The organism is Sulfuricurvum kujiense DSM 16994, from assembly GCF_000183725.1.
Taxonomy (GTDB): Bacteria; Campylobacterota; Campylobacteria; order Campylobacterales; family Sulfurimonadaceae; genus Sulfuricurvum; species Sulfuricurvum kujiense.
In genome coordinates this window covers 515,905-746,590 of record NC_014762.1, presented here as the reverse complement: position 1 = coordinate 746,590, position 230,686 = coordinate 515,905, and the positions used below count along the sequence as shown (strand labels likewise).

Genomic DNA, 230,686 nt, shown 5'->3' with positions numbered 1-230,686 from the left:
TCCGTGTGTTTTAATCGATTCGGCTAGTTCGGCTAGAGATTCTGAGTCAAAATGTTTACGCGGCTGATAGGGGTTCGGTCGGATTTTAGCGACTGCTATCTCCTCTACTCCCCCTTTTTTTGGAAGCTCATTATCGTATGCCTCTTCGATTTCACTTAACAGTGCACCGAGACCTCGACCTAATGCGGATGCTTTCGCCATACTATTCCTTTAGGCGATAATCGCGTGCGCCAAGTCTTGGTACGCCATGGAACCGCTTGATTTTACATCGTAAAGAATCGCCGGTTTACCGAAACTCGGAGATTCAGCCAGTTTTACGTTACGGGGGATAACGATATAATCGTCATCGTTTCCTCCCGATTTGAACAATTTACCCTGAAAATGTTGGCGCAAATCGGCAAATACCTGACGCGAAAGATTGTTTTGCGCACTGTACATCGTCGGTAAAAACCCTTTAATCGTCAATTTCGGATTAATCGTTTTACGCACCAATTTAACGGTGTTAAGGAGCTGTGCCAACCCTTCCAATGCAAAAAATTCGCATTGAATCGGAATAATCACCGAATTTGAAGCGGATAGCGCGTTGATCGTCATCGGCCCGAGCGCAGGTGGAGAGTCAATGATGACATAATCGTATTCATCTTTAACCTGAGCGATAGCCCGTTTTAAAATGAGTTCACGCCCCGTTGCGTTATCGGCATCGTAATACTCTTTTTCAACTCCGACAAGACCGATATTGGATGGAGCTAAAAAAAGTTTCTGCAATGATGTTTTTAAAATAATTTCTCGAAGTTTTTTGGCACCGATTAATACATGATAGATATTAAACTCATAGTTGTTGCGATGATACCCTAACGAAGTGGTTGCATTGGCCTGCGGATCGGCATCGATCAGCAATACTTTTTTTTCTGCAACCGCAAGGGATGCGGCTAGATTGACGGCGGTTGTGGTTTTACCCACTCCCCCTTTTTGATTGGCGATAACAATAACTTCACTCATCGTAAACTAAATATCCTTTGGCCATCGCATTGCAGAGATCCGTCTTCAAGCAAAACGGCATTTTCTAATGCGACTTTTTCATTATTGTTGTGGGTAAAAAAAACTCTACTATTCTCAAATTCTATCTGGTAATTACTAAAAATCAGCTTCCACGATGGTAAATTTTTAAACAATTTACTATAACTTTTCGTTAAATCGTATGCAGAAATGGGAATATCTATTTTTCCAAAATTCTCCGGTGCTGAAACGAGATTAATTCCGATTCCGCATACCAGCGTATTTCCGGTCAAATTTGTGATGACACCACCGATTTTTTTCTCTCCGAGATAAAAATCATTCGGCCATTTCAGCCAGACATTCGACCCGAAAGTTGACAACAGCTCTTTCATTAAAAATGCCATATAGATCGATGAAGATTCCAGTTTCAAATCTTCCGGCAAGCTTGAACGTTCAATAGCGACTGAAAGAAAAAGATTTCCTTCTTTTCCGATCCAGCTGTTCCCCCGTGAACCTTTTCCTTCTGTCTGAGATACGGCTCCGACACATACGGGGGCTTTTAGACGTGATGCTTTAAGTTCTGCAAGGAGAAAGCTTTGAGTCGATTCAAGCGACTCAAACCAATGGATATCCACACCCTATCCGTTTTCCGTTGAGATAATCAACGACTGAAGTCTCCTGCTTTGAGGGGGCTTGAACTCTCGTGATCTTTAGAGAGCCTTTTTTACATTGAACAACGACGCCCTCTTTATCAATCCGACTAATTACTCCCGCCTCACCGGAACTGCTCTCATCTTCTAAACGCATCTCTTTGATTTTGAGCCCCGATTCGGTAAAGATCCCCGGCCACGGCGTAAAAGCGCGGTATCGATTGTAAATTTCGCATGCATCCGAAAAATCGATCAAACCGTCGGATTTCAAAATTTTCTTGCAATACGTTGCTTCGGCATCATTTTGTTTAATCGCGCTTCGGCGATCCCAATGGCGGATGACATCGAGGGTCAGACGCACTGCACTATCGGTCAACCGTTTATACAACGATTCTACCATTTCATCCGCGCCAATCTCAAGTGTTTCAATTTTGATAATTGCCCCGGTATCAAGCCCTTCGTCCATCCACATAGCGGTTACGCCGCTTTGAGAATCGTTGTTCAACAGACTTTGCTGGATCGGACTGGCACCGCGGTATTGCGGAAGAATAGACGCATGAAGATTAATGCAGGGTGCATGCTCCAAAACCGCTTTCGGTAAAATCTGGCCGTACGCCGCCACTATAATCAAGTCACAAGGGATGGAGCGTAAATCGGTTACAACCTCTTCATCCCGTAATCGTGTAGGTTGTTTAACCGGGATATTCGCTTTTTCGGCTAAAACTTTAACGACAGGAGGGGTCAAAACCGCTTTTCGCCCTACCGGTTTATCGGGCTGTGTATAAACGGCTACGACCTCAATATCGTCTGCCGTAATCAAAGCTTCTAAGATAGATTCCGCATAATCGGGTGTCCCCATAAAAATGACACGAGTCATTAAATCTCCTCTGTTGCTTTAAACAGACTGCCTCCGCGATGCTCACACGCGATCAAAAAGCTTTTGGCATCACTCAAATCAAAACCGCTGGCTAAGAACATTGCACCGCCGCGCTTAAGGAGAAAATCGGCTGCTTTGAGTTTCGTCACAATACCGCCGGTCGCAAAATTATGGTTCGGAGAAACCTGCATGGAGAGTTCATCGGAAGTTATCGACTCAATACGCGAACGTACTTTCGCATCGCTGTAGGTACGCGGGTCTTTATCATAATAGGCATCGATATCGGAAAGAATCACCAACAAATCGGCTCCGAAATGGTGAGCCGCATAGGCGGAGAGCTGATCATTGTCACCCAATACCAACTCTTCCGTTGCCGTGGCATCGTTTTCATTAATAATAGGGACAACATTATGCTTTAAGAGAGTCTCAATCGTATCTTTTGCTTTTTGAGACTCTTCGTCCGTATTAAAGTTTGCTGCCGTTACCAATATTTGGGAAGGGAGTATATTGTAGTGTTCAAACATCTTGCGGTATTTGTTCATTAAAATCGGCTGTCCGATCGATGCGAGTGCCTGCTTGTTCGCCAACACTTTTTTATCGAGTTTGAGCTCGGTATAGCCTGCAGCTACTGCACCCGATGAAACTAAAATAACTTCATACTGTTTTTTTAGTTCCGCAATAAAATCGACCAAATTTTGCATACGGTCTTTTGCGATTCTGTTTTGTTCGCTTAAAACCGCACTGCCGACTTTAACGACGATCCGCTTCATTTACGCTCCGTTACGACCATTTGATAAAGTGCATACGTCAATGGTTTGATATTAAGGTTGATTGCCGAAGAGATCGGCGCGATGAATGCCGGCTTTAACGGATCGTAAAACGCTTTGTCAAAATCTTCCTGTTCATACACCGGATACTCTTCACTAAATGCGAATCGGCTCTTTTTTACCGGTTCAAGATTAACCAGCTTCAAAAACGAATTCGTTTTTTCTACTGCCTCTTCGGGAGTCATTGCATCGGCACGTGTCAATGCAATCGCATAATTTCGCTTCGCCAAAAGAGGTGAAAATTTTTCGAGTTCCTGTTTAAGCGTTTCATACTGATATTCGAGTTCATGATACGACGCGAGATCGATCATAAACAAAAGGGTTTTTGTTCTCTCGATATGACGCAAAAACTTCAGACCTAGCCCTTTCCCCTCAGCGGCACCGCCGATGATACCCGGAATATCCGCCATAATATAGGAGTCGAATTCACCGATATTGATCTGACCGAGCTTCGGAGTCAACGTCGTAAATTCATAGTTTGCCACTTCCGGACGGGCATTGGAAACGGTGGAGATCAATGTCGATTTTCCGACATTCGGAAATCCTACAAGACCGACATCGGCAATGAGTTTAAGATCGAGTCTAACAACACGGGTAACCGCCGGCTCACCCGGCTGTGCGTACATCGGTTTTTGGTTGGTAGAGGATTTGAAATGGACGTTTCCAAGACCGCCGCGGCCACCTTCTAAAAAGCGTACTTCTTGCCCGTCTTGCAATAAATCGAGCAACACTTCGCCTGTTTCGACATCAACGACCTGAGTTCCCGGAGGGACAACGACAACGAGCCGTTTCCCTGCTTTGCCCGCCATATTGGAGCCCATGCCGGGTTGCCCTTTTTCAGCCTTTAGGTTTTTGTTCCCTTGGAAATGGGCTAACGTATGGGTATTGTTGTCGACTTTAAAATAAACATCTCCCCCTTTACCGCCGTCGCCGCCGTTCGGTCCCCCTTGAAGGACATATTTCTCCCGTCTGAAAGCAACACACCCTGCTCCCCCTTTTCCGGATGAGACGGTAATTTCTACACTATCACTAAACATGGATGTCCTTCAAGTTGTTTTAAATATTTGCCTCGTAACAAGACAACTATTATTTGCTTAATACTATACTTCCTAATAAAAGTACACAATTAAAAAGATAATTTTGGAAATGGGTTCAAAATCGGGCGAAAGCCCGATGTAAGTCTTTTGAGAAAATTAAGCGGCAGGGATGATAGAAACTTGCTTGCGTGTTTTGTCTTTACGTTCGAACGCAACGACACCGTCAACCAACGCATACAATGTGTGGTCTTTACCCATACCCATGTTTTTACCCGGGTGAACTTTTGTTCCGCGTTGACGGATAACGATATTACCCGCTCTTACGAATTCACCACCGTATTTTTTGACACCGAGTCTACGTCCCGCTGAGTCGCGGTTATTCTGTGTACTACCCTGACCTTTCTTATGAGCCATGCTGTCCTCCTACTTTAAAATAATTACGCAGCGATCTTAACGATGCGAACGCGTGTGTGATCTCTTCTGAAACCACGTTTCAATTTACTGTCTTTACGACGACGTTTTTTGTAGATCACGACTTTACGGTCACGACCTTCATTGATAACCTCAGCAGTAACAACAGCACCGCTTACAAATGGGGTACCGGTTTTAAGTTCACCGTTATTCACGGCAAGAACTTCTTTGATTTCGACGGTGGTTTTAGGCTCAAGTCCCATTTTATCGAACAAAAGGATATCACCCTCTTGAACTTTATACTGTTTTCCGCCGTTTTTGATAATTGCGTACATTAGCGTTCCTTACTTACAAGTCTACAAAAAGTGGCGAATTATAGCCAACGTTTATTTAAGCTTAAATTAAAATGCAGTATTTGATGCATGCGTAGATGTACTATCGGTACAATTGCGCTTTAATTTCACTACGAATCCTCTTCAAGACACAAGAAAATCACTTATTTTATCCATCTACCGATTTAAATATTTTAATTCTACCGTATCTTTACTGTACGAAGATATATTCATTACTATCTATGTCAACAAGCAAAATCAAATAATAATCATCTACATTCAACTTGTTTATATAAATATAAAATTCGTTCTCTTTATCCAAAATATTGACTAAAACTTTTTGTCTGCAGCTATCTTGAAAATCCGAGCTAATATCTTTCCAGTCTAAAACCGAGTTGTTCGATACATAGCCCTCTTTCTGTAAAAAGAGTGAGTCCAAGGCAATCTCTTCATGGCTCAAATACGAAAATCGACCGTTAAAAATTGTATTGGAAAAGCGTATAATAGAATTTTGATCGACAATAACGGCACTCACCGGAATAAACTCCACTATCTCTTGAAAGTGAATGTCAAGTGCCTGATCGACGCTATCGTTTATCTCTTTAAACTGAAGTTTTTGCAGTTCCGTGATATCCTGTCGTATCCCTATGTACTCCACTATCTCGTCATTCTCGTCTAAAATAGGCATTATCGTCGCCTGTACGAAATAACTCTCTCCGTTTTTAGCTCTGTTTTCTACTACTCCTCTCCATGTATTTTTATGCGAAATCGTCTCCCATAGCTCTTTGAACACCTCTTTCGGCACATTCGGCGATCGAACAATATTATGATTCTTCCCTACCAGTTCTTCTCTTGTATATCCCGATATCTCACAAAACTTATCGTTCACATACGTTATTATCCCTTTTAAATCCGCCTTTGACACAATCGTCGATTTGTCTATCGCTTTTTTATGCTCTTCAAGCATTCTGTTTTTAGCACGTAATTCTTCAAGCGTTTCGTTTATTTTTGATAACAGTTCATTAAATGTTTTCTCCAATATATGGATTTCATATGTTTTTGGGGCGCACGTAATCCCCTCTGCAAAATTTTGTTTCTCTTTTACATTTTTAATAGCCTGTACAAAAATGGCTATAGGATTTATAAATATTCGCGTCATTAAAAATTGAAAGATAAAAAATGTCGCAATAATTGCTACGATCGTGAAAATCAAAAAGTACGTAATGATGCTATCCAACGGGATTTTTATGTCGTTCGGCAAAAACGTCATGTCTATAATCCCATTTACATCCCCTACTTTTGTATTATAGTGACAGGTAATACACTCCTCTTTTACTATCATAGGGCGCAAATACCGAATTTTTTTATCATCGGTTGTAATAAAAAGGGTCTCCCCTTTTAACGCTTTTTGTATCAGAGGATCATGCAGCTTAGCCTGCTCCGATTCAACTTTACCGAAAAGTGCTTCTACCAAAGGGCTTCGGTACGTTTTGATTTCAAGACCGGGTTTCAATCGGTTCAAGCGATTTGTGATCTTGTATAAGTCTTCTCGAGACCATCCTTCCTGCATTTTCGTATACAGAACTTCAAATGCTAATTCACTTGTCTTTTCAGCATCGTCTTCAGCTAAATTATTGAGTGCCATTTCTCTCATATAGCTGCTTGAAAAGTATGCGAATACCACACCGATAGCAAGCATCACAAAGATAATTTTAAAAAATAATCTTTTATTAGTGATCAACTTTCTTTCTTCCATTTTTATCCCTTTGCAATCTTTTTAAATTCAATATCATTCTGATCCGTGTATCACACTTTTTTTATGAGCAAACTTCCGGAGAGTTTGAAATTTTTATAACCTTTTTTTTCTACTTTTAATTTGCATTCCTCATAAATTGATATCAGTCCCATCTCTTCTAACCTTTTTTTCATATAATCGTCACTGCCGTATCGGATCAAATAAGCGCTAATACTTTTCGACCAGTCTACCGTAGTAACGTTTTTATATTTGTACATCTCATTTATATAGGCAAGTTTGGCAATATTTGCTATTTTTGATTTAAAATGATCTATTTGCCAAAATTTACCTAGCAATTCCAAAGCCTCCTTCGCATCACCGGAAATCGCATAAACTTGTGCTTTATTGGCAACAGACAAAAAGCTGTTTTCTATGGTTTTATATTTTGGATGTTCGGATAAGCTCGGATTTATGAAAGTCATCTCGCACGCTTTTATAAAATCTTTTTCGTTTAAATAGTCTTCATATTCTTTAAAATCCGATAAAAATGTTTTTGCTTTTTTCGCATCTCTTCTATACATAGGAAAATCTTCTAAAAATTCCGACAGCTCCGTTGTCTTTTGTATATCGAACTCTTTTATGGCCATCTCGAGTTGTACGACTACATTTTTTCCGAATTTGATCACTTTTTCATATAATGACGTTTCGGCTAAAACAGGATAGGTTCTGCATAGATTGAAGTAATGTTCGAATTTTTTTTCTTTTACAGCCAGTTCGGATTCAAATACAAGTTGAGGGGATTTTAGAAGAAACATTATCATTTCTTTTTTGGATGGGACTTTAAAGAATGGCAACAATAACATTTCTGCCGATTTTTGCGCCCGGATAGGATCCTTTCTCACATTTTCTTTGACCTTTATATAGGTATTATTCCAATGTTTTTCTAATTGCATAAACGGCGTAGCAACGTTTAAAAACGGTAATTTTTGTACTATTGAATAAGCTTGTGCAAAATTTCTATTTTCAATAGCGTCGTATAATAAAAATATATACGTTTCGTTTAACAGTATCGCATCATATAATTTTTTACACTCATCAAATTGCAAATAAGGCTGCACTAGTTCTTCTACCTTTACATTTTCTTTTTGTGCAATAACATCAATTATTTTAACGACTACTTGGTCCCAATTTTGCAAAAGCGTTTTCGCATACAGCGGATTCAACTGCAAAAATATATTTTTTTCTATATATTTGTTTGCATTGGCAAAGTTTTTTAACTTTGTAGCAAGAATAAACTGGTCTTTATAAGCATCCAAATCGACAACTTGTATATCACCGTCACATGACCCGATGTACAGTAAATTGTTATATATCTTAAGTGCTGAAACCTCTTTGAATGAAAGTGTTATTGAAAATTCTATTGAATTCGTATCATGATTTACAACATAAATTTTATTGGATTTTGTTCCAACGATAACATACGGCGACTCATTTATGGCAACTAAAGTTGTCGGCCATGACGGAAACAAATTGTTTTCACTCTCGACTTTTTGTGCTTGTATATCATAGATACAGGATGCACCGTTTCGAAGAATATAATAAATGTATTTTTCATTTCGTATAAATAAGGCTGCTTCTAAAACATCAGTGGTTATAAATGAACTTTGAACTACCGCCATCTGGATATTATAAAGAGTATTTGTATGATCAAATGAGCTGCTTAGCAAATATTTGTTCACATTTGAAAAAGTTAAATTGGATATATAATCGGGTTTAGGAGGCAATGCAATAATATATTTCATTGTATCGGCATCATAAATATAAGCTCTACCATCTGCCGCACCGGTAGCAAAAAGGCCGACATCTTCGCTAAAAGTACTCACTTCGACAGGAGCACTATGCTCTGCAATTGTGGATTGAATGAAAGGAGGAGAATCCATCGTGCTAAAAACACTTCCTGAATAGGAATCAGGTTCAGGATAAAAAAATAAATCGCCATTTGAAAATGATGTTGCTTTTGCATGTCTATGTAATTCAATATCCCGTTCAAACAATCTGGTTGTACCGATATAGGAACAACTGTCTTGAAAAGTGTGCAAATTTCCGTTCTGATCCAAAACGAGTAACGTATCAGAACTTCTATAGATATTTAGAACTGAAGATTCTATTTTTAATCTATTTATAATTTGCATTGTCTTCAATCAGCTTGTTCAGCACTTCCTTTTTTAGGTAAAGGCTAGTCGAATATCCGACTACAAGCGCAATAAAAAAATAGATAAATAGCACTCGCAAAAATAATTTTTTGTTCGTGATTAATTTTTTTTCTTCCATTTTTTTTATCCAAACATTTAAAAAATTAATATTTATTCTGCCTTGGGAAGGAAGAATAAAGTAGTAAATATCGTTGTGGATGTATTATGTCGCGTTAGTGTTGCAAGTATGTTGCAAAAAAATGTTAGTATCTGATGTTTTTTGAGGAGGCAGGGACACTTGTCCCTGTTACTTTGCCGGCTAGACCCGGGAAGTGCGTAATATCGGTTAGATTAATGCAATCGCATCAATCTCAACAAGTGCATTTTTAGGTAACGTTTTTACGGCAACCGTAGAGCGCACAGGCTTATGATCTCTGAACGCATCCGCATAAATAGCATTTACGGCTGAGAAATCATCCATATCCGCCAAAAAGATGGTTGTTTTAACAACTTTATCCAAAGAACTTCCCGATGCTTCCAAAACCGCTTTCAAATTTGAAAGCACTTGAGCACATTGCTCTTTTACATCCCCTTCAAGCATTTCACCGGAAGGTTTAAGGGCAATCTGTCCGGAGGTAAATACCATGCCGTTTGCGATTATCGCCTGAGAATAAGGTCCGATAGCCGCAGGAGCGTTAGGGGTTTGTATACTTTTCATATTTTTCCTTTATTTTTTAGTTTTTCGCAATGCGTCATCAAGAATGGATTGATAGTCGTCCGCAGGCCAGTACCCCGGAATAGAATAGATCACTTTCCCTTCTCCGTTCAAAAAGTAGTGCATCGGAACCATTTTAGCCGTCAAATTTTTCGGATAATTACTTTTATCGCGGGTCACATGAACGCTCACAAATTTTGTATTCAGTTTAGTGATGACATCCTCATCCTGAAGGGTTGTCGCTTCAAATTTTCGGCACCATCGGCACTGTTCGCTCGTTATTAAAACCATAAGCGGTTTAGACTCTTTTTTTGCTTTGGCCTGAGCCTGCTCATACGTGTCGTTCCATGCAACTTCCGCAGCAAAAAGATTTATCGCCAAAAAAGCTAACAAAGCTAATTTTTTCATTTTTGACCTTTTTTTGGTAAAGGGGAATTTTACCGAAAATTATTAATTAACTTTGTAAAAACAGCATAAAGATTTTCCACTTCCGCAATCGATGTCCGCTCATTGGGGGCATGTATCGTATCGTTAATAACGCCGAATTCAATAACATCTATCTCGTATGCCGCAATGAATCTCGCGTCTGATGTTCCTCCGGCCGTAGAATTTTTCGGAACCCTTCCGCACACATCGGCAATAGCGTTTGAAAGAGTTCGTACAATCTCCGTATCGGCATCGGTCACAAACGGATAGGCCGACTGATCCAATGCCAACGTATACTCCAATTCTCCCATCTGTTCCGCAATAAAGGATTTTATCTTCTCCTGATCGGTACGGGTCGAATTGCGGACGTTAAACATCATTTTCAGTTTTCCGGGAGAGACGTTAGTCGTCTCGATCCCCGCACGGATATCGGTAATGACGATTTGGCTCGGAGCGAAATATTCATCCCCGTTATCCAAAAAAGCACCCGCGATTTTTGATAACACGGAGGCAATCTGATGTACCGGGTTGATCGCTTTTTCCGGATAAGCCGCGTGTCCCTGTTTCCCGATCATCTCGATGATTCCGTTGATCGATCCGCGACGACCGACTTTGATCGCATCCCCGAATTGCACTTCGCACGTCGGTTCGGCTACGATAACGGCGTCGGGGAGGAGATTATGTTCTTTGAGATACGCCAATACTTCTACCGTACCGAATTTGGCCGGTCCCTCCTCGTCAGAGGTGAGCAAAACCGACAAGGTCCCCTCAAATGTATCTGTCTCTTTCAATGCTTGGACGAAAGCGGCAACGCCGCTTTTCATATCCTGTGCGCCGCGGGCGTAGATGTATCCGTCTTTTTCGGTTGCGATAAACGGATCACTCTCCCACCCCTCCCCTGCGGGAACGACATCGACATGCCCGGCGAAACAAAGATGTTTTCCCTCACCAAACGTACGATAGGCAAAAAGATTTTTTACCCCTTCGCGATCGATTCGAATAGTCGTAAATCCTTCCAAATACTCTTCCAGAAATTCAAAAATACCGCCGTCTTCAGGAGTAACGCTCGGCGATTCCAAAAGCTTTTTAAATAATTCAATAACGTTCAACTTTAGTCCTCTTTTAACTGCGTCTCATACTCCAGACGCAAACCTTGTGCGGTCATTATAAAACCTTGCAGTTTGATTTTGCCTTGTGAAATCGCACGAGAATGGGTTTCACACAAAGCTATAAGATGATGGTGCTCTTTTGAAACAGGACTTTTCTGCATATTTCGCACTAATGCGCCGCAGATAACACATTCACATGCAACCACTTCACGGTACCGTTTTATATACTCTTTTTGATTACCCAACTCGAGGACATCATACTCTTTGGCCAGATTTTCTCGTAACCGCTTCGCATTTTGCAAAAAGTTCGGATTCATATGAAGCGATTCGGCAAACTCCAAACCGTATACGCTGCTCCCCCGCCCCGATTTTAGAATCCGATCATAGATGAGGCGATCACTCTCTTCGTCATAGCGGACACTTAGATGCAGATGAACAACCTCCCGCAAGCGGCTCAGTTCGCTGATCATGGAGAGCTGATGCAGATGGGTCGTCATTAAAAACAGACACCCTTTTGAACTCAGTTCCATGATCGTACTCGCTACGATCGATACCGCGGATAGGGTTTCGGTACCGTGGCTGATCTCATCTCCCAATACAAGCGAACGCGGTGTAGAACGGCTGAATATGGTATTAAGTTCCAGCATCTCAACCCCGAAGGTGGAGAGCGATTTGGCGACATTATCGCGCGATTGGATACGGGTATAGACTCCGTCAAACAGTGAAAATTTCATCGCCTTGGCGGGGACAAAAAAACCGGCTTGTGCGAGTGTCACGGCGATACCGATACTCTTCATTAACGACGATTTCCCGCTGGAATTGATTCCATAAAGCAATACACCGCGGATATTGGCACCGTCATGTACCCTCGAATCCAACATGACCGTCTCAGGATAGGGCAGATCCAGGAAATCTCGATCCCCCATGACAATATCATTAGGGATATACGCAATTTTTTGTTCTTCCACCAATAAATGACGCAGCTGAGTCATCTGCAAAAAGTTTTGATCTTTCGTTTCCACGATACTCGGACGGATCAATGCATATTTTTGTGCGGCCTGTGCGGAGGCAACGGCGACATCGACTTGTGCCACCCAGTCAATGGTCATTTGCATAAAATGCATTTGGCTCTGCAGCCATTGGCTTTCACCATGGTGGTTGCGCAGCTCGATATCCCAACCCTCGAGCAACGTCTCAGAGGGGAGGATACGGACCAATTTATGTTTTATGAAATAATTTTGGATCTCAATAATTTGGGTCATTAACCCCAAAAACAATTCTATATCGCTTATGTGCCGATTTTGAAGCTTCCACCATAACAGTTCAACGTCTCCGATCAATCCCAGACGCTCATTCAACCAAATACTGTGAGGGTTTAATGCTTCTATCCAGTCGTAGCGTCTGTTAAGTTCTCTCATATCTCTAATCGGCAAAAACAGCCGAAACCGTCCGAGCCGTTTTCCCATAGGGGTCGACATATTTAAAAAAAGGCGTGCAATACTGGGAAGGCGTGAATCGACGGCTGTCATTTCGAGTTGTTCAAGGGCATTGTTGCCGAGTTCCATTAACTGCGACGTTTCCAAAACCATCGGTTGCGCAAACGTGTTGGTCTCACCATTATCGAGGTTATCCGAAAAGAGTGCTAATGCCTGAGCAGATAAAGGCCTATTTTCCAGGCTAAGATGCTCTAGCGGGCTCAGTAAAGAATTGAGCGAAAAAACTTTTTTTATGAGAGTGTTTTGCGTGAGCGTATCAAACGATCGAGCATCATAATGATAATCAAACATTGAAAAATTATTTTCAATTTCATCAAATATCGCCCGAGATGTAGCTCCGATAATCAAGCGGCGACAAGATGTGACAAACAATAAATGAAGTATCCGATCGATCGCGCTGTATGGATGGGTAGAATCGGCATCAACCTCACACAGCCACCCTTTTAATCCGTACGGCTCGAACATAGCCAAACCTATCGCATAGCCGCTGCGATTGCGATCTATATATATGGCCGCTTGAGACTCATGCATTGAGGATACCACCCTTTTTTATTTATAACGATTCGTAAAGACAATTATACAAAAATGAATACCGTTTAACTTTTATTTTAGTAATAATCAAGTTATAATCACATTCTTATATTTTTATCTAAGTTTAGGACATACGTGATGAAACGCCCCACACCGGTGAACGAAGAAGTTTTATTTGACGGACGAAGTTTGATTTCCGAAACCGATACGAAAGGTATCATCACCTATGTAAACCGAAAATTTACTGAAATGACAGGCTATACAGCCGCTGAAGCGGTTGGACAACCCCATAGTCTGCTACGCCATCCCGATATGCCAAAAGCGGGATTTGAACAAATGTGGAAAGTCATCGAAAGCGGTAAAATTTGGGAAGGGTATGTCAAAAATCTTCGAAAAGATGGCAAATTTTACTGGGTAGTTGTCCATATCGTTCCGAAACTGGATGAAAGCGGAAAAATTATCGGTTATATCGCTTCACGCAAAATGCCCGATCGCGACCGTCTGAAAATTGTCGAAGAACAATACAAAGAGCTGCTTGCGCAAGAACATTAAATTGTTCTAGTGATCCACTCTTTTTGTCGATAAACCTGCCAAAACAACCACCCTTTGATAAAGGTTTCCACCGTCATCGCTATATAAATCCCCAGGATTCCTCCCCCGAGCTTCATCACCACATAAGCGGGGATAATACGAAAAAGCCACAATGAACCGATAGATATCCGCATGCTTAGATTTGTCGCCCCGGCACCTCTCAAAGCACCGCTAAGGACAAACGTCAACGCCAAGGGGATTTGAGCGATTCCCACAAGCCGTAAATAGAGCGCTGCCTGATCTATTGTCACCGAATCCTGTGTAAAAAATCGGATCAGCACTTCAGGAATAGAAACCAAAATAATCCCGACGCTCCCCATAAATAGTGTCGCTATTTTGGCACTCAATATTCCCGATTCGTAAGCGTAATCGTATTGTTTAGACCCGATAAACTGTCCGGCGAGCACCATCGCCGCAACAGAAAAACCAAATCCCGGCATAAAAGCTAATGCTTCTATCCTCAGACCGATCTGATATCCTGCTAAAGCTACTGTTCCCTGTGATGCGATCATCATAACGAATAATAAAAACGATGCTACGCCGATAACCCTCTCGACGGCTGCAGGAGTCCCGATAGCAATCATTTTTTTAAAATCGGATCGGACAAATATCGGATAGATGTCTAATATTCCCCCTTTTTTTATTAACAGCCAACTATAGATCAACACCGTAAATCCGTATGCCGATACGGTCGCATATGCTGCCCCTTCCACTCCCATCGGTTCAAATCCGCCGTGCCCGAAGATAAAAAGATAGTTTAGCCCCGCATTTAAAAATGCCGAAGCGATTTTTATAAACAGTGAAGTGCGTGTGTCCCCTGCGGCAGAAAGAGCATTGTAAGCCAATGTGTCGAGAAAAATTAGACCCATCCCCAAAGAGAGGATTCCGAAATATCCGCTTCCAAGTTTTGTTACTTCAGCGGAAGACCCCATCCATCGAAAAAAATCGCTCGAAAAGCTCCATCCGGCAATACCGACAATCAGTGCACCGCCCAGTGCGACCCACAATCCGACAAAAACCACGGAAGACGCGCGATGACGTCTGCCACTTCCAATATAGCGTGAAATCAACGCACTCGAACCGATCGCGTAGACACTCATGAATGCTTGAATGACCATCATGAATTGCATCGACAATCCTACCGCTGCCAATGCCGCGACACCCAAAACACCCACCATCAGCATATCGATGAGTATCTGGACAATGTCCAAAAAATGTTTTAGTGCGGCAGGAATTGCTAAATGCAGTACCCGATGTTTCAGCATAGTTTTGTTCAATTATGTAGTTTCTGTGCAATCTCTTGCATCGCGTCAAACAGTTCCTCTTTTGTCCCATAGCGAAGCTCGATTCGATTGATCGGAACCTCTCCGACCGGATCAAAATCGCAAATCAGAACATACGCTTCGAGGGTGATCTGTTCTGCCTTCATCTCCGCCCATTCCAATGATACCGATGCGCTTTCTCCTCCGGCGTGAATCAATGCGGCCGGATAGAGCCGGGTGATTTTCGTTAAATCGATCTCTTTTCCGTCCGCACTGTATATCATCTCATTTTTCATCCGATCTCCTCCAGTTCATACGTTCGCCGTACCCATCCGTAATATAAAGCCGCAACGGCAAAAACAGCCCCTAAAATTAATGTTATCATCGCCAATGACATACCTGATGCCGCCAAATATCCGATCAATAATGAAACAAATGCCCCTACCCCTAAAAAGATCATATCATTATATGCAATGACGCGGCCATAAAAATCGCTATGGGTATGATGTTGTAAAAGCGTATACGTATACGACCACAACGTCGTCGTCACAAAACCGACCGCGACCGAAGCAATCAAAGATCCGTAAAAATTATCGACGACTGCCGCCCATAATACTATACTCAATGCTTCCGCGACAAATAACCATCCCAACCTGGCATTATTGATCCAATGCCCCAATACCATCGGACCGATAACCAATCCTAGAGCCCGCGCGGCATTTAACAACCCTATACCCAAAGAGACGGCAATAATTTGGGAATAGTAGTGTTTTGCGGCCAATGCAACCAATGCATCAAACGCCGTAAAACCTAAAATCGCATGGAGAATCATCAGATGATAGACAATGGGGTTTTGACGGATGTACGAAAATGCCTCTTTCATCATAGTCGTAAACTTAGTCCGATTCTGTGACATCTCAATCTCTATTTTCAATGAAAAAACCAACATCCAAACTATTACAAACAACCCGGCATCGAGTAAAAATGCCGCTTTTACCCCTATCCAATAAACGACCAACCCGCTCAATGCCATTCCCAGCGTATACGACAGCGACCAAATCATCGAATGGATTTCATTCGCCGCTTGCAGCGCTTTGCCCTCCAAAATTCTTGGAAGCAGCGACATCTCTACCGTAAAATGAAAACTTGACGCCCCCATTCTGACAAACACCAGCAGATACAAAAACCACAACATTCCTATATTATCGATACTAATCAACGATAGGGTGCAAATTATCTCGATCAGTGTCAGCAGTAGCATCAGTCGTTTAGGATGAATGCGGTCTAGTAAAACTCCGCTCAATGGGGCTTGAAATACCCCCGGCAAAAAATGGAGCGCTGCAACCAGAGCGATAGTTGTTGCTTCTGCCCCCATTTGGATTAAAAGAGTATAAATACCCACATTGCTGAACCATGCCCCGAAATAAGCAAGCAGTTGAATCAAAGAGAGACGGCGCAGAAGCGGCTGAGCGCGTAAAAGAGTTACATAACGTTTCATAAGCGGAAAATTATCATGCGTGTGCTTAAAGTTTTTATTTGCATGGACGATTTAGGCTTAGAAACTGTCTCAATACATAGAATGAGGAGAATTACAATGGAAATCTTCCAAACAACAGCAAAGATGCAACAAAGTCAAACTGTTGCTCCAAAACAAAATGTTGATGTTCAAAGTGTCCAGCAGATGCAAAAAGCTCAAATCAACCAAGATAAAATGGCTCAAAACGACACTGCGCAAAAATCGGCTAAAGTGCAATCTCAAGATGAGATGGAAAAATTGATCGACCAGCTTAATCAATCCCTAAATCCTTTTAATACCACATTAAAATTTGGTTTTGACAACACATCGGATGATTTTTATGTCTCTGTCATTGAAACCAAGAGCAACCGAATGCTAAGACGCTTTCCTGTTGAGCAAGCCGAACAGCTTTTACCGAAAATGCAAGAGGTAAACGGACTCCTTTTCGATCAAAAGGGATAACGACCAATAATGATCTTAAAGATTTAATTATTTTAATCGAATAAATCAAAGGAATTTTATGTACTCGAATTTAGCTTATAACACTTATGCCCAAAATAATATCGGTGTGGAATCACCGGAAAAATTGATTCAAATGATGTATGAGGGGATTTTACGCTTTAATATGCAGGCAAAACGTTCTATCATTGATCATGATATTGAAAAAAAAACGTACTGGATCAATCGTTCCAACGCCGTTATCAGTGAACTTATCAATATTTTAGACTATAATCAAGGGGATATATCCCATTATCTTTCAGGACTGTACACTTACCAGCTACGTCTGCTTGTAGAGGCAAATATCTACAATGACTCAACCAAAATCGATGAAGTAAGCCAAGTATTCAAAGGCTTATTAGATGCATGGAAAGAGAGTACCGATGTGGCTAACCAGCTTTAAAACAGCTTTAGTGCTCGAAGATTTCGAGTCTATTGCCGCATTGCTGGATGAAATGCCTCAATTTGATACTCACCAACAAATGGAGGAAGCTTTTTATCTTTTAGCCCAGACAAAAACATCCATTGAGAAAAACAAATCTCAAATTGCCCATATTATGCAACAACTTACAAATAACATTAATTTCCTCAAATCTACCCAAATAGACCCCCCCTCTTCTTTAAATCTGAAACTTTAACCCTTTTCTCACTATTTTTTTGATAAAATCGCGACATTCACTCCATAATCACTCATTGGAGTCAGGGTATCAACGATAAGGATGCAGTTATGAAAAAAGAGGTTAAAAAAGTTGTTCTCGCCTATTCCGGCGGATTGGATACGAGTGTTATTTTAAAATGGCTCCAAGATGAATACAACTGTGAAGTTGTTACTTTTACCGCGGATATCGGTCAAGGTGAAGAGGTAGAACCGGCTCGTGCCAAAGCAATCAGTCTCGGAATCAAACCTGAAAACATCTATATTGAAGATCTTCGTGAAGAATTTGTGCGTGACTATGTCTTCCCGATGTTCCGTGCCAATGCGATTTATGAAGGGGAGTATCTGCTAGGTACATCGATTGCCCGTCCTTTGATCGCAAAACGTCAAGCAGAAATCGCCCGTATCACCGGTGCCGATGCCGTCAGTCACGGTGCTACCGGAAAAGGGAACGACCAAGTACGTTTTGAAATGGGATACCTTGGTCAAAACAGCGCCCTAACCATCATCGCTCCATGGCGCGAATGGGATCTAAACTCCCGTGAAAAGCTCCTTGCTTACGCTGCGGAACACGGCATTAAAATTGAAATGAGCGGAAAGAAATCACCGTACTCGATGGATGCAAACCTGCTTCATATCTCGTATGAAGGAGGGATTTTAGAAGATCCTGCCGCTGAGCCTGAAGAGAGCATGTGGCGTTGGACGGTATCCCCTCAAAATGCACCCGATGAGCCTGAATACATCGAAATCGGGTATGAAAAAGGGGACCCTGTCAGCCTGAACGGAAAAGCCCTCTCACCGGCTGTTATGCTAGAGCAACTCAATATCATTGCAGGACGCCATGGAATCGGCCGTGCCGATATCGTTGAAAACCGCTTTGTCGGAATGAAAAGCCGCGGCTGTTACGAAACTCCGGGCGGAACTATCATGATTAAAGCGCACCGTGCGATCGAATCATTGACGCTCGACCGTGAAGAAGCACACCTAAAAGATGAGTTGATGCCGCGCTACGCAAAACTTATCTACAACGGATTTTGGTTTGCACCGGAACGTGAAATGCTTCAAGCGGCTATCGATAAGACCCAGCAGAATGTTCGCGGTACCGTACGATTGAAACTCTATAAAGGGAATGTAATGGTTGTCGGACGAAGCTCCGATCTTTCACTCTTCAATCCTGAATACTGCACTTTTGAAGAAGATTCTGTTTACGACCAAAAAGATGCCGGCGGATTTATCAAACTGAACGCTCTTCGCTTTATCATTGCCGGAAAAGCACGAAAAAATAAATAAGGAAGCAGAATGAGCATCATTAAAATCGATATGAATTCCGAGGAGTTCCAAGCGGAACTCGAAAAAACTGTAAAGTTTACCGATAAAGTCATCAGCCAGTTCAATTGGGCCTATAATCCTCAAGAGGAAATTAATGAGGGTGTACAACTCGGACTTGCCCGCAATAAAATGATGTACGGCAAACGTTTTTGCCCTTGTTATATGGTTGAGGAAGTAGACGGCAAATATCAAAGTACCGACAACAGACTTTGTCCGTGTACAACGGCTATTGAAAAAGAGATACCCGAAGAAGGTGTATGCCATTGTCAAATTTTCTGTACACCGGAATTTGCATCAGCCAAACGTATGGAAATGGGAATCGAAGAAGTCACCCATCAGCATTCTCGCGGCTTGACAAAAGAAGAGTGCGAAATGCTCTTGACCAAAAGCGATATCGACAGCGACGAACTTACATCTTTGTTTGAAGCGCGTGAACTCGGTATGGTTAAATTCAAAGTGGTCGACGTTCGTGAATGGATGGAGTGGAAAATGGGACGTATCGCCGGTGCCGACGTACTTGTTCCGACCAGCAGTTTCTTCCAAACGTTGAATGAATCTAAATTGGAAAAAGATGAGCACATTATCGTCTACTGTCATGTCGGAAGCCGAAGTGCACACTGTCAACGTATTTTGCACGATATGGGATACACCAAAGTTTCCAATCTTGCACACGGTATTGTCGGCTACAGCGGCCAAATTGTTCGCGGATAATCAAGGATTGAAATGAAAGTATTATTGACAAAAGATGTCAAAGGTGTCGGCAAAGCCGGTGAAATCAAAGACGTCGCCGACGGATACGGTAAAAACTTTTTGATCGGTAAGGGGCTTGCCCTTGCCGCAACCAACGAAGTTTTAAAGAAATACGAGTCGGAACAAAAGAAAAAAGCGGCCAACGAAGCTGCTGAAATAGAGCGGCTTAATGCGATCAAAGCACAGCTTGCCGATATTAAAGTCGTTATTACCAAAAAACTCGGAAATACAGGTCATCTTTTCGGTGCCGTAACCAAAGACGAGATTGCCGATGCGTTAAAAGCACAGCATAATATTGAAATCGATAAGAAAGAGCTCGATGCGAAACACGGTATCAAAACGACCGGTATGCATGATCTTGATCTTAAACTCGGCCACGGTATCCACGCCACTCTCCATTTAGAAATTAAAGGGGAATAAATGTTCGATGCTACGACCATACTCGCTTTCAAAGGGAAGAATAAAGCCGTTATCGGTGGAGATGGTCAGGTAACATTCGGGCAAACCGTTCTCAAAAACAACGCAACCAAAATCAGAACTCTCTATAACGGAGAGGTCTTGGCCGGTTTCGCAGGTTCAACAGCCGATGCATTTAACCTTTTTGATATGTTCGAAGAGCATTTGACTCAACGCAAAGGCGAACTTATCAAAGCGGTTATCGATTTTTCAAAAGCATGGCGAAAAGACAAAGTCCTGCGCCGTTTGGAAGCGATGATGATTGTTCTCAATCAAAAACATATTTTTATCCTTACCGGAAACGGGGATGTCGTCGAACCGGAAGACGGTGAAATCGCCGCTATCGGAAGTGGCGGAAGCTATGCAATTTCCGCCGCACGAGCACTCAAAAAACATACAACTTTGGATGAAGAGACGCTGGTCAAAGAGAGCCTTGCCGTTGCCGCAGATTTATGTATCTACACGAATCACAATATCAAAACACTAAGCCTCGGATAAACGGATGAATATGATACCACAAGAGATTGTCGATTATTTGGATCAACATATCATCGGGCAAAACAATGCCAAAAAAACAATAGCATTAGCTCTGCGTACCCGCTATCGGCGTCTTCGCCTTGATCCGCCCTTGCAAGATGAAATTATGCCGAAAAATATTTTGATGATCGGTTCTACCGGTGTGGGTAAAACGGAAATCGCCCGCCGCCTTGCAAAATTAATGCAATTGCCGTTTATTAAGGTAGAAGCGAGCAAGTATACCGAAGTAGGTTTTGTCGGCCGGGATGTCGAATCGATGGTTCGGGATTTGGTCATGACCTCGTATTCTATGGTGAAAGCCGAACATAATGAAAACAATAAAGAGGCGATTGAACACTATATTGTCGATATTCTAACCCATAAACTACATCCGGAAGTTCCTCATTTTCCAACAGAAGAAGAAAAAGCCAGACATGAAATTTCAAAGTCGGAGCTGAGCAAAAAAATCCGTAACGGCGGGATGGATGATCGACTAGTTGAAATCGAACTTTCCACGGGAGGGATTGAATTTAATGATACCAACATGCCCCCCGAAATTGCCCGTGTACAAGAATCATTTTCCAAAATGTTTTCTGTCATAGGAAAAGAGGAGAATAAAAAAGAGGTCTCTGTTGCAGAAGCAAAAGAGATTCTTCGTCAAGAAGCTTCTGAAAAGCTGCTCAACCATGACCAGATAAAACGTGAAGCGCTGAAACGTACCGAAGAGGGAGGAATCATATTCCTTGACGAAATCGATAAGATTGCGGTTAATTCACGAAGTGACGGACGAAATGACCCTAGCAAAGAGGGGGTTCAACGAGATTTGCTTCCGATTGTCGAGGGGAGTATCGTCTCAACAAAATTCGGCTCTATCAAAACCGATCATATCCTCTTCATCGCCGCAGGTGCCTTTCATCTGACCAAGCCGAGCGATCTTATCCCGGAATTGCAAGGGCGTTTTCCGCTTCGTGTCGAACTCGAACCACTTAACGAAGATGCCCTCTATTTGATTCTCACCAAACCAAAAAACTCGCTTCTGGAACAATACAAAGCATTGCTGGCAACAGAAGAGATGCAGCTATCTTTCGATGAAGCCGCTATACGCGCTATGGCGCGCTACGCCCAAAGAGCCAACGAAAAAACGGAAGATATAGGAGCCAGACGGCTTCATACCGTTGTTGAAAAAGTATTGGAAGATATCAGTTTTAACGCCCATTTACACAAAAATAGTGCCGTTACGGTCACCGAAGCGATGGTAAATACCATCCTTCTACCACTTGTTGAGGATGAAGACCTCGCACGTTATATCCTCTAAAGGCAATTAATTATGAATAAAGCAGGATTTGTCGCTCTCGTCGGACGGCCAAATGCAGGGAAAAGTACCCTTATGAACTGGATACTGGGTGAAAAAATCGCCCTTGTCAGCCAGAAAGCCAATGCGACCCGAAAGCGTTCCAATGCGATCGTCATGCATAATGATGATCAAATCATCTTTGTCGATACCCCCGGATTACACCAGGCCGAAAAATTACTGAATCAATATATGCTCGAAGAGGCGCTAAAAGCGATCGGAGATTGTGACCTTGTCGTTTATCTCGCTCCCGCATCGGACAAAACAATCCATTATGAGAAATTTTTGGAAATCAACGCCGATAAACGCAAACATATTATCGTTTTAAGTAAAATTGATCAAATTTCTCAAGCTGATTTACTCAAAAAAATCGGTGAATATAACCGTTTCAGTGACCACTTTCTGGCACTCATTCCGATGTCTGTCAATAAAAACGTCGGAAAAAAAGATTTGCTCGATACTATCGTCAAACATCTCGATGAGTCCCCCTATCTTTATGACCCCGAAAACATTACAACCGAAATGGTGCGCGATATCTATAAAGAGTTTATACGAGAAGCAATTTTTGATAATATCAGCGATGAAATTCCTTATGAATCGGATGTCATTATCGATAAAATCGATGAAGATGCGCCCGTTGAGCATATACGTGCTACGATAATAGTCGAAAAAGATTCTCAAAAGGGGATAATTATCGGTAAAGGGGGAGCGGCGATCAAACGGATCGGACAAAACGCCCGTGAAAAAATCGAACGCTTAGCTTCCAAACCGGTCTACCTAGAGTTATTTGTCTCGGTCAAAAAAGGGTGGACTACCGACAAAAAATTTCTGAGTGATTTGGGATACGAATGGTAAAAATTTTCCTTATTTCTTTACTGTCATTGACAACCCTTTTAGGATCAGATGTTCTTATGCTGTACAAAAGCGGCGGAAAAAAATTGCTGGATCGGCAAATGAACACTCCTACCTATTGGGCAGGGTCTCTTTTTAACAAAGATCTCCGTTTCGGTTATTTTGAACGGGCATTTTCGCTATTGGCGTGCAGCAAAGAAAAAGGGGTATTGGAACTTTATACACCCGATGCTCAAAAACGGTTTTATCTCAAAAAGCGCTACAGTGCTTTCACCGGAAAAAATGCCGGAGATAAAAGCGTTGCCGGAGATCTTAAAACTCCTATCGGTATTTATACCCTCGTCGAGAAAAAAAAACGGGTAGATCCATTTTACGGGCCGATGGCATTTGTCACCTCTTATCCCAACTTGTATGATCGTGTCCGCGGTAAAAACGGAACAGGCATATGGGTTCACGGTGTCCCTTTAAGCGGCACACGTGACCCTTTTACCAAGGGGTGTATCGCCATCAATAATAACGATTTAATTCAGCTTGATCAAACGATCAATCCTTCCAATACATTATTAATAATCGATTCGTCCTTAAAACAAGGGATTCAGCCGACCGCTTATTCAGCTATTTTGGCCGGATTGTATCAATGGAAATATGCATGGACGTATAACGACATTGAAACCTACTTATCAACCTATGACCCCTCTTTCAAGCGCTCTGACGGCATGGGGTTTTCCCAATTCAAAGCCTATAAAGAGCGAATTTTCAACAAAGAAGAGACCAAAACCATCGCCATGGATCATTTAAATATTATCCCTTATCCCGGTGATAAGCGTAATCTTTTTTGGGTGACGTTTAATCAGCTCTACATCAGTGACAGTCATAAATCTGAAGGAGAAAAATCGCTTTTAGTCCGATTGAATGCCAATCAAACGATCTCGATTCTAACGGAAGAATAATCCATGCGTTTTTCTTTCATTTTTTTGTTTTTAATGGCAGCTTCCCTATATTCTGCCCCTTTTTCACTCATAAAAAAAGAAACTGATACGCTCAATTCTCCGACATTGCTGGTCATCGGAGGGATTCACGGTAATGAACCGGGCAGCTATTTTGCGGCTGCAATACTATCGCAATATTATCAAATAAAACAGGGAAATCTATGGGTTGTCCCTGATCTCAATCGTCCCAGTATCCAGCAAAACAGCCGCGGTATCAACGGTGACATGAATCGAAAGTTTTCGGATATCGATCCGAAAGATGCCGATTTTGAAACCGTACAGGATATCCAAAAAATTATGACGGAAAAACAGGTCGGTCTCATTTTAAATCTTCACGACGGACACGGTTTTTACCGGAAAGAACATCTCAATACTATTTTCAATCCTAACGCATGGGGACAGACCTGTGTGATCGATCAGGTTTCTCTTGAAGAAGATCACCCTTTCGGTAATTTAAACGACATAGCATCCAAAGTCAGCAAGGAGCTAAATCACGGTTTGATTGAAGACCATCATCTGTTTGACGTGCGCAATACCAATACCCGTTTTGACGATGAAGCGATGAGACAGTCGTTGACCTATTTTGCCGTTTCACACAACAAGCCCGCCTTTGCCATCGAAACCAGTAAAAACTTGCCGACCTTGCACCATAAAGTTTTTTACCAGCTTCGTGCTATTGAATGTTATATGAGACTTATGGGTATAGAGTATGAGCGCTCTTTTGATTTAAACATAGTTTCAATTCAACATTTACTTCAAAACAATGAACACTTAACAATAAATAATAATATATATTTAGATTTGCAAAATTTAAAAAACAGTTTAAGTTTTATTCCGCTACAATCAGACGGGAATGAGTTTAAGTTTAGCCATCCATTAGGGAGCATTCAAAAAAGCAAAGAGCAATACGATCTTTTTATCGGCAATCAGAAAATAAGTACTCTGATACCGAGTTATCACACAAAAGAAATTTGTTCAGAGCCGATTTCTATCGTAGTCGATGGAAAAACGAACTACATGCCGTTTGCTACAGATTTTTTTGCAACTGCCGATTTTAAGGTCATTAACAAAGATTCTAATACACGGGTTAATATTATCGGCTTTACCCAAAAAGGGATAAAGGATGAAAGTAACGTGACGGTAGGATTGAAAGATTTAGATTCAAAATACGCTATTGATAATACCAACAAGAGTTATCGTATAGAGTTTTACCAGAAAAACCGCTTTTGCGGGATGGTTCTTGTACATTTTAATTAGGATAGAGGATGAGTAAAAGCAAACAACAGACTTATTCAACCATCATATCGGCAAATCCGTATAAAGGCGATTATTACATCAGTGCCCTTAATACAATAAGCTGCGCCCCTTCTCCTTCGTTTTCTAAAGAGCAATATGCACTCTCTTTTTTAAATACCAAAGGATTTATCTCTACCCTCATCGGCATCAGTAAAAATATTCCCGAAACAGACATCTATGACGTATTAGAAAATAAAGTATACGAAGAACTTGCGCTGGATATGGCTGTTGAGTACCACATTAAGTATGTTGAAGCAACACACAGAAGTACGGAAGGCGACCGATTCTTTCATGTCTTTGTTGTTGATCCGTTGACGCTCGAGCAAGAGTTTACAAAAGTCGTTGACACGATAAAGTACATCGACCAACTTGTCCCTATTCCGCTTTTACTCAAATCTCTTTATGTAAAAGAGTATATCAATTCTTCAGATGTACACTGCTTTATCTATTTTCAAGAAAATGACGCATTTTTGTGTATCTATAACGAACAAGAGTTTGTTTATGCCAAATCACTTAAGTTTTCACTAAAACAGACACATGAACGTTTCTGTGAACTTTTAGGTGAACAGATCGATCTCTCCTCATTTGAAAGAATGCTCTCGGAAGAGGGACTAAATACGTCAAATCCCGAGTATCAAAAAAATCTCATTAAACTCTTCGGTGAAATTTTCCTCCATATCAGCGATGTCATTACGTATGCCAAAAGAGCCTATGAAATCAAAAAATTTGATGAAATTTATATCGGTACCGGGGCGGGGAAAGTTGTAGGGTTGGATGAATATGCGCAAACATATTTGGGCATTAAAGCGACCCCTTTTGATTTTAATTACGGCTTTAATACCAACGGTGAAAAAGTAGATCAAATACATCAACTTATGCACTTATACGGGCGGCTCGAAACCAATGAACGGTATGAGTGCAACTTTACCATATTTCATCGTCCTCCCCCTTTTGTTCAGCGAGACAGCGGCAAACTCATTCTCGTTGCTGCCAGTTCTTTGGTAGCTGCTATTCTCTATCCCGGTGTATACTGGGGATTATCGTATATAGAAGAATTCCGCCATGCACTTTTGAGCAAAGAATATGAGCAGGTACACAGTGAAAAAACGAATCGTGAATCTCTCATAAATCTTAAATTAGCCAATAAAAGTGCGGCACAAGTATTATTGGATGAGCAAAAAACAGCCTATAAACAAAAGCAAGACACTTTAGTCAAAATACATGACAAAAAAGTAAATTATCCGATGAAGGCCAAAATAATGGCCGACTTTACCCGAAGTTTCAATCAATATCGGGTGCAGCTTCAAACCATCGCATTTTCGGAAGATATTAATGCAAGTAAAACATTCACTTTTGGATTAACATCCTCCAATACCCAGGACATTACAGCTTTGCTCAAGCATTTGACCGATACCAAACAGAACCAATACAATTTTCATCTGGAACTTATCTCCTATAATGAAGAGCAAAAGTCTTACCTTAGTGAACTTAAGGCGGTCATCAAATGAAATTTCAAGTTGAAAACACCCTTTATGCTCTAGACCAATCGTTAGCCACTAAAAGCGACCGCGATAAAATGATGCTGTTTATTATGATTTTTGCTTCTTTAGTTGCTTTTTCTTATTTGCTGCTGTGGGAAAGTTCTGAAGCAAGCTTCAAAGTATCGCATGAAAAAGCACTTGCCGTAGAAAACAATCTCAATGCAGATAAACAGTACCTATCCGCCAATCCGCCCGAAAAAATCACTCAAATCGAACAAGAAACGGTCGAAATCGAACGCCAGCACGGGCTTTATGTCCAATATAACGCCTATATTAAAGAGAAGTTGGAGCAAATTTCTTCGTTGTATTATGACGAAAAAGTTTGGGGGGCTTACCTCGACTCCGTTTCCCGATATGCACGTAATTATAAAGTTAAATTAACCAAATTCGGCAATATGCTTCAAACCGATAACAGCTCATTCGGACATGTATTGGATATTTCCATTTCATCTGAGGGACCTTATAAAAATACCTTGAAGTTTATTAACGCACTGGAGCAAAGCTATCTGGTCGTTGATTTGCATACTTTTCAAATAAATGCCGATGAAAAGCTAAAAACTGATCTTAACATCTCAGTATGGGGGATCGTAAAACAATGAAAAAATATTTGTTTATAGGGTTTTTAAGCATATTCTCCCTCCATGCTTCCGTAATAGTAGAGTCACCGCCCGTGAGTGTTGTTCCTCAGCCGAATGATGATAAGGAAGTAGCATGGGTCAATGAGCAGGTACTTGCTATTTTACCTGCCCGCATCGGTATAGCGGAAGGATTTATAAATTCGCTGCGTGATCCGATGAAAATGAAAAAAACTACGCCTATCATACTGCCCGGTTCAAAACTACTTGCACCTCCAAAGCTAGGAAGTATACTCCAACCTCCAGTCGTTGAAGAACCGTTACGACTCCTGGCTATAATGAATAAATCTGTCCTGATAAACGGAAAATGGTATAAGAGCGGGGATAGTGTACGCAATTTTACCCTCGCCGAAATCAAAACAAATTCTGTTTTATTAACGGGGAAAAAAGATAAGAAGCTCGTCTTGTTTTTAACAAAACAAAATAACAATATTAAAATCATCACACAATAGGAAAGTATCATGACATCTGCTATTAAACACCATGCACGAACGTTTATATTATCCGTTGCCACGGCTGCCCTTCTATCACCTGCCCTGCAGGCAGATTGTACCTATGAGCTTTTCAATATTTCTTCCGCAAAAGGGACAAGTGTCGGCGATTTTATCGACCAACTCAGCGATGAATGCGGAATGAGTGTTATCGTCGCTGATTCTGAAGCAGAAAAAATACTTTCAAAACAAATGAATAAAACATTTTTAAAAAATTTAACGATTAATGAAGTTCTTGATCTGATTATCAAAGAAAACAATCTCCAATATACGTTGCAAAACAACGTTCTTAAAATATCTTATCTTACGACTAAAACATACAACATCGACTACATTATTTCTCAACGAATCGGGACGGGAAGCGCCAATATCACACTCAGTTCAAATACGACCACATCCACGTCGTCCGGTTCCGGTAGCGCAAGCGGTTCCGGTAGTGCAAGCGGTTCCGGTAGTGCAAGCGGTTCCGGTGGAAAAGCTTCTTCCGAATCAGGAATAAAAATTACCTCCAGCGATGAAGTTCAGTTCTGGGAAACATTGGACAAAGAGCTAGAAAGTGTCCTTAACCGACCGGAAGATACCTATAAAGCCACGATTCCGATGATCAATAAAAATGCCGGTTTGATTACCGTAACCGCCACTAATTCTCAAATGAAACGGCTGGATACTTATCTTGATGATCTGCAAAAGAAAATGCAGACGCAAGTACTGATCGATGTTAAAATGTACAGTGTTATTTTTTCGGACGCTTCATCAACCGGTATTGATTGGTCACAACTCTACGCTTTACAAAATATTGATTTAACCTTTGATTATGTAAATTCAAAAGATGTCGGTAAATTTACTTCAACAAATTTAAATACAGGCACTTCATTCGACGAATACGGAACGGATTCTGTAGGTCGGACAGGTGCAAGTGTTTTCAGATTAGGTGCAAAAGGCAGCTTAAATGAAGTTATTAAATTTCTCAAAACTCAGGGAGATGTTTACTCCATATCGAACCCTAAAATCTTAACGCTCAACAATCAACCGGCTCTTATTACGGCCGGAACGGAACTTTTTTATAAAACCAAAAGCTCAACTTCGACGACCGCCGCATCCACAACCACGTCCGAGAATGAAATCGTCAGCTCCGTTTTTTCCGGTGTTCTTCTGGATATCACCCCTGAAATTTCTAAAGACGGAAGCATTACCCTTAGAATTAACCCTTCTATTTCCGAAACAGCCAGTGTCATCAATTCAAGCAATGAACAGCGTTCGATGCCGCCCGATTTAAGCCGCCGACAAATGTCATCCGTTATCAGCGTACAAGACGGAAGCCGGGTTATTCTGGGTGGGCTTATCAATACCAAAAACGTAAATGATACCAATAAAGTTCCTCTGTTGGGGGATATCCCCGTTTTGGGCTACCTTTTTAAAAAAGAAGGGCTAAATAAAAAAACAGAAGAAATTGTCATTATTATCGAACCGCATATCATTAAAAAAGAGCAGAATTCTCTCAGTTTGGGAGATTTAGGCTATACACATATCGGAAAACAAATCGAAGAAGATACAAAGCCTGAAAGCAAGTAACGGATGGAGAATTCGCTTTTCTCAAAACCGAGGGATCTGTTTTTAGACGTGGTCAACCCTAAAGACTACGTCCAAATCGATAGTGTTTCTCATATGTACCAATCGCTTAAGAATTCGGTGCAGAAACCGCTAAAAATGATCCTTTTGTTCGGCAAACCCGGGACCGGTAAAAGTATGCTCCTGCACAAACTTCACCACGATCTCTCCAAACATCAAAAAGTGTTGATGTTTGACATTCCGATTGTCGATGAAGACGATTTTCTCCGGGTCTTGGCACAAAGAATTTTCGGACACTCACCGCGCGAAGTGATGACCTTAACCCGCTTTTTAGAAATTGCCGAAGCGGTATCGTACTCGGATGTTCCCATCGTCCTCCTGGATGAAGCACAGCTTTACAGTGCCTCATTGATGGAAAAGATCCGTCTTATTTCCGATGCGCGGGCTATCAAATTTGTCATAACCCTTCACAAAACCGACAAAGAGGATGTCATAGCCAAAGAACATTTCCAAACGCGTATTTGGGAAAGTATCGAACTCCAAAACGCAACCTCCGAAGAGCTGAAAGTATACATACAGAAAAAGCTGCTAAAAGCAAACTGTTTTGACGTTGCCAATATGTTCAACGACAAAAACATGAATTTAATCACGTCTCTGACCAAAGGAAACTACAGAGAGACCAATAAATTATTATTTGCCCTCTTTAGCCTCTACTGCTGGTATGAAGAGAACCATCCTACCCTTGTCAAATACAATACGCTCAAACCGAAATGGATCGAAATGGCAGCAATTCATACAGGACTTATCCGTGCTTGATATTCACACATTAGAGCGTCGCTGGCTAAAATATAAAATCAAAAGTTATGCCCCTTATATCATCAGCGCATTGCTCCTTTTGGTACTAAGCATCACTGCTCTTAGCTTGTTGAATGGAAAAGAATCTGAGTCTTTCGTAACCAAGGATCAAAACAGTTCATCAGAAAAAGCACATTCATCTCTAGAAAAAACAGATGATTCGGAATCATCCAATCTTCTTGAGCCCTCTATGGAATTCGTTCAATCCTTTCAACCATCTGAACCTGAAATCTCGGCCCCTGTTGCCGTCGCTCCTAAACAAACACAATTGACTCAGAATTCCATACCGATTCCGAAAGTCCTTAATGTCCCGGACTCCGGCCAGATCCAGGCTATAGCGGTTTCTTCATCGACAAAAAACGATAAACCCGCTTCGCTTAAGTATAATGAGACAAAAATGGATATTGAGAGCGTTATACGCCGTTTCAAAGAGACATCCGATCCTAATCTCGGGTTATTTATAGCCCGTTACTATTATGCTCAGGGTAATTACAACGATGCCTACAATTTTGCTTTAAAAACTAATAATATCAACAATAAAATGGATGAGAGTTGGATCATTTTTTCAAAATCGTTAGTTAAACTAGGCAAAATGGATCAAGCTAAAAAAACGTTGAAACTTTACATCGCTGAATCCAACTCCGACACGGCTCGTTCATTGCTTGATTCCATTGAGCAGGGAACCTTCAAATGAAATGGCTGGTTTTATTACCCCTATTATTGTCCGTATCATTATCGGCGGATACCAAACAAAAACTATTCGACCTTTATCAGCAGGGCAACTATCTAAAAGCCTGTAACCTCGGAGTTCAGGGACTTGCAAACTATCCGGACGATGAAGTTTATATTTCGCTGTATGCTTTTTCATGTCTCAAAGCGGATTTCATCGATCGTTTGGCCGTACCGATCATTAAACTCAATCAGACAAAAGAGGCCCGCAGTAATGCTTCTTATTTTTCGGTAATACTCATGCAGAAAAAACTTCTTATGCAAGCGCTTTATGACAATAAACAAATCAAAAACGTCAAATTTCCGACCAGTTCCTATTTGCTCTCAAGAGTATTCGATTTTTATGTTAAAGACCCGCAGCCGAACCAATTAATTAAAGAGTATAGAGACCCGGCCAATGCCCGATCAAGTTATAAACTCTACACATCGGTCTCAAACGGGCACAAAAGCATAGCGATAGATGAATACTATGATAAAATATTGACACTTCATCATGTATATTAGAAAAGGATAAAGAGGTTATGGACCGCATTACGCATGATTTATTAGAAAAGCGCCATATCTCGCAACAGCAAATTGATCGCCTCACTTCCAGAGGAGTCAAAGATGACACTATTTTGGAAACACTCACCAAGGTAGGTGCCATCTCCCTTAATTTTATCAAACGTTTCGTCGTCGAACAAATCCGCCTTGGGCGATATGAACTCTCCATTATTAAAAACTACCATTTCTTAGACGAAATTTCAATTCTATCTCATTTGGCAGAAGTCATTGAAGTCCCCTTTATCGATCTTGATTCCATAGACATGGATTACCGCCTTGTCGAAAAGATACCGACTCTCCAGCTAAAACGCTACAATGCCCTCCCCATCTCCCAAGATGATATGTATGTCGTCGTCGCATTCGCCGATCCTCTCAATATTGAGGCACAAGAATCCATCCAACGTCTTTTCCCCCGAAAATCGCTTAAAATAGCCGTTGCTACCGAAAAACAGATTCAAGCCTATCTGTTTAAAATGGAGCTAAAAGACAGCGTCAAAGAGCTCGTTACCAATATCCGTAACGAGTTGCGTAATATCGGAACCATTGAAGAGCAGCAGGAAGCCTCTTCTATTTTGCAGCTGATTGACGTCATCCTTAAAGCGTGTATCAAAGGACGTGCAAGTGATATACATATCGAACCGACAGAGAGAAACTGTGTGGTTCGCGGACGTATCGACGGGAAATTGGCTGAAATCTTTATTTTTGACCGGGATATTTATCCCCCGCTGGCTTCGCGTATCAAACTTTTGGCAAATCTAGATATTGCAGAACGCCGTAAACCCCAAGACGGCCGCTTCTCGGCAATGGTTATGGATGCCGAATTCGACTTTCGACTTTCTACCCTTCCGATTATTTACGGAGAATCGATCGTCATGCGTATTTTGGATAAAACCAAAGCACTGGTAAAACTCGAAGATTCAGGTATGGACTCAGAAAGTTACCAGAAACTGATTAAAGGATTGCAATCCCCATTCGGAATTATTTTGGTTACCGGTCCGACCGGAAGCGGTAAAACAACCACACTATATGGGGCATTGAACGAACTCCGTAATGTTGAAGACAAAGTTATTACCGTAGAAGACCCGGTTGAATACCGTATGAACCTGATCCAACAGGTGCAAGTCAATCCCAAAGTGGGGCTCTCCTTTGCCGATGCGCTCCGTTCCATCCTACGCCAAGACCCCGATAAAATCATGATCGGGGAGATTCGAGACCATGAAACGCTTGAAATAGCTATCAAAGCAGCCCTTACAGGACACTTGGTTATTTCTACCCTTCACACCAACGATGCCATCAGCGCCATTCCCCGTATGTCGGATATGGGCATAGAACCCTATCTTATCAGTGGCGCCCTCGTTGCGATTCAGGCGCAACGGTTGATACGTCGAATTTGTGTTCATTGTAAAAAAGAGGCCGATATTCCCCAAGCGCTGCTTCAAGACTACAGTTCCCTCATCCCGCCCAACACTGTTTTCTATGAAGGTGCCGGATGCAAAGAGTGCAACGGTTCAGGATATATGGGACGCGAAATGATTTGTGAAGTGCTCCCAATTACGGAAGAGCTTTCCAGTATGATCGCTCGCGGTGCTTCCAAAGACGACCTTTTGAAAGAAGCTAAGCGTGAAGGATTTATTGGGATGTTTGAAAACGGAATGACCAAAGCCGTTCACGGAATAACAACGTTTGATGAAATATTAAGGGTGGCAAAAGGATGAAATACTTTACAGCAACAATCCTTACGAAAGGGAAAAAGGTCGAGCAAGGTTTTTATGCCGAAAGTAAAAAAGAGGCCCATTACTTAGCAAAAATAAAATATTCGGGGATGGTTTTAAAAGTAATCGAATCTTCCCCTCCCCTCGAAGATCAGCTACGACGGTTCAAAGAGTCTCTTTTTAGCAATATACGAAAAAAGAAACTCAAACAAGACAATTTGATCGCAGCTATTAGACAACTTGCCGTCATGGCCAATGCCGGAATTTCGATCCACGATTCACTAAAAGAGATTGCCGAAGCAACAACCGATAAAACGTTGCAAACGGTATTGGGAACCATGGCGGAGGATATCAATGCCGGGCGAAGTCTCTCTCAATCGGCTCATAATTTTCACTATGAACTCGGCAACCTCTCCTTGGCTATGATTGAACTGGGGGAAAAGACCGGAAATATGGCTGAAGCGCTGCATAAACTTGCAGACATGCTCGAAGAGATCCGACGCAATATCATCAAATTTAAAAAAGCGATGGCCTATCCCCGAAACGTTATGATCGCTATGGCCATCGCATTTACCGTCCTTATCTCGTATGTTGTTCCTCAATTTAAAACAATATTTGAACAGCTCGGAGCCACGCTTCCTATGCCGACAAAAATTCTTCTTTTTTTAGAACATTTGTTTAATACTTATGGATTGTACGTGTTAGCAGCAATTTTTCTTTTCATTGTTGTTTTTCGATATACACTGAATCATAATCGAGAATTCCGATTCAAGTGGCACCAATTTTTGCTCAGAACCTACCTCATCAAAAATATCATCATGTATGCTACGCTAAACCGTTTTACTCTTGTATTTTCAGAATTGGTCCGTGCCGGTATCCCCATTGCAGAAGCGCTCGAAACTTCCATTGCAATGATCGATTCGCTTCCTCTCCAGGAAAAATTATTAACCGTCCGCCAAACCGTAGAGAAAGGGGGTTCTCTCCACAACGGCCTTGCAGAAACCAAACTGTTTGAAAACATGATTATCCAAATGATCTCTGCCGGAGAATCGAGCGGTCAACTCGATGCCATGCTGCAAAAGGTTATGGAGTATTACAAAATGAAGTTTGATGCTATCATTGACGGTCTCTCCGAAGCGATTGAACCGATTATGCTTTTACTGATTGCCTGTATGGTTGTTTTGCTGGCATTAGGAATTTTCTTGCCGATGTGGGAAATGGGGAATGCCGTACAGGGACGACGCTAAGAAGAGGGGCTAAGCCTCCTCGTTTGACCCTTTGGCGACTAACGCGGCATACATTTCGTCTTTGGGAATCAATCCCGCTTCAAATAAAAATTGGGAAGGGACGAAATTCGTTTTTTTGATTTTGTCATACTTCGCATAGCTCAAAAATAATCGGTCTTTTGCCCGAGTTACCGAAACATAAAAGAGCCGGCGCTCTTCTTCGATACTTCCGCTACGGGACATCAGTTTACGGTTCGGGAACCGCCCGTCCATCAAATCAATGACGTATACTTCCTTATATTCCAGCCCTTTGGAAGCATGTATGCTGAGCAAATGCACTCCCTCACCCTGTGTCAGATCCTGAGAACCCAAAACCATCGCGTTTAAAAAACGTTCATGGTCTTTATAAGGGCGTGAAAGTTCAAAAAGCAGTGTACACTTGCGGCGAATTCTCTCTTGGGATTCGCTCTTGGCACGCTCATCGATGGAGCCGTTCTCCGTTGTTGCCCGCCTTGTTGAAAGCATCTCGATCACATGGCCGTACAAGCTTGAGAGGGCAATTTTTTGAACCGCAGCTTTAGGCTCTTTAATGTCCCGTAATTGACGGAAAAGGATAAACAGATCATGCAAAAAAGTGGCCGAATCTTTAGAGAGTTTCGCATGCTTTAAAATCGGATTTCCCATAAAGTTCGGATCCAGCCCGAGCTTTGCAAATCGACCTGCACTGCCGAGTTCCGCATAATCGTCAAACAATCCCAATTGATGATTAAGACGCCGCTTTTCAAACGGATTGGTGATTTCTGAGTCAGGCGAATATAATCCTCGCAAAAAAGAGCCTTTTCCAAGCTTTTGCAAGGCGACAAACAGCTCTTTGGCGATAGCGCTCCCTACCCCTTTGGCATAATCGAACAGATGGATAAAAGCCATCATATCCGATTCATTGACCAGCAACGTATACATATCCAGAAGCGCTTTAATCTCTTTGGAGTCAAAGAAACTGGTCCCTCCGCGGCGACGACACGGTATTCCCATCTCGCGCAGCGTCGCTTCGATCCCGTCTGCCGAAGCGTTGTTTCTAAAAATGACCGCTATCTCTTCTCGCGGTGTAGAGGAATCCCCGATTTTCTGAGCAATGCCGTGATACTGATCGAACAGTTCATCGTAAATGAGCAGAGAGGGGCTTTGTGCCTCTTGGGTACGCGTTACTTCGAGTGCTTTGGGGTAGATCCGCTCATTATAGGCGATGACGGTATTGGCCAACGAGAGGATCGGAACGGTCGAGCGGTAGTTTTTATTAAGGGTATAAACCTTTGCATCGGGAAAATTGGTCGTAAAAGAGCCGATTATCGAAATGTCGGCACCATTGAACGCATAAATACTCTGATCGTAATCCCCGACACAAAACAGCGAAGGGGGGCGCATTGCATTGATCAGCGTTCCCTGAAGGGCGTTGGTATCTTGGTACTCGTCAATCAACACCTCTTTGTATCCCAGATCGCTTTGTTTAGCCAAATCACGCATATGCAGCAATAAATCATTAAAATTGACAAAGCCGTACTCTTTTTTAAGCGCTTCAAATTCATCGATAATATCGGCATAGATAGCGGCATAGACGGCATGTTCATCCTGTCGAGTCAAAATCCACTCTTCAAAATTGGTCTCTAGTTCGGTATTTTGATAAAAAGAGTAAACATCGTAGAGATAATTGGCGCCGTACGCTGAAGTTGCGCAATCGATATGGCTGAACGTCCGTTTTTCATACACACTGCGAAAAAGGGTTTTGAGCTCACGCGGCTGCTTGAGAACCACTTTTCCTTCTTTACGTTTGAGCCATCGGTAGCTTACCGCATGAAATGTCCCCGCATCGATTTTTGAGGCGATCTCCCGACCGAAAAATGCCGCTACCCGCTCTACCATCTCCTGTGCCGCTTTATTGGTAAATGTCAGAAGCAATATCTCTTCGGGTTTCACGTTTTGGGAGATGAGATAGGCTATACGCCCTACAATCGTAGAGGTTTTACCCGTACCTGCGGACGCGATAATAAGATTGTGTCCATAGGGAGCGGTTGCGGCCGTATATTGCTGGTCATTGAGGCGGGAAAGTGGCAAGAGGCTCCTTGAAGCCCCTGTAAAAAGGAGCTAAATTATGCTTTAAATTTTTTGATCGGTTCGGCTAAACCTAAACCGGGATGATTTTTCACATCCAATACCGCTTGCGCCATAGTCGCGTTGTCTTGATTAAAAATAAGCGGAGCTAGGAAGTTAATGCACGATTCATCGAGCGGGTCTTGAATAACTGCGATATTATATACCATGACCTTTGAATCTTCGTTAATGTCGAGTAATACGCGAACAGCTATCGGTAAATTAAACGAATACTCACGCAAAGCATACGGGTTTACCAACGTAAAACTGACCGAACCGTCACAACTTCTAAGCGTTGAAAATAATTCATCAATTTCATTCAACTCGACACACTCAACGCTCTCAAACCCTAATATCGTCGATTTTACTTGATATTGCATTACTATCCTTTTAGACTAATCATTAATAAACACAAAGCAAATTGTGTTCCTCTGAATTTTGGTATAATTCGCGATATTTTTTGTACCCAAGGCCTTGTTATGTCAACTACCCACTACGATCCCAAAAATATTGAAGAGACTTATTATCCCATTTGGGAGAACCGAGGCTATTTTGAAATCGACGGGAATCGATCTATCGCAAAGCCGGATAAACATTTCGCTATCATGATGCCTCCGCCGAACGTCACCGGACGTCTGCACATCGGACACTCCCTCACCTTTACCCTCCAAGACATCATCGTCCGCTACAAACGGATGGACGGATACATGACCCTCTGGCAGCCGGGAACCGACCATGCGGGGATCGCGACCCAAAACGTCGTTGAAAAACAGCTCCTTGCCGAGGGAAAAACCAAAGAGGAACTCGGACGCGAAGCGTTTTTGGAGCGCGTTTGGGCGTGGAAAGAGGAAAGCGGCGGAATCATGGTTGGACAACTCCGCAAACTCGGAGTATCTCCCGCATGGAGCCGTGAACGCTTTACGATGGACGAGGGGCTGAAATCGTCCGTCAAAGAGGCGTTTGTCCATCTCTATAACCAAAACCTGATCGTCCGCGGCAACTACATGGTTAACTGGTGTACCCACGACGGTGCACTCAGCGACATCGAAGTGGAACACGAAGAGCACCAAGGCAACTTCTACCATATGCGCTACCCGTTCAGTGACGGCAGCGGTCATATCGTGGTCGCAACGACCCGTCCGGAAACCTATTTCGGCGATACGGCGATTATGGTTCACCCTGATGATGAGCGCTACCTCCATCTCATCGGCAAAAGCGTCACCCTGCCGCTCATCAACCGCGACATCAAGATCATCGCGGACAGCCACGTTGACCGCGAGTTCGGAACGGGTGTCGTTAAAGTCACCCCGGCACATGACACAAACGACTACGAAGTAGGCAAACGTCACGATCTGGAATTCATCACCGTATTCGATGAAAAAGGGATTTTGAACCACCATGCCGGCGAGTTTGAGGGGTTAGAGCGGCTCGAAGCGCGCGCCGTTATCGTCAAACGTCTCGAAGAGGCGGGATTTATTGAAAAAATCGAAGAGCATACCCATCAAGTAGGACATTGCTACCGCTGTAAAAATATCGTCGAACCCTACATCTCGAAACAGTGGTTCGTCCGCAGCGAAGTGGCACGCGGCTCGATCGATAAAACAAATGCGGGACTGACCCAATTCTTCCCGCCGCACTGGATCAACAGCTATAACGCATGGATGGGCGATCTGCGTGACTGGTGTATCTCCCGCCAACTCTGGTGGGGACACCGTATTCCGGTATTTTACTGCGACGACTGCGGCCATGAATGGGCAAGTCTGGAAGAGCATCCGTCATCATGTCCGCATTGTTCGAGCAAATCGTTTGCCCAAGACCCCGATGTTCTCGACACATGGTTCAGCTCTGCCCTCTGGCCGTTCTCAACGCTGGGATGGGGGAACGGTGACACGGCAGGCGATCAACTCTTCCAAAGTGAAGATATGGCCCGTTTTTATCCGAATACCCTCCTTATCACCGGGTTTGATATCCTCTTCTTCTGGGTTGCCCGTATGATGATGATGGGAGAAAGTTTTACGGGAGAGCTGCCGTTTAACCACATCTACCTCCACGCTTTGGTACGCGATGAGCACGGTCAAAAAATGTCCAAATCCAAAGGGAACGTCATCGATCCTCTCGATATGGTTGAAAAATACAGCGCCGATGCGCTTCGTTTCACGTTAGCCGTCCTTGCCGTGCAGGGGCGTGATATCCGTCTTAGTAACGATCGTCTTGAGCAAAGCCGTAACTTTACGAACAAACTCTTCAATGCTTCCAAATTCCTCCAAATGAATGTCCCGACGTTCAAAGATTTGGCAGATCAAGAGATTACGACACCGCTGGGTCGCTATATGCTCAGCCGTTTCCACCGCGCGACGGCAGAGACGAGAGCGTTCTTGGACGAATACCGCTTTAACGATGCGGCAACGGTCCTTTACCGCTTCTTGTGGAATGAGTTCTGCGACTGGGGTATCGAGCTTGGCAAAGCGTCCAAAGAGAGTGTCAATGAGTTGGGAAGCATCTTTAAAGAGTCGATGAAACTCCTCCATCCGTTTATGCCGTTCATCACCGAGTACCTCTACCATGAGCTCTCAGGAACATCCCTCGAAGAGGGGAACTCCATCATGATTATGGCGTACCCTGACAACACCCAGACGGATGAAGCTATCGAAGCGGAATTTGCGATCATTATGGATGCCATCGTCACGATCCGCCGTGCCAAAACCCTTGTCGATCTCGGAAACCAAAAAATCGACCTCGCCTATCTCAAATGCGGCGGGGATCAAGCAATGATGGATCCGTTTATCTCTCGTCTGGCAAAAGTGGAAACCCTACACTTTACCGAATCAAAAATCGACAATGCCATCAGTGATATCGGTGACGCCGTCGAAGTCTACCTCCCGACCGATGCGATTGATCTCAGCCCGATCATCGAGCGCCTCACCAAACAGCGCGAAAAACTTCAAAAAGAGGCCGATAAACTGCGCGGTATGCTCTCCAATGAACGCTTTGTCGCTAATGCTCCGGAATCCGTCATTGCTGAAAACCGCAACGGACTTGCCGATGCCGAAGATAAAATCGGTAAAATTGATGCCCAACTCAGCTCGTTAGGCAACTAATTTGCAATTTCGGGAACTCTCCGCATCAGAGTTGGTTGAGGGGTTTGCCCTCCTCACAACCCTGCGCACGGAACTCACCTCCGAAGCATTTGATGCGTTCATTACCTCCCAGTATCCCAAAGATTACCGCCCAATCGGCGCCTATCAGCGAGGTGAATTGCAAATTTATGCCGGGGTAAGTATACGGGAAAATTTGGAACTCGGGCGGCATTTGATCGTGGATGATTTTGTCACGTACAACGGATGTGAGCACTTGAGTAATGAAATGATCGATTATCTGTGTGATTATGCCAAAATGCACAAATGCCAAAGTGTTTTAGTCTGGGGAAAACAACGGGGACTCTCATTTACTGATCTGAATGGATTCCGCCCCAAACGGGACGGGTTTATCAAACTCCTATCGTAAAAAATGCTCGGCTAAACGTCGACTATCCCCTCTTTCGGCATTCCGAAATAGTATCCTTGGGAATATTTTATCCCTATTTGTTTGACGACTTCATGGACATCGCTCGAGTGAACAAATTCGGCGATAACCTCACATTTTAGGGCTTGCGCCAAATGGACAATCGTTTTGCAAATATTGAGATTATTTTTGTTTTCATGAATATCTTTGATGAACGAACCGTCAATTTTAATATAATCGACATTCATTTTTTGAAGTCTTAAAAAATTGGATTTTTCACTGCCGAAATCATCCAAAGCAATTTTATAACCGTTCATTTTAAGTTCCAACAGCTGTTCTATCGCCGCTTCGCTTTCGTATGCCGAAATGTTTTCTAAAATCTCCAATGTTACCCGATTCGGAGCAATATTATGTTTTTGCGTCAATGTTTTAAGCAGATCAAGGAGATATTTTTCTTTTAGATCTTCCTCTGAAATATTGATCGTAAAGTCGTAACTCTTATCTTGAAAGTATTGAAACGATTTTGCAAATATGATTTCGGTAATTTTAGGTAATAGCCCCGCAAGTCTGGCCGGTTCAATAAAATGGATAGGGGCTATAATATTGCTGTTCTCGACCAATCGCGCCAAACATTCGTATTTCACGATCTGATTGGTTTCATTGTCAATAATGGGTTGAAAGAAAGGGACGATTACATTATTTGCTATCGCGTCTTTTACTTTTAGCATCCACTCAATATTGTTTTTCTGATGCCTGATAAACAGAGAATCAGAAGTATAGGTCAGAAACTTATTAGTCCCTGATTGTCGGGCTTCTTTCATAGCGGCATGCGCACGAACCAAAGGGCTTTCATCTGAGTCTTCAACAGTGTTAGCCGTTATCCCGATCGTACAGGATAAAATGATTAAGAAATCTTCGATTATAAATTTGTAGTCTTGCAACGATTTAATAATAGTAGCCGCTAACATTTCCTTATCGGTCGAAGAGTTTTTATCGACTATAACAACAAACTCATCGCTTGATAGCCTGAATAAAGACTTGGTATCTTCTAATAAACGATATAAAAAATTTACAAACGATTTTAGAATTTCATCTCCGATTGCATATCCGTAGGTGGAATTGACCGAATCCAGATTATTGATATTTATCAGTAAAAGGGCGGAAAAATCATTTTTCATCAACACCTCATCCAATTTTTGCCGACTGAGGCACCCTGTGAGTTTATCGTGGGAGTATAAACTTTCAAGTTCCAACGTGACTGCCGTTTGCGTTAACAAAATATTGAGAACTTTTTCACGTGTATTATCGAAAAAACCTTTTATAAGGTTGTTTTCCATATAAACCAATCCAATGAGTTTATCTTTCAAATAGATGGGTGCACAGATAACGGAAATAATTTTTCTCTCTATGACGATTTGATCCATGGCAAATCTTGCGTCATTCAACGCATCATCAACAATGAGAACATTATTATTGGCTAGTACCTCATTTACGATTGACTTCGGTATTGCATTGGATACATCCAACGGTTGATGATCGATGATTATTTTCGGATTATCATTAATATTGAACAATCCCTCCAAATAAAACGCATCATTCTCTTTTAAGATCAATCCTCCGATCTGAATTCCGAAACTTTGCGCAATGATATAGGTAAATTTCTCTATTAACTCGGATCTATCGACTTTTCCTGAAATCAATTGCGTCGCTTTTAAAATGGTATCTTCATCAAAAATATTTAAATCATTCGTATTCTGAGGACTCGGCGTCACACTCACCTGAATTTGAGCTTCACGATGCAGCAATTCGCTTTGGGTATTGAACAATAGTTTTGCTTTTGCAATAGCTTTCAGATTATAATAGATCGTATACGCCTCTTGCAGATACATTTTGGCAATACGCCAGTTGCTTCTTGATTCCCAGCATGTTCCCATTAACTCTAACGTTATCGCCTTTAAAAGGGTCGGAGCACTTTCATCTTGATAACTGAGTGCCTCTTCAAAGTTTTTAAACGCGTCATCGAAAGAGGTATGGCTATAGGCGTTAATCCCTTTAATGATAAGGTATCTCGCCCGGAAGTTTTGGGGACAAAGTTCAGCCCACCGTTCAAAACTCTTTTCAAAACCGCTCAATAAATCGATATCCTGCTGTTCAACTGTACCGGACGATTGTTTGAACACCGATAATGCATAATAAAACGTCCATTCCGTTTCAAGGATATTTCCTTTTATATTTTCCAGATACTCTTTTGCATTGATAGCGTGTTCTACCGCCTCACCGTAATATTCATGGATATAGCAAATCTGCAATTTATAAATATAGTAATAGGCCAACAGTGTTTTAAAATTTATCCGTATTAAATCTTCAACGACTTTATGTTCATCGAACGCCTCTGAGCTTAACGAGTTTAAGGCATACGTATTACCGCGCAGACATTTAACGATATTGATAAAAAGGTATTGTATCTCCAAGATATAGGGCTCTTTTGACTCGGTGATAAAGTCAACATAACTGACAGCCTTTTGCTCCAGAATATCCAATGAGATACTTGATAAAAATTCCCGCGTAAATATATGATTGACACAATAGGCCGAATAGGAAAAGTCTCCGTTTTCAACACCCGACATGTAAGCTTTATGCAGAATTTTCAATGTTTGTTCATGAGGTTGTACCCATGAGGCGACATACGCTCCGTATACACGCAGCAGTTTGCATTCAATAGCTTTGTTATCAAACTTTTCCTGAAGCGCTATTGCAACCTGCCCGTATCGGTATCCCTCTTCATAGTGTCTAAGTCCCGCACCGATAATCATTCCGCAGAGCATATATCCATATGGGGAAACATCACAATTTCCGTATAGAAAAGAAAGACGAACCATTCTAAGCGTTACGACACCGAACATATCTTGTCTGCTGACAAATGCGGGAATTCCCATATTGACAAGAATATTCATGCACAGTTCAATAGTCTCATCTTCCATCTCATTTAGGTATTGAAGATCTTCAATCGATTTGATATTTGAGCTCAGCCAATCGATCTCATCCTTTTTCAAAAGCAGTAACTCTGACGTATCGTTCGGAATCTCTTGATTGAGAACCCGCAGTGCTTGGCGTCCATCCTCGATGGCTTCTGAGAGCAGCCCTTGTGAAAAGTGATAGGTCAGACGAAGATTGTATATTTTTGCGATATCGATTTTTTTCAAAAGCCCATTAGAGAGCAATTGTTCAAAAAGCACTAAAGCCTCTTGATATCTTCGTGCTTGACTTAATGATTCCAGGAGATTTAGATAAATCGAACAGGTGATCTCATAATTTTCACGCCAACTGTTCTCAGGGAAAAGGGAAATCGCGGCTTGAGCGTACTTAATCGCCTCTTCGTATGCCAAAGATTCTTTTGCGAGATGAGAGGCTTGACTGAGGATGCTCAAAACAAATTCGGCTTCCTCTTCTTTTATAAGATCTACAACTTCTATAATATGTTTTGCCGTCCCGAGAATCGCTTTTGGCGACTGTTCTTTTTGCATCAGAAAATATTTTAAAACTTTTAGATGGGTCTGCTGCTTTTCTTCTAAGCTCAACATTAAATAGGCAGCCTGTCTGATTTTATCATGCACAAAATGGCAATATTGAACCATCTTGATGCCGATCATGCTTTCATCGGTAGAGACTTCCATCATACCTTCATAAAATACTTCACTGACAATGTGATCAATACTCTCCGGCTCACTTTGGCTTAACGTTGAGATCACCTCCATATCACATGTATCTCCGAGTACCGATGCCGTTTTAATAAAGTTTTGGGCATCTTCGGACATCGTACTGATTTTTGATACAAGATGGTCAATAACATTGTTTGTCAAATCTTCATGTTTGATTTGTTCAATATTCCATTCCCAAGAGCGCGTATCGTTATTGAATCGCAATAAATCACGCTTTGCCATAGTGTAAATAAATTGTTTCAGAAAAAATGGATTGCCTTCTGTTTTTTGAATCAGTAACTGTCCGAGTGCTTCAACATCTTCTTTCTTCAACATGTCACGTAATAACTGATTGACGGCACTTATATCCAGCGGCAGGAGTTCGATATCTTCAACATGTCCTATTTTTTTGGCAATATTATCAAGCGACAACTTCATAGGATGTGTTAATGAGACTTCATTGCTTCTGTATGCGCCGATAATTAAAAAACTCTCCAGTTTGCTTGAAGCATAGATCAATTCTAATATCTCAAGCGATGCCAAATCGGCCCATTGCATATCATCTAAAAAAACGACGAGGGGATGCTCTTGTGAGGCAAAAAAGCCGAAAAAGCGTTCAACCGCAATAAATAGCTGATTTTTTAACTGTGCCTGCTCGACAATAGGGGTATGGTCTACTTTGAAAAATACTTTTAATTCAGGGATAATTTTAATTAACGCATTTTTACTTTCGCCCAAAAATTCAATCAGTTCATTGATTTTCTTTTGTTTTAAATCTGGCGGCATGCTATTTATGATATTGATTAAATTCATAAAAATTTGAACAAACGCAACATACGAAGTCGTACGATTGTATTGATCAAACTTCCCTTTTACAAAATAACCGTTTTTTCTAAGCACAACCGGACTTAATTCGCTAATAAATGAAGACTTCCCGATACCGGAATATCCGCTGATCATCATGAGTTTAGGCTTGTCGCCGATAACCGACATTATTTTGTTGCTGACTAACGCTAACTCTTGGTCCCTGCCGTATAATTTTTGAGGATAAATCAATTTATCCGATATATCTTGACTATCGATGAGAAAATCGGCCGAAGGGTCTTGGGAAAATTGTATTAAATCGTGTTTTAGACTAAATGCATGCTGATATCGCTCATGCTTATCTTTTGCCAGCAGTTTTTTAACAATATTTGATAAAACGATAGGAATAGAGGGTTTTATTGTATGCAAATCTTCAGCGATCTGTGCTAAATGAGCATGTGCCATTTGGATAGTATTTTCCCCTTCAAACGGCAGTCTCCCGCTGAGCATTTCATAAAAAACGACACCCAGTGAGTAGAGATCACTTCGTTCATCCAGATTTTGATTCGATAATCCGGTTTGTTCCGGTGCAGAATATGCGGCACCCCCCGTTATTTGAATATTTTTTTGGGGAGATTTATTGATATTAATATTGGAGATACTTTCACCGAAATCAAGCAATTTGATCGATTTTTGGACTTCATTGCAAATGATATTTCCCGGATTCAAATCTAGGTGGAGAACGCTGTTTTGATGTATATAGTCTATCGCTTCCGTGATCGATATCGCATACGCAATAAAAGTATCTATGTCCATCCCATCAGAGGGGATTACGTCTGATAAATTTTTACCCGATTCGAAAGACTTGACCAAATATATCTTGTCCTCTTCCAATAATTCAATATAATGATCCGTAAATTTATTGTTTAGATTTTTTGCAATGGAAAATTCGCGGTATAACTTATTGGCATAATTTTGGTCACTGTCATCGAGGACTGTCTTGATTGCTACTATGTCGCCATTTGGCGAAATAGCTTGATAGACAATTGTCCGTCCGTTATTGTAGAGAGTAGAGAGAACATTATAATTTTTTATTTTCATTACATGTACGACCAAGATTACATAGTTACTGCATTATATCAATAATTATGCCAAAGTGCGTTGTAAAAATATATCACAAATATTACTTTTTATTATAAACAAACAAATTATAATTTCTGATGTTTTATTATGGGGTATATTCGGAGAAGTTTAATGTTTTACTCGATAATTTCACGGACTCCCCCACACCATTGCGGGGGGATGAATGTATTTATTATTCTGCAATCCCTTCGATTTCTACGATAATTTTCACCTCATCGCCGACAACGACGCCTCCCGCTTCAATCGCCTTATTCCAATTCAATCCGTAATCCTTGCGGTTGATTTTTCCGTTCAACACGAAACCGGAACGTTGATTACCCCACGGATCTTCAACAACACCGCCCATATCAACATCCAAAACCACTTTTTTGGTAATTCCGTGAATCGTCAAATTCCCCGTCATTTTGGATTTTGTGGCACTGGTCATTACAAACGTAATATCCCCAAAATGTGCCACATCAAAGAAATCGGCACTGCGAAGATGGTCATCGCGTTTTGCAATTCCCGTATCGACCGAATCGGCTTTTATACTGCCGCTGAGTGATTTAAACTGCCCTTTTTCCAAATCGTAGGTTCCGCTGAAATTATTAAATTTTCCCGTTACCGTACTGATCATCATATGCTTGACTTTAAAACCCACAGTCGAATGGGAAGGATCTACTTTATAGACTGCAGCAGAAGCAACACTCGCACTCATTAGTAACCCGCACAAAACGCTTGCAAAAAAACCTTTCTTCATTGTGAATCCTTTTAGAGTTAATCTGCGAACATTGTATGCTATTTTTGTCAATGGAATATTAATCGTATCTGAATAGACGATTTATTTAATACTTTTTACAGCACACACTTCTAAAGCCTTTCAAAACTTCACTTGGCTATACTTTTATCATCATTATCTAAAGGCTTATCATGCAATTATGCGTCGCACTTGATCTACCGAGCCAGGAAGAGAATTTAGCCCTGGTCGAGAAACTGAAAGCATATCCGATTTGGCTCAAAGTGGGCCTTCGCTCCTATATCCGGGACGGAAAACCTTTTATCGATGCGATTAAAACGATCAATCCCGAATTTAAAATCTTTTTAGACCTGAAACTCTACGATATCCCCAACACGATGGCCGATGCCGCTGAATCGATCATGGGACTGGGGGTCGATATGTTCAATGTCCATGCCTCCGCAGGGCGCATAGCGATGCATGAAGTGATGAAACGGCTCTCAGCCTATGAAAAACGGCCAATCGTCCTGGCTGTCACCGCACTGACCTCTTTTGAAGAGGGTGAATTTAGTCACATATACGGAAAAACCATTGCCACCAAAGCTGACCAATTTGCAAAAGATGCTCATGATGCGGGGTTAGACGGTGTCGTCTGCAGCGCCTATGAAAGTGCTTCGATCAAATCTATAACATCCGACTCTTTTGTTACCCTCACTCCGGGAATCCGTCCGTTCGGAGAAGATGCCGGAGATCAGGAACGTGTTGCTACGATTGAAATTGCACGGGATGAAAAAGTCGATTTTATCGTCGTCGGACGTCCTATCTACAAAGCTGTCGATCCTGCCGCCGTGGTGGAGAAAATTCTCGCTCGATTATAAATTGGAATATTCCTTGCTTTATTTTTTCAAATACCTGCAAGGAGTCTGCATGAAATTTATGGATAAAATCGAGCTGGTTGTAAAACTCAAAGAGAAAATTGCCGAAGCAAAAGCAACGAATGAAGCTCTTGCACTGCAATTACAAGCCCTTTTGGATCAAATTATTGCTAATCCTCAAAACTCTCCCGCAATTTAATGCAAACAAGCACCACTTTAAGGTGCTTGTTATCTACCTGTAATTATAATTACGCCCTCTTACAAAATGGACGAATGGGTGAGCGGCTGAAACCACCTCCCTGCTAAGGAGACGTACTGGCAACGGTACCGAGAGTTCAAATCTCTCTTCGTCCGCCACTGTAAGATTCCTGCATAACGAACTCCCAAAAGACTTAAAAATTAATCAGTAAGTAGCTTTAATATTCATTAGAAATAATGATAAATGGAACATACTTTCATTTTATACTGATAACTACCGATATAATACTTAAGAATAAAAAATAAACATAAAGTGATATCCCTTTTGAATACCGTATATTTGGCAAAACAAAAAATATTCAACCGAAACGGCAAAGTTTTTGCCTATGAACTGCTTTTTAGAGATCATGCACATGGAATCAAAGAATTTCCAACGAATATTCGTGCCACTTCCCAAGTTCTTTTAAATACTCTGACGAATATAAATATCGATGAGCTTTTAGGCAAAGACGGAATAGCATTCATCAATCTCGACGAACATATCTTTACATCGGGAATTATCGATATTTTAGATAAAGACCGGTTTGTACTGGAGATTTTAGAAACAACGGATTTGAGTGAGCCGGTTATTGCCAAAATCAAACAGTACCACAAACGAGGGTTTAAAATCGCTATTGACGATTTTGACTGCAGTGCGAAAATGATCAAAAAATTCACCCCTATCTTAAAATATATCCATATTCTAAAAATGGATATTCTAGCCGCAGACGATGAGAATTTAAAAAACGTTATGTCCAAAATAAAACAAATGGGAATCAGAGTACTCGCTGAAAAAATTGAAACGGAAGAAGAGTATAAATATTATAAAGAAATGGGGTTTGACCTCTTTCAGGGATACCATCTCCACAAACCTGAAGTGGTAGAGATGGACCGATATAAAGATGCTACCCAAATCATTATTCTGCATCTAATAAAATTGATTAAAAACGAAGGCTCTACCCACGAGATAGAATCCTATATCAAGCAAAGAGCCGATTTGTCCTACAAATTGATCAAATTTATCAATAACCACGGAAAATTTGACACCAAAGTCGAGTCGATCACACAGATCATTACACTGCTTGGAAGAGACAAACTGCTACGATGGCTTCTGTTATACCTCTATGCCGAAGTTTCCAAAAACCCGATATCCGAAAGCATCATGAATATTGCGATCCGAAGAGCCGAACGGATGGAAGAAGAAGCCCATCACAGTGAAAAAGATAAAGCATACCTTGCCGGCATGTTCTCTATGCTTGGAGCTCTTTTTGAAACAGACATCAAAAGTGTAATGAAAGATATCAAAATGGATAAAGATATCACAGATCTTGTCGTTTCAAACAAAGGAAAATTTTTGTCCAGTTTTAAAAAGGCAGAATACTCCGAAAGAGAATATTTAAAAAGGCTTCTATGCAATAACTTTGAAAAAATCGATATTACCCTCATCCTTTATACATTGGAGCTGAGTCATATACCTATCGATCATGACAAACTGTAATCAATTTAAAGTCAAATATAAAATAAATAGAAAACATTTGAGTATGTTCACACGATACTCATTATGTAAATAAACTATAGGAAAGCAGGTTTACCTGTAAAATAACCTTGTGAGTAATCGACACCCATCTCTTCGATAGTGTTGTAAATTGTCTCATCCGAAACAAACTCAGCAATCGTTTTAGCATCAATTTTCTTCGCAAAATCAATAATTGTTTCAACAATAATACGATGACGCGGATTAGCGGCAATCTCTCTGATCAATGATCCGTCTACCTTGATATAATCAACCCCCAATTTCAATATGTTTTCAAAATTGGAGTACCCTGTCCCAAAATCATCAATAGCGATTTTTGCCCCCAGCGCTTTCACCTGGGCAATAAAGCGTGTCACCTCATCGTAGTTTTCTATCCCCTCGGATTCTAGAATCTCAAATACTATCCGAGATGCCGTCCCCGTTTCGATAATTGTTTTGATGATCTCACTAACCGTATGAGGGTTACGTATATCACTGTCTGAAAGATTGATCGAAAACTCTTCATCGCGGGAAGCGAAAAGGGTACATGCCTGATAAACCACTTCCAACGTAATTTGCGGATAGAGTTTGGTTCGTTTCGCAATAGGGAGAAACTGCATCGGCGGTACGATATTTCCCTCTTCATCGATCATTCGCACTAACGTTTCATACTTAACGATATCTCCCGTCTCAATATTGACTATAGGTTGATAGTAGCAGATAATTCGACGGTCAAACAAGGCTCTTCGTACATGTGAGGCCATTGTCAAATTCGTCCGGTAATGTTCTTCAACCCCTTCGTCTTCATTATAAAATGCGATCTGTTTTTTGTTCTCTTTAGCGTGATGCAAAGCAATATCCGCCTGTGTTAGCACTTTATCATTTCCGATCGCTACACCGATAGTCACACGAATATTCAAACTCTCCTCTTTGACCATAAATGTTTTTTCATCCAAAAACTTTATCAGCATGTTTAGCCGGTGTTCCAGCTCTTTTTGAGAAAGCTCATTGAAAATCAATGCAAACTCATCGCCCCCTAAACGATAACAACTGCCGGAGAGTTCTTGGAGCCATATTCCGATTTGTATCAACATTTCATCGCCGATAGAGATCCCAAAGAAATCGTTAACCTCTTTAAAATCATCCACATTCACAATCGCCAGGGCAACCGTCTCTCCCTGTTCCAGTCTCTCTTGCAATCGATATCGATTCGGCAAGCCCGTGAGCCTATCAAGATAATACTGGTTTTCCAATTCATGGGTTTTCTCTTGAACGGTAATTTCCAATGAAGCATTCATCGCCTCAATTTGTTCAAGATACGTTTGAGTTGTTTTTTGCATCGCATTAAACGCCGTAACAATCTGTTCGATCTCAACACTCCCATCTTCTTCAAAAACCATTTGATCTCCGGGCTTGTAATAGCGAACCTTTTTAGCAATATTAGTCAACGGGGAGAGAAGAAAGCGGACCCACCATACGGCTACGAAAAAAATCACAAAGATACTTGCTCCGACACCGTAAACGATTTTGTGAATGGATTGACGTGTTTCATCATACGCCAAATCGCTGTAACGTAACGTGACTGTTCCCATCAATTGCCCGCTCGTCGGTTCTTTGATCTCGTGAATCATACTTATCGCTTCGTGTCTGGATATCATATTATCTTTGCTTTTATAGCTATATAATTGTTTTTTATTCTGATCGGAAATAACCAACTCTGTCACATCCGGTACCGAAACCACAGGAGACACTTTCTCTTCAATCTGATCATAAAATTTGAGATAGAGGGCGATTTGAAGCGGTTTTTCAATGGTTCGCAATAACAAATCAGCTTTTTGCTTTTCCGAAACCAAAATGGTGTTCTCAAATACCATACTGACTACCATTCCAAGTGTCATAAAAGTCAGTAGAAAAATCAAAATCAATGATCCTACTATTTTATAGGAAAGACGTGATTTTGAAAGCAATATCATTAAAAAGCCTTATTAAATCTATTTCGAATATATATTCATACGTTATGTCATTTTATCCTATTAAAGATTGAATTTAGCCTGTATTTTTATTATTTTCAGCACCCATTAACTATTTATTGACTATCTTTAGATAAGTATTAAAAAAGGATATTATTGTTAGAATGTAAAACAGCATTTACAGAAGAAGAGCGTCACGCTATTTTGCATCAACGGTATTCTATTTTTGTAGATGAATTCAAATTTTTTGCTCCCAGAGATGATGGCAAAGAGATCGAGTATGACCACTATGATGAATACTCGCTTTTGTTAGGTGTTTGGAATGAAGATATTTTGGTTGGTTCATGCCGCCTTGTTCTTCCAAATGACACGGTAGGTTTACCGACACTTAATGTTATGCGCATTGATTCAGAAAAACTTGTACATAATGAAAGAACTGCCGAAATTTCGCGGATTACAGTCGCCGCAACCTACAGAACATTCAAAAAAACCATAGAGGTTCTACAAATCATGCAACATAAGATCAATCAAATTGCCTCTGAGCATAACATACTTCAACTCATTGGAGCAGTTGAACCTAGTTTTTTGCGTCTTCTCAACTATGCATCTCTTCCATACCGACCGATAGGTCCGATTCAATATCTAATTGGTGCAGAACGCCTTCCCGTCCTTTTAAACCTAAAAGAGCAACAATGAAAACCCGATTTTCTCTCGCTTTATTATTACTCCCTTTTTCGCTTCTTTCGGCTGAAGCAGAAACGAATTCCAACCTTTTATCGAATCTCACCGACGAGATCAATACCATCGCACAGAGTGCAAAAGATCAACGTGCCAATATCGATTATCTCCCTTATGTCATGAGTGTATTTGACGGTGAAGAGCTCTCCCGTGCCGGAGCATCTTCCCTCAAAGAGGCTCTTAGTTTGGTCGCCGGTGTCAATATCGCCAGTGACAACCTGTCCCTCTTCAACCCCGTATTTCGCGGTTCCAATCCGGTAGCCTACGGTCAAAGCAAGCTCGTCGTTGACGGTGTCGAAGTCAATGACCTTTTTTTTGACGGCTATACCGCCTATCTGAGTATGCCGATCGACATGATAAAACGGATTGAAGTTGTTAGAGGTCCGGGAAGTTACAGTAACGGTCATTACGGCTATGCCGGATCGATCATCATCACAACCTATAAAGCGGAAATGTCTACCGGTGATAACGGTCGCTGGTTTACCTCTGCGGGAAACAACCGTACCGGTAAAGTCGGCGGTTCTTTTGCCATGAGAGATAACGATTTCACATTTGCGGCGGACATTTATACCGTACACGATAATCTTGCCCTCTCGTATGGAAAAGACGGTCTTTCCAATAATCTTCTGGGTGCAGCCAACGCATCACTATCTCGCTCAGGCAATGCCCCATCAGAAACGGATGCAACCATGGTATCGGCCAGCATCAGTAAAGGGGCTTTTTTTGCCGACGGACGGTTCTCCACCTATCGACACGGCTCAGGCGGAGGGATCAATTATGCCTTATCCTTTGATGGGGATCACTACAACGTTGATCAATGGCACATTCGCAGCGGTGCCCATTACCGTGCGGGAGAATTTGAGGGAACGTTTCAAGCAGCGATGACACAAGACAGCTTTACCAGTCACCAGCTTCTGGCACCCGAAGGATTACGACTCCCCTCATTGACTCCACCAACAACTGTTGTCACATATTTGGACGGTTTTTACGGTATTCATGAAGCCTTTATCCGAACCTATCAGCTCAATAATACCCTTACCGGTTCCGTATACGGAGGAGATATGACTGTCGGGCTCAACGCTACATGGAGCAGTGTTGCCTCAGAAAAAACGCTCACTACCGACAGAGACAGCGGAAGCGGCTTGAGTGATTACTCAACGACACTCCCATTTTTCAATCCCGATGGCTCTATCAACAACCAATCGGCATACATCACGTATGAACGTCCTCTAAGTACGAATCTAATCGGCTATGCTTCCCTCACGCTCGATCACCGTAACGGATTGGCGACACAAATCGATCCGCGTCTTGCGGCCGTTTATACACTTGATCCGAATAACCTGATTAAGTTTTCCATCTCACGCGCCCATAGAAATCCCTCATGGCAGGAAATGTTTACCCTCAATAATAGAGCCCGTTGGGGGAGCCCTGACCTGCACCCTGAAACCGTCATGGCGTATGAGACCCAATACATCCATAAGTTTGAAACGGAACATACTCTCTCATTCAATCTATTCCGCCTCGATAACAAGGACCAGATCTATCTGCAATATAATACACCGGCAACACGTTACGAATATATTAACGGATCAAAAAGTCTCATTAAGGGATTTGAAACAGAGTGGCGAAAACGCTATGATGATACCTCTTTTTACGCTGCCTATACCCATATTTGGGCAGAAGACGGCAATGGGGTGACCCTTCCCAATGCACCGTCTGATACGGCACGAGGATTTATCACTCAAACTCTCAATGAAACCTGGTATACATCCCTTTCCGGGCGATGGCAAAGTGCAACGCCAAGAGAAATAGGCGATTCGAGAGCCGATATGAAAGCCATCGGTATCGTCGATACCTCTATCGGGTATAAACTCCCTCGTTTTCACAGTGAAGTCCAATTGACACTAAAAAATATGTTCAATGAAACTGAACTTTATCCAAGTCCAAAGGGAACCTTTAATGATGATTACCCAGCAACCGGACGTACCTACTTAGTGACCGTAAGGGGAACATTTTGAAATACATTACCAGTCTATTACTTTTTTTCAACACGCTCGGCTGGAGTGCAACGTATGATCCGTTTTTGCTCGATACACATCTATCTTTATTACCGAAAATTGCTATGCTTGAAAAAGGGCTTGTTTCTCATGGCAAATCACCCCTTAAAATTTTAATTGCCTATGAGCGGGGAGATGAAGATACTGCAGAATCGTGTACAAAAATCCTAATGACTAAATTTAACGGAAAGGTAAACGGACATCCGATTACAGTAACTACTCTTCCGTTCGATAAACTCGATGCATCCAACGCGTATCATCTGATTTATGCGCTCAAAGCAAGCCTGTCTCAGCTTAAAAAGGTTCACAATGCGGTCGGATCATCGGGAGCGATCACGGCCCTTTATGATGCGGATAAGCTAGGGGATGACGGTCTTTTACTCTCTATTCAAATGGAACGGGCGCCAGTTATTTTGATCAATTCCAAAGCACTTCGAGAAAACCGATATTCATTTCCTGACAGCCTTTTGGAAATGGCTCGGCTTATCTAAGCTCTTTCTGATTCATACGAGACTGCAAGGCATTTGATATATTCATCAATGCAAAGGTAACGATAAAGATCATCAAACCGGGGAAGAAACTAACCCACCATGCGATGTCGATTACCTCTTTGCCGCCGCTGAGGATGCTTCCCCAACTCATTTGCGGCGCAACGATACCCAGACCCAAAAAAGAAAGTCCCGATTCCGCCAAAATCGCCCCCCCTACTCCGAAGGTAAAGCTCACCAAAACGATCGGAGCCAATAATGGGGCATAATATTTGAACATTATTTTAAGCGGATGCACGTTTCCGATAGTGAGTATTCTAATAAACGGCTTTGTCTCAATCGCAAAACTTTCAGAACGGATCAACCGTGCGGTTCCCATCCATCCCGTCACCGAAATAATCATAATCAGTACCCAAACAGATGCGTTCACATAACTGACTAATGTTAATAGCAAAAAGAGCGTAGGAAACGTCAAGAACAAATCAACCATAACGATGAAAACTTTGTCATACCCTCCGCGTAGAAATGCGGCACTCACACCATAAATAAGCCCTATCAGCGTTGAGATAAAAGCGCTCATAAAGCCGATAATAAGTGATATCTGCCCCCCCTCCATCAAGCGTGCCAATAAATCGCGCCCCAATCGGTCGGTACCGAACCAATGACTTATCGAAGGAGGAAGCAGTATGGATTTCGGATCTAAATAAAGCGGATCGGCCGGATAAAAATACGGCCCGATAAATGAAAAAAGGATCACTCCGATCAGTACGGATATACTAACTAACGGCATTATGCCTTGATACCCAAAAGGGTAGTCATCATTTGATCGATTGTCGTGATTACTTTAGCCGCAGCACCGTAAGAGGTCTGATAGCGGATCAGATTAGCCATCTCTTCATCGATACTTACTTTGCTTATTGAGTCTTGTTCTTGCTTTATTGAGTTGAATTGCGCCGTTATCGAATCATTTGAGACTATGGCCGAATTTGTTCTTGTCCCTACTCGTGTGACCAGATTATCAAAATATCCGTATATCGTATCCGTCGATTTGGATCTGCCGATACCGAAGGTGACGGATGCGAATTGCTGCTGTACCATATCCAAAGCGGTTTGGTTATCCCCGTTTGCAGGAGATTTAAACCCTTTGATCTTGCTCATATCATGTTGTAAGTCACCGTTCAGCGCGATACTTTTGGCATCATTCCCGTCAAAAAAGCGATTTACCCCTGTCACACCGGCAAAATTTGTCCCGTGGTCTTCAATAGCGAAACTGTACCCTTGTGCCTCAAAGGCTGCTTTAATATTAATTTGGAAAATATTCTGCTGATTGTTAAATGTCCCGACAAGCATATCATCGATGTCATTCAGCGAATTATTATCGTTATTATCATCTTGGGATATGTTAATCTGCCCGACAATACTGTTGCTCGTCTGTGGAGTATCGTTTATTAAGGTTCCGTTATCGATTGAAATCGATCGACGGCCGACCTCATTGCCGTCAATATCATACACAATTAAATCAAAAGTTCCCGCTTTGAAATTTTCATCGGTACTCAGGATCGATTGATTATCTGAAAAATTCAGAATATTGGATTGCATTGACGTTGTTGCGGTTTGGGCATAAATATTGTTTGTCGATTCGATTAAGCCTTGGGCGAAAGAATCAAGATTATTAATCGTCTCTTGCAAAAATCCGTCTTCAAATTCTCCGTTTGTTCCGATCGTAGAACCTCTCAATTCCAATAAAGCACCGAGTTTTCCCCCTGTGACAGTATTAGCAAACGGAAATCTTACACCGTCTTGGCGTTCATAATATAAATCATTGTATCCGTTCTTATTCGAAGTACTGTCAATGCCTATCGGATGAAAAGAGCCCCCGTCGACGAGGTTAAATCCGGCTACCTGAATAACATAACCGCCTTCTTTTTCGGCAATATTCGAATCAATGACGTTATTTGTTTTTGTGTTGCCGACAAAGACTTTTGCGTCAATTAGTTTTGATAAGGACAACTCTAATTGATTCCGCTTGTCGCGCAAATCATTTGCGTGATTGAGTCCTCCGGATTCTGCTTTGTCTATTTCAAGATTTAAGTCCGCAATTTGTTGCCCGATACGATTGATATCATCGACATTGACTTTAACTTGATCATTCAATGAGTTTTGCAACGTAGAAATTTGACTGCGCGTCTGCTGAATATGTTGTGTAAGTGTTTGCGTCTGCTGTGCCAAAGCAACTTTTAACGATGTATTACTCGGATTATTGGCCAGTGACTGCCACATATCATAATAGCTTTGCAAATCATCTTTGATACCGACTTTATCGATTTCGGGAAAATAGGTAGAAAGTTCTTCCAGATTTTTTTTCAGCGTATCGGAATATTCTTTATTTTGAGCAGCAGTAGTGTATCGTGCATAAACAAAACTGTCGAAAATACGTGTGATATCCGTGACCTGAGTTCCGCCGCCGCGCTGACCCGGGTCTACCCCTAACGGTGCCGCAGCCGCCGTAACGACACGTTGGCGTGTGTAGCCTTCCGTCTCGGCATTGGAGATATTATGCCCAGTGGTATCGATACCGATTTGGGCCGCATTCAGCCCGCTGTATCCGATATGTAACGCATTAAATATGGATGCCATTTTATGCCCGCACTTCCAAAAATGAGGCTTCTGATCTAGCCACTTTTTGATAACCCTGCATCTGCGTAGGAACCAACCGTTCCAGCAGCGCATTATAAAAAGAACCTACGCTTAAAACCATTTTTGCGTATTTTTGATTGACTTCGCGAAGGCGCGAGAGGTTCTCTTTTAATGCGTCGAGCTGTTGATGCTGTTCGGTGTCTAAGAGTTCAGAGAGAGGGGCAGTCGGATTTTGTGTCATAAGTTTTGAAATTTCGCGGTCAATCATCGCTTTTTTTTGTTCAAAGCTTTTGATCTTCTCTTCTTTGATTGCTAAGCGGTCAAATTGTGGATTGTGCTTCGCTTCTTTGATATCGTCAATATCTTCCAGTGACAAAGATATGAGAGTTTCAAGATCTTTGATAGCACTTTGCAACTGATAAGACAACATCATAAACTCCTATTTTAGTTAGGTCAGCTCTTGCGCGATACGCTTCGCCAACTCTTCGATATTGACACGGTATTCCCCTTTCTCGATAGAGGCTTTCAACTCTTCGATTCGGCTTGTGTCACCTTGTTTTGTAACAGATTGAGCCGGTTTTTCCTGCTCTTTATTTTTTACTGCCGGTTCTTGATATGTCGCTTTTCGCAGCGATCCGTTCACACTTGAAATCATGGTGAATCCTTGTTATCCATTTATGGTATATACAACCATATCGGCAAAAACCAATAATAATTTAATCTATTTCTCTGTTTTTGCACCCTTTTGACTCAAGTTTTCAAAAAGCATTTGAGAAAACCCAAATCCCCCTGCACTTGCGTTGGATAACTCTTCACGGTACATCGATTTAAAAATTTTATCACCGGGATCGTTGGCACTGGTAAAGACATTTTTCTCGTCTTTCATCGCTTCATCGAGCATCATTTTGATAATGATGGCTTCGAATTGATCGGTTTTCTCCCTCAAAGCTTTATCACCGTCTTTCGTCCCTATTGTCGGAAGCGATTTTTGATACTGTACGTTTGCTATGTCCATCAGATTACATCCAAATCAACTGAGATAGCTCCGGCACTTTTCATCGCCTGGAAAATTGAAATCATCTCTTTTGGCGAAGCCCCTAGTTTTTGAAGCGACCTTGCGATATTGGCAACCGTCGTCGTCCCTTTTTCGGTATAGACTTCGTTTTCATTCAGCCCTATTACAAGACTTTTGTCCATGGCTACACTTCCGGCAGGTTTTGAAACCTCGTTTTGTGCAAGGATCTTAATCGTCATATCCCCTTGGGTAACAACTACCGGTTTTACCTCAATATCAACACCGGCGACAATAGTACCGGTACGCTCATTGATGATAATTTTTTGATCTTGCGCATAATCGATATTAAGGTTTTGCACTTCCGCTAAAAACTCTACCATCGATTTGTTTTTTGGAAGTTGCAAACTGATAGTTCGCGGATCGACAGCAGAAGCGACACTTCCTCGGTATTTGGCATTAATGGCATTTTGAATATTAACAGCATTTTCAAAATTGGCTGTTTTTAATGACAAAGTTGCATTGGTTTGGTGATAGAGGTCTTGAGTGATTTCACGCTCCACCAATCCGCCGCCGTATACCATCCCAACCGTCGGATGCGATTCGGCACCGGCACCTTTTTCATTTTTGCCGCCGATACTGATCGAACCTTGCGCTAATGCATAGATTTTTCCGTCAACCCCTTTAAGCGGGGTCATCAGCAATGTCCCCCCCTCGAGCGATTTCGCATCCCCGATAGAAGAAACGGTAACATCAAACGCATCCCCTTGTCGGGCGAACGGGGCGAATCTTGCCGTTACGACGACCGCCGCAACGTTTTTAGATTTGATATCAACCGGATTCATATCGATATTCATCGCTTTAAGCATATTGGCAATCGATTGGAGGGTAAATTTAGAGGTCGTTCCGTCACCTGTCTTTTTCAAACCGACGACAAGCGAATAACCGATAATCTGGTTATCACGCACACCGACGATATTAGCGACTTCGCTGATGCGCGCCGCCTGGGCGAGGGTTAGTAAGCAAAAAAGTAGTACGAAGATTCTCATGCCCATCCTTTATGATAAAAGGATTAAGCAATGTTTATTCCAATAATGGTGTTAAGCGTAATAAGTTAACGAAGTTTTTCCGAATCGTTTCGATTTCAGCCGGTTGAAGTGGCCGATAGACTCGGGAAGTTCGAGTGTACTCATATGCTCAATAATGATCAAAGTCGCCATTTCAAGGGGCAATGAAGCAATCATCTCTATCGTTTTGTCATAAATTTCTTCCATCCCTTCACGGTAAGCAAACGGTGGATCAACATAGATAAAAGCGCTCTCACCCGACGCAGCAAGACGTTTTTTCACATGGACGATGTTACTGAAACTGTCCCCTTCGATCACCTCGCACGCCGAAGGGTCGGTTTGTGCGATATTCTCACGCAGCGTTCGGATCGCATCGCGGTCTTTTTCCATAAAAATGATCTTTTTGGCTCCGCGGCTCAGGGCTTCAAGCCCGATCGAGCCGCTTCCGGAAAAAACTTCAACCAAAACGGCATCGATTATATCAAACTGAAGCGTATTGAAAAACGATTCCAATACGATCGCTTTTGAACTGCGGGTGGTCTCTTTGGAGGGTAGTTTTAAGGTTTTCCCTTTAAATTTTCCGGCAATGATTTTTTTGGTAATAGTTGGATTATTTTTCATAAAATGCCCGTATAGCTTTGAGAATATTGGCTTGGTACTCGCGTGTCAGCTTGTCGATATGGCGTTCCAAAATCTCAAAACTGACACCCCCTTCCTCTGAAGCCGGTTGTTCGTCCTCTGCAGCATTAGGAGCATATTTTTGGGATTCAACCATTTGATTCAGCGCATGGAGCAATTGCGCTTTTGAAAACGGCTTGATCAAATCGGAGGATTCTTCCGTTCCTACTACAAACGTCGGATACTGATCATCCCGAATGTTTTTGTCACGGATCAAAATATCGCACTGACGAAGAGAGCTCAAGTTCCCCTCCAAAAAAAGTTCCAAGGAACGTTGCAACAATGGAGAATCACACTGAATAGCTACTTTCACGACGTTAACCTTGTACAAAATAGTTTGCTCTTACTTTTAAAAGTATTTTAGCACACTAACCTCCTGCAAAACATAAAAATCCGCGCCGAAAACAATTACGACTTGATTTATGTCAATCTCTATTGTCCGAATGGACTTTATAATCACGCAAATCAAAAGGAGAACCTGTGACATGGGTCTTATACATCCATATTCTCGCCGCGTGTGCGTGGATAGGCGGCAGTATCGTATTATTCGGCCTTGGAATATTCATCCGAGACAAGGGTGTACAAAATGCCGTTTACGGAGCCATCGGCCCTTTTTACGGCTATTTTGAAACCGTATGGCTTATCATCCTGATTGCAACAGGTTTAATCTTGGCAGACCATTATGATCTTTTGTCGATGATCGGGAATACCGAGACCGATTTAGGACAGTGGATAACGATTAAAGTGTCATTGGTGTTATCGCTCAGCATTGCGACGGCACTCCATCTTTATATTGCTTTTGCAACCCATAAGCAACATCGGACTCTTATCCAAAAATTCCTTTCGCGAGGAGGATCTCTCGCTATTTTCATCTTGAATCTGGCGATATTATGGACGGCAATCCATATCCGATCATTTCTCTAAAAAACAGATCAATCATATAACGGAGCAACCAAATGAACAAACTATTGAGTATCCTTTTTACCGCAGCGGGACTTTATGCCTCTGAGGGTTACAGCGTATATCAAAAGCACTGCATGAAATGCCATGCGGAACTTATAGAAAAAAAAGAGGTGCTAAAAGTGATGCATACCCTTAAAGCGCCTCCGATGAACGAAGTGTCCAACCGATTAAGAGAAAACATCGTTATTTCCGACGATGATGACGATGTCAAACGTCGTGTCACCATTGCCTTTATCAAAGACTATATCGAGCACCCGAGTGTCCAATACAGCATGTGCCATCCGATGGCAATCGAGAAATTCGGAATCATGCCGTCGTTAAAAGGAAAACTGAGTGAAAATGAACGCCAAGCCGTTGCGGAGTGGATTATAGACCGCTATAAAGGTGTAGCCTTTAAATAATATGTCGATGAGGAATGAATTCCTCATCCCTTACTGCCATCGACTTTTTCACATACTTTGTTTGCCCCCCTTCCGTCTCTTGATTTAGATCAATTTTTAAATCTTCTTCTTACATTATAATGGTTATCGTATATTAAAAATTGCGAGATGAATCTAACAAGTTTTGAACAAATACTTGTTTAGAATCATCCTGCAAAATCCGCTAAAAAGGATCAATAATGCAAGAGAGTCGTAGAGAGTTTCTAAAAGCAAGTGCCGCAACTGCTGCTGCAACGGCAGTAGGGATGGTGTTGCCGAGCGAAGTCCAGGCCGCTTCCAAAACGGGAGAGTCCGGCTGGCGCTGGGATAAAGCGGTATGCCGGTTTTGCGGAACGGGATGCGGTGTTATGGTCGCGACCCAAAATGATAAAATAATCGCCGTCAAAGGGGATCCGGCAGCGCCGGTGAACAAAGGGCTCAACTGTATCAAAGGGTATTTTCTAGCGAAAATTATGTACGGAAGCGATCGTTTAACGCAACCGTTACTACGGGTCAATGCAAACGGAGAGTTTGATAAAAAAGGAAAATTTCAGCCGGTAAGCTGGGAGAGAGCTTTTGACGTTATGAGTGACAAATTCAAAGAGACCTATGGTAAAAACGGTCCTACGTCGGTTGGGATTTTCGGATCGGGGCAATATACAATTCATGAGGGGTACGCGTCACTCAAACTCATGAAAGGGGGATTTCGCTCTAACAACATCGATCCTAATGCACGTCACTGTATGGCTTCGGCGGTTGCCGGGTTCATGCAGACCTTCGGCATCGATGAGCCAGCAGGCTGTTATGACGATATCGAACTCACCGATACGATTGTGACATGGGGGGCCAATATGTCCGAAATGCACCCGATACTCTGGTCGAGGGTATCGGATCGTAAACTCACCAATAAAGCCAAAGTCAAAGTCGTCAACCTCTCGACCTACACAAACCGTACGTCCGATTTAGCCGATATCGAGATCATCTTCCGTCCCAACACGGACTTGGCGATTTGGAACTACATCGCCCGAGAAATCGTCTACAACGCTCCCGAATCCATCGACTGGAAATACGTCAAAGAGAACACCGTATTTGCCACCAGCTGGGTCGATACGGGATACGGAATGCGCAACAATCCGAACCATCCGAAATTCCGCGAATCGGAAAAAGATACCGTCGCCAAAGAGGTCGCCAAAAAAGTGAGCAGTCTCGAAGCGCCGGCACTGGCACCGTTCGGATACCAAACGGGTGAAACGATGAAAATGACCCACAACGCCACAGCAGGCGAGAACTGGGTTATCAGTTTCGAAGAGTTCAAGCGGGGACTCGCCCCCTACACCCTCGATTATGTCGCATCGGTTGCTAAAGGGAACCCTGACGAAGATATCGAAACCTTTAAAAAGAAGCTCAAAGCCCTCGCCGATCTTTACATCGAAAAAAATCGTAAAGTGGTCAGTTTCTGGACAATGGGGATGAATCAGCACACCCGAGGTACCTGGGTAAATTCCCAATCCTACATGGTCCATATGCTTCTGGGCAAACAATCCAAACCGGGTTCAGGTGCGTTTTCCCTCACAGGTCAACCCTCAGCCTGCGGTACGGCGCGTGAGGTGGGGACGTTCAGCCACCGTCTCCCGGCCGACATGGTCGTTGCCAATCCGAAACACCGTGACGTGACGGAAAAAATCTGGAAACTTCCTGAGGGTACGCTCAACGGTGTCCCCGGAAGCCATTTTGTCCAGATCATGCGTGATCTCGAAGACGGCAAAATAAAATGGGCATGGGTTCAGGTCAACAATCCGTGGCAGGATACGGCAAACGCAAACCACTGGATCAAAGCGGCGCGCGAGATGGATAACTTCATCGTCGTCTCCGATGCCTATCCGGGAATCAGCGCGAAAGTGGGCGACTTGATCCTGCCGAGTGCGATGATCTACGAAAAATGGGGCGGATACGGCAATGCCGAGCGCCGAACCCAGCAATGGCGTCAGCAGGTCACTCCGGTCGGTCAAGCGATGGGAGATTTATGGCAAACGATGGAGTTTTCCAAACGCTTTACCCTCGCTGAGGTGTGGAAAGGGTGGAAACTCCCTAACGGCACCGAACTCCCCGATGTTTTGGATCACGCCAAAGCGATGGGATACAAACCGACCGATACCCTCTTTGAGGTCTTGTTTGCCAATACGGAGGCACGCAGCTACAAATGGCCCGATCCGATCGGAAAAGGGTTTTACAACACCGAATCGGGCGGCGACAAACGCAACGTCCTCGGAAGCGACGGCAAGCCATTCAAAGGGTACGGCTTTTTCGTCCACAAATATATCTGGGAAGAGTACCGTAAATTCGGCCTCGGACACGGACACGATTTGGCCGATTTCGATACCTATCATCGTGTACGCGGTTTGAAATGGCCGGTCGTCAACGGCAAAGAAACCCAATGGCGTTTCAATGCGAAATACGATCCGTATGCGAAAAAAACAGGACGTGATTTCGCTTTCTACGGAGAATTTTCCAAAGTGATCCCGCAAGGGGGACTAGAGGGTCCGGATCTTACCAAACCGAAAATCGATCTGCACAACAAAGCAAAAATTTTCATCCACCCGTATATGGATCCTCCGGAAATACCGAGTAAAGAGTATCCGTTATGGCTCTGTACCGGACGTGTGTTAGAACACTGGCATTCGGGGACAATGACGATGCGGGTTCCCGAACTCTATCGCGCCGTTCCCGAAGCACTCTGTTACATGCACCCCGATACGGCAAAAGATATGGAGGTAAAAGACGGTCAGCTCGTATGGGTTGAGAGCCGACGCGGAAAAGTAAAAGCGCGGGTAGAGACACGGGGGCGAAACCGCCCGCCGAAAAGCTTGGTCTATGTACCGTGGTTTGATGAAAAAGTATTCATCAACAAAGTGTGCTTAGATGCAACGTGCCCGATCAGCAAACAGACCGATTTCAAAAAATGCGCGGTCAAGGTCTATAAGGCGTAATCATGGCAAAAGATAAACTCCCTCCGTTAAACGAACGTCGCCGCTTTTTGCTCCAGACCCTTCAGGGGATCGGACTGGCGACGCTTGGTGCATTGACGTGGAGTGCCTATATCGATGAGGCCAGTGCCGCATCGCTTGTATTACGGCCGCCGGCGGCACTGAAGGAAGAGGATTTTTTATCCCACTGCATACGGTGCGGGCTGTGTGTCGAGGCGTGTCCCTTCGATACCCTCAAGCTTGCCCGCGCAGGTGATAATATTCCGATCGGAACACCCTATTTTAGAGCGCGCGAAATACCGTGCCATATGTGCAAAGATATTCCCTGTGTTCCAGTGTGTCCAAGCGGTGCATTGGATGAATCGTTCGTTAGTACAATAACAAAAAATGGGGACAAAGAGCTTGACATCACTCTGGCCGCAATGGGGATTGCCGTCATTGATGCGGATCAATGCATCGCGTTTTGGGGTATCCAGTGCGATGCCTGTTACCGTGCATGTCCCCTCATCAATGAAGCGATCGTGATCGATGCCAGCCGAAATGATCGGACGGGCAAACACGCCTTTATGGCTCCGCGCGTCATCGGCGATGTCTGTACGGGGTGCGGCATGTGCGAAAAAGCGTGCGTGACCGACAAAGCCTCTATCTTTGTTCTGCCGCTTGCTGTTGCGAAAGGGAGAGCCGGCAGCAACTACATCAAAGGGTGGGACGCACAGGACGAGAACCGCCTAAAAGATCAAAAAGGGGGCGGTGAGACGACGCTAACCCCGAAGAGTTCGCAAAAACCGATCGATTATCTCAACAGTGAGGAGTTCTGATGACATGGCTGTTCAAACACCGATTTTTAATTCTTCGCCGTTTGAGTCAAATAGGGATGATTTTTCTCTATTTCGCTGCCAATGTGTGGGGATGGAAAATACTCCAAGGGAACCTCGGAAGTTCGCTTCTTTTTGAGACACTCCCGCTGTCCGATCCGTTTGCCGTCGTGCAAATGTCTGCAGCGGGGGCGCTGTTAGGGCTTGATCTCCTCATCGGGGCGGGTATTATTACCCTCTTCTATGCCCTTATCGGGGGACGGGCGTTTTGCAGCTGGGTTTGTCCAGTGAACATGATTACCGATGCGGCCAACGGACTTCGCCGTCTTTTGCGGATAAACGAAGTAGAGTACCGTTATGTGCTCAGTCGTCATCTCCGTTACTGGATTTTGGCCCTTAGTATCGTCCTCTCGGCGATTTTCGGCGTTGCCGCATTCGAATTTGTCAGTCCGATCGGTATCCTGAACCGGGGACTCATTTTCGGGATCGGGTTCGGCGGAGCAGTCATTGCGGGCGTTTTTCTCTTCGATCTCTTCGGAGCTAAAAACGGTTTTTGCGGTCATCTGTGCCCGCTGGGAGGATTTTATTCGCTTATCGGACGATTCAGTCTGATCCGAGTGAAACACAATCAGGAAAAATGTACGGTGTGCATGAAATGTACGGAAATTTGTCCTGAAAAACCGGTTTTGCATATGATCGGAAAACGGAGCGAATTTGTCACGATGGGTGAGTGCAGCAATTGCGCCCGCTGTATCGAAGTGTGCGAGAGTGACGCTTTGCACTTTGATATTCGCTTTTTGAATCAAAAAAAATCTGCCTCACTCTGAGGCAAACTTTAGTGCCATAGCGGCTAGCGAAGCCTTTAGGGACGTGTTCCTTAGGCGTTCAAAACAAATGTATAGGAGTAACCACATGAAACGCAAAGTGATAGGTGTCGTAACGGCATTGGTGTTGGGAACAACATGGGTAATGGGTGCATCCAAAGAAGCTCTTATTTCGGATGAGTCACTCGGCCTTTGCAAAGTGAGCGTAGAGGCCGACAGCGGCTTAAAGGAAAAACCTTATGTCTATAAAGGGACGGCACCGGGTGCGGGAAACAAAAGGATCCCGAGGGCGTATGACAACTGTCCTCCGATGATTCCCCACGATATTAACGAATTACCGATTATTACCCAAGAGGAGAACAGCTGCATCTCCTGCCATATGCCCGATGTAGCCTCAAGTGTAGGGGCGATTGCCATTCCGAAAACGCATATGACCAACCTTCGGAATATGAAAGACCTCAAAGGGGAACTGTATCAGGGACGATGGAACTGTACGCAGTGCCACGCACCGCAGGCCGAACTCGATCCGGCGGTCATGAACCGATTCAAAGGTGCTTATCGTAAAAAAATCGGCGGGGAATACAAGACCAACTTGATTCAAACGCTTCGAGAAGGTGTTCTGGAAGACAAATCGGGTTCTTTCGATCTCGATAAAGATTTATTGGAAGAGTGATGGATTCACGCCGCGGTTTTTTTGCTTCATTGGCATCGTTAGCCACCGGAAAGACGGATGAGAGAGAAGCTTTTCATCCTCTCTTGCCCGGGTTTATTCCTCAAAATAGTGAACACTGTTTAACCTGCGTAACATCCGCATGTAAAAATATATGTGAAGAAAACATCGTCGTTCGGGAAGGCTCTGCCGCTCCCTATCTCGACTTTTCACGCCGCGGGTGTACGTTTTGTAGTGAATGTCAACGCGCTTGTGAAAACGATTGTTTTGTTGCGGAGCCGGTAACGGTCATAAAAGCTGAGATCGAAATCGGTATTTTGACCTGTTTGGCATGGAACAAAACAATCTGTCGCAGCTGTGCCGATGTGTGTAACGATAAGGCGATACAATTTACAGGGCTATGGAATCCTGAAATCGATTCCAGTGCATGTACCGCATGCGGATTTTGTATCGGGGTGTGCCCCGCCTATTCGATCAGTGTACACCCCGCTAAAGAAAACGGATGAAATACTTACTCCTTGCCATCTTATTGGTTTTGAGTAGCTGGGGAGCCGTGATTACCCCTAAACGCTCAATCACTGTTTCATCGCCTGTTCTTGATTTTGTATTCGACGGCAAAAGTATTTGGGCAGGAACCGCCGACGGTGAAGTCCTGCACATCAATACCAAAGGTAAAATTCTCTCAAAAATTCTATTACCGCCTATCATCGATTCATGGGGGGAGAAAGGGGCACAGAAGATATTGAGCATCGATGTCGCCCCCGATGGGAAAACATTACTTCTCGCAGGCGAAGACGGATGCCTTTATCTCTTCAGGGAAGGAAAACTGGTTAAAACATCTTTTTCGACGAAAACAGTAGTCAAAAAAATCGGATTTGTCACACAAACACGGGTCATCCTTGCACTCCTCAGCAATGAAGTGGTTTTTTTCGATATTCCTACCAATAAAGTGCTCAAAACCCTTAGCGGCGGCACTTCTCCGCTGAGTGACATGTCGCTCTCACGCACTCAAAAAATAGCCGTTATCGGAGGTGAGGCGGGAGTGATTTCACTGATCGATACCGATGCTATGGAAATCAAACGCACTATCAGAGGCGGCAATGTCGATAACATCTACAAACTCGATCTCCAAAACAGCCGTATAATCACAGCCGGACAAGATCGCCGCGCCATCCTTTATACCCTTGATGGAAAAAAGTATACTCGATATGATGGAATATTTTTAATCTATGCGGCGGCACTTTCTCCCAAAGCGGAGCGTATGGCGGCGTCTATGGATGAAGAAAACCTGATTACCGTGTATGATACGATCAAACGGCAAAAAATCGCTACGGCGAAAGGGCATACTGCGACTCTGAACCGGATTTTATTTCTTGATGAAAAACGGTTCGTCTCGTGTGCCGATGAAAATAAAATTCTATTTTGGGAGTTACCATGAATATATCCAGTGTCGTCGTTAAATGCGCACCCGAATACGTTGCATTTGTGTTAGAACAACTACGTGCAAGTCACCAATGCGAAGTATACGCTCACGATGAGCTAGGTCGGATTATCATCATTCTGGAGGGGGATAGCACCGAAGAAGAGTCTGAAAAACTCCGTATAATCCAAGAAATTCCCCATATCCTCTCAGCCGAAATGGCAATGGCATTCAGCGAAAATGAGTTCTGTGACGAAGAGGGTAAACTGGAACGTGTCGATGAATCTCTTATGGAACGGTTGAACGCTGAGGACGTGGATGCTGCAGATATCGTCTACAACGGAGATCTAAAAGATAAGTAGTATCATTTAGCGTTGAAGCAAATAGTGCTCGATACTGTAGCGCAGATCTTCATCCATATCCATCAAGCTCTCAACCATCCATTTTAGATAAGAGGGATCTTTTAGGGCAATCTCCTCTATCCGTTTTTTGGCATATTTTCCAAACGGCAAACGTGTCAGCAATACGTGGCTTTTGGATATCTCTATCAGTCTCTCTATGTCTGCCAAATCCAGAAGATACTCCAGCACCATTTTCGTATGCAGTGCGTCACTCAGTGCATGATGGGGGACGATCGGTATCTCATGCTCTTTAAAAACGTTTGCTTCTTCACGGTAGAGTCTGAGTTCATACCGCAAAAACTGCAACGCATACCCTTCCAGATCGTCCATCAAAGATTTTGAGCACTTAAGCGTATCGATAATTCTCCCCTGCCAGGCCAAGCCCTCTTTTTGCAGCATATCCAATTCAAACGGAGCATTATGGGAAACCAAAATAGTTTCGGGAGTATTGAGCAATTTGAGTTTTTCGGCACTTAGCGATTCGGCGAATGCGGGGGCATCCTTGACCATCTCATTCGTAATATGGTGGATAGCGGAAGAACTCGGAGGGATCTTTTTACCGGGGTTAATCAGTTCATAATGGGCTTCATCCTCCGTTATCATCCCAAGGGCACAGATTCTGTCTTTAGCCTCTAATCCGGTTGTTTCGGTATCGAGAAAAATCACACTCTACTCTGTCGGAAAAGATTTAAGATTTGCCATGAGATTATGATAATGTTCTAACGTACGGAAACTTTTCTCAAAACGCCATCCCAAGACGAATGAGATAATATCTTTTTTCTGAAGAGGGCTCAGTTTTTCAGCACGTCCGTAATACGCTAACGAAATGTTTTTATTTTTGACTTTGGCTTCTTTATCGTAAATAATAGCGATAATTTGTGCATATTTCCCCTCTTTGATCGCACCTAAATCATCCTCAGAGAGGGAGAGTCCGGAGAGATTGATCGCCTTAAAAGAGAAAAGTTCTTCAAAACACTCCACTTTGGCGCTAATACCGAGTTTACTATAGAGTTCTTCGAGTGATTTCAAATTACTTTTGCGTTCCAACTCATAACTGGAGATTTGTGCCGTCAGGTTTTTCAAACGATCAAGTGCCGAACTCACATTTTCTCCTTCTGATATCGCATAATTTCGATAATTTTAGCCAATATTGACTTATAGCAACAAAATGAGCTGTTGATGCACATAGTTACAACGGGGAGTCGTCACAAAATCTATAATTGCCTTTTCCCGCATTTTTTACTTCGTACATGGCTTTATCGGCTTTATGAAGCATTTCCTCGGCATCTAAAGCATGATCCGGAAAGACGCATATACCGATACTAGCACTGATCGTGACGCTAATGCCGTCTAAATCAAACTCTTTTGTCAATACCTGAATGATTTTTTCAGCTATGGTTTCCACATTTCTTGCTTCTTTTGTACCCGGAATCAATACGATAAATTCATCCCCGCCCAATCGTGCGACGGTATCACTTTGCCGAACACAGCTATTCAGTCTGAAGGCTACCTCTTTAAGCAGCAAATCACCTGTCTCATGCCCATACGTATCATTGACACTTTTAAAGCCGTCGAGATCCAAAAACATAACGGCTATCAAAGAATTTTCAAGTTTTGCTTTGGAAAGAACCTGGTCCAAAAGCTCCTTCAAATATTTTCTATTCGGCAAACCTGTCAAGGCATCCAAATGCGCTTCATTGGCCAACGTCTCTATAGGCTCGGTGATATTTTTGACCATTAAAAACGAAAATACGGCTCCGATCACCAATAATACAACCACCGTCAATAGAATACTGTTTCTAATCGTCTCCAACGGTCGCAGTGCCTCGTTTTGATCAATTTTGGCTACCATACCCCAACCTGCCGTCGGTACATACCTCCATGCGGCAAGAACCGAAATCCCTCTATAATCAACCGACACTCCTGAACCGTTATGACCTGTAGCACCAAAGATAGCGGGTTTTGCCAACTTTCCGTCTATGGATGCGCTTCGCTTCATCCCCGCATTCGGGTCATGTCTAAGGGGATTGAGAAAAATAATCTTATCACCTGATCTTTTACCGAGCAGCGTCTCCCCGCTCTCTCCTAACCCCGAATAATCCTGAATTTGATTAAAAAAGTTATCAGCGGAAAATTCAGCGACGATGACACCGATCAACCTATTGTCGTAATCCAAAATTGGTGCCGAAGCAGTAAACAAATAATTATTATGCTCAGTTGAAGAGCCGCGATGAATATCGGATTTATAAATATCGGAAAAATAGATTTTTGACTTTCCCTCTTCGAATGCCGTCTTATTAAATGAATCGGTATGGTTTTCTTGTACCTTTAAAGAGCTGGCCAGAATCTTCCCGTCTAATCCGATAATAAAAATTTTATTGATTTCTTCTTCAACAATATATTCGTTTAACTGCTGTTCAAACAGGGTTTTCGCTTCATTCAGATTGATGTCTCTGTTCAGTATCAGATTTTTAGTATAGGGAGAAAACTGAATCGTGTGCAAGTCGCCTTTGATTTCATAATAAAAGTTTTCGATCTGAAGAGATTTCAGTTTTGCGATTGCTTCCAAATGAGCCAGTTCCGAAGCAATAATTTGATTTTTTATATTGTAATAGCTGTAAAAAGCGATAAGGAGCATCGGGAAAAAAGCGACTAGCATCAACGTCCATAGCATTTTTACTTTTACAAGTTTTGCCGATACATGCATGAGCTTTCCTCCCTCTTTTTAAATATTATAAATCTGATACGTTTCGTTGATTTTTATATGCATTTCTTTTACGCTAAATACGTCAATAAAACAGGAACTTAAGGATATTGGCTTATAATATCAAACTTTAATTATAGCGGGAATTTAATGGACTATTTACGAATTCAAGGGCCGACTAAACTTAGCGGAACCGTTACCATCTCCGGCGCAAAAAATGCCGCTTTACCCCTAATTACATTGGCACTTTTGGCCCATAATCCGCTAAAAGTCACCAATATGCCTGAAGTAGCCGATATCAAAACACTTCTAAAACTTCTTCAGAACCTCGGTGCGAGCTGTACGCTAGAAAATCATGTTCTGAATATCGATACCTCTACGGTCAATCATACGATGGCAAACTACGATATCGTCAAAACAATGCGTGCTTCTATCCTCGTCCTCGGACCCTTACTTGCCCGCTTCGGACACTGTGAAGTCTCTTTGCCGGGCGGATGTGCTATCGGTCAGCGTCCGATCGATCTACACCTTAAAGCACTTGAGCAAATGGGAGCACAAATCACCATCCATGCCGGATACGTCCATGCTCAAGCGCCTGAGGGGCTTAAAGGTGCCCATATCATTTTTGACAAAATCACTGTTACCGGAACGGCTAATATCGTTATGGCAGCCGCTTTGGCGCACGGAAAAACCGTCCTTGTCAACTGCGCAAAAGAGCCCGAAGTCGTTCAATTGTGCGAAATCCTCCGTGACAGCGGCATAGACATCACCGGAATCGGAACTTCCGAGCTTGTCATTGTCGGTACCGGCGGAAAGACAATCGATATGGTCGATTTCGAGGTCATTCCTGACCGTATTGAAGCAGGAACCTATCTGTGTGCCGGTGCGATCACCAACTCTGTCATTACATTAGAGCGTGTTCGTCCCGATCACCTTGACGCCGTTACCGCCAAATTAGAGCAAATGGGGTGCCGTATCGAGAGCACTGAAAACACTATGACGATATACCCAGCGACCGAACTCAAACACGTCGATATTATTACACAAGAGTATCCGGCATTCCCGACCGATATGCAAGCGCAGTTCTTAGCATTGGCTACCCTCGCCAAAGGGGCAAGCACGATCGATGAACGTTTATTTGAAAACCGTTTTATGCACGTGAGCGAATTACAGCGTTTGGGTGCGGATATCAAGCTAAGCGGCCACGTTGCGACCGTTATCGGACCGTGCGAGCTCTTTGGAGCCGATGTCATGGCGACCGATCTGCGTGCTTCGAGTGCGCTCGTTCTTGCCGCTATGGCAGCTGAGGGGACAACCAATGTCCACCGCATTTACCACCTTGATCGCGGATATGAAAATCTCGAATTAAAACTTCAGGCTCTCGGCGCCAAAATTGAGCGTCTAAAAGAGTAGCCTCGCTGAACGGGAATTACCCGTTCAAAGCATCTTTCTTCCCTTTACTCCCCGCATCGATAACTAAGATTCGTAATATAAAATTCACATTTGTTTTTCGATCGGATTCGAAATATTTTTTTGAGTAACTTTTTCATACCCTACTGCATGCAAAAAGTATTCCTAATTTATGTAGTTTCATCTAAAATTATAAAGAAAATAGCGCAGTTTACTGTGCGTGAGCGCTCTGCTGAAGACATTGTGAAGCGGGTAGAACTCAGCGTTAGCGTAGCCATGTGGGGCTCACGTGCCCTTTGGGTGTTTGCTCCACATGCGTTCTAAAAGATTTTTACAGATCGCCTTCGATCACTTTTTTGAAGGTGTTGTAGTAGATGTTTTGCATCTCAGGAAGTCTCATCGTCACATCGTTCACGGTGAAGGTATCACCGCCGATCGTTCCGATTTTTTGGCAGGCCAATGAACCGACCATCGCTTCAAATGCCCCGCAGTTTTCAGGGGCTACTTCGATGATCGCACGAGACATACTCTCGGCGAAGATATCACGGCTATCATCAACGGTAATGGTAACATTCACCCCTTTATCGCTCACACATGCCATTTTGGCAAGTGCAATTGCCACACCGCCCGAACTGCAGTCTTTAGCAGACGCTAATAGACCTTTTTTATTCGCTTCGATAACGAGATTCCATAATGCACGCTCTTTATCGTAATTGATCGCAGGGATTACTCCCGCCACGACATTGTAAAGCTCTTTCATATAGAGTGATCCGCCGAACTCCGATCGGTTTTCACCGACAAGATACACTACATTTCCGTTTTTTTGGAAGGCGGACATCAATACTTTGTGTTGATCTTCATTGACACCGACCATAGCGATTGAAGGGGTCGGGAAAACCGATTTGCCGTTGGTTTCATTGTACAGCGATACGTTTCCGCCGATAACCGGTGTGTTAAGTTCGGCACACGCCTCTTTAATTCCCAGACATCCTTGGCCAAACTGCCACATTACTTCCGGGTTTTCAGGATTACCGTAGTTGAGACAGTCGGTAATCGCTTTAGGTGTCGCACCGCTCATCGCAACGTTACGTCCGCTCTCGATAACCGCAGCCGCCGCTCCCGCTTTCGGATCGATATAGCAGTAACGGACGTTACAATCGGCACTCATCGCCAATGCTACGCCGTTTTCTTTAATACGGATTACTGAAGCATCGAGCTCGCCCCCTTTTTTAACCGTATTGGTCTGTACCATCGAATCGTACTGCTGATAAATCCACCCTTTATCCACCACTTCCATAGATGAGAGGAGTTTTTCAAACGCTTTTTGGTTATCAACCGCTTCAAAATCGTTCAATGTTACATGGGCAATCTCATCAAGATAAGCGGGACGACTCATCGGACGATCCAATACCGGAGCCTCTTCGCTCACCGGATCGACAGGGACTTCCGCACATTTTTCACCGTGCCAGAACAACTCCATTTTTCCCGTAGCCGTTACTTCTCCGATTACAGCACAGTCAAGATCCCATTTTTCGAAAATATCGATGATCGCCTGCTCGGACCCTTTTTTCGCACAGATAAGCATACGCTCTTGCGATTCGGAGAGCATGAATTCGTACGGCATCATCCCCTCTTCGCGGGCAGGGACTTTGTCGAGGTGCATAATCATCCCGCTCCCCGCGCGTCCCGCCATCTCAAACGAGCTTGAGGTCAACCCCGCAGCACCCATATCCTGAATCCCGACGACATAATCGGTTTTGAAAAGTTCCAGACATGCTTCCAAAAGAAGCTTTTCGGTAAACGGATCGCCCACTTGCACTGTCGGACGAAGCCCTTTTGATGCTTCGGTAAAGCTGTCCGAACTCATTACCGCACCGCCGAGACCGTCACGTCCCGTTTTACTTCCGACATAGATAACCGGATTGCCGATCCCTTCCGCTTTTCCGTAGAAAATCTCATCGCTTTTCGCTAATCCGAGGGTAAATGCGTTGACGAGGATATTCCCGTTATAGCACTCATCAAAACTCGTTTCGCCGCCGATTGTCGGAACCCCCATACAGTTGCCGTATCCGCCGATACCCGATACGACACCGCGTACCAAATAACGCTGATGGGCACTGATATCGTCTTGGTTCAACACGTTTCCGAAACGAAGCGCATTGAGGTTGGCGATAGGACGGGCACCCATCGTGAATACGTCACGCATAATACCGCCGACACCCGTTGCCGCACCTTGATACGGCTCGATGAAACTCGGATGGTTATGGCTCTCCATTTTAAAAACCGCCGCATATCCGCCGCCGATATCGATAACACCCGCATTTTCACCCGGTCCTTGAATAACCCACGGTGCTTTGGTCGGGAAGCCGCTCAAATGTTTTTTAGACGATTTATAGCTGCAGTGTTCACTCCACATTGCCGAAAAAATCCCGATTTCGACGAGATTCGGCTCGCGTCCGAGGATTTTTTTAATATGGTCATAATCTCCGAGTGAGAGCTTATGCTGTTTGAGAACTTTTTCGATGTCTGGAAGGGGAGTGCTCACGGCAGTTTCCTTAGTTAAATAATAATAGTTCCGCGATTATACCAAAGGGTACAAAAGCCCCCCCTTAATTTGCTGTCCATTTACAAAATCGATTTAAATTTATACGATAAATTTGTATCGGAGGTTTATCATGACTCACTCAAAACGTCTTTTGATCGCATTGATGGCTGCCCCTGTTTTTCTCAGTGCGGCGGCCACATCTGTACAACCTAAACCCGAAAAACCGTGTGAGCAGGGTTGTCCGTTTTGGAATATGGAAGAGATGGAAAACTTTTTCAACCGACCGTTTCCCAGAATGAACGGCATGTATAGCGCTTCAAGTATGAAAGAGAGCGATAAAGCCTACCTCATCAGCATCGATCTGCCGGGGATGGATAAAAAAGATATCTCTATCGAAACCTCAGGCAATCGGTTAATAATTTCGGGAGAACGGAAAGAAGAATCGGAGAATAAAGAGGGATCGAAAAAATCGTATCGACAATTCAATCAGAGCTTTTCACTTCCTGATGATGCCAATCTCGAAGCCATTACCGCGACATCGACCAACGGCGTGCTTAAAATAACCGTTCCGAAAACGGGGGGTAAAAAAGCCTCTAAAAAAATCGAGATTAAGTAGGATTATTTAAACCCGAAGTCTTTTTCGGTGCGGATATTTTTTTTAAGGGAAAAGATATCCGTATAGGTAATCGCACTTACTTCATAGCTCTTTTTTCCGCCGGGGAGATGGACGCTGAATTCATCACCTTCTTCTTTTCCTAACATTGCCTTTGCCAGCGGAGAATGAACCGAAATCAATCCATTTTCAGGTTCGCTTTCCAATGTACCGCAGATCGTATACGAAAACTCTTCATCGCTGTTTATGTCCGCAATCGTAATCGTCGCTCCGAAATGGGCACGGGAGTGATTTAAAACGGAGGGGTCGATAATCTGCGCTTTTTCGATCATCGAATTGAGATAAAAAAGACGTTTGTCGATATGGCGAAGTTTCTCTTTTGCCGCATGGTATTCGGCGTTTTCGCTCCGATCACCCAGCTCGGCAGCCCGCTGCTTTTCCTGATTGACACGCGGTTTTTCGATATCTTTAAGATATTTAAACTCACGTAAAAGTTCATCATACCCTCTGGGGCTCATCGGCTCGTTTTGGCTCATTTACGTTTATCCGTCAAATATATATTTTGGAAAATATACCGTATACATACTTGGTTTGAAGATAGGTTATTCTCTAATTATCACTGCTGCTGATACGGCAACTTCAAATCGCAACACGTTTGCAACGCTAACATGAGATAATTTCTTTTATAATTTAAATCTCGTCAACAATGTATACCGTTGATAGATAAGAAGATATGTCCTATGCAAAATATAAAAGATGATCTATATACTCTTGTTGATGAAATCATCATCGAACTCAAAAAGAACGATTTGCCCCCCATCCCCGAAAATTTTCGATTTTATTTTGACAAACTGTTAGAGTCTAAAAATGATGATTTACGTCAACAAATTGTCTCCATCAGTTCCCGTTTTGATGAAAAGCTCCACAACGGGTTTGAATATGAACGATCACTGAATCAGGGGACAAAAGCTGTCAAATTGATCTTAAAACAAGGCTCAAATGTCTATAAAAATACGGCTCTGTTAAAAAAAATAATACAAACCAAAAAAGATTCCGTAAATGCGAATACAAATCCTGAAACATTCGTGGAAGTCACCTCTTCGGTTGAACAGGTGCTGGACAGGTTCTTAATATCGCTGGAAAAACACTCTACCGCCATTAAAGAGCTATACGGAACCGTTGCCAACTCGATCAAAAATGCAAAGGATTCAAGTATATACAATGCTAGTCTTGGGGTTTTCAACAAAAACTATTTTATAACCCTCCTTGCTAAAGAACGCGAGTCATGCATCAGTTCTTCGTATGAAAGTTCATTAATTTCCCTCTCGTTATCCACAAAAACAATAGTGCCGGAGAATAAAAAAACACATGCCCAGCTTATACGCGACATGGCGGAAATACTCACCAATGCCCTGCGCCGAAGTGACTCGATAGCCTATTACGGAGACGGGATATTTTTAATATTATTGCGTCATACCAATGACGAACTGGCGGAAATTGCCGCCGAACGCTTTCATCGCCTCATTTCCGAATCTATTTTTCTTGAACACGAAGCGGATTCGAAAAATAAATTTATCTTAATGGGTATTGTACAGTTGGAATCGTGCTTAAGTGCGGAAGAGATAATAGAGCAGTCGGTAGAAGCGATGCATTCATCTGCTTCTACCGATGTGTCGGATTAATATTTTTATAGCCGATAGAATACTTGCATGCATTCTATCGATTCCAGTAATTACGCTGCAAATCCAAGAATATAATAGGTCGGTTTTCCATCTACCTTTTGGAGATTGACTTTGTATTTGTCGGCAAAATGGTTGATTTTTTCCAATGCTTCCGTAGCGCTGATATCACTGGTCGCATCGATCTTGATTTTAAAATAGTCATTGCTGTTTGATAATGCCACATACGATTCAGAGGGTTTAAGCGCTTCATGTAAATCCAAAATGTGTTTGATGATTTTTTCATACCCTGTCGTATTTTCCTCAATTCGGCTGAGTTGGAGACTTAATGCTTCATTAGGGGTATATCCGAGCTGATTGAGAATCGCTTCATGTGTCATAGGTGTGTTCCTTTGTAAAAATAAAGAGGTTATTCTATCATAGAAGTTTTTATTGACTATAATATCCGCATGAAATCACTCCTAATTCGTCTTACCCACGGTCTTTATGACCAAGATATTGCAGCTGAAGAGCGTGAAAACGTCAACCAGTGGTTTGCGATGAAACTCCTCACTCTTGAAGATAACAAATATCAATTTGCTTCTCAATATCGTGCCGGCATTGTCTCTCTGGCTTCCGATAGCGGAGCCTATCTGCAGACATTAGGGGAGAGCATCCGAGACCACTTTATCGAAACCAATAACCTCATGGGGGCAAAAAGCGGTGATCTGGTCATTGCGCAGCGTCTGTTGGGACGCAGAGGCGGCCCTCAGGCCAAAGTTGTCGTCATCGCCGGACGGAGCGAAACGTTCAGCGTTGCGGTTGTATCCTCCAAAAATGGTCATTTAGGCCTTTACGATATCCGTACCGACCATCCTGCAGGATTTGCCATTAGTGATCTATCCGAGAGCGCCGAGGGATCGCTTTATCAGATCAACAACCAAAGCGGAACGATCGCCGCCTATCTGGGAAACCTCAGTGATCCGAAAGTGGATGAGAAAATCGTCCTTGCCCTCTACAACAAACATGACGAATTTGAAGACGATGTACTGGCAATGGCACGGGAATTTCCCAAAGAGGTCGACGCATCACAGTACCCTAACCGCCGCGATCTTCGCCACCTCCCCTTTTGCACCATCGATCCTGTTACCGCCAAAGACTTCGATGATGCAATCTGCTTTGTCCCCGAGACCTCCACCCTCTATGTCGCCATCGCTGATGTGAGCGAATATGTCCATCCTTTCGGAGCGATCGATGCCGAGGCAATTTACCGCAGTTTCTCGATCTATCTCCCCCACCGCTCGATCCCGATGCTGCCGCGTGAACTCAGCGAAACGCTCTGTTCGCTTCAGCCCCTCGTCGATCGTCTTGCCTATACGTTTGAGATGCATATCGATCCGGTCACCTATGAGATGGATTCTTATACGCTGTATGAATCGATCATCCACTCCCACCGCCGCTTTACCTACGAGCAGATCGATGCTTTTTTCGAGGGGAATCACCACGCAGAGAATGACAAAGAGGCTCAGGTTTTAGCCTACATCCCTGCCCTCAATGAACTCACCGAAAAACTCCGTGCCGAGCGGATGAAAAAAGGGTACAACTTCCGCTCCAGCGAACTGGAGATGCGGATTGACGAAGAGCAAAATATCGTCTCCACCGAATTTGCCGTCGAGACCCCGTCCCATGCCCTCATCGAAGATTGTATGCTTCTCGCCAACAAAGCGGCGGCATCGATGTATGAGAGAGGTGTTTTCCGTATCCACGAATCCCCAAGCCCTCTCAAACTCCAAAGCCTCTATACCGAGTTGGCATCCATCGGTATTTTCGTCGAGTCGCAAGGTTCTATCAAAGAGACGATCACCGCTATCCAAGCCGAAGCGGAGCGACGCGATCTCATCAGCGAAGTCGATACCCTCATCATCCGCGCACAAATGCAGGCACGCTACGCACCGTACAATATGGGACATTTCGGTCTGGGGTTTGAGCGATACACCCACTTCACTTCTCCGATCCGCCGATACAGCGACCTGATCGTCCATCGCCTCCTCAAAGCGATTGCGGCGCACGATACCGAAGAGGGTTCCTACGTATTGCGCAATATCGAGTCGCTCTGTACCTCCATCAGCGAAAAAGAGCGCGAAGCGAGCGACATCGAAATCCGCTTCCATGAGCGCAAATTTGCCCGCTGGGCGGCCACCGTGATCGGTCAAGAGTTCAAAGCCCGTATCATGCGTGCCGAAGAGCCGGTGATGGCGGAGATCCACGATACCATCACGGGGGCCAAAGTAGCCATCACGTCGCAGTTTGGGTTGATGCTCTTTGACGACATTATCGTTAAAATCGAGAGTTCCAACCTCGCCACCGCAAAAATCACCGCCTCGTTCGTCCGCCGAATCGAAAAAGAAGAGAGCGAGCACCCAAGCGAGCACGCAGGAAAATTGTATGAATAGACAAGAACTCGACCGCCATCTCCAAAACAACAGTGCACCGCGTGCCATGGCGCTGTTCGGAGAGAGCCATTTTCTCATCGACCGCTATGCCCACAGACTCTCCCAAATCGAGGGGGCATCGGTTCTGAGCCTTTACCATGACGAGTACGATTTCAATACCGCCAAAGCACACCTCTCCCAAGGTTCTCTCTTCGGCGATCAAAACCTCCTTATTGTCAAACACGAGAAGAAACTCCCCAAAGCCGAACTCGATACCCTTGTCGAACTGGTCGGAAAAAACAGCGATAATACCTTCATCTACTGCTATTACGGCGACGATGTCAAAGGGGCCGACACGGCGTTCAAAGGTTCCCATACCGGATCGGTTCGTTTCTTCCACCCCTTTGCCGCCGAAGCGCGCGCCATCGTGATGCAAGAGGCGCAAGCGATCGGTGTTCAGCTCGATAACCAGGCGGCGTTTCATCTCCTCGACATCCACAACAACGACCTCGCCCTCGCCTGCAACGAGCTTTCAAAACTCTCTATCTTGGGCAAGCCGATCGGGATGAAAGAGATCGACGAACATGTCTTCGGACTGAGCGAAATCAAACTGGATCATTTTATCGCCCGCGTCATCGAGAAAAAAGAGTTCCTCCCCTCTCTGCGCCATCTCCTCGAATCGGGAGAAAACGAGATTCAGCTCCTCACCGCCATCAGCGGTTTTCTGACCCAGTTGTACCTTTTCAATACTGCTATCAAAATTCACGGTGTCGCTGATTCGGCTATGGTATTAGGATATAAACTTCCCGGATTTGTCGAAAAAGAGCGCGCCGCCCTCTCGATCAAAATCTCTCCCGAGGGGTATAAAAGAGGGATAAATCTCCTCCTCGATACCGAGTTAAAGATGAAATCGACCGGCTCTCCCGATCAGGAATCACTGCTTCTCTCCGCCCTCTTGAAGCTGCAAAGTGTTTTATAACCAAAACTTAAATTAAGCGGATTTTTAGTATAATCCGCGCGTTCCTTGCTCTTTGCAACACGATTGTCGTGCTGTATTAATACCATAAGGGGCGAACACCATAAGGAGACATACGCTATGAGACATTACGAAAACCTAGTAATCGTAAAACCTACTCTTACAGAAGAAGAGATTAAAAACACCATCGCACTCGTTGAAGAAGTGATCACTGCAAACGGCGGTGAGATCGTTGCTCGCGACGCAATGGGAATGAAAAAATTAGCTTACCCGATCGAGAAAAACGCTCGCGGTTATTTCTACGTTATGTATTACAAAGCGGCACCTGCTGCTATTGCTGAAATTGAACGTCGTTTCCGTATCAACGAGGAAATTTTGCGTTTCGTAACAATGAAATACGATTCAAAACGTGAAATTGCAGCATGGAACGGTATGGTTGAAAAAACCAAAAAACCTGCTCCGACTGCTGCTGTTGCTGAGAAAAAAGAAGAAGCAGCTTCTTAACCCTTTTAAGGAAAACCTATGTATAACAAAGTCATTTTGGTTGGAAATCTTACCCGAGATATCGAGCTTCGCTATTCACAAAACGGTTCGGCAATCGCCAAAACCGCTATTGCAACCAGCCGTAAGTTTACGGTAAACGGTGAGAAAAAAGAGGAGACATGTTTTGTCGACATCACTTTTTTCGGCCGCTCAGGTGAAGTAGCCAACCAATACCTTCGCAAGGGTTCTAAAATCCTAGTCGAAGGGAGACTTAGTTTTGAACAATGGGTTGACCAAACAAACGGCCAAAAGCGCTCTAAACACTCCGTTATCGTCGAAACGATGCAAATGCTCGATTCACGCGGCGAGGGTGGTTCTCAGGGCGGTTATAACGAATACAGCGATGCCGGAAACAGCAGCTACGGCGGGGGCTATGATGCTCCTGCTCCGAAAGCGGCTTACATTCCTCCGCCGTCGTATTCTAAACCCGCGCCGGTAAGAATGCCGGAAAACAATCTCCCGGAGATTGATATTAACGAAGACGAAATTCCGTTTTAGAATAAGCACAAGGATAGAACCATGTCAGAAAAAAGAAAATACAAAAAACGTTATTGCAAATACTGCGAGCAAAAAGTTGATTTCATTGACTACAAAGATGTAGCTTCATTGAAATATTCACTCTCTGAGCGTTTCAAAATCATGCCACGCCGTCTTACAGGTAACTGTAAACGTCACCAAGACATGGTTACAATCGCTATCAAACAATCACGCGCAGCTGCGTTGATTCCATACACAGTATCACGCAAAGTGATCGCCGGCGCTTCTTTCGAAGGTTAAGCCATCCCCGTGTCGGCACTTTGCCGACAACTTCGCCTTTAATAATTCTCTCCCATTCCTCCGCTATAATATTCTTCTTAACTCGCTTAGGAAATGTATTCTGTGAAACTTTTATTCTTATTGGCTTCTGCCACTGTTCTCTCATACTCTTTATCGGCGCATGAAGCCGTTTTCAATATCACCGACCAGGTCAAAAAAGTTCTTCCCTCAATTGTCAAAATAAAAGTGCAAAAAAGCGAACCTAGCAATGATGCAAGTGAATTAACCGCAACCGATACAGGTGGTTCAGGATTTATTCTCGATGATCAACACCATATTGCCACTAATGCACATGTTATAGGAGATGGCAAAAAAATTGTAATTATCGATTATCAAAACAAAGAGTACCCTGCTGTTCTTGTTGCTAAAGACGACAAAACAGACATAGCTGTTTTAGAATCTGACAATTTTAATACTGCCGTTCTCTCAGAAAGCAATACATCGGTATCTTTAGGTGAAGGTGTTTTTACCATCGGGTCCCCATTTTCGTTAGGGCACAGCGTCTCGTACGGAATTGCTGGGTCACTTAATCGTTTTTTGCCAAACTACCCCTATATTAGATTCATTCAAATAGATGCAGCCGTAAATCCCGGAAATTCAGGAGGAGGGCTTTTCAATTTACACGGTGAATTAATCGGCATGGTTACTACCTATTTTTCAAAACAAGGTAATTACACCAATATCGCATTCGCACTTCCGATAGCCGATGTCCACCGTATCGCATCGGCACTAATAAAAAACAAGCAAGTTGAAAGGGGATACTTCGGTGCAGAGTTTTTTCTCTCTGAACGCCTTTCACGCAAACTTGGATATAAGGCATCGGTATTTATCAGCCGTATTGAGCCGAATTCTCCGGCAGATTTAGCCGGTTTGAAAAGCGGTGACATAATTACAGGTATTAACGATACGATTCTTGATGACGGTGGAGAACTTCATCGCTGCCTTGAACAGTCTCGTCCCGGTGACACAATAATATTGTCATTGATTCGTGACAAGCAGCAAAAAAGACAGAATATCAAATTGGGTAAACAATCAACAGAAAAAAAAGAGACTACCAATGTCGGAACTGCCGATGCCAGTGAAAAAATGGGCTTAATATTGAGGGAGAAAAAAAATAAGATTGAAGTTGCATTAAGCTACGGATTAGCCAAAAATATCGGTTTTGATCCTACAGATACTATTATAGAAATCAATGGTGTTAACGTCAACACCATACAAGAATTTAATGCGCATCTGAGCAGACTAAAAGATGGAGAGATAGCTTTAATAAGACTAGATCGCAATGGCAATTCGCTTGTTCTCCCTATCGGAACCAAAACAGCATTAAAAGGCTACAGTAGCCTGAATTAATCCATCCAACGTCTCGGATCATATCCGTCTGTAGGTCGTATTACTGCCACTTTTTGAAGTTTTTTAATCAATGTAATAACTTTCTTTCCATCAACAAAACTTTGCTCTACAGAGCCGTTATCGTGACGTACAAATCCGTGTCTGTCATAAAAATGAACTGCCGGGGAATCTAATACAACAGAGACACAAATATTCTCATATAATGCCCCCGCTTCGACAAACAACTGCTCCAGCATCTGTGAGCCTAAGCCTTGTCCTCTGTATTCTGGAAGGACAGCTATGTTTAATATTGGGGTGTTGTCATCAATATAGCCGTTAGAGCCATGATCGGCATTAAGACGGCGTATCCATACCGCCCCAGCGATCTTATTGTCGATAAGGGCATAGAGTCCGAGATCTTTACTGGTAAAGCCGTAGAACTCTTCGTAGATAGCAAGTTTGGGTATATCGGAGAGTGTTTTATTGACTTGATCCAAGCGCAGCGCGTAATGGAGCATATCGGTAACTATTTTTTGTTCGGATGAACGTAAGAAATAAAGTGTCGGTTTCATAAAAGAAAGTATACAGCAGCGAGGCTAAGAGGACGGTTTTAAATATTGTAGAAAAGGTTTCGATTGATTATTTAAAGGGGGATTATAAAAAGAAGAGTAAATTCTGAGAGCCAGGCGGCGACCTACGTTTCCACACCTGAAAGATGCAGTATTATGAGCGATGAGGGTCTTAGCTTCCGGGTTCGGAATGGGACCGGGCGTTTCCCCCTCTCTATAGCCACCTGAACACTCAGAGTGAGGATCATCGAAATGAGCTTCACTCTAAGTGCTTAGAGTTGATTGTTATTGTTAAGTCGTCAGACACGTAACTTCATGCACATTCCACCATTTATGCTTAATAAGGCGGTGAGCATAGATAAAGACGAACGTTCTATTAGTACCAGTCAGCTGAAAGCATTACTGCTCTTACACACCTGGCCTATTAACCTTGTAGTCTTCAAGGGAACTTCAGGGAGAGTTCATCTTGGAGTTGGCTTCCCGCTTAGATGCTTTCAGCGGTTATCACATCCGTGCGTAGCTACCCAGCGATGCTCTTGGCAGAACAACTGGTACACCAGTGGCACGTCAAACCCGGTCCTCTCGTACTAGGGTCAGCTCTCCTCAACTCTCCTGCGCCCACGGAAGATAGGGACCGAACTGTCTCACGACGTTCTGAACCCAGCTCGCGTACCGCTTTAAATGGCGAACAGCCATACCCTTGGGACCTGCTCCAGCCCCAGGATGCGATGAGCCGACATCGAGGTGCCAAACCTCCCCGTCGATGTGAGCTCTTGGGGGAGATCAGCCTGTTATCCCCGGCGTACCTTTTATCCTTTGAGCGATGGCCCTTCCACACAGAACCACCGGATCACTATGACCGTCTTTCGACTCTGCTCGACTTGTCTGTCTCACAGTCAGTCCGGCTTATGCCATTATACTCTACGAAGGATTTCCAACCCTTCTGAGCCGAACTTTGTAAGCCTCCGTTACTTTTTAGGAGGCGACCGCCCCAGTCAAACTACCCACCAGACAGTGTCCTCCATCAGGATAACTGATGCGAGTTAGCTATCAGAATACTCAAGGGTGGTATCTCAAGGATGCCTCCATTGCCACTGGCGTGACAATATCAACAGCTCCCACCTATCCTGCACATGAGTATCCCAATAGCAATGTCAAGCTATAGTAAAGGTGCACGGGGTCTTTCCGTCTTTCCGCGGGTAGGAGGAATTTTCACCTCCACTACAATTTCACTGGATCCCTGGTTGAGACAGCTCCCATCTCGTTACGCCATTCATGCAGGTCGGTATTTAACCGACAAGGAATTTCGCTACCTTAGGACCGTTATAGTTACGGCCGCCGTTTACTCGTGCTTCAATTCAATGCTTCGCTTGCGCTGACACATCCTTTTAACATTCGAGCACCGGGCAGGCGTCACACCCTATACATCCTCTTACGAGTTAGCAGAGTGCTGTGTTTTTGGTAAACAGTCGGGAGGGACACTTTGCTGCGACCCAGTTCTGCTCCAGAGGCAAGCTCCTTCACATACTTAGGGCACACCTTATACCGAAGATACGGTGCTAGTTTGCAGAGTTCCTTAACCAGGGTTCTTCCACGCGCCTTAGAATACTCATCTCACCCACCTGTGTCGGTTTACGGTACGGGCGACAATTGTTCTCGCTTAGAGGCTTTTCTCGGCACGACAGTATCATCGATTCTCCTCGCAGACCGAAGTCCTTGAAGAGCCTGTAAGATCTCGGAGTATTGCAACACGGATTTGCCTGTGTTACCTCCTACGTCCTTCGACCCACTATTCCATCAGTGAGCTCGATTAACTCTATGCGTCCCCCCATCACTCAAACGAACAATTGTCGGTATCGGAATATTAACCAACTTGCCATCGTCTACCCCTTTCGGACTCGACTTAGGTCCCGACTAACCCTACGATGACGAGCATCGCGTAGGAAACCTTGGGTTTACGGCGAAGCAGATTCTCACTGCTTTTATCGCTACTCATGCCTGCATGCTCACTTCCAAACGCTCCAGCACTCCTCACCGGTATACCTTCAACGCTGTTTGGAACGCTCTCCTACCACTCGTATAAATACGAATCTAAAGCTTCGGTGCGTATCTTAGCCCCGTTATATTTTCAGCGCAGAATCGCTAGATCAGTGAGCTGTTACGCTTTCTTTAAAGGATGGCTGCTTCTAAGCCAACTTCCTGATTGTCTCAGCAACTCCACATCTTTTTCCACTCAGATACGACTTTGGGACCTTAGCTGTTAGTCTGGGTTGTTCCCCTCTTGACGATTGATTTTATCACCCACCGCCTGACTCCCGAGATTACGCATGAAGTATTCGGAGTTTGAAAGGGTTTGGTACCGCGGTAAGCAGCCCTAGCCCTGTCAGTGCTCTACCCCTTCATGTTACGACTCGAGGCTATACCTAAATATATTTCGGAGAGAACCAGCTATCACTAAGTTTGATTGGCCTTTCACCCCTATCCACAAGTCATCCGAGGATTTTTCAACATCCACCGGTTCGGTCCTCCACTGGCTCTTACACCAGCTTCAACCTGCTCATGGATAGATCACTTAGTTTCGGGTCTGCAGCATCTGACTAATTCGCCCTATTAAGACTCGCTTTCGCTACGGCTTCCCGTTAGGTTAACCTTGCCAGACACCACAACTCGCAGGCTCATTATGCAAAAGGCAGTCCATCACCCCTCATAAAGAATGGGGCTCTGAATGATTGTAAGCCATAGGTTTCAGGTTCTATTTCACTCTGCTCACCGCAGTTCTTTTCACCTTTCCCTTACGGTACTGGTTCGCTATCGGTCTGGTAGTAGTATTTAGGATTGGAGGGTGGTCCCCCCGGCTTCAGTCAAGATAACACGTGTCCCGACCTACTCTGGATCCTGCTAGCTGTCTGTCAATTTCAAGTACGGGACTATCACCCTCTATGGTCGAGCTTTCCAACTCATTCTTCTATCGACTCGCAATGCCGTATGCAGTCCGCAACCCCGATGGCAAGCCATCGGTTTGTCCTATATCCCATTTCGCTCGCCGCTACTTTGGGAATCTCGTTTGATTTATTTTCCTCTAGGTACTGAGATGTTTCACTTCCCTAGGTTCGCCCCCCGAAGGGTACTGTACCTCTCGATACAGTGGGTTGCCCCATTCAGAAATCCCCGGATCAAAGCTTCTTGGCAGCTCCCCGAGGCTTATCGCAGCCTAGTACGTCTTTCATCGCCTCTACCAGCCAAGGCATCCACCTATGGCCCTTAATATCTTTTTCTAATTTGCGCTCACCGCCTTATTAAGAATAAAGCGGTGAAATGTGTTTGTAGTTACGTTGTATAGTTATTCACTATACTGTAAATGTATTCGTCATAGATTTCTCTATGTCAAACATATTTAGTTGACGACTTAACAATAATAATTCAAATAACGTTAGACTTTAAAAGTCTAATTCAAATACAACAAACTTGTACTTGAATCAGACTTTTTATTCTGATCTCTGGTGGAGAATAGCGGGATCGAACCGCTGACCTCCTGCGTGCAAAGCAGGCGCTCTCCCAGCTGAGCTAATTCCCCAGATAAGTGATACATATGGTGGGTTTGAATGGACTCGAACCATCGACCTCACCCTTATCAGGGGTGTGCTCTAACCAGCTGAGCTACAAACCCAATTGTTAAATCAAATAACATGGATCACTGAAAACTAAGTAGGTTAACGGTCAAGACAATACTCTGTGAGATTTTAAGATGACGCAGTCAAATGAATGACTCGTCGTTACTCTTAGAAAGGAGGTGATCCAACCGCAGGTTCTCCTACGGTTACCTTGTTACGACTTCACCCCAGTCGCTAATTCCACCGTAAGCGGTAGCCAGTTTGGCATCCCGATTTCGGGTGAAATCAACTCCCATGGTGTGACGGGCGGTGAGTACAAGACCCGGGAACGTATTCACCGTAGCATAGCTGATCTACGATTACTAGTGATTCCAGCTTCATGTTCTCGAGTTGCAGAGAACAATCCGAACTGAGAGACGCTTTAAGAGATTGGCTCCACCTCGCGGTATTGCAGCTCTTTGTACGCCCCATTGTAGCACGTGTGTAGCCCTGGCCGTAAGGGCCATGATGACTTGACGTCGTCCTCACCTTCCTCCTCCTTGCGAAGGCAGTCTCCTTAGAGTGCTCAGCCGAACTGTTAGCAACTAAGGACGAGGGTTGCGCTCGTTGCGGGACTTAACCCAACATCTCACGACACGAGCTGACGACAGCCGTGCAGCACCTGTGTGTAGGTTCTAGCAAGCTAGCACCCCCTAATCTCTTAAGGGTTCCTACCATGTCAAGGCCAGGTAAGGTTCTTCGTGTATCTTCGAATTAAACCACATGCTCCACCACTTGTGCGGGTCCCCGTCTATTCCTTTGAGTTTTAATCTTGCGACCGTACTCCCCAGGCGGAATGCTTAATCTGTTAAGTGCATCACCGAAGAGACGAGCTCCCCGACGACTAGCATTCATCGTTTAGGGCGTGGACTACCAGGGTATCTAATCCTGTTTGCTCCCCACGCTTTCGTGCCTCAGCGTCAGTATCATCCCAGCAGATCGCCTTCGCTTTTGATATTCCTAGTGATATCTACGGATTTTACCCCTACACCACTAATTCCATCTGCCCCTTCTGAACTCTAGACTCCCAGTTTCAAGCGCAGTTCAATGGTTAAGCCATTGGATTTCACGCCTGACTTAAAAGTCAGCCTACGCACCCTTTACGCCCAGTGATTCCGAGTAACGCTTGCACCCTCCGTATTACCGCGGCTGCTGGCACGGAGTTAGCCGGTGCTTATTCAAGAGGTACCGTCATTATCTTCCCTCTTAAAAGGAGTTTACACACCGAAATGCGTCATCCTCCACGCGGCGTTGCTGCATCAGAGTTTCCTCCATTGTGCAATATTCCTCACTGCTGCCTCCCGTAGGAGTCTGGACCGTGTCTCAGTTCCAGTGTGTCTGATCATCCTCTCAAACCAGATACCCGTCATAGCCTTGGTGAGCCATTACCTCACCAACTAGCTGATAGGACATAGACTGATCCCTTAGCGAAAAAACTTTCCCGACTTGCCTTAGGACAAGAAGGAGTATCTGGTATTAATCACCGTTTCCAGTGGCTATCCCAAACTAAGGGGTACATTATCTATGGTATACTCACCCGTGCGCCACTAATCATGAAGAGCAAGCTCTCCAATCATCGTTCGACTTGCATGTGTTAGGCACGCCGCCAGCGTTCACTCTGAGCCAGGATCAAACTCTCCATAATTGGTGTTCAATCCTATGACCCAAGATGTTAAAATCATTGGCTTCATAAATTGTTATCTATTTTACTTTTTGGTGATTGGTTAACCCAACCAAAGTAAATAGACGGTTGTTGTATTGTGTTGACATTAAAGGTCAACGTCTTCGAGATTGTCTCGAAACCGCTAAACCTACTTAGTTTTCAATGATCGCAAACTCAAACTCTAAACCTTAACTCAAGGCCTATCAGCGTTTGTGGACGGGAATTATAGGGGAAAATAGAATAGATGTCAAGAGGTTTTCGAAAGAATTTATATTTTTCTCTTTTCCTAGTATTTAAGGATAGGAAATTGAAACGAAACCTGTCTCTTCTTGAACCGTAATTGTAGCGGTACCGTCAGGATGATTTAAAATTATGGTACAACCGCCTGCGGGAACTAGATTTGAATAGATGCCGGTATATACGTCCAAATAAGGACGCCCTAGATAGTCAAAAGCAACTGTTCGATAGGCACCGCCAATCACACATGTGCCGGTTACACTCGTAATGCCAAATCTCTTTGTCAAATTAACTAACGAACTATCTGGTATAGCAGCTACAGCTGTAACACCATCTCCAATTGTCTGTCCGCTTAATGGGTCCACCGCTTCTTCATTTAAATTAGAATTACCTGCTTTATTATCATCTGAAAAAACTTCATAATAATATACTACTGTTCCATTGACAGTAGTGTGAGGAAATCTGATTTGCCAGCGTTTCTCCCACCACGTAGGATCAGTTTGATCAAATTTATCGTCAATCATTGCAAGATGCTGCGTATACCGAATATGAGCGGCAACTTGCTCTGCAGCCCGTTGCAATAGGTTAGATCTGAAATCCGGCATGGCAAGCACGGCCAAAATCCCTACTACTATAATAACAAATACCAATTCCAGCATTGTAAACGCAGATCGTTTCATAATTGAAACCTTTAGAAAACAAAATTCATTAAAAAACGATTATAACAAAAGAAAGAAGATTTTGAGAGAAGAAGCGGGACTCACGATTTGCGTGAATGATGAAAGCACACAAGTGTGCATGGGCTTCCTGCCGAAGGAAACCCAGTGTTAACGTAGCCAATCGGAACTTTTTTCCGATGGCGTGTAAAAATAGGTGTTAAATTTCGTCTGCGAGTTCGACGTTGTAGAGGATATCGTCAGTCGGATGGCGATACATCGGCATACCGAGACGTTTTTCATCAAGAATATGTCCGATGAATCCGATAGAGCGGCCGACAACGAAGAATGCGTTCAACGCACCCGCTTCGATGAAACCGTCGATCTCTTCTTCAGAGTATCCGAGTGCGCGCCACATATCAACCATCAAGATACCGATAGTACCGTCAACGTTCAAGATAAGGTTATCTTTTTTAGACGTCGTCAATTTTTCTACTTCTAGAGCGAAATCAAGCAACGGAGTACTTGGGAAGTGCTCTGCCGCATATTTTTTCAATCCCGATACACGAAGGTCAGGATTACGAACCGATTTGATACGGTGACCGATACCTGAAATCGTTTTACCCTCTTTTTTCATGTAATCGATGAATTCAGCCGGGCTCATACCGCGGTCATTCGCGTATTTGAAATATTTTGCCGCATCATCGATCGCTCCGCCGAAACGCGGTCCGATAGTCAGCAAACCTGTTACCAATGAACTGATAACGTCTTTACCCGCACGCGCGGTAACTTTTGCATTGTGCGCACCCGAAACGGCAGGACCGTGATCGGCAACGGTTTTGATAACCGTCTCTAGGTAATCCGTCGCCCATTTCGGATAACGTTTTTTAAACCATAGCAATGAAATAACATCACCGATTCCAAAACCGGTTTCCGGAGTAGCAACTGAGCTGATCGGATAACCGGCATAAGTCGCTTCGTCACCGCGGTCATCAGAGATCGTACAAATGAACTCTTTTTTACGGCGTACTTTCGGTACTGAGCGCAATTCAGGTTCAACGATTTCTCCGATTGTACCCGCTGCACGAAGTTTTCCGTAAACTTCCGCAATGGTGTGAGGAAGATCATTAAAACTTGCAGGAACATGGATACCTGCTGCAGCCATCGCTTCATTTTTAGCCGCTGCCGTTTCCGCATCCGCATTTGCCGAAGCGCCCGCGTGACCGAATTGAACGCCTGAGCTGAAGTGTTTAGCGATCGTACCGATACACCATGCGATAATCGGTTTTTTGATTTTTCCGGCTTTTACCGCTTCGATCACTTTGTACTCTTCCGTACCACCGACTTCACCGAGAAGAACCATATATTTAACTTCAGGGTTGCTCTCCATGCGAAGAAGGTTGTCAATGAATACAGAACCGACAAATCGGTCTCCACCGATCGCAACACCCTCGGCAATACCGTCGGCATTGATAGAGATGATGTTTGAAAGTTCATTGAACAAACCGCCTGAACGGGTTACAAGTCCGCATGAACCCGCACGGTGAAGTTTTGAGTTAATGATGTTTTCAATCGTTCCGCCGACGTTAGCGATTTTAAATCCGCCCGGAGCGATACCGCCGACCGTTGCCGGCCCGATTACGATAACACCCGCATCACGTGCCTGCTGGTTCATTTTACGTGCAAGACGCTCAGGTATCCCCTCAGCCGTTACCATGATTGTTTTGAATTGACCTTTGATAGCGATCGCTTCCATCGTTACATCATATGCTGTACGGAACGATGCAAAGTTCAATAAAACGTCGGCATTAGGAAACGCTGCAGCCGCGTCTGTTGTATTACGAAATACAGGAACCATGATCTCATCAGGACCATAGAAAAATTTCTCAAATTTATTCCCTGATGTCGGAGCAACAATCGCCGCCACCGAAGGCTTTGTGCGGTTGATAACATAATCGTAATCCAACATACGTTGGATAGCGCTTGCGTTGTTGTTCCAAAAAATTGCTTGTGTATCTTTGGTAAATAAAGCACCCATATTTTTCTCCTTACTTCTCTAGAGCCATACGTACGATATCCGTTACGTGTGTTTCTGGCCCATAAACTTCGATATAGAGACCCAAACGGTCTGCCGCTTCTTTGATGTCTTTCAAACCTTTTTCATAATTCGGTCCGCCGCGACGTACGTAAATACGGGTTCCGACCGCTTTCATTTTCTCTGCATAGGTTTCAAACGATTGGATAATACCGGTAAAGGTTTTCGCGACATCGGTAAAGTTTGCAATCGCACCGCCGATGATAAGAATTTTATCGCGCCCTTTCGGATCCTTATGACGAGTCATCAAATCCAAAACCGTGTCGGCATAGAATTTCGTTTCACCCGTTGTCGGTCCGCCGGAGTACTCACCGTAGTTCGCAAGATCAGCAACATTTCCTGAAAGGTCAGCAATGGTGTCGGCATAAACAACCGATGCACCACCGCCCGCAACCATCGTCCAGATACGTCCCATAGGGTTAAGGATAGTCAATTTCAATGAAGCACCCGATTTCGAGTCCGCTTCCGCGATCGCTTTTTCTTCCGGAGATTGGTCTTCCATTCCGAATGCCGTCGGGAATTCTGCACCGCACCATGACTCACCCATCATGAAGCCTGCCGTATCATCAAGACGTGCAACAAGGTCAAGGATGTGCATATCGTTACCGATCATAACGATCGGATTGATTTCAAGATATGCGAAATTCAAATCACGGTAAAATTTATAAAATTGCTCTGCAAATGTGATAAAACGCTCTTTATTTTCCGCCGGAATTCCCGCAGGAACATTGGCACGGATAAGGTGAGCGATGTTTGCATCGTCCATCGTAATAGGAATCGTTACTTCATTAACTTTCTCTTCCCATCCTTCTTCAACTTCCATACCGCCCTCAGCCGATAGATAAAGAACATCGTCTTCACCGACTGTCGTTGCTGAAATATAGTACTCTTGATCTTGTGAGTGAGGAGTGAACGGCTCAATGATAAAGTGTGTCAAAGTTCCGTGTTGTCCCGAGAGAAGAGTCGTTTCGTGAGAAATTTTTTCGTCAATCCATTTTGCCGCATCTTCAAGAGTTACATCGCCCGGTTTGTTGGTTTTGAACAATACCAAGTCATTTTTACCGCGTTTACCGAATAGCATATCCGGTTTAGCAACCAAAGCTTCTTGTTTTAGCCATTCAAAACCGTGTTTTTGCGCACATGCACGTAATTCATCACCATTGGTTACCAATACTGATTTAAAACCGTAATGAAACCCACTGAAGTATTTTTCCCAATGTTTAGAGAAAATTGCTTTACCGTCGTATTCACGAATCGCTCTTTGAGCCATTGCAACTCCTTCGAAAATCTATTTAACGAAAATTATATCACTTATAGAGAATTTGAATGACTTCTGAGGGGATTTAAGAAAAAGAAGATGATTATTTGTTTACTTTAGTAACATACGCTCTATAGATGGGTGTATTTATGTAACTTATTGTAACCTTTTTGGCCCCTTTTACCTTTTCGCTATCCAAACGATAATTTTCACAGTGAGTGATTCCGTAAAACCGAAGCCGTAATTGGAGCTTTTCATTGTCTGCATCTATGCAGTGAATATCATTACGATGTAATTGGTTTGAGAGCTCTTTAGCAACATGCATCGAATACGAAAAATGGTGTGTCGGATTTTTTATGAAGTGATAAAAGTAGTGGTTGAAAAAGACGGCCAACGCATTCACTATCAAAAGGAAAAATGCACTGTAAAAAAGGATGCGGTAGCGTCTTCTAAATTCGCGCAAACGAATCCGATAGGTGTGCAAAAAAGTTTGTGCGGCAAGAGGCAACGCTAAAAGCAAGAACGGTGCGAATGTTTGCACTTCCACTTTTTGACGAAACGAGAGGAGCAAGGAAATGAGAAATGCACTCATGGATATCATCCAAATCAAATCCCATTCTTTGGCAATCATCCGACGATAAAGAACATAAAACAGGTAGAGAAACACTATAGGAGAAAAAATAGCCGTATAAACGCCCAAAACATCCAAAAAACGACTTTCGGGCAGTCCTCCGATATGAATACCGTAAAAATAGAGCGATATGGATAATGAAATTAACCCTACCCCGATATAAACATACTCTTTTCGATAGACGCCATACATTGCTATTGCAAAAAACAGATACGCGAACGCCGGATCGATACCGATGAGAAATGGAACCAAGCCTAATGCATAGCGGCCGTAATTCAAATACAGATAACCGAATAAAAAAAGCGATGCAATGAGCAATCCGGCATTATCTACCACCAATGCCGCACTGGTTACACCGGGTAAAAGGACATAAATAAGTATAATCCATAATCGATCACCCGTACGCGAAACGTAATGTTTGGATATACCGTAAAGCAACAGGGCTGAGAGCAGATGCAAACTGATCATCGGCACTCTGAGCGCATAATCGTTTTGCCCGAAGAAATGGAGAGAAGAAGAGATCAGAAGCTGAAGCGGCGAAGGTTCACCGTACAAAATTTTTGCTTCGTGAAAGCCGATGGAGAGTCCTTTAACCTGTAACAGCAGGATTAAAAAGTTAATCCCCAGTATTAAGGATAAAAAGACCTTTTCTCTCATAGTTTTAGAAAGTTGTTCAGTATCTCATGTCCGAATTCACTCATGATCGACTCAGGATGGAACTGAACGCCGTAAATCGGTTTGTCTTTAATTTCCAATGCCATAATCTCATGATCATCTTCACTGTAAGCCGTAGGAATAATCACTTCCGGAAGATTTTCCTGCTCTACAATCAAGGAATGGTAGCGGGTAGCGGTAAACATCTCAGGAAGTTTATTAAAAATCGGCGTTTCACCTTCCCGTACCATCTTCGAGGTTTTACCGTGCATCATACGCCCTGCACGCACAACATTGCCACCGAACGCCTGGGCAATGCTTTGATGCCCTAAACAGATCCCGAGAATAGGAACTTTATCGGCGAAATGGCGGATTACATCGAGCGTTACTCCCGCATCATCAGGCGTTGCGGGTCCCGGAGAGATAATGATTTTCTCCGGATGAAGCGCTTCAATCTCTTCAACACTCATCTCATCGTTTCGGATGATTTTCAAATCGGCTCCGAGTTCTAAGCAATACTGCACAATGTTATAGGTAAAACTATCATAGTTGTCGATCATTAATATCATTGCGTTTTCCTTACCATGCTTTAATTGTATTATACAAGCTATCACGCTCAATCGGCTCGAATCCGCTGTTCTTTATCAAGGCAACAAATTCGCTTAGATTAACCCCATGCGCACTTTTAGCACCGGCTGCGGAGTTGATCGACTCTTTTTCGATCGTTCCGTCAAGATCGTTCGCCCCGAATTCTTGTGCGACAAGCGCCAAATTGACCGTCGAAGTTACCCAGTAGGCTTTGAGATTCGGAACATTGTCGAGAACAATTCGGCTTATCGCCATCGTTTTAAGAATTTCATGCGCCGTGATAGGTTCTTTGACATTTAAAAAGTTGTTCTCCATCTGATATACAAGAGGGATAAAACAGTTAAATCCTCCCGTAACGTCTTGCAAATCACGGATACGGATCATATGATCGATCCTGTGCGAACGTTCTTCGACATGACCGAAAAGCATCGTCACGTTAGACTTCATCCCACGTTCATGCCATTTGCGGTGAATCTCCAGCCACTGCTGCGAATTGACTTTCCCTTTGCAGATGTAATCACGTACTTTCTCATCGAAAATCTCTGCACCGCCGCCCGGCATTGAATCGACACCGTTGGCTATCATCAAATCGATAATTTCATCGTAGCTTTTGCCGTACTCTTCGGCTAAAAAGTGAACTTCTGCCGCTGTGAGGGCTTTGATATGGAGCTGCGGGTGACGCGCTTTGATCTTGCTGAACACTTCCAGATACCACTCTAACCCTGTATCGGGATTATGGGCGGAGACGATGTGTACCTCTTTGATATCCCGCTCAACGATGTCGTCGGTAATTGATAAAATCTCTTCATGGCTCATCGCGTACGGATTCGGATTTTTTCGGCTGGCACTGTAGGCGCAGAATTTGCAGACGTCTTTACAGATGTTAGTCGGATTGATATGGCGATTGATATTAAAATAGGTACGTTTGCCGTGCAACGCTTTGCGGCGTTCATCGGCTAGGCCCCCGAGAGTAAAGAGATCTAAATCATACAAAGCGACCGCTTCGTCGAAACTCAGCCTCTCATGATTTTTTACTTTTGCTATCAAATCCATAGTAAATCTTTAGTGCTTTATTTTGAGCGCATTATAGCAAAAGAAAAAAGGCTCATCTTAATTTTAAAACTTACCAATCAAATAGTACCGTACAGTTTTTATTCGATTTTTTAGCACAGTAAAGCGCTTTGTCGGCACGTCCGATAAGATCGTCCAACGTATCCCCCGCCTGATGGACCGTTACTCCGACACTAACCGTCACATGGACGTTTTTACCCGAATATATCAGACGGCTTTTTTCGATTTTTAAACGAATTTTATCGGCAATCGCCTGTGCCTGCGCTACATCGCAACGGTTAAGAACAACGGCGAACTCTTCTCCTCCGAAACGGTAAACTTTATCTCCGGAGCGGATCATCCCTTTTATCGTCTGGGCAATAAAATAAAGTACTTTATCTCCCGCCACATAACCGTATTCATCGTTTAAAAATTTAAAATTGTCTATATCCATCATCATGAGCACCATGGAGAGCTGTTTGCTCGCGCCCGCTTCGATTGAAGATTCAATATCCTCGGAAAAACCTTGACGGTTTCCGACTTTGGTCAACGGATCGGTCGTAAGGGCGGAACGGGCTTCATGCAGCTCTTTCGTCAAATAATCAATCTGCAATTGAGCTTTGCCGAGTTCATCAGACATCGTTTGATTAAGTGCACTCAACCCTTCGATAAACGTCACGAATTTATCGGCTGACTCGGAGGAAGCGGTATCGATGTATTGGCGCTGCAGCTCAGCAACGGATGCTATGCCCGAATGCGCTTGGATAAAAGAGACAACGGAATGTTCAACCATATCAAGGTATTTGGTTACATCTTCTTTCGAATCGCCGAGAACTTTTTGATCTACATTCTCCTGATCTTTACGGAGCTGTTCGTCGGCAATTTCTGAAAAAAGCTGATCAAAAAACTTTTTATATTGTGACGGATACGGAGGAATTTTGGTGGAACGCAATAAACCCATCGCATGATCATGAATTTCTAAAACTTTCTGATAAATACTACTGCTATCCATCCTCACTCTCCCTTTCTTTAATGAATAATTGTATCATTATTTTATCAACGCGCCCCATTTCTAAAATCACCGTTTACGACTACAGCTATTTGCTTCTTTTTTAACCCTGTCATAACGCCAAAAAAAAATGATTATACGCTACAATAAAATAAAAAGTAGATCCAATGAGCATTACAGAACAGATTGAAGACCTCATCGAACGTCAGGCGAGCGATTTTGAGATATCCAAAGTTTTTAAGCTTTATATTTCCGATTACACGAACTCTCTTCCCGAACTTTTTGAGCGCAATCAGGGAAAAGATTTTCTCGTTATCCATACTAAAACGCTCGATTCGATTATCTCCCTGATGTATAAAACAGTGCTGCGTCGACTTTTCGGCAACTATTTGCCGATGCGCAGTTCGATTCCTGTCGCGTTTATCGCACTCGGCAGCTACGGACGTGAACAGCTGTGCGTCCACAGTGATATCGACCTTATGATCGTGTATGAAAAAAACGACGGCTACAACACGTCCGCCATTATCGAAAAGTTTCTCTACCTGGCATGGGACGCAGGGCTAAAACTGGGGCACCGCGTCCATGAAGCGGGCGATTTGCTGGGTGCATCGCGCGAAGATATAACCATTAAAACGGCAATGATGGAATCACGCCTTATCATAGGTTCACCTTTTACCTGGAGTACGGTACAAAATAAACTTACGGCTATCCGTCACGATAGCCCCAAAGAATTTATTATGGCCAAAATCGAGGAAGCTGATGCCCGCCGTCGTAAATTTCCTTTTTCGATGCAGCCTCAGATTAAAGAGGGAGTTGGCGGATTACGCGATTCGCAGCTGCTGTATTGGATTGCCAAAACTATTTACGGGGTCAATAGTCTCAAAGAGTTGAGCGGAAAGCTTTTTAATGATGATCAATACCGTGAATACCGAATCGCTTTAGAACTTTTATTTCGTGTCCGAAGTGCTTTGCATTTGCTCAGCGGCAAGCAGCAAGACCAGCTCGTCCTCGATTATATGCCGCGCATCGCTCAAATGCTCGGGTTCTCTGATGAGCGTAAACTGGTCAGCCGTTTATTGGAAGCGCAATGGCGAATTAACAACTTCACTCAGATTTATGTTAAAAAAATGGCACGCCTCTACCTTCATGATGCGTCACAGGTTTCCGTTCTCCGGTCGGGGAGAATACAAAAAGGATTTTACCGTGTCGACGATGCATTATACGCCTCTTATAACATTGCAACACCTTCGATCGATTTCCTTTTGGAACTGCTTGTAAACTTAGACGACCGAGAATGGATATTTGATTCAAGCGTCCTTTTCCATTTCACCTATACCGCTATTAAACATCCGTTGAGGGCTAAAACCTATACGTTGCTTCGGAAGCTTTTTGAACGACGCCATTTTTATGTTATTGTTAAACTTTTTTATGATGCGGGAATATTGCATCACCTCATCGGCGCCTTTAAAAAAGTACTTCATTTGCCGCAGTTTGACGGCTATCACCATTATCCGGTCGATTTACACTCCATTAAATGCATTGAAGCCCTTGAAAATATTAAAGACCCGTATGTCGAAGCGCTCTATCTGCCTTTGAGCACATCGGATAAAGTCCTTCTCAAATCCGTAATATTACTGCATGATACAGGCAAAGGACGTAAACAAGATCACTCGGAAGTGGGTGCAAAACTCATTATCCCTTTTCTTAAAAACCTCAAGCTCCCCTCCCAGCAATTGGATCGGGGAGCATTGCTCGTCCGCCATCATATATTAATGAGCAATGTCGCTTATCGCGAAAACCTTTACAACGAAAAAACGCTCTATCAATTTATGTCCAAAGTCAAAACTCCTGAAAATTTGACTCTGCTTTACATCTTGACTTATGCCGATATCAACGGCGTCGGAAGCGGAACCTATACCAGTTTCGGCGCCAATTTGCTTCATGAACTGTATGAAGCTTCACTTGAAATTGCTTCCCAAAATGATCGGATCACCGATGCTATCAAGCGGGTTAATAAAGAAAAACGTCTTAATCACGATCCTGAATTTTGCCTGCTTTCGAAAAGTGAACAAAAAAAAGTGCTCTCTATCGAATCGAATCTTTTCTTTTTCAAACACACCCCCAGTGAGATTGTCAATATCTCCAAAGAGGCGTTTGAATGCCAAACTTTCACCTATCAGCTCAATATCGAAGGGGGGCTGGTTATCCATATCTTCCGACGCATCCCTTTGAATCTCGGCTATCTGCTCGGAAAACTCAGTTATCTGGATGTCGCGTCGATGGACATTTTCACTCTGTTCGACGGTATCAAATACTTTAAGATCGAATTTCTGCAACGCCCGTTAGATGGGACGATGGAGCAGATTGAGATTATTGTCGAAGAGGCGTTTGATATGACAAAAAAACTCAACCTCCCAAAACCGGTTATCAAACCGAACGAAATTACCCTCGATTGCGAACATTCCATCCATTACGCGCAGCTTAACCTCAATACGACGAATCAGCGGGGTCTTTTAGCCTATTTTGTCCAATGTTTTGACGAAGCACAGATCAATATTGCTACCGCAAAAATCCATACCAATAAAAATATGGCACGAGACCACTTCTTAATTGAAAAACAAAACAGGATGTGCGATAATGCGCGCGAAATAATTGCAAAATTGGTAGGAGAGTAACTATGTGCGGTATTGTTGGCTACATCGGAGTCAAACCGGTTAAAAAAATATTGATCGACGGACTTCGCGAGCTTGAATACCGCGGTTATGATTCTGCAGGAATCGCCGTATTGCAAGAAGGCCATTTCTCTCTTTTCAAAGCGGTAGGGAAACTGGTCAATCTCGAAGAAAAAGCCCAAAACTATGAGAGTACGGGATTCTCTGTCGGGATCGGTCATACCCGCTGGGCAACACACGGCAAACCGACCGAGCTTAATGCCCATCCTCATCTAGGGCAAAACTCCTACGTTGTCCATAACGGTATTATCGAAAATTACCAAGAACTCAAAACGATGTTGACCGCTCAGGGAATACAGTTTTTAAGCCAAACCGATACGGAAGTGATCGTTCATCTTTTCGAATATCAGCTCAAAACAGCTGCCACTCCGTTTGAAGCGTTTCAACAAACCCTTTCCCAACTTCACGGAGCTTATGCGATTTTGCTCGTCAATGCCGATGCGGAGGGGACAATTTTCTTCGCCAAACACGGTTCACCGATGATTATCGGCCGCAACCGCGAAAATGAAACCCTTTTCGGCTCTTCCGATGCCGCGCTCATCGGCAAATGCCATGAAGTCATCTATCTCGAAGACGGCCATTACGGCTATGCATCCGCCGATAGCGTTGCCCTTTTTGACGAAAATAACAATCCGGTAGTTCTCCGATACACTCCCCTTTCCGAAAATAAACTCTCTGCCCAAAAAGAGGGATTCCGATTTTTCATGGAAAAAGAGATTTACGAGCAAAGCCGAGTCCTCGCCGATACATTGCTTGGACGGTTACGGGATGAAAGCATCTATTTTGAAGAGCTTGATAATAACCTGTTTGAGGGGATAAATGAGATCAAACTCTGCGCATGCGGCACCAGCTATCATGCCGCTCTCGTTGCCAGCTATCTGTTTGAACGCCACTCAAAAATCCGTGTATCCGTTGAAATCGCCAGCGAATTTCGCTATCGCGAACCGTTTTTGACCGCGGATACCCTCTTTATCGTCATCAGTCAAAGCGGTGAAACCGCCGACACGCTAGAGAGCCTCAAAATGGCCAAACGCAGCGGCCTTAAAACAATGGTGATCTGTAACGTAGACAATTCCTCTATGGTACGTCTTGCTGATGCCTCTATTCTCACCCGTGCGGGAATCGAAAAAGGGGTCGCGTCTACCAAAGCATTCGCTACCCAAGTCTGCGTACTCTGGATGCTTAGCCTCTTCCTTGGAGGGGCAAGAAAAACACTTGCAACCGAAGAGATCAAACGACAAATCCATCTCTTACGCGCCCTCCCCTCAACCGTCAATGTCGAGAATGTTTTGCATGAGCAGCTGCGCCGTCTCTCTAAACGCTACCTTCACGGACACGGCTTCTTTTTTATCGGACGTGATGTTTTCTATCCTCTGGCGCTTGAGGGGGCATTAAAACTCAAAGAGATCTCCTATCTGCATGCGGAAGGGTATCCGAGCGGTGAGATGAAGCACGGTCCGATCGCTCTTGCCGATCCCGAACTTTTCACCATTGCCCTGCTTCCGCAGCATATGCTTTACGATAAAACCAAAAGCAATATTGAAGAGCTCAGTGCACGCGATTCGACAATCTGCTCCATCAGCCCTCTCGATTTTGACAAAGCAGATGATCATATCCGGACCCATTTACATGAAGATTATATGCTCGAATTTTTTGAGATGATGGTCGTCTTGCAGCTCCTGTCCATGGAGATCGCTATCCGTCTGGGCAATGACGTCGATATGCCTCGAAACCTTGCAAAAAGCGTTACGGTCGAATAAACCGTAACCTTTATACTCTTCTTTCATCTAATTTTAAAATTTATTTAGATAATGTAGTTACTTTAGAAGTCTCTTTGTTTTATCCAACAATTATATAAGGTAACCGAATATGAATGCTAACCGGAAAATATTATTTATAGTCGCATTGATGCTCATCGGACTTGCAGTTGCCACAATTACCAACGTCGCGCTCAACTTCCGTGACTACGGATACAACAATGCTATCGAGAAATCAAAAATGACCGCCGAAATCGTCCGCGACGGTCTAACCGCTCACATGGTCAACGGCATTATGGATAAAAGGGAATTTTTTCTAGCCAATATTGCCAATATCAAAGACGTTCAAAAACTTTGGATCGTCCGTTCTGAAAATGTCGTTGCACAGCATGGGGAAGGGCTTGAAAATGAACGCCCAAGAGACGCCATCGACAGACAAGTCCTCAAAGACGGAGTAGCTGTTCGTAATATAAGTGAAGATGCACAAAATGCCGTCTTGCGGGTAACGATCCCTTATATTGCGACCGCTTACGGCAATCCTAACTGTCTCGCCTGCCATAACGCCAAAGAAGGAGACGTCTTAGGTGCCATCAGTATGGAATTCAATATCAACGATATCCGTCAAACCGGTGCCATGACTATCGCCAAAATTTTCGGTATCAACGTTATCTTTATCATTATCGCATTGTGGGTGACAAACCATTATTTCAAACCGTATATGAAGCTTTTTGAAAACCTCCAAAACGGGATCAAACGCGCCCGTACCGGTGATTTTAGTTTCCGTTTTACAACGACACTCAAAGATGCCGGAAGTGAAGTAGCCGATCAAATGAATACCCTGTTTCAAAAAATGGAAGAGACGTTCGGCGGAATCAAACATAATCTTAATACGTTTGCATCCCGTTCCAATATCTCCAGCAATGATCCTCTCAGTACTGCGGGCATAATCATTCAGGAACTTTCCGACGTTTATAAGTTCAAAAAGACGATAGAACACGATGCCAATAAAGACGCAGTGTATGAGCGATTTATTTACGTCTTAAAAGAAAAATTCCTGTTCGAACATTTTGCCCTCTATGAAGTGGATAAAAACTCCAAAGAGCGAAAACTCATACATATCACCGATCATAAAAGTTTTTGTCTCCCAAGCGTGGATAAAGATGCCAACGAATGCAGAGGTTACAGAACCGCCAGTGACGTTTATTCTACCGATTTCCCGAATATCTGTGCCAATTGTGCGGAAGATAAAGAGTACTCGTGTATTCCGTTCAATATTAATGACGATTTGTCGTTGATTCTCTCCTATTCAGCCAAAGATACGGAAACCATTGAGAGAATGAACCTCGCATTGCCGAGTATCCGAAACTATTTCGAAGCGGCAAAAGCGGTCATCGAGAGCCGAAGCCTTATGGATAAACTCCGGGATTCTTCCCTCAGAGACGGCGCAACCGGCCTTTATAACCGCCGTTTCTTGGAAGAATTCATCGATAAGAGTTCCGAGCAGGCTGCACGATCTCATATCACCTATGCCGTCTTAATGATCGATATAGATTACTTTAAAATGGTCAACGATACGTATGGACACGATGCAGGAGATGTTGTTATCAAATCGCTCTCAGAGATTTTAGTGCAAAGTATTCGAAAAGCGGATCTGCCGGTACGTTACGGCGGAGAGGAATTCTTAGTATTGCTTCACAATACAACGCCGGAAGGTGCATTGGGAGTCGCCGAAAAAATACGGACGGTTTTCAATGATAAAAAATTCCAGTTCGGAAACGATTCGATTCAAAAAACATTGAGTATCGGGATTGCCCACTTCCCGACCCAAGCCGATTCGATATGGAAAGTGATAAAATTTGCCGATATCGCCCTATACGAAGGCAAACATACAGGACGTAACCGTGTCATCGAATTTGAAGATCGTATGTTTAGCGGCGGAGATCAATTCTAACGCTCCGGTATCCAAAGATTGTTCCTCAGCAAGGAGGAACATCTATTCTTCTGTTTTCTCTCTTCATAGTATGTTTTCTCTTGAGTGTCCGTAATTTCCTTATCCTATAAAGAGCTACACACATCACTCATTCATAAAAGGCTGATCGTTATACGGATGCTAAGACGTCTTATAGGATCTCTTTTCCTAAGAAAAGGGAAACCGGCTCATTAGATTAAACCGGCATCGATTTCGGGTCATACATCAAAGATGAATTCCCCCCTTGATGTTTTGCTTCCAACAGTGCTCTCTTGGCGAACTCGACTCCCTCAAGCATATTAGACGTTTGCGCAGGGAACAATGAAACTCCGATACTCACCGTTTTGAGGATAGCATAGGTATTGACTCTGATTTTTTTCTTGAACGAAAGGCGTATCGCTTCGGCCACCTGAAGCACTTCTTCACCCTCATAATCATAAAGAATTACGGCAAACGTATCACCGCCGTATCGAATGAGCATATCCCCTTGGCGGATATGCTCAAGAATGTTATGTGCCATAGACTTAATCACCTCATCGCCGACTGTGATGTCATAGGAATGGTTGATCAGATTAAACTGATCCATATCTATCATCAAAATGCCGTACGGTATCATCGTCCGTGTGGACTGAGCCATGATAAGCTTCGTCATCTCTTCAAGGTATGCACGGTTATAAAGTTGCGTAAGCGGATCGATCCGAACCGTCTGCTGCAGCTTTTTATTAATGATTTGCAGTTTTGACGCATTAATGTAATTGCCTAATTGTTCAAGAGCCAAGCGTATCTTTCCTATTTCTCGCGCTTCATACGTAACCAACGAGACAACGATATCCAGATCATCGACGATCGAGTAGCTTTGGCAGACATAATGAGCCTCAGGATCAATCATTTTAGGACATGCGATTTCACATCCGCTTGAATCCACCATTCCGCTCGTACGATCAGCCCGACAGCCACTTATAGCGTCGCAAAGCAGCGTTTTTTCCGTATGGACGACCTGCGTTATTTTATTAAGCGGGTTGAGTTCCAGAATATTAAAATTGCTCAAATTCCAACGGGTACGAAGCAACGCAACGATCCGTGCGTAAACTTCTTCGAGATTTTGATCTTTTTCAATTTCCGCCCGGAAACGTTCGACTTCGTAAAGTTGATCTACCCCCATCTGAAGGGTATAAAGGGGATCGCTGTTTTGCTGGTCAAGCCGAATGAGTGAAGCCATTTTCCTGCCGCTTTCACTGAGTGTCGTGTCGAGTTTTTCCATCACGGCATTAGTCCACATGGCGGCCTTGTAGCCATCCGAAGATTCAGACTGTTCAACTCGATGAGAGTAATCGCCTCCCTCTGCTTTTTCCATTGTAACGGCTACTTCGTCTAAAGTCTCTTTGTAAGACGAGATATAATGGCGAATCATTTTGAGCAAGTAAATCGTTAAAATAACCAAAACAATAATAGCAGTGGCGGCAGCTATCAATCCGGTTATCTTCAGATCGTTTATCTCCATCTCAATAGAGACCGCTCCCAATACCGTGCCGACTTTTGCATCATGACAGCTCAAACAATCGATCTTCCCGTTTTCGGTTGCAATATAGGGGATCGAAAGTCGATAGAGGGTATCAGAGAATAATGTGCCCGAAACATTTTTTATCGCTTTTCCGTCACGTAAAACGGCACGGTCGATATCATCTGCCGCTTCTTGGGGATGAATCCCTTTTCCGTACTGGCGGCTTAGGGCATCGGAACGGACGATCCATACCCCTTTCATCCCTTCTAAGGTTTCAATTTGTTTTACTAAGTCATTTTGGTAATCGGAACTTCCGGTAATCATATGGGACGTTAATGATTCTTGAACGATATGGGCCGCTAAATTAGCCTTACTTTCTGCCGATTGAAGTCCCATATATCGGAAAGTGGCCGTTAATACGGCAATAAATAGTACCATCACCGCTACAATACTGAAAACGAGTGTAAAAAATGTTTTTTCTTTTTTCATTATTCCTGACTTAATTGACGTAAATAGATCGATTATACTGAAAAAAAGATTAGAGTTGTTAAAAAAGGAGTGTTTCCCCCCGGATTCGGGGGTATGAGGTTGCTTTAGTGACAGCCGCAGCCGGTGCCGCAGCTTCCGCTTGTCTCTTGTTTCGGAGCAGCGGCAGTCGAACATGCCGATACGCCCGGAGGTGTATTGGGTTGGATCGCTTGATTATCGACACCCCCCTCTTCGTTAATTTTCTCAATCGTTGCCCAAAGATCTTCCGCCGCTTTCATATAACGCTTTGCCGTTTCAGACGTAGGAGCATAATAGGTGACCGGTTTACCCTCGTCACCGCCCGTACGGATTGCCGGCTCGATCGGAATTTCAGCAAGAATACACGTCTCAAACTGATCCGCCATCGCTTTGGATGTCCCTTTACCGAAAATGTCATACTCGACTCCGGTATCCGGCGCAATAAATCCGCTCATGTTCTCTACTACACCCGCGATAGGGATATGAAGTTTTTTGAACATATCGAGACTTCTGCGTGAATCGTCCAGTGAAACCATTTGAGGGGTTGTTACCGTAACACCTACCGTCACCGGAACGCTTTGAGCCAATGTAAGCTGAGCATCACCCGTACCCGGAGGCATATCGATAACAAGACAGTCCAGATCAGACCACATGATATCGCGTAAGAACTGCTCAATCGCTTTCATGATCATCGCACCGCGCCAGATCAGCGATTGCCCCTCTTCCATCAATGAACCCATGGACATCATCTCAATACCGTACGCTTTGATCGGAAGGACTTTGTTTCCGACGACTTCAGGTTTGATCCCCTCAACACCGAGCATTCTCGGAATGTTAGGACCGTAGATATCGGCGTCAAGAAGACCTACTTTTTTCCCTTGCATCGCAAGCGCTACCGCAAGGTTAACCGATGTCGTCGATTTACCGACCCCACCCTTACCGGAGCTGACCATGATAAAGTTTTTTACCTGAGGGGCAATGTTTTTCCCCTTCGATGAACTCTCTCTTGGCATTTTAGGAGCGGTAATATTGACCACGACCTCACCGGCTCCGGCGCGTTTTAGCTCCTCGGTCGCTTCGAGCGTAATTTGATGCGCCACTTCCGGAGCGCTTGAGGTGATATCAACAGTTACATTAACGATGTTTCCGTCGATTTTGATCTCTTTAACGAATCCGAACGTCACGATGTCTTTCGTGAACCCCGGATAGGTAACTTTTGATAATGCCGATTTTACAATTTCTTCAGTCATGTAAATATTCTCCTTAATTTTCAACTTGCATTTTTGGCTTTCACTTCCGCAGCGATCTGGGCAATCGCTTCGGGATTGTCCATAATCTGCTGCGTAATTTTGTATGAGCAGAATTTCGGTCCGCACATGGAACAGAATTCCGCCTCTTTAAAGACATCCTGCGGCAACGTCTCATCATGATACTCACGTGCCCGTTCAGGGTCAAGTGCCAGCTCAAACTGACGGTTCCAGTCAAACGCATAACGCGCATCGCTCATCGCATCGTCGATATCACGTGCCCCTTTACGTCCGCGGGCAATATCTGCCGCATGGGCCGCAATCTTATAGGCAATAATCCCCGCACGGACGTCTTCAGCGTTCGGTAGACCCAAATGTTCTTTAGGGGTAACGTAACAGAGCATCGAAGCCCCGTGCCATCCGCCGACCGCCGCACCGATGGCTGAGCTGATATGATCATACCCTGCCGCGATATCGGTTACGAGCGGTCCGAGAATATAAAACGGCGCTTCGTGACAATATTCGCGCTGAATTTTCATATTGCGCTCGATCTGATTGAGAGGGACGTGTCCCGGCCCTTCGATCATGACCTGAACATTTTTCTCCCAGGCACGCAGTGTCAATTCGCCGAGCACTTTGAGTTCGCCCAGCTGGGCTTCATCCGAAGCATCCGCCAGACATCCCGGACGTAGAGAGTCTCCCAACGAAAGGGAGACGTCATAACGGGCACAAATATCAAGAATCTCATCGTACGCCGTATAAAAAGGGTTCTCACGGTGATAATGCATCATCCACGCCGCCATCAACGATCCGCCGCGGCTGACGATCCCCATTTTACGTTTGGCGACTTTCGGCATCGTCTCGAGCAAAAATCCGGCGTGAATCGTAAAATAGCTCACCCCCTGCTGTGCCTGACGCTCCAATACTTCGAGCATTTTCTCGATCGTCAAATCTTCGATTTTGTTGTTAACGTCGTGCAAAATTTGGTAAATCGGAACTGTTCCGATCGGGATTTTGGAATTGGCGATAACCGCACGTCGAATCTCATCAAGATCTCCCCCCGTCGAGAGGTCCATCGCCGTATCGGCTTTATAGTGCTGAGATACCTGGATTTTTTCGATCTCTCCCTGAACATCCGACGCGATGGCGGACGAACCGATATTGGCATTGATTTTACAGCGTGCGGCAATTCCGATAGCCATAGGTTCTAAATTTTTATGGTTGATGTTTGCGGGGATAATCAAACGTCCCCGCGCAACCTCGGAACGAACCAATTCAGGATCAAGCTCCTCTACTTTGGCGACATACGCCATCTCTTCCGTAATAATCCCTTGCTTGGCATAATACATCTGAGTGCGGACGGTGTCGTTTTGTCTGTTGGCGACCCATTCGGTTCTCATTCTTGGCTCCTTGAATAATTTGTCAAAGCTTACTTGGACTTATAAATAAGACCCCCTAAAAGGGTAGACTCTCTTTTAATGTAAGTTAAAAACTTCAAGAGGATTTAGGAAAAGGCTCCCCTATTCCCTCATGATTTATTCTATAATTTATCGCAAACAAGATAAAAAAAAGCTTTTTAAGTGTATAATTTCGTAACAGTTTCCAAAATAGGATACATTTTGTCTGATTTGACGCTTATTTTACTTGCAGCAGGTAACTCTAGCCGTTTCAAAGTCCCCGTAAAAAAACAGTGGCTACGTATCGGTCATGATCCTTTGTGGCTTTATGTTACTAACCGTATCAAAGAGCATCTCCCCGATGCCGCGGTTATCCTCTCGGCCCATCCGGATGAAATCCCCTTTATCGCATCCATGTGCGACTTTACCGTCGTCTCCGGGGGAGCAACGCGTCAGCAATCTCTAAAAAATGCCCTCAAAGAAGTTAAAACCCCATATGTAATGGTTACCGATATCGCCCGTGCCTGTATCGATCCCGATCTTATTCAGCGTTTGTTGGAATCCAAAGAGCGTGCCGACACTATTGTCCCCGCCTTGGATGTCCATGACACCGTCGCATACAAAGAAGAAACTATCGAACGTGAGCAGGTTAAACGGATTCAGACACCTCAGCTTTCACGAACGGATATCCTTCGCCGCGCATTGGACACCGATACCGAATATACCGATGAGAGCAGTGCAATCGTAGCGTGCGGGGGTACACGTCATTTTGTACCGGGGGATGCTCGAGCCGCCAAAATCACCCATGCTTCGGATATCACGGCACTGGAGTGTCTTGCTGCGCCGAGTCCTTATCTTTTCACCGGCAACGGGTTTGACGTCCATCCGTTTGAAGAGGGGAAACCTATGGTCCTCGGAGGGGTAGAGGTTGAAAGCTCCTACGGATTCAAAGCTCACAGTGACGGAGACGTGGCTATACATGCCCTCATTGATGCACTGTTGGGTGCGGCATGCTTAGGCGATATCGGCATGCTGTTTCCCGATACCGACGAGTCGTACAAAAATATTGATTCGAAGCTGTTATTGCAACGCTGTGTCGAAAAGCTCCACCATTTCGGGTTTGTTATTCTGCATGCCGATATTACCATTATCGCCCAAGCACCGAAAATCGCCCCTTATAAAGAAACAATGCGCCACACCCTCTCCTCACTGCTTCATATCCCACCTGCCAGGCTCAATGTCAAAGCGACAACGACCGAACACTTGGGATTTATCGGCCGTAAAGAGGGAGTCGGCGTTTTAGCCACCGCATCAGTACACTATTTTGATTGGAAAAACGGATGAACATACTCATTATCGAAAATGAAATTTATTTAGCGCAAAGTATCGCTTCCAAGCTTAGTGATCTAAGCCATAACTGTGATATTTCCAGTTCTACCAAAGAGGGGCTTCGCGGAACACCGTACGATGTCGTCCTCCTCTCAACAAACATCAGCGGTCAAGACATCTACCCCGTCATAGAGGCGTATAAAAATGCCGTCGTCATTTTGATGGTGAGCTACGTCAGTAACGATACCGTATCAAAGCCGCTCGCTGCCGGTGCCAAAGATTACATCCTCAAACCGTTTATGATTGAAGAGCTGATCCGTAAAATCCAACATTTTCAGAATCATGAACGTCTACGCCGCCAAAATCAAACGTATGAACGCTATCTCTCGCATACTTTTAATTCAATCAATATGGATGAGGATCTGGACAAAGTCGAACTCCCTCTCTTTATTTGCAGCGGGTATCAAAAATACGCCGATGCTTTTGCCTTCCGCTATGCGGCCCATCACGACAAAACGCTTCAGTTTATCTCCCTCTCTTCGGTTAAAGCGTTCAGTGACATTGCGGCACAAAACGATGATGCCATCCTTTTTATCACCGATTTCCAAAATCTCAAAAAGTCCGAGCATAAACCGTTTTATGAATTGATTAGCGGAAAAAAATGCATCGTCGCCAGTACCGATCCGATCGATAATCTCCCTTTTAAAGTGATCGAAATCGAAAGTGAAAGCCACCTCTTCGACCAAGGAGAGATTCTCCCGATTGAAGAGTATGTCAAATATATCATGATCCATTTCCAAAACCGTTTTCCGGATACGGAACTCTCCAAAAAACTCGGTATTTCACGCAAAAGTTTATGGGAAAAGAGAAAGAAATATGGCATCGTCAAGAAAAAATAGAGCCCTCTACATTGACCAAGAGGCTGTTTCAGCCCTCACCTTACTCAAATCCGGCATGCTCAGCCCCGTAACGGCGCTCATGAACGAAAAGCAGAGCAAAGAGGTTTTAAGCAGCGGAATGTTTATGGGCAAAACATTTCCCTTTCCCCTGATTCTCTCCCCCAGCGGAAAAGTGAACGAAACCATTCTTACGACGGCAGTTAAAGGTGAGATACTTGATCTGATCTGTGATAACGTCATTGTAGGAGAGCTATGCGTCGATGAAGTATATCCCATCGATCCGCGTGAACGGCTGCACCAGATATACGGCACCGAAGATCTTTCACACCCCGGCGTCAGTGCTACCCATAAACGATTAGGAAAATACGCTATCTGCGGCGACTATTCTATCGATCTTACCTCCGTTCAATCGATTCAGGAAATGCTCGCACAGGCAAAAGAGCAAATCGGTGCGCAGCACACGACCGCATTGTTTATGGCTGCCAATCCGCTTCACCGTGCCCATGAACGTCTCATCCGCCAAAGTTTGGAACGCACCGATCTCATCGTTATTTTTCTCCTCAAACCCTACAATAATGCCGATTTGAAATACGAATTGCGTTATGAGACATTAAAATTTTTCATCGATAACTATCTTCCGCATAACCGCGTCGTTATCGTACCGTTAGAGAGCAGTTACATATTTGCCGGAAGCAACGAAGTTATCCTCGATGCGATTGTGGCTAAAAACTACGGATGCGATCGCCTTATGATCGGGCAAAACCATGCCGGAATCGGGATGTATTACGATCATAATGCCAATAAATCGATTTTAGACCGTCTCATCGGTATTGATATCGAAGTAGGGATTTCCAGCGAATATGTCTACTGCAATCAATGTAAAACACTCGTAAGTATTCAAACCTGCCCGCACGGACATCACCACCACATCTCATATCACTCTGAATCCATTTTGGAACTGATGCGTCAGGGGCTCCTCCCTCCGGCCGTTTTAGTACGCAAAGAGATATCGGCGATGATCGTGGCTTCGCTCTATCCCAACCGATTTAAAAATCTCTCTAAACTCTACTATGACATTATGCCCGTTAACGGCCTGCTTGAAGAGCATACGGAAAAAGATTTTTACGTCGCACTAATGCGCCTATACCAAACAACATCATTAACGTAAGGGACAAAAATTGAATTGGTTTTTTCTTACCGTAGGCTACAGCGGCCTTTTTCCTAAAGCACCGGGAACCATGGGGACCATCGCATCACTTCCGCTGGGAATCGCGATACTCCTCTATTTCGGGCCGCAGACTCTGTTTCTGGCGACGATTCTGATTACATTGATCGCGATTAAAAGTATCGATAAACACGAAAGTACTTCCAATGAGCATGATGACAGCCGCATCGTTATCGACGAGCTGGTAGGGATGTGGTTTGCCCTCTCCATTGCACCGGGAATCGGATTTGATATGGCGACGCTGATGCACTGGGAAAACGGTATCGCCCTACAAATCGCTCTGAGCTTTATATTTTTTAGAATTTATGATATTAAAAAGCCCTCGATCATCGGTCGGATCGATCGCGAAGCAAAAGGGGGAATCGGGGTAATGGGTGATGATATTATCGCCGGTTTTGCCGCCGGGATATCTTCCGCACTCGTATGGCAAATCATTCTCAAAAGCGGATTGATCGGCTAAAGCCACCGCTCTTTATACTTTCTTGATACATCTCGCATACATCCTGAGACTTCACTGATACTATAGCACCTATAATACCCCTTTAAATCCTACTTTAAAGGGACGTTATGACGTTACGTGAACGCATCAAAAATGAGATGATGGTGATCAAATCACTGGGAGTTGTCTATGGAGACATCGGAACCAGCCCCATTTATACCTTTGCCGTCATTTTACTGTTGGTTCAACCGACAACTGAGACCATCTTTCAAATCTTATCAATGGTCTTTTGGACGATGCTGATGTTGGTAACCGTCCAATACGCATGGTTAGCGACCAGCCTCTCCAAACGGGGTGAAGGGGGGACGGTTGTGTTGGTGCAACTGTTGCTCCCATATCTTAAAGGGGCACGTATCACCGCCTTGGTAGGGGCATTTGGCTTTGTCGGTATATCACTGATGATTGGGGATGGGGTTATCACCCCCGCCATTAGTATTCTGAGTTCCGTGGAGGGGATCGCACTGATCCCCGGATATGAGGATACGCCGAAACTAACCTTACTCGTTATCGCGGCAGGGATCGCGTTTGCCCTCTTTGCTGTTCAGAAAAAAGGGGTTGAAAAGGTCGCCAGTGCTTTCGGTCCGATTATGGTCGTGTGGTTTTTCGCTCTTGCATTTGGGGGAGGATATTATCTCCTTCAATCACCCGAAGTGCTAAAGGCGATTTCACCGCTCTACGCGATTGAGTTTATCTATCAACACCCTTACATCGCATTCATCATTTTAGCTGATGTATTGCTTTGTGCAACGGGGGGTGAAGCGTTATACGCCGATATGGGGCATTTAGGTCGTCTTCCGATCCTCAAAGGGTGGCTGTTTGCCTCGATAGCATTGCTCATGTCGTATTACGGGCAAGGGGCATTTTTGCTCTCTCATCCCGAAGCAGCTAAAAGTCCGTTTTTTGAGCTCTATCATGCCCTCGTCCCTGATTTGTATGTTCCGATGTTGCTATTAACAGTCGTAGCGACGATTATCGCTTCTCAGGCGATGATCAGCGGGATTTTTTCTGTCCTTTATCAGGCGATGACCACCCGTATTTTCCCTCACTTCAATGTAAGTTATACCTCCAATGAACTGCGCAGTCAAATCTATGTCGGCTCTATCAACTGGTTTTTGTTTATCTGTGTCGTCGCGATGCTCTTTATCTTCGGTGAATCGGGGAAACTGGCGGCGGCATACGGTCTCTCGGTTGCGGGGGCGATGAGTATCACGGGGATATTGATGAGCATGATTTTCATGTATAAACATCAATACCTTAAAATGGCAGTTTCTATCATCGCAGGACTCACAAGTTTGATATTCTTCATCTCTTGCTGGCTCAAAATTCCTCATGGCGGATATTGGTCTCTCATTATCGCTTCCGTTCCTTTGTTTATTGTAATCCTCTACACCCAAGGGCAAAAGCGGCTCTATGCATCGTTTATCCCAATCGACAAAGAGCTATTTTTGAGCGAATATCTCAAACGTTATGCGCTAGGATTCCATGTCGAGGGTACGGCACTTTTCTTTGCCCGCAATGCGGATGCAATACCCGCTTATATCTCCAAAACCATGTTCCAAAACGGGATCATCTATGAGCGCAATATCATCGTGACCGTCCACCCCTCGTATGAACCACATGGGGTTACGAGTGAACTTTCACCACTTGGAGAAGGGCTGGATCTCCTCAGCATCCGATCGGGATATATGGAAACCCTAAACGTAGAAAAGATTTTACGTGAACGAAATATCGATGAGCGGACAATTTTTTACGGGGATGAGGAGATTGTCTCCGATAGCTTAGTATGGAAAATTTTTGCTTTGATCAAAGATATCTCCCCAAATTTTGTCAGCTTTTACCATTTCCCGCATGAAAAACTCATCGGTGTTGCCCGTCGGGCGGAGATTTAACATTGGATGGTATAATGTAGCCATGCACCCGATTATCCCGCCCTTTTTGCTCTTGATTGCTCTTGCGCTGATCTCCAAACTCTTTAGTCAAGAGCTGGAGTTAGTCAACATAGGTATGATCCATCTCATTCCGATTCTCTATGCTGCGATGCGTTTAGGACGCAGAGATACGCTGATTGTCTCTTTGGGTTCGGTGCTATCTTTTAATTTCTTTTTTATCCCGCCAACCTTTACCTTCACCGTCCATGATTTGCGCTATCTCTTTAGTTTTGTGATTATGATTGTCGTCGGACAGATCGTATCATGGTTGAGTGCGCGAGCAGCCGTTGCCAAAGAGTTAGAGACATCCGAACGGCTCCAAGAGACACTTTTAGGCTCCCTCTCCCACGAATTGCGTACACCTCTTTCAGCGATTATGGGGGCATCATCGGGGTTACTTACTGAAGAACTGGATCTAAACAGTGAGCAAAAAAAAGAGCTTTATCATACGATTGACAACGGTGCTTTTAGGATGCGGCGGCTGATCGATAATCTTCTCGATACCGCACGGCTCCAAAGCGGTATGTTAAAACTCAAAATCCAAGAGTGCGATATCCCTGAACTTTTGGGAAGTACATTATCAAAAACAGAGCATACGTTCCCGGCAACGCTAACAATAAAGGATACTATTGGCTCAGTTCAAGGTGACGCTGTTTTGATCGAACAGGCACTCTTTAATCTGCTTGAAAATGCTTTTAAATACGGGGATGCAGTCAATGTAACAGTAGAAAATGAGCCGATAGGGATTAAGATTCGAATCTGCAATACAGGTTCTATTCCCCCCGTTCATGAAGCTTCAATGGCGTGGAAAGCTTTTTCGCGGTTGAGCAATGTCCAAGGAAAAGAGGGGATCGGATTGGGGTTGTATGTGGCATACCGAATCGCTCAAATGCACGATGGAAATGTGGAAACAATGAGCGATGGCGTACAATTTTGCGCAACGATGAGACTTCCGTATAGGGGTGAGGGATGAAAGAGACCATTTTAATCATCGACGATGACAGTGCCATTCGTAAACTGCTCGAAGTCGCACTGGATGCGGCAGGGTATCACCCGGTAACAATTGCAACGGGAAAAGAGGGATTAAACCGCGCCGCGATCGAAGCCCCCGCATTAGTATTGCTTGATCTTGGATTACCCGACATGGATGGGAAAGAGTTTCTCTCACAATTTCGTGAATGGAGCCAATCCCCCGTAATCGTCCTTTCTGCCCGCTCCGGTGAGGCTGAAAAAATAGCAGCACTGGAGGGGGGATGTGATGATTATCTCACCAAACCCTTTGGGACAGGTGAGCTACTAGCTCGTATCAAAGCTTCCCTCCGTCGTCGCGGTATCAGCATGGGAGATAATACTTCCGGTTTGATAAGCGGTAATCTCTCGTTGGATATTGCTTCGCACACAGTGATGTTGAATAATGAAGAGTTAAAACTCACCCCCAAAGAGTTTGACCTCCTCAAAATCCTGATGCAAAACAGCGGCAAGGTTCTCACCCACGCATGGCTTCTCAAAGAGATTTGGGGAATCGGGTATCAAAACGAAACCCATTATCTACGCGTTTTTATCAATCAGCTCCGTCAAAAGATCGAAACCGATTCCACCCGTCCGAAACGGATTGTGACCGAAACAGGAATTGGGTATCGGTTTGTCGGATAGTGAATTTTCAACTAACGACCCTGTTTCTTCCGTTCTCTTTCGCCGTATATAATTTTTCATCGACACGTTTTAAAAGCTGATCGCTGTTCTCCCCCTCATTCCACCGCGCAACACCGATCGAACATGTGATTTTAACAACGGGTTCAAAATCGGTTTCAGCCACCTTGGCACGAAGAGTTTCTGCCAGCTTCAGCGCTGAAGAGAGCTCGCTATCCGGAAGCAAAATTACAAACTCTTCCCCTCCCCATCGGGCTATCACATCGCTTTTACGAATTCCCTCATTCAACGTGTGGGCTAACTTTTTTAATACGTCATCACCGATCAAATGGCCGTAGGTATCATTCACCTCTTTAAAGAAATCAATGTCGATCAAAAGAATCGATAAAGTACGTCCATATCTTTGAGCCAAGCTGATCGAATGTTCCAATACATTATCGAATTGAAACCGGTTGGCGACTTGGGTCAAAACATCCTGCGTCGCCAATTGGTTGAGCTTTGTAATATCGGTGAAAACAACAACATGGCGTATTTCACCCGCGTATTCCATCCGCTTTGCGTGTACGGTGAAAATGGAGGTCTTCTCTCCGACGGTCATTTTGACTTTCTGCTCTTTCATATCGTATTGAATCAGATAATCGGTCCACAGCAGGCCGTCAATTTTCGGCTGCAAATATTCATCCGATTCACCCGATTCAAAAAAATCGCAGATACAGGAATGATCATCTCTAAATTTATCCAGTGAGTGATATCCGAAATAATCATAAAAAGCTTGATTCGCAAAGATGAGTGCTTTGCCGTCTGTTACCACAACTATATTTTTTTGGGAATCGAGAATCGTTTTAATATACCGTTCCTGCAAATTTACTTTTTTGATCAGTCCTCCGAATGTGTATTCGATTAATCCCCACAGTACAATCAGCATAATCGCAGTGACCGTTAGAGAATCAATGATAGTATCTGCTGTATTCTGACTGACCCCCGTCACATCGTCAATGGCAATGATCATCCCTAAATTTCGATTTTTTGCATCTTTTAAGAATAAGGGGTTGATTTCATAAGAGTTGCCCTCTAAATCAATATGACGGGGTTCCAAAGAGGGATTTTTAAAGGCATAACGGGAGATTAATTCTTTGCGTTCGTTCAATACATTGCTGAAATAATATTGACCGATTCCATCAGTATATTTTTTCTTATCCGCCGCACCGAACCAGTCCTTATGTATCAGAACCATACTGTCTGATCCGGTCAAATGCTTGATTCGATCTACAAAATAACCGCTGTCTACACCGTATTCCAATGCACCGATGTACTCCCCGTGATCAAAAATAGGCATTATAACCCGAAATGCGATTCCTCCGAGCCCCCCCTCAAACCCGGTAACCATTTTATGTTCGCTGTGTATTTCACGAAGCATCGGCCGCTTTGCGGCAATATCGTCACCGAATTTTTCTTTAAGATGGACGCGTAAAATGGAACGCCCATCCGGAGCATGAAATTGCATGATTATAAGATGATGATTCTCTTCGTGCAAAGCATTGTAACGGGGGAGAACGGCGCGATACAGTGCATCGCTGTCACGTCTCTTCATCGCGTCCATGACACCTTCTGTCTCCATGGTCACACGTGTCCGAAAACGGTAGAGCTGTTCGGTATCTGCGACAATAGTATCAAAAGCCAATTTGATATTCTCAGACGAACGTTCGGTTCGTTCTTTGATATAACGTCTTTCCTGCGAAATATGGTAGAAGGTTAACGCCGCTGAAGTTACGATAACAATGAATGCGATTATCAACTGAGCACGTAATTTTAAATTCATGTAACTTCTATGATGTTTTTCTTATTCTATCTATATTTTTATCAAATGTATCTATTGCATAATACTATTAAGCAAGTAATGTTAAGCAACGACACGATTACGTCCGCTATGTTTGGCACGGTAAAGGTTTTCATCGGCTCTTTGCAATAAATCGTCCGCTTCTTCAACACTATTAAATTCGGCCACACCGATAGAACAGGTAATATTCCCGACTGCTTCAAACGGGTTCACTTCAATTCTCTGACGCAGTGCTTCAGCCATTATAATGGCAGAAGAGAGGGCGGTATCCGGAAGAAGGATAATAAACTCCTCCCCTCCCCACCGAGCGACTATATCACTTTGTCGAATCTGTTGGCGCAACAGACTGCTGAACGATTTAAGCACTTCATCTCCTACCAAATGACCGAAATTATCATTGATCAATTTGAAATGGTCAATATCGACTAACAGCACCGAAAGCGTTCTTCCATAGCGCTTAGATACCGAAATCGAATGTCCGAGCATCTTATCGAACTCAAACCTATTGGTCACCTGAGTAAGCATATCAACCGTTGCCAAATTGTTCAGATTTGTAATATCGCTTAATACCACAACTTGTCGGAATACATTTTCATACTCTATTTTTTGTACATCCACTGTAAATATCGATGTTTTGCCGTTTCGGGTAATTTTTGCTTTGTGCTCAATCTCTTTATGGGCTAGAATATATTCGCTCCATGTCTTTCCATCCATCTTCGGCTGCAGATAGTTTTCACTATCCGTCGTTTCAAACAATTCACAGATACAACGGTGTTTTTGCGTAAACTCCTCTAAAGTGCGATAGTGAAGATAGTTAAAAAATGCAGTATTGACATATACGATCTCTCCGTCATCAATAACGATGATAATATTCTTTTGAGAATTCAAAATAGTTGATATGTATTTATCTTGATAGCTGATTTTTTTGGTCAATCGGGCAAACGCGTATTCAATAATGCCTAAAAGCATTATGATGATAATGAATGTAACCACTATACTTTGGATAATAATCTGCAATTTTTCTTGATAGCCCATCGTCACATCGTTAAACGATAAAAAGAGGCCGATCGGTTTCCCTTCATTACCGACTAAATAAATCGGAATGACATCATAATCTTTTCCGTTATGATGGATAATACGTTGATTTAATGCGGGATTATCTTTGACAAATGCTTCAATCAAAGGGCGTTGCAGCGGATTTAAATGGGCAAAGCGGTATCCGCTGTACCCTGCCTGATACTTTTGAGAATCGGCCGCAGCCATACGGCTCTCATGCAGCATAAACAGCGTATCCATTTTGGTTATCTGGACAAGCTTATTGATAATAAAATCAGGATCAACGCCGAATTCGACGGCTCCGATATACTGTTTATTCTCGACAAAAGGGACGATAATACGATAGGCGATTCCCTCAATCCCCCCTTCAAACCCTGTATGCACGGTTTGCGTATCGTGTGTCAAATGAACCATCGGGCGCCGTGCGCCGATATCGTCTCCGAAAACCTCTTTTCGATGCATACGGAGGATTGAGTGTCCATCGGGCGCATGAAACTGCATAATCATAAGGTTAGGATTTTCTTCACGAAGGGTTGTATATCGAGGAAAGGTTAATGCATACAGTTTTTCCGTATCGCGGGCCATCATAGCCTCTTTAATCCCGTATGAACGAAGATTTGCATACGCACGATGTGTGTAAAAATCTTCTAAATCTTTGCGAATGGAATCGTAAATCGTTTTGATATTTTGAGAAGAGGTGAGTGCTTTTTCAGTCGCTATTTTATCTTCATGATACAGAAACGACACCGTTAAAATCGATGAGACTAAAAGAATAAGAAAGGTAACAAAGAGCTGTATACGGCGTTTAAAACTCAAAGCTACCCTTTTTTCATTTTATTTTAAATCATCATCGGATCAAAAGTCGACTCTATCTCTTCAAAGTCTTCAACAATTTGATCTAATATCTTTTGTGTTTTTTTGATTTTAGCGATATTATCATCAAATATTTCTTTAGAAGCGGGAAATGCTTCTGAGAGTTCCTGATAGATCAAAATACGTCCGCCAAAGTGACGGTTAAACTCATCAAAAGCTTTACGCAAATATTCCTTCGATGTTGTGTGACGGAAAAGGGCTTTGATCATTTTTTTACGTTCTTTGATCGGAATCGATTCATCGATCGCTTCGGCTACACGCTTGATGTCCAGACGCGAGAAATAGGCTCCGCAGTGATACGGAGCCAAAAGTTTGTCGGTCAATTCATCGACGAAACTCGGTACCGGCTCATTGTCCGGATCATTTTCATTACCTTCGCTCTCACAGCTTCCGGTATCGCATTTTTCCCGTACAAATGCATCAAATTCGGCCTTTAGATCGCTAAAATCGTTTGCTTTCATCTTTTTCTCCTGTAGTTAAATCATAAAAATAGTGACATAAACTGCGCAGTGCAATATCGTCTTTAAAATTCTCATTTTCGGCATATTTCTCCAATGCCTTCGGCATGATCAAATCACCTGAAAGTTGATTATTCTCTATCAAAATCAAATCAACTATCCCCTGTTCTTCCGCACTGTCTGAAACAGTATCAACCAATCCGGCCGCTTCTTCTTGATACTCCGTTGCGACTATTGCACCGCTAAGTTTTGAATGGCGCATTTGCGATAATGTAAATACGATGTCGTCCGGCCGAATATTCATCGGAATGACCATCGCATTGGTTCCGGAATCTTTAAACAATTGATTGACTGCCGACGAAAATCGGCTACTATGGGCATTTTCAGCAATATAGCCATAAAGTTTAGTAGCCACCGTAATGGTATTATCATTATTCATCATTTATTTAATCCCCATAATTCCAACGCTTCCTCTTCTTCAAGCTGACAGCGATGACAGATTTTCTCGCCCCCCACCGAACTGAACAATCCGTCACACTCATCGCATCGACGCACGGTATAAGTGATAAGATTCTGCACTTTAGGTTCAAACCATTCCGTGAGATTATACGAGGTTGAAACACTAATCGCATCACTTTCGCATACGTCATGGCACAAGTGGCATTTGACACATAAAAACGGATCAAAATCGATTTTAGAATTCCGCATGTCGGAAGTGAGCGCCGCGGTGGGGCACACGCGATAACACATCTGACAAGCGGTACATTTAGCTTCATCCATGATTTTCTGCGAAGTAAAATCGATCATAGAACTATCAACGACATGAAATCGGGACGGTTTTTCTACCCTTTTCAATGCGGTAAAAAAGAGTTTACGGCGGTCGGTGATTTTTTTCGTCCTAAGCTCTTGGGTATGGGAGCTGTCAATATGTGCTTCGATAAACTCGTCGGTCGTACTTTGTACCTCTTTTTCAAAATCATGTTTGACTTTTGCGATCCCCCTCAGATGAAAGGTTTTAAAAAAATCTCTCCTCTCTTTGGGTTCATTCGTCTCACCGCTGCTGTAGGCAATTTTCTCGCACACAACTCTCTCATCAATCTCTATCGCTTCAAGGAGATAGTTCGTACTCTGAATTCTCCCCTCCATCATCTCAAGCACTTTATCCCCGATCTCGCAGCTGTTGCAATGCCCGGTATCCAGAACCAATCCTTTTTTAAGACTGCACAACGAGATTAAATGCTCGACTGAAAGAGCGGCAATACAGGGGAGATTTTTTTGGCACGAAACCACATTTTCCGCATCCGAAGCCATACTAAAGAAAAACTCCGTCGGATTAAAATCATCCAATCCCAGCGCTTCACTCGGACAGACCGCCACACACCCCGCACATCCGACACAAAGTGATTGATTAATCGAGGGGAGACGAGCAGAGAGGTTGATAGCATTCGTAGGGCAAACATCAGCACAATGAGAACAGATCGAATTGATACTCAAAGCGCGGACGCATCGTGCGGGTGCAAGTTCTAAAAGACTCACGCCACTACCAAAGCACTCAATGTTTCGTTATCCGAAAGGATAAATTCCAATGCCATCTCTGCCGTATCGTAATAAAGTGGCGTACGTGACTCATATTTCATGTTGATCAGATACATCGGCGCCCATTTTAATAAATGGGAATTTAAAAAATTATGCTGCACATTAATCAGCTCTTGTACCGCATCATGATCCGATTCTTCGAATGCTTTGAGCTGTGCTTCGCACAAATGGTGCATAAATTCCATCTCGATACCGATATGATCCGAAGAGACGACACGTGCCACTTCATAATCAACAAGAAAATCATACGCACTATAGATATCGGTTACGGGGTTTGCTCCTCCCGTTTCGATCATTTGGTCAGGCCGGGTATAAAATGTCTCGTACGGTACCAGATGGAGTAATGACAGGTTGGTAAAATCTGGATTTAAATATTCTTCCAAAAGTTGTTGTGCTTCGATAGTTTTACGAGGTTCCCAATCACGCCAATGAGGCATAAATTCTAAAACTGTTTCGTCATTGCGTAGAATTTCTAAACGCTCAACATCCAACTCTTGGAGTAATATTCGTGATAACAACGCATATAAATTACTGCGTGCGATAATTTCATCCATTCGTAAAAACCTTTTATAAAGTTGTGTGATTGTAGCTTATACGGCTGAAAAGTGTATAAGAGGTGTAGATTAAAAGGGGGTACCAAGTCTTACGACTTGATACTGACATCGTAGACCGACGGGTCGAGGTTGACCCACGGACGTTTTATATGGCGAGGACGGCGGAGGGTTGAATTAGCATCCAATCCGCGACTTAATGTATCTCTCCATGCTTGATAGACTTTAAAGTTATTATCGTAGTTTACGAAAATATCTCCGATTTTGTCTCCCGCTTGCGCCGGTTCAAGAAGAACTTTGTGATGCCAGCAGTGCATCCCCGAAACCGGATCCGGATGCGGAGCGGCAACGGCATTTTGCCATGAACCGCTCAAACCGTCCCACCACACATTACCAGAATCACGGTTGTATTCACCGAAACGCTCCGTATGGAACGGTTTGATCCCCTCAACGTATTTGAGTTTTCCTACTTTGCCGTCCATTTGTACTTCGGCAACCGGAACTCCAAAGCTGTTTAGCCCCGTAGTACCTTCATAATCGTCAATAATGCTTTGTCCGTCCGCTTTTCCGACATTTGCCGGAGATTCAGCTAAGAACTCTTTATTCCCTAAATCACGCGGAGCAGCACCCGGTGCCACTTTGCCGTCACTTACACCGTTTGGAATCGTAACGGCATTGGTCAGTTTCCAGCGTCCGCCATGGTGAGAACACGCGAGTGTCCCCGGAAGAACACCCTCTGTCGGAACCGCCATAGCGACAAAATGACCGCTCTCTAATCCAGAAACCGTATCGACAATTTTGACACGAATAGCATCACCGCGTTTGAATCCGAGACGCTGTGCATCTTTTGTCGAAATCCAGATCGGGTCATGGTTTTGGCTGATCTCCATAAGGTGTTTCGAGTTTGCTGAACGTGTGTGAATGTTATACGGCAAACGGAAAACGGTATTCAGAGCAAATGAGTTCTCCTCTTTCATATACATATGATTGACATGCGAAACGATGTGGACCATCTCCCCTTTTTCTTTGTCGTTACGCGGATAGAACGGCATTGCGTACTCTCTCCACTTCCAATCGGTTGCCCACTGAGTATAGAACTCTAACTTTTTAGAAAGTGTTGCAAACCCTTCCATTTTTTTACCGTCGATTTCAACACCGATTTTTTTCTCTTTACCGTTGTGATCTTGTGCAGAGATAATACCGCCCGCACCGACACTCATCGTGGAAGCGGCAAATTTATGACCATGTGAAATAACTTCGCCCTCTTCCATTTTTAGTTCGCGTTCCATTGCATGGTAGATTTTATCCTCTTCCATCCATACCCCGTGATCACGTAGATACGAATAAACTGGGAACTCTTCATTCATATAGCGAGGATCATTCGTTGCCGTCTCTTTGAGTTTCGGCAAATTGTCTCCGAACGCCGCATCGTACCATTCAGAAATAGTAACCGTTTTACCCGGATGACGTTTGGACTCCCACATTTTTTTGATTCCGAGAGATCCGTCCGGATCAATGAAATCGGTACAAAGCTGGAACCAGAATTCATTCTCTTCCCATACTTCCCCCAGACCCGCTTTGATGTGCGCTTCGAGAGTTGCACGTGCAGGATTTTTAGCTTTCCAGCCCGATTTTTCCAACGCTACACGCAATACCGGCTGACGAAATGTTGTCCAACGAGCCGGGAAAGTTGCTTCCGAGTGTTGGTCATGGCGCTCACCCGCAAGCCCGACAGGGAGAACATAGTCCATGTACCAGTTGGTCTCTGACCATACCGGTGAGAGGTTCATCGTAAGTTCCATAATCTCTTCATTTTTCAACACTTCTATCCAGCGGAAGCCGTCCGGATTGATCCAAACAGGGTTATACATACGAGGAATATAGACTGCCAATTTACTTGGAACCGTCAATCCGCGATCATTCCATTTTTTCTGCCATGCCTTATCCGTCAGGAGATGTGGAAGAAGATAAGAAAGTTCATAGGTCGATAACGGCCATTCCGGCGGCCAAGTAAGCTCATTCCATGCTTGTACCTTCGGTACATCGGCACCCGAAACCCCTTGACCTACGGTTGCACTCCCACCTTTACCGGAGACGGATATAACGTGCCAGTGGTGGAAGAAAGTTCCCCCTTCAGTCCCGATCGCACCGCGAAGACCGATCGCAAAATAGGCCGCACGACCGCTCATCCATCCACCGCGGTTACCCGCAGCCGTTGCACGCCAGATATAGGTAGAAATAGCGTCTCCAGCCCAAATAAACATCTCATAAAGTTTTTCAAGTTTATACGCCGGAACATGAGTCTCTTTGACCGCATATTCCAATGTATACGGAGAATACATATCTTTTAGCAGCTCAAGATAGCTCTCAAAGTCACGTCCTGCTGGGAGTTTGGAAATTTGCCCTTTTTCTACCATAAAATTCAGATGTTCTGAATCGTTCATCAACGTTTCCCAGTTGAACCATTTTTTTACGAATTTTTTGTCTACCATATTTTCATTCAAAATACGGTTGGCTAAGTAAAGATAAATCGCCGTTTCCGTTCCCGGCCATGCTGCGATCCAAAGATCGGACATCCCTGCCGAGTTTGACATACGAGGATCCATTACGACCATCTTTGCCCCTTTTTTACGGGCATCAGCGATAAACGCTGCCGATTGGGCAAAATAGTGCCCTGCATCGGCGGCATGCGAAGAGTTCAAGAAAATGAGTTTCGCATTCGCCCAGTCCGGACTCGTACGGTCATCATTCGCTGTCCAAATCGTAGGAGTACGTCCGTTTGAGGAACAGATGTTAGTATGAGAGTTATAGGAGTCAAGCCCCAATGTTTCCCAAATTTGAGGCACGAAACCGTTTTCATTCGGACGTCCGACATGATACATAACCGATTTTTTCGAAAGGAGATCCCCTTTACGGATCGTATCGGCCATTTTTTTACCGATAGTCCCCATCGCTTCATCCCACGTGGTCCGGATCCATTTTCCTTCACCGCGTTTAGAACCAGGGGCACGTTTCAACGGGAACGGAATACGATCCGGATCGTACATTTGCGATTGAACCGCATACCCTTTCGCACAGTTACGCCCGCGTGAACCCGGATGAAGCGGGTTACCCATGTATTTTTTAACCGTAAACGTTTTTTTGTCAATCCAAGCGGTCAACCCACATGACGCTTCACAGTTCGAACACGCCGTCGGAACGATCATATAGTCATTAACATAGATACCATCCGGATTATTTTCACTTTGTACACCGTGACGATCGATACCGCCCCGTTTCCAATCTACTCCGTCAAGTTCCTGAAATTGTCCCCATTGATCCAACGGTGGATAGAAGGACAAAGTATCAGGGGTGTTGGTGAATTTACTCGCTTTTACCGATTCTGCAGCAGCATCGGTCGTAAATACACCTTTAGCAATTGCGGCACCCGCTACGGTAAGTGCGGTGCCTTTTAAAAATGTTCTTCTGCTTTCTAAATACATCATAATTAATCCTCTTTAGCTCATTGGTAACAATTGGGGGATAACGAGCCAAACGTGTTTGCTCACCCACAAACCGACTAATGCCGATACGGCTGCGATTTTTAACAAATAATACGATTGGTTTTTAAGACTCAAGCATACAAGGATCATCGGTACAATAAATGCCATAGCCTGACCGATCCAGAACATGACTGTGTACTCGCCGCCTTTAATATAATGCAAGACCGCAGCAACTTCTTCGGCTTTCATCGGGCCGAAAATAAGTTCCGCCATATAGAGGATAAATGCCGCTGCTGCCGCAAGCCCCAAAATAATCGCAAGATCTTTTTTAATCGTATCCGAAAATTTGTTTCCGCCCAAAAGGATCATTGCCGAAGTTCCGGCCAACAAAGCGGCCAAAATCATTTGCGCCGATTCGGTCGGCATCTGCCACAATTCACGCGCTGTTGATTGCGCCATAAGACCCGCCGTATACAACGTTACCGGAACAGCCAGAAGAACAGTCCATCCGAGCAACTTATCGTATAGCGCTTCATCTTTTTTCATATAGATCGCATACGCCATGCCGAACAGCAATCCGACAAATCCTGTCGCCATCCATGCACCGATCGTAATCGCCGATGTCAGATGAGGATAAAAGAAAATGTGCCAAAAACGGAACATTTGATGTAAATCGATAACGGTAAAAAATAAGAAAATATGAATAAATACAATCGAAATTGCCGCTATCGGGAAACGGATAAATCCTGTTTGCTCCGGATATTTTTTCAACAAGAAAAAGCCGAGGAAAATAATACCGGTACCGATACTTTTCGCCCACATATTCATCGTTATGATCCAACCCCATACGATTCCCGGAAGAGCAACGTCAAGAGTTACAACCGCGTTTGTTGCCGCTATTGTTTCGTGTACCATCAGTGCCCTCCAATCGGGAGATGTTTAAGATTATTGAAAAGGTTGTGGCCTTCACCGCGGAACGATGCCAACGGATTAAGTGTTACATTGCCGCCGCCTACGTAGAAGTGGTGTGGATCAGTCCCTTTTTCCGGTTTGCGTACTTGAACGTTCCCTTGATGGGACTGAATATATTTACTGATATTCGACATCGGATCATCCAAGTCACCGAAGATATTTGCCTCTACCGGACATGCTACGACACATGATGGCATCATAGCACTTGCAACACGGTGTGCACAATAGGTACATTTATCGGCCGTTTGTGTTTGCGGATCGATATAGATCGCACCGTACGGACACGCCATAACACACCCGGCACACCCGATACAGCGCTCTTTATCGATATTAACGATTCCATTTTCGATGTAGTGAAGTGCACTTACCGGACAAATTCGCTCACACGGCGCATTGGCGCAGTGGTTACAGCGAAGCGGTGTAAACGTCCGTTTCGTTTCGGGAAATGTCCCCACATCGACATATTTGACACGTAGACGCCATGTAGAAAGGGGAACTTCATTTTCCACTTTACACGCAATCTCACAGCCCTTACACCCCATACATAGGCGAAGGTCTACCAAGAAACCTAACTGCATATATTCTCCTTATTCCTGATTCACGTTGCTGCCATTCATGTCATAAGTCACATGAATAATCTTTATTTGATGCCGTGATTACAGGCATTAAACGGCATTACTGCTGGATCGATAATAGCTAAATTTGTGTAAACCGATCCTAAATGTAAAATCAATTTTGCTATAACTTTTTGATATGTTACCGTTTGTAAAAATAAACTCTCATTATTAGAGAGTTTTATAAAGGTTAATATTTAGACGTCTAATCGACAGCGGACAGAGGCTTCGTGAGCACCAAGACCTTCGGTATGTGCGATAAGTGCACACGCTTCGCCGATTTCGTTGATCGCTTGGCGGGAAAAGGAAATAATCGAAGATTTTTTCATAAAGTTCTCAACACCGAGCGGAGAATAGAACTTCGCCGTCCCTCCGGTCGGAAGAGTATGATTCGGTCCTGCAACATAGTCACCGATCGCTTCAGGAGTATAGTGACCCAAGAAAATCGCTCCGGCATGTTTGATAGAGGGGAGCAATGCGAAAGGGTTATCAGTCGCTACTTCCAAATGCTCCGGTGCAATCTCGTTCATAAATTTTACCGCTTCTTCCATCGACGACGTCACGATGATAGCGGCACGCTCGTCGATCGATTTGCGGGCGATCTCTTCTCTCGGAAGTTTTTTGAGCCAGACTTCAACCTCTGCCGCACACGCTTCCGCAAATTTTTGAGACGGCGTGATCAAGATAGAGCTTGCCATCTCATCGTGTTCAGCCTGAGAAAGCAAATCAATGGCAATATGGGACGGATTAGCCGAATCGTCTGCTAATACACCGATTTCGCTGGGTCCGGCGATCATATCGATATTGACCTCTCCGAATACCATTTTTTTCGCCGTTGCCACGAAAATATTACCCGGTCCGGTAATGACATCGACTTTCGGAATCGTTTCCGTACCGTATGCCATGGCTGCAATCGCGCTCGCTCCGCCCACCTTGAACACTTCGGTAACACCGCACAAATGGCACGCCGCCAATAAAAGCTCGTTGGGTTCATTATCCGGAGTCGGTGTCGTTACGACGATGTGTTCAACACCCGCTACTTGGGCAGGAATAACATTCATCAGCAATGAACTCGGATATGCCGCTTTCCCTCCGGGGATATAAAGGCCGGCACGATCGACCGGAGTGACTTTTTGCCCCAATATCGTTCCGTTGGCTTCGGTATCGAACCAACTTTTCGGAAGCTGTTTTTCATGATACGTGCGAATACGGTCATACGCTAAATGCAAAGAGGCTTTGAGTGTCGGATCCAATGCCTCGTATGCGCGTTTCATGTCTGCAGCGTCAATACGCAGCTCTGCACCGTTTGACGGACTCCATCGGTCAAATTTCGCAATATGGGTCATCAAGGCGGAATCTCCGTCTGAACGAATCTCATCAATCAGCCCTTTGACGATAGAGGAGACGTGTTCCATGTCCATTTTGCCGCGCCCCAGCAGCTCGTCAAAAACAGATTTAAAGTTGGGTTCATTTGTATTAATCAGGGTCATTGATTGTCCTTTTTACTTTTGCGTCGCACTTTTTTTATACTCTTGCTTGACGATATCAAGCGCTTTTAGAAAGTCTTCACTCTCTACCGCCCCCATAATCGGTTCAAACATCGGCGATTTCCCTTTGATAAACCATGTTGCCGGAGTTCCCTGCGTCATCAAAGACGGCGGAACCGTCCCCTCGTCGACGACTCCCTCGTATGCGACAAAATCATGATTGACGATCGAAACGACTTTAGGTGTCTTCAACGTTTTTTCTTTTAAAACTTCACACCATCGACAGCCGTTTTTCGTCACTAACACCATAAGCGGCTTTTTCTCTTTCGCGGCTCGATCAACGGCAGAGACGATATCCTTTTCCCATTTGATGTCCGCTCCGAAGAGTGAAAACGTCAAAACTAAAAGGGTAAAAATAATTTTTTTCATGCTATTTGGCCTTTTTAAGTATCTCTTTGGCTACTTCGGGAATATCTTTGTCACTGACATCAATAACAATATCAGCCGCTTTTTTGTAAAGGACTGAGCGTTCATCATACAGCTTTCGCGCTTTTTCAATATCTTGAAACAAAGGACGTTTACGAAGTTTTTTTTCGGCATTCGGATGGGCTAATATTCTATTATAAATGGTTTCAAACGGGGCTGACAAATAAACAACCGTACCGATTTTAGAAAGATTCGGAACTTTAAAAAATCCCCCTCCGGTTGAGATAAGGGTCCCTTTTACCTCTTTTTGAAGCCAGAGTGCGACTTTACGTTCCAAGGCACGAAAATATTCTTCTCCCTCTTGTGCAAAAATCTTTTTGATCGTGCGATTTTCCATGCTTTCAATAATATCATCCGTATCCAAAGCAACCAAATCGGAGAGTTTTACTATTTCACGTGCGACTGAGCCTTTTCCGACTCCCATAAAACCGATCAGAATAATGTTTTTCATAAATTCTCTACTGTTGGATTATAATGACGCAATAATATCACGCATTAACTTAGGAGTGCTTCTTGACTCATGTTCAAAACCTCTATTTAAAAGAAGAACCTAATGAAAATTCGGAACTTTTTTCAACCCTGTTTCAAAATGATTCCCTAAAAATCGAATCCATCCGTTCATGGCTGAAAGATCCCGGCGAACACTACAATCAAGAGCAGGATGAGTGGGTGTTGCTCCTGAGCGGAGAAGCGAAGCTCGAAATAGACAATCAAACTTTCGACTTAAAAAACGGTGACTACTGCTTTATCCCGAAGCATACCCCGCACAGGGTACTTTCAACATCGAAAAATGCCCTATGGCTGGGGATTTTTAGCTCTTAAACTCGTTAATACGGGCAGAAAGTGATTGAGCAACGTGCATCAGCTGTGCAGAATCATTTTGAATCTGATCGACACTTTTTTGATTTCCTTCGGAAACGGTATTGATTTCCGAAATTTTATCAATAATCCACTCGATATGTCCCACCACTTCTACCGAATCGTTATAGGAGCGTTCCGCAACCGTGACAGAACGTTCCATTTCCAAAGAAGTAGAGGATATTTTTTCCTCAACTTCATTTGAAATTGTCGTCAGATCATTCATATTTCTGGCATTCTCGCCCATTTTATCGCTGACATCGTTAATCGATTGAACAATCGTACCGACACTGATTTCAATTTCGGTCAAACTTTTTTGGGTTCGTTCGGCAAGCTTGCGTACCTCATCGGCTACAACGGCAAATCCGCGCCCGTGTTCGCCGGCACGTGCCGCTTCTATGGCCGCATTGAGGGCTAAAAGATTGGTTTGATCGGCAATGTCTTTAATTACTCCCAACACATTTTTAACCTGATCCGCATCATGCCGTAAAGAGAGGAGCTGAGCAGACATTTCGTGTTCCGTTTCAATATACCCCTCTACTTCTCCAACCAATTTGGATAGCGCATCTTTCGCAGTCAACAGCTCCCCGTTGGCATTAGCCACATTGCGCTGTGTCTCTTCTGATACCGCAATCGCGCCGGAGAGGATATCTTTAATCGAATGACTTTTTTGGGTTGTCGCTTCAACAATATGGCGTTCTTGATCTACACCGTCTGAAATCGTGCGTGTCGCTTCGGTAATAGTGGTGGCAATCATCGAATTTTGACGTCCTAGGTCTTTGACTTCGTTGACCGTTTCCTGCACCATCGCAACAAAATTATTCACTGCCAATGCCGCATCGGAGAATTCGTCTTTTTTCGTCGCATCCAGACGCTTGGTCAAATCTTTGTCCCCGCTGACCAAAGCGCCGATACGCTGGCGCAGCCCTTCTAGAGGTGTTAATACCTCTTTTCCGAAGAAAATATTGAGGACAGAGACAAAAATAATAACAACGACACTTAACGCGATTAATAAAATCGTCTGGGTTTTGTTGATTTCAGCATCATTTTTTTCCAATGAAATGATCAGATCCATAACGCCGATCGCTTCACCGACTTGGATATTGGTGTGGCAGGCGATACATCGATCTTCCGCTATAAGAGGCTGAAGGAGCCGGATAGTATGGGTGCCGTTCGTGCTTTCAATCACTTGGGGTTTTTTCGTTTTAAAGACTTCCTGAACCATCGGTTCATCACTGAATTTCTCATCCAAACCGAATAAATCGATCACCTGCTGCGACTTTTGAACTTTGAGATTTTCAATACCGTCAATTTCCTGAGCATGCTTGATCGCCTCATTTACAACAGCCGGATCACCTGCGAGCATACTCCCAGATAAGGTTTGAAAAATAGATTCACTCAGCATATTCAAAGAACGTTTGGCCGTTTCATTCGAAAAATCATGAAACGTTGTGGTCAAATACCAGTAGATGGTACCCAATCCCAAAAAGCTGAAAAGCAATGTCGTAAAAATGATTTTTGATTTGACGGTATTAAACATTCTAACGGCCTTTGTTATATAATCTAGAAATATTAAAGCAACTATTGTACCGTATATCGATCTCCTCTATGAGGAAGACTTACAATTTTGTCAGCCGTTTCCATTTTTATCGGCAAATTCATCGGTCGGCGCATCGAAACCGGATCCACTTTGCTGACACTGAAATGAAGATGCGGACCGCTGCTGTATCCCGTATTTCCCGAATAACCGATAAGTTCCCCTTTTGCCACTTTTTGACCGATAACGGCGACATTTCCCCCCTGCTTCAAATGGTAATAATTACCCATGGTCCCGTCACTGTGTTCAATGATCACGTAATTTGCGTATTGCCGATATCCCGGATTTGCCCCCCCGATATTATTTCGCCCCTCCGACCCAACGACAATTCCTTCACGCGCCGCATAAATCGGCGTGCCGACCGGGACGGGGAAATCAACGGCATAAGCCGAGAGCCCTTTATGTGTCGATTCTCCGTTGTATCCTTGGGAAACATACACCTCGCTTCCTTTCAGAAATGGGAGTTTATACAGATAGCTGTCTTGATGGATCGCAAATGCCGATCCTCTGACCCAACCGTACGAAGAGCGATAATTTATGGACTCCGCCGATGCAATACGGGAGAGTTCCAAGACTCTCTTTTTGCTTCTTCCCGGTATTTCAATAAAAAGAGGAACATTGGCAGAGGGCTTTAAATTTACAAGCGACTCAAAATCGATGTTCAGCGTAACTGTATAGGGATTTAGATTTTCAGCCTCAAATTCATACCCTCCGGCACCATTGGACTCCGCACTCAAAATGACGCTGTTGCGGGAACCGATTTGGGCCGTTTTTTTGACTCCGGAGACTTCCGAGCGTTTTAAAATCCGCAAATGTTCTTCATAAGCCTGCTCCTGTTCAATCGCGAACTGGATGCTTTTTTCCTCCAGTTCCTGTTCATCGCATAACGCTTCAACGCTTTTGATGGAATGGTTCGGATAATTTTTTTGGTAAAACGCAATAACTTCGGAACGGATTCGGGGATGATGGATCGGCTCCAGCGGGACGGAAACCAAATCCTCGAACCCTTTTTTATCACTCTGCGACATTGCGGTATTTAACGACTTGCGATAAAGCATATCGATGGACTCTTTGGTCTTTGAAAGTTCCCTCAGATCTTTGAGATAGGCCCTTAACAGCTCTTTGTCCACCTCTTTGGCAGCGGTAAGTTTACGCCCTGTACTGAGCGTTGATTCAACTCCGTTCAAAAAACCGTACAATAAATTTTTATTAGGCTCCATAACCGGTTTCTGACTCAATTTCTCAATCGATGCGGTACTTTTTTGGAGCGGTGCGGCAAGGGTGTCGAATATCAGCGGAGCAGGCGCGGCCAAAAGCACTCCGTAACCGATCCCGATCAAAACGCCGATACGCATCAAAACTGTCTCCATTTTTTTTAATTCTAACATTATTCCTCTAAGGCTATAATATCGTCTATTTTAACAGTGGGGTAAAAGTGATGTCTGTAAAAATCTTAGATGTGATAAAACCGGGAGTGATTTTCGGAGATGATGTTCAAAAACTCTTTGAAATCGCAAAAGCTGAAGGTTTTGCCCTTCCTGCGGTCAACGTAGTCAACACCGATTCGATCAACGGTGTCCTCGAAGCTGCCAAACTGGTCAATTCTCCCGTCATTATCCAGTTCTCCAACGGCGGGGCAAGCTATTTCGCCGGAAAAGGGCTCAGCAACGCGGATGAAAAAGCGGCAATCGCCGGAGCGATCAGCGGAGCAATGCACGTTCATATGATGGCCGAAGCCTACGGCATCCCGGTCATCCTCCATACGGATCATGCCGCACGCAAACTTCTTCCGTGGATCGATGCCCTTCTCGATGCGGGGGAAAAACACTTCGCTCAGTACGGCAAACCTCTTTTCAGTTCTCACATGCTCGATCTTTCCGAAGAGTCACTCGAAGAGAATGTCGCAACCTGTGCCCTTTACATGAAGCGGATGGATAAAATCGGTATGACCTTAGAGATCGAACTCGGTGTTACCGGAGGAGAAGAAGACGGTGTCGATAACAGCAGTATCGATAACGCCCTTCTCTACACACAGCCTGAAGACGTCGCCTATGCGTATGAGAGACTCAGCGCGGTAAGTGAGCGTTTCACTATCGCCGCATCGTTCGGAAATGTCCACGGCGTCTACAAGCCGGGTAACGTCGTCCTCACCCCGATCATCCTCAATAACTCCCAAAAATACATCAAAGAAAAATTCCAAACCGCTTCAGATAAACCGGTCAACTTCGTTTTCCACGGCGGTTCAGGATCTACTCACGCAGAGATCCGCGAAGCGATCAGCTACGGCGTCATCAAAATGAACATCGATACCGATACCCAGTGGGCAACCTGGGAAGGGGTAAAAGACTATTATGAAAAATACAAAGCTTACCTCCAAGGACAAATCGGAAATCCTGAGGGCGATGATAAACCGAACAAAAAATATTATGACCCGCGCAAATGGCTCCGCAGCGGTCAAGAGACATTGATTGCACGGGTAAAATCAGCCTTTGACGATTTGAACGCCATAAATAGAAACTAAAACGCTAAGGGGAGAAATCCCCTTCCTTCAGGATAAAATCATTATTTTGAATAGGTGATTTTCGCTTTTTCATGGAGCGCCGCCATTTTTTTCTCCATCGTCTCTTTAAATTTATCCATTTTCAACCGCTGTTCTATAAAGCTTTTCACCGCATCAAACCCCATTTTTTTAGCCGGTTTTCTATCTTCGACGTAGATGACATGATATCCGAACTGACTTTGTACCGGAATCGAAGATACCGTCCCTGTTTTCAGAGCAAACGCGGCATCGTTAAATGAGGCTACCATCTGTCCGCGCGGAAAATATCCGAGATCCCCTCCTCTTGCGGCACTGGGACCGATCGAAAACAACTTGGCTTGAGCCATGAACTCTTTTTTAAGCCGATCCCCGCTGAGCGTTTTCATACTGGCAATAATCGATTGCGCCTGGGTTTTACTTCGTACCAAAATATGGCGTGCATGAATTTTTTCTTTGTCGATAAATTCATTCGGATTCGTATCAAAGTAGGCTTTTACCTCTTTTGCGTCCACTTTGATCGCATCAAACTGCTCTTGTTCCCACACTTTTGCCGCAAGCTGTACTTTTAAACGATCTATTGTCGTTTCAAGTTCTTGTTTATACTCTTTTGAATCCAATATTCCCGTTTTTTGTGCATCATCATAAATCAGATTTTGAACAATCATCCCTTCGATAATACGATGGCGCAATTCATTTTGTTTATCGGGACTAAGAGAATCAAGCCTCCCCTGTGTCCCTTCTATCAATACTTTATTAACCTCATCCGAAGTTATCTCGTCTCCGTTAACCGTTGCTAAAACGGCGGCTGATGCTGAGATTGAACCCAACAATAGACCCATAATCCAAGCGGCATAATATCGCTTCATAACAATCCTTTACCCTTTAAAGGTTCTTCAGTGTCCTGATTTATTCGGGAAAATACTCACCGAGCAGGTCATCCCGGCTGAGAGTTCCATCCCATTAGGAATCTTGTCGATATGGATACGTACCGGAATACGCTGAGCCAGACGAACCCAAGTAAAAATCGGATTGACGTTGGCCAACAACCGTCCGTCGGTAGTGTTATCCCGGTCGCTAATCCCTCTGGCGATACTCTCTACATGCCCTTTCACCACAAATTTTGTCCCCAGCATTTTCATTTCGGCTTTGTCCCCGACATGGATCAACGAGAGCTTATGCTCTTCAAAATAGCCGTAAACCCAAAAAGAACCTTGGGTGATCATTGCCATACGCTTTTCTCCGGCCTGAACGTAATCCCCCTTGCGCAGAAGCAGATTGGAGACCCATCCGTCACACGGTGCACGCACAGCCGAGCGTTCGACATTGAGTTTTTCCGTCTCTACCAGAGCTATCGCCTCTTCGTATTTTGCACGGGCGACCTCTGCATCATAAAGAGCATCGTCACGGTTCTCCGCCGATACTGTCTCATTGTCTGCCGCGCTTCGACGTGCGGATTGGTGCTTTTTCATCTCATATTCGGCTTTTCGTGTTTGTGCGATCGCCTCTGCCGCAGTTAGCGCATGATGAAAACGGACGTCATCAATTTGATATAAAAGGTCACCTTTACGGACGAACTGATTATCGATGACGGCGACACGGCTTACCAATCCCCCGACATCCGGCGCGACCATCACGACATCGGCACGCACACGGCCGTCGCGCGTCCATGCGCTGTTCATATAGTTATCCCATAACAAGATTCCCAAGAATACCGCCAGAGATACGACGGAAAAGGTAATAACAAAGCGTAAAAGCTTCGAAAACTTATTTTTATTCATTTCAAATCCTTAACGATAAATCAGTAAACACGGTGTACAGAACAGACAAACGAACACTGCCGTGCGAAACAGTCCGGGGTGCCAGACATGATTGTACAAACCGCCGTCCGACATCACACGATCCAGCAGAATCTGAACAACGGCCGCAGCAACGAAAATCGGCAGCAAGGTCGGCATCTGAATACCGAACAATGTTATATCTAACGGCATGAATCCTCCTTTGCAAGCGGAAAAGTTGTCGAATGAAGCAGTACCGTACGTATCAGAGCCAACTCGGTGATTAAACTCTCGAACCGTTTAAACTGCACTTTTTCATTGGGTCGATCAGAACTGCGAAGTATCGCTATCGTCTCTTTTAATTCTCTCAACAGAAATTCTCTACGCACATCGGTCGGTCCCTCAAAATAGCTTTTAATCGATTCCAACGCATCGGAAATACGGGGATGGCGATTGTGGGCATAAAGACGCTGGATACTTCGCCGAATAGCTAAAATCGCCCGTCCGATTTCAAGTGTCGTAAGGAGCCATTCGTAAACGAGGCGGCTGGAGCGCATATTCAGCCTCCCCTGCGTAGAAAACTGCTGAACAAGATCACGCCCCGTACTCTCGAGCGCACTGCGCTCTACATTCAAAGCTCCGACACACAGACGTACGATTTGACGGCGCAAAATCTTGGCAACGCGCCGCTGTGTCAGAGAACACGACCAAAAATTAACAACAATATAGGCCAGTCCGCCGAACACTATTCCGATTAAAGCGGCCAGAGAGCTTTCCAAAAATTTGGTCGGTTCTATTTTGTAATACGTATCCAGCGCACATTGGCTCATAAACATAAAGACGAATCCGAATGTAAATACGGGCAGTTTCGGCCTCGTCGTCATCCACCCGATAAAAGCCAGCGTTGGAGAAAGCAGCAGTCCCAGAGTCAAAAGATCCGATGTATAGGCTGGAATAATGAAAAAATCATACACCCCCGCAAATACAAGTGCGACAACGGCCCCTTTAAAAAAATCTTTTACCCCGTCCAGAGGGCTGGGCATCGTCCCCAGCAACAATCCGATGACCACCGCCATAGTAATACTCAGTGTTGCAAAGGGCCATGCGGTCCAAATCCAAAACATCATCGTCAAAAGCAATACGCCGCTTCCGCGCAAAGCCGCAAGCCCTACCAGTACATTATCCGTGTGGGTTGAAAACCGAACCGTCCGGCTAAGCTCCCGAGTTGCATTTCCCGATAAACGGTGTTTCAAAAGCGAAAGATAGGTTGCACAGTGATTATAAAGTTCATTTAATAGCCGGCTAATCAGATAAGCGCCGGAGGTAAACTTATCTTCTCCTTCAAACATAATTTTTTCCAGCTCATATTGCTTTTTCACGCCGGCTTTGGCTTCAAACAGTTCCGTCAATACCCGACTCAAATCCTCAGGAGTCACTACGGTATTCGGACGGTTTTTTAATGCTGCCGAAATAGGTTCATAGAGATGTTCCAATGCTTCCAATAACTCTGTTTTTTCGCTCTCTTTGATGGAGGCGACGATACTTTTCAATGAGCGGAACGTCGTGGAAAGATTCATATACTCATGGTTGAGATGGCCGTAATGCTGTCGCTCTTTCTGATCACTTTTGCTTTCAAAACTGCTGTTGATACGAACGGCGTTCAATCCGACCACCCCGCTGGAAAACCGTGTCACTGCCGGATTTTTTTCATCAAATGCCGCAAATACCGATTCCGGATCGGAGAGGGTCGAGAGGACATTTTGAAAACGTTCCTGCTCGCTGGAAATCAGCGAATCCAATAACCGACGGGGAAAAACGACGTCACTGATTACGGTGGCACTCATAATCCCGACGACCACTTCGGAAAAGCGCGATACCGCAATATCAAATATTTCCAGCGGGGTCTCGATCACCGGCAAAGCAACGATACACATCGTATATCCGGCCAAAACGAATCCGTAGGATTGAAAATTGCGGTATTTGAATCCCGCCGCCGTTGTCAATCCGATCCAAAGGGCGACAAAGGAGATAAACCATACCGGATCCTGGGAAAACATCCCCATGATCACCAATGACATTCCTACACCCGCAATCGTCCCCAAAACACGATAATAGCTTTTGGAAAAGACCAGGCCGCTTTGAGGCTGCATGACGATAAATACCGTAAAAATCGCCGTTCTCGGATCAGGCAGATTCAGCTTCATGGATATCCATAACGCCAATAATGCCGCCATGATCACTTTTGCCATATAGATGACAACCGGAGCATCGATCGTAAGCCATTCGTACAGCGTCCGCTGCCATGGAAAACTTTTAAATGTGCTAATAAATGCACTATCGACTTGCATTTTTATCTTCTTTCAGGACGTAACCGCCGCCCAATGCCTTGATCAGATTAATTTGAATCAACGACTTTGTTTCATTCAAAGAGAGGGTATCCATTTCCCCTTCATAGACTGTTTTTTTAGCCGAAAGATAGGGTAACTTGTCACTCAATCCTAGGAAAAGTTTTTTACACTCAATGGTTTCATTCCCTTTTTTTGCATTCATTTCACGATCATGTAACTGCAGTTGCGATTGGATCAGCTTCGTTTGTTTCAACAATACAACGACTTCATTAGCCGCTTTGATGACGGCCTGATTGTATTCATACACGGAAGCGTTGTAATCGCTGACACTGTTTTGCAGGTTTGCTTTTCGCATCCCCCAATCCAAAAGGGGAAGAGACACCGCGATCCCTGCCGATGGAGAGTACGACGAATGATCCATCAATTTTGACCAGTTAAACGACGTAAATCCGATAAGTCCTGAAAGGCTGATATTCGGATAAAACTGTGCTTTTGTCTGCTCAATCGTATAGCTTTTGCTGAGTGCCGTGTATTTCGCTATTGCGACGTCAGAGCGATGCGCGACAAGATTGAGCATCACCTCTTTAGGTAAAGGGAGGTTGAATCCATGCTTGATAGTCGGAGTTCTGAGGGTCTCTGCGTATGAGGGGAGAAATCCACCCAAAACACATATGGCCTCTTTTTTCCCTTCAATGGAACGTTTCAGTTCCTCCATCCGTTGGGCAATCTGCATTTGTGCACTTTTTTTATCGTTCAGGGCTATCGCGTCAATCAGCCCCAAAGCGTATTGTTTTTCCACAATCTTAAGCTCTTCGCGTGTTGTCCGATCCAACGCATTTAATATACTCAGCTTCTGTTCCTCGTAATGCCATGCGATATAGGTCTCGCATAACGCACTGCTCAGCGCAATTTTGGATGCTTCAATGGTCGCTCTTTGCGCCAAAGCGGTATTTTTTGCGGCAGAAATGTGTGAACTGCGCTCATTCCAAAAATCGAAATCATACTCCAGCATCAATTCAGGCTGATATTGCGTATACGTACCGCCGCCCAAGGGCGGCGGAAAGATATGATTTTCACTGAAGCGTTCACGGATAACACTGGCATTTGCGGAAAGATGCGGCAGATTTCGTGATTCAACCGATTGGATGATGGTATTGGCTTGTGCAAATTTCGCTTCGAGGCTTTGTATGCTCGGTGCTTTGGCAAGAGCCTCTTCTATGATACCATTGAGCTGCTCATCGCCGTACATTTTCCACCAGTCGCGTACGAGTCTCTCATCGTCAAAGTCTCTGCTCATTTTCTCCAGATCAGCATTGATAGTCATATCAGAGAGCGGAACGGCTTTATCCATCTTAGGGACACAGCCGCTCAGCAATAACAAAGAGAGGCAGGCTGTGATCAATATTTTCGGTTGCATGATGAACACTTTAGATTTATTTTTACTCACCGGAAAATGGATCAAGGCGTATCGTATGTCATAGCCATATTGCTGCAACCGTGCGATTCACCGCCGTTACAGGCTTGTGCATAGAGTACAACCGCTTTATACTTGTTTTGCACGACTCCGTCCCCTTTTTCATAAAGAGCGCCGAGTTGGAAACACCCTTGAGCATTTCCGCTGTTGCACGCTTTTTCAAATAAAGCCGCCGCGTCAGAATAGACATTGTTTTTTAAGGCGTTTTCACCCTCTTGATAAGCATCGGCAAAACACGATGACATACCTCCGGCCATAACGAGACAAACCATAACTGTAGATAACTTTTTCATAATTCTATTTCTCCTGTACATTCATTAAAATTTAACCATGAGACGTGCTGGTTTTCAAATTCTCATAGATAATCTGGAGCATATAAGACAATGCCTCTTTTTGCTCACCGCTTAACCCCCTCAGTGCCCTATCCATTACATCTTCACCCATCTGGACAAGTGTTTCCCGAAGCCTCTTCCCCGCAGGCGTGATCGTAACGATATAGGCCCTGCGATCGTTCTCTTTTGCGGAACGCTTGACCAACCCTTTCAGCTCAAGCCTATTGAGCATCAATGTTAAATTTGATTGCTCGAAATAGGTGTCTTGCGCCAACTCTTTTTGTGTCAATCCCTCTTTTTCACTCAGCCGGATTAAAATAACCCGATGAGCATATGAAAGCGAATACGGTTTCAACTCTTTTTCGAATTCATTCTTCAGGGTATTGCGTGCTTTAGCGATAAGAAATCCTATCGACTTGTCAGATTCAAACCCCATAGTGCTCCTTTGAAAGATTTTCGAGATTGTAGAGCAGGCAGCCTTAAATAGTTATTATAATAACTATTATATAGATAATTATATTCACGGCATGGTTTTAAACACTGATTGACGGTGAAAACAAAACAGATTACTGACTTTATTTAACGATTAGAGTAGGAAAAGCAGGTGGAGATAATCCCGCGAAATGCGGGATAGATAGGGAAAAGGAATTGGTTATTTAGTATAGATGATTTTTGCTTTAGCACGGAGATCTGACATTTTTTTCTCCATGGTTGCTTTGAATTTATCCATTTTTAAACGTTGCTCGATGAAATTTTTAACCTCATCGAATCCAAGCTTTTTAGCCGGTTTTTTATCTTCGATATAGATGACATGATATCCGAATTGGCTTTGTACCGGAGTCGAAGAGATCGCCCCCTCTTTCATGGCGAATGCGGCATCGTTAAACGAAGGTACCATCTGCCCGCGCGGGAAATATCCGAGGTCTCCCCCTTTTGCCGCACTAGGACCGGTCGATTTTGATTTCGCTTGCGCGATAAACTCGTTTCTGAGCTTATCGCCGCTAAGTCCCTTCATACTTTTGATAATTGATTGTGCTTCGCCTTCCGTTTTAACCAAAATGTGGCGTGCGTGAATTTTCTCTTTATCGACGAACTCTTCCGGATTCGCATCGAAATAAGCTTTTACCTCTTTGGCATCGACTTTGATCGCTTCAAATTGTTGTTGCTCCCATACTTTTGCCGCCAACTGAACTTTTAGACGGTTCACCAATGCTTCAAGTTCTTGTTTGTACTCTTTAGAATCCAAAACACCGATTTTTTGAGCATCATCATAAACCAGTTCTTGAGCGATCATCCCTTCGATAATCCGCTGACGCAACTCGTTTTGTTTATCGGCCGGAAGAGAATCAAAACGCCCCTGTGTCCCCTCCATCAATACTTTATTGACTTCGTCCGAAGTAATCTCATCTCCGTTAACCGTCGCCAAAACAGCCGCAGATGCGGAGCTTGCACTCAACAATAAACCCAAAATCCAAGCGGTATAATATCGCTTCATTGTTATCCTTGTGTTTCCCCTCTACTGAAAGGGGAATTTGATTTCGGCATTATAATACATTTGTCAGTATAGTATGCAAAAAACAATCAAAATTAAACGGTATTATTTTGCCGTTTTTGCTGTGCGATTTTTAAATATCGGTCCATCGTTTGTATTAGAAAATGTTTATCGATCGGTTTTGCCAAATGGGCATCCAACCCCGCAGCCACGATCCGTTCGCGGTCTCCGATCAATGCGTGCGCCGTTAATGCGATTACAGGGACAAATCCTCTGCCGTCACGCTTATCAATCTCTTTGATCAGTCTGTTGGCCGTTAACCCGTCCATAACCGGCATATCGATATCCATCAACACCAAATCGAAATGTTCTTTCAAATAGGCGTCCACCGCTTTTTGACCGTTTTCTACCGCAACTACGCGGAAATGTTCTTGATGCAAAATCGTCTCGAGCAATTTGAGGTTGATAAGATTATCTTCCGCGACCAAAATTTTGATGTTGTCCGCTCTTGGAATACTCTGAGCTTCAGGAGAACGCGAAATATACTCTTTAGGCATCATATTCCAGATAACCGCCATGGTTTTATGAAGCGAGCTCGGCAGAATCGGCAGCGTCACGATGGATGCGACCGAATCCATAACCGCATTGGCTTTTTCACCGTAATCGAGTTTCATGATCGGGACGATTTGAAGATTTGAATAGGTCGATTTTAATGCATCGATTTGCGCTTTGGCGATATGCGGTATATCCAGAAAAAGGACATCGCTCTCGTGCAGTGTCGTATTTACTAAATCGTGAACCCCTTTTACCTGAACATTAAAAAGTTCCAAATATTTGTGGAGCAATGCCCCTTGAGGGGTGAGATGCTGATCTTGGGTATAAATTGCGGCCCGAGTCCCTTCAACAAAATCGAATGAACCGATTTCATTAATCTGATGGGTTATCCGAAAAGAGAAACGAGACCCTTTTCCGCTCTCGGATGCCAGCATTAAATGCGAATCCATCATATCGACATATTTATGGCTAAGGCTGAGTCCGATACCTAAACCGTCTTTCCCTTTTCGCTGGTTATCCCAAGCCGAAGCGAAAGGGCGTAACAGCGTTTTGATCCGTTCAGATTCGATACCGATACCCGTATCGCTTACCGCATATTCGACTTCGACAAAATTCCCCTCTTCTTTGACGATCAGAATCTCGACAAGGACACTTCCCCCCTCCTCGGTAAACTTGATACCGTTTTGAATGAGATTACGCATAATGGCGAGAATTTTATCCTGATCTCCGATCATCGTTTTAGGCAAATGGGGATCGATTAGAAACATCAAACCGATCTCTTTTGAAAGGGCAAGATCGCAAAACTGCATTGAAAAGTTCTCATACACCTCAAGCGGATTAAACAGTGCCAAAGTGGTATGGATACTGCCGCTTTCAACCTGCATAAGCTCCAACAGATTTTCGATATTCCGCATCATCGACTGAGCACTTCGGCTGGTCATTTGAACATACTCTTGCTGCCACGAACTCAGAGGAGAACCCTTCAGCAAATCGGTAAATCCGATAATCGCGTTCATCGGGGTACGAAATTCATGAGATATATTGGTTAAAAATTTATTTTTAAAGTGTTCGAAATAACGCTCTGCCGCACGTGCACGTTCGATAATCGAGGTGTCTCGAAAAACGACTCCGATTATCGGTTGGTTATCGAGTAAAAGAACCTCTGATTTGACCGCGACATCATACTCGATATCCCCTGATCGGATTTTCCCGCGATAATCTCCCGATTTTGAGAGAAGATACGACAAATTTACCCCTTGCGGGTCAAACCAAAGCTCCAGTGCGGATATATCCTCTATCCCTCCGACATTTAAAAGTTCGAGCAATGCCTCATTGCAACCGACTAAATTTCCGAATAAATCGGTATAGATTATAGGATCGAAGTGCAGATGGGCACTCTGTGTTATGGTCCCGATTAAATGTCCATAATCTTTTTCAAAATTTTGCGTATAAAACATCCCAGCCCCTTATACTCTTACGTGCAAATATTTTTGCAGTACATATTCAAGTTTTTCGCGTGTCAGCGGTTTTGAAAGGTAATCATCAAGCCCGCGCTCTAAAATGTATTCCCTGTCCCCTTCCATCGCCAACGCCGTCAACGCAATAATCGGCATATGTCCTATTTTAAATGGCCTCTCCTGTGCTTTAATCTCCTCGGTAGCCAAAATACCGTCTTTTATCGGCATATCAATATCCATAAAAACGATATCAAAGGTTTTCTCACGGCATATTTCAACCGCTTCATCCCCATTTGAAACGGTCACTACCGAGATTCCGTACTCTTTGAGAAGCAATTGGATAAGACGCTGATTGATCAAATTGTCTTCTACCACCAAAGCCGTAATTCCGTGCTGAATGGAGGGGATATCCGCCGGAACCGACGGAGGGAGATCGAAGATCGTCGCTAAATGCCCAAACAATGGTGTCGGGAGCAACGGTTTTAAGAGAAATGTATCTATCAGATGGAGCATTTTTGCCTGAAGATGCTCATTCTCTTCGAGCAGTAACACCGTTTTGCAGGTACGTTTTAGGTCTGAAAGGCTCATCGCCCAATCATGTTTTTCCTGCGAACCGAGAAAATATACCACTTCGGCATCGGCAAAAATCGACTCGTCTACCATTTGCGCTTTGGTCACACTGACTCCGAAGCTGCGAAGATAGTTTGTCAGATGATTGGCCTCTTCAACCCTTTTTTCATCAACCAATACAACTTTAGCATTGTGTCCGTTGATCATCTGCATCGCTTGATCGGAAGAACCTTCCAGAGTGAGTGAAAAACTAAAAGACGATCCCTTTCCCTCTTCACTGGCGATTTTGAGTTCTCCCCCCATCAAAGCAATCAATCCGTGAGAAAGGCTGAGCCCCACCCCCAGACGGTTATCGGCATGATCGCCGGATACAAAGGGGCGCGTAATATTGCTTAGCTCGAACTTGCTGATCCCTTTACCCGTATCTTTGACAGTAAAACCGAGGTTGCAGGTACCGGAGGTATTACGCTTGAGAAGCTTCACTTCAACCGTTATACGTCCCCCTTGATGCGTAAATTTTAACGCATTGTTATAGAGATTATTGATTACCTGTTTGATTTTACGAATATCACCGATGATATAGGTAGGAAGTTTAGGGTCGATAAAAAATAAAACACCGACCCCTTTATCGGCGGCGCTCGAAATGCATCCCCTGGCCAATTCCTCCATTTCGGAAACAATATTGAATTCGCTTTTGCTGACACTCAAACGGCCGTTTTGCATTTGTGCCAAATCCAGAAGATTTTCGATATTGGACATCAAATTTCGGGCTGATCCTTGTATGGAATGAATATATTCGGCCTGCGTGTCATCGGGGGAGGTTTTGGAGAGAAGGTCGACAAAACCTAAAATACCGTTCATCGGCGTACGGAATTCATGCCCGATATTGGCCAGAAATTTGCTTTTTAATTGTTCGGTTTTAACCACTTCGGCTTTTAGGTCAATAAGATTACTTTGATCTTCAAGGCGCAGCAGATACAAGTCTTCACCGCCTTCTTGTATAAGCGTCGAGGTCGCTACCATCGTATGCATTTTTCCGTAAAGGTCAACGATACCGAGTCCGTAACCGCTAGGGCAATGGGTTCGGATATAGTCCAACCAGCTTTTGTCATATTCGGTAAAAACTTCTTCATCCTCATGGTCGAATAGCTCTCGGATACTCTCGTGATTATTCCGCAGCTGTTCAATATTTTGGAGGGGAACCAGATCAAAAAAAGGTTTATTTGCCCCTATCCAGCCATTTTCTTTGCTAAAAAACAAAAGCGGATCGGGATCGGTATCCAACACCTTATAGAAAAAATCTTTGCTTACTGTTTTATCATTCTCACCCGTAAAATGGTGTTTGTTATTTCCAAAAATAGTTTGAATGAACCCCAGTACTCCCAATTTTTCCCCCTAAATAACTTTTTTGCCCATAAATCACTTATTGTAACATAAAATATATCTGAACCATTTTTAAATGCTACAATACGGACAAAAAACGGATTATTTAGATGAAAAAAGCGACTCGGAAAGAGATTGAAGCGATCAAGGTCGCCCTCTTGGAACGGTACTCGGATGCCGTCACGGAGCTGACCTATAGCAATGCGTATGAGCTCGTTATAGCCGTAGCCCTGTCCGCACAATGCACCGACAAACGGGTCAATCTCATCACACCGGCATTATTCAAAGCCTACCCTACCCCCGAAGCTCTCGCACATGCCGATATTGAAGAGGTCAAAGCGCTGATTCAAAGCTGCTCTTTTTTTAACAATAAAGCGATTAATCTTATTGCCATGGCAAAACGGGTTATAGAGGTATACGGCGGAGAAATTCCGATGGATGAAAAAGAGCTCGTCACCTTAGCGGGAGTCGGACAAAAAACGGCTCATGTCGTTCTCATCGAGTACACGCAGGCCAATCTGATGGCGGTGGATACCCATGTCTTTCGGGTTAGCCACCGTTTGGGTCTGAGTGATGACCTCAGCGCCGTTGCTACCGAAGAGACACTGGTGAAAAAGTTTAAAACCAATCTTCATCAGCTTCATCAGGGACTTGTCCTGTTCGGGCGCTACATCTGTACCGCCAAAAACCCAAAATGCGACACGGAGTGTTTTATAAGTGAATTATGTAAAAGTAAGGACGGGTTTAAACCCAGATAAGATACAATATCCGGATGAAAAAATATACTTTATTATTTTTGCTGCCGATTTTTTTTGCGGGGTGTTTTAATGAACGCGGCATTAGTCTGCGCTACTATAACGACTGTGAAGAGTATTATGACGTGCAGGGGTATTATCATAAACGATGCGATAAAAACCTTGCCGACTACTCCGAAATTAAATCAGAAATTACATCAGATGTCAAAAGCATACTCTTTATACCTGATGAAAATCCTGCTAACGGAAGTGTCCGATAACCCTTATTTGATGGCGATAAACGTTGCGAAATTCGCCCATCGAAAAAGAAGTTCGCACGTTTTGAACCCGTTATTCTTTGCCATTTGAATGTTTTCATTCATCGTATAGGGGATGAGGACATTTTCAAGCGCTTCGCGTTTTTGAACAATTTCGTATTCGCTGTACCCCTGCACTTTTTTGAAATCGTAATAGCAGTCAATCAGCTCTTTATTCAATTTCGGATCTTCGCTCACCACTTTTTCGCTGAAAATAAACACGCCCCCCTCATTCAGAGTGTCACTGATTGTACGGATCAAAGAGTCCCGGACCATCGGGCGGATAAACTGCAAGGTGTAATTACTGATCATAACCTGTGCTTTTTCATACGGAAACTGAAGGATATCCCCCTCATACAGTTCAATTCCCGAACCGTATGCCTCTATTTTTTTTCGGGCATGTGCGATCATCGCCGGAGAATTATCGATGCCGATCAGCCGGATATCGTCATTTCTTTCAACGCTCCGTTCGATTTCCAGCAGCAGCGATGCCGTCGAGCACCCCAGATCATAGACTACCCCCCCTTTGCCGAGAGCATTAATCGCAAATCGGCGGGTAAGGGCCTGCGACTCTTTGTAAAAAGGGACGGAACGGACCAGCATATCATCAAATACGGCGGCGACATCGGCATCAAATTCAAACTGTTTGGAAATAGGTTTGGTAAATAGCGTATCGGTTTTCATAAGGGTAATTGTAGCGTAAAGGAGAGAGGTTTTGGGGGGCAAACTTTAAGTGACGAAACAAACACATTTGCCCCTCGCAATGTAAAAAGCAATTTTCAGTCCACTAATTTAAAACAGTGTCGCAACTGCATTCTCATCCGTTTTTTTTGCTTTGCCCGGCTGAGACTTTGTCTCTCCGAAAAAGGTAATCTCGTTCTCACGCAAAATCCGGATAATATTGGTTGTTCCGGGAGTACCGATCGGATACCCGGCCGTAAAAATATAGGTGTTCTTTTTATCGATAATACCCCGTTTTAAACCGCTTTGAATGATATCGGTAAGCATATCTTCAATACGCCCTTTTTTGATCAGATACGCCGGTACGACTCCCCATACGATCGTCAAAAGACGCGCGACCTTCTCTTCGTGCGTCGCCGCATAGATCGTCATTTTCGGACGGTAGCGGGAAAGCTTTTTAGGCGATGCTCCCGAGGCGCTCATTGCTATAATCCCCTCTGCATTCAATGAATCTCCCAACCGTACCGCCGATTCATTGACCCTGTCCATCACATCGTCATATCCGAAATCAAATTTCTCATACGGATAGATTTCCTCAATCGCCTGAATCGTATTGACCATGGTTTCCACGACAAGCACCGGATTATGCCCGACGGCACTCTCTTCCGAGAGCATCACGGCATCGGTACCGTCGAGTACCGCATTGGCGACATCGCTGATCTCCGCTCGGGTTGCAGACTCTTTTTCCGTCATGGACAAAAGCATCTGCGTTGCCGTAATAACCGGTTTGGAATGGGCATTGGCTTTGTCGATCAACATTTTTTGTATGGTCGGAACACGGTAATAAGGGACTTCAATTCCCAAATCGCCGCGTGCTACCATCAGACCGTCCGAGTAGCGCAAAATTTCGTCAATATTCTCTACCGCATCAAATTTCTCAATTTTGGCTATGAGCTGTACCTCTCCGCCGTATGAATGTACCACTTCGCGGGCATTAATCATATCTTGCGCATTTTGGACAAAGGAGATCGCCATAAAATCGACGCCGTTCGCCACACCCCATCCGATATCGAGTCTGTCTTTTTCCGTCAGGATATCGATACCCAGCCGCGTATTCGGAAAATTAATCCCTTTATTCGATGTAAGTTTCCCTTTATTCTCGATCATAGCTTGAACATACTCATCATTGATCTCCACGATACTGGCACGGATAAGGCCGTCGTACAGATAGACGAAATCACCTACTTTCAACATGCGAAGAACACTGCTTTCACTAATAGAGAGCCGATAATGGCTCGGTGCGACCTTTTCCCCTATGCATGCCTCATAATAAAAATCCAGCCGGTCACCGCTCTCCAAACAAAAATCTTCGCTCAATTTTCCGACACGGATTTTCGGCCCGCTGATGTCTTGCATAACCCCGACAATCAGCCCCGTTTTGCGCATCGCAGCACGTATATTGGACAAAACCTGTGCATGGTATTCATGGGTTCCGTGAGAAAAGTTAAGACGAAAAACATTGACGCCCGCGGTGATTAAAGCCGCGAGAGTCTCGACGTTATCAGAAGCGGGACCAACGGTTGCTAAAATTTTGGTTCGTTTTTGCATAAAGTCAACCTGTTATCTAGAATATTTTTGGCAATATAGTAACACACTTTGAGATTATTGGCGAAATCAATCCGTTCAAGAGTTTGGCTATCTCAGCAATTTTAGACTACAATAAAAACCATTCCAGTTTGTCAGGTTTCCCCAAATATGAGCAAAAAAGTAATTTCCACCGATATCGTCCTTGTTGATATCATCGACTTTTCTCTTCTTCCGATGAACGAACAGCTTGAAATCATCTCGTATCTCTCTTTAACCTACAAAAAAATGATATTTAAAATGCTGAAAGCTTCAGCCATACCGATGGATAAAATGTTGCTTGGAATCATCCCTACCGGAGACGGTTTTTATTGTATTCTTCACCCCTCACTGCAAGGATTCGGGCCGATACTTGGGCTTTCATTCATCCATTTTTCAGATTTCATAGCCAAAGAATACGCCTATTTTAAAGGGATCCGTGTTGCGGTCCACACCGGTAACGTTCATCAGTTTGAAGACATTTTGGGACATGAAAATTTTATCGGTGACGGTTTAAACGAGTGCGCACGTTATGTTGCCATTAAAAATCTTGTCGCCAGCACCGTTATCATCTCCGACAAAGCGTATGATTCATTGCAAGAGTTTTTAAACATTCATAAAGACTACCACACCCTTTTGGAAAAATGCGAGTTTCGCCGCAGTTCCCTGCATACATTTCAAGACAAACACAATATTATCCACAGCGGCTATCTGATATGGATGAGACAAGGCGGGATTATCCCTCCTCCGCAACCTTCATGGGTAGTTCAATCCAAAAAACATTAATCGATGCGGATGTTTTTTGGGTAATATAACATCCACACTATCCTGAAGGAGGATGTATGCGTTTTACGATTGATGAATACGCGAAAACCTTTAAAATGTCCAAAGAGATGATCCAAAATAAACTCCGGACCAAACGTTTAAACTATATTATTGAAGGCGGAATAACTTATATCATTGTCCCGAGAAGTTCTCTTGAAGAGGATAAACGGCAAGAACTTACCCAAAAAAAAACAACCGCCTCTTCCACGCCCGCACCGCAAAAAACAACGGTCGGAATGATTATAGCCTTGTATCAAAAAGAGAATCAGCAGCTGAAACTCAAAATCAAAGAACTGGAAGCCAAAATTGACCGGCTTGTATATGACAAAGAGCAAATGCTGATTGCCGAACGTGAACGGATCGAGGATATCTATGCGGCAAAAGACGAACAGCTCAAAAATTTCTTTGAAGTGATTAATACCAAACTTCTTCTCTCACAAGAGAACCGTATCCATGATGTTGATATCTCGTCAACTCCGGAGCAGACTGCCGCTTCATCCCTCTCTAACGGAATCATCGAACTCAAACGTTACCTCAAGTTTATCGGAATGGGCTCAAACGAACGCAAAATCGTCAAACGCCGTTTTGAACTCGCTTACGGGAGTGATGTACGCATCATTCAAAAAGAGGGAGAATTTTACGTCGACCTCTCTAAATACGATTACACCGATTTTCTCTCCTAGGGGGCAATCCCCCTCCTCCGTTTTTCAATCAGCACTTTTTTTACTCTGACCCATCCGACACCCGATCCAACCCTCTAATTCCATAATTTTATTTTTGCGCTTCTTTATTCCACGATTTTTAACGAAATTTTAATACGGTTTTCCGTATATCTAATACATTTTAATTCTTTTAAATGTTGGTATATTTTATGCTTTAACAAATATAGTGTAGTAATTACACTATATATATCTATTTATGCTATTAATTAAGTATATTTTATACGTTTTAATGTTTATTTTAAGAAAAGGATATTACAATGGAGCAATGGAAATGAGTGATCTTTTTAATCTTCTTCATAATGCCGTAGAGGCTGAGCGTAACGGGAAGAAGATATCCCAAAAAGAGATGGCTGCAGAGCTGGGAATTTCTATGCGAACGTATCAAGATTGGCGGTTGGGAAACGCTAAACCTCAGGCAGCCAAAGCAGTTATTGAAATGCTGGGGATGCTTGAAGACGATGAGATCATACGTGTGGTACGAAAAATAAATAAATTAGGGAGCAAAGCATGAGCAGTTTGAGCGAACAAGAACGTATCGGATTAGAAGAGGTATTTTTATCGATCTCCTCAGCACAAAAATGGTCGATTTGGAGTAAAAATTTCTCTGTCAATTTTGATGCGAAAAAATTCGTTTCCCCTCTTATGCTTGCTCATCATTCTAAAAAATGGCTAAAAAACGGCCTTAAAAACCACAAAATAACAAAACTATTCAATAAAATGCAAAAAAGAAGAAAAATTTAAGGCAAGAGATATTAAAGTATTCGCGGCTAAAACACTTTTTCCCTTGTCTGCTCGTGTATAAGGGAGGATTTGAGTGTTATTCGCATATCTAAATTAAGGGTAATAAATGAATAAAGCGCAATTCGTCGAATTGGTCCAAAAAAGCGGTAGTTACAAAACAAAAGTTGAAGCTGAAACAGCTATCAAAGCGTTTACTGAAGCGGTAACTGCAGCGCTCGTTGCAAAAGAAGAGGTTTCCTTGGTAGGATTCGGAAGCTTTACATCTACTCTTCAAAAAGGGAAAAGTGGTAAAGTTCCAGGAACAAGCAAAACTTACAGCACTAAAGACAAAATGGTTCCTAAATTCAAACCGGGCAAAAGTCTTAAAGACAGCGTAGAAGCCGGAAAATAATCCCCCTTAATACGTCGGGGATTTTATCCTCGGCTTATTCTCTTTTTCTTCCATTTTCTTTTTCCATTAATATTTGTTATAATTGTCGCTTAATCCTAATAATGTTTTCAATCTTCTAAATTAGAGGCAATTGGTGTTTTTTTCTTTCTTCAATTCTTTTTTTTCCAAAAGTACCCCCCAGTCTCCTTCTCAAAACGTGTGCGATGACGATTCAGAACAAAAAGAGTTTTTCCGCTTTTTCGCTCGTGAAGAAAACGGATATTTTTATGAAAACTTTAACCTCTTCTATCAAGACACGCACATTTCAATCGATCTGCTGTTCTTTATCCCCTACCGAGGTCTTTTATTCGGAGAAAAACTACAATGGGATGCAGAGACGCTTCAAGGCGCTACCGTTAAACTGCCATCCCAAAAAAACGACGCGGAGCCTTCTACCCGCTTAGGAAGGACCGAAGCGGCTATTCGACATAAACTTGAAGACATCCTTTCATTCGATTCGACCGTGTGCGAACGTTTTATTTGGCTCAGCCGCCTGAGTGAAGATGAATTCGATACTTTGGATTCTTCATTTCATGAACTTCTCCCTAAAGAGCGGCTGATATTCAACGATTCCACCAAAGAATCGATTCACCACAAACTCTGTACATTGGCACCAAAGCTGTCTGAACCCTACCAAAAACAAAGAATAATGGGTTCACTGCAGTCCCATATGCTGTTGGTTCCTACAGAGGAAAAGAGTAACGGTACTTTTTTATCGGACGAACAAAAGAAATTCCTTGAAACCGATTATTCGGATACGGTTACTTCTTTGTTTGGCGAATACCATAGCGGAAAAAGTACGGTTCTTATCCGAAAAGCCCTCCTTTTGCTCCTGAACAAACCAGATGTAAAGATTTTAATCATTACACCTACCCTAATCGGAGGTGAAATCCTCCGTAACGAGTTGGTATCGTTAATCGAATACGGTGCACTCAAAGTCGAACTCGCGTCATTAACTTTTTCTACTCCTGCATATACCCAGAATATAACCGAGTTTGCCGGTTTTCAGTCCGCTTCTGTAGTTATGTGTGATGATGCTTATACTATGGAGAAAGATTTTTTAGATGCGCTGATAGCACATCGGGAAAAACGTTGGCTGCTCCTCTCTTTTCATAATGAATATATCCCGATTAGCGATTCGACACTTATACTGCACAACAACTATCAAAAAAATATCCCTTTTGCAAAAATTCCCGCTTCCGCTGATAATGCCCTCTTGACATTATTGCTGGAGCTTCGAGTACGAATGCAGAGTATTAATGCCGAAGAAATAATGGTTATTCTCCAAGATGATGAACGAATAAACGATTATAAAGAGGCTATTGATGAGTATTTCCGTATCAATGCCCGATTACTAACACCCGAATTCAGTCTGCAATATCAAAATCTCGACGACCTGATCATCACAACGCCTGAAAATGCATATGGACTTCATATGCCGCATATCTATCTTGTTACATCCGATGAAAGCGAACATTACACCTATGCGCTAAGCCGTGCATCAGAAAGTGCGACTATAATCTCTATTTCAAATCCGAAAAGGGGAGACTAATGGCCAAAATTATAAAAAGTGATGAAGAGTGGCGTAATCTTCTTACCAGCGAAGCGTACCACGTCGCCAGAGAGCATGGGACGGAAAGAGCATTTAGCGGAGAATACGCCTCCTTTAAAGGGGACGGAGTCTATCACTGCGTATGCTGCGGAGCACCCCTTTTTGATTCCAGCTCAAAATTCGATTCGGGTACCGGATGGCCGAGTTTTGACCGCCCTATTGCCCCTGAAACACTCGAAGAGAAACGGGATATCAGCCACGGTATGATTCGTGTCGAAGTGCTGTGTGCGGCGTGTGACGCACATCTCGGACATGTTTTCCCCGACGGCCCTAAAAGTACCGGATTGCGCTATTGTATCAATTCGGTTTGTCTTACCTTTACACCACGCACACAGGAGTCTTAATGCGATTATTACTTACCCTTTTGTTGGCGGCGACATTATCTTTTGCCGCTTCCCATCCTAAAGTTCTTCTCCAAACGACACAAGGGGATCTCACCTTGGAACTTTACGAAGATGTTGCCCCTCTAGCGGTTGAAAATTTTACAACTCACGTCAAAAACGGTTACTATAACGGATTAACGTTTCACCGTATCATTAAAAATTTTATGGTTCAGGGCGGGGATCCTACCGGAACGGGTGCCGGAGGCGAGTCGATCTGGAAAAAACCGTTTAAAGATGAGTTCAAATCGGGAGTCGTTTTCGACAAAACGGGAATCTTGGCTATGGCAAATTCCGGTCCAAAAACCAACGGAAGTCAGTTTTTCATCACAACCGCACCGACCCCGTGGCTTAACGGCTATCACACCATCTTCGGGCGTGTCGTAGCGGGAATGGATACACTGAACAAACTTAATAATGTTCAAACCAACGGCCAATACGGCGGTGACAAACCGCTCCAAACCCAAAAAATCATCAAAGCTACTTTACTCCCCTAACCTCTTCTTTGCCCGATAAAGTCTCTTCAAAGAGACAAACGGGCATAATTTTGTAATAATTTCGTAACCAAACAGTAACGGTTTCGTAATACATTCGTAATTATTGGAGTACCAATGTTCTCTCGTGACAATCTCTTTTTCGGCACTGTTTTTGTCCTTATGACCGCCGCATTTATGGTGTGGGGATTTAACTATCTCGAAAACAACTACACTCTTTTCATTTTAGCTACCCTTTTTGGGATTTTCATGGCGTTTAACATCGGCGGTAACGATGTCGCCAACTCATTCGGTACCAGTGTAGGGGCAAAAACCCTCACCGTCAAACAAGCGCTTATGATTGCCGCAATCTTCGAACTCGGCGGAGCTATGCTTGCGGGTGCCGAAGTGACTAACACTATCCGTAAAGGGATCGTCGACATTTCGGCAATGGATTTTGATCCAATGTTGCTCGTATTTGTTATGATGGGTTCACTCCTCTCTGCGGGAACGTGGCTGTTGTATGCGACATTCAAAGGGTATCCTGTCTCCACAACGCATGCCATTATCGGAGGGATTTTAGGGGGCTCAATCGCCCTTGGATACGCTACGATGGAAGTGGGAGAATCTGTATTCGGTCTGGTTCACTGGGATCAAGTCACCAAAATTGCCATCAGCTGGGTCGTTTCACCGATTCTAGGCGGTATGGCGTCGTATGGGATATATTGGTATTTAAAGAAATTTATTCTTGATTACAATGATAATGTCCAAGCCCATATTGATGAGATCAAAGTGCAAGTGACTGCACTTAAAGCCTCTTACAATGAAGCGACCGCAACCTCTGAAGAGAAAGGTCGTTTTGAAGAGCAAATGCATGAGCTCAATCGTCTCAAGAAAAAACAAAACGCTTTCTATGCTCTTCGTACCCATGCGCCGATCGTTGCGGCATTCGGTACGGCGATGATTACCGGTATGCTCTTGTTTAAAGGTCTTAAACACGCAAATTTGGGTCTCAACGATGCCCAAATCTATATGTTGCTTGCGGTGTTGTCCACCCTTATGTACGGTGTCGTCTATGCTATCATCAAAGTCATGCATAAAGATACTCCGCACAAAGCGACAATGCGGGTATTTAGCATGCTCCAAGTCCTTACAGCGTCATCATTCGCATTTAGCCACGGGGCAAACGATATTGCGAATGCCATCGGGCCGTTTGCCGCTATTATCGATATTCTGGCGACAGGTAAAATCAATGCGGAATCCCCTGTCCCGTTTATCGCAATGGCGACCTTTGGAATTGCGCTTGTAGCCGGATTATGGTTCATCGGCAAAGAGGTTATTGACACTGTCGGCAGCCGAATTACTGAAATCTTCCCGGTAACCGGTTTCGCAGCAGAGCTCGGAGCAACGTTGGTTATCTTATTGGCAACCGTGTTAGGGATTCCTGTTTCATCAACCCATATCCTTGTCGGTGCTATTATCGGTATCGGCGTACTCAATCGTGATGCTAACTGGAAATTAATGAAACCGATTGCCATGGCGTGGGTCATTACATTACCGGCAGCTGCAGCTATGGCAGCCCTCTTCTTCTTCGCCCTAAAAGTGACATTCGGCTATTAAGCCGATGCCCCGGTCATTTATAAAAAGCCGCCGTGCAATCGCACTCGTAGTAGTGTCGGCGGATAACGACCCTTGCATTCAACTTCTCCCCCAATGCTTTTATATCGCCTTCTCGCAAATAATTAAACGTTTTAGAATCTTTATCCCCTTCCAAAAAATTAAAAATTATTCCACGCGATGAAGCGTCATAACAACGTTCAATAAATCGGAAAGCGGCATTTCGCGTCAAGATATTCAGTGCACCGCTGCAAAGGTAAAACTCTGCCATAGGGAGGGGATCGTTCAAGATATCGCAGCGGTAAATTGCCTCTTGTTGAGTGCGTTTGATTGCTTCTTCTACCATCATATCAAGGGAATCCAATCCGATGTAGTGCAGAGTATATTTCCCGTTTAATCGGATGTAGTCGTATAAATCGCCGAAACCGCACCCTGCATCGACAATCGATTGGGTATCATACGGCAAAAGTGCCAGCAGCTGATGAAATCGGATCTCTTGGGATTGTTTTGAATGCCATCGCAGGCCTTGAGGGGTATAGCCGTGATCAATAATACCGGTGTGATAGAAACGGTAATTATCGATCCTATTCGACTTTTGTTTTGTAAATTTTTTAAAAATATTCACTCAATGTTTATTTTTGGAGCTTGCTTAAAGCATCCAGGATATTGTTCTGTTTTGCCTGATCCAGCGGTGTGTCGTTCGAAACATACATATAAAATTCTACCCGTCTATTTTTGGCACGGTTCTCTTCTGTGGTATTTTCGGCAACCGGCTTGGCTGCACCGAATCCCGCGGTAGAGAGGCGCTCCGGAGCTACACCGTTTCGGATTAACTCACGCATTACCGTCTCAGCTCTTCGACTGGAGAGTTCGATATTGTCTTTATATCCTGCTCCGGGAGGGAGCGGCTGATTATCGGTATACCCCCGAATAGAGATATCCACTGTCGGTGGAAGTGTATTGATGATATCGGTTACACGTCGCAAGAACAGATGCAACTCTTCATTGTCAATCGTTGCGTTTGCCCCTTTAAAAGGGATAGAAGTCGGAAGTTTTAATAATACACCGTCCATACTCTGATCTAGAGGCCCTGAGCCCATTGAGGCATTTTTTAAATCCTGCTGTATTTTCTGGATGGCTTCCGATGCTGCCTCTGTAGATTTGGTCGGAGGAGCCCCCACCAATAATGAACCGCCGTCTGTGACAGGGGCTGACCCCGCTGCATTGGCGGTTGCATCAGGGGTCGGATTGTTCTCACTTACCATATCCACAACCGGCGTAATTTCCTGAGGGGCAGGAGCATAATCATAAATCTTTACAAACTCTTCTTTGACCGCTTTTATTTTTTCTTTGTTAACCGACGCAATGGCGAAAAGGGCAATAAAAAGAGCCAATAAAAGGCTGAAAAAGTCGGCAGTCGGAACAGCCCATTTCTCTCCTGCCGGACATTCTGGACACTTCTTACATTTATGCTTAGCCATTTATTTAGTCTTCATCAATTAAATTGGCTGTGCTTCTCTTCCGCAGGGGAAAGGAAATTTAGCAATTTTGCTTCGAGCGTACGTGGATTATCACCGTGAACAATACCGATAATCCCTTCCAGCATCAATTTTTGTTCTTTCACAATATGATGTGCTTTTTTAGCCAATTTATTTCCCATAGGTCCGAATAAAACGTATGCACTGAAAATCCCGGTTACGGTCGCCGTAAACGCACCGGCGATACCGGCCGCCATTTCTGCGGGATTATCAAGTTTTTGAAGCGCAAGAATAAGACCCAAAACCGCCCCGACAAGACCCAAAACGGGAGACGTCTCCCCTGCAATAATCCAATAGTGGGCACATCCGTGATAATAATGTTCCGTCTCTTCGATTACCAGTTCCATGGTTTCTACGATCGTATCGACTTCATTGCCGTCAACCGCCATGCTAAGCCCCTGTTTTAAAAACTCACTGTCCAATTGAGCCACTTTTGCTTCCAGAGAGAGAAGGCCGTCACGCCGTGCCATCGTCGAAAGTTCAATAATCTGCTTGATCCGTGCGTGCAAATCGACTTGCGATTTTTTAAAAATGATCGGAACAGCTTTGTAGGCACCTTTTACGTGTTCGGCATCTGTACTTACCATAGCAGCCAGCAACGTCGTCGGCATAATGATAATAAGCGACGTAATGTGGACGACGTGGACGGGATTCCCGCCCTCCATCAAGTCTCCGATAGAGATAGACGCAATCGCCCCTAAGATTCCTAATACAACCGTTAAATCCACGTGACTCCTTCTCCCTTAAGCTTCATCCTTGATAGCACCATCGCACTGATTATTGATTGTATCTTGTTTTTACTGAAATTTAATGATAATTACGTCTACTTTTTATTAAAGAAAATGTATAAAACTTTAATCAGAATCATCAAGAAAATCCCGCTTCCCATGCTGGCTACGATAAATGCATAATATTCATCATGTGTAATAGCGTTAGCACCATAGCCTAATGTGGCGATTGCCACCGTAAATGTCAAAGGCATCGAGTCACTCAGAGAAAAAAGAAGCGTATTTTTCAATCCCAAATAGCCTCCGTAAGCAACCAAAGAACTAAGTAGGCGGATACCAATAATCGCTCCTGCGATAAACAATGCAAGTTCTAAAATTTTAACATCGACAAACGCCTCAAGCGAGAGTGTTGAGCCGACGTGAATGAAAAATATCGGTACTAAAAATCCGAATCCGAATGAGGAGAGTTTTTCTGGAAGTTCGGTTTTGTGTTTAAAATAGGTAGCAATAAACATCCCCGCCAAAAACGCCCCCAAAACGACATCGATTTTAAGATAAAGCATCACGGCAACCATAATAAACATCAAAGCCATGGAAAAACGGATATCCTGATCCTTACTATCATCATGGGGCATAATAAGCGTTTTAAGTCCGGGATACCACCAGAATAATATACGCATCCCTCGAAAAAAGAGGACGAACCCTATCAAAAATAAAAAAAGTCCCCCGAGGGTAAAGGCAAATTCGCGGTTATACCCGTATTCCAAACCTCCGCTGAGGATAGTCAGAGCGATAATGCTGACCAGCTCGCCGATAATTCCGATATTGAGTGCAAGTGCAAGCCACGGCTGATTTTTACCGTATTCTTTGACCAATGCCATAAGCATCCCCAACGAAAAAATCGGAAATGCCACTAAATAGACGGCACTAAGATCAAAATAGACGAATAGAGTCAAAGAACACGCATAAAGCATCATAAAATAGATTACCGTGCGACGCAGCAAAGAGGATTTCGCGAATCCGAACTCTTTGAGGTTGACCTCCATTCCCGCCAAGAACATCAGATACAAGAATCCCACTTTGGCAATAATTTTAAAGAGTTCGTTTTCAACCAAAAAGCCGAAATATCCCGCTAAACTTCCGAGTAAAATCTCAACAACAACAACTGGTATTTTCGTGATACGAGACAAAAACGGCGAGAGCAATACCAAAAGCGAAAGGGTAATAATAACGACACTGTTGCTCATAATCATCCTCTAAGTGCTTTCCATACTTTAAGTGCCTGTGAATGTTCTTTCACATCATGAACCCGAATAATGGAAGCCCCCTCCTCTATCGCTTTGAGATGGATTGCCAATGTCCCAGCCAAACGCTCATCGCTCTCAGAGGACGAAATTGCATCGATCATCGATTTCCGGCTGGCACCGACGAGGAGTTTTTTACCCAGTCTGACGAAATGGCGCTGATGGGTTATAAGAGACAAGTTGTCTTCGAGCCGTTTACCGAATCCGATTCCGCAATCTAAAATAACCTCTTTGATTCCGAATGCTTCAGCTTTTGCCATCCGTTCGCGGAAAAAAAGTTCGACCTCCTGTATTACGGATGAATAGATCGGATTTTCCTGCATTGTCTGAGGCTTGCCCTGCATATGCATAATGACGGCTGTCGCCCCGTAACTTCCGCAGAGCCGTGCCACCTCATCGTTAGCCAGACCTGTAATATCGTTGATGATATGAAAGCCCTTCTCCAACGCATAATGGATAACGGAAGGTTCATAACTGTCCAGACTGAGCTTCGTCTTCTCATAAAAACGCTGTTCGTACAACACATCGATAATGGGGCGTACACGGTTCAGTTCTTCCTCCGCACTGACGGCTACACTGCCGGGACGGCTTGAAACCCCGCCGAGATCGATAATGTCGGCCCCTTCAGAGATCATCGTTTCTATCCGCTCAACGGCGCCGCTTCCCTGAAATCGGCTGGCACGGTAAAAGCTGTCATCGTTTGCATTGAGAATTCCCATAATCGAAACATCATCGCTTTTAAGTCGGCAGAAACTCTCAAGCTCCATAGAGAGCTGCTTAAGTCCGAACGGTTGGGCTTTCTCTTTTTTCGCCAGTTGCTGCAGCTGACGCTCGGTTGCAATCAATAGAACATCGACACGAGGTACTGATGCCGTTACCGTCCCTCTTGGAACCGCTAGATCGGCACCGATGCTGAGGGCATCTTGCTTGAGGATATTGGCGGCTCCGACATGCAAATCTCGGATGCGGATCAGATGCATCGCCCCTTTATCTTCCAAAATGGAAATTCCGCCGCTGTCTACGCCGAGCGATTTTAGTTCATGATGCAGATCAATGCTGTTGGAGAGTTTTTCAACGACCACGTTTGACCTCACGGATAAAATTCATGAGTACCATGACCAAAACACTTTGAAAACGGCTGTTAAGTTCAATCAGGCGAAGCGCTTTATCAAACCCCTCAAGCTGAGAAGCGCTCAGCGGAAGATTCTCAAGATGAATCGCCTGATGCATCAGCTGTTCAATCAGCGCTTTGGCTTCATGTTTTTTGAGACGGTCATTCTCTTTGACAAAAGCAAATAATCCTGCAAGGTCAAGGCTTTTAAGGGTGACGGGCAATGTCTCATAAAGGCGTTCCGTATGCTCTTGTTTAAGGCTTAGGCGCGAACGTACCGTGGGTAGGAAGGTGCTTTTATTCGGGGCAAGGAGGATAAAAACGATATTTCTCGGAGGCTCTTCGAGAATTTTGAGAAGGGCATTTTGAGCCGGTACCGTAAAGCTTTTGGCTCCGAGGATCAGCGTTTTGGTATTCTCTTCGCTTTTATACGCTTCACAGATCACCTCTTTGGCGTCTTCGATTTTAAAATCGTCACGCATAAAGGTGACGCATCTGAGAGGATGTCTGGACTCTTCGATCTCTCGTACTCTCTCCTCCATCTCATGCGTAATGAGGATACCGCCCCGTTCATTCTCGAACATTAATCTCCCCGAACAATACGGCACTGAGGGTTTTATCAAATAAACGATAGAGTTGCAGCAGTTTAATATCGATCAGCGGATCATGGGAACGGAGCACCAGTGCGTTTTGAAACCGCTCGTCCATAATCCACAACAAGGAATTGGTACTCCGTTTGGCTATATCGGCTCGACGGTCGTCCCCTCGGCCGACATACCAAAAAAAGTAATCCCCTTTGTAGGCGATATCGAGCATATCACCGATCATATCGATCGATTCTCCTCCGCTGATATGATCATAATGGGGGTAAAGAGAATCGATACATACGATAGGGATCATCGGACGGTCTTGGGTCCGTTTATTTAAAGAGGAAATAATGTAGTGGGCAAACCATTTTCGGTCATGATCGGTGATAAGGACGAGACTTTTTCCACCCATCACCTGATCCATGGCATTAGCAATCGCCGGCGTCCATTCGAAACGTTGTTCTTCGAACCAGCTCATCGACGCCCCTTCGGAGCGGATCGATTCTAATGTCCATTGATCAAATTGACGCACTATTGATCCAATGAATAAGCATTATGAAGTGAACGGACTGAAAGCTCCGCATACTTCTCATCAATTACCATTGATACCTTGATCTCAGAGGTAGAGATCATCATGATATTAATATTTTCCGCAGCCATCGTTTGGAACGCTTTTGCCGCAACGCCGGTGTGTGATTTCATCCCGACACCGACGATGGAGACCTTGCAGATACATTCATCATAACTCGCTTCGCTGATCTCATCATCAGCGATAAACGTTTCCACTACTTTTTTCGCATCAATCAATTCGGTTTTAGGAACGGTAAAATCGAGATTGGTTTTTCCGTCATGTCCGGATGTTTGAATAATCATATCGATATTAACACTGTTGTCGGCCAAACGGGTAAAAATGTCCGAAGCGATCCCCGGACGGTCAATAACGCCGCTGAGTGATACGCGTGCTTGGTTTTTATCGAGTGCGATACCGCTGACTAGTGGTTGTTCCATAATATTCTCTTCCTTTGTAATAAGTGTCCCTTCCGCATTACTAAAACTGGAGCGGGTTACGAGGTTAACGTTTAATTTTTTAGCGAGTTCAACTGAACGGTTTTGAAGTACTTTGGCTCCGAGAGAAGCGAGTTCGAGCATCTCATCGTAACTGATCCGCTCCATTTTCTTCGCTTTTGGCTCGATACGCGGATCGGTGGTATAAATACCGTCAACATCGGTATAAATCTCACACAAATCGGCTTTAAGCGCTCCGGCAACGGCAACCGCGGAGAGATCCGACCCGCCCCGTCCGAGGGTGGTCACTTGACCGCTTTCGCTTACCCCCTGAAATCCTGCGACAACAACAACTTTTCCTAGAGCGAGTTCTGCGTGCATGGCTGAAGGGTCAATGCTCTCAATCCGCGCCTTCGTATGAATACTGTCGGTCACGATTCCGGCACGACGGCCGCTCATCGAGGTTGCTTTATGTCCCATTGCATTGAGCGCAATCGAAAGAAGCGCTGCCGTAACCCGTTCCCCTGAACTAAGCAACATATCGACTTCGCTGCGTTCCGGCGTCGCGGTATAGTGTTCCGCGAAAGCGATAAGCTTGTTGGTTTCACCGCTCATGGCCGATACTACGACAACCACTTGATGCCCCTCTTTAAGCGTTTGAGAGACACGATTGGCGACGTTTTGGATCCGCTCCAAATCGCCGACACTGGTGCCGCCGAATTTTTGAACAATTAACATTACAGATACCCCTTGGCTCTAAAATAGGAAATGACCCGCTCATAAACCGGTTTTTTAAAATGGGCGATGTGACCAAGCAGCTCGTCAACGGCAACAAAACGGTACGCTTTAAACTCAGGATGCTTCGTATCCAAATTGATCTTGGCCCCTTTTTTCAAGCGTACCAGATAATAGCGCTGCTTTTGCCCCGCATACGGAGCCATTTTTGCCGCAACATGAGGAGGAAAGTCATAGGCGATCCATTCGGGATACTCGGCGATGACCTCTACCTTTTTGGTACCGATCTCTTCGCCGAGTTCTCGAAAAAGTGCCTCTTCAGCCGATTCACCCTCATCAATTCCCCCTTGAGGAAACTGCCACACTCCCACCAAATCACTGCGTTCGGCGATAAAAACATCTTTAATCTCAGGATATTCATGAGAGACTATAATCGCCGCCACATTCGGTCGGTAGAACTTATTTTCGGTCATTCACCATCTTCTTCGTATATTTTAAAGGGGTATTGTAAACTATTCGCTATTAAAAATACTATAATCCTGATATGCTTTTATATATTCACATCCCTTTTTGCGACAGCAAATGTTCCTATTGTGCTTTTAACTCGTATGTCGATAAATTTGCATTGCGCGAAGCGTATATGAATGCCCTTCTTATCCAACTTCAATCTGAACTTCTCCGTTTTAATGCCGGTAAAGATAATCCGATAGAGACGGTATTTATCGGAGGGGGAACCCCCTCTACGGTAGATCCCTCGCTTTATCGCCCTATTTTCGAAATGATTGACCCCTATTTAGCTCCCCATTGTGAAATCACCTCCGAAGCCAATCCCAACAGCGCCACAAGAACATGGATGGAGGGGATGTTTGAGCTGGGGATCAACCGTCTCAGCTTCGGTGTGCAGAGCTTTAATAACGAAAAATTAAAAACTCTCGGTCGCGCTCATCACACCCAGCATGCGCTCGAAGCGATCCGCACCGCCTCCGCCATCGGATACAAACACCTCAGTATTGATCTGATTTACGGGGTAAAAGGGGACACTAAACCCCTTTTAAAAGCGGATATAGATCAAGCCTTTTCCCTCCCGATCGACCACATCAGCCTCTACGCTCTCACCATCGAAGAGGAGACGGCTTTTGAAAAAACGCCCGAAATGGCAGATGAAAAACTGGAACTGACCCGATGGCTTTTTCGTGAAATCACGGATAGAGGTTTTGAACAGTACGAAATTTCCAATTTCGGCACCTACCGATCCATCCACAATATCGGTTACTGGGAGCATAAACCCTATATCGGATTAGGCGCGGGGGCAGTCGGATTTTTGGAGAACCGCCGCTATTATCCCGGTACCGATGTCGGATACTATATTCAACACCCTTGCGAATTCACCACTGAAGAGATTGAACCTTTTGCCCTGTTAAGTGAAAAACTTTTTTTAGGATTTCGAAGTTGTGTCGGAGTTGATGCGGCTCTTTTGAGTAAAAAACAGAAAGATCAAGCCGATTTGCTCTGCCGTGAGGGGATTCTCAAATACGATAACGGTCGCTATTTCAATGCCGATTTTCTATTGGCGGACGAAATCGCTCTCAGAGTAGAAGGGTTTTAAACTTTATTTTGCTAAAATCCTCACTTAATCAAAAATTACATATATAGGTAGCTTGCATGTTTGGAATGGGTATCGGCGAAATATTTCTCATCATTATTATCGCTATTTTATTTTTAGGACCCGATAAACTCCCATCCACGATGGTAGAGATCGCGAAGTTTTTCCGAAGCGTTAAAAGTACCGTAAATTCCGCGCGGGCAACACTTGAAGAGGAGATGAAATTCTCCGAAATGAAAGAAGAGGCACTCAATTATAAAAAAGAACTGACCGATGCAAGTGCGGAGTTGGAGAGAATAACCAATGTTACCGAAATCGGCAGTGAGCTCAATGTCCTTAAAAATGAGATCAATCTCGATGTCCCCCCTCCCGCCCCTTCCGCACCGAAAGCGCCAGAGGTTGTTACCTTTGCTCCAAAACCGAAAGAGACTAAACCCGTAGAAGAGAATGCCTGATGTTTGAAGATTTAAAACCCCACTTAGTCGAACTACGAAAACGGCTCGGTATCAGTGTCGCTGCCGTTATCATCATGTTTTTTGTCATGTTTAACTTTCACGAAGCCCTCTTGGCGTGGGTTACCGCACCTCTGGCTGAAGCAATCGCTTCCGTTGCCAAAGTCTCTACCAAAGCGGCTGAGGGTATGATTACAACTACTCAGCTCGGAGGAACATTTTTTGTTGCGATGAAAGTCTCTTTTTTCGCAGGACTTCTCGCCGCACTCCCTGTCATACTAACCCAATTCTGGCTTTTTATCGCTCCCGGTCTGTATGCCAATGAGAAAAAGATGCTTATCCCTTTTGTCGTCGGCGGAACGGTTATGTTCGCAATGGGAGCGGCATTTGCTTACTATGTCGTCACTCCGTTTGGATTTAGCTATCTTATAGCCTTCGGAAGTGCGTCGTTTGTTCCGATGATCAACATCGAAGATTATGTCGAATTTTTCACCAAAATCATGTTCGGATTCGGTCTTTCGTTTGAACTTCCGGTCATATGCTATTTTCTTGCCCTTTTGGGACTTATAGATGACAAGATGATGACGGGATTTTTCCGCTATGCTATCGTATTAATCTTCATTATTGCCGCTGTCTTAACACCTCCTGATGTTATCACCCAAATTTTGATGGCAATGCCCCTTATTCTTTTGTACGGAGTCTCTATTTTGATTGTTCGCGCTGTCAATCCTGCCCCGAAAGAAGAGGCGTATATCGAAGAAGACGAAGAAGAGACAATCGACTAAATGCTCGATCCTCTCCTAACCTCAAGCTATGAGTATACTCTCCCCGAAGAACTCATAGCGACCCATCCGATCCATCCCAGAGATCACGCCCGTCTACTCGTCTACAACCGAAGTGACAAAACCATCACTCATGCCCGTTTTGATGCACTCGAATCGTTTTTGCCCGAAAACTGCGGTATTATCTTTAACGATACGAAAGTGATCAAAGCACGCCTTTACGGAAAAAAAGAGAGCGGCGGAGCTATTGAACTACTCATCAACCGCCCCCACGATGCCTATGCCATCAATGTCTACATCAAAGGGAGAGTCAAAACCGGAACCATTCTCCTTTTTGACGATACCCTACATGCCAAAGTCATTCAACTGCATGATGACGGTTCCCGTGAAGTCAACTTTTATCACCACGAAAACCTCATACGTTTCGAAGAGCTCCTCCCTATTTTAGAAAAGATCGGACATATTCCCCTCCCCCCGTATCTGGGCCGGGAAGACGACTCGGAGGATGAGCGCGAATACCAAAGCGTTTTTGCCCACCATGAGGGAGCGGTTGCCGCTCCTACCGCATCACTCCATTTCACCGACGAGCTGTTTGACGCCGTGTGCTCATCTCATCCGCACGCGTTTGTCACCCTCCATGTCGGCTCAGGCACTTTTAAACCCGTCGAAGCGGAAGTTATTACCGACCACCCTATGCACTCCGAATACTTTCATATCAGCACAGATGCACAAAACCTTATACGCAGTGATCTTCCCCTGCTCTGTATCGGAACGACCTCTACTAGAACGGTGGAATATCATGTCAGAGCTAAAGAAACTCAGGGAGAAGCCAATCTCTTTTTGCATCCGAACAATCCCCCTCTTCGGATCAATCATCTTTTAACTAATTTTCATCTTCCCCAATCGACTTTGTTGATGCTTGTAGCATCGTTTGTAGGGCTGGAAGAGACACACCGAATCTATCGAGAGGCGATTGATCAAAATTACCGCTTTTTTTCGTACGGTGATGCAATGCTTATACTGTAAATTACTCCTAATTATGATAAAATAGTGATATTCCTTTGCAAGGCATTATCATGGATAACATTAACCGCAGAAATTTTCTAGGTGCAGGCCTGATACTCGGCGCATCTACCCTATTGGGAAAAGAATCTTCCCCTAAAATTATCACCGATACCAAAGAGTTTGTTCCTCCGGTCATCGCATTTCCGGAAAAAAAACCGCTCAAAGTTATCTCCGACCGTCCTCCGTTGCTGGAGTCTCCGCGCGATATTTTCACCCAGGCGATCACTCCGAACGATCAATTTTTTGTCCGATGGCATATGCCGGACATCCCGACATACATCGACCTTCACGAATTTCGTTTGAGCGTTCAGGGCTCCGTCGAAAAACCTCTCTCTTTGAGTGTGGATGATTTAAAGTCTAAATTCGAGCCTGTTGAAATTACTTCCGTTCTTCAATGCGGAGGAAACAGCCGTAAATATTATGCTAAAACAGGTCAAGCTACCCACGGTGTCCAATGGGGCCATGGAGCAATGGGGTGTGCCGTATGGAAAGGTGCCCGTCTCAAAGACATCCTCAATATGGCGGGAGTCAAAGCGACAGCCCGATTTGTCGGTGTAAACGGGCTCGAAAAGCCTGCCGTCGATGCGACCCCTAAGTTTTTCCGCGAAATGGAAATCGACGAAGCGCTCAGCGGCGAACTGATCGTTGCCTATGAAATGAACGGCGAAGACCTGCCGTATCTCAACGGGTTCCCTCTTCGTCTCGTGATTCCGGGACATTTTTCCGACAGCTGGGTCAAAATGCTCTCTGAAATTACCGTTATGGATGAGTACCGCAAATCTTTCTTCATGGATGTCGCCTATACCGTACCCGACAATGACTGCGAATGCGTCATTTCTGGGAGTGATTTTGAGTATAAACGAAAACCGATCGCCGCGATGAAAGTCAAATCGGTCATCGGTTACCCTACCCCCAACACCGTGATCAAAAAAGGATCCCGTGTCAAAGTTACCGGAGTCGCTTTCGATCAGGGTAAAGGGATCAAAGAAGTCATGATCTCTACCGACGGCGGGAAAAGCTGGAGTGCGACCGCGTTGCAAAAAGACAACGGCAAATACGCCTACCGCCAATGGGTTTACCAATGGGAACCGAAAGCAAAAGGCGAATACATCATTATGGTTCGTGCGATTAACCGTATCGGCAACATTCAGCCTCAAGCCGATGAGATCGGCTGGAATGCCGGGGGATACCAATACAATGCCGTCGACTACGTCAACGTGAAAATAGTGTAAGGAGAAAATATGAAAATGAAACTATTGATTAGTGCACTATTACTCAGCACTTCGGCATTGTTTGCCCAAGTCGCCAAACCTATCGAAACCCCCTACGTCGACTATCCGATCGAAGCGGGCGATCACGACGAAGTAGCGCAGCAATACTGCCTCATCTGCCACTCATTCGGATATGTCCTCAATCAAGGAAAAAAAAGCCGTCCGTACTGGACCGGTACAGTACAAAAAATGGTTAATGAGTTCAAAGCTCCGATCCCGAAAGAAGATCAGCAAACGATCATCAACTATCTCGTAAAACATTACGGATACGAAGTACAATCAGGACAGCATTAAGTCCTGATTACCCCACCCAGACTCTTCCGTTTCGCACCTCAATAGTCCCTGATAATTCAGCCTCAAAGATCTCGCTTGGAAATTTCACTACCGCCTCATCGTAGATCGGATTGGTTCGACAATAAGCGATAAACGGCGTATCTTCGATGCTGTTTTTCCCTTTTTGGCTCATTCGTGCAACAAATAGATCGATATCATCAATCGCACTTGCTTTCCCCTCCCTCACCAGTTGACGTGTGGCCGAACTTTCTCGAAGACGATGGGGGAGAACATAGATCGGTTTTTCCATAGCAATAGCATATTCGACGCTGCGCATACTTCCGCTGCTCAAATCGGCTTCAGTCACGATCAATGCTTCTCCCAGGGCCACTACGATCTCGTTACGCACCACAAAACTCCATGGCGTTGCCAAAAAGTCGGGTTCGAAAGGGCTTATTATCAACCCGTTTTTTTCGATAGACTCGATCAGGATGCCATTAGATGCCGGATAACGGTGATCGATCCCGCACGGCAAAACCGCGATCGTATTTGCCGTACCGGCCCCCTCATGGGCGAGTGCATCGACTCCGGCTGCGGCACCGCTGACAATCACCAATCCCGCCACAGAAAGCTTCTTGGAAAGTTCATAGGTCATAGAACGTGTGTACGCGTTGGGACGGCGGGTTCCGACCATGGAGATTTTGGGACGCGAAAGAAGAGACGGCAAACCTTTATAATAAAGAGACTCAGGATAACGTTTCATCTTTCCGAATTCACGAATATGCTCAGTGATTTTCATCTCTAACCCTCTTTGCGTCTTATTTGAAATATTTTATCATGATCACCGATTCCATCTTTTTTTATGACATAACGCCATTTTATTACCTGATATCGTTCACCTGTTCTTAATACTTATTGATCATATACCGGTTATAACCACAAGATCGTTTCAATACGATCAAAAAATATATTTTAATATTTTGCAACTAAAATGCAACATTTAAGAATTATAATGGCACAATGATTAGGTATTAAAAAATATTAGAAATTAATATTTTTTACAGTCTGAGCAGATCGTTAAACTAAAGAAGGGGTTAAAAACATGAAAAAATATTATTTGAGCGCCCTCGCGGCGCTGAGCTTCGCATCGTCCGTATTTGCGGGAAACCCGGACGATTATTTCGGTGCAATCTGGCCTACGGCAGCACAATATTGCCCTATAGATACGGTAGAGGCCGATGGAACAATATATCCGGTAAGTCAGTATCAGGCATTGGCAGCTCTCTACGGCAACACCTACGGCGGCGACGGGAGAACCACCTTCGGCGTACCCAATCTTCGCGGGAAAATGCCGATTGGAACGGGGCCGCTTCCCGGCACATCCTACACGATTCAGCGCGGAGATAAAGTGGGGCAAGAGACCTCTACTCTAACTCAGTCCACGTTCCATACCCATATCGCGACATTTACACGAAGCAGCAGCACAAACCCTATTACGGTCAATATTCCTGTCTCCGCTAACACAAACGGAAACTTGCCGGCACCGGATAGCACTCACAATACTATGGCAGGCACAAGCGGCGGTCCAGGCGGCGCAGCGATGTGGGCTAATACAATGACGAATCCTGTCAATATCAATGGGGTAACTACTTCAGGCGGTACGGGGACGGGCACCGTGAGTGTCGGTATTACGGGCACCGCTGCACCGACAGCGGTTACGACGATCCCACCGCAACTCGGCGTACGATTTTGTATCACGACCAGCGGAACATGGCCGGAAAATCCAAATGATTGATTTCATTCTAAAAAATATTCATAAAGGAAAAAATATGAAACGTTATTACATCAGTACCCTTGCGGCGTTCGCCCTCACCTCATCCCTCTACGCCGGCAGTCCGAACGATTATGTCGGCGCCGTCTGGGCTATAGGAACAAACTATTGCCCTACCTATTCCCTACCGGCGGACGGTCGACTATTGAGCATCAGCGACTATGAACCATTATACGCCCTCATCGGGACCACCTACGGCGGCGACGGGAGAATAAACTTCGCCCTCCCCGATCTTAGCGGGCGCACGCCAGTCAGCAGCGGGCAAAGTCCCGGACTCTCCGGTGTTGTACTCGGACAAAAACGGGGACAAACGGCTGTAACCCTCACGGCCGCCAATCTCCCGGCACATACCCATGCCGCAACGTTTACTCCGAGCGGTACTAATCCTATTACCGTCAACATCCCTGTCTCCGCGAACACAAGCGGAAATTTGTCATCACCGGATAGCACTCATAATACGCTGGCAGGTACACCAAACGGCCCAACCAGCGCCTCGATGTGGACCAGTACGATGACCAGCCCGATCAATATCGCGGGTGTAACAGCTTCCGCCGGTACAGGGGCTGCGAGCGTAACGGTGAACCCGACAGGAAGCTCTCAAGCGATCAACACGGTTCCGCCGGCATTGGGCGTAAAATATTGCGTCACCGTTACGGGGTTGTACCCGCCTCAGCCTTAATTGATTTTATCATACCGAATACAAAAAAGGAAAAAATATGAAATGCTATTACTTAAGTGCCCTTACTGCCCTAACCTTCGCATCCTCCGCGTTTGCATGCGGAGACAGTGATTATATGGGTTCAATCTGCACCACGGCGGCCGCTGCCTGCCCTGCCGGAACGCTCGAAGCAAACGGACAATTATTGACTATCAGTCAAAATCAAGCATTGTATTCGCTGGTTGGACCTTATTTCGGCGGCGACGGGAAAGTAAACTTCGCCCTCCCTGACCTGCGCGGGCGCGCACCGGTAGGGTACGGGCAAAATTCCGATACGTCCAATGTTCAGTTTGCAAAACCGCGCGGTCAAGAGAATGTAACCCTCACGGTCGCCAATCTCCCGGCGCACACCCATAGTGCGGCATTTAATCCGGGTAGCGGTACGAACCCTATCACGGTCACGGTTCCTGTCTCCACTAATACAAGCGGAAACGTGTTAGCACCTGATAACACTCATACGATTATAGCAGGTACACCGACAACTGGTTCAAACAGTGCCGCAATGTGGAGCAATACGATGACAAGTCCTGTCAATGTCAAGGGGATAACAGTGTCCGGCGATACCAGCAGCGGCAGCGTTACACTCGCCACTACAGGTGCCGCTGCGCCGGTTCCGACGATCTCGCCGGAATTGGGGCTGAAATATTGCGTCGTCAGCAGAGGAGTCTATCCACCGCGACCATAATCAGTATATATTCCGTCTTGTGTTCTAGAGCAAGACGGAGCTATCCGTAAAAAGCTTCTAAACGGAACTTTTTACGGATGGCTTTGCCTCTATTACATTTCATTAAGAAATAAGGATTCGTACGCATGGATACTGCTACACCTCAACAAATTGCCTTCATCCTCGACAACGTCACCGACTATCAGAGCCTCGTAGAGGGAATTCCGGAGGGAACTCCCGTCTATGTTCTGAACAACGTCGACGACGTTTTGGCGCAGATAGCGGCCATCACGGCTGATTATTCGAATCTGGACGCGATTCATCTCCTCTCCCACGGGAGCGACGGTTCTATCAACTTGGGAACGTTCAGCCTCAACAGTGACAACTTGAATACCTATGCCGACACCCTTGGCCAAATCGGCGCAAGCCTCACCGAACACGGAGATATCCTTCTCTACGGCTGTAACGTCGCTAGAGATCAAAGCGGCATCGATTTTATCGGCAAGCTCGCCCAGTTGAGCGGAGCGGACATCGCCGCTTCCAATGACATGACAGGCTCGAATACACAAAACGGTGATTGGATACTGGAAAGCTCTATTGGCATGATTGATACTCCTGCTTTAGTGCTGAATCAATACAATCAAACACTGGCAGCAGGCACAGTCACGTTTACCAGTTCTCCATCGGCTGCCACGGCAACCGATGGCACTGCATCTAATGATATAGCGGGAATCGTCTTAAATTTTACCTCTGATTTGGGGACAAACTGGACCTATGAAACTCCTTATACAGGTAGTGTTATCACGGTTGGATACGCAACAAATGCACCACAAGCATTAATGACCATTAAGTCGAGTGACGGTAGTAATTTCTGGTTTAAATCTTTATTTATTGCAGATAGCGGTGGTCAGCCTGTAAAGGTGGAGGGCTTTGAAAACAATGTTTCTACAGGTTCTGTTAATTTGGACACGACAGGTGGCGGATCATTATATGAAAATACATTCGGTACAGCGAGCTTAACCCAATCTATTTTTCAAAATGTTGATGAAGTTAGAATTACGCCGCAAAGCGGCGTACAGATGTGGATAGGTGTCAATAATATTCAAATAGATAATCCGGTATTACCCGGACCGACCGTAACCTCTGCCCTCTACGATGCCTCAACCAACTCTCTTGTGGTAACGGGAACCAATATGACCGCAACCGCCGGTGTGACCAACGATATCAATGTCGCAAAACTGACCCTCACCGGTGAGGGAGGGGCAACCTACACCCTGACGTCGTCAAACGTCGAAATCGATTCAGCAACGCAATTTACCGTTGCACTGAATGCTACCGATCAGATCAACGTTGAAGGGTTGTTGAACAAGAACGGTACCTCTTCTGTGGGAACAACCACTTATAACATTGCTGCTGCTGCCGACTGGGATGTTGCCAGCACCGGCAATGCCGACCTCACTGGTAACGGCATCACCGTCAGTAACACGCAGACGCCGACTATCACCTCGGCGACCTACGATGCCGCTACCGGATCGCTCGTAGTGACCGGCACCAATCTGGTCAAAACCACCGGTGCTACCAATGACATTACGGTAAATAAACTGACCTTTACCGGCGAGGGGGGAAGCACCTATACTCTCACAAGTTCAAATGTCGAGATTACCGATGCCACCAGTTTTTCTGTGACGCTCAACGCTACCGATCTAGCCGCACTCAATCAGATCGTCAACAAAAACGGCACTTCTTCAACCGGTGCTACCACCTACAATCTCGCCGCCGCCGATGACTGGAACAGCGTGATTACCGCCGGCACTATTGCCGATGCAACCAGTGCCGTCACGGCGAGCAATGTCGCCGTACCGGCCATTACCAATGCAACCTACGATGCGAGTACCGGGGCACTCGTCGTTACAGGAACGGGCTTTCTCAAACTCAGCGGTGCCACTAACGACATCGTCGCCAACAAGTTCACCTTTACCGGTGAAGGGGGAGCTACCTATACCCTGACCGATACGTCGAACGTCGAAATCACCTCCGGCACCGCGTTTACGATCACCCTCAGCGCTACCGACAAAGCGGCACTGAACCTTATGATGGACAAAAACGGCACTTCTTCGACGAGCGGTACAACCTACAATCTCGCTGCCGCCGAAGACTGGGCGGCAGGTGCCGATGCGGCTGTCGTTGTCGCCGATACTACCGGAAACGGCGTTACGGCGAGCAATGTCGCCGTCCCGACCATTACCTCTTCGACGTACAATGCGAGTACCGGGGCACTCGTCGTCACCGGAACAGGCTTTCTAAGTAAAAGCGGTGCCACTAACGACATCGTCGCCAACAAATTCACCTTTACCGGTGAAGGGGGAGCTACCTATACCCTGACCGATACGTCGAACGTCGAAATCACCTCCGGCACCGTGTTTACGATCACCCTCAGCGCTACCGATCTTGCCGGAGTCGATCAGATTATGAACAAAAACGGCACCGCTTCGACGAGCGGTACGACCTACAATCTCGCTGCCGCCGAAGACTGGGCATCAGGTGCCGATGCGGCTGTCGTTGTCGCCGATACTACCGGAAACGGCGTTACGGCGAGCAATGTCGCCGTCCCGACCATTACGAGTGCAACTTACGATTACAATACCAATGTATTAACCGTCACCGGAACAGGCTTCCTAAACAAAAGCGGTGCCACTAACGATATCGACCTCACCAAACTGACATTTAGCGGAGAAGGAGGCAGTACCTACACGCTGACCAATGCAACTGGAGTAGAAATTACATCGGGAACTTCGTTTAGTGTCACACTAAGCGGAGCGGATCTCATCAACGTCGAAACCCTGCTCAACAAAAACGGAACCAGTGCGGTGAGCGGTACGACCTACAATCTCGCCGCTGCTGAAGACTGGGCGGCAGGTGCCGATGCCGCTGTCGTCGTCGCCGATACTACCGGAAACGGTATTACCCTCAGTAACTATGCCGCACCGACGGTGACCTCGGCTACCTATGACGCCGGGACCCACGTTCTCAGCGTAACCGGTACAAATCTGGTATCCAAATCCGGCGCGACCAACGATGTAGCGGTCTCTATGCTGACAGTGACAGGGGAAGGCGGAACGTATACGCTGACATCATCCGACGTTGATATTACGAATGCCACTACTTTTTCCGTTACGCTCAATGCCGCCGACCAGTTGGTCGTAAACGGTCTACTGAACAAGAACGGTACGGCATCCTCCGGCGCGACGACCTACAACCTCGCCGCCGCCGAAGATTGGCTGGCGGGTACCGCGAGTGCGACCGTGGTGGCCGACCTTACCGGCAACGGTATCACGGTCAGTAACGTCCAAACGCCGACCATTACCTCCGCCACATATGATTCTACGACGGGATCATTGGTCGTTACCGGAACGAATTTTTTTAGCAAAGTTGGCGCCAATAACGATATCGATCTCACCAAACTGACGTTTACCGGCGGTGCAGCCAATGCGACATACACCCTAAGCAGCACCTCGAATGTGGAAATCACCTCGGCGACTTCGTTCAGCATAACGTTAAGCGGAGCGGATAAAACCAGCGTCGATGCATTACTGGATAATATCGGTACAACCTCCAGCGGCGGGTCTACCTATAACCTTGCCGCCGCCAATAACTGGCTTGCCGGTGCCGATTCCGCCGCAGTCATTACCGATGCAGTCAATGCCATTACGGTGTCGATCAATCCGGCGATCACCTCTGCGACCTACGATGCCTCCACCGGTTCTTTGGTGGTCACAGGAACCAATATGCAGGTGATGGCCGGAGCCGCCAACGACATTACCGCCAACAAACTGACGTTTACCGGAGAGGGGGGTGCAACGTACACTCTTACCGATTCGGCTAATGTCGAGCTGAGCAGTGCAACGTCATTTACTATCGCCCTAAGTGCCACGGACAAAGCGGCAATTAATCAAATCGTCAACAAAAACGGCACTTCTTCAACCGGTGCAACGACCTATAATCTCGCCGCAGCGGATGACTGGAACGCGCAAGTGAGTGCAGGCGATACCTCCGATGCGACCAACGCCGTCACGGTCAGCAGCGTCGCGGCACCAACCATTACCAATGCGACCTACGATGCGAGTACCGGGGCACTCGTCGTTACAGGAACGGGCTTTCTCAAACTCAGCGGTGCCACTAACGACATCGTCGCCAACAAGTTCACCTTTACCGGTGAAGGGGGAGCTACCTATACCCTGACCGATACGTCGAACGTCGAAATCACCTCCGGCACCGCGTTTACGATCACCCTCAGCGCTACCGACAAAGCGGCACTGAACCTTATGATGGACAAAAACGGCACTTCTTCGACGAGCGGTACAACCTACAATCTCGCTGCCGCCGAAGACTGGGCGGCAGGTGCCGATGCGGCTGTCGTTGTCGCCGATACTACCGGAAACGGCGTTACGGCGAGCAATGTCGCCGTCCCGACCATTACCTCTTCGACGTACAATGCGAGTACCGGGGCACTCGTCGTCACCGGAACAGGCTTTCTAAGTAAAAGCGGTGCCACTAACGACATCGTCGCCAACAAATTCACCTTTACCGGTGAAGGCGGTGCAACCTATACCTTGACCGATACGTCGAACGTCGAAATCACCTCCGGCACCGTGTTTACGATCACCCTCAGCGCTACCGATCTTGCCGGAGTCGATCAGATTATGAACAAAAACGGCACCGCTTCGACGAGCGGTACGACCTACAATCTCGCTGCCGCCGAAGACTGGGCATCAGGTGCCGATGCGGCTGTCGTTGTCGCCGATACTACCGGAAACGGCGTTACGGCGAGCAATGTCGCCGTACCGGCCATTACCTCTTCGACGTACAATGCGAGTACCGGGGCACTCGTCGTTACAGGAACGGGCTTTCTCAAACTCAGCGGTGCCACTAACGACATCGTCGCCAACAAGTTCACCTTTACCGGTGAAGGGGGAGCTACCTATACCCTGACCGATACGTCGAACGTCGAAATCACCTCCGGCACCGCGTTTACGATCACCCTCAGCGCTACCGACAAAGCGGCACTGAACCTTATGATGGACAAAAACGGCACTTCTTCGACGAGCGGTACAACCTACAATCTCGCTGCCGCCGAAGACTGGGCGGCAGGTGCCGATGCGGCTGTCGTTGTCGCCGATACTACCGGAAACGGCGTTACGGCGAGCAATGTCGCCGTCCCGACCATTACCTCTTCGACGTACAATGCGAGTACCGGGGCACTCGTCGTCACCGGAACAGGCTTTCTAAGTAAAAGCGGTGCCACTAACGACATCGTCGCCAACAAATTCACCTTTACCGGTGAAGGCGGTGCAACCTATACCTTGACCGATACGTCGAACGTCGAAATCACCTCCGGCACCGTGTTTACGATCACCCTCAGCGCTACCGATCTTGCCGGAGTCGATCAGATTATGAACAAAAACGGCACCGCTTCGACGAGCGGTACGACCTACAATCTCGCTGCCGCCGAAGACTGGGCATCAGGTGCCGATGCGGCTGTCGTTGTCGCCGATACTACCGGAAACGGCGTTACGGCGAGCAATGTCGCCGTCCCGACCATTACGAGTGCAACCTATGATTCCGGAACCGGCGTCCTAACCGTGAGCGGTACCCATTTTGTCCATAAATCCGGCAGTACAAACGATATTGATCTTTCAATGCTGACCTTTACCGGAGAAGCCGGCGGCACCTATACGCTAACCACGGCTACCGATGTGGAAATTACGTCGGGAACATCGTTTACCGTAACGCTCAGCGGAGCGGACAAAACGGGTGTTGATACACTATTGAATAAAATCGGTACCAGCTCGACTGACGCTACGACCTACAATCTCGCCGCTGCCGAAGACTGGGCGACAGGTGCCGATGCCGCCGTCAACGTTGTCGACGCGACAAACGCCATTACCGTCTCCCAAACTATCGCCTCTTCCGGCGGTGGTGGCGGTACATCCACTCCGACCACTACAATTGACGGTGCAACGGTCGAAACAACCACTGCGACCAATAGCAGCGGACAGACGGTAGAACAAATCATTATCTTACCTATCAGCAGTACTCGTGTCAACAGTACCGGCGATACCGCCACGGCGGATATTCCTCTTTTCTGGGGTGAGAGCAGCCGTACCGTCGATGCTACAACGGCGAACCTCCCGACCGGGATCGGCTTGTCGGCGACCGGTGCACGAGCCCCTCAGTCCGGGCACACAATACAAGACTCCATCAACGATCTGCTTGCCCTAATCAATGAAACAGCTCCCTCTACCGATACGAGCAAAACAAGCATGCTCGGCGGCGGTTCCACTTTTTTAAATACTCTGAGCGGTATAACGGATAATCTGGTCATCAATAAAATCACGTTAACACACACCGGAACAAGTGCTCCGGGTATGCCCATTACGATTCAAGGGACAACTTCTACCGTTACCACAAGCGGCGGAGCACTCCCTCCCGTAGAAGCCCTGGTCATCGATGGGCAAACCCTCCTGTCCAATACGACGCTTAGTCTCAATAACGTCGAATTCGCCACCATCATTGGAGAAAATCTCATCATCCGCGGCGGGGAAGGGAGAAATACGATTTTTACCGGAGACGGCCACCAAGATATTATGTGCGGCACGGATGACGACGAACTTCATGCCGGAGGAGGAGACGATACCGTCGGTTCTGCAGGGGGCAATGACCGAATATTCGCAGAAGCGGGGAACGACACGGTATTCGGCGGCACGGGGGATGACTTCATGCACGGCGGAAGCGGCAACGATACCGTCACTTATGACGGAAACAGGGGCGACTACGTCATTACCCGCGATAACGGAAAAACATATGTATATACGGTCTCGACCGGCGAGACCGATACCGTCGTCAATGCGGAAAGCATCCAATTCGCCGACGCTATCTATACGATCACCAATAATGAAGATTTAACCCAAATCGCATCCCTCTACCAACAGATTTTGGGACGCCAAGCTGATCTGGACGGATTCCAGTACTGGACTTCGACATTCGATAACGGCGACACTATCGGCGCTATCGCAACGAGCTTCGTCCGCTCCAGCGAATATTTCAATGACACCGGTAACGTATGGGATAGCATGAGCAACGACCAACGGATCGAAACGTTCTATCAACTGATGCTCGGACGCGCTTCCGACGCGGTAGGTAAAGCCTACTGGATGGATGCGATCAATAACGGCACCATGAGTATCCAAGACATTGCCGGAAGTTTCGTCGAGTCTTCCGAAATGCAGGGGATTTATACAGGACAGCAGGCCTGGAGCTTTTTTGTCTGATAAAAATTAATTTCAAAAAAAAGGAAATCATATGGGTGTATTGATAAAAAAATCTATGTTGGACAAAATGGGCGAGGTCATCGCTATGTTACCCTCAAGCGACATTAAAGAGACGATTGACAAAACCATCAAGAGCAAAGCGGATAAGTTTGCCATCATTGAAGCACTGTTTCAAAAAATATGTGCCAAAAAATATTCCGATGAAACGATGAGTTTTTTTCTAAACGGCTGGAAAATGACCCATCTAAAAATGCTCCCTATCTACGGTGTCTCTTGCCGTCTCAACATATTGGGCATGGAGTGCAGCGATGAAAAAAAGAAATTAAGCTATCTGGAGTCGTCCGCCTTTAATGCGCAAACCAGCCATGAGGATTTGGGAATCGGTTTTGACGCAATATCACACGGCAGATTGTACGATGAATTTGCTTTTTCACTCACAAAAAGCGACGAATGGAAACTCTCCAAGTACGATATTCAAAAGGCAAATAACTTTTCGCAGTGGGTTTACCGAGGGATGCTCCTAAAATCGATTCCTTATGCTTTATGTATCAATATGATTTCAGAATTTTACAATCATGCGGAATATGCCTACGCATACGAAACATTCAAATACAGCATGAGTAGTTTTTACGGCATCGAAGGCAAAGCGCTAGAAGATGCGATACGCTATATCGACGTCCATAATGAATATGAAACGGAGATACACCATTTTATGGCGGTTATCCATGCCATTGAAAAATACGAAGAGGCATCGGGAGAAAAAGTCGATACCTCAACCATGGCAGAGGTAATCGTCACCTATGTAGATTCCATCACCGAAGCGTTAGAAGCCATTGCACAAAAGTTTGATTAATCGCTATGGAACGTTTCTCTCCTCTTTTCGTTAGAACTGCCGACTGTCCGATACAGATGCGAGAGCATTTGAATGCGTATGAAAAGCAATTGCAAAAAGAGGCGCAAACACTGCAGGGTTTAGGCCACAAGGTAAAAGATCAAAGTTTTGCCTGCAGCTCCTTTTCGTTTCGAGCACCCTCACACACCAATGATACGCATATGCTGCTTTTAGGCGGTATGGGACCGCTCGCCGGTGTATACGGTATGCGTGAGACTCTGGAAAAAACAAACATCCCCGTTACACTTTTTCAGGCATGTGCCGTTCCCCAAAGAAGTTCCCATACCGATATTACCCCTACCCTTTCCGATGCGCTGATAAACGCCTTCTCCTGCTGCCCGACTGCAAAAGAGATAGAGCTGGTCGTTTTATGCAACAGTGCCCATCCGTTTATGGATGAGGCAATTAATCGTGCGTCGGAACATTCTCCGAACCTGTCGGAAAAACTAAGATTCAACTCCCTAAAAACTTCGGTTGAAAAGAATTCACACCTGTTTGATAACAAAAAAAGTATCGTACTGCAAACCGCATTTTCTTCCAAAAGAGGAGTCTACGGAAAATCTTCATCCCTGCGTTCGCTTGAAGACGTGCCTGCTCTTATGGCGTGTCAAAATGATCTAAATAATGCTATCGAAGGGGTTAAATCGTTTGATAAAGAGCGGATACTCAACAGCGCTACAAAAGTGTTTATGAAACTAAAAGAGTGGGAAGCGGAAATCATTCTGCTCGGCTGCACTGAAATGCCGATTATCGTGGAATATTTAAAAAAATACGCGTGCAAAGAGATACAAGAGTACTTGAGTCATATTGAGTTAATCGATCCGCTGCATATCACGTTTGCAGAAATAGCCAAAAAGAAGTTACGATGACTATACTGGAGTATTTGAAAAAGCATGCGACGCAGAACCCTCAAAAGCTTTTTTTAAAAGAGGGGACAAAAAGCTGGAGTTTCGGTTCGTTTTACGAAGAGGTTGCCAAACTTTCTACATTTTTTATCCGACAAGGGATCAAAAAAGCAGATTATGTCGTGATCCATCTGGATCAAAAAAGCGAACATCTGCTTACCTACACGGCACTGCTGAATATCGGTGCGGTAAGTGTTCATTTGTATCCCGAGCGAGAGGATGAGTACGTAGAATTTGCAGCTGAGCATACCTCTGCCAAAGCGGTTGTCAGCAACATGTTCAAAAAAAAATTCTCTTCTGTACCCGTATTGGATTTTCCGGCACATCTTGATTTGAAGCCTACCTACGGATGCGATTCTTATGAGATCGCCTATGTCATGTTTACGAGCGGCACAACCTCTTCGCCCAAAGCGGTATTGACAACGCATGACAATATCCGCTTTGTCACCGAAACGCTGATAGAGCTTGCCGGTATAAGAGAGGGAGAGGAGAAAGAGATTATTTTACTGCCGCTTGGGTCTACGGGAGGATTGGGGCATTTTCATGCCGCTTTGATGCAGGGGAACACGATACGGCTTTTCCCGGGATTCTACAGCAGTCTGGACGACAAGGGGCTCGATATGCTGCTTGAGTCTATAGAAGAAGAGTCCGCAACCGGCATATTATTGACGCCGGGATTGATTACCAAAATGTTAAACACCCGCAAAGAGAAATTGAAAACAGCCGGAAAAACGCTTCGATACGCTCTTGCGAATGTTACACCTATGAAAAAAGAGACCATCGCTGAGCTGCTGGAACTGCTTCCTGATTTACGATTTTGCACCTATTACGGCTCTACCGAAGCAAGTCGAAGCATTGTCAATGTGTGCCGGGAAAACGGGAAGTTTATGCATTTGACCGGAAAGCCCTCAAAAGGGGTAGCCATCAAGCTCCACAACAAAAATGACGCGGGAGAAGGTGAAATTTACATCAAAGGGGGCAATGTCATGAAGGGTTATCTGCATGATGAAGCGGCCTCATTTGACGAGGGGTGGTTTCAAAGCGGAGATATCGGGCGGATCGATGAAAACGGTTTTATCCATGTCATCGGAAGGATAAAGGATACGATCAGTCTAGACGGGCTGAAAGTATTTCCGATGGAGATCGAAGCTATTTTATCGATGCATAAAGATATCAAAGACGTCGGCGTTTGTCCGCTGATCGACGAACAAGGGGCGACACAGATAGGTTTGGCGGTCGTCTTGAAAGAGGATGCGACCGATAAAGAGGCTTTAGCACGGGAGGCGGCCGCACTGCTAAGCAAATCCTTTAAGTGCGATAAGACCGACCTCTACCGCTACAAAATCCCGAAAAAAATCTATTTCGAGCGCCGGATACCCCGAACGGATTTAGGGAAAATCAAAAGAGACGAGTTAAGCAGCCAATTGGTGCAAAGCGGCACCTCGATTTTAATCAAAGGATAAAAAATGCTCATCAACTACCAAAAATATTATCGGGAAAATTTCACCCCGGAACGCTACAAAGCGTATCAAGCGGATTTTGAAAAAGAGGTAGGAAAACTGTATGCCATTTCGACGGGACCCTATTTTCTAAGAGAGCGCAATGCCCAAAAAATACGGGAGAGCATTTTACCCGCACTGATGAAGTTTTTGGGCTCAAGCGAGTACCAAGAACGCGTATACGAAAGAGGATGGTTTTTACCGAAGTTTCCGATCGAGAAAAAAGATTTTTTCGGAAGTGCCGATTTTCATATCGACGGAGACGAAATACGGTTGATAGAGCTTAATTTTTTTCTCCCCGGCCATTTCGGTCTGGTAGAGCTCTTTCCGAAACTGTTTTCCAAAAACTTCGATATGGAGCTTGAAGTATTTGCCGAAGGATTCGAAGTGAGATTGGCAAAATTTTTAAAAGAACGTTTTGGAGGGGACAAAATTGCGCTAAGCATTAATCATTTGGGACTGAGCGTCCACTATTTCGAACATTACAAGTACATTGAAAACTTTTTGAACAAAAACGGTGTGCGGGCGAAAGTCGTATATGCAAAAGACGCCGGCTATTCCGATACGGGTAAAGCGATGTGGGACGGTGAAGAATTTGACGGCGTATTTAACATTGTCATTCCCAGAATTTGGGAACATAATCCCGAAGAGTTTAAAAACTACACGGATTTATTTCACAAAACTCCCGAATCGTTTTTTCCGAATCCATGGTGCTGGACCATCGGCGACAAAAGATTTTTGAACGATCTCTCCGCGCTCGAAAAAAAACAGCACGGCCTTAGCGACGATGAGATAGCCGCATTGCAAAGCGTTACGCTAAAATCAGCTTCGCTAAAAGATTTTTCAAGCGTCCATCATGTGTGCTCATTTTTCGGCGGCAGAGAAAATCTCGTACTAAAGCCCATCGACAACTATCATACGCAAGGGGTATTCATAGAACCGAGTATTGAGCAGATTGAGGAAATTTTTTCCGAAAAAGCGGATATATACATTGCCCAAGAATGTTTTAATGCGGAAATAATATATTACGAAAATGAGAACAAAGAGGCCGTTGAACCGTGGAGAAGCCAGCTTCGCGTCGAATTTTTTAACGGAGAATTTTCGAATTTCAGGTCTTACGGCTTTAGCGATCCGTTCGGCCTCAGTCCGATGATGCCGGTAGTCATCGTAAAATAAAATGACCGACAAAAAAAACATCGTACCCTTTTTGATTATCCTTTCCGTACTGGGGTATACGCTGAATATCCTCTTCCACCGATTTCTGACACATCAAATGGAAGCGGATGCCTACGGCGATTTCTGTATCGGATTAAATGTACTGGAGATCGCCGCCACCCTTATTTTATTCGGTACGGAACTCAGCGTCATGCGTTACATCCCCCTATCGGAAAGAGCCAGTGATTCGAGAATGTTCATCGGATGGAATTTCAGTTTTATCCGAAAAGTTTTTATGATTTATTTTTTATTCGTCGTTATGATTTTTCTATCTCTGATTATTATCAAAATCTACGATACAGAACTGTTCGACTCGGTTCATACGGTCGTATTTATGCTTTTGGTCGCACCGTTTGCGGCACTATACGCCCTACTCATAGCTTATCTCAACGGCAAAAACAATGTCTTGCATTCTGCGATAATCGACTCGATTGGCAGATATATTCTTCTTTGGTCGGTTTTTGTACTGGCTTTCAATGTGGCGAAGATAAAAGCGGGCAGCATACTTTTAGCAGGCGGATATTCATTCGTATTTCTCATTCTCGGATTTATCGCACTAAAAGTTTATAACAGCAAATATGAGCCGATTGCCCCCATGAAACTCTTATTGCTCGGCCAAAAAGAGCATAGTGACCAAGAGAGCCAATGGAAAACCTCTTCGATTAAATATGCGTTTGCAAATATCGTTTTCTTAATCTTTTTATACATCGATAAAATCATTTTGGAAATAACGCAGCTAAGCGAACATGTAGTCGGCTATTATTCCGTTCTTGTCATTCTCGTCGGTTTTTTCGTCCTTATTTCGCAGGCTTCTACATACGTACTCTCCCCGCACATCAGCAAATTTCTACATAATCCGGATTCGGAGAGCGAGCTTCAAGCCCTTATCAACAAATCAAATCTTGTCGTATTTATTTTGACTTTGAACCTATTTTTTATCTATCTGTTTTTTGGGGAAAGGATACTCGGATACTACGGGAAAAACGGAGAATACAGCGGTGTCTATGAAGCATTAGTGTATTTGGCGGTTTCACAAATATTTTTGGAAATAGGGAAACTGGCGCTGCGTTTTCTTTTGTACGGCGGCTTTACCGACTACATCAATAAAGTGTTTGTTCTCTGCGTCGTATTTCTTTTCGTGGCAGGAAGTACTTTGACCTACTTCTATGGATTAAACGGAATTATTGCCGCACACCTAAGTACCAGTTTTTTTTATATGCTGGCATTCATCGTCAAAGTCAAAAAGGAATTCGGCGGGCTCAAAGTATTTAGTTTTTATTAAACACTTATATTTGAATGCCGAAAGGATAAAAGGTTTCGGTTCAAATTTGGCCGATTCCGACCAAACGAACCTCACCGAGAATATCTTTGGATTCTTTAAGCGCCTGAATCGTATCTTTACGTGGATGTCCGATAGCGATAGCGGTTCCGTACCGCTTTGCTTTCTCGACTGCGTCCCTGATCTGTTTTTTGACATTTCCGACACCGTCTTGGTCGTCCAAAAATACATCGCGCGTCAAATAGCGCATACCGTGTTTTTCGGTTGCTTCACGACCTTTGCTTGTACCAATCGTTCGGCTGTCCACAAATTGCAGCCCCTCTTTTTTCATGATGCGGATCAGTTTATCCATCGCAGCTGAATCGGATGTGAATTTTGATCCGGTATGATTGTTTATATAATGGACATTCGGATAGAGTTGTTTAAGAGCATCTAAGCGTTTTTCAATCTCCTCTTCCGTACTGCCGATACGAAGGGTATTTGGCTCTTCATCGTGAAAAGCAACCGCTTCCAAAGGCAAATGGACCATATACGTCCCCTGCTGTTTTGCTAAGGCCGCTGAATCGGGATGACGCGGACTTGGGGGAAGAAACGACATCACCAACGGCAATCCCGTCGATTGAATCGCCTTTACGTCACGAGCATAAGATACGTCATCGATTATAATGACCAGCTTGGCTTCTGAGCCGACCGGACGGGGAGAACGTACCGGCGGAGGCGGAGGAGGAGCTTTTTTGTCATCGGGTGCATATTCATGCCGAGGGCTTACCTCTTCGTGCATCCTCTCCCGTCTCAACAACTCTTCAAGTTCGTTTTTCAGACGACGGATCTCATCCTCTTGAAGTCTCTCTTTCGGCTTGATTCGAGAAAGATTCGCCTCATCAACTTTTGCAATTTGTGAAATTTTTTGAACCAGATTTTGAGTCTTTTCACGCTCTGCGGCAAGCTGCTCTTCAGCCTGATTAAATCCTATAAAATAGCCGATAAGTACTGCCAAAAGGGTAACCAGAAGTACAATTAGCGCTATAGCAAGTGATTTTAAAGAAAAATAGCTGGGAAGTCGAGGCTGTTTTTTCATAAAAGAAGGAACCTCTTTCAAAGAAGTTTTCAGAGCAAAGCGCTCTGAAAAGGGGAATTAGTTTGTAGCTTGGTTAACGATTTTGTTTTTAGAGATCCATGGCATCATAGAGCGTAGTTTTACACCCGTTTGCTCGATCAATGACGCACGAGCGTTTGCACGTTCAGCGTTCATGCGAGGATAACCCGCTTGACCTTCAAGGATGAAATCTTTTGCGAAACGGCCGTCTTGGATTTCTTTAAGGATCTCTTTCATTGCCGCTTTTGATTCCGCATTGATAACGCGTTTACCTGAAACGTAGTCACCGTATTCCGCTGTGTTAGAGATAGAGTAACGCATATCGGCAATACCGCCCTCGAACATCAAGTCAACGATCAATTTAAGTTCGTGAAGACACTCGAAATATGCAAGTTCAGGTGCATAACCCGCTTCTGTCAATGTTTCGAATCCCGCTTGAACGAGTGATGCAGCACCGCCGCAAAGAACCGCTTGCTCTCCGAAAAGGTCAGTTTCAGTTTCGTCTTTAAACGTTGTTTCGATGATCGCCGTACGTCCGCCGCCGATAGCAGAAGCGTATGATAGAGCCAATTCTTTAGTTGTACCGCTCGGATTTTGTCCAACCGCGATAAGATCAGGAATCCCGCCGCCGCGAACGAATTCAGAACGAACGGTGTGACCCGGTGCTTTTGGAGCGATCATCGTTACGTTGATGTCAGCGCGAGGGTGGATACGTCCGTAATGGATGTTGAACCCGTGACCGAATGCGATAGTCGCACCGTTTTTCAAATTAGGCTCGATTTCGTTTTTGTAGATTTCCGCTTGGTTTTCGTCCGGAAGAAGGATCATAACCACGTCAGCGTATGCAGAAGCTTCCGCAACCGTCATAACTTTGAACCCTTTAGCTTCCGCTTTGCCCCATGAGCTTCCCTCTTTACGAAGACCGATAACGACTTCTACGCCGCTGTCGCGAAGGTTTTCCGCGTGTGCGTGACCTTGTGATCCAAAACCGATCATTGCCACTTTTTTGCTTTTGATTAATTCGATGTTACAATCTTTATCGTAGTAAACGCTCAATGCCATAAAGGTATCCTTAGAGTAAGCTCATTGGCTTAAAATTTGGCGAATTATATCCCACTTTTGCATAAAAAAAAATTAGCGCACCCTTATGGCATCTTGCTAAATCGTTCGCTAAGGATGTCCAAACGATCCCGTGCTACAATTCACCCAAAAACATAGGGGATTTTCATGAAAAAATTCAACCTTTTTAAAGAGATTATCATCGTATCCAAAAGTGATTTTTTGCGTGCGGTAAACTCCGCAAAACGCTTTGCCATTGCCTATAACGGCGAGATACATTACGAACCGTTACCGCATACCCTGATCTCTATTTACGAAGGTTCCGTTGCGCCCCTCTCCCCCCTCTCAACCGATCTTTCCCGTCCGATTGCATCGATGATCGGAGACAATTACCGTATCGTCGAGGATGATGATCGACTCCTTATCAAAGCCTCCGGTGCATGGCAAAGCATTATCGGATACAACCAAAAACGCTCTTTATACGACGATACCTCCGGAGACGGCATCGCCGAATTTTCCGATAAACCACTGGAAGATATAGGATGGCACGCAACCGAGTTTAATATCGGCTATCGCGACATCGTCGAGCAATTCGAAGCGCAGTGTGAGGGAATTTTGCTCTGCATCGAGCAAGAAGAGCCGTATCAGTTCAGCGGTTTGGGATTTGTATTTGATGTGGAACACGCACGTCAAATCGGATTTGATTATTGCGCGGCAACGATTAAAGATAAACTGGAAAACGATGAAGATTTTACCACCCTCACCGATGACGAAGCCGAAGCTGCAGAGTTTTTCAAAGCGGTTTGATCAAATAATTTTCAAATAGCGTTCCAAAATAATCTTTGCCGAAAGGGAGTCGATACGCCCGTCACGTTTGTAGCGTATGTCCCCTTTCATCAATTCTTCCGCTTCTTTGGAACTGTGCGACTCGTCCTGATAGGCAATCTCTCCGTTAAATTCGACCAAATTCATAAAGTGCGCCACACGACGGCGCATCTCATCCTCAGTCGTACTCCCCATCGGGATACCGACTACCACCGTAGTCGCCTCGTATTCGTTCAGCACTTTTTTGACATCGTTAGCCGCCTGATTACGGTTTTTCCGCTCGATGGCCGGCAATGGCGTTACCAGAGTGTTACCGTAGCTCAGCGCCAGTCCTATCCGCTTCAGTCCCAGGTCGATCGCGATAATAGCACCCATTATTTCCCCAGACAAAACTGACCGAACATCCGGTCAAACATCTCATCAAGCTCATACGGCCGGCTGATCGAAGCAACATATCGGATCGCGGCGTTGATATGGAATGAGAAGAATTCCAGTTCTCCGTCACGAAGCGGTTCATACGCCTCGTCGATGGAACGGACAGCCCCCTCGGTTGCGCTGATTTGACGCGCTGATATAAGCATCATCTCCTCGCCGTCATTCTCGTGATCCATCAAACTGCTAAGGGTATCGACCAAGACTTGAGTATCTTGTTTGCAGCTAAGGCGAATCGGATGGTAGTGCTCTATTGAGCTCATATCAAACACTTGAGGCAGATCCGATTTGTTTACAATACAGATAAACGGTTTTTCGCTTCGATAACGCTCGACGAGATCAATGATAGAGCGGTCTTCTTCATCAATCTCGCGTGAAGCGTCAAACAATGCAATCACTACATCGGCATTTTCAATCGCCGCAATGGAGCGCTCAATACCGATCCGCTCGATTTCATCACTTGCGTTACGTATTCCTGCCGTATCGACCAGACGGATCAAATGAGTACCGATACGCACCTGTTCCTCGATCGTGTCACGGGTAGTCCCTGCGATGTCACTGACGATCGCACGCTCGTAATCGAGCAGTGCGTTGAGAAGCGAACTTTTCCCGACATTGGGTTTTCCGATAATAGCGACCCGAAATCCCTGCATCAATCCTGAGCGTCTTCGGCTTGATTCGAGGGTACGCGAAAGGGTATGTTTGATATTTTCGAGTTTGACTTCGATCTGATCAACGACATCTTCGGGGAGATCCTCCTCGGCATAATCGATGACCACTTCCGAATAGGCCAAAATCTCTAGCAGCGAATCGCGGATCCCCTCGATGTATCCGCGCAGCTCCCCTTTCATCTGACGCGCTAGTATCCGCGCTGCATCGTCGCTTTTGGCTTCGATCAGCGCGGCGGTCGCTTCGGCTTGCGTCAGATCGAGACGGCCGTTTAAAAATGCCCGTTTGCTGAACTCTCCCGGTTCCGCCAACCGTGCCCCTTCATGTAAAACGGCACGAAGCAGCGATTCGGCAACGACGTAGCCGCCGTGACATTGAAATTCGACAACCTCTTCTCCGGTAAAACTGCGAGGTGCCTGGAAGTAGATAACAATCGCTTCGTCAATCAAAGTACCGTCGTTGTGATGCAAAGAGGCAAGGGTTGCATAGCGGGGTTGCAGGTTCGATTTTCGGGTGAGCTTTAAAGCGATTTCAAGCGAGCGATCTCCGCTCAGGCGGAGAATCGAAATGGAGCCGATGCCGTTTGCGGTGGCAATGGCGGCAATAGTCTCATTCATCAATATTCGTGGTAACTGTTGATAATGATAAACTTTCCGCCGTCACGGGTAGAGCGGATAGCAACATAGCGGTCAGGATATCGGTCACGAAGCTGTTTTAACGCGATCTGCACTAATACACCGTCGAGCACTTTGGTTTGGGCACGCCCCTCTTGGTCGATGATATCACAGATATTGACCAGATATCGGGAAATCGACTCTTCCTGATTTTTCAAAAACTCTGCAATTTCAAGACGCAGCTGCATTCCGTAAACCGCATTGATCCAGTTGAAGAGCATATACGAGAGTGCTTTGTAGCGGTATCCCTCTTTGCCGATCATCAATGCCGCATCGACACCGCTAAACTCGACAAGAAGCGTATTTTCATCATACACGCTGACATCGATATCGTTAATGTCGAAACAGATGTCTTTAAAGAGGATATTGATCTGTTCTTTCACTTCATCGGCGCACTCTTGTGCGGAGAGCTGATACATATCGCTCTCATATTCCCCCTCTTCCTCAAAGTCGTCCGCCTGCTCGTAAAACTTGTCGCTGAGCACCAGTTCATCCGGTTCAGCCAACGTCGCAAGCGGTTTCTCGACACTCACAGGTATCGATTCTTCTTCAACAGGAGCCGAAGGTTTTTGAGGAAGGTTGGCAATAATAATCGCCGATTTTTTAAAGAGCCCCAATACCCCTTTCGAAGGGAACTGAACGATCTCTACTTGTAAAGCGGTAACGGAACATCCAAATTCAGCAGCCGCTTTAGCGTATGCTTGTTCTAATGTCGGAGCTTCAATCTTTTTCATGATGCTTTTCCGCAAGATGAGCTTCATGTCGTGCCGCACGCGCCGCTTCAAACTGTTTGTTGACCAGATATTGCTGTGCGATAGAGAAGATATTGTTCACAAACCAGTACAACACAAGCCCTGCAGGGAATGTGAAGAAGAAGAACGTGAAAATAACCGGCAAAAATTTAAAGATTTTTTCCTGCAACGGATCGGTAAAGTTGCTCGGAGTAATTTTTTGCTGATAATACATCGTCGCACCCATCAGGATCGGCAAAATGTAATACGGATCCATACGGGACAAGTCATGTACCCACATTACCCACTCTGCCCCTTGCAGTTCCACCGCATTGAGAAGAACGCGGTAGATTGCAAAGAAAACAGGAATTTGAAGCAATAGCGGCAAACATCCGCCAAGCGGATTGGCACCGTGTTTTTTATACATCTCCATAACCGCAGCGTTCATACGTGCAGGATCACCTTTGTATTTTTCCTGAACTTCTTTGATCCGCGGTGCGATCTCTTTGATTTTTTGCATAGAGACCATCCCTTTGTGAGTCAAAGGGTAGAGGAAAATACGGATGATAATCGTCAATGCGATAATCGACCATCCCCAGTTGCCGAGGAGTCCGTGAAGCCACATCAAAATTTTAAAAATCGGAGCGGCAACAAAAGTGAACCATCCGTACTCGATGGCATTCGTCAATACCGGATTGATCGCTTCAAGCGTTTTATGCTCTTTTGGACCGATATAGCCGTTAAACGTAAAGTTATTGGTCCCTTCAAGGTATGTTACCGGATTACTTTGCGCATCACGGTCAACGTACACTTGAGTCTCTTTTGAGAAACCGTAGATGATAGATGCGTAATATTGGTCAAACGACGAAGCGAAATGGACATCGGTAAAGATCGAACGCCCTTCTACATCTTTGTCTTCGAAAATAGTCGTCAAATTATCACCCGAATAGATCATCCCTCCGACAACCGTCATCATCTGCTCGATCACCTGCGGATGCTGTCCGAGATAAACGAAATAGCGCTTTTCGTTAGAAAGAGCGATTTTAGCGTCATAATGTCCGTCCGTATAAAAGGTTAATGTTTTAGTAACCGTGAGCTCAGGGAGATTTTGGGTCAGCGTTACGACTGCTTTGCCGTTTTCACCCAACGTAATGTTGTTAAGATCAGACGAATACGGTGTTTTCGATGCGGCTGCGTTTAGCGCCTCATCGGCAAATCGGATATAAAGAGGCTTTGCACCGACCGAAGAGACGAGCTCGGCAAGTTTGCCGTCTTTTCCGTTATGCTTTTTATTGCTCAAAATAACCGATGAAATACGTCCGAGTGTATCGATTTTTAGAGTAAATTCTTTGGAATTGACGGTCGTTAACGTATCCGTCGCCGTTGTTTGTACCTCAGAAGCGCTTTGCGTATCTGTAACTGCTTCCTTTGCTGACGTTTCAGGCTGCGCTGCAGCTACTGTTGAGACTGCGGTATTTGTCGTATTGGCTTCTAAATTCGAAGCTTTCGGAGGAAAAATCGTTGTATATCCTATAAAAAAGATAAAAGATAAAGCGACGGCAACGAGGAGTCGCTGATTGGGAGTAAACTTTTCTAGCACTGTGACCCTTTAAACTTAAAATTTTTAATCAGAAAATAATTCTGTTTATATGGAACAAACCAGTATTTTATCGTATTTATGGAGAGTTCGGAGGGTTTTATCATCGGTTTGTTGATTATCGGATAATCAATCCCGCCTGGAAACAATTGATTGCACCGCAAAATACGAAAAAAGGTAGAAGTAAATGCACGAGGAAGCGTATTGCGTTCAAACTGCCATAGGGCATATTCGGAGCAAGAGGGGTAATGACGGCACGAACCGCGCGTCACCAAAGAGAAAGAGTGCCGATAGAGCCAGAGGAGCTTAAGAAAGAAGATTCTTATCATCACTCACTCCAGCCATAGCGCCCGTCCGTTTTAAAACATATTTGCAGTCGCGTCGCACTGTATCGAAAGGGTTGTCAAATAACCCCTTCTTGGCAACAAAAACGTACCATCCGTCCTGAACTGAAGGCGAGAACTCATCAAAAAGGGCCCGAAGACGCCTTTTACACCGATTTCTCACTACCGCATTTCCGACTTTTTTGCTGGCCGTATATCCGACTTTTTTTTCTCCCGCTAAGGGGAGATAGAACAACGCGATCGACGTGCTGTGCGCATTTTTACCGCGTTGATAAACACGCTGAAACTCACTGTGAAGCTTCAACATCGAAAAGCTATTTAGACAGCCAATCGTTTTCTACCTTTAGCACGACGAGCGTTCAATACTCGGCGGCCGTTTTTTGTCGCCATACGAGCGCGAAAACCGTGTGTACGTTTACGTGGCGTATTATGCGGTTGGTATGTTCTTTTCATAGCCATTCCCTTTAGAAATTTTTAGCACGCAATAATAGACAATTCTTACTTAAAGGTCGATTAAGCTTTGTGCAAGCTTGTTAAAACAATCGCAAAAACAGCCGATATTGTCACCAACTTTCAATCTTATACTAAAGGTACAGTGATGACAACTGCCACTTCTTTAGATGCGTACCGCTCGCATGAACTTAATTTATATATGAAAACGAGCAGCGGAGATACCCTCGCTCTCAATTTTCAAAACGAGCAATCCCTATCATTAAATGAAAAAAAATCGGGAAACAGCAAAGAGCAATCGTTTTCATTCTCTTCGATGCAGGCTTTTTCCTTTAAAATGGAAAGCAACGGTATCAGCGAACAGGATCAAAAAGAGATCAATGCGTTTATGAAAAAGGCGCAGCCCTACATCGATAAATTTATGAAAGAGTTACAAGATCAAAACCAAACCTCACCGATCAACAAAGTCGCGTCGGATATAACAAAACTGATCGGGAATCTGAAACACAGCGATGAAAATGTCAAAAATCAGGCGAAAAAAGGGGTCGTTGATCTATTTGACAATGCGGTCAATAGTACCAAGAGCACGGAAAAAATGATCGACGAAGCGCAAAAACTGCTCAAAAAAGTACTTGAGGGATTCGATAAACTTTTCGAACCGTTATACGCTTAAGGATTTAAAAAATCCCGCAGCGTCGGCTGTAGCGACTGCCCTTTAGGGGTGTTGCCCAGATTTAAAGACGTTTTGAGCTTCATATGGCAATCGCGGCATTCACGGATTACCATATGCTCGGCTACGCGCGATCCCTCGATTTTGGCAACCGGATGACATGCGAAACAGTCACTCCCGCAATCGGCCATTTTTGCCGGATTAGCACTATGACACTTTATGCATGTCGTCATCGGTTTATGCCGTTTATCGGCATCGATGTTTTTAAGGAGTGCGGGGTGACAGGTCATACAATCCCCCGTACATCCCCACAACGGTAATAATAAAATAAAAAATAGAGCAATCGTTTTCATGAAACGGATTATGCCACAGTTACATTAATCTCTTCATCTTTTGCATCAAACGTGACCGACGAACCCTCATCCACTTCTCCGCCGAGAATCAAATCGGCCAGACGGTCTTCGACGATCTCGTACAATGCCCGTTTCAATGGACGCGCACCGTAGACCGGATCAAATCCCGCACGCGCGATATAGCGTTTCGCACTTTCGGTGAGGGTGAGAGTAATATCACGCTCTTCCACTTTGGCCGAAATATCTTTGAAAAACAGATCGACGATGCTGAGGATTTGCGCTTCACCCAGCGGATTAAAGACCACCACATCATCCAAACGGTTCAAGAACTCCGGTTTAAAGTGTTGTTTAAGTTCACCCAATACCATCTCTTCCAACTTAGGGTCGCCGTGATGCGCCATGATCTTGTCGCTGGCGATATTAGAGGTCAAGATGATGATCGTGTTGGTAAAATCGACCACGACCCCTTTGTTATCGGTCAGACGCCCGTCATCGAGCACCTGAAGCAATACGTTAAAGACATCGGGATGGGCTTTTTCCACCTCATCGAACAAAATAACGCTGTACGGCTTGCGGCGTACCGCTTCGGTGAGCTGTCCCCCCTCATCGAATCCGACGTACCCCGGAGGGGCACCGACGAGGCGTGACACGGCGTGTTTCTCCATATATTCGGACATATCGATACGGATCATCGACTCACTGCTGTCAAAGAGGAATTTCGCCAGCGTTTTCGCCGTCTGCGTTTTCCCGACCCCCGTAGGTCCGAGGAACAGGAACGATCCGATCGGACGGCTTTTATCAGAGAGTCCCGCTTTGTTCCGTTTGATCGCGCGCGCTACGGCGTGGGTTGCACGCTCCTGCCCCACAACATCACGGTTGAGTTCATCTTCGATATGGAGAATCTTCTCTTTTTCACTTTGGAGCATTTTATTCACCGGAATTTTCGTCCAGCGGCTCACGATTCCCGCGATAGAGGCTTCATCGACACTGTTTTTAAGCAACGTCCCCTCTGCGACCATCACTTTCCACTTCTCTTGAAGCGCTTTTTCTTCCTCGAAAAGTTTCGGTATCTGGCCGTATTCGATCTCGGCGGCTTTGTTAAAATCGGCCGCTTGTTTCGCGCTTTCGGCTTCACGGCGTTTGGATTCGATTTCGGCTTTGATCTTGGCGACCCGCTCGAACACCTCTTTTTCATGGGCAAACTGCGATTCCAGCGTTCGTCGCTCTTCGCCCGCATCCGCCAATTCACGCTCTATCTCTTCGAGACGTTTGGTGTTAGCGACAGACTCTTCCATTTTAAGCGCCTCTTTTTCCACCTGAAGCTGCGTTAAGCGGCGTTTGACCGCGGCAAGGGCGTTCGGCTCCGATTCGATCTGCATTTTCAGCTCGGCTGCCGCCTCGTCGATCAAATCGATCGCTTTGTCCGGCAGAAACCGATCATTGATGTAACGGTCGGAGAGTTTTGCCGCCGCTACCAGCGCCGAATCGGTGATCGTTACGTTATGGTGCGCTTCGAGGCGCTCTTTGAGTCCGCGAAGGATTTGAAGCGACTGGTTGACGCTCGGCTCATCCACATTGACCGGTTGAAAACGGCGCTGCAACGCCGCATCTTTCTCGAAATATTTACGGTACTCTTTGAGAGTCGTAGCCCCGATCGTATGCAATTCTCCCCGCGCCAGTGCCGGTTTGAGGATATTGGCCGCATCCATCGATCCCTCCGATGCACCCGCACCGACGATGGTGTGAATCTCATCGATAAAGAGGATGACGTTGGCCGATTTTTTCACCTCATCGATGACCGCTTTGAGGCGGTCTTCGAACTCACCGCGATATTTTGCTCCGGCGATCAATGCGCTCATGTCCAAAGCGATAACCCGTTTGTTTTGGAGACTGAGCGGTACCTCTTTGCTATAGATGCGCTGCGCCAATCCCTCAACGAGAGCCGTTTTACCGACACCCGGTTCACCGAGGAGGATCGGATTGTTTTTCGTTTTACGGATCAGAATCTGCATCATCCGCCCGATCTCTTCGTCCCGTCCGATCACCGGAGAGAGTTTCCCATCGGCTGCTTCACGTGTCAAATCGATCCCGTATTTGGAGAGTGATTCGAGATTTTCATCGGCCGTTTGTGATTCGATCTTTTGCCCCGCTCGGGAAGCTTCAAACGTTTTAGCCAATTCGCGCAAATCGACGTATTTGCCCAAAATCGATTTAAACGGATCGTTTTGGAGATTGGCGATGATATAGGTATCAATCGCCAAAAAGCTGTCGCCGTTTTTCGCCATCTCTCCGCTGCTCACTTCGAGCGAATGGGCAAAGTTCCGCGATAGACGAATACTCTCTTTCGTAACGTGTGAGGCACTCGGCAGCTTTGATGCCGCACTTTTCACATCGAGTTCGATAGCGGTTTTATCGATGCTCATTTTGTTGAGCATCTGATTGAGAGGCGAGTTGCTGTTTGCCAGCAATGCCCATAAAAAATGGATCGGTTCTACTTCGCTGTTTTTGTTATGCAAGGCAAGAGAGATCGAGGACTCGATCATCTCGGTCATTTGGTGGGTAAGTTTTTCAAAAATATTAGATGCCATAAAATTCTCCTAAATTGAGTTACAAGAATTATATTACTTTGAGTCACTTATTGTCAAGTCTTTTGCATAAAATCTTTTAGATAATAAAATAAGAGGCCAATCCGATAAGACCTCCGAAGACGCCTCCCCATACGACAAGCCATCCCAAATGCTCTTTTATCAGGGTATGAAGCATCTCTTTGACCATCATCGGGGTCAGCTCGGCAAGGCGTAATTCTACAATCTCACCAATCGTATCGGTCATGTGCCCGCTTTCATGATGCATATGCTCGTTCAACGCCATCATAAACGATTCACTCTGAGATATCTCAATCGTAGAGAGTTTAATCTTCTCCAAAAAGGGCTCTTTTAATTTCCCGATGATCGCTTCACCGCCGAACATTCCGATCATCCCCCCCATCGGTGATTCCATCACACTTTTGACCAGCGCATCGTATGCAGGGGTAAAATCGGTTTGTTGGATGATGGGGGTCAAATCGATAGAGCGTTCCTGTGTTTTGACAAACGCTTCAATCTTTTCAGGGGTAAAGAATTGCTCCATAATTAGGTTTTTTATCGCTTCGCGTATCGATTCGAACCGATCGAGTATAATCCCCGAGCCGTACAAAAACGGAACTTTTTCAAACAGCATGTGAATAGCCAGCTGATTGGTTACGGCACCGGAGAGGGCGAATAGACCCGCACTCCGCAACGCCGCACCCGCTGATCCCTCTACCATATACGAAGCTCCGACAACGCCCAATGACACTCCGTTAGTGATCCATCCTTTATCCATTTCAAAAACTCCTATCGTTAATGCCCGTATTATACAAAAAAGGCTAAAGTTACACCCAAAAAAGGAGAGGTAGATGATTTTGCATACTATGGATACTTTGCTCAGATCGGGTGAATCGTCTGCCATTTTAGGAGCCGTCTCCACGGCATTGGAGCGAAGCGATGAGGCTCCGTTTTGGCGTCAGAAGTCTGTCCCGTTTTGTGAAGCTATTTTGAGCGTCCTTATTCCTCTGCGAGAACAAAAACTCTTATTTGATCCCGAGGGGAACCCCCATTCTGAACTTACGTCGGCTCTTTTTATCCGCTGGTGCGATCTGCTTAGCCTTAAGACGCTTGCATTTACCCTTACGCATAGCAATAAAGAGGAGAGATTAGTGCGTACCAAACTATCCTCCGATCTTTGCGCTGTGTATACGCCGATCGATCTGGAAATTTTGGGAAAATATCTCAGCGGCTACAGCGTCAATCTGCGCGATGAATGGGTCGATTTTCCGATCACCAACTACAATCTCCATATCGGAATGACGTCGCTTATCACTAAAATACTCGAAGGAAAAGTCTAATGCAGGAAATGCAGCCCCTTAAAGTCAACAGCTACCTCTCTGCGGGAGAAATCACAACCCTTCTGGAGAAGGTCGAATATATCCTGATGGCATCCCCTTCTCTGATGCCCGAAGAGCACCCGATCCATTTCACCATTATCCTTAATACCGCCGATGTTATCCCCGAAGATGTCAAACCGCTGATTTTGGAAAAATTCTGCCGTGAATTGGATATCACCGCGACAAGCCATGTGCTAAGCAACCGTGAGCGGATCGCGTTTGCCCTCACCTCCCAAAAGACTCCGATGCCAAAACACATTATCGATGATGCCGAAGCCAATAGTATTCCGTGGACCTTGCTGCATATCATCGATTTTCTAGGGGATTCACAAGGGTTTAAAGAGGCCAAAGACGGCCTCAGCGGATGGAGTTATAGTTATAACTAATTTTATACGCTATCGGAGCAAAGCCCCGATTAGCTATGTTAACACTGAGTTTCCTTCGGCAGGAAGCCCACGCACACTTGTGTGCTATTTTTACTTCTTACACATCGCTTCAATCTCATCGACTGTTTTCGCAATCATCGCCGAGAGGTTCTCATAACCGCTTTCGGTGACGAGGATATTATCCTCGATACGGATACCGATGCCGCGGTAGCGTTCGGGGACACTCTCATCATCGGCGCGGAAATAAAGCCCCGGTTCGATCGTCATCACCATCCCCGCCTCAAAAGCCAACGCTTCCCCCGCTTCATCCACATACGGACACGGATCATGGACGTCCAACCCCATCCAATGCCCGATCCCGTGCGGAGAATATTTCTTATGCTCTTTGGCTTCCATCAACTCACTTCGCTCACCGCTCAATACGCCCAATGCAATCAACGCGTCACAAAGCAGTTCTTCGCTGTAGGTTTGGAGCCAATCGCGTTTAACACCCGGAGCTATAGCCTCGATCACACGGAGCTGCACCTCTAATACCGCGTTGTAGACTTCACGCTGTGCATCGCTGAATACTCCGTTTACGGGAAAGGTGCGGGTGATGTCGCTCGCATAGAGTTCTATCTCACACGCCGCATCGATCAGTACCAGCTCTCCGTCTCGGAGTTCATCGCTATTGTCGACATAGTGCAGAGTATTGGCATTATTCCCTCCTGCGACAATCGTACCGTAAGCTTCGGTATGGCCGCCGCCGTTAACGAAAACATACGCCATTTCGGCCTGCAGCTGATACTCCTTCATCCCGGCATGAGAACGCTTCATCGCGGCATGATGGGCATCCGCAGTCAATGCAACGGCTCGGCGGATCGTCTCAACCTCTTCAGGTGCTTTAATAAGGCGCTGTGATCGGATCAGATGGGTAATATCACGGAAGGAGCGGATATGACGTTTGACACCGCGCGTTTCGCGCAGCAGTCTGGCTGCCAGTTTGGCTTCGCTCAAGGCCTCCGAATCGTCAAAAAGATCGATGTAGAGGTTCACATGTTCGCGCAAAAGTTCTTTGACTTCATCGGGGAAATCTTTAATGTTGCGGACATCATCGACATCAAAACGCTCTTTGGCTTTCTCTATACCGTGGCGTGCACCGTTCCATAGCGTATATTGTTCATCATACGCTTCCACATACAATATCGTTTTTGTCTCGCTGTGGTTTTTGATCAAAATCAGTAACGAATTGCTTTCATTAAAGCCGGTCAGGTAGTAAAAATCGCTGTTTTGACGGTAGGGGTGTTCGGTATCGTTCGACCGCAGCGCAGGCATCGCTGCGCTAATGATCGCAACACCTTGCTCCATACGTTCAAGAAGCTGCTTGCGTCGGTTGGAATAATGGATTTCTTTCATGAGGGTATTGTGCCATAATTAAAAAAAATCGCAAACGGTTTTGGTAATTCAGTAGATGAGAACGCAGTGTTAAAGCAGCTAATCGGAACTTAGCCGATTAGCATAGAGAATTCTAAATCAGAAATTTCTTTCCAAAAGTTTTCCGACTTTGAGAATCGTGATGATGCGGTCGGCCTGTTTACCGACGCCGTCGATCATACTCTCTTCCTCAGAAATCGTATCCGGCGCCGGTCCGACATCTTTCTTCGGCAAACGTATCGCTTCGGTGAGACGGTCAATGACGAATCCGGCAACGTCATCGTTGTTTTTCATCACGATGAAACGGGTCTCTTCGGTGTGCTTTTGCATCTCCAAACCGAAACGTGAACGTAAATCGATCAACGGGATAACCGATCCGCGCAGATTGAATACCCCTAAAATATAGGGAGGTGTTTGAGGAACACGTGTCCATGAAATCGGTTTAATGATCTCTTGGATACTCAAAATGGGTACCGAAAATTCTTCGTCTCCCACGATGAAACCGACCAATTGGATCACTTCATCGATTTTGACATCATCTCCGGAGAGGGTTTTGTGCTGTTTGTTGATAATTTGTTGAAGTTTTTCGCTCATTGTTATAGCCCCTCGTTAAACTTGATATTGCGTTTGACGACATTCATCAGATATTCCGGCGAATACGGTTTTGTGATGTATTCCACCATACCCGATTCTACTCCGCGCATACGGTCTGCTTTTCCGGTACGTGACGTAACGGCAATCAGTGCGAGATTTTTATACTTATTGTATTTTTTAATCTCGGCTGCCAGAGTGTATCCGTCCATTCTCGGCATTTCGATATCAACCAGCATACCGTCGAAGTTATATTCACCCTGTTTGAGAATATTCAGTGCTTCGACACCGTCGTTGGCTTCGACAAGGGTAATCCCCATCGGTTCAAGCGCTTTGCGCATGATGGTACGGTCGGTTTTAGAGTCATCGACAATCATCACGCAGTAATCCGTCGGTGAATTTTTAGCACCGCCACGCCCTTTGGCTTCCGCACTCTCCTGACCTACGGTCGATTTGACCGATTTTGCCATCTGCATCAATGCCGCAACGTCAACGATCAACGTTACGCCGCCATCGCCTCGGATAGTCGCCCCTGCGATCCCTTCAATCCCTTTAAGATATTCACCCAAAGATTTAATAACGATCTCTTCTTGCCCGACCAATGAATCGACGATAAGTCCGATTTTGCTCTCTGCCAGTCCGAGGACAACGACGTACGCGTGTTCGCTGTTGTCAAATACACGCTCAACTTCAAAAATGTCCCCGATATGGACGAGAGAGAGGACTTCGTCACGCAGACGCATGACCGAGCGGCTCTCAACCGTATAAATCTCGTCTTTGCTGATACGTACCGTTTCAAGAACCGATGCGAGAGGAATCGCATAATACTCTTCCTGAACCCCTACCAGCAACGCTTGGATAATCGCCAGGGTTAGTGGGATTTTGAGTTTCATCGACGTACCTTGACCCACTTCCGAGTCAATATCGATCATACCGTTAAGTTTTTCGATGTTCGTTTTAACAACGTCCATCCCCACACCGCGGCCCGAAACGCTGGTAACCTGTGCGGCTGTTGAGAATCCCGGACGGAAGATGAGACCGAAAGCCTCTTTCTCCGACATAGTATCGGCTTCTTTTTCGGTAATGATATTCTTTTCGATCGATTTTTGTTTGAGCATTTCGGCATCAAGCCCTTTACCGTCATCAATAATCTGGATGACGATATGGTTACCTTCATGATATGCTTTAAGCTGAATCGTTCCGCCCTCTTCTTTACCGGCTGCAAGACGTGCTTCCGGTGTCTCGATTCCGTGGTCGCATGAGTTGCGGATGATATGTACTAACGGATCGCCGATCTCTTCGACGATCGATTTGTCAAGTTCCGTCTCTTCCCCTGTAATTTCAAGCTCAATTTTTTTGTTAAGCTCACGGGAAAGGTCGCGAATCATACGCGGGAATTTGTTAAACACTTTCCCGATCGGAAGCATACGTGTTTTCATAACGGCGATTTGCAAGTCGGTCGTAACCAAAGAGACAATCGATACGACCTGGTTAAGCTCTTCGAGGAAAGCTTCCCCTTCGTAGCGCTCTTCGACATCATCGTTGATTTTGATCAAACGGTTTTTACCCAGAACGAGTTCACCGATCAAGTTCATCAAATGGTCAAGTCGTTTGACATCGACACGGATAGTTTGCTCAACCGCCGAACCGCCGCGGTTTTCATCGTCTTTGGACTCGACTTTTTTCGGTGCCGGCGCAGCAGTTTTAGCCGCAGGAGCCGATTCGCTTTTATGTGCAGCTGCAGGGGGAGCCGCTACCGGAGCAGGGGCAGGGGCAGATTCTGCTTTCGGTGCCTCCGGTTCTGACCCTTTTTGTGCGCGTTTCGCCGCATCTTCCGCTTGGCGCAAAGCGATTAGACGTTCAATTTCCGCTTCGACTTCCTCTTCGCTCATCCCCGAGTAATCAGGCTCTTCTTCCGTTTGAGCACTCGACGTTTCACCGGCATGTGCAGCCCTTTTCGCAGCATCTTCCGCTTGGCGCAAAGCAATCAGACGTTCAATTTCCGCTTCAACTTCCTCTTCGTTCATTCCGGAATAATCCTCTTCCCCTTCCGAAGTTGCAGTAGTAACGACAGGTTCAGGCGCAGCGGCAGGCGCATCTGCACTTTTCGGTATAGAGGTTCCGTTCGCTACCGCATCAAGACGGAGAACACACGGCTCAACTTCCAATCCGGAGTCTTCACCGCTGTCGCGGATACGGACGAGAAGCGCTTTCATCAAATCGATCGATTCGAGGATAACGTCCATGACATCGGCATCAATGACCAAATCCCCGTGACGAGCCATATTCAACAGGTTTTCCATATGGTGGGTCAAATGGGTCAATACATCGAAATTTAAAAATGAACTTGCCCCTTTAATCGTATGGGCTACCCGGAAAATACGGTTGAGCAAATCCAAATCGTCAGGTCGTGATTCCAATTCGACCAGGTCTTGGTCAAGCTGCTCTATCAGTTCAAACGACTCAACCAAAAAGTCCTGTAATATTTCTTGAAATTCATCCATTGCCTATCCCCTATTGAATATGTGCACGAACGACACGTGCTACTTCATCGTAAAATAAATTTGAATCAAATTTGACCAGATACGCTTCTCCGCCTGCCTCTTTGCCGCGAAGTTCGCTAAAATAATCGCTGATAGACGAATTGAAGACGATCGGTATCATTTTAAATCGCGGATCCGCTTTCACGTTGGCGGCAAAATGGAATCCGTCCATCAACGGCATTTCAATATCCGAAGCGATAAGGCGAAGCTTGCTGGAAATATTCTCACCGTATTTAGCGTACATATCTTCCAGAATTTTCATTCCGTTTTCTCCGTCTGTCGCTTCGATGACGTCAAAGCCCATTTGTTCCAGCGCCTCTTTGATAATACGGCGTGCCGTAGAACTGTCATCGAGAAGAAGAACATAACCGCTGAAATTGTATTTGCCGTCTTCAAGCTTTCCGCTTGCAGGCTGATACAAACCGAGTTCCTGAACGACGCTTTCCAAATCCAGAATCAAAAGAACCGCATCGTCTTCGATACGGGTAACTCCTGTAATCTTGGAGCTGTCCATTCCGCCATCCCCGGATACGAAGGATGCCGGTTCGATATCTTTCCAGTTGATACGGCGGATACGTTTGGCTTCATGCACGACGCATCCGATCAGGATGTTGTTAAATTCGGTAATAATGACCCGAGACTCTTTCTCGACCCCGTCCGGTGCATCGACACCCATCCATTTGGCCAAATTGACGACCGGAATAACGACACCGCGAAGATCGAATATCCCTTCGATAAACGGCGGGGTTCCCGGCAATTCCGTCAATTTCGGAAATCGGATAATTTCACGTACTTTGGCGACGTTGATCCCATAGATCCCTTCGTATACCTCATCGCCTTCGCGTTTAAATATACGAAAATCGACGAGCTCCATTTCGTTGCTGCCGACTTTTAAAATATCACCTTGTCCCTTCATAGGGGCTCCTTACGAAAAACTGCATTCACGCAGTAACGTCTTATTTTGATTTGATTGTACAGTAAAGTATCTTTCATTGCAAGCAAAAGCACCGACGTTAATGTAATCAAATTGAGGGAATTTTATGCTTCGGTTCTGGTGGAAATGACCCTCGATTAAAACATCAGCCGAGCCGCTTTTAAACCCGCTCAGGCGCTGCTCTGTCAAACGTTCAAAATCGTCAATATTCCGGCAATGCGATTTTCGTTTCATCTGCTCTTCCAGCCAACTTACGATAAAGCCTCCACCCAGAGTATCCAGCATACGCAAAAAAGCTAACAGCAAAGGATTTCGGATCAGCGCCGTATAGAGTTCATATCCCCATCCCATACTGCTGTCGCCGTGTGATAAAGCAACTTTCTTCCCCTCATAATCCATGACAATAGGCTGCTCTTCTCGACGGATGACGGTAATACCCGGGAATAAATCAGTGAGGAGGAAATCGTGGTTTCCCTCTAAATAGATAATCTCAATTTTTTTGCCGAGGCGGTTTAGCAGATCGATCCCTTCGGTACTGTAGCGATACGATCTTTGTATCGGGCCGTAAAGCATATCGAAGATATCCCCCATCAAAATGAGCTGAGGGGTCACTATCTTGTCTGATTCGAGGGCATGAAGAAAATCGATGAATGAGGTGCGCCACGGGGCACAGTGGGCATCTGCGATGAGAATCGCCCCCTCTTGAAGCGTTTTAAGGGACATACGCGATGCGAGGGATTCCGAGCGTTTCGTCCAGTCCCATCATAATATTGGCATTCGCCAATGCCTGCGAACTCGCACCGCGCATCAGATTGTCGATAGCGCACATTGCGACGAGGGCATTGCCGTGGCGGGTTGCATACACGTCGGCAAAATTCGTTCCAGACGTCATTTTCGTATGCGGAGGAGCTTTACGGAGACGGACAAAAGGTTTGCCGTTGTAAAAAGCCTCCATCAGAGCAAGCGGATCGCAATCGTCTTTGAGTGTCGCATAGACACACGCGAGCATTCCCCGCGTCATCGGGACAAGTGAGGGGACGAACGTCACTTTTACCGAGCCGTCGCAAAGTGCCGAAGCGTGTTGTTCAATCTCGGTCGCATGGCGGTGCTTGATAATGTTATAGCAGTTTATATTGTCGTTGACACTCACGTAATGAACCGTCGCACTCGGTGATTTTCCCGCACCCGACACCCCGGTTTTCGAATCGACGAATATCGGCTGAGATAAATCGATATGATCCAAAAACGGAGCCAATGCCATCAATGTCGCGGTGACATGGCATCCCGGATTGGCGATCAGTTTCGCCCCCTCTGCACGCTTGCCGTGAAGTTCAGGGATCGAATAGACTGCATGGGAGAGATTGTCCAAATCTTCGTGTTCGCAATAAAACGCTTCGTAATTCTCCTGACTCAAACGGTAGTCGGCGGAGAGATCGACCACTTTGAGCCCTTTAGCCAATAACCCTTTGGCCGTCTGCATCGCCGTTTTATGCGGAAGCGCCAAAAATACCAGCTCACACAGCTGTGCCGTACGCTCAATATCGACTTTTTCGACATTCAAATCGCATACGCCCATGAGGGCGGGATGCAGGTCGGACACTGTTGTCGCACCTTCGGTATTGGCACAATAAACGAGATTGAAAATCGGATGGGAAATGAGCATTTTTACGAGTTCTAAACCCGTATAGCCGCTGACTCCGATAATGCCGACATTAATGGCTTTCAAACACGATCTCCTGATATTTCACTTCGAGCACTTCAAAATTTTTGGTACCGCCGGGGAGTTTTGCGTTCAATTCATCCCCTTCCTGACGTCCTAAAAGCTGTTTTGCCAGAGGAGAGTTAAATGAGATCAGTCCGCGGTCAGGATTGCTTTCGCACCCTCCGACGATCGTATAGGTAACCTCTTCATCGCTCTCCAAATCACACAGCACCACCGTAGAGCCAAAACTGACACGGGCATGTTCGAGTTCACTCGGGTCTACGATCTGAGCTCGAGAAATCACTTCACCGAGTTCTGCGATTCGAGATCCGATAAATGCCTGCTTTTCGCGTGCCGCATGGTATTCGGAATTTTCTTTTAGGTCTCCGTACTCTTTGGCACGGTCGATTTCGACATTGACAGCCGGCAAATCGATATTTTTTAGGGTATTCAACTCATCGCTGAGACGTTGAAACCCGTATTTGGTCATAGGTTCTTTTTGTTCCACTGTTTGCTCCGCAGAAATAATAATGGAACATTATACCAAACCTAATGATATTTAGCCTCTCAAAAAGCGCTTCTATCTTGCGGGAAGCACCTTTTTTATGTGTCGCAATTAAATTTTAAAAGCAGAAATTTGCGCAGACATATTTTCTGAAACCTTGTGCAAATGTTCAGCCGCAGACGCTATCTCTTCAACACTTCTGGCATTGGAGGTGGACATCACTTGGATTTTATTGATTTCATCAATAATCATATCGTTTCGTTCGGTATTGACTTTCGCTTTTTGGGCAACATCGTTCATACCGCCTACGGTTTCGATCAACGTATTTACCGCCATATTTGTTTGTGCTTCAACATTCAAGGCTGATGTTGAGAGTTTCTCCATCTGCTTGGCATTACGGTTCATCTGCTCTGACATATCCATAATGGACTGAACAATTACGTTTACGGTAGCATTCGATTCTACAAGACTTTTTTGGGTTCTCTCCGCCAGTTTTCGCACTTCATCGGCAACAACGGCAAATCCGCGTCCGTGTTCTCCCGCACGTGCCGCTTCGATAGCCGCATTAAGGGCAAGCAGATTGGTTTGTTCTGCGATATCGGATATGACGGTAAGTACGTTCTTAACCTGATCGGCTTCCTGGGTCAGTGCATTTAAACGCTCATTCATACCGTTTTCTATCTCGACCGTTTCGTTGAGCGATTCAATGGTTTCACGCAACGAACGCTGAGCCGACTCAAGGTTATTTCTCGCATTGACCGCCATTTCCGTTACCTGAGTCGTGCGGGAAAGCGCCGAATTCATTTCCATTTTAATCAGATTGGCATTTGCGGTTGTCTCTTCGACGATGCCGGACGCATGTTCGGCCTGCTTTCCGATCGACAATGAGGTAGTGGAAAGTTCGGCCGATACCGATACATTCTCAACCGCCGCATTTTGAGCCGTTGCAAATGTCTCTCTTAAAGTACGTGTCAAATCATTTATGTCATCGGCGATTTCGCTCAGCTCATTTTTCCCCTCAAGGAGAATATATTGGGTGAGATCTTTGTTGGTGACCATCATTCGGATGCGGCTGTTTAAAGTCTGTACTGCACGGCTAATGATGGAAATCGTAAAATACGCGGCTGCCAATCCGATCGTAACCGACAAAATCCCTAAAACGATCGTCATCGTAGAAGAAGATTGGGCTTTGGCAATGACCGTAGCAAGGTTCCCTTTGGCTTCATTCATCTGTGAATCCTGAAGTGCGTCAATCCGATCGGACACCTTCGCTGTGAGTTGATCGAATCTTTTCATTGACTCATCACCCTCGGAATCGCTGCGCCCGTAAGCTTTTTTCATCTCTTTGCCCGCATCGAGCATATCGGTCGCATCCTGTTTAATTCCGCTGACCTCGTTCAACCCTTTGGTATCGCCCTCTTCTTTAAACATTTTTTCAAATGAAGCAATATCCTCCAAAAGAGCTGAATACGCCTTTTCCGCCTCGTTTATAGAGTCATTCTCCTGAGTCAAAGCCGCATCATTGACAAACTGCTGGATTTGGGATGTCTGGAATTTTGCGTCCGCTGCCAAAAAGGCCTGGGGGACCGATTCCTCCGCTGTTTGATCGATAAGAGCTTTTACATTTTGAGTGTTTATAGTACCTATAACCGCATTGATTACCACCATTATAATGATGGAGCCGATACCGACACTGATTTGTTGCTTTATGGTCATATCTAGCCCTTTATACTAAAACTTAGCTGCTATTTTTAAGTACTATATATGATTAATGGTAATTAAGGGGTGAATTTAAAATAACAAATACCCATGAAAGTTATACGGTTGCACAGCATGTTCCGAAATTACACACTATTTTACTTGTTTTAACAATATTTTTTTGAAACAAAACAACAGAAAGTTATAGGCTAAGAACCGATGATGCTCATATGATTGGGAGATTTTTTTGCGTTTTTCTTTTCCATGGCAAACGTCCGCTGAAGATGCTCGCTTGACGTGATCCCCGAATGGCTTCCCATTCGGATAACCACGGAGCTTACCCCTAAAAGTTTAAATTCACGGCTATTGCCGTCACGATCTTCCGCGACGATACATCCGCGTTCACGATCGGCCGGCTCGTAAAAAGCTCTCACCTCATCGCTGAAGGTTGCGATCAACGTTTCGACTTCGCCGCATATTTTTTCAAACGTGTGCGACTCATCCAAAACGGCACCTACAAAAAAGTCATCTCCGCCGATGTGACCTTTGAAATAATCGGCACACAATACTTTATGCATTAACTCGGCAAAAAGCAAAATGACCCGATCCCCGTTTCGAAAGCCGTAATAATCGTTATAGGGTTTGAAATGGTCAAAATCGAAATAAACCAATACGGCATCCGTGCCGCTTTCGATTACATTGGCAATATATTCGTTAATCCTGAAATTTCCGGGAAGGCGTGTCAGAGGATTTTCGTCACGTGCACGGATCAGATTGCGTTCATGCACCACCTCGATCATCTCCCGTGCGCTCAGATACCCGATGTAACGGGAAGACTCGACGATTAAAACCCCCGGAGCGGTCTGAGAAAGGGAAAACAGTTCAATCATCGTCTCCAGAGGCATCGTCAAATCAACTACGGGAATCGGTTCGATATAGGTTTCAAGTGCGGAGAGGTTGGAAGAGCGGTTTTGGGTTAAAGAGCGCCCGTAGGGAGAACAGGCAATCGCTTTGAGCTGATGTTCATGAATAATCCCGACCGGATGCATAGCGGCGTCCAACACTGGAACCAGATAGGTACCCTTTTCATTCAATAGATCCAGTAACGTCTCCATCGAATCGTGAATCATAATCGATTTGAGCGGTTCAAGCCGTTTCAATATAATTTTTTGATTGCTTAGCGCGCGTTTTTCGCCTTTAAAAGCAACCATGTTCGTTAAATATTTTTCAGCGATCAATGTACAATCAACACTCGGGCGTTGAATAAAATAGCCTTGCACCATGTGACATCCGATCTCTTTGCACACCATAAGTTCCCGTTCGGTCTCTACTCCCTCGGCAATCACCCGGCATCCGAGCAGAGTTGCAAGTTGTACCATATTGCGGACCAGCAGCTTTTTTTTCGGATCTTTATCGATTTCGCTTAAAAAGAAACGGTCGATCTTTATGATGTTCGGAGTGCAGTGATACAGAAGTTTATACCCTGATTGACCGATCCCGAAATCATCAATCGCGATACAAAATCCCTCATCGCCGTAATGGTGCATCAATTTGGTAAAATGGTCCAAATTTAGAATTTCATTGTGTTCGGAGAGTTCAAAAACGATCGATTTGGGATCAAGATTATGGCGTTTAAGCAGGCGATGGGTATTCCCTTTGGAAAAGTCAGTCATCTCCAATACACGATTATCAAGATTGTAAAAAAGTTTGAGTTTCTCATGCCCTTCGATCAAACAGAATTTTTCAATCACTTTTTTACGAAGCTGTACATCGAACGTATACAGGATGTTTTCTTCGTACAAACGGTCAAAAAAGGAAAAAATACTTTCATACCCCAGCGTATCGGTTCCGCGAAGTAATGCTTCTACACCGAAAGTGATGCCCGAATGGATATCAACGATGGGTTGAAATGCCACATCCAAGACTTCAAGATAATGATGATAGAGGGGGTGCAACGGTTCCATAATGGAAAGTATAGAACCCGCTTGTCACCGTAAGGTTACAAACCGTTTATTTTCGATATCGCACCCTGTGAAAATTTATACGGCTAAAAAGCGATCTGTGTAATCCAAAGAGAAGATATGAGCAAGAGGGTAATAATGCTTAATACAGAGAGATAGCGATATATTTGCGTCAACCCGAAAAGCGGTTTTCCGTCCACGAATATCCCTACCTGAACCGCGGTAATCATCATCGATACCATGGAGGCAAAAACAAAAAGAATCGGTACGAACACATAAAGGTTCTCGTACATAAAGCCATACGCCAACAAGCTGACAATTGCAACCGCCGTCATAAGATGCTGTGCTAAAAACAGTGGGGAAAGCCGTTCCTCTTTTTTATGAACACGGGCAATTTTAAAATACAAAAATGAGAGAAAAAGTGCGCAGTAAAATACCATTGAAAATCCCGGGGAAAATTTCGGGGAGTGTATCGTAGTTATAATTAATCATACATGAATATTATATTTATTATAATAAAATAAAAGATTTACTACTTTAATAAACTGATTCTCCGTAACGCCAATGAACACATCGCCAGTCCGAATGCTCCCGTTACGGCCACAAAGCTCCCTTTTTCTTTTATCCTCGGAAGCTCGGATGAGCAGATGCAGCTGAAATCGCCCTTAAACTTACGTTTGCGCAGCTCGTTTCGAAGTTTTGAGGCAAAAGGGTCTCCTTCGATTTTCCAAAAAGAACGTACTTCTATTTTCGTAGGATCAAGCCGTTTGGCGGAACCGACCGAGGAGATAAGCTTCGGATAACATTTTTGGATAAGGGCAAGTTTAGCACGCGTATCGTCGATTGCATCGAGGATCAGATCATACGGCTCAAAATCAAACGTTTCGACCCATTCGGGGGTAATTTTTTCCGCCATAGCGATCACTTCGGGATAGTGGGTTTTGAGTGCTTCGACTTTGAGTTCCCCCTCATGAGATTCGGAGTGCATTTGGCGGTTTTGGTTGGTGAGATCGTAGCGGTCAAAATCGACGATCGTAATGTCACGGACGCCGGAGCGGTAAAGGCAGTCGAGACAAAAACTCCCTACCCCTCCGACACCGAGCATGAGGATTTTGGCATTATGAAACTTCTCAAAATTCTCTTCGCCGAACACGAGGCGGGTGCGGGTATGTCTCACAGCCACTCCCGCAGCTGCTGCATCGATTTGTACGCACTCATATCGAGTTTGATCGGTGTCAACGACACTTTCCCCGCCTCAATCGCTTCGAAATCGCACAAAGCGCTCCGTTTCTCACGCGGTTTGAATTCCAGCGGGTGGAGTCCGAGCCAATAATATTCCAGCCCTCTCGGGTTACGGTGCAGGTGCGCATCATTAGCATAATAGCGATATCCTGCATACGTCACCGCGAACTCCAACTCGTCTACATCATAAGGGATATTGACGTTCAAAAATTCCCGTTCGTTCAGCGGAAAATCTCCCGTCAAAATCTTTTCGGCAAGATGGCGGATCGCTTTTTTAGCCAATGCAAAATCGCCGATCGGCTGTGTAAAATCCATCACCTGAGAGACGGCGATCGCCGGAACACTGTGAAGTACCGCTTCCATCGCCGCCGCCGCCGTACCCGAGTAGGTAATGTCCTCTCCCATGTTCGAGCCTTTATTGATCCCGCTGATCAGCAAATCGGGCTTTTGATCGTCGAACATCGAATGAAGCGCCAGATAGACGCAATCGCTAGGCGTTCCGTCATCCAGTTTGTAAAAATCGTCCCCTACACAGATAAAGCTAAGAGGACGGGTCAACGTCAGCGAATGCCCGCATGCCGATTTCTCAGTCGATGGGGCGACAACCGTGATCTGCCCCAAACCGTCCAGTGCTTCGATGAGGGCTAGCAGCCCTTCGGATTCATATCCGTCATCGTTGGTAATCAAAATTTTTTTCATCTATCTCCTTTTGATTTTTGCCGGTACGCAAATAAAACAGTTGTATTCACCGCGCCGCTCATACGCCAAAATATAGTCGTGCTCTTTTAAAATCGCATCGACGATATAAAGCCCCAGCCCGAAACTGTCCTTCGTCGGAGCTTCTTTGGTAAACGGCTCGATATAATAGCCCAGAGGATGTTTGAGCACTTCGCCCGTATTGGCAAAAATGATCTCCCCCTCTTCCGTCCAAATGCGCATCTTTTTTTCGGGGGAGTATTTAATCGCGTTATCAATCAGATTTTTCGCCGCCGTTACAAAAAGGCGGTAATCCACCTCTACTTTGATCGATGCATCGATGTTCCTCTCAACGGCATCATACTCCACCATTGCCAAATCGATCGCACCGTCGATAATATCGATAAGCCGATACTCGCTTTTTTGATGATGCTGATTCCCCGAAGCGATCTCTTCGATCAGGGCAAACTCGCCGATGAGTGACTCTAGCCGCTCAAAAATTCCCTCAAACCGTCCGCGCTGTTTCTCATCACTGAGCATTGTCGCGACGATTCTCCCTTTGGCAATCGGCGTTTTAAGCTCATGCATAATATTACGTAAAAATAGGGTACGCGCTTCGATGAGGGCACGAATCTTGTTTTGGGTCGAGTCGAGTTCATTGGCGATCAAAGCGATTTCATCCGACCCGCTGATACGAAATCGTACCCCCATATCCCCTTCTCCGAAACGGGCGATCTGTTTGCGCAAATGGCGCAGCGGACGCAGTCGGTAGATAATCAGGGCAAAAGAGGTGAGCAGAATCATCATCAGCGTTCCGTATGCCGAAATAAGATTCACCGGATGATACGGCTCAATACTCCGATCTTCAAGGAGCATACTGTGGCGTGCGGACTCTACCCAAAAATAGATATTCCCCTGATACTCAATCATAGAGGTGATTACTTGCTGTGAAACGTGGGTATCGAAGGATGAAGACGGAAGTGAAAAATCCTGCATCAAATCATCGGCCGTATTGCCGTCACTTTTAAGTACTTTTCCGTAACGGACAATTGCTTCATACGCATGATGATCTAACACTTCATCCAAATTGTACAGTGCCAAATTGGCTTCAAATATCGGCTGGGATATCTGTTTTACCAAATAGGTATGATAGATCTGACTGATAAGGGAGTGCTTGCTGAAGATGTTGTCGATATGTTTCGCACGGTTGTTTTCATAAAGCTGGTAAAACGTATAGCTGACACTCGATACGGTCACCGCCATGGCAAATACGACGGTAGCCAGAACCGCATTATTTTTAATCATTTTGATTTTGAACGTGCAAGGAATAAAATCCCTTGCCCTACACTAGCCCTTTCAGGGCAGAGTTTATTTCTCATTTTAATAATTTATACCCGATACCGCGAATCGATTCGATCAGCGCTTTATCTCCGAGTTTGTTTCGGATACGTCCCATCATAACATCGATGCTTTTGTTCGAAGAGTCTTCATTAATCGCGGAAACGTTGTGGATCAAGTCTTCGCGTGAAACGACCATCCCCTGTTTTTTGATCATGTGCGCCAAGATGCCGTATTCCGCATTGGTCAACTCAATCGGACGATTTTTATAGCTGATCTGCATGGCCGATTCATTCAGTTTAAAATCGCACGCACTTTCCGACGCCGCTATCGAAACCGCATCGTATCGGCGCAATACCGAATGGATACGCGATACCAGTTCTCGGGGATCATAGGGTTTCGGGAGATAGTCATCGGCTCCGAGTTCAAGGGCATTGATCTTATCGGTCACGTCCGAGCGTGCCGAAGAGATAATGATCGGAATATTCTGCCTAGAGCGGATCGCTTCGCATACTTCCAGCCCGTCCATCCCCGGCAGGGTCAAATCCAAAATGACCGCATCAAATTTTTCGAGTTTGAGAATACTGAGGGCTTTGAACGGATCGTCTTCCGTCGTCACTTGAAAATCGTACTGTTCTAAAAATTCGGTCAGGATCTCGGCAAGCTCAAGATCATCTTCAATCATTAATATTTTACTCATGAAGATATTGTAACGAAGAGTGGGTTAATAGTTTCCTAATACAGTACAATGCTTTGTATGAAAACGCTCCTCTACAAAACCCTCTTTTACCTCAATTTCTTTATTATCGAATATCTGGCTCTCACCCCCCGGCATATCGAAATCATCGAGAGTTTTTGGGACAAGCAAAACCATTTCGTCGCTTTTTTGGTTTTGTACCTCTTGCTGGGAATGGCTTACAGAGATTTCTCTACCGCTCAAAAAACGGTCATAATGACATTCATCGCGTTTCAGATTGAAATTGTCCAGTACTTTATTCCGGGACGTTATTTTTCTCTTTTGGATATCGCTGCGGACGCTATAGGGGTGATTGCGGGGATTATCGTCTATCGGTATTTAGTTCCCAAGTTTCACCTCGGGAACTAAAACGCTCTTAGCTGATCGCTAAGACCAGACGATAGGCTAAAAATGCCAATGAATAGGCGACAATCGTCGTAAAGGCGAACAGATATCCGAAATATTTGATCCCCCCCGCTTCACGGGTAAAGACGACCGATGCCGCCAGACACGGCAAGTAGGTCATAATGACGACGATAAACGCTACCGCCGAAGCAAACGGGATTTGAGAACTGATCGTCGAGATAAGCGAATGGTCTTCTTCCGTCGCATCGCTTCCGAGTGAGTATAATACGCCCATCGTCGAAACGACGACCTCTTTTGCCGCCAATCCCGTCTGTAAAGCCACCGCCATTTTCCAATCAAATCCGAGCGGTTCAAACGCCGGTTCGATTGCATGTCCGATTCTTCCCAAAAAGCTTTGTTCCAACGCCGCTTCGGCCAATCGGTTCTCCAGTATTTTTACTTCTTCCGGCGACGATGCCGCTTCGATTTTCAGTGCATACGCCTTATCAAGAGCGCTGTCTTTCGGATAGGTACTTAAAAACCACACGAGCAGTGACGCCGCGGCGATGAACGTCCCCGCTTTTTTCAGATACATCATCGTCTTGGTCAAAACCGTATGCCAAATGAGCTTCACCGAAGGGAGGCGGTATTTCGGCATCTCCATGACAAAGGGCTCATCAGCACCTTTAAACGCCGTCATTTTAAGAACTTTCGCGGCAATAAGTCCGATAATCGCTCCGAGAATATAGATGCCAAAAAGTACGTTCCCCGCCATTTCGGGTCCGAAAAATGCTCCCGTAAAGAGGACATAGACGGGGAGACGCGCACCGCAGCTCATAAACCCGATGACAAAAAGGGTCAAAAGGCGGTCACGGTCATTTTTCAAAATCCGCGCCGACATATAGGCGGGAATCGAACATCCGAAACCCGTTACCAGCGGAATGAACGACTGTCCGTGCAAACCGAATTTATGGAAAAAACCGTCCAGCAAAAACGCGACACGCGACATATATCCCGTCGCCTCGAGCAATGCGATCCCCACAAACAAAATAACGATATTGGGGACAAACAATACCACCGCGCCCACCCCGGCTATGACTCCGTCCACGATCAAAGAGCGGATCTCGTCATTGCGGATCGTTGAACCTACCGCTTCGCCGAACCAGCCGAAAAAGGCATCGATCCAATCCATCGGAATGCTTCCGATCTCAAAGGTAAGCTGAAACAGCCCCCACATGAAAAAGAGAAAAATCGGTATCCCGAATATCGGATGAATCAACACGCTGTCGATTTTCTCCGTCGTCGTTTTCTGCTGAGCTGCTTTGGGTTTCACCTTGACCGCTTCGGCCAAAATTCCCCGATTGTAGGAGAAATACTCTTCGGCAAAAATCTCTTTGATATCGTCGCTGTCATGATGCAGCTCGATATGGCGGTCCGCTTCGATCAGCATCGGCTGCAATTCGGTCCAGATCGGATTGTCATGCAGCGTACGATAGGTTTTTTTCTCTTTTTGGAGAAGATTGATCGCGATGTTTCGGTTGCTGATGGATGCCTTGAATTTATGTTTATCCAGATAATCGGTAATAAGGGCAATTTCCTCTTCGACCGCCTCGCTGAAGATCAGTTTTTGTTCCTGAACAGGGTTCTCATACACACTGATCACCGCTCTCATCAGCTCATCCAGCCCCGATTTTGCCGCCGCCGATACACGGATACACGGAATACCGAGCAGCTGGGTCAGATACGCTGCATCGATCTCTATCCCCTCACGATCGGCTTCGTCCGACATATTGAGCGCCATGACGATCTTTTTGCTCATTGTCATCAGCTCCGCCGTAAGCTGAAGATTTTTCTCCAGATTGGTCGAATCGAGGACATTGATAATCAAATCATAATGCTCATTGCATAGAAAGTCGTGCGTTACCCGCTCTTCGATCGAGTAGTCCGTAAATGCATACGTTCCGGGGAGGTCGACGACACTGAAATCGTATCCGTCGTATTCAAATATGACTTCGGTCTTTTCAACCGTCACCCCCGTAAAATTTCCGACATGAAGCCGTGCGTTGCTGATCGAATTGATAAGCATGCTTTTTCCCACATTAGGCTGTCCTACGAGAGCGACTTTAATTTTTTTATCGGACATCGGTTACCTCGATCAGCTCTGCCTCTTCACGGCGCAGCGCAATATTCATATTCCCCACTTTGATCTCAAAGGTGCTGTTGGTGAGAGCACACTCCAGCATTTTGACTTCCGAACCCTTCATCAGCCCGAACGAGATGAGACGCTGTTTTAGCGGCCCTTTGGCATTGATTTTGACAACTGTAGCGACTCCCCCCTTGGTGCAGGCACTCAGTAATGTCATCGTATTCATACTAATCCTTCTTAGAAACTGTAGCTAAGCCGGAGCAAAAAGCGGTCATAACCGCCGTCCGTTCCTGAATCGCCCGTATTTTTATTTTTGTCATCGATGGTCGCATAGCTCATATCGGCACATACATTTTCGTTAATATCATAGGCCAGTACGATATCAAATTCACTCACTTTGGCGTCCAAACCGCCCGTTTTTCCTTTGAATTTTCCGTACAGCGCCGCTAATGTCAGCCCATCTATCCCTGCATCGCTCATATCCAGTTCGGCATTGAACTGATAAGCCTTTGCATCTTCCAATCCATCAATCGTCATCTCTTCCATCGACGTGAAATACGGTCCCCCGCCGAATCCGTTGACGATCGCTTTTCCGGTATCGCTGTTGACTTCGTTATACGCCGCACCAACCGTCAACATATCGATATTAAAACTCGCACCGACTCCGTAAACCGTACCGTCGATCGTACTGTTTAGCGATTCGTTAAACTGCCCGAACTGGGCTGCCACTTCGATTCCCGATGTTTCGTAGAGTTCCATTGCGTATGTCGCATCCGCATAAAGGACATTGGCTATATTGTCGATACCGTAGTACCACCCCTGCAATGCCAGATTCTCGACACTCTCGTTGGTAATCCCCGCTATAGCAGCACCGTGACTGTCGGCACCGTCCAGTTTTTTGAACTTCGATATATCGTTACCCGAATCGTATCCGGCGAAACGCTTCACGACTCCGCCTACCAGCGTTGAGCCCTCGAATCCTTTATAGGTTGCTATTGCCGCTTCAAAAGTATTGGGGTGCATACGGATATCATCGGTATCGGCCAACGGGGTGTCGATCTGCTGGCGTCCGATACGCAATGCGAAATCGTTTCGCGTATAATCGATATACGCTTCACCCAGATAGACGTAGGAATCGGCATTATCCGCAAATAGGTCGTTATTGGCTTTTTCATTATCCCCCGTTGCAAACGGGAGCTTTTGGCTTATGTATGCCGCAACACCGAACTTTAGGTCGTTCCATACTCCAGTCTCGTATTTGAGCACTCCGCCGAGTGCTGTAGCATACGTATCAGCTCCGAGTGCATTATCCTGATTAACATAGGCCGCACGTATCTGTCCGCTTGCCTTGCCCGTCTTAAGTGCATCTTCGATATTCGCACCACTTAATGCCGTAACAGCCGCGATACTAACCAACAGTGTCTTCTTCATCACTATTCCTTACGTTCATTTTATCTTATTAGCAGAATGATAAAGATTATCAACTTATACTATCCTTAATAATGATAACCTTTTTCAATTAGAGCGTTTTGTGACTTTAGATATAATACTGAATCAAATAATACCTTATTAGGACTTTTATGCAATTTTTATGGCGCTCTACCAGTCACTTTAACTTAGCCAACCTCATAACTATGGCAAATATCACCTGCGGTCTTTTGGCAACCTATTTCATTACCCAAAACCAATTCATAGTCGCCGTAATCCTCGCATGGATGGGGGGAGCATTTGATATTTTCGACGGAAAAATCGCCCGTAAATACGCATTATCCAATGAGTTTGGGGTACAGCTTGATTCGTTCGCCGACTTTCTCAGTTTCGTACTTGTCCCGACCTTTTTTATCTTTCAGGGGGTCTATACCCACCTCTCAGGACTACCGCTTATCATCACTTCGATCGCCTCTATCTACTATGTGATCAGCGGTCTTCGCCGTCTGATCCAGTTTAACATCAATACCGATGCGGGAGAAGTGGCGAAACATTTTACGGGGGTTCCGACACCGCTGGGAGCGATTTTGCTGTGGCTGGTCTGGCTTGGGTCTGATTTTATCGGATGGATGGGGGTACTTGCTCTGATGATCATCATCGGAGCGCTGCTGAATTCAAAGGTGAAGATTCCTCACCTATAAAAGCGTTTCTTCGTCGTCTGCTTCCGTAAGAGATGACGGAAGCAACTTTTTGGGCTTCAATCCCAGTTTGCGCATCGACTCGACACGACGGATGAGATTTCCTTTTCCGCTACTGAGTTTGTTCATCGCCCCCTCATAGCTTTTCTGGGTGCGTCCGATCTGCTCGCCGATTTTCTCCATATCCTCTACAAACGCCACCAGTTTCTCATACAGCGCTTCGGCCGATTCGGCGATCGCTTTGGCGTTACGCTCCTGATACTCGCTTCGCCAGATATGTTCTATCGTGCGAAGGGTAACCAATAAAGTAGAAGGCGAAACGACGACAATGTTTTGCTCATATGCCGTCTTAAAGAAGGTGTTATCCTGCTCCAGTGCAAGGAGAAACGCCCCCTCGATCGGCATAAAAAGGAGAACAAAATCGAGGGTTCGCACACCGCTGAGCTGTTCGTACCGTTTTGTGCTTAGCCCTTTAATATGGGAATGGATCGAGAGAAGATGCTGTTTCAGCGCATGGGAGCGCTCTTCATCACTCTCAGCACGGATAAACGCATCGTAGGCTACGAGGGAGACTTTCGAGTCGATGATGATGTCTTTGTTTTGCGGCAGATGGATAATGACGTCGGGGCGGAACTTTTTCCCCTCTTCGTCGCTGAGGGTGCTTTGCACTTCGTACTCATGCCCCTCGCGCAAACCCGACTCTTCCAAAATCCGCTCGAGAACGATCTCTCCCCAGTTCCCCTGGGTTTTGTTTTCCCCTTTAAGCGCTTGGGTGAGGTTGAGCGCATCCTGGCTAAGCCGCTCGTTGAGGGTTTTGAGACGGAGAATTTCGTCTTTGATACTTTGGCGCTCTTTGGCGTCATGGATAAACTGCTCTTTGCTCTGGGTTGCGAACTGTGCGATCTGCTCGCGAAACGGTTTAAGCAGCAGATCCAGCCCTTTGGTATGCGCTTCGTCAAAGGTTTTGGCCTTTTGTTCGAAAATCTGCGCCGCCAACTGCTCGAACTGCACTTTCATCTGTGCCTTCGCTTCATCCAGAAGGCGAATTTTTTCTTCAAAACCGCGTGACGACTCTTCGTACCGGGTATGGAGCACCGCGAAATCTCTCTCCAATGCGTGATACTCTTTTTGGACGGTGTCGAGTTCTCCCTGGATTTTTGTTTTCAGTGACTGTTCTTTTATATACAGTTCCTGCAGCTGCAGGGCACGTGCTTCGAGCAATGCGTAGTGTTGGCGGGATTGGTTCCACATCCATCCGAGTATTCCGGCAGCCGTAAAGCCGATAAGGGTTGTTATTTCGTAGATCATAAAAGCGATTATAGCCCAGGAGGGCTAAGAGGTTAAAAAGATGTCATTTTGTAAGATACGGCATGAAGATATCATCCAATGCCCCCTGCCCCTGCCACAGCGGCAAAAAATACAAACAATGCTGTCAGCCTTATCATAAAGGAATCCTCCCCGCCGATGCCCTGAAACTGATGCGTTCACGCTACAGTGCTTTTGCATTGGGCGCAGCAGACTATATCATGGCGACTACCCATCCGAATAATCCCGACTATACAGAGGATAAAGAGAGCTGGAGACAAAGCATCCTGAGTTTTTCAAACGGAACCCGTTTTTTAGGTTTGAAGATTCATGATTTTATTGACGGAAGCGAAGAGGCGTTTGTGACGTTTGAAGCCCTATTCGACAGCGGTATCCTCAAAGAGAAAAGCCGCTTTTTAAAAGAAGGCGGAAAATGGCTTTATGAGAGCGGAGAATTTAAAGAATAACGCGCACGGGAACAGCGTATCAAATTAACGTAATGGATTCCCGTTGATGACCAGACGAAAGCCGATATCGTTGGCAACCAGATCGGGACGCGAATATCCCCGAAACGAACTTCGAAGACACAAATATCCCGTTTTGTAGCTTCCGCCGCGGCGCACCTTAAATGACTCCCCCTCGGCTCCGCCGATACGGGGGCTGCCGTCATTCGGCGCTCCGTTGTAGTTGGCGAAAAAGTCGTCTTCGCACCATTCCCATACGTTTCCGAGCAGCCCGTAAATCCCTAAACGGTTAGGCAGTTTATCGTCAACAATCGACGTCCGACCGTTCGAGCTGTATTCATAAATAGCGTAGTCATCCAGCAGCGCTTCGGAATCTCCGAATGAAAAGCGGGTATTTCCTCCCGCTTTGGCGGCATATTCCCATTGCGCTTCGGTCGGTAACGCGTAAAAACGTGTTTTCCCCTCAAAACGGTTCATCAGCTCCACGTAGGCTTTGGCGTCAAACCAACTCACCTGCTCCACCGGATGGCGGCGGGAACTCTCCTCTTCAACTTTGTCATTTTTAAAAAAGGAAGGGTTAACACGGGTAAGTTTGAAATACTGTTCTTGCGTTACAGGGTATTTCGCGATCCAAAACCCGCCCAGTCTTACGGGGTGTTCAGGCGATTCGACCTCTCCTCCCTCATTATACTGAGGGTTGCGTCCCATCATATATTCTCCGCCGTCAACATACAAAAACTCCATACCGATCGAATTCGTAAAATGTCTGGGAGTTTCCACCGCGGCTGCCGCGGGTATTTCTTCGGCTTTCTTTTTGAAAAAATCGAACAAGGCAAACCTTTTTAAATATGTTTATTCTACTTAATGAAAAGAGACATAGCAAAAACCGTTCACAATTTGGAAAATTTATATTCTTGACAACCCGCTTCGCTATAGTTTATAATGTCGCAATAAAACAATGACCTGTCGATGACATCTCACCTAAAACTCGCCGATTAAATCCACTACACTTTAAGGCATTCCACGCATGAGCGATACCGCAAAAACTCCTCGAAACAACTCGAAAAACCGAACCCATATACCGGTTGACGGCTTTACGATTGAAGCACTCCGTACCAAAAAGCTTGAAGATCTCCTTGAGATTGCCACCTCGTTAAGTATTGAAGATCCTAACGAACTCAAACGTCAGGATTTGATTTTTGAAATTCTCAAAACACAGGTTCAGCAAGGGGGATTCATCCTCTTTACGGGAATTTTGGAGATTATGCAAGACGGCTACGGCTTCTTGCGTGCCGTTGATCAGTCTTTCAGCGACTCGATGCACGATGCGTACGTTTCCAGCACCCAAATCCGCCGTTTCGCACTTCGTAACGGGGATATCGTTACGGGTCAGGTACGCGCACCGAAAGATCAGGAGCGCTACTACGCCCTCCTCAAAGTCGAAGCGATCAACTACCTCCCTCCCGAAGAGTCGAAAAAACGTCCTTTATTCGAAAATCTTACTCCGCTTTATGCGCTGGAGCAGATCAAACTCGAATACCAGCCGACGAAACTCACCGGACGGATGATGGATTTGTTTGCCCCTATCGGTAAAGGGCAGCGCGGACTGATCGTCGCACCTCCTAGATCGGGTAAAACGGAGTTGATGAAAGAGATCGCCCACGGTATCACCAACAACCACCCCGAAATCGAACTGATGGTTCTCCTCGTCGACGAACGCCCCGAAGAGGTTACCGACATGGAGCGCTCCGTCAAAGGTGAAGTTTACAGCTCGACATTTGACGAACCGGCAAAAAATCACGTCAAAGTCGCCGAAATGGTCATCGAACGGGCAAAACGGCGCGTCGAGCTCGGCAAAGACGTCGTGATCCTCCTTGACTCAATCACCCGTCTCGCACGTGCGTACAATACCGTAACGCCGAGTTCGGGAAAAGTTCTCTCGGGAGGGGTTGATGCGAATGCACTCCACAAACCGAAACGGTTCTTCGGTGCGGCGCGTAACATCGAAAACGGCGGAAGTTTGACGATCATCGCAACCGCCCTCGTCGAGACGGGAAGCCGTATGGACGAGGTTATTTTCGAAGAGTTCAAAGGGACCGGTAACTCCGAGATAGTCCTCAGCCGTAAAATCTCCGATCGCCGTATCTTCCCGGCTATCGATATCCTCAAATCGGGAACCCGTAAAGAAGAGCTTCTCCTCGGACCGGATGTATTGCAAAAAGTATTTGTCCTTCGCTCGATGCTGCATAAACAAGAGGACGAAGTCGAAGCGCTCCGCTTCCTCTACAACACCATGCTCAAAAGCAAGTCCAATATCGAATTCCTTGACAGCATGAACGAGTCGACCAAATAAGATGAGAGTCGGGGTCTTTGACAGCGGTGTCGGGGGTTTAAGCGTCGTCAAATCGCTTTTGGAACATAAACTCTTCGAAGAGATCATCTACTTCGGGGATACCGCCCGCGTCCCTTACGGGGTCAAAGATCAAAACACGATCATCCGATACTCTCTCGAAGCCCTCGAATTTTTCAAAAACTTTGAAATCGACTTGCTCATCACCGCGTGCAACACCGTCAGCGCCTATGCTCTTGATGAGATGAGAGAACACAGCCACTGCGACGTTATCGGGGTTGTCGATCCGGGGGTATTGGCCCTTAAAAATGCGATCCCCTCGAATGACGCCAATATCCTCATCCTCGGGACCAAAGCAACCGTCAAATCGGGAGCCTACGAAAAAGGGCTTCGCTCCCTCGGCTACCGAAACCTCAGTGCTATTGCGACAAGCCTCCTCGTCCCTATCGTCGAAGAGGGGCTGTATGAGGGGGAAGTACTCCAAAGTGCGCTGCACCACTATTTCCGCGATTTGGAAAAAACTCCCGACGCGATCATCCTCGGATGTACCCATTTCCCCCTCGTAGCCCGTGCGATCGATACCTATTTCGAAGGAAAAAGCACCCTGATTCACTCGGGTGAAGCAATCGTCGAATATCTGGAGAGCCATTACGACTTCACAAAACGCTTTGATACTACGAATCTCAAGTTTTTCGCTTCCGAAAATCCCGAAGGGCTTCGCCGCGTCGCCAAAGAGTGGCTGGCACTGTAATCTAAAATTTATCGTAACCACGGTAAAGTAACATATATGATGTTATGCACTAAAACGAATACATCCGTTTTAGTGGTATTTATGCGCACTTTTAAAAGTGCGTAAAATAAATTAAAGAGGTCTCAATTGGGCACATCCGAAGTACTCGCACTTAAATACCGTCCTCGACGTTTCGAAGAACTGATCGGACAGGAGAGTATTTCCCAGACCCTTTCTCTCGCCCTTGATTCCAAACGCCTCTCTCACGCATATCTTTTTTCCGGACTTCGCGGTTCGGGTAAAACCTCGACCGCCCGTATTTTTGCCAAATCGCTTATCTGTGAAAACGGCCCGACTTCGGCGCCGTGCGACGTGTGCAGCCACTGTGTCATGGCAAACGAGGGGCGCCATATCGACATCATCGAGATGGACGCCGCTTCCAGCCGCAAAATCGACGATATCCGCGATCTGATCGAACACACCAAATACCGCCCCGCCAGCGCGAACGTTAAAATCTTTATCATCGACGAAGTCCATATGCTGACCAAAGAGGCGCATAATGCCCTCCTTAAAACCCTTGAAGAGCCGCCCGAATACGTCAAGTTCATCCTCGCGACGACCGATCCGCTGAAGCTCCCTCCGACGATTCTGAGCCGAACGCAGCATTTCCGGTTCAAACGGATCAGCCACCCCAACATCGTCCACCATCTGAGCCATATCCTCCATCTGGAGAATATCGAGTATCAAGCCGAAGCGTTGGATATTCTCGCCCGCAGCGGTTCGGGGTCTTTGCGCGACACCCTCACCCTCCTCGATCAGGCGATCATCTATTCCAAAGGGTTCGTCGACGTCAAAACGGTTGCCGATATGCTGGGGCTTTTGGATCCCGACTACATCAGCCGACTCTTTGACGCTATTTTTGCCAAAGACCGCTCTAGCCTCATCTCTATGCTTCAAGAGCTCGAAGCGTACGAATCGGAGATGGTGATCGACGAGCTGATCGCTTATCTCAAAGAGCGATTGTATGAGGGGGATCACCGTTTCAGCCCGCTCGTCATCGAGCGGTTTTTTAGAATCCTCAGCGATGCCAAAACCCTTTTTGCGATCAATGCCGACGGCGGGTTTGTCGTGAGTCTCGTCCTCTTTAAAATGATCGAAGCGCTCAAGATCAAAGAGATCGACGAGATGATCGAATCGCTCGAATCACGCGTCTCTCATACTCCGGCCAAAGCAACGGCTTCACCGATACACAGCGAAGCCGCCGCCGAAACGCCGAGTATCCGTGTTACACCGGCTCCTATGCCTGTAAAATCGCAATTCGAACAATTGTGCGCCCTGATCAGTGACCGAAGTGCGGAGCTGGGCGCATGTTTTAAAAACAACGTTACGTTCCTTTCGTATGAAGAGAGTATCCTGACCTGGGAAAGCTGTGCCGAAGGAGAAGATAAAGAGCTGCTCAAAAACAGTTTCGGCATCATCCGCCAGTTTGTCCGTGAAATCTACGGGGTCACAACCCAGATCAAATCGCAAGGGTGTACAAAGAGCGCGGAAGAACTCTCTCCCGCTCCCGTTATCGAAGAGCCCTCATTCACCGAAGCCCCTGCCGAAGAAGAAACGGTTGCCGAGAACGACTCTATGATCGAGGAGGCCGAAATCGGCGTCGGAAGCTGCGTCAGTCAGTGCGACGAGAGCAGTGTCAAAGAGTTTGACGGCGGCGACGTCCTCAAAGAACCGATGATCCAAAAGGCGGCTGAATTGTTCGAAGCGACCAAAATCACCGTCCAATCGAAAGTTTAAAAAGAATTTAAGAAAAACCTTGCTATTAAGGTTTTTTTCAGCTATACTTGCCGTTAAGAAAGATGATTTAGAGTTTCATCTTTGGTTTGCTTTTTATTGAAGACCTTTTAGTTAACAGTACGATCTACCTTAGAATACTCCACTTTATATTTTCGGCCACCTTGAAAAAGGTGTATTTTTAACACAAAGGGTTTACTATGGCAGACGTACTAAACGGAACCGTTAAATGGTTCAACAGCGAAAAAGGTTTTGGATTTATCCAACAAGATAACGGCGGTAAAGATGTATTCGTACATTTCCGTCAAATCAACAGCACTGGTTACGGCCGTGTTTCTCTTGACGAAGGTCAAAAAGTAACTTACACTGTAGGTCAAGGCGAAAAAGGCCCACAAGCAGAAAACGTTACTGCACTGTAACTTATACTTGTGTGACACATCTAAATGAGCTAAGCCCATTTAGATGGCAAGGACAATTTTGTCCTTTGCAATCCCCTAAAGCTTTCCGCATTTATGCGGAAGATTCCATTTTTTCCACAAATCATTTTACTAAGACACTATTAGGTGTTTTTCCAAGCCGATTTACAAGGACCACTATGGAAAGCAAAGAAGCCGTTTTAAGCGCATTAAAAGAGGGTAAAAAACTTACCAGCACCATTACGGGACTCCAATACACCCTGATCGGCGGACAGCTTCACGCCCGCAGCAGCGAAAAAACCGACTGGCACGAAAGTGAACTCCGTTTCGACAATCCCCCTTCATGGTTAAACCTTCGCGCATAAGCGAAGGTCCTTATGTCCGAATCCATACGATTTCGCTACCAGACCCTCGAATTTACGAATACGGATATCCACGTCCGAACCCTCCGAGACACACAGCAGTACTTTGACACCGACGGCAGGGCCGAAAAGCTCGGGATATCCTCAGCCTCGTGGCCGCTGTTCGGAGTGATCTGGGATTCGAGCAAGATTCTCGCCCATCTGATGAGCGATTTTGATATCGAGGGGAAACGGATTTTAGAGGTGGGGTGCGGGATAGGGTTGGCCAGTCTCGTCCTCAACCACCGATCCGCCGACATCACCGCAACCGATTACCACCCCGAGGCGGAGTGCTTTATGGATGAGAACGTCCGAATTAACAACGACGAGCACATCCCGTTTATCCGAACCGGATGGGGAGATTTGGACGATGCTCTGGGCAAATTCGACCTCATCATCGGAAGCGATCTTCTCTACGAGCGTGATCATATCCATCTGTTGGCGGGATTCATCGACCGCCACACCGCGCAGGAGTGCGAAGTGATCATCGTCGATCCGGGCCGCGGCAACCACGCCAATTTCAGCAAAAGAATGGTGAGTCTCGATTTTTCCCATACCCAGAGCAAACCTCTCGATACCCACTATCTTACCCTCCCCTTTAAAGGGCAGCTTTTACGCTACAAACGTTAGAAATTTTTAACTCCCCTGTGCTACTCTTTCGTAATTTACCATAACGAGGCACTCTATGTTTCTGCACAAAAAAATCGACACTATTGAAGCGGCTCCCCAAAAAGCGGGCAAAGGGGTGGCTATGAAAATGCTCCTCTCACCCGATGAATCTCCCCACTTTGCGATGCGCAACTTTACGATCGAAGCGGGCGGACATATGCCGCTGCACACCAATACGGTCGAACATGAACAGTATGTCCTCGGCGGACGGGCAAAAGTAACGATCGGGGATAAGACGATTGAAGCTGGGGCGGGAGATGTACTGCTCATCCCCGCAGGGGTTCCTCACAGCTATGAGACACTCGGAGACGAAACGTACAGTTTTTTGTGTCTCGTACCGAAAGGGACGGACGTTATCGAAGTATTAGCGTGCTAAATTAGTTATTGGTTCCGCGGATAACACGTTTGACGTCATTGAGGCCGTCGTTGACACCGTCACCGAACTCTTTGGCGGTACATCCGCTCAACATCAAAATTGCCATTAGGCTCACCAGTACCGAACGGGTCATATTTTCTCCTAAATTTTTAAATAGTTGCGAATTATAGCCCGTTTGCCGTTCACAATAGGTTTATCATTGGATATCATTGCGCTATGAAAAAGCATATCCTTTTTGACAACGACGGCGTCCTCGTCGATACCGAACACTGGTACTATACCGCCAGCGCCGAAGTGTTAGCGTCACACGGCTACACCCTCACCCCCGAGCGCTACCGCGACATCATGATCGCGGGAGAGAGCGCCTTTCTGATCGCCGAAGAGACGGGGGTGCCGATCAGCGTCACCGACCGATGGCGCGCAAAGCGAAACGAACTCTATCAGCACTATCTCCGCACCGAAGAGATCGCCATCCCGGGCGTGCGGGAAGTACTTGAGCAACTCTCCGAGCGCTACCGCATGGGGATCGTCACCTCGGCGCTGCGATGCGATTTCGAACTCATCCATGCCGCGCGCGGAATAACCGACTATATGGATTTCGTCCTCTGCAGCGGCGAATACCCCCGTGCCAAGCCCTACCCCGACCCCTATCTCCTGGGACTGGAGCGTCTGGGGGGTGAGAAACACGAGACAATCATCGTCGAAGATTCCGAACGGGGCCTTCGCTCTGCGGTGGATGCGGGGATCGAGTGTGTCATCGTCCACAACCGCTTTACCGAAAGCCACGATTTTACCAAAGCGACCCATCGGATCAAAACGCTCGACGAATTGGTCGCTCTGCTGGAAAAACTCTAAATCAGCTTTTACGAAATCCGAACAGTTCCAACGAACTTTTCGTCGCACGGGCAATGATGCTCTGTTCAGGTCTGAGCATCGCATCGGAAATCACCTTTACCGCCCCCGCTATCTCCTCAAACCCGTGAGTGGGATAGGTGCTTTGCAGTACGAGGCGATCCATACTCAGTTTATTGAGAGACTCGGTGTCAAATGCTCCGATAGTACCCGCCCCCAATGCGAGTAAAAAGTTCGGCAACTCGCTGTTTTCGTGTGTCGCGTTCAGAATAACGCCTCGACAATCAGCTAACAACGATCTTAGCGTCTCATTCAGATACGATTCGTCAATTACGAGAGGCTTCTGTGTTGTCGGAAGCAATGCGCGGTCTTGCTCATCCACTACCGAATAGGCGATGCAGTTTTCATCGGCTTGATCGCTCAAATGAAGCGGCAGAGAGTAAAAGATGCTCCCGTATTCGCCCGCGATCTTTTTTGCTTCGGTGATCTCTCGGGGAGTGGTCGGATGGATGAAAAACATCTGCACCATCGAATCTTCCATAATATCATCCAGATTATCGAAAAAATCCTCATCTGCGTCGCATAGATTGACATCGATCGTCATGCTTCCCCTTTGGAGTGTTATCTCTACGGGTATGCAAATGCGGTTCTATCCGCTATCATTGCACCACTAAGACCAAGGAAAGATTATGGACGGCAGAGAACGCAAAAACATTATGTCGGGGAAACGGGTGAGCATCGTCCTCAAAGAGGATCAGAGAACGGGGAAACTCACCGAGGGGATTGTCCGCGATATCCTCACCAAATCTGCCATCCATCCGCACGGGATCAAAGTGAGATTGATGAGCGGGGAAGTGGGACGAGTCAAAGAGGTGTTTTAAATAAATTATCTATTCACTAGTTTTTATAATTTGCATTTTGAAATCATCTTGGATACAATTTATATTAGAAACAAACAAATATTAATTTTATTTTTTAAATATAGATTTTAATAAAGCTGTTTGACAATATACAAGGACAAAACAGGATGCTAAATACTCCTAAATTCAAATTAAAAAAGCAAGTACATTTTTTAAATAAACCATTGAAATTTGAGTTCAAAAATTTATTTATTTCACTAACAAAATCTGCTGTCGATGCCTATAATGCAAAATGGGATGATGCTGCCAAAGATGCACTCGATTCTCTATCAGCAATGGGATTGCAAGACACTTGTGAAGAAAGAGGATGGTTATTAATCACGAGGTCTCTTACCAATGCAATTTTCACTCTGTCAACTGAACATACAGATATTTTTAATGAGTTTTCAACGTGTAAATCAGATATTGAAGATTTTTGCAAAAGAATAAGTGATTCTCTCGATTCATTTGAAATTGAACTTGATGAAGATTTCTTTTCAAATCCAGCATCACTAAATTTCATTATTCCATTCACAGAAGCCTTAAAAAGTTGGCTTATTGATCTCAATATTCCTGATTATAAAGCTCATGCGATCAAATCTCGTTTTCCCATGTATTTTGTATATTCACTCAATCAAGAGTGGATTAGTAATCATGAAAATTATAAATGTTTGCAAACTCAAATTAATTCACCTTTTACTCAAGCAACGACACAATTAAGTGAGTGGGAACGCTATTGTTCAGCTTTACAGCTTGATGTAGTACATGGTATGTTCCATGAAGCGTTCAGTTTAAAAGATATGTTTATTTGGCCTCGCGCTTACACAATAACTTATATCGAAAAAGGTTCTTTAAGGAAGCAACTACGAAAAGCTTTTTGGTTAAAAGAAGAATTATCTATTTGGCTTAGAAAAAAAGACTCAAAAGATGCTATACGAATTATCAGTGGTGGGCCTGGAAGTGGAAAATCATCTTTTGCCCGGATGTATGCTGCTGAGCTAGCATCAAACCGTGAAATAAACACCATTATAATCCCACTACATAGGCTAAAAGTCAAAGATGACTTTGAATACGCTATTGATGAATTCATTGAAAAGCATGCAAAATTATCAATAAATCCCCTAAAAATTGACAATATTCAATCAACACTATTGATTTTTGATGGACTTGATGAATTAGCAATGCAAGGCAAAGTAGGAGCTGAAACTGCTATCAATTTCATACGGCATGTCAAAGAAAAAATTAGTGAACATAACAATGGACATAAAACAGCTAAATTACTTGCATTGATCGGTGGTCGTGAAATTGTGATACAAGCCATAATGGATGATTATAGAAAAGAAGGGCAAATTATTTACTTATTGCCATATACCATAGAAAAAAATGAATTTAAAGAATACACTTCAGATCAATTACTCTCATTGGATCAAAGAGTAGAATGGTGGAATCGCTATCAACAATTTAACGGACAAAAAGTCACTGGATTGCCTACTGCATTAAATGAATCCAAGCTACGTGATGTTACTTCACAACCATTATTAAATTATTTAGTAGCTTTAAGTTATCAACGAGGCAAAATCGATTTCACTAAAGAACAAAATTTAAATACCGTTTATGCTGACCTTCTTGAAGGGGTCTATGAGCGAGGATATGAACAAAAACATAAATCAATTGAAGGAATTTCAAAAAAACAATTTGAACAAACACTTGAAGATATTTCATTAGCTGTATGGCATAGTGACGGACGAAAAGCCTCTATCCAGCAAATAGAAAACAAATGTAATCCTGCCGTTTTAAAAAGCTTTGCCGATGGGGCATAAAAAGGTATTGTAAAACTACTAACAGCATTTTATTTTCGTCATAGTGGTGATGCTTTTGATCAAACATTCGAATTCACTCATAAAAGTTTCGGTGAATATTTAATCGCCAAAAGACTTGTTAGAAGTATTCGATTAATGCATGATGAAATGGCAAGGCATGAAGAAGAATATGGTACAGGTTGGGATGAAACATTAGCATTGAGTAATTGGTATGCTTGGACTGGACCATCACGGATGGATCAGTATGTTTTTGATTTTATAGTCAATGAACTATCGCTAGCTGATTATGAAAAAGCTCTAAAATGGCAGCAATCATTAATAAAACTGCTATCACATGCTATACAAAATGATTTTCCGCTTTCTGCTCTTACTGAATCAGCAATTTCTTATAAAAAAATTGTTGCTTCTGTTCGCAATAGTAAAGAAAGTTTACTAGCAGCATTAAATGCTTGTGCC

Annotated in this window: 218 protein-coding genes, 3 tRNA genes, 3 rRNA genes and 1 pseudogene (2 of these 225 running past the window's edge); 104 read left to right on the top strand and 121 right to left on the bottom strand. The window is 44.8% G+C overall.

What is annotated here, in order from left to right:
• The 14 genes from SULKU_RS03815 to SULKU_RS14250 form a co-directional block, all read right to left on the bottom strand.
• Window positions 1–201 carry the 5' end (the start) of a ParB/RepB/Spo0J family partition protein gene (locus SULKU_RS03815; RefSeq protein ID WP_013459616.1) on the bottom strand. The gene continues 642 nt to the left of window position 1, outside the view, so 201 of the gene's 843 nt are visible here — the first part of the coding sequence; its start codon is at window positions 199–201; its stop codon lies beyond the left edge, outside the window.
• 9 nt (window positions 202–210) lie between these two features.
• Window positions 211–999 carry a ParA family protein gene (locus SULKU_RS03810; RefSeq protein WP_013459615.1) on the bottom strand — a complete coding sequence of 263 codons (789 nt, stop codon included), beginning with the start codon at window positions 997–999 and terminating at the stop codon, window positions 211–213.
• Window positions 996–1,631 (bottom strand): biotin--[acetyl-CoA-carboxylase] ligase, encoded by a 636-nt coding sequence (locus SULKU_RS03805; protein ID WP_013459614.1) that lies wholly within the window; start codon window positions 1,629–1,631, stop codon window positions 996–998. The genes SULKU_RS03810 and SULKU_RS03805 overlap by 4 nt, the downstream gene beginning before the upstream one ends.
• Window positions 1,612–2,523 carry a methionyl-tRNA formyltransferase gene (gene fmt / locus SULKU_RS03800; RefSeq protein ID WP_013459613.1) on the bottom strand — a complete coding sequence of 304 codons (912 nt, stop codon included), beginning with the start codon at window positions 2,521–2,523 and terminating at the stop codon, window positions 1,612–1,614. Before fmt ends, SULKU_RS03805 begins: the two co-directional genes overlap by 20 nt.
• The gene (proB, locus tag SULKU_RS03795) at window positions 2,523–3,293 is read right to left on the bottom strand and encodes a glutamate 5-kinase (protein ID WP_013459612.1); all 771 of its coding nucleotides are present in this window, start codon (window positions 3,291–3,293) and stop codon (window positions 2,523–2,525) included. Before proB ends, fmt begins: the two co-directional genes overlap by 1 nt.
• A complete protein-coding gene (obgE, locus tag SULKU_RS03790) occupies window positions 3,290–4,387 on the bottom strand; it encodes a GTPase ObgE (protein ID WP_013459611.1) in 1,098 nt (365 codons plus the stop codon). The genes proB and obgE overlap by 4 nt, the downstream gene beginning before the upstream one ends.
• A 156-nt stretch (window positions 4,388–4,543) precedes the next feature.
• Entirely contained in the window at window positions 4,544–4,801 is a 258-nt protein-coding gene (rpmA, locus tag SULKU_RS03785; protein ID WP_013459610.1) for a 50S ribosomal protein L27, read from the bottom strand.
• A gap of 23 nt (window positions 4,802–4,824) precedes the next feature.
• A complete protein-coding gene (gene rplU / locus SULKU_RS03780) occupies window positions 4,825–5,133 on the bottom strand; it encodes a 50S ribosomal protein L21 (RefSeq protein ID WP_013459609.1) in 309 nt (102 codons plus the stop codon).
• A 208-nt stretch (window positions 5,134–5,341) separates the two neighbouring features.
• Window positions 5,342–6,886, bottom strand: a complete 1,545-nt coding sequence (locus tag SULKU_RS14255) for a PAS domain S-box protein (protein WP_013459608.1) — start codon at window positions 6,884–6,886, stop codon at window positions 5,342–5,344.
• Window positions 6,887–6,936: 50 nt separating this feature from the next.
• Window positions 6,937–9,057 (bottom strand): WD40 repeat domain-containing protein, encoded by a 2,121-nt coding sequence (locus SULKU_RS03770; protein ID WP_013459607.1) that lies wholly within the window; start codon window positions 9,055–9,057, stop codon window positions 6,937–6,939.
• Window positions 9,058–9,403: 346 nt separating this feature from the next.
• Window positions 9,404–9,775 carry a RidA family protein gene (locus tag SULKU_RS03765; protein ID WP_013459605.1) on the bottom strand — a complete coding sequence of 124 codons (372 nt, stop codon included), beginning with the start codon at window positions 9,773–9,775 and terminating at the stop codon, window positions 9,404–9,406.
• Between the two features lie 9 nt (window positions 9,776–9,784).
• Window positions 9,785–10,180 carry a thioredoxin family protein gene (locus SULKU_RS03760; protein WP_013459604.1) on the bottom strand — a complete coding sequence of 132 codons (396 nt, stop codon included), beginning with the start codon at window positions 10,178–10,180 and terminating at the stop codon, window positions 9,785–9,787.
• A gap of 29 nt (window positions 10,181–10,209) precedes the next feature.
• Complete coding sequence (dapE, locus tag SULKU_RS03755; protein WP_013459603.1) at window positions 10,210–11,307, bottom strand: succinyl-diaminopimelate desuccinylase; 1,098 nt, start codon at window positions 11,305–11,307, stop codon at window positions 10,210–10,212.
• Window positions 11,308–11,309: 2 nt separating this feature from the next.
• Complete coding sequence (locus tag SULKU_RS14250; protein ID WP_013459602.1) at window positions 11,310–13,334, bottom strand: MutS-related protein; 2,025 nt, start codon at window positions 13,332–13,334, stop codon at window positions 11,310–11,312.
• Between the two features lie 138 nt (window positions 13,335–13,472).
• On the opposite strand from SULKU_RS14250, the gene SULKU_RS03745 reads away from it, so the two are divergent.
• The gene (locus tag SULKU_RS03745) at window positions 13,473–13,886 is read left to right on the top strand and encodes a PAS domain-containing protein (RefSeq protein WP_013459601.1); all 414 of its coding nucleotides are present in this window, start codon (window positions 13,473–13,475) and stop codon (window positions 13,884–13,886) included.
• Here the strand turns inward: SULKU_RS03745 and SULKU_RS03740 are convergent.
• Genes SULKU_RS03740 through SULKU_RS03730 form a run of 3 tightly spaced genes read right to left on the bottom strand, consistent with a single transcriptional unit; the run spans window position 13,883 to window position 16,685 of the window.
• A complete protein-coding gene (locus tag SULKU_RS03740) occupies window positions 13,883–15,202 on the bottom strand; it encodes an MATE family efflux transporter (protein ID WP_245535161.1) in 1,320 nt (439 codons plus the stop codon). The genes SULKU_RS03745 and SULKU_RS03740 overlap by 4 nt on opposite strands.
• On the bottom strand, window positions 15,199–15,483 hold the full coding sequence (locus tag SULKU_RS03735; RefSeq protein ID WP_013459599.1) for a hypothetical protein: 285 nt from the start codon (window positions 15,481–15,483) through the stop codon (window positions 15,199–15,201). The genes SULKU_RS03740 and SULKU_RS03735 overlap by 4 nt, the downstream gene beginning before the upstream one ends.
• Window positions 15,480–16,685, bottom strand: coding sequence for an MFS transporter (locus SULKU_RS03730; protein WP_013459598.1), 1,206 nt, complete (start codon window positions 16,683–16,685; stop codon window positions 15,480–15,482). Before SULKU_RS03730 ends, SULKU_RS03735 begins: the two co-directional genes overlap by 4 nt.
• Window positions 16,686–16,781: 96 nt before the next feature.
• On the opposite strand from SULKU_RS03730, the gene SULKU_RS03725 reads away from it, so the two are divergent.
• From SULKU_RS03725 to SULKU_RS03630, 20 genes are all read left to right on the top strand, one after another.
• A complete protein-coding gene (locus SULKU_RS03725) occupies window positions 16,782–17,165 on the top strand; it encodes a flagellar protein FlaG (protein WP_013459597.1) in 384 nt (127 codons plus the stop codon).
• 58 nt (window positions 17,166–17,223) lie between these two features.
• Window positions 17,224–17,604 carry a flagellar export chaperone FliS gene (gene fliS / locus SULKU_RS03720; protein ID WP_013459596.1) on the top strand — a complete coding sequence of 127 codons (381 nt, stop codon included), beginning with the start codon at window positions 17,224–17,226 and terminating at the stop codon, window positions 17,602–17,604.
• A gap of 10 nt (window positions 17,605–17,614) precedes the next feature.
• Entirely contained in the window at window positions 17,615–17,839 is a 225-nt protein-coding gene (locus tag SULKU_RS03715) for a hypothetical protein (protein ID WP_172633596.1), read from the top strand.
• Between the two features lie 89 nt (window positions 17,840–17,928).
• Window positions 17,929–19,146: an argininosuccinate synthase gene (locus SULKU_RS03710; RefSeq protein WP_013459594.1), complete on the top strand. Its 1,218-nt coding sequence runs from the start codon at window positions 17,929–17,931 to the stop codon at window positions 19,144–19,146.
• Between the two features lie 9 nt (window positions 19,147–19,155).
• The gene (locus tag SULKU_RS03705) at window positions 19,156–19,896 is read left to right on the top strand and encodes a ferredoxin-thioredoxin reductase catalytic domain-containing protein (RefSeq protein WP_013459593.1); all 741 of its coding nucleotides are present in this window, start codon (window positions 19,156–19,158) and stop codon (window positions 19,894–19,896) included.
• A 12-nt stretch (window positions 19,897–19,908) separates the two neighbouring features.
• Window positions 19,909–20,355 carry a 50S ribosomal protein L9 gene (rplI, locus tag SULKU_RS03700; RefSeq protein ID WP_013459592.1) on the top strand — a complete coding sequence of 149 codons (447 nt, stop codon included), beginning with the start codon at window positions 19,909–19,911 and terminating at the stop codon, window positions 20,353–20,355.
• Complete coding sequence (gene hslV / locus SULKU_RS03695) at window positions 20,356–20,889, top strand: ATP-dependent protease subunit HslV (protein ID WP_013459591.1); 534 nt, start codon at window positions 20,356–20,358, stop codon at window positions 20,887–20,889.
• A 4-nt stretch (window positions 20,890–20,893) separates the two neighbouring features.
• Entirely contained in the window at window positions 20,894–22,222 is a 1,329-nt protein-coding gene (gene hslU, locus SULKU_RS03690) for an ATP-dependent protease ATPase subunit HslU (protein ID WP_013459590.1), read from the top strand.
• A gap of 12 nt (window positions 22,223–22,234) precedes the next feature.
• Entirely contained in the window at window positions 22,235–23,113 is an 879-nt protein-coding gene (gene era, locus SULKU_RS03685; protein ID WP_013459589.1) for a GTPase Era, read from the top strand.
• Complete coding sequence (locus tag SULKU_RS03680) at window positions 23,107–24,060, top strand: L,D-transpeptidase family protein (RefSeq protein ID WP_013459588.1); 954 nt, start codon at window positions 23,107–23,109, stop codon at window positions 24,058–24,060. Before era ends, SULKU_RS03680 begins: the two co-directional genes overlap by 7 nt.
• A 3-nt stretch (window positions 24,061–24,063) precedes the next feature.
• Window positions 24,064–25,356, top strand: a complete 1,293-nt coding sequence (locus SULKU_RS03675; protein ID WP_013459587.1) for a M99 family carboxypeptidase catalytic domain-containing protein — start codon at window positions 24,064–24,066, stop codon at window positions 25,354–25,356.
• Window positions 25,357–25,364: 8 nt separating this feature from the next.
• The gene (locus SULKU_RS03670; protein WP_013459586.1) at window positions 25,365–26,903 is read left to right on the top strand and encodes a hypothetical protein; all 1,539 of its coding nucleotides are present in this window, start codon (window positions 25,365–25,367) and stop codon (window positions 26,901–26,903) included.
• On the top strand, window positions 26,900–27,535 hold the full coding sequence (locus tag SULKU_RS03665; protein ID WP_013459585.1) for a hypothetical protein: 636 nt from the start codon (window positions 26,900–26,902) through the stop codon (window positions 27,533–27,535). The genes SULKU_RS03670 and SULKU_RS03665 overlap by 4 nt, the downstream gene beginning before the upstream one ends.
• On the top strand, window positions 27,532–28,023 hold the full coding sequence (locus SULKU_RS14245; RefSeq protein ID WP_013459584.1) for a hypothetical protein: 492 nt from the start codon (window positions 27,532–27,534) through the stop codon (window positions 28,021–28,023). The genes SULKU_RS03665 and SULKU_RS14245 overlap by 4 nt, the downstream gene beginning before the upstream one ends.
• A 9-nt stretch (window positions 28,024–28,032) precedes the next feature.
• Window positions 28,033–29,634, top strand: coding sequence for a pilus (MSHA type) biogenesis protein MshL (mshL, locus tag SULKU_RS03655; RefSeq protein WP_013459583.1), 1,602 nt, complete (start codon window positions 28,033–28,035; stop codon window positions 29,632–29,634).
• Window positions 29,635–29,637: 3 nt separating this feature from the next.
• Window positions 29,638–30,447, top strand: coding sequence for an ATP-binding protein (locus tag SULKU_RS03650; protein ID WP_013459582.1), 810 nt, complete (start codon window positions 29,638–29,640; stop codon window positions 30,445–30,447).
• Complete coding sequence (locus tag SULKU_RS03645) at window positions 30,440–31,180, top strand: CDC27 family protein (protein WP_013459581.1); 741 nt, start codon at window positions 30,440–30,442, stop codon at window positions 31,178–31,180. Before SULKU_RS03650 ends, SULKU_RS03645 begins: the two co-directional genes overlap by 8 nt.
• Window positions 31,177–31,719, top strand: coding sequence for a hypothetical protein (locus tag SULKU_RS03640; RefSeq protein WP_013459580.1), 543 nt, complete (start codon window positions 31,177–31,179; stop codon window positions 31,717–31,719). The genes SULKU_RS03645 and SULKU_RS03640 overlap by 4 nt, the downstream gene beginning before the upstream one ends.
• A 17-nt stretch (window positions 31,720–31,736) precedes the next feature.
• Window positions 31,737–33,473 carry a GspE/PulE family protein gene (locus tag SULKU_RS03635; protein ID WP_013459579.1) on the top strand — a complete coding sequence of 579 codons (1,737 nt, stop codon included), beginning with the start codon at window positions 31,737–31,739 and terminating at the stop codon, window positions 33,471–33,473.
• On the top strand, window positions 33,470–34,717 hold the full coding sequence (locus SULKU_RS03630) for a type II secretion system F family protein (protein WP_013459578.1): 1,248 nt from the start codon (window positions 33,470–33,472) through the stop codon (window positions 34,715–34,717). Before SULKU_RS03635 ends, SULKU_RS03630 begins: the two co-directional genes overlap by 4 nt.
• A 9-nt stretch (window positions 34,718–34,726) precedes the next feature.
• Here the strand turns inward: SULKU_RS03630 and SULKU_RS03625 are convergent, their stop codons facing one another.
• On the bottom strand, window positions 34,727–36,805 hold the full coding sequence (locus tag SULKU_RS03625) for an ATP-dependent helicase (RefSeq protein WP_013459577.1): 2,079 nt from the start codon (window positions 36,803–36,805) through the stop codon (window positions 34,727–34,729).
• Window positions 36,806–36,840: 35 nt separating this feature from the next.
• On the bottom strand, window positions 36,841–37,221 hold the full coding sequence (fliW, locus tag SULKU_RS03620) for a flagellar assembly protein FliW (RefSeq protein ID WP_013459576.1): 381 nt from the start codon (window positions 37,219–37,221) through the stop codon (window positions 36,841–36,843).
• A 99-nt stretch (window positions 37,222–37,320) separates the two neighbouring features.
• On the opposite strand from fliW, the gene SULKU_RS03615 reads away from it, so the two are divergent.
• Window positions 37,321–39,939 carry a valine--tRNA ligase gene (locus tag SULKU_RS03615; protein WP_013459575.1) on the top strand — a complete coding sequence of 873 codons (2,619 nt, stop codon included), beginning with the start codon at window positions 37,321–37,323 and terminating at the stop codon, window positions 39,937–39,939.
• A gap of 1 nt (window position 39,940) precedes the next feature.
• Window positions 39,941–40,345: a hypothetical protein gene (locus SULKU_RS03610; protein ID WP_013459574.1), complete on the top strand. Its 405-nt coding sequence runs from the start codon at window positions 39,941–39,943 to the stop codon at window positions 40,343–40,345.
• Between the two features lie 11 nt (window positions 40,346–40,356).
• On the opposite strand, the gene SULKU_RS03605 is transcribed toward SULKU_RS03610, so the two are convergent.
• Window positions 40,357–45,945, bottom strand: coding sequence for an EAL domain-containing protein (locus SULKU_RS03605; protein ID WP_013459573.1), 5,589 nt, complete (start codon window positions 45,943–45,945; stop codon window positions 40,357–40,359).
• Between the two features lie 214 nt (window positions 45,946–46,159).
• A complete protein-coding gene (locus SULKU_RS03600) occupies window positions 46,160–46,726 on the bottom strand; it encodes a YceI family protein (protein ID WP_013459572.1) in 567 nt (188 codons plus the stop codon).
• A 170-nt stretch (window positions 46,727–46,896) separates the two neighbouring features.
• Between SULKU_RS03600 and pyrF the strand changes: the two genes are divergently transcribed.
• The 4 genes from pyrF (at window position 46,897) to SULKU_RS03585 (ending at window position 49,312) form a co-directional block, all read left to right on the top strand.
• A complete protein-coding gene (gene pyrF / locus SULKU_RS03595; RefSeq protein ID WP_013459571.1) occupies window positions 46,897–47,580 on the top strand; it encodes an orotidine-5'-phosphate decarboxylase in 684 nt (227 codons plus the stop codon).
• Between the two features lie 49 nt (window positions 47,581–47,629).
• A complete protein-coding gene (locus SULKU_RS14970; protein WP_013459570.1) occupies window positions 47,630–47,776 on the top strand; it encodes a hypothetical protein in 147 nt (48 codons plus the stop codon).
• A 68-nt stretch (window positions 47,777–47,844) separates the two neighbouring features.
• Window positions 47,845–47,934, top strand: a tRNA-Ser gene (locus SULKU_RS03590).
• A 166-nt stretch (window positions 47,935–48,100) separates the two neighbouring features.
• The gene (locus tag SULKU_RS03585; RefSeq protein WP_041666733.1) at window positions 48,101–49,312 is read left to right on the top strand and encodes an EAL and HDOD domain-containing protein; all 1,212 of its coding nucleotides are present in this window, start codon (window positions 48,101–48,103) and stop codon (window positions 49,310–49,312) included.
• A gap of 74 nt (window positions 49,313–49,386) precedes the next feature.
• Here SULKU_RS03585 and SULKU_RS03580 read toward each other — a convergent pair whose 3' ends face one another.
• Entirely contained in the window at window positions 49,387–51,300 is a 1,914-nt protein-coding gene (locus SULKU_RS03580) for a putative bifunctional diguanylate cyclase/phosphodiesterase (RefSeq protein ID WP_013459568.1), read from the bottom strand.
• A 153-nt stretch (window positions 51,301–51,453) separates the two neighbouring features.
• Here SULKU_RS03580 and SULKU_RS03575 point away from each other — a divergent pair, with 153 nt between their 5' ends.
• The 3 genes from SULKU_RS03575 to SULKU_RS03565 are packed head-to-tail and all read left to right on the top strand — an operon-like array spanning window position 51,454 to window position 54,583.
• Entirely contained in the window at window positions 51,454–51,993 is a 540-nt protein-coding gene (locus SULKU_RS03575) for an acyl-homoserine-lactone synthase (RefSeq protein WP_013459567.1), read from the top strand.
• Window positions 51,990–54,053: a TonB-dependent receptor plug domain-containing protein gene (locus tag SULKU_RS03570; RefSeq protein WP_013459566.1), complete on the top strand. Its 2,064-nt coding sequence runs from the start codon at window positions 51,990–51,992 to the stop codon at window positions 54,051–54,053. Before SULKU_RS03575 ends, SULKU_RS03570 begins: the two co-directional genes overlap by 4 nt.
• The gene (locus SULKU_RS03565; RefSeq protein ID WP_013459565.1) at window positions 54,050–54,583 is read left to right on the top strand and encodes a YfiR family protein; all 534 of its coding nucleotides are present in this window, start codon (window positions 54,050–54,052) and stop codon (window positions 54,581–54,583) included. The genes SULKU_RS03570 and SULKU_RS03565 overlap by 4 nt, the downstream gene beginning before the upstream one ends.
• Here SULKU_RS03565 and SULKU_RS03560 read toward each other — a convergent pair.
• The 8 genes from SULKU_RS03560 to SULKU_RS03525 form a co-directional block, all read right to left on the bottom strand.
• Entirely contained in the window at window positions 54,576–55,370 is a 795-nt protein-coding gene (locus SULKU_RS03560) for an ABC transporter permease (RefSeq protein ID WP_013459564.1), read from the bottom strand. The two genes, SULKU_RS03565 and SULKU_RS03560, sit on opposite strands and share 8 nt — an antisense overlap.
• A complete protein-coding gene (flgK, locus tag SULKU_RS03555; protein WP_013459563.1) occupies window positions 55,370–57,217 on the bottom strand; it encodes a flagellar hook-associated protein FlgK in 1,848 nt (615 codons plus the stop codon). The genes SULKU_RS03560 and flgK overlap by 1 nt, the downstream gene beginning before the upstream one ends.
• Window position 57,218: 1 nt before the next feature.
• A complete protein-coding gene (locus tag SULKU_RS03550; protein ID WP_245535160.1) occupies window positions 57,219–57,650 on the bottom strand; it encodes a hypothetical protein in 432 nt (143 codons plus the stop codon).
• 15 nt (window positions 57,651–57,665) lie between these two features.
• A complete protein-coding gene (locus SULKU_RS03545; protein WP_013459561.1) occupies window positions 57,666–57,872 on the bottom strand; it encodes a flagellar biosynthesis anti-sigma factor FlgM in 207 nt (68 codons plus the stop codon).
• Window positions 57,873–57,938: 66 nt separating this feature from the next.
• On the bottom strand, window positions 57,939–58,232 hold the full coding sequence (locus SULKU_RS03540; protein ID WP_013459560.1) for a rod-binding protein: 294 nt from the start codon (window positions 58,230–58,232) through the stop codon (window positions 57,939–57,941).
• Window positions 58,232–59,278 carry a flagellar basal body P-ring protein FlgI gene (locus SULKU_RS03535; RefSeq protein ID WP_013459559.1) on the bottom strand — a complete coding sequence of 349 codons (1,047 nt, stop codon included), beginning with the start codon at window positions 59,276–59,278 and terminating at the stop codon, window positions 58,232–58,234. The genes SULKU_RS03540 and SULKU_RS03535 overlap by 1 nt, the downstream gene beginning before the upstream one ends.
• Window positions 59,279–59,329: 51 nt before the next feature.
• Window positions 59,330–59,917 (bottom strand): 16S rRNA (guanine(966)-N(2))-methyltransferase RsmD, encoded by a 588-nt coding sequence (rsmD, locus tag SULKU_RS03530; protein WP_013459558.1) that lies wholly within the window; start codon window positions 59,915–59,917, stop codon window positions 59,330–59,332.
• Window positions 59,907–60,287: a hypothetical protein gene (locus tag SULKU_RS03525; protein WP_041666732.1), complete on the bottom strand. Its 381-nt coding sequence runs from the start codon at window positions 60,285–60,287 to the stop codon at window positions 59,907–59,909. The genes rsmD and SULKU_RS03525 overlap by 11 nt, the downstream gene beginning before the upstream one ends.
• Window positions 60,288–60,454: 167 nt before the next feature.
• Between SULKU_RS03525 and SULKU_RS03520 the strand changes: the two genes are divergently transcribed.
• From SULKU_RS03520 to SULKU_RS03480, 9 genes are all read left to right on the top strand, one after another.
• A complete protein-coding gene (locus tag SULKU_RS03520; protein ID WP_013459556.1) occupies window positions 60,455–60,898 on the top strand; it encodes a hypothetical protein in 444 nt (147 codons plus the stop codon).
• 32 nt (window positions 60,899–60,930) lie between these two features.
• On the top strand, window positions 60,931–61,338 hold the full coding sequence (locus tag SULKU_RS14240) for a c-type cytochrome (RefSeq protein ID WP_013459555.1): 408 nt from the start codon (window positions 60,931–60,933) through the stop codon (window positions 61,336–61,338).
• Window positions 61,339–61,556: 218 nt separating this feature from the next.
• Window positions 61,557–64,343: a nitrate reductase catalytic subunit NapA gene (gene napA, locus SULKU_RS03510; protein ID WP_013459554.1), complete on the top strand. Its 2,787-nt coding sequence runs from the start codon at window positions 61,557–61,559 to the stop codon at window positions 64,341–64,343.
• 2 nt (window positions 64,344–64,345) lie between these two features.
• Window positions 64,346–65,158, top strand: a complete 813-nt coding sequence (napG, locus tag SULKU_RS03505; protein WP_013459553.1) for a ferredoxin-type protein NapG — start codon at window positions 64,346–64,348, stop codon at window positions 65,156–65,158.
• On the top strand, window positions 65,158–65,982 hold the full coding sequence (napH, locus tag SULKU_RS03500) for a quinol dehydrogenase ferredoxin subunit NapH (RefSeq protein ID WP_013459552.1): 825 nt from the start codon (window positions 65,158–65,160) through the stop codon (window positions 65,980–65,982). The genes napG and napH overlap by 1 nt, the downstream gene beginning before the upstream one ends.
• An 85-nt stretch (window positions 65,983–66,067) precedes the next feature.
• Window positions 66,068–66,652, top strand: coding sequence for a nitrate reductase cytochrome c-type subunit (locus SULKU_RS03495; RefSeq protein WP_013459551.1), 585 nt, complete (start codon window positions 66,068–66,070; stop codon window positions 66,650–66,652).
• Window positions 66,652–67,155 (top strand): 4Fe-4S binding protein, encoded by a 504-nt coding sequence (locus tag SULKU_RS03490; protein ID WP_013459550.1) that lies wholly within the window; start codon window positions 66,652–66,654, stop codon window positions 67,153–67,155. The genes SULKU_RS03495 and SULKU_RS03490 overlap by 1 nt, the downstream gene beginning before the upstream one ends.
• Window positions 67,152–68,087 carry a WD40 repeat domain-containing protein gene (locus SULKU_RS03485; protein WP_013459549.1) on the top strand — a complete coding sequence of 312 codons (936 nt, stop codon included), beginning with the start codon at window positions 67,152–67,154 and terminating at the stop codon, window positions 68,085–68,087. The genes SULKU_RS03490 and SULKU_RS03485 overlap by 4 nt, the downstream gene beginning before the upstream one ends.
• On the top strand, window positions 68,084–68,431 hold the full coding sequence (locus SULKU_RS03480) for a chaperone NapD (protein WP_013459548.1): 348 nt from the start codon (window positions 68,084–68,086) through the stop codon (window positions 68,429–68,431). Before SULKU_RS03485 ends, SULKU_RS03480 begins: the two co-directional genes overlap by 4 nt.
• 6 nt (window positions 68,432–68,437) lie before the next feature.
• On the opposite strand, the gene SULKU_RS03475 is transcribed toward SULKU_RS03480, so the two are convergent.
• The 3 genes from SULKU_RS03475 to SULKU_RS14235 all read right to left on the bottom strand — a co-directional run bounded on the left by SULKU_RS03475 (window position 68,438) and on the right by SULKU_RS14235 (window position 71,177).
• Window positions 68,438–69,136: an exonuclease domain-containing protein gene (locus tag SULKU_RS03475; protein WP_013459547.1), complete on the bottom strand. Its 699-nt coding sequence runs from the start codon at window positions 69,134–69,136 to the stop codon at window positions 68,438–68,440.
• A gap of 3 nt (window positions 69,137–69,139) precedes the next feature.
• Window positions 69,140–69,574, bottom strand: coding sequence for a hypothetical protein (locus SULKU_RS03470; protein ID WP_013459546.1), 435 nt, complete (start codon window positions 69,572–69,574; stop codon window positions 69,140–69,142).
• Between the two features lie 85 nt (window positions 69,575–69,659).
• Window positions 69,660–71,177 carry a sensor domain-containing diguanylate cyclase gene (locus SULKU_RS14235; RefSeq protein WP_013459545.1) on the bottom strand — a complete coding sequence of 506 codons (1,518 nt, stop codon included), beginning with the start codon at window positions 71,175–71,177 and terminating at the stop codon, window positions 69,660–69,662.
• A gap of 147 nt (window positions 71,178–71,324) precedes the next feature.
• Here SULKU_RS14235 and murA point away from each other — a divergent pair, with 147 nt between their 5' ends.
• Window positions 71,325–72,587 carry a UDP-N-acetylglucosamine 1-carboxyvinyltransferase gene (murA, locus tag SULKU_RS03460; RefSeq protein ID WP_013459544.1) on the top strand — a complete coding sequence of 421 codons (1,263 nt, stop codon included), beginning with the start codon at window positions 71,325–71,327 and terminating at the stop codon, window positions 72,585–72,587.
• A 328-nt stretch (window positions 72,588–72,915) separates the two neighbouring features.
• On the opposite strand, the gene purL is transcribed toward murA, so the two are convergent.
• Complete coding sequence (gene purL / locus SULKU_RS03455; protein ID WP_013459543.1) at window positions 72,916–75,129, bottom strand: phosphoribosylformylglycinamidine synthase subunit PurL; 2,214 nt, start codon at window positions 75,127–75,129, stop codon at window positions 72,916–72,918.
• A gap of 130 nt (window positions 75,130–75,259) precedes the next feature.
• On the opposite strand from purL, the gene SULKU_RS14230 reads away from it, so the two are divergent.
• Entirely contained in the window at window positions 75,260–75,745 is a 486-nt protein-coding gene (locus SULKU_RS14230; protein ID WP_013459542.1) for an Hsp20/alpha crystallin family protein, read from the top strand.
• A gap of 2 nt (window positions 75,746–75,747) precedes the next feature.
• Here the strand turns inward: SULKU_RS14230 and greA (SULKU_RS03445) are convergent, their stop codons facing one another.
• Window positions 75,748–76,278 (bottom strand): transcription elongation factor GreA, encoded by a 531-nt coding sequence (gene greA, locus SULKU_RS03445; RefSeq protein WP_013459541.1) that lies wholly within the window; start codon window positions 76,276–76,278, stop codon window positions 75,748–75,750.
• Window positions 76,279–76,482: 204 nt separating this feature from the next.
• Between greA (SULKU_RS03445) and SULKU_RS03440 the strand changes: the two genes are divergently transcribed.
• Entirely contained in the window at window positions 76,483–77,424 is a 942-nt protein-coding gene (locus SULKU_RS03440; RefSeq protein ID WP_013459540.1) for a diguanylate cyclase domain-containing protein, read from the top strand.
• 50 nt (window positions 77,425–77,474) lie between these two features.
• Here SULKU_RS03440 and SULKU_RS03435 read toward each other — a convergent pair whose 3' ends face one another.
• Entirely contained in the window at window positions 77,475–77,801 is a 327-nt protein-coding gene (locus tag SULKU_RS03435; RefSeq protein WP_013459539.1) for a serpin family protein, read from the bottom strand.
• A 69-nt stretch (window positions 77,802–77,870) separates the two neighbouring features.
• Between SULKU_RS03435 and SULKU_RS03430 the strand changes: the two genes are divergently transcribed.
• From SULKU_RS03430 to SULKU_RS03405, 6 genes are all read left to right on the top strand, one after another.
• Window positions 77,871–79,853, top strand: coding sequence for an RNB domain-containing ribonuclease (locus SULKU_RS03430; RefSeq protein WP_013459538.1), 1,983 nt, complete (start codon window positions 77,871–77,873; stop codon window positions 79,851–79,853).
• Window positions 79,846–80,811: a DNA polymerase III subunit delta gene (gene holA, locus SULKU_RS03425; RefSeq protein ID WP_013459537.1), complete on the top strand. Its 966-nt coding sequence runs from the start codon at window positions 79,846–79,848 to the stop codon at window positions 80,809–80,811. The genes SULKU_RS03430 and holA overlap by 8 nt, the downstream gene beginning before the upstream one ends.
• 117 nt (window positions 80,812–80,928) lie before the next feature.
• Window positions 80,929–81,312 carry a 30S ribosomal protein S6 gene (gene rpsF, locus SULKU_RS03420; protein ID WP_013459536.1) on the top strand — a complete coding sequence of 128 codons (384 nt, stop codon included), beginning with the start codon at window positions 80,929–80,931 and terminating at the stop codon, window positions 81,310–81,312.
• 18 nt (window positions 81,313–81,330) lie between these two features.
• On the top strand, window positions 81,331–81,849 hold the full coding sequence (locus tag SULKU_RS03415) for a single-stranded DNA-binding protein (RefSeq protein ID WP_013459535.1): 519 nt from the start codon (window positions 81,331–81,333) through the stop codon (window positions 81,847–81,849).
• Window positions 81,850–81,870: 21 nt separating this feature from the next.
• Window positions 81,871–82,128: a 30S ribosomal protein S18 gene (gene rpsR, locus SULKU_RS03410; RefSeq protein WP_013459534.1), complete on the top strand. Its 258-nt coding sequence runs from the start codon at window positions 81,871–81,873 to the stop codon at window positions 82,126–82,128.
• Between the two features lie 102 nt (window positions 82,129–82,230).
• Entirely contained in the window at window positions 82,231–83,517 is a 1,287-nt protein-coding gene (locus tag SULKU_RS03405) for a S1C family serine protease (RefSeq protein WP_013459533.1), read from the top strand.
• Here SULKU_RS03405 and SULKU_RS03400 read toward each other — a convergent pair.
• From SULKU_RS03400 to SULKU_RS14225, 13 genes are all read right to left on the bottom strand, one after another.
• Window positions 83,514–84,068, bottom strand: coding sequence for a GNAT family N-acetyltransferase (locus SULKU_RS03400; RefSeq protein ID WP_013459532.1), 555 nt, complete (start codon window positions 84,066–84,068; stop codon window positions 83,514–83,516). The two genes, SULKU_RS03405 and SULKU_RS03400, sit on opposite strands and share 4 nt — an antisense overlap.
• A gap of 109 nt (window positions 84,069–84,177) precedes the next feature.
• Window positions 84,178–84,293, bottom strand: a 5S ribosomal RNA gene (gene rrf, locus SULKU_RS03395).
• Window positions 84,294–84,420: 127 nt separating this feature from the next.
• Window positions 84,421–87,340: ribosomal RNA gene (locus SULKU_RS03390) — 23S ribosomal RNA — on the bottom strand.
• Window positions 87,341–87,563: 223 nt separating this feature from the next.
• A tRNA-Ala gene (locus SULKU_RS03385) sits at window positions 87,564–87,639 on the bottom strand.
• A gap of 16 nt (window positions 87,640–87,655) precedes the next feature.
• Window positions 87,656–87,732, bottom strand: a tRNA-Ile gene (locus SULKU_RS03380).
• Between the two features lie 116 nt (window positions 87,733–87,848).
• Window positions 87,849–89,360: ribosomal RNA gene (locus SULKU_RS03375) — 16S ribosomal RNA — on the bottom strand.
• Together the 16S, 23S and 5S rRNA genes with 2 tRNA genes alongside form the textbook arrangement of a ribosomal RNA operon.
• A gap of 311 nt (window positions 89,361–89,671) precedes the next feature.
• A complete protein-coding gene (locus SULKU_RS03370; RefSeq protein WP_013459531.1) occupies window positions 89,672–90,295 on the bottom strand; it encodes a pilus assembly FimT family protein in 624 nt (207 codons plus the stop codon).
• A gap of 196 nt (window positions 90,296–90,491) precedes the next feature.
• Window positions 90,492–92,309 carry a citrate/2-methylcitrate synthase gene (locus SULKU_RS03365; protein ID WP_013459530.1) on the bottom strand — a complete coding sequence of 606 codons (1,818 nt, stop codon included), beginning with the start codon at window positions 92,307–92,309 and terminating at the stop codon, window positions 90,492–90,494.
• Window positions 92,310–92,319: 10 nt separating this feature from the next.
• Window positions 92,320–93,636 (bottom strand): ATP citrate lyase citrate-binding domain-containing protein, encoded by a 1,317-nt coding sequence (locus tag SULKU_RS03360; protein WP_013459529.1) that lies wholly within the window; start codon window positions 93,634–93,636, stop codon window positions 92,320–92,322.
• Window positions 93,637–93,727: 91 nt separating this feature from the next.
• Window positions 93,728–94,912: a hypothetical protein gene (locus SULKU_RS03355; RefSeq protein WP_013459528.1), complete on the bottom strand. Its 1,185-nt coding sequence runs from the start codon at window positions 94,910–94,912 to the stop codon at window positions 93,728–93,730.
• Window positions 94,909–95,478: an anthranilate synthase component II gene (locus SULKU_RS03350; protein WP_013459527.1), complete on the bottom strand. Its 570-nt coding sequence runs from the start codon at window positions 95,476–95,478 to the stop codon at window positions 94,909–94,911. Before SULKU_RS03350 ends, SULKU_RS03355 begins: the two co-directional genes overlap by 4 nt.
• Before the next feature lie 10 nt (window positions 95,479–95,488).
• On the bottom strand, window positions 95,489–96,550 hold the full coding sequence (gene mqnE / locus SULKU_RS03345; RefSeq protein WP_013459526.1) for an aminofutalosine synthase MqnE: 1,062 nt from the start codon (window positions 96,548–96,550) through the stop codon (window positions 95,489–95,491).
• A gap of 70 nt (window positions 96,551–96,620) precedes the next feature.
• Window positions 96,621–97,559, bottom strand: a complete 939-nt coding sequence (locus SULKU_RS14225) for a GGDEF domain-containing protein (protein WP_013459525.1) — start codon at window positions 97,557–97,559, stop codon at window positions 96,621–96,623.
• A 164-nt stretch (window positions 97,560–97,723) separates the two neighbouring features.
• On the opposite strand from SULKU_RS14225, the gene SULKU_RS03335 reads away from it, so the two are divergent.
• The 3 genes from SULKU_RS03335 to SULKU_RS03325 all read left to right on the top strand — a co-directional run bounded on the left by SULKU_RS03335 (window position 97,724) and on the right by SULKU_RS03325 (window position 103,996).
• The gene (locus tag SULKU_RS03335) at window positions 97,724–100,231 is read left to right on the top strand and encodes a [protein-PII] uridylyltransferase family protein (protein ID WP_013459524.1); all 2,508 of its coding nucleotides are present in this window, start codon (window positions 97,724–97,726) and stop codon (window positions 100,229–100,231) included.
• A gap of 2 nt (window positions 100,232–100,233) precedes the next feature.
• The gene (glmS, locus tag SULKU_RS03330) at window positions 100,234–102,048 is read left to right on the top strand and encodes a glutamine--fructose-6-phosphate transaminase (isomerizing) (protein ID WP_013459523.1); all 1,815 of its coding nucleotides are present in this window, start codon (window positions 100,234–100,236) and stop codon (window positions 102,046–102,048) included.
• Window positions 102,049–102,157: 109 nt separating this feature from the next.
• A complete protein-coding gene (locus tag SULKU_RS03325; protein ID WP_013459522.1) occupies window positions 102,158–103,996 on the top strand; it encodes a GGDEF domain-containing protein in 1,839 nt (612 codons plus the stop codon).
• Between the two features lie 214 nt (window positions 103,997–104,210).
• Here SULKU_RS03325 and SULKU_RS03320 read toward each other — a convergent pair whose 3' ends face one another.
• From SULKU_RS03320 to thiC, 3 genes are all read right to left on the bottom strand, one after another.
• Entirely contained in the window at window positions 104,211–106,004 is a 1,794-nt protein-coding gene (locus SULKU_RS03320) for a GGDEF domain-containing protein (RefSeq protein WP_013459521.1), read from the bottom strand.
• Window positions 106,005–106,108: 104 nt separating this feature from the next.
• Entirely contained in the window at window positions 106,109–107,272 is a 1,164-nt protein-coding gene (locus SULKU_RS03315) for an Mrp/NBP35 family ATP-binding protein (protein WP_013459520.1), read from the bottom strand.
• Window positions 107,273–107,292: 20 nt separating this feature from the next.
• Window positions 107,293–108,669, bottom strand: coding sequence for a phosphomethylpyrimidine synthase ThiC (thiC, locus tag SULKU_RS03310; RefSeq protein ID WP_013459519.1), 1,377 nt, complete (start codon window positions 108,667–108,669; stop codon window positions 107,293–107,295).
• A 219-nt stretch (window positions 108,670–108,888) separates the two neighbouring features.
• Between thiC and SULKU_RS03305 the strand changes: the two genes are divergently transcribed.
• The 7 genes from SULKU_RS03305 to SULKU_RS03275 all read left to right on the top strand — a co-directional run bounded on the left by SULKU_RS03305 (window position 108,889) and on the right by SULKU_RS03275 (window position 116,199).
• On the top strand, window positions 108,889–110,010 hold the full coding sequence (locus SULKU_RS03305; protein ID WP_013459518.1) for a bifunctional 2-C-methyl-D-erythritol 4-phosphate cytidylyltransferase/2-C-methyl-D-erythritol 2,4-cyclodiphosphate synthase: 1,122 nt from the start codon (window positions 108,889–108,891) through the stop codon (window positions 110,008–110,010).
• Window positions 110,007–110,894: a DNA-binding transcriptional response regulator gene (locus SULKU_RS03300; RefSeq protein WP_013459517.1), complete on the top strand. Its 888-nt coding sequence runs from the start codon at window positions 110,007–110,009 to the stop codon at window positions 110,892–110,894. Before SULKU_RS03305 ends, SULKU_RS03300 begins: the two co-directional genes overlap by 4 nt.
• Entirely contained in the window at window positions 110,872–112,062 is a 1,191-nt protein-coding gene (locus SULKU_RS03295; protein WP_013459516.1) for a sulfate adenylyltransferase, read from the top strand. Before SULKU_RS03300 ends, SULKU_RS03295 begins: the two co-directional genes overlap by 23 nt.
• Before the next feature lie 10 nt (window positions 112,063–112,072).
• The gene (locus SULKU_RS03290) at window positions 112,073–112,579 is read left to right on the top strand and encodes a phosphatidylglycerophosphatase A family protein (protein ID WP_013459515.1); all 507 of its coding nucleotides are present in this window, start codon (window positions 112,073–112,075) and stop codon (window positions 112,577–112,579) included.
• A gap of 107 nt (window positions 112,580–112,686) precedes the next feature.
• Window positions 112,687–114,507, top strand: a complete 1,821-nt coding sequence (locus SULKU_RS03285; RefSeq protein ID WP_013459514.1) for a KUP/HAK/KT family potassium transporter — start codon at window positions 112,687–112,689, stop codon at window positions 114,505–114,507.
• A gap of 22 nt (window positions 114,508–114,529) precedes the next feature.
• On the top strand, window positions 114,530–115,519 hold the full coding sequence (locus SULKU_RS03280) for a sensor histidine kinase (protein WP_013459513.1): 990 nt from the start codon (window positions 114,530–114,532) through the stop codon (window positions 115,517–115,519).
• Window positions 115,516–116,199: a response regulator gene (locus SULKU_RS03275; RefSeq protein ID WP_013459512.1), complete on the top strand. Its 684-nt coding sequence runs from the start codon at window positions 115,516–115,518 to the stop codon at window positions 116,197–116,199. Before SULKU_RS03280 ends, SULKU_RS03275 begins: the two co-directional genes overlap by 4 nt.
• 7 nt (window positions 116,200–116,206) lie before the next feature.
• Here SULKU_RS03275 and SULKU_RS03270 read toward each other — a convergent pair whose 3' ends face one another.
• The 12 genes from SULKU_RS03270 to SULKU_RS03215 form a co-directional block, all read right to left on the bottom strand.
• On the bottom strand, window positions 116,207–118,015 hold the full coding sequence (locus tag SULKU_RS03270) for a diguanylate cyclase (protein WP_013459511.1): 1,809 nt from the start codon (window positions 118,013–118,015) through the stop codon (window positions 116,207–116,209).
• 81 nt (window positions 118,016–118,096) lie between these two features.
• Entirely contained in the window at window positions 118,097–119,905 is a 1,809-nt protein-coding gene (locus SULKU_RS14220) for a diguanylate cyclase (RefSeq protein WP_013459510.1), read from the bottom strand.
• Window positions 119,906–119,928: 23 nt separating this feature from the next.
• Entirely contained in the window at window positions 119,929–120,423 is a 495-nt protein-coding gene (locus SULKU_RS03260) for a hypothetical protein (protein ID WP_013459509.1), read from the bottom strand.
• Window positions 120,404–120,862: a hypothetical protein gene (locus SULKU_RS03255; RefSeq protein WP_013459508.1), complete on the bottom strand. Its 459-nt coding sequence runs from the start codon at window positions 120,860–120,862 to the stop codon at window positions 120,404–120,406. The genes SULKU_RS03260 and SULKU_RS03255 overlap by 20 nt, the downstream gene beginning before the upstream one ends.
• Window positions 120,859–121,956, bottom strand: coding sequence for a 4Fe-4S binding protein (locus SULKU_RS03250; RefSeq protein WP_013459507.1), 1,098 nt, complete (start codon window positions 121,954–121,956; stop codon window positions 120,859–120,861). Before SULKU_RS03250 ends, SULKU_RS03255 begins: the two co-directional genes overlap by 4 nt.
• Entirely contained in the window at window positions 121,953–122,570 is a 618-nt protein-coding gene (locus SULKU_RS03245) for a TorD/DmsD family molecular chaperone (protein ID WP_013459506.1), read from the bottom strand. Before SULKU_RS03245 ends, SULKU_RS03250 begins: the two co-directional genes overlap by 4 nt.
• 89 nt (window positions 122,571–122,659) lie before the next feature.
• A complete protein-coding gene (locus SULKU_RS03240; protein WP_041666890.1) occupies window positions 122,660–126,049 on the bottom strand; it encodes a molybdopterin-dependent oxidoreductase in 3,390 nt (1,129 codons plus the stop codon).
• Window positions 126,050–126,064: 15 nt separating this feature from the next.
• Window positions 126,065–126,964, bottom strand: coding sequence for an NrfD/PsrC family molybdoenzyme membrane anchor subunit (gene nrfD, locus SULKU_RS03235; RefSeq protein WP_013459504.1), 900 nt, complete (start codon window positions 126,962–126,964; stop codon window positions 126,065–126,067).
• On the bottom strand, window positions 126,964–127,599 hold the full coding sequence (locus SULKU_RS03230) for a 4Fe-4S dicluster domain-containing protein (RefSeq protein WP_013459503.1): 636 nt from the start codon (window positions 127,597–127,599) through the stop codon (window positions 126,964–126,966). The genes nrfD and SULKU_RS03230 overlap by 1 nt, the downstream gene beginning before the upstream one ends.
• A 233-nt stretch (window positions 127,600–127,832) precedes the next feature.
• Window positions 127,833–129,125, bottom strand: a complete 1,293-nt coding sequence (gene hisD, locus SULKU_RS03225) for a histidinol dehydrogenase (RefSeq protein ID WP_013459502.1) — start codon at window positions 129,123–129,125, stop codon at window positions 127,833–127,835.
• A 12-nt stretch (window positions 129,126–129,137) separates the two neighbouring features.
• Window positions 129,138–129,551: a thioredoxin family protein gene (locus tag SULKU_RS03220; RefSeq protein ID WP_013459501.1), complete on the bottom strand. Its 414-nt coding sequence runs from the start codon at window positions 129,549–129,551 to the stop codon at window positions 129,138–129,140.
• Window position 129,552: 1 nt separating this feature from the next.
• Window positions 129,553–130,059: a shikimate kinase gene (locus tag SULKU_RS03215; RefSeq protein WP_013459500.1), complete on the bottom strand. Its 507-nt coding sequence runs from the start codon at window positions 130,057–130,059 to the stop codon at window positions 129,553–129,555.
• Between the two features lie 62 nt (window positions 130,060–130,121).
• Between SULKU_RS03215 and SULKU_RS03210 the strand changes: the two genes are divergently transcribed.
• Window positions 130,122–130,430, top strand: a complete 309-nt coding sequence (locus tag SULKU_RS03210) for a cupin domain-containing protein (protein ID WP_013459499.1) — start codon at window positions 130,122–130,124, stop codon at window positions 130,428–130,430.
• Here the strand turns inward: SULKU_RS03210 and SULKU_RS03205 are convergent.
• Together SULKU_RS03205 and SULKU_RS14215 are read right to left on the bottom strand one after the other, a co-directional pair.
• The gene (locus tag SULKU_RS03205; protein ID WP_013459498.1) at window positions 130,420–132,006 is read right to left on the bottom strand and encodes a methyl-accepting chemotaxis protein; all 1,587 of its coding nucleotides are present in this window, start codon (window positions 132,004–132,006) and stop codon (window positions 130,420–130,422) included. The two genes, SULKU_RS03210 and SULKU_RS03205, sit on opposite strands and share 11 nt — an antisense overlap.
• A gap of 41 nt (window positions 132,007–132,047) precedes the next feature.
• Entirely contained in the window at window positions 132,048–133,451 is a 1,404-nt protein-coding gene (locus tag SULKU_RS14215) for a M23 family metallopeptidase (protein ID WP_013459497.1), read from the bottom strand.
• 50 nt (window positions 133,452–133,501) lie between these two features.
• Between SULKU_RS14215 and fbaA the strand changes: the two genes are divergently transcribed.
• Window positions 133,502–134,584 (top strand): class II fructose-bisphosphate aldolase, encoded by a 1,083-nt coding sequence (fbaA, locus tag SULKU_RS03195; RefSeq protein WP_013459496.1) that lies wholly within the window; start codon window positions 133,502–133,504, stop codon window positions 134,582–134,584.
• A 41-nt stretch (window positions 134,585–134,625) separates the two neighbouring features.
• Here the strand turns inward: fbaA and SULKU_RS03190 are convergent, their stop codons facing one another.
• The 10 genes from SULKU_RS03190 to SULKU_RS03145 all read right to left on the bottom strand — a co-directional run bounded on the left by SULKU_RS03190 (window position 134,626) and on the right by SULKU_RS03145 (window position 145,991).
• On the bottom strand, window positions 134,626–135,468 hold the full coding sequence (locus tag SULKU_RS03190; protein WP_013459495.1) for a peptidylprolyl isomerase: 843 nt from the start codon (window positions 135,466–135,468) through the stop codon (window positions 134,626–134,628).
• A 27-nt stretch (window positions 135,469–135,495) separates the two neighbouring features.
• Complete coding sequence (locus tag SULKU_RS03185) at window positions 135,496–136,380, bottom strand: efflux RND transporter periplasmic adaptor subunit (protein WP_013459494.1); 885 nt, start codon at window positions 136,378–136,380, stop codon at window positions 135,496–135,498.
• Window positions 136,381–136,389: 9 nt separating this feature from the next.
• Window positions 136,390–136,590 carry a DUF1656 domain-containing protein gene (locus SULKU_RS03180; RefSeq protein ID WP_013459493.1) on the bottom strand — a complete coding sequence of 67 codons (201 nt, stop codon included), beginning with the start codon at window positions 136,588–136,590 and terminating at the stop codon, window positions 136,390–136,392.
• Window positions 136,581–138,725 carry an FUSC family protein gene (locus tag SULKU_RS03175; protein WP_013459492.1) on the bottom strand — a complete coding sequence of 715 codons (2,145 nt, stop codon included), beginning with the start codon at window positions 138,723–138,725 and terminating at the stop codon, window positions 136,581–136,583. Before SULKU_RS03175 ends, SULKU_RS03180 begins: the two co-directional genes overlap by 10 nt.
• Window positions 138,712–140,142, bottom strand: coding sequence for an efflux transporter outer membrane subunit (locus SULKU_RS03170; protein WP_041666728.1), 1,431 nt, complete (start codon window positions 140,140–140,142; stop codon window positions 138,712–138,714). The genes SULKU_RS03175 and SULKU_RS03170 overlap by 14 nt, the downstream gene beginning before the upstream one ends.
• A 41-nt stretch (window positions 140,143–140,183) precedes the next feature.
• Window positions 140,184–140,492, bottom strand: a complete 309-nt coding sequence (locus SULKU_RS03165; protein ID WP_013459490.1) for a tetratricopeptide repeat protein — start codon at window positions 140,490–140,492, stop codon at window positions 140,184–140,186.
• Between the two features lie 31 nt (window positions 140,493–140,523).
• Window positions 140,524–140,967 (bottom strand): MarR family winged helix-turn-helix transcriptional regulator, encoded by a 444-nt coding sequence (locus tag SULKU_RS03160; RefSeq protein WP_013459489.1) that lies wholly within the window; start codon window positions 140,965–140,967, stop codon window positions 140,524–140,526.
• Between the two features lie 216 nt (window positions 140,968–141,183).
• Complete coding sequence (locus tag SULKU_RS03155; RefSeq protein ID WP_013459488.1) at window positions 141,184–142,026, bottom strand: peptidylprolyl isomerase; 843 nt, start codon at window positions 142,024–142,026, stop codon at window positions 141,184–141,186.
• Between the two features lie 92 nt (window positions 142,027–142,118).
• Entirely contained in the window at window positions 142,119–144,035 is a 1,917-nt protein-coding gene (locus SULKU_RS03150) for a response regulator (RefSeq protein WP_013459487.1), read from the bottom strand.
• Between the two features lie 9 nt (window positions 144,036–144,044).
• A complete protein-coding gene (locus SULKU_RS03145) occupies window positions 144,045–145,991 on the bottom strand; it encodes a response regulator (protein WP_013459486.1) in 1,947 nt (648 codons plus the stop codon).
• Window positions 145,992–146,098: 107 nt separating this feature from the next.
• Between SULKU_RS03145 and nth the strand changes: the two genes are divergently transcribed.
• Window positions 146,099–146,746: an endonuclease III gene (gene nth / locus SULKU_RS03140; RefSeq protein ID WP_013459485.1), complete on the top strand. Its 648-nt coding sequence runs from the start codon at window positions 146,099–146,101 to the stop codon at window positions 146,744–146,746.
• Window positions 146,747–146,760: 14 nt separating this feature from the next.
• Window positions 146,761–146,913, top strand: a pseudogene (locus SULKU_RS15110) (hypothetical protein); the annotation flags it as partial.
• 93 nt (window positions 146,914–147,006) lie between these two features.
• Here SULKU_RS15110 and cmoA read toward each other — a convergent pair.
• Window positions 147,007–147,723 carry a carboxy-S-adenosyl-L-methionine synthase CmoA gene (cmoA, locus tag SULKU_RS03130; protein WP_013459483.1) on the bottom strand — a complete coding sequence of 239 codons (717 nt, stop codon included), beginning with the start codon at window positions 147,721–147,723 and terminating at the stop codon, window positions 147,007–147,009.
• A 108-nt stretch (window positions 147,724–147,831) separates the two neighbouring features.
• The gene (gene pyk / locus SULKU_RS03125; RefSeq protein WP_013459482.1) at window positions 147,832–149,328 is read right to left on the bottom strand and encodes a pyruvate kinase; all 1,497 of its coding nucleotides are present in this window, start codon (window positions 149,326–149,328) and stop codon (window positions 147,832–147,834) included.
• 147 nt (window positions 149,329–149,475) lie between these two features.
• Between pyk and SULKU_RS03120 the strand changes: the two genes are divergently transcribed.
• The 9 genes from SULKU_RS03120 (at window position 149,476) to SULKU_RS03080 (ending at window position 156,146) form a co-directional block, all read left to right on the top strand.
• Window positions 149,476–150,129, top strand: a complete 654-nt coding sequence (locus SULKU_RS03120) for a hypothetical protein (RefSeq protein WP_013459481.1) — start codon at window positions 149,476–149,478, stop codon at window positions 150,127–150,129.
• A 56-nt stretch (window positions 150,130–150,185) separates the two neighbouring features.
• Window positions 150,186–150,851, top strand: coding sequence for a hypothetical protein (locus tag SULKU_RS03115; protein ID WP_013459480.1), 666 nt, complete (start codon window positions 150,186–150,188; stop codon window positions 150,849–150,851).
• 304 nt (window positions 150,852–151,155) lie between these two features.
• Window positions 151,156–151,401: a helix-turn-helix domain-containing protein gene (locus SULKU_RS03110; RefSeq protein ID WP_041666727.1), complete on the top strand. Its 246-nt coding sequence runs from the start codon at window positions 151,156–151,158 to the stop codon at window positions 151,399–151,401.
• Window positions 151,398–151,631 (top strand): hypothetical protein, encoded by a 234-nt coding sequence (locus tag SULKU_RS03105; protein ID WP_013459478.1) that lies wholly within the window; start codon window positions 151,398–151,400, stop codon window positions 151,629–151,631. Before SULKU_RS03110 ends, SULKU_RS03105 begins: the two co-directional genes overlap by 4 nt.
• Before the next feature lie 106 nt (window positions 151,632–151,737).
• Window positions 151,738–152,022 carry an HU family DNA-binding protein gene (locus SULKU_RS03100; protein WP_013459477.1) on the top strand — a complete coding sequence of 95 codons (285 nt, stop codon included), beginning with the start codon at window positions 151,738–151,740 and terminating at the stop codon, window positions 152,020–152,022.
• A 133-nt stretch (window positions 152,023–152,155) separates the two neighbouring features.
• Window positions 152,156–153,613: a hypothetical protein gene (locus SULKU_RS03095; RefSeq protein WP_013459476.1), complete on the top strand. Its 1,458-nt coding sequence runs from the start codon at window positions 152,156–152,158 to the stop codon at window positions 153,611–153,613.
• On the top strand, window positions 153,613–154,017 hold the full coding sequence (gene msrB / locus SULKU_RS03090; protein ID WP_013459475.1) for a peptide-methionine (R)-S-oxide reductase MsrB: 405 nt from the start codon (window positions 153,613–153,615) through the stop codon (window positions 154,015–154,017). The genes SULKU_RS03095 and msrB overlap by 1 nt, the downstream gene beginning before the upstream one ends.
• A complete protein-coding gene (locus tag SULKU_RS03085; protein ID WP_013459474.1) occupies window positions 154,017–154,550 on the top strand; it encodes a peptidylprolyl isomerase in 534 nt (177 codons plus the stop codon). The genes msrB and SULKU_RS03085 overlap by 1 nt, the downstream gene beginning before the upstream one ends.
• A gap of 114 nt (window positions 154,551–154,664) precedes the next feature.
• Window positions 154,665–156,146 (top strand): inorganic phosphate transporter, encoded by a 1,482-nt coding sequence (locus tag SULKU_RS03080; RefSeq protein WP_013459473.1) that lies wholly within the window; start codon window positions 154,665–154,667, stop codon window positions 156,144–156,146.
• Between the two features lie 13 nt (window positions 156,147–156,159).
• On the opposite strand, the gene SULKU_RS03075 is transcribed toward SULKU_RS03080, so the two are convergent.
• From SULKU_RS03075 to SULKU_RS03035, 9 genes are all read right to left on the bottom strand, one after another.
• Window positions 156,160–156,768, bottom strand: coding sequence for a class I SAM-dependent methyltransferase (locus tag SULKU_RS03075; RefSeq protein ID WP_013459472.1), 609 nt, complete (start codon window positions 156,766–156,768; stop codon window positions 156,160–156,162).
• A gap of 7 nt (window positions 156,769–156,775) precedes the next feature.
• Entirely contained in the window at window positions 156,776–157,624 is an 849-nt protein-coding gene (gene motB, locus SULKU_RS03070) for a flagellar motor protein MotB (protein ID WP_013459471.1), read from the bottom strand.
• A gap of 14 nt (window positions 157,625–157,638) precedes the next feature.
• The gene (motA, locus tag SULKU_RS03065) at window positions 157,639–158,409 is read right to left on the bottom strand and encodes a flagellar motor stator protein MotA (RefSeq protein WP_013459470.1); all 771 of its coding nucleotides are present in this window, start codon (window positions 158,407–158,409) and stop codon (window positions 157,639–157,641) included.
• 95 nt (window positions 158,410–158,504) lie between these two features.
• Complete coding sequence (locus SULKU_RS03060) at window positions 158,505–159,656, bottom strand: cation:proton antiporter (protein ID WP_013459469.1); 1,152 nt, start codon at window positions 159,654–159,656, stop codon at window positions 158,505–158,507.
• 2 nt (window positions 159,657–159,658) lie between these two features.
• Entirely contained in the window at window positions 159,659–160,795 is a 1,137-nt protein-coding gene (gene folP / locus SULKU_RS03055; protein WP_013459468.1) for a dihydropteroate synthase, read from the bottom strand.
• Complete coding sequence (locus SULKU_RS03050; protein WP_013459467.1) at window positions 160,785–161,408, bottom strand: DNA polymerase III subunit delta'; 624 nt, start codon at window positions 161,406–161,408, stop codon at window positions 160,785–160,787. Before SULKU_RS03050 ends, folP begins: the two co-directional genes overlap by 11 nt.
• Entirely contained in the window at window positions 161,395–161,943 is a 549-nt protein-coding gene (locus SULKU_RS03045; RefSeq protein WP_013459466.1) for a HobA family DNA replication regulator, read from the bottom strand. Before SULKU_RS03045 ends, SULKU_RS03050 begins: the two co-directional genes overlap by 14 nt.
• A complete protein-coding gene (locus tag SULKU_RS03040; protein ID WP_013459465.1) occupies window positions 161,943–163,154 on the bottom strand; it encodes an aspartate kinase in 1,212 nt (403 codons plus the stop codon). Before SULKU_RS03040 ends, SULKU_RS03045 begins: the two co-directional genes overlap by 1 nt.
• A complete protein-coding gene (locus tag SULKU_RS03035; RefSeq protein ID WP_013459464.1) occupies window positions 163,154–163,624 on the bottom strand; it encodes an RNA pyrophosphohydrolase in 471 nt (156 codons plus the stop codon). The genes SULKU_RS03040 and SULKU_RS03035 overlap by 1 nt, the downstream gene beginning before the upstream one ends.
• Before the next feature lie 71 nt (window positions 163,625–163,695).
• On the opposite strand from SULKU_RS03035, the gene hemW reads away from it, so the two are divergent.
• The 6 genes from hemW to SULKU_RS03005 are packed head-to-tail and all read left to right on the top strand — an operon-like array spanning window position 163,696 to window position 168,618.
• The gene (gene hemW, locus SULKU_RS03030) at window positions 163,696–164,757 is read left to right on the top strand and encodes a radical SAM family heme chaperone HemW (RefSeq protein WP_013459463.1); all 1,062 of its coding nucleotides are present in this window, start codon (window positions 163,696–163,698) and stop codon (window positions 164,755–164,757) included.
• Between the two features lie 56 nt (window positions 164,758–164,813).
• The gene (gene tatB / locus SULKU_RS03025; protein ID WP_013459462.1) at window positions 164,814–165,209 is read left to right on the top strand and encodes a Sec-independent protein translocase protein TatB; all 396 of its coding nucleotides are present in this window, start codon (window positions 164,814–164,816) and stop codon (window positions 165,207–165,209) included.
• Complete coding sequence (gene tatC / locus SULKU_RS03020) at window positions 165,209–165,991, top strand: twin-arginine translocase subunit TatC (protein ID WP_013459461.1); 783 nt, start codon at window positions 165,209–165,211, stop codon at window positions 165,989–165,991. Before tatB ends, tatC begins: the two co-directional genes overlap by 1 nt.
• Window positions 165,992–167,014: a tRNA preQ1(34) S-adenosylmethionine ribosyltransferase-isomerase QueA gene (queA, locus tag SULKU_RS03015; RefSeq protein WP_013459460.1), complete on the top strand. Its 1,023-nt coding sequence runs from the start codon at window positions 165,992–165,994 to the stop codon at window positions 167,012–167,014.
• A gap of 50 nt (window positions 167,015–167,064) precedes the next feature.
• Window positions 167,065–168,285: a molybdopterin-dependent oxidoreductase gene (locus SULKU_RS03010; protein WP_013459459.1), complete on the top strand. Its 1,221-nt coding sequence runs from the start codon at window positions 167,065–167,067 to the stop codon at window positions 168,283–168,285.
• Window positions 168,286–168,294: 9 nt separating this feature from the next.
• The gene (locus SULKU_RS03005) at window positions 168,295–168,618 is read left to right on the top strand and encodes a hypothetical protein (RefSeq protein ID WP_013459458.1); all 324 of its coding nucleotides are present in this window, start codon (window positions 168,295–168,297) and stop codon (window positions 168,616–168,618) included.
• Window positions 168,619–168,625: 7 nt separating this feature from the next.
• Here SULKU_RS03005 and SULKU_RS03000 read toward each other — a convergent pair whose 3' ends face one another.
• Window positions 168,626–169,396, bottom strand: coding sequence for a DNA-processing protein DprA (locus SULKU_RS03000; RefSeq protein WP_013459457.1), 771 nt, complete (start codon window positions 169,394–169,396; stop codon window positions 168,626–168,628).
• A 303-nt stretch (window positions 169,397–169,699) separates the two neighbouring features.
• On the opposite strand from SULKU_RS03000, the gene SULKU_RS14210 reads away from it, so the two are divergent.
• From SULKU_RS14210 to SULKU_RS02955, 9 genes are all read left to right on the top strand, one after another.
• Window positions 169,700–170,392 (top strand): phage tail protein, encoded by a 693-nt coding sequence (locus tag SULKU_RS14210; protein WP_013459456.1) that lies wholly within the window; start codon window positions 169,700–169,702, stop codon window positions 170,390–170,392.
• Window positions 170,393–170,426: 34 nt separating this feature from the next.
• Window positions 170,427–171,107, top strand: a complete 681-nt coding sequence (locus SULKU_RS02990; protein ID WP_013459455.1) for a phage tail protein — start codon at window positions 170,427–170,429, stop codon at window positions 171,105–171,107.
• Between the two features lie 37 nt (window positions 171,108–171,144).
• Window positions 171,145–171,831: a phage tail protein gene (locus SULKU_RS02985; RefSeq protein ID WP_013459454.1), complete on the top strand. Its 687-nt coding sequence runs from the start codon at window positions 171,145–171,147 to the stop codon at window positions 171,829–171,831.
• 125 nt (window positions 171,832–171,956) lie between these two features.
• On the top strand, window positions 171,957–179,138 hold the full coding sequence (locus tag SULKU_RS02980; RefSeq protein ID WP_013459453.1) for a DUF4347 domain-containing protein: 7,182 nt from the start codon (window positions 171,957–171,959) through the stop codon (window positions 179,136–179,138).
• 31 nt (window positions 179,139–179,169) lie between these two features.
• The gene (locus SULKU_RS02975) at window positions 179,170–179,991 is read left to right on the top strand and encodes a hypothetical protein (RefSeq protein ID WP_013459452.1); all 822 of its coding nucleotides are present in this window, start codon (window positions 179,170–179,172) and stop codon (window positions 179,989–179,991) included.
• A 5-nt stretch (window positions 179,992–179,996) separates the two neighbouring features.
• Window positions 179,997–180,899: an aspartate/glutamate racemase family protein gene (locus SULKU_RS02970; RefSeq protein ID WP_013459451.1), complete on the top strand. Its 903-nt coding sequence runs from the start codon at window positions 179,997–179,999 to the stop codon at window positions 180,897–180,899.
• Window positions 180,896–182,398, top strand: coding sequence for a class I adenylate-forming enzyme family protein (locus tag SULKU_RS02965; protein WP_013459450.1), 1,503 nt, complete (start codon window positions 180,896–180,898; stop codon window positions 182,396–182,398). Before SULKU_RS02970 ends, SULKU_RS02965 begins: the two co-directional genes overlap by 4 nt.
• 3 nt (window positions 182,399–182,401) lie before the next feature.
• Entirely contained in the window at window positions 182,402–183,610 is a 1,209-nt protein-coding gene (locus SULKU_RS02960) for a hypothetical protein (protein ID WP_013459449.1), read from the top strand.
• 1 nt (window position 183,611) lies between these two features.
• Complete coding sequence (locus SULKU_RS02955; RefSeq protein WP_013459448.1) at window positions 183,612–184,931, top strand: MATE family efflux transporter; 1,320 nt, start codon at window positions 183,612–183,614, stop codon at window positions 184,929–184,931.
• Window positions 184,932–184,971: 40 nt separating this feature from the next.
• Here SULKU_RS02955 and SULKU_RS02950 read toward each other — a convergent pair whose 3' ends face one another.
• Window positions 184,972–186,006, bottom strand: coding sequence for a divergent polysaccharide deacetylase family protein (locus SULKU_RS02950; RefSeq protein ID WP_013459447.1), 1,035 nt, complete (start codon window positions 186,004–186,006; stop codon window positions 184,972–184,974).
• Between the two features lie 57 nt (window positions 186,007–186,063).
• A complete protein-coding gene (ilvC, locus tag SULKU_RS02945; RefSeq protein ID WP_013459446.1) occupies window positions 186,064–187,086 on the bottom strand; it encodes a ketol-acid reductoisomerase in 1,023 nt (340 codons plus the stop codon).
• Between the two features lie 165 nt (window positions 187,087–187,251).
• Here ilvC and SULKU_RS02940 point away from each other — a divergent pair, with 165 nt between their 5' ends.
• The gene (locus SULKU_RS02940) at window positions 187,252–187,890 is read left to right on the top strand and encodes a hypothetical protein (RefSeq protein ID WP_013459445.1); all 639 of its coding nucleotides are present in this window, start codon (window positions 187,252–187,254) and stop codon (window positions 187,888–187,890) included.
• Here the strand turns inward: SULKU_RS02940 and ruvX are convergent, their stop codons facing one another.
• From ruvX to rpmH, 7 genes are read right to left on the bottom strand one after another with little or no spacing between them, the layout of a single operon-like run.
• Complete coding sequence (gene ruvX / locus SULKU_RS02935) at window positions 187,891–188,283, bottom strand: Holliday junction resolvase RuvX (protein ID WP_013459444.1); 393 nt, start codon at window positions 188,281–188,283, stop codon at window positions 187,891–187,893.
• A complete protein-coding gene (gene mnmE, locus SULKU_RS02930; protein WP_172633614.1) occupies window positions 188,283–189,632 on the bottom strand; it encodes a tRNA uridine-5-carboxymethylaminomethyl(34) synthesis GTPase MnmE in 1,350 nt (449 codons plus the stop codon). Before mnmE ends, ruvX begins: the two co-directional genes overlap by 1 nt.
• The gene (locus tag SULKU_RS02925; RefSeq protein WP_013459442.1) at window positions 189,626–190,417 is read right to left on the bottom strand and encodes a Jag N-terminal domain-containing protein; all 792 of its coding nucleotides are present in this window, start codon (window positions 190,415–190,417) and stop codon (window positions 189,626–189,628) included. The genes mnmE and SULKU_RS02925 overlap by 7 nt, the downstream gene beginning before the upstream one ends.
• Window positions 190,404–192,014, bottom strand: coding sequence for a membrane protein insertase YidC (gene yidC, locus SULKU_RS02920; RefSeq protein ID WP_013459441.1), 1,611 nt, complete (start codon window positions 192,012–192,014; stop codon window positions 190,404–190,406). Before yidC ends, SULKU_RS02925 begins: the two co-directional genes overlap by 14 nt.
• Window positions 192,008–192,340 carry a membrane protein insertion efficiency factor YidD gene (gene yidD, locus SULKU_RS14695; RefSeq protein WP_013459440.1) on the bottom strand — a complete coding sequence of 111 codons (333 nt, stop codon included), beginning with the start codon at window positions 192,338–192,340 and terminating at the stop codon, window positions 192,008–192,010. Before yidD ends, yidC begins: the two co-directional genes overlap by 7 nt.
• Entirely contained in the window at window positions 192,318–192,662 is a 345-nt protein-coding gene (gene rnpA / locus SULKU_RS02915; RefSeq protein WP_013459439.1) for a ribonuclease P protein component, read from the bottom strand. The genes yidD and rnpA overlap by 23 nt, the downstream gene beginning before the upstream one ends.
• 11 nt (window positions 192,663–192,673) lie before the next feature.
• Window positions 192,674–192,808: a 50S ribosomal protein L34 gene (rpmH, locus tag SULKU_RS14690; protein ID WP_013459438.1), complete on the bottom strand. Its 135-nt coding sequence runs from the start codon at window positions 192,806–192,808 to the stop codon at window positions 192,674–192,676.
• A gap of 145 nt (window positions 192,809–192,953) precedes the next feature.
• On the opposite strand from rpmH, the gene SULKU_RS02910 reads away from it, so the two are divergent.
• Window positions 192,954–193,478 (top strand): hypothetical protein, encoded by a 525-nt coding sequence (locus SULKU_RS02910; protein WP_013459437.1) that lies wholly within the window; start codon window positions 192,954–192,956, stop codon window positions 193,476–193,478.
• On the opposite strand, the gene SULKU_RS02905 is transcribed toward SULKU_RS02910, so the two are convergent.
• From SULKU_RS02905 to SULKU_RS02895, 3 genes are all read right to left on the bottom strand, one after another.
• A complete protein-coding gene (locus SULKU_RS02905; RefSeq protein WP_013459436.1) occupies window positions 193,475–193,828 on the bottom strand; it encodes a hypothetical protein in 354 nt (117 codons plus the stop codon). The genes SULKU_RS02910 and SULKU_RS02905 overlap by 4 nt on opposite strands.
• Before the next feature lie 8 nt (window positions 193,829–193,836).
• A complete protein-coding gene (locus SULKU_RS02900) occupies window positions 193,837–196,416 on the bottom strand; it encodes an ATP-dependent Clp protease ATP-binding subunit (protein ID WP_013459435.1) in 2,580 nt (859 codons plus the stop codon).
• Between the two features lie 76 nt (window positions 196,417–196,492).
• Window positions 196,493–197,191, bottom strand: a complete 699-nt coding sequence (locus tag SULKU_RS02895) for a DUF445 domain-containing protein (protein ID WP_013459434.1) — start codon at window positions 197,189–197,191, stop codon at window positions 196,493–196,495.
• Window positions 197,192–197,264: 73 nt separating this feature from the next.
• Here SULKU_RS02895 and SULKU_RS02890 point away from each other — a divergent pair, with 73 nt between their 5' ends.
• Both SULKU_RS02890 and SULKU_RS02885 read left to right on the top strand, forming a co-directional pair.
• Window positions 197,265–197,753: a hypothetical protein gene (locus tag SULKU_RS02890; RefSeq protein ID WP_013459433.1), complete on the top strand. Its 489-nt coding sequence runs from the start codon at window positions 197,265–197,267 to the stop codon at window positions 197,751–197,753.
• Window positions 197,753–198,178, top strand: a complete 426-nt coding sequence (locus SULKU_RS02885) for a hypothetical protein (protein WP_013459432.1) — start codon at window positions 197,753–197,755, stop codon at window positions 198,176–198,178. The genes SULKU_RS02890 and SULKU_RS02885 overlap by 1 nt, the downstream gene beginning before the upstream one ends.
• Before the next feature lie 90 nt (window positions 198,179–198,268).
• On the opposite strand, the gene SULKU_RS02880 is transcribed toward SULKU_RS02885, so the two are convergent.
• The 14 genes from SULKU_RS02880 to SULKU_RS02815 form a co-directional block, all read right to left on the bottom strand.
• Entirely contained in the window at window positions 198,269–199,573 is a 1,305-nt protein-coding gene (locus SULKU_RS02880) for an aminopeptidase P N-terminal domain-containing protein (protein ID WP_013459431.1), read from the bottom strand.
• 117 nt (window positions 199,574–199,690) lie between these two features.
• Window positions 199,691–200,185: a chemotaxis protein CheW gene (locus tag SULKU_RS02875; protein WP_013459430.1), complete on the bottom strand. Its 495-nt coding sequence runs from the start codon at window positions 200,183–200,185 to the stop codon at window positions 199,691–199,693.
• Window positions 200,186–200,187: 2 nt separating this feature from the next.
• Window positions 200,188–202,686: a hybrid sensor histidine kinase/response regulator gene (locus SULKU_RS02870; protein ID WP_013459429.1), complete on the bottom strand. Its 2,499-nt coding sequence runs from the start codon at window positions 202,684–202,686 to the stop codon at window positions 200,188–200,190.
• 10 nt (window positions 202,687–202,696) lie between these two features.
• Complete coding sequence (locus tag SULKU_RS02865; protein WP_013459428.1) at window positions 202,697–203,641, bottom strand: chemotaxis protein; 945 nt, start codon at window positions 203,639–203,641, stop codon at window positions 202,697–202,699.
• 9 nt (window positions 203,642–203,650) lie between these two features.
• Window positions 203,651–204,382, bottom strand: coding sequence for a UDP-2,3-diacylglucosamine diphosphatase (locus SULKU_RS02860; RefSeq protein WP_013459427.1), 732 nt, complete (start codon window positions 204,380–204,382; stop codon window positions 203,651–203,653).
• A complete protein-coding gene (argC, locus tag SULKU_RS02855) occupies window positions 204,372–205,385 on the bottom strand; it encodes an N-acetyl-gamma-glutamyl-phosphate reductase (protein WP_013459426.1) in 1,014 nt (337 codons plus the stop codon). The genes SULKU_RS02860 and argC overlap by 11 nt, the downstream gene beginning before the upstream one ends.
• Window positions 205,372–205,869 (bottom strand): transcription elongation factor GreA, encoded by a 498-nt coding sequence (gene greA / locus SULKU_RS02850; protein WP_013459425.1) that lies wholly within the window; start codon window positions 205,867–205,869, stop codon window positions 205,372–205,374. Before greA (SULKU_RS02850) ends, argC begins: the two co-directional genes overlap by 14 nt.
• Window positions 205,870–205,977: 108 nt before the next feature.
• Complete coding sequence (locus tag SULKU_RS15265; RefSeq protein ID WP_013459424.1) at window positions 205,978–207,582, bottom strand: methyl-accepting chemotaxis protein; 1,605 nt, start codon at window positions 207,580–207,582, stop codon at window positions 205,978–205,980.
• A gap of 191 nt (window positions 207,583–207,773) precedes the next feature.
• The gene (locus SULKU_RS02840; RefSeq protein WP_013459423.1) at window positions 207,774–209,528 is read right to left on the bottom strand and encodes a GGDEF domain-containing protein; all 1,755 of its coding nucleotides are present in this window, start codon (window positions 209,526–209,528) and stop codon (window positions 207,774–207,776) included.
• 83 nt (window positions 209,529–209,611) lie between these two features.
• Complete coding sequence (locus SULKU_RS02835) at window positions 209,612–209,965, bottom strand: hypothetical protein (protein WP_013459422.1); 354 nt, start codon at window positions 209,963–209,965, stop codon at window positions 209,612–209,614.
• A 92-nt stretch (window positions 209,966–210,057) separates the two neighbouring features.
• Window positions 210,058–210,702, bottom strand: a complete 645-nt coding sequence (locus SULKU_RS02830; RefSeq protein WP_013459421.1) for a tRNA threonylcarbamoyladenosine dehydratase — start codon at window positions 210,700–210,702, stop codon at window positions 210,058–210,060.
• Entirely contained in the window at window positions 210,699–211,466 is a 768-nt protein-coding gene (gene surE, locus SULKU_RS02825; RefSeq protein WP_013459420.1) for a 5'/3'-nucleotidase SurE, read from the bottom strand. Before surE ends, SULKU_RS02830 begins: the two co-directional genes overlap by 4 nt.
• Window positions 211,467–212,768 carry an ArsS family sensor histidine kinase gene (locus tag SULKU_RS02820; RefSeq protein ID WP_013459419.1) on the bottom strand — a complete coding sequence of 434 codons (1,302 nt, stop codon included), beginning with the start codon at window positions 212,766–212,768 and terminating at the stop codon, window positions 211,467–211,469.
• A gap of 70 nt (window positions 212,769–212,838) precedes the next feature.
• Window positions 212,839–213,501, bottom strand: coding sequence for a response regulator transcription factor (locus SULKU_RS02815; protein WP_041666725.1), 663 nt, complete (start codon window positions 213,499–213,501; stop codon window positions 212,839–212,841).
• 57 nt (window positions 213,502–213,558) lie between these two features.
• Here SULKU_RS02815 and SULKU_RS02810 point away from each other — a divergent pair, with 57 nt between their 5' ends.
• Entirely contained in the window at window positions 213,559–213,906 is a 348-nt protein-coding gene (locus SULKU_RS02810; RefSeq protein ID WP_013459417.1) for a VanZ family protein, read from the top strand.
• Between the two features lie 7 nt (window positions 213,907–213,913).
• On the opposite strand, the gene feoB is transcribed toward SULKU_RS02810, so the two are convergent.
• Genes feoB through SULKU_RS02795 form a run of 3 tightly spaced genes read right to left on the bottom strand, consistent with a single transcriptional unit; the run spans window position 213,914 to window position 217,459 of the window.
• On the bottom strand, window positions 213,914–216,025 hold the full coding sequence (gene feoB / locus SULKU_RS02805; protein WP_013459416.1) for a ferrous iron transport protein B: 2,112 nt from the start codon (window positions 216,023–216,025) through the stop codon (window positions 213,914–213,916).
• Window positions 216,015–216,254 (bottom strand): FeoA family protein, encoded by a 240-nt coding sequence (locus tag SULKU_RS02800; RefSeq protein ID WP_013459415.1) that lies wholly within the window; start codon window positions 216,252–216,254, stop codon window positions 216,015–216,017. Before SULKU_RS02800 ends, feoB begins: the two co-directional genes overlap by 11 nt.
• Window positions 216,255–216,265: 11 nt before the next feature.
• On the bottom strand, window positions 216,266–217,459 hold the full coding sequence (locus tag SULKU_RS02795; RefSeq protein WP_013459414.1) for an OprD family outer membrane porin: 1,194 nt from the start codon (window positions 217,457–217,459) through the stop codon (window positions 216,266–216,268).
• Window positions 217,460–217,608: 149 nt separating this feature from the next.
• Between SULKU_RS02795 and SULKU_RS02790 the strand changes: the two genes are divergently transcribed.
• Complete coding sequence (locus SULKU_RS02790; protein ID WP_013459413.1) at window positions 217,609–218,157, top strand: CDP-alcohol phosphatidyltransferase family protein; 549 nt, start codon at window positions 217,609–217,611, stop codon at window positions 218,155–218,157.
• Here the strand turns inward: SULKU_RS02790 and SULKU_RS02785 are convergent.
• A complete protein-coding gene (locus tag SULKU_RS02785) occupies window positions 218,152–219,462 on the bottom strand; it encodes a DNA recombination protein RmuC (RefSeq protein WP_013459412.1) in 1,311 nt (436 codons plus the stop codon). The two genes, SULKU_RS02790 and SULKU_RS02785, sit on opposite strands and share 6 nt — an antisense overlap.
• 62 nt (window positions 219,463–219,524) lie before the next feature.
• Here SULKU_RS02785 and SULKU_RS02780 point away from each other — a divergent pair, with 62 nt between their 5' ends.
• Window positions 219,525–219,926, top strand: a complete 402-nt coding sequence (locus SULKU_RS02780) for a YchJ family protein (protein ID WP_013459411.1) — start codon at window positions 219,525–219,527, stop codon at window positions 219,924–219,926.
• Window positions 219,927–219,950: 24 nt separating this feature from the next.
• Here SULKU_RS02780 and SULKU_RS02775 read toward each other — a convergent pair whose 3' ends face one another.
• Window positions 219,951–220,754, bottom strand: a complete 804-nt coding sequence (locus SULKU_RS02775; RefSeq protein ID WP_013459410.1) for a formylglycine-generating enzyme family protein — start codon at window positions 220,752–220,754, stop codon at window positions 219,951–219,953.
• Window positions 220,755–220,950: 196 nt separating this feature from the next.
• Between SULKU_RS02775 and rho the strand changes: the two genes are divergently transcribed.
• From rho to SULKU_RS02740, 7 genes are all read left to right on the top strand, one after another.
• On the top strand, window positions 220,951–222,276 hold the full coding sequence (gene rho / locus SULKU_RS02770; protein WP_013459409.1) for a transcription termination factor Rho: 1,326 nt from the start codon (window positions 220,951–220,953) through the stop codon (window positions 222,274–222,276).
• Between the two features lies 1 nt (window position 222,277).
• A complete protein-coding gene (murI, locus tag SULKU_RS02765; protein ID WP_013459408.1) occupies window positions 222,278–223,024 on the top strand; it encodes a glutamate racemase in 747 nt (248 codons plus the stop codon).
• A gap of 126 nt (window positions 223,025–223,150) precedes the next feature.
• Window positions 223,151–224,800, top strand: a complete 1,650-nt coding sequence (locus SULKU_RS02760) for a DNA polymerase III subunit gamma/tau (protein WP_013459407.1) — start codon at window positions 223,151–223,153, stop codon at window positions 224,798–224,800.
• Window positions 224,801–224,997: 197 nt separating this feature from the next.
• A complete protein-coding gene (locus SULKU_RS02755; protein ID WP_013459406.1) occupies window positions 224,998–225,216 on the top strand; it encodes a cold-shock protein in 219 nt (72 codons plus the stop codon).
• 176 nt (window positions 225,217–225,392) lie between these two features.
• On the top strand, window positions 225,393–225,578 hold the full coding sequence (locus SULKU_RS02750) for a hypothetical protein (RefSeq protein WP_013459405.1): 186 nt from the start codon (window positions 225,393–225,395) through the stop codon (window positions 225,576–225,578).
• A 12-nt stretch (window positions 225,579–225,590) separates the two neighbouring features.
• A complete protein-coding gene (locus SULKU_RS02745; RefSeq protein WP_013459404.1) occupies window positions 225,591–226,244 on the top strand; it encodes a class I SAM-dependent methyltransferase in 654 nt (217 codons plus the stop codon).
• Between the two features lie 55 nt (window positions 226,245–226,299).
• The gene (locus tag SULKU_RS02740) at window positions 226,300–226,659 is read left to right on the top strand and encodes a cupin domain-containing protein (protein WP_013459403.1); all 360 of its coding nucleotides are present in this window, start codon (window positions 226,300–226,302) and stop codon (window positions 226,657–226,659) included.
• Between the two features lies 1 nt (window position 226,660).
• On the opposite strand, the gene SULKU_RS15260 is transcribed toward SULKU_RS02740, so the two are convergent.
• Window positions 226,661–226,792, bottom strand: coding sequence for a hypothetical protein (locus SULKU_RS15260; protein ID WP_013459402.1), 132 nt, complete (start codon window positions 226,790–226,792; stop codon window positions 226,661–226,663).
• Window positions 226,793–226,875: 83 nt separating this feature from the next.
• On the opposite strand from SULKU_RS15260, the gene SULKU_RS02735 reads away from it, so the two are divergent.
• Window positions 226,876–227,514 (top strand): HAD family hydrolase, encoded by a 639-nt coding sequence (locus tag SULKU_RS02735; RefSeq protein ID WP_013459401.1) that lies wholly within the window; start codon window positions 226,876–226,878, stop codon window positions 227,512–227,514.
• 1 nt (window position 227,515) lies between these two features.
• On the opposite strand, the gene SULKU_RS02730 is transcribed toward SULKU_RS02735, so the two are convergent.
• Window positions 227,516–228,115: a hypothetical protein gene (locus SULKU_RS02730; protein ID WP_013459400.1), complete on the bottom strand. Its 600-nt coding sequence runs from the start codon at window positions 228,113–228,115 to the stop codon at window positions 227,516–227,518.
• Window positions 228,116–228,200: 85 nt separating this feature from the next.
• On the opposite strand from SULKU_RS02730, the gene SULKU_RS02725 reads away from it, so the two are divergent.
• From SULKU_RS02725 to SULKU_RS14205, 3 genes are all read left to right on the top strand, one after another.
• Window positions 228,201–228,392: a YwbE family protein gene (locus tag SULKU_RS02725; RefSeq protein ID WP_013459399.1), complete on the top strand. Its 192-nt coding sequence runs from the start codon at window positions 228,201–228,203 to the stop codon at window positions 228,390–228,392.
• A 146-nt stretch (window positions 228,393–228,538) separates the two neighbouring features.
• Entirely contained in the window at window positions 228,539–230,230 is a 1,692-nt protein-coding gene (locus SULKU_RS02720; protein WP_041666722.1) for an NACHT domain-containing protein, read from the top strand.
• A gap of 135 nt (window positions 230,231–230,365) precedes the next feature.
• Window positions 230,366–230,686, top strand: the 5' end (the start) of a protein-coding gene (locus SULKU_RS14205) for a pentapeptide repeat-containing protein (RefSeq protein ID WP_049766953.1). 564 nt of this gene lie beyond the right edge of the window; only the first 321 of its 885 coding nucleotides appear in the window; the start codon lies at window positions 230,366–230,368; its stop codon lies off the right edge, out of view.

Bases quoted from the DNA above. Each gene is read 5' to 3' on its own strand.
- SULKU_RS03810 (WP_013459615.1), bottom strand. From the start codon at position 999: ATGAGTGAAGTTATTGTTATCGCCAATCAAAAAGGGGGAGTGGGTAAA.
- fmt (WP_013459613.1), bottom strand. From the start codon at position 2,523: ATGACTCGTGTCATTTTTATGGGGACACCCGATTATGCGGAATCTATC.
- proB (WP_013459612.1), bottom strand. From the start codon at position 3,293: ATGAAGCGGATCGTCGTTAAAGTCGGCAGTGCGGTTTTAAGCGAACAA.
- obgE (WP_013459611.1), bottom strand. From the start codon at position 4,387: ATGTTTAGTGATAGTGTAGAAATTACCGTCTCATCCGGAAAAGGGGGA.
- rpmA (WP_013459610.1), bottom strand. From the start codon at position 4,801: ATGGCTCATAAGAAAGGTCAGGGTAGTACACAGAATAACCGCGACTCA.
- rplU (WP_013459609.1), bottom strand. From the start codon at position 5,133: ATGTACGCAATTATCAAAAACGGCGGAAAACAGTATAAAGTTCAAGAG.
- SULKU_RS14255 (WP_013459608.1), bottom strand. From the start codon at position 6,886: ATGGAAGAAAGAAAGTTGATCACTAATAAAAGATTATTTTTTAAAATT.
- SULKU_RS03770 (WP_013459607.1), bottom strand. From the start codon at position 9,057: ATGCAAATTATAAATAGATTAAAAATAGAATCTTCAGTTCTAAATATC.
- SULKU_RS03765 (WP_013459605.1), bottom strand. From the start codon at position 9,775: ATGAAAAGTATACAAACCCCTAACGCTCCTGCGGCTATCGGACCTTAT.
- SULKU_RS03760 (WP_013459604.1), bottom strand. From the start codon at position 10,180: ATGAAAAAATTAGCTTTGTTAGCTTTTTTGGCGATAAATCTTTTTGCT.
- SULKU_RS14250 (WP_013459602.1), bottom strand. From the start codon at position 13,334: ATGCATGAGTCTCAAGCGGCCATATATATAGATCGCAATCGCAGCGGC.
- SULKU_RS03745 (WP_013459601.1), top strand. From the start codon at position 13,473: ATGAAACGCCCCACACCGGTGAACGAAGAAGTTTTATTTGACGGACGA.
- SULKU_RS03735 (WP_013459599.1), bottom strand. From the start codon at position 15,483: ATGAAAAATGAGATGATATACAGTGCGGACGGAAAAGAGATCGATTTA.
- SULKU_RS03730 (WP_013459598.1), bottom strand. From the start codon at position 16,685: ATGAAACGTTATGTAACTCTTTTACGCGCTCAGCCGCTTCTGCGCCGT.
- SULKU_RS03725 (WP_013459597.1), top strand. From the start codon at position 16,782: ATGGAAATCTTCCAAACAACAGCAAAGATGCAACAAAGTCAAACTGTT.
- fliS (WP_013459596.1), top strand. From the start codon at position 17,224: ATGTACTCGAATTTAGCTTATAACACTTATGCCCAAAATAATATCGGT.
- SULKU_RS03710 (WP_013459594.1), top strand. From the start codon at position 17,929: ATGAAAAAAGAGGTTAAAAAAGTTGTTCTCGCCTATTCCGGCGGATTG.
- SULKU_RS03705 (WP_013459593.1), top strand. From the start codon at position 19,156: ATGAGCATCATTAAAATCGATATGAATTCCGAGGAGTTCCAAGCGGAA.
- rplI (WP_013459592.1), top strand. From the start codon at position 19,909: ATGAAAGTATTATTGACAAAAGATGTCAAAGGTGTCGGCAAAGCCGGT.
- hslV (WP_013459591.1), top strand. From the start codon at position 20,356: ATGTTCGATGCTACGACCATACTCGCTTTCAAAGGGAAGAATAAAGCC.
- hslU (WP_013459590.1), top strand. From the start codon at position 20,894: ATGAATATGATACCACAAGAGATTGTCGATTATTTGGATCAACATATC.
- era (WP_013459589.1), top strand. From the start codon at position 22,235: ATGAATAAAGCAGGATTTGTCGCTCTCGTCGGACGGCCAAATGCAGGG.
- SULKU_RS03680 (WP_013459588.1), top strand. From the start codon at position 23,107: ATGGTAAAAATTTTCCTTATTTCTTTACTGTCATTGACAACCCTTTTA.
- SULKU_RS03675 (WP_013459587.1), top strand. From the start codon at position 24,064: ATGCGTTTTTCTTTCATTTTTTTGTTTTTAATGGCAGCTTCCCTATAT.
- SULKU_RS03670 (WP_013459586.1), top strand. From the start codon at position 25,365: ATGAGTAAAAGCAAACAACAGACTTATTCAACCATCATATCGGCAAAT.
- SULKU_RS03665 (WP_013459585.1), top strand. From the start codon at position 26,900: ATGAAATTTCAAGTTGAAAACACCCTTTATGCTCTAGACCAATCGTTA.
- SULKU_RS14245 (WP_013459584.1), top strand. From the start codon at position 27,532: ATGAAAAAATATTTGTTTATAGGGTTTTTAAGCATATTCTCCCTCCAT.
- mshL (WP_013459583.1), top strand. From the start codon at position 28,033: ATGACATCTGCTATTAAACACCATGCACGAACGTTTATATTATCCGTT.
- SULKU_RS03650 (WP_013459582.1), top strand. From the start codon at position 29,638: ATGGAGAATTCGCTTTTCTCAAAACCGAGGGATCTGTTTTTAGACGTG.
- SULKU_RS03640 (WP_013459580.1), top strand. From the start codon at position 31,177: ATGAAATGGCTGGTTTTATTACCCCTATTATTGTCCGTATCATTATCG.
- SULKU_RS03635 (WP_013459579.1), top strand. From the start codon at position 31,737: ATGGACCGCATTACGCATGATTTATTAGAAAAGCGCCATATCTCGCAA.
- SULKU_RS03630 (WP_013459578.1), top strand. From the start codon at position 33,470: ATGAAATACTTTACAGCAACAATCCTTACGAAAGGGAAAAAGGTCGAG.
- fliW (WP_013459576.1), bottom strand. From the start codon at position 37,221: ATGCAATATCAAGTAAAATCGACGATATTAGGGTTTGAGAGCGTTGAG.
- SULKU_RS03615 (WP_013459575.1), top strand. From the start codon at position 37,321: ATGTCAACTACCCACTACGATCCCAAAAATATTGAAGAGACTTATTAT.
- SULKU_RS03605 (WP_013459573.1), bottom strand. From the start codon at position 45,945: ATGAAAATAAAAAATTATAATGTTCTCTCTACTCTCTACAATAACGGA.
- SULKU_RS03600 (WP_013459572.1), bottom strand. From the start codon at position 46,726: ATGAAGAAAGGTTTTTTTGCAAGCGTTTTGTGCGGGTTACTAATGAGT.
- pyrF (WP_013459571.1), top strand. From the start codon at position 46,897: ATGCAATTATGCGTCGCACTTGATCTACCGAGCCAGGAAGAGAATTTA.
- SULKU_RS14970 (WP_013459570.1), top strand. From the start codon at position 47,630: ATGAAATTTATGGATAAAATCGAGCTGGTTGTAAAACTCAAAGAGAAA.
- SULKU_RS03580 (WP_013459568.1), bottom strand. From the start codon at position 51,300: ATGATATTGCTTTCAAAATCACGTCTTTCCTATAAAATAGTAGGATCA.
- SULKU_RS03570 (WP_013459566.1), top strand. From the start codon at position 51,990: ATGAAAACCCGATTTTCTCTCGCTTTATTATTACTCCCTTTTTCGCTT.
- SULKU_RS03560 (WP_013459564.1), bottom strand. From the start codon at position 55,370: ATGCCGTTAGTTAGTATATCCGTACTGATCGGAGTGATCCTTTTTTCA.
- flgK (WP_013459563.1), bottom strand. From the start codon at position 57,217: ATGGCATCCATATTTAATGCGTTACATATCGGATACAGCGGGCTGAAT.
- SULKU_RS03550 (WP_245535160.1), bottom strand. From the start codon at position 57,650: ATGATGTTGTCTTATCAGTTGCAAAGTGCTATCAAAGATCTTGAAACT.
- SULKU_RS03545 (WP_013459561.1), bottom strand. From the start codon at position 57,872: ATGATTTCAAGTGTGAACGGATCGCTGCGAAAAGCGACATATCAAGAA.
- SULKU_RS03540 (WP_013459560.1), bottom strand. From the start codon at position 58,232: ATGGACATAGCAAACGTACAGTATCAAAAATCGCTTCCGACAATAGGG.
- SULKU_RS03535 (WP_013459559.1), bottom strand. From the start codon at position 59,278: ATGAGAATCTTCGTACTACTTTTTTGCTTACTAACCCTCGCCCAGGCG.
- rsmD (WP_013459558.1), bottom strand. From the start codon at position 59,917: ATGAAAAATAATCCAACTATTACCAAAAAAATCATTGCCGGAAAATTT.
- SULKU_RS14240 (WP_013459555.1), top strand. From the start codon at position 60,931: ATGAACAAACTATTGAGTATCCTTTTTACCGCAGCGGGACTTTATGCC.
- napA (WP_013459554.1), top strand. From the start codon at position 61,557: ATGCAAGAGAGTCGTAGAGAGTTTCTAAAAGCAAGTGCCGCAACTGCT.
- napG (WP_013459553.1), top strand. From the start codon at position 64,346: ATGGCAAAAGATAAACTCCCTCCGTTAAACGAACGTCGCCGCTTTTTG.
- napH (WP_013459552.1), top strand. From the start codon at position 65,158: ATGACATGGCTGTTCAAACACCGATTTTTAATTCTTCGCCGTTTGAGT.
- SULKU_RS03495 (WP_013459551.1), top strand. From the start codon at position 66,068: ATGAAACGCAAAGTGATAGGTGTCGTAACGGCATTGGTGTTGGGAACA.
- SULKU_RS03490 (WP_013459550.1), top strand. From the start codon at position 66,652: ATGGATTCACGCCGCGGTTTTTTTGCTTCATTGGCATCGTTAGCCACC.
- SULKU_RS03485 (WP_013459549.1), top strand. From the start codon at position 67,152: ATGAAATACTTACTCCTTGCCATCTTATTGGTTTTGAGTAGCTGGGGA.
- SULKU_RS03480 (WP_013459548.1), top strand. From the start codon at position 68,084: ATGAATATATCCAGTGTCGTCGTTAAATGCGCACCCGAATACGTTGCA.
- SULKU_RS14235 (WP_013459545.1), bottom strand. From the start codon at position 71,177: ATGCATGTATCGGCAAAACTTGTAAAAGTAAAAATGCTATGGACGTTG.
- murA (WP_013459544.1), top strand. From the start codon at position 71,325: ATGGACTATTTACGAATTCAAGGGCCGACTAAACTTAGCGGAACCGTT.
- SULKU_RS14230 (WP_013459542.1), top strand. From the start codon at position 75,260: ATGACTCACTCAAAACGTCTTTTGATCGCATTGATGGCTGCCCCTGTT.
- greA (WP_013459541.1), bottom strand. From the start codon at position 76,278: ATGAGCCAAAACGAGCCGATGAGCCCCAGAGGGTATGATGAACTTTTA.
- SULKU_RS03440 (WP_013459540.1), top strand. From the start codon at position 76,483: ATGCAAAATATAAAAGATGATCTATATACTCTTGTTGATGAAATCATC.
- SULKU_RS03435 (WP_013459539.1), bottom strand. From the start codon at position 77,801: ATGACACATGAAGCGATTCTCAATCAGCTCGGATATACCCCTAATGAA.
- SULKU_RS03430 (WP_013459538.1), top strand. From the start codon at position 77,871: ATGAAATCACTCCTAATTCGTCTTACCCACGGTCTTTATGACCAAGAT.
- holA (WP_013459537.1), top strand. From the start codon at position 79,846: ATGAATAGACAAGAACTCGACCGCCATCTCCAAAACAACAGTGCACCG.
- rpsF (WP_013459536.1), top strand. From the start codon at position 80,929: ATGAGACATTACGAAAACCTAGTAATCGTAAAACCTACTCTTACAGAA.
- SULKU_RS03415 (WP_013459535.1), top strand. From the start codon at position 81,331: ATGTATAACAAAGTCATTTTGGTTGGAAATCTTACCCGAGATATCGAG.
- rpsR (WP_013459534.1), top strand. From the start codon at position 81,871: ATGTCAGAAAAAAGAAAATACAAAAAACGTTATTGCAAATACTGCGAG.
- SULKU_RS03400 (WP_013459532.1), bottom strand. From the start codon at position 84,068: ATGAAACCGACACTTTATTTCTTACGTTCATCCGAACAAAAAATAGTT.
- SULKU_RS03370 (WP_013459531.1), bottom strand. From the start codon at position 90,295: ATGAAACGATCTGCGTTTACAATGCTGGAATTGGTATTTGTTATTATA.
- SULKU_RS03365 (WP_013459530.1), bottom strand. From the start codon at position 92,309: ATGGGTGCTTTATTTACCAAAGATACACAAGCAATTTTTTGGAACAAC.
- SULKU_RS03360 (WP_013459529.1), bottom strand. From the start codon at position 93,636: ATGGCTCAAAGAGCGATTCGTGAATACGACGGTAAAGCAATTTTCTCT.
- SULKU_RS03355 (WP_013459528.1), bottom strand. From the start codon at position 94,912: ATGAGAGAAAAGGTCTTTTTATCCTTAATACTGGGGATTAACTTTTTA.
- SULKU_RS03350 (WP_013459527.1), bottom strand. From the start codon at position 95,478: ATGATATTAATGATCGACAACTATGATAGTTTTACCTATAACATTGTG.
- mqnE (WP_013459526.1), bottom strand. From the start codon at position 96,550: ATGGATTTGATAGCAAAAGTAAAAAATCATGAGAGGCTGAGTTTCGAC.
- SULKU_RS14225 (WP_013459525.1), bottom strand. From the start codon at position 97,559: ATGGATAGCAGTAGTATTTATCAGAAAGTTTTAGAAATTCATGATCAT.
- SULKU_RS03335 (WP_013459524.1), top strand. From the start codon at position 97,724: ATGAGCATTACAGAACAGATTGAAGACCTCATCGAACGTCAGGCGAGC.
- glmS (WP_013459523.1), top strand. From the start codon at position 100,234: ATGTGCGGTATTGTTGGCTACATCGGAGTCAAACCGGTTAAAAAAATA.
- SULKU_RS03325 (WP_013459522.1), top strand. From the start codon at position 102,158: ATGAATGCTAACCGGAAAATATTATTTATAGTCGCATTGATGCTCATC.
- SULKU_RS03320 (WP_013459521.1), bottom strand. From the start codon at position 106,004: ATGAAAAAAGAAAAAACATTTTTTACACTCGTTTTCAGTATTGTAGCG.
- SULKU_RS03315 (WP_013459520.1), bottom strand. From the start codon at position 107,272: ATGACTGAAGAAATTGTAAAATCGGCATTATCAAAAGTTACCTATCCG.
- thiC (WP_013459519.1), bottom strand. From the start codon at position 108,669: ATGAGAACCGAATGGGTCGCCAACAGACAAAACGACACCGTCCGCACT.
- SULKU_RS03300 (WP_013459517.1), top strand. From the start codon at position 110,007: ATGAACATACTCATTATCGAAAATGAAATTTATTTAGCGCAAAGTATC.
- SULKU_RS03295 (WP_013459516.1), top strand. From the start codon at position 110,872: ATGGCATCGTCAAGAAAAAATAGAGCCCTCTACATTGACCAAGAGGCT.
- SULKU_RS03285 (WP_013459514.1), top strand. From the start codon at position 112,687: ATGACGTTACGTGAACGCATCAAAAATGAGATGATGGTGATCAAATCA.
- SULKU_RS03280 (WP_013459513.1), top strand. From the start codon at position 114,530: ATGCACCCGATTATCCCGCCCTTTTTGCTCTTGATTGCTCTTGCGCTG.
- SULKU_RS03275 (WP_013459512.1), top strand. From the start codon at position 115,516: ATGAAAGAGACCATTTTAATCATCGACGATGACAGTGCCATTCGTAAA.
- SULKU_RS03270 (WP_013459511.1), bottom strand. From the start codon at position 118,015: ATGAATTTAAAATTACGTGCTCAGTTGATAATCGCATTCATTGTTATC.
- SULKU_RS03260 (WP_013459509.1), bottom strand. From the start codon at position 120,423: ATGAAAGCAAACGATTTTAGCGATCTAAAGGCCGAATTTGATGCATTT.
- SULKU_RS03255 (WP_013459508.1), bottom strand. From the start codon at position 120,862: ATGATGAATAATGATAATACCATTACGGTGGCTACTAAACTTTATGGC.
- SULKU_RS03245 (WP_013459506.1), bottom strand. From the start codon at position 122,570: ATGGATGAAATTATCGCACGCAGTAATTTATATGCGTTGTTATCACGA.
- SULKU_RS03240 (WP_041666890.1), bottom strand. From the start codon at position 126,049: ATGTATTTAGAAAGCAGAAGAACATTTTTAAAAGGCACCGCACTTACC.
- nrfD (WP_013459504.1), bottom strand. From the start codon at position 126,964: ATGGTACACGAAACAATAGCGGCAACAAACGCGGTTGTAACTCTTGAC.
- SULKU_RS03230 (WP_013459503.1), bottom strand. From the start codon at position 127,599: ATGCAGTTAGGTTTCTTGGTAGACCTTCGCCTATGTATGGGGTGTAAG.
- hisD (WP_013459502.1), bottom strand. From the start codon at position 129,125: ATGACCCTGATTAATACAAATGAACCCAACTTTAAATCTGTTTTTGAC.
- SULKU_RS03220 (WP_013459501.1), bottom strand. From the start codon at position 129,551: ATGAAAAAAATTATTTTTACCCTTTTAGTTTTGACGTTTTCACTCTTC.
- SULKU_RS03215 (WP_013459500.1), bottom strand. From the start codon at position 130,059: ATGAAAAACATTATTCTGATCGGTTTTATGGGAGTCGGAAAAGGCTCA.
- SULKU_RS03205 (WP_013459498.1), bottom strand. From the start codon at position 132,006: ATGTTTAATACCGTCAAATCAAAAATCATTTTTACGACATTGCTTTTC.
- SULKU_RS14215 (WP_013459497.1), bottom strand. From the start codon at position 133,451: ATGTTAGAATTAAAAAAAATGGAGACAGTTTTGATGCGTATCGGCGTT.
- fbaA (WP_013459496.1), top strand. From the start codon at position 133,502: ATGTCTGTAAAAATCTTAGATGTGATAAAACCGGGAGTGATTTTCGGA.
- SULKU_RS03190 (WP_013459495.1), bottom strand. From the start codon at position 135,468: ATGAAGCGATATTATGCCGCTTGGATTATGGGTCTATTGTTGGGTTCA.
- SULKU_RS03185 (WP_013459494.1), bottom strand. From the start codon at position 136,380: ATGAATAAAAATAAGTTTTCGAAGCTTTTACGCTTTGTTATTACCTTT.
- SULKU_RS03180 (WP_013459493.1), bottom strand. From the start codon at position 136,590: ATGCCGTTAGATATAACATTGTTCGGTATTCAGATGCCGACCTTGCTG.
- SULKU_RS03175 (WP_013459492.1), bottom strand. From the start codon at position 138,725: ATGCAAGTCGATAGTGCATTTATTAGCACATTTAAAAGTTTTCCATGG.
- SULKU_RS03170 (WP_041666728.1), bottom strand. From the start codon at position 140,142: ATGCAACCGAAAATATTGATCACAGCCTGCCTCTCTTTGTTATTGCTG.
- SULKU_RS03165 (WP_013459490.1), bottom strand. From the start codon at position 140,492: ATGAAAAAGTTATCTACAGTTATGGTTTGTCTCGTTATGGCCGGAGGT.
- SULKU_RS03160 (WP_013459489.1), bottom strand. From the start codon at position 140,967: ATGGGGTTTGAATCTGACAAGTCGATAGGATTTCTTATCGCTAAAGCA.
- SULKU_RS03155 (WP_013459488.1), bottom strand. From the start codon at position 142,026: ATGAAGCGATATTATACCGCTTGGATTTTGGGTTTATTGTTGAGTGCA.
- SULKU_RS03150 (WP_013459487.1), bottom strand. From the start codon at position 144,035: ATGTTTTATACGCAAAATTTTGAAAAAGATTATGGACATTTAATCGGG.
- nth (WP_013459485.1), top strand. From the start codon at position 146,099: ATGAAAAAAGCGACTCGGAAAGAGATTGAAGCGATCAAGGTCGCCCTC.
- cmoA (WP_013459483.1), bottom strand. From the start codon at position 147,723: ATGAAAACCGATACGCTATTTACCAAACCTATTTCCAAACAGTTTGAA.
- pyk (WP_013459482.1), bottom strand. From the start codon at position 149,328: ATGCAAAAACGAACCAAAATTTTAGCAACCGTTGGTCCCGCTTCTGAT.
- SULKU_RS03120 (WP_013459481.1), top strand. From the start codon at position 149,476: ATGAGCAAAAAAGTAATTTCCACCGATATCGTCCTTGTTGATATCATC.
- SULKU_RS03115 (WP_013459480.1), top strand. From the start codon at position 150,186: ATGCGTTTTACGATTGATGAATACGCGAAAACCTTTAAAATGTCCAAA.
- SULKU_RS03110 (WP_041666727.1), top strand. From the start codon at position 151,156: ATGGAAATGAGTGATCTTTTTAATCTTCTTCATAATGCCGTAGAGGCT.
- SULKU_RS03105 (WP_013459478.1), top strand. From the start codon at position 151,398: ATGAGCAGTTTGAGCGAACAAGAACGTATCGGATTAGAAGAGGTATTT.
- SULKU_RS03100 (WP_013459477.1), top strand. From the start codon at position 151,738: ATGAATAAAGCGCAATTCGTCGAATTGGTCCAAAAAAGCGGTAGTTAC.
- msrB (WP_013459475.1), top strand. From the start codon at position 153,613: ATGGCCAAAATTATAAAAAGTGATGAAGAGTGGCGTAATCTTCTTACC.
- SULKU_RS03085 (WP_013459474.1), top strand. From the start codon at position 154,017: ATGCGATTATTACTTACCCTTTTGTTGGCGGCGACATTATCTTTTGCC.
- SULKU_RS03080 (WP_013459473.1), top strand. From the start codon at position 154,665: ATGTTCTCTCGTGACAATCTCTTTTTCGGCACTGTTTTTGTCCTTATG.
- motB (WP_013459471.1), bottom strand. From the start codon at position 157,624: ATGGCTAAGCATAAATGTAAGAAGTGTCCAGAATGTCCGGCAGGAGAG.
- SULKU_RS03060 (WP_013459469.1), bottom strand. From the start codon at position 159,656: ATGAGCAACAGTGTCGTTATTATTACCCTTTCGCTTTTGGTATTGCTC.
- SULKU_RS03050 (WP_013459467.1), bottom strand. From the start codon at position 161,408: ATGTTCGAGAATGAACGGGGCGGTATCCTCATTACGCATGAGATGGAG.
- SULKU_RS03040 (WP_013459465.1), bottom strand. From the start codon at position 163,154: ATGTTAATTGTTCAAAAATTCGGCGGCACCAGTGTCGGCGATTTGGAG.
- SULKU_RS03035 (WP_013459464.1), bottom strand. From the start codon at position 163,624: ATGACCGAAAATAAGTTCTACCGACCGAATGTGGCGGCGATTATAGTC.
- hemW (WP_013459463.1), top strand. From the start codon at position 163,696: ATGCTTTTATATATTCACATCCCTTTTTGCGACAGCAAATGTTCCTAT.
- tatB (WP_013459462.1), top strand. From the start codon at position 164,814: ATGTTTGGAATGGGTATCGGCGAAATATTTCTCATCATTATTATCGCT.
- tatC (WP_013459461.1), top strand. From the start codon at position 165,209: ATGTTTGAAGATTTAAAACCCCACTTAGTCGAACTACGAAAACGGCTC.
- queA (WP_013459460.1), top strand. From the start codon at position 165,992: ATGCTCGATCCTCTCCTAACCTCAAGCTATGAGTATACTCTCCCCGAA.
- SULKU_RS03010 (WP_013459459.1), top strand. From the start codon at position 167,065: ATGGATAACATTAACCGCAGAAATTTTCTAGGTGCAGGCCTGATACTC.
- SULKU_RS03005 (WP_013459458.1), top strand. From the start codon at position 168,295: ATGAAAATGAAACTATTGATTAGTGCACTATTACTCAGCACTTCGGCA.
- SULKU_RS03000 (WP_013459457.1), bottom strand. From the start codon at position 169,396: ATGAAAATCACTGAGCATATTCGTGAATTCGGAAAGATGAAACGTTAT.
- SULKU_RS14210 (WP_013459456.1), top strand. From the start codon at position 169,700: ATGAAAAAATATTATTTGAGCGCCCTCGCGGCGCTGAGCTTCGCATCG.
- SULKU_RS02990 (WP_013459455.1), top strand. From the start codon at position 170,427: ATGAAACGTTATTACATCAGTACCCTTGCGGCGTTCGCCCTCACCTCA.
- SULKU_RS02985 (WP_013459454.1), top strand. From the start codon at position 171,145: ATGAAATGCTATTACTTAAGTGCCCTTACTGCCCTAACCTTCGCATCC.
- SULKU_RS02980 (WP_013459453.1), top strand. From the start codon at position 171,957: ATGGATACTGCTACACCTCAACAAATTGCCTTCATCCTCGACAACGTC.
- SULKU_RS02975 (WP_013459452.1), top strand. From the start codon at position 179,170: ATGGGTGTATTGATAAAAAAATCTATGTTGGACAAAATGGGCGAGGTC.
- SULKU_RS02970 (WP_013459451.1), top strand. From the start codon at position 179,997: ATGGAACGTTTCTCTCCTCTTTTCGTTAGAACTGCCGACTGTCCGATA.
- SULKU_RS02965 (WP_013459450.1), top strand. From the start codon at position 180,896: ATGACTATACTGGAGTATTTGAAAAAGCATGCGACGCAGAACCCTCAA.
- SULKU_RS02960 (WP_013459449.1), top strand. From the start codon at position 182,402: ATGCTCATCAACTACCAAAAATATTATCGGGAAAATTTCACCCCGGAA.
- SULKU_RS02955 (WP_013459448.1), top strand. From the start codon at position 183,612: ATGACCGACAAAAAAAACATCGTACCCTTTTTGATTATCCTTTCCGTA.
- SULKU_RS02950 (WP_013459447.1), bottom strand. From the start codon at position 186,006: ATGAAAAAACAGCCTCGACTTCCCAGCTATTTTTCTTTAAAATCACTT.
- ilvC (WP_013459446.1), bottom strand. From the start codon at position 187,086: ATGGCATTGAGCGTTTACTACGATAAAGATTGTAACATCGAATTAATC.
- SULKU_RS02940 (WP_013459445.1), top strand. From the start codon at position 187,252: ATGAAAAAATTCAACCTTTTTAAAGAGATTATCATCGTATCCAAAAGT.
- ruvX (WP_013459444.1), bottom strand. From the start codon at position 188,283: ATGGGTGCTATTATCGCGATCGACCTGGGACTGAAGCGGATAGGACTG.
- SULKU_RS02925 (WP_013459442.1), bottom strand. From the start codon at position 190,417: ATGAAAAAGATTGAAGCTCCGACATTAGAACAAGCATACGCTAAAGCG.
- yidD (WP_013459440.1), bottom strand. From the start codon at position 192,340: ATGATAAGAATCTTCTTTCTTAAGCTCCTCTGGCTCTATCGGCACTCT.
- rnpA (WP_013459439.1), bottom strand. From the start codon at position 192,662: ATGTTGAAGCTTCACAGTGAGTTTCAGCGTGTTTATCAACGCGGTAAA.
- rpmH (WP_013459438.1), bottom strand. From the start codon at position 192,808: ATGAAAAGAACATACCAACCGCATAATACGCCACGTAAACGTACACAC.
- SULKU_RS02910 (WP_013459437.1), top strand. From the start codon at position 192,954: ATGACAACTGCCACTTCTTTAGATGCGTACCGCTCGCATGAACTTAAT.
- SULKU_RS02905 (WP_013459436.1), bottom strand. From the start codon at position 193,828: ATGAAAACGATTGCTCTATTTTTTATTTTATTATTACCGTTGTGGGGA.
- SULKU_RS02900 (WP_013459435.1), bottom strand. From the start codon at position 196,416: ATGGCATCTAATATTTTTGAAAAACTTACCCACCAAATGACCGAGATG.
- SULKU_RS02895 (WP_013459434.1), bottom strand. From the start codon at position 197,191: ATGGATAAAGGATGGATCACTAACGGAGTGTCATTGGGCGTTGTCGGA.
- SULKU_RS02890 (WP_013459433.1), top strand. From the start codon at position 197,265: ATGATTTTGCATACTATGGATACTTTGCTCAGATCGGGTGAATCGTCT.
- SULKU_RS02885 (WP_013459432.1), top strand. From the start codon at position 197,753: ATGCAGGAAATGCAGCCCCTTAAAGTCAACAGCTACCTCTCTGCGGGA.
- SULKU_RS02880 (WP_013459431.1), bottom strand. From the start codon at position 199,573: ATGAAAGAAATCCATTATTCCAACCGACGCAAGCAGCTTCTTGAACGT.
- SULKU_RS02875 (WP_013459430.1), bottom strand. From the start codon at position 200,185: ATGAGCGAAAAACTTCAACAAATTATCAACAAACAGCACAAAACCCTC.
- SULKU_RS02870 (WP_013459429.1), bottom strand. From the start codon at position 202,686: ATGGATGAATTTCAAGAAATATTACAGGACTTTTTGGTTGAGTCGTTT.
- SULKU_RS02865 (WP_013459428.1), bottom strand. From the start codon at position 203,641: ATGAAGGGACAAGGTGATATTTTAAAAGTCGGCAGCAACGAAATGGAG.
- SULKU_RS02860 (WP_013459427.1), bottom strand. From the start codon at position 204,382: ATGTCCCTTAAAACGCTTCAAGAGGGGGCGATTCTCATCGCAGATGCC.
- SULKU_RS15265 (WP_013459424.1), bottom strand. From the start codon at position 207,582: ATGACCATAAAGCAACAAATCAGTGTCGGTATCGGCTCCATCATTATA.
- SULKU_RS02840 (WP_013459423.1), bottom strand. From the start codon at position 209,528: ATGGAACCGTTGCACCCCCTCTATCATCATTATCTTGAAGTCTTGGAT.
- SULKU_RS02835 (WP_013459422.1), bottom strand. From the start codon at position 209,965: ATGGTATTTTACTGCGCACTTTTTCTCTCATTTTTGTATTTTAAAATT.
- surE (WP_013459420.1), bottom strand. From the start codon at position 211,466: ATGAAAAAAATTTTGATTACCAACGATGACGGATATGAATCCGAAGGG.
- SULKU_RS02820 (WP_013459419.1), bottom strand. From the start codon at position 212,768: ATGATTAAAAATAATGCGGTTCTGGCTACCGTCGTATTTGCCATGGCG.
- SULKU_RS02815 (WP_041666725.1), bottom strand. From the start codon at position 213,501: ATGAGTAAAATATTAATGATTGAAGATGATCTTGAGCTTGCCGAGATC.
- SULKU_RS02810 (WP_013459417.1), top strand. From the start codon at position 213,559: ATGAAAACGCTCCTCTACAAAACCCTCTTTTACCTCAATTTCTTTATT.
- feoB (WP_013459416.1), bottom strand. From the start codon at position 216,025: ATGTCCGATAAAAAAATTAAAGTCGCTCTCGTAGGACAGCCTAATGTG.
- SULKU_RS02800 (WP_013459415.1), bottom strand. From the start codon at position 216,254: ATGAATACGATGACATTACTGAGTGCCTGCACCAAGGGGGGAGTCGCT.
- SULKU_RS02795 (WP_013459414.1), bottom strand. From the start codon at position 217,459: ATGAAGAAGACACTGTTGGTTAGTATCGCGGCTGTTACGGCATTAAGT.
- SULKU_RS02790 (WP_013459413.1), top strand. From the start codon at position 217,609: ATGCAATTTTTATGGCGCTCTACCAGTCACTTTAACTTAGCCAACCTC.
- SULKU_RS02785 (WP_013459412.1), bottom strand. From the start codon at position 219,462: ATGATCTACGAAATAACAACCCTTATCGGCTTTACGGCTGCCGGAATA.
- SULKU_RS02780 (WP_013459411.1), top strand. From the start codon at position 219,525: ATGAAGATATCATCCAATGCCCCCTGCCCCTGCCACAGCGGCAAAAAA.
- rho (WP_013459409.1), top strand. From the start codon at position 220,951: ATGAGCGATACCGCAAAAACTCCTCGAAACAACTCGAAAAACCGAACC.
- murI (WP_013459408.1), top strand. From the start codon at position 222,278: ATGAGAGTCGGGGTCTTTGACAGCGGTGTCGGGGGTTTAAGCGTCGTC.
- SULKU_RS02755 (WP_013459406.1), top strand. From the start codon at position 224,998: ATGGCAGACGTACTAAACGGAACCGTTAAATGGTTCAACAGCGAAAAA.
- SULKU_RS02750 (WP_013459405.1), top strand. From the start codon at position 225,393: ATGGAAAGCAAAGAAGCCGTTTTAAGCGCATTAAAAGAGGGTAAAAAA.
- SULKU_RS02745 (WP_013459404.1), top strand. From the start codon at position 225,591: ATGTCCGAATCCATACGATTTCGCTACCAGACCCTCGAATTTACGAAT.
- SULKU_RS02740 (WP_013459403.1), top strand. From the start codon at position 226,300: ATGTTTCTGCACAAAAAAATCGACACTATTGAAGCGGCTCCCCAAAAA.
- SULKU_RS15260 (WP_013459402.1), bottom strand. From the start codon at position 226,792: ATGACCCGTTCGGTACTGGTGAGCCTAATGGCAATTTTGATGTTGAGC.
- SULKU_RS02735 (WP_013459401.1), top strand. From the start codon at position 226,876: ATGAAAAAGCATATCCTTTTTGACAACGACGGCGTCCTCGTCGATACC.
- SULKU_RS02730 (WP_013459400.1), bottom strand. From the start codon at position 228,115: ATGACGATCGATGTCAATCTATGCGACGCAGATGAGGATTTTTTCGAT.
- SULKU_RS02725 (WP_013459399.1), top strand. From the start codon at position 228,201: ATGGACGGCAGAGAACGCAAAAACATTATGTCGGGGAAACGGGTGAGC.
- SULKU_RS02720 (WP_041666722.1), top strand. From the start codon at position 228,539: ATGCTAAATACTCCTAAATTCAAATTAAAAAAGCAAGTACATTTTTTA.